We start from the raw sequence: 230,686 nt of genomic DNA, 5'->3' as shown, positions 1-230,686 counted from the left end.
TCCTCAGCTTTTAATTCATAAGGTGCATCTTTCTTAATAAATACGAAATCCGCATCTTTCCCTACTGCAATACTGCCTTTTGATGCGAGATTAAAACGTTTCGCAGGGTTTGTAGCAATAATGGCTGCAAATTTGGATAATGGCATATTACGTTTTTGCACACCTTCATCAAATAATACATCGACATTATTTTGTAAACCTGCGATACCTCCCCAAGCTTCAAATGCATTATCCGTAGCTTTTAAGTCCGGGGTACATGGTGAATGGTCTGATGTTACGAATGAAATATCTCCGTTTAATACCCGATTCCACATGCCTTCTAAGCGTGATTGCTCACGGATTGGCGGAGAGCATTTTACAACCGGTCCGATATTATCTAGTTCTTCTTTATAGAAATATAAATAGTGTGTACATGTTTCGCATGTAATATCGACCCCTTCCTGTTGTGCTTTGACAATTTCGTCTACGCCCTCTTCACAAGCTATATGAACGATGTGTACACGACATCCCGTTTCTTTCGCAAATAGAATAATTTTTCTAATCGGTTCTACTTCAGTAAATACGGGTCGAGAATCTACATAAGCACGCAATGAAGTTTCCCCATTTTTAGATGCTATTTCCCCTAACTTATCGGTAATTGCGGCATTTTCAGCGTGTATAGATAATATTTTGCCTGTCTTCGCAATTTGTTTCATGCCTTCGTAGAGGGAATAGTCATCTACGTTCATGAAATCTCCTTCTATAGAACGGTCGCCACATGTTGCTAAAAAACATTTATATGCAACAACACCATTGCTATCTAATTCTTGAATACCCCCATCTAAGTTAAATGGTACTAAACCGCCGTAACTCGCAACGTCTACTGATAATTTTCCTTTTCCGGCTTTAAATTTTTCTTGAATAGATTCCTCATCTACCGTTGCTGGCACTTGATTTAATGGCATTTCAATAAACGTCGTTACACCGCCTTTTGCAGCGGCACGTGTTCCTGTGTCATAGCCCTCCCATTCATCACGATAGCCGCCGCCCGGCTCTGTGATATGCACATGTGCATCAATCATACCTGGAGATACAATAGATCCTTTTGCATCGATAATTTTTGCACTTGTACCCAAATCCTTACCGATTGCTGCGATTTTGCCATCTTTGATCCCTACTTCGACTTCTTGTTCACCATTTTCTAGAATGACTAATCCATTTTTGATAATTGAATCAAAATTCATCAAAATCATCCTCCTCTTTTTTAAGCTGCAAGAATAATATTACTTGCTGCATTGATAGAGATTTCTGTAAATAGAAGTACACCTGTAGCAAGGAAACCGCAAATATATATCCTATTGATTAACAACATTCAGTATATTCCGTCCTTGTTGACCCAATAGAGCATCCAATTAAAATGGTTACAGTTGAAAACGCAAATAAAACGTGAGCAGCAACAATACCGGAAACTTGTCCAATAATTTATGTTTTTGCTGATTTTATTTGTGTGGAGCCGGAACCACTCAATAAAGCTTGTGAACCAGCAAATGTCTGCAATCAAACCGAGGAGATCCAATCCGCAGCACCACGTAATACACCTTGCAGTTAGCACCTATATCACCATAGGTATATCTTAAATGCATATGTTTTGAACCCTTGTATCCGTTTACGGCGAGTCTTAAGACTATCTAAGAAGGAACTTATAATAAGGGATACCATTAATTTTAGCGGTAATGATCCCAGTTTTAAAAAGACCACCAACGGCTATATCATTCTGAATATTACGCCCTGCTCCCACTGCAACGTTAAATGAGGATGAATTTCTTTGTTCAAGTGATCTTCGGCATGATATCTTTATAATAACCACACTTTTCAAAAAACGAAGAATCATGATGAATATCTTGATTTTGTTCAAGCATAATGATTCTCCTTTAATATTTTTAACTAAAGGATTATACGTATAATAACCTTCAAAAACAGTGTACTATCAGATTGAAAAGTTATCCTTGTAATATCTTACATATTTCATTTTTATTTTATCTTTTTCTAACAAAGATAAGGAGGCAGCCTTTATGACAACATTAAAAGAAATATTATCTGTACTGCAATTTTCAGATTTAACATTGCTGAATGAGCAGGGCGATTTGGAACGAGTGGTAGAAATGGTTGATATTACAGAAACGCCTGATATTAAAAATTTTACAACGCCGCACTCACTTATCGTCACAACAGGAATGAGCTATCAGGATGATCAATCCGGACTAATCAATCTTATTAGAGAGTTAAATGATATACAAGTTGCTGGTCTAGGTATCAAGCTATCCCGATTTTTAAAAAAATTAGATGATGAGGTTATTGCATTTGCAAATAAATTAAAATTCCCAATTATTGAAATTCCGGAAAGTTGGAATTTGGGATCCATTACTCATCATATATCTTCATTTATCTTGGATGAAGAAACAGAAAAATTACACTTCGCATTAGATATCCAACAAGAGTTAAATGCTATGCTAATGCAAGGGTTTAGCCTGAACATGATGATTGAACGTTTAAGTAGACTCATAAAGGTTCCTGTAATGCTGCTAAATTCTTTTCATCAAGTTGAATCATCGAGTCATCACTTTCATCAAAACTCAGAACATGTTCAAAAAAACCTTAATTATTTCAGAAGATATTTAAATTCAGAGCAAACCGAACCAAATCATAATGGTGTTTTCCAGGAAGAATATGCTGTATTTAAGGTTCCTGCATTTAAATATTTTCCGTATTATCTTATGATTTCAAATGTTAATTTGCTCAACTATCCGATTAGTTTATTAACAATAGAACAGGCAGTGAACACACTTAGTCTCGCTATTTATAAAAATAGTAAAATCAAGGAAGCAGAGCAGCAGGACGTGAACCATTTTTTCACAACACTTATGTCCGAACATCCTGACAACCTTGTTTCACTAGCACAACACACTGATCTTTTAAAAAAATATCACATTCAACCTTCTACATTCTATCAAGTGATTATTTGCGGGATTGACAAAGAAAAGAATGTAGAAAATAGCGCCTACTTAAATGAGCGATATCAGATGACTTTTGAGTGGCTGACGCATAAGTTTACTGGAATTGACCCTTCCATTAGCATATATATGTCTCAGGGAGAACGCAGATTTACGATACTTCTGCAAAGAAGACATCATTATTATTTGGAATACTGCAGATATATCCAAAAAGAGTATCAGCTATTTTTTAATAGCTCCCTTTCATTTGGCATTGGTAATGAGGTTTCCGAGCTTTCACAATTGCCACTGTCTTTTTTCGAAGCGAATGAGGCTTATGATAATAAATATGAACAAGGCGAAATGGAATTTATAGAGCCCTACAAATCCAAAAGCGTAGAAGAATTATTACAACTCATTCCAACGAATAAATTAAAGCCATTTATCATTTATACACTCGGTCCTTTAGCCTATCCTCAGACAACGAAGGAAAAAGAACTAAGATTCACATTAAGTGTCTATATGGCAAACCAATGTGATCTTACAAAAACCTCAGAAGATATTTTTATTCACCGTAATACTGTGAAATATCGTATTAAAAAATGCGAAGAAATATTAGGTCAATCTGTAGAGTCTCCTGATACATCACTGAGCATTCGTTTGGCGTTATTTGCTTCAGAGAAAATATCGTTGTGAATACAAAGGAGCACCACTGGAAGTTCTCTTAGTTAGCTGCTGTTTTATTCTGTCTTAACATAACCACAAGGAAAAATAGCAACGCTGCTGCTGCAAGAAGAATGGTTGCAATATAGAATGCTAATACTCGCGAGCCGGTTACATCACCAATATAACCAGTAAGTGTTGGTGCAATAACAGATGAACTCATTCCAAAGAAGTTAAAGAGAGTTAATGCTCTGGCAACTCTGTCTCCTGATACGGAATCAGATACATAGGTTATTAAAACTGGATCAATCGCAAGTTTACCTAATAAGCCATATAAAATTAACGCAATATACAGTACTGCAGGATTTGGTGCAAACACTGTCAAACTAATTGTTACTGCTGCTGCAATTAATAAAAATAAAATTAAACGCAGACGCAAATGTGCATTTTTGTCTATATATTTAGTAAATATCAAAGCACCAGGCACTGCAGTGACCGCAACTAGTGCAGCTACATATCCTACTGAACCTTGAGCAAATCCTTTTTCTGCTACAAGAAAGGACGGCAACCAAGTTACAATCATATAATAGCCATAGCATGTTGCAAAATATACAAAATATACAACTAATTGTCTTGGAGAAAATAAGCTTTCATTTTGAATATCTGTGCTTTGTACAGTGTCTTTCTTCTCTTCAGCCACTTCCTTATCTGATGTTTTATCTTGTTTAATAAACAGCACAAACACAAATGTTACAGCTACGATAACGATAGCTGTTATAAAAAGCATATAATTCCATTGAATTTCAAAACCGCCTACTAAAACCGATGATCCGATTAGTCCAATTACCATCCCTAATGCTGAACCGCTATTTATAATCGCATTGGAAAAGCTTTTTTTATCTTTTGGCGTATGTTTAGCTGATAAGGAAAAGGCTGCACCGTAATATGAACCAGTCGAAATACCAGCCAATAACGAACCAATGTATACTTGCATGATAGTTGAACTTGTGCCAATCACAAATGTAGCCAGCGCAAAAACGATAAATGCAGGAATTAACACCTTTTTTTGTCCAAATTTATCGACAAGTGCTCCTGATGGAATTTGCATACCCGTATATGCAAAGAAATAAATAGAAGCAACCAACCCTATTTGCGTGTCACTAATATTCCCTAATGATTCTTGAATCTGCGGATATATTGGCGTAAGTATTGTACGATAAATCCAAATAGCGACCCACCCTAAACACAATGCAATAATTATCTTTTTGTAATAATTGGGGTCATGTTTAATTGTTTTTTCCACGGTATGACACGCTCCCTTTTTATTATTTAATTAAATTGTAGGTTATAAGCCAGTCAATAACATTGTTCACTTTCAACAAAAACAAAAGTAACATTATACATTTTAGACAAAAGGTGTATGCTTAAAAATACATCAAGAGAAGCTAGTCTTATTTTTTCCAGTTCTCTCATTTCTATAAAAGTAATAATGATTAACATATTATTTTACAAGCAAAACACTTAAGAGCTGTTCAATAAATGACAGGTAAAAAGATGGCTCTTTTTTAAAACAAACCTGGGAGTGCCCAATTTATTAAAAAAAGCACTTCCCAAATAAATAGAAAGGCTCCACAAACGTTGATATAGCAGTGTTCTTAACATTTCAAGAACTGAGGTGCACGACGAGCGCCCTTAAGACCGGCTTTCTTTCTCTTTGAAAATTCAAAAACTCTCCGATATATATAGCGAATGCCGCTAAATAAGGAGGAGAGCCGGATGAAAAAGTTATGGAAAATCGCGGTGTCCGCTGCAATGTTCGTCGGTTTTTTCGCAAATTCACCCCGCATTCAAGCGGAAAGCAATAAGCAGGAAAACGAAGTCATTGTCATATATAAAAATGCCAGCGGAAAAGAAAACGTCATCGAACAAGCAGACACAATAGAACACGTTTACCGGCACATTCCCGCAGCCGCTGTCACTGCGGACGACAAAACTGTGCGGGAACTTGAACAAGATCCCGATGTCCTGTATGTCGAAGACAACCTCCCGGTAGCTGCTGCCGACAGCACCGCTCTAAAAGCTGTCTCCAGCAGTACAGCGCAAACCGCCTCCGCGTTTTCACAGTGGAACATCAAGCCGATTCAAGCCGCACTGGCTTGGAATAAAGGTTTGACCGGAAAACAGGTGAAAATTGCGGTTATTGACAGCGGGATTTCCCCCCATGAGGAGCTGTCGATCGCAGGCGGTGCATCGATGGTCGGCTATACCGCTTCATACCGTGATGATAACGGCCACGGAACACATGTTGCCGGAATCATCGGAGCAAAGCATAACGGACGGGGGATCGACGGCATCGCGCCCGGCGCGCAGCTGTATACCGTAAAAGCGCTGGACCGGAATGGTACGGGGGATCTGAAAGGCATCTTACAAGGCATCGATTGGTCGATCCAGCACGGAATCGATATCATCAATATGAGCCTCGTCGTTTCAGGCGACAGTCAAGTGCTCCACGATGCAGTAGATAGAGCGTACAAAAGGGGAATGATTTTAGTCGGCGCGAGCGGAAATGCCGGAAACGGAAAATCCGTTTATTACCCGGCCGCCTACAGCAGCGTCATTGCCGTCTCGGCCACCAATGAAAAAAATAAGATCGCCTCATTTTCCAACACCGGCAGCGCCGTCGAGTTTGCCGCTCCCGGCACATCGATTATCAGTACATCTTCCGACCGCGGCTATGCAATCGGAAGCGGCACTTCACAGGCAACGCCGCACGTCGCCGGAATGTTTGCTCTTTTGAAACAGCTGTACCCAACCGCTTCAAATGCTGAGCTGCGCAAGAAAATGCAGATTTATACAAGCGACTTGGGCGCTCCCGGCCGTGATCATTTGTTCGGCTACGGATTAATCCGCTTCAAAGAGATCACACAGCCGTTGGAGAAAGCGCAAAAAGCAGTCGGACAAGCGGAAAAGACAAAGAAAAAAGCGGACATTCAAACCGCGCAAAAAGCGATCGAACCGCTGCCTGCAAACGCCGATAAAACCGCTTTGAAAAAGAGGCTTGATGCTGTTAAAGAGCAGCTTAAAAAGACAGCCGAAAGCAAAGTGAAACTCGCAGAGAAGCAAAAAAAGAAAACCAATGCCGACGCAGCCCAAAAAGCGGTCAATGAACTCGACAGCGGCACTTTCAAAACGAATTTGCAAAAACGGATCAACGCGGTCCGCTCAAGCCTCTTGAACACCGCAAAGCAGGCCGTTGCCAAAGCTGAAAAAGCGGCCACAGACTCAAACCTCGGCAAAGCGCAAAAAGCGATCAATGAGCTGCCTGCCGGAAAAGACAAATCAAATCTGCAAAAAAAGCTGAACACCGCGAAAAAGCAAGCCGCAGCAGCCTATAACAAAAAAGTGGCAGCGGCGAAAGCCAAAGTTAAAACGGCCGAACAAAAGAGAACAAAAAAAACAAAATCGGCAGCGCAATCAGCGGTCAGCAAGCTGAAAGCATCCGCCGAAAAAATGAAGCTGCAAAAACGAATCAATGCGATCAAACTGAAATAGCAAGAAAAAAAGCCCGGAATCCCGGGCTTTTCTTGCGAATACGTCTTTTTTGATCCTGTTCTGCAAATTGACATTTTCGGACACGACATCTGCGAAATCGTATTCCTTTCGGCCGGCCGCTTGCTTTCCGCCGCATTCTCCAATCACTTTTTATTAATTCTTTCCGTCACAATCCCGACGATGTCCCGGTCTGAAACAAAGCCGAAATGGCGGCTGTCAAAGCTGTGGATCCGGTTGTCCCCGAGGACGAAGTACTCGTTTTCAGGCACCTTTTCCTCTCCGGTCACTTCCTTCAGCGTAAAATCCCCTGTCAAGTCCCCTCCGGCAGTGACGGCCTTTAAATCGTCCAGATAAGGCTCTTTGATCTTTTCTTCGTTGATATACAGCTGATCATCTTCATACCGGAGGGTTTCGCCCGGAAGCCCGATCACCCTTTTAATGAATATATCTTTGTCAGGTCCTTTAAACAGCACGATGTCAAATCGGCTGATCGTTTTAAAGTGGTGGGCGAACCTGTTGATCAAAAGTTCGTTGCCCTCCTGAAAGGTCGGATTCATGCTGACGCCTTCTACTTTATATTCAATGAAAACGGCATTTTTGACCTGAATCCCGACGACGATGACAAGCAGCACCCCGGCTATGACCAAAAAACGCTTTTTCAATTCTGTGTCCCCCTAGTCTTTCTCTCTCTGGCTGAATCTCACGTTCAGACGATGTTCAACCCGTTTTCCGGCGTACCATAAGATCAGCATGACGATGATCACGGCAGCTGTCCGCAAAGGCTGGGTAAAAAGCGCCTTCAGATCATGGCCGACAAAGCTCACCATAAATATCATCACGAACTTGCCGCAAAGCACCGCCAGTGAAAAAGGCAGCAGGCTGACTCTCGAAAGTCCTGCCACAACATTTACCGCCGCCGAAGGCGTGAATGGAAAGCAAAGCAGGAGAAACAGCGGACCGAAGCCCCGTTTTTCCACCCAGATCATCAGTTTTTTTACGGATGGATGCCTGCGGATAAAACCGAGTGCTTTTTGCTGGCCGAAATGGCGGATAAAAAGAAAAACCGCTATAGAGCCTAAAGATGCCCCGATCCACGTCAACAAGAACCCCTGCCATAAACCGAACGAATTTACATTGGCGACAACAAACACGAGCAGGGGTAAAAACGGGAGCAGCGCTTCAATAAACGGCAGCAGTACGGCTACAAAAGGACCAAAAGCCCTGTAGCTCTGAAAAAACTCTGTTAAATTCTCTTCTGTAAAATAGCTGAATAATTGCTCCAACATTGATTCTCCTCAGGGCGGTTGTCTACTTCTATTCTACACTTTAAATCAAAAACTTTAAATCATCCGTCTCGGTGTTTTCTGTATTAGTCTGAAACAACTTGATCATTTTAGTCATTTTTTCCCGTTCTTGATTAAAAGACCGTCTTTCGTGTAAAATAAAAACAGAACAAACGTTCCTAATCAACAAAAGAAATGAGGAGAAAAGCCATGACAAGAATTCCCGCCGAAGCCAGGGATATGATTGAAAAGGCAATTTACCTCCCGATGACCATCAGCATATTAAACCGGGACATGAAAATCATCCAGCAGGGGCCGTTCAAGCTGAAAGACCCCTATCAGCGTCTGATCGAACAGGCGTTAAAGCTTGCCCAGCGCGATCTGTACGACGTAAAAAATGAACTGCGCCGGCGGAAAATCAAGGTGCATGAAGTGTCACGGGACGAAGCCTTTACGATGTATTCCTTTATATATGAGGGATACGAAGAAGAGCATAACTATTTTAATCCCCGCATCCGCAACCAGGTATCCAGGCTTCTTGAGCACTATTTATTCAAAGCCGCTCCCGATCAATAGCGCTTTTTCAGCTCCCTGAGGATGAATTCGTATATCAGCTGATTCCGGTCTTCCTTCGGATAGAGCATAAATTCCTGTTTCTTCTGCATGGCGTTTCCTTCAATCCGGTCGATAAATTTTGTTCTCAGCCATGCCGTTCGGTAAACCTGGTTTTCAAAAGATGTGATGGATACGGGCAGCTCCAGCGTTTCACCGTTGACAAACGTGACAAACGTGTTGTCATACTTTGCCGCGCAAAACTCGTGAACATGCGCATGGGAAAGCCACCCGCACTGAGGACGAGTTGAGGAAAATGTGGGAAAAAGAAAAATATTGTTTGAGTGATCCACCATGATCGGCGGTTTATGGGAAACTTTAATGACTTCATATGTGCCCGCTTTTCTCCCCGCATAGCTCGATCCGAAATAGCGGCAGCTTCTTTCGATGATCTGAAACGGCTTCATATTGACGCGGAAAGTCCTGTCGGTCTCGAGTATTTTTGAGGCGGGTTTCTCCCCCTCTCCCAGAGGCAGGACAGCCATTGTCGAACTGTTTACTTCATACGTATCTTTTGTCATATCCTCTGTGCTCATCATGATCCTCCTAATCGTTAGTAAATTTATACTATTAATCTAACATTATCCTTTACAAAACGACAGGATTTTTTCCAATTAATTTGAAAATATGTTTTTGAAATTCCATTTTTATGTTTTGTTCGATTAAATCCGTGTTTCTTTGTCCAAATATACAAACTTTTATTCTCATAAACACGCATCTCCGAATAATTATCTAAAAATTATAAATACTTATTGATTTTTTGTTACGTAATCCATATACTATAAAAAAGGCATCAGGGGGAATCTTTATGAAAGAGAAAAAGTCGTACGCTGAGCTCATGAAGTCCCGCAATACCCAAAAGGTGAAAGAACTTGATGTAACCATCACGGATATCTACATTCAAATGGTCCTTGATGAATCGCTTTTTAAACGGCGTTTGCACACGCTGAACAAGAAGATTAATGAAGCGTTAGACAAAGGAGATAAGCAATCTTTCCTTGAACTTTCAAGAGAATATACAGCGCTGAAAAAGCACGCATAACGGCCAATCCCTCCCGGATTGGCTTTTTTACGCGAAAAGAGCCGGCTTATGAATAGTCCCGGCCCTTTTATCCGTTAATAATCGTTCCACCGTTGACATGGAGCACTTGGCCCGTCATGTAAGAAGAATCGTCGCTGGCTAGAAACAAATAGCTCGGCGCCACTTCAGCAGGCTGTCCGGGCCGTTCCATCGGCGTTGTTGAACCGAATATTTCGACCTCTCTCTCCGTAAACGTCGACGGAATCAGCGGCGTCCAAATCGGACCCGGCGCCACCCCATTCACACGGATACCCTGATCGACAAGCGACAAAGCAAGCGAACGCGTAAATGATGTAATCGCTCCTTTCGTCGAAGAATAATCGATCAGCCTTTCATTGCCGGCATAAGCCGTAATCGAAGTGGTATTGATGATTGAGCTGCCTTTTTTCAAATGCGGCAGCACAGCTTTTGTCAAATAAAACATGGAAAAAATATTCGTCTGAAACGTACGGATCAGCTGATGGCTTGTAATTTTTTCGATTCCCTTTTGCGGATGCTGTTCAGCCGCATTATTGACGAGTATATCGATCGTTGGGAATGCTTCCTTTGCCTGGCGCACCACATCGTTGCAAAAAGCCTCGTCTCCGATGTCTCCTGCGATCAGCTTGCATCCGCCCCCTTCTTTTTCCACATATCCCTTTGTTTCTTCTGCATCGCGGTGTTCATTTAAGTAAACGATGACAATGTTCGCGCCTTCCTTCGCAAACAAAACGGACACGGCACGGCCGATTCCGCTGTCTCCCCCCGTAATAATCGCGGTTTTCCCGGCCAGTTTCCGCTCTCGTTTCGGCCGGTCAAAAACGGGCCGGGGATCCATCAAATACTCCAATCCCGGACGCTGCGTTTGGTGCTGGGGAGGCAGTACTTTCTTCGGCTGCTTGCTCAAAACGATTCCCTCCTTCACATCGATTCAACCTTACTATTTTATGAAAACGCCCCTTTTTTATGACAAGCCGTTTCACATGCATGATTATTTCTCAATTGGGAAAATTTAAGAACAAAACAGATGCATGATGGAGGGAATTTTGTGAGCAATCAAGAACGAAAATTGCCGGACTCGCCTGAATCGTATTGGAGAAACAGTACAGACCTTCCTTCGTTCGAGGAACTGTCTGAAGATGTCAAAACAGATGTTGCCGTCATCGGGGGCGGCATGACCGGACTGACGACTGCTTATTTACTGACGAAAAAAGGCTACAGTGTCGTCTTGATCGAATCCGGCCGGATACTCGACGGAACAACCGGCTATACGACAGCGAAAATCACCGCGCAGCATGATCTGATCTATGATGAGCTGATCGGGCATATCGGAATGCCGAATGCGAGACTGTATTATGAAGCAAACGTCAAGGCGCTGTCCTTTATCAAAAACCTCGTGCTTGAGCAAAAGATCCCGTGCGATTTTGAAGAACAGGACGCGTGCATTTACACAACTGAAGAACAATCAGTCCAAAAAATCAGAAAGGAATATGAGGCATACCAAAAGCTCGGGATTGACAGGGAATTCATCAAAGATCTCCCCGTACCCATCGATATAAAAGCAGGACTTGTCATGAAAAACCAGGCCCAGTTCCATCCGCTTCACTATTTGAAACACCTTGCAGAGACCGTCCGGGAAGCCGGCGGAAAAATTTACGAAAACACGGCGGCTAAGGAAATCAAAGAAGGCGACCGGCCGAAAGTGCTGACAAGAAACGGGCATCAAATCTTCAGCGATTATGTCGCGTGCTGCACGCACTTTCCGTTTCATGATAAAAAAGGCTTCTATTTTGCAAGGCTTGAGCCGAGCCGGTCATACGTGCTCGCGGTCAAGCCAAAAACGCCGTATCCAGGCGGCATGTATTTAAGTATAGATCAGCCTTCACGCTCGCTCCGTTCGGTGACGATCGACGGAGAAAAAATGGTTCTTGTCGGAGGTGAAAGCCACAAAACCGGCCAGGGAGAAGATACAATCAAGCATTATCAGGCGCTTGAATCATTTGCGGAAGGCGTGCTCGGCATTGAATCGATCCCTTACCGCTGGTCAGCGCAAGATTTAATCACGCTTGACAAAATTCCGTATATCGGGCCGATCTATCCGAAAGAAAAGCGCATTCTCGTTGCCACCGGTTTTCGGAAATGGGGCATGACAACGAGCACCCTCGCCGCGCAGCTGATGACAGATCATATCGCAGGCGAAGACAATCCTTATCAAGCCGTCTTTCAACCGGCCCGTTTCCACCCGGATCCAAGCATCAAAAAAGTGATTTCCTATAACGCGGATGTTGCAAAACACTTTGCCGAAGGAAAACTTGAACAGCCGATCAGGAAGCCGGAAGACCTTATCAACGGAGAAGGCGCGGTCGTGTCGCATGCCGGGAAGCGTGCGGGTGCTTATCGCGATGAAAAAGGCGAGCTTCATCTGGTTGACACAACATGCACCCATATGGGCTGCGAAGTCGAGTGGAATGACGGAGAAAAGACATGGGACTGTCCGTGCCACGGCTCAAGGTTTTCGATCGACGGCGATGTCATCGAGGGTCCTGCCGTAGAACCTCTGAAAGATCCGGAAAGCTGAGGTGTACAAGTTAAAAAGTAATGAAAAATTGCCGATAAAAAGATAAATGCTGGAAATTTCATAAAAACGGCAGTTTTATCATTAACGATTACAGGGGGATACGATCGTGTTATTCAAAAAGGATAGAAAGACAGAACGATCATTCTTTGCTGAAGAAGGCCCTGACCAAACAAAAAGAATCAGGCTCAATCAGCACGCAGAATTTAAAAAACAGCTGGCAATGGTCGATTTGACGGATGAGGATCTTTGGGTGCTGAGCAGGCTGAAGCCTTTAGTCACTGAACATATCGAAACCATCGTCACCCGGTTTTACCAAAACCTTGAGCATGAAAACTCTTTGATGGAGATCATCCATGACCACAGCTCAGTCGACCGTCTCAAAAAGACATTGACGATCCACATCCAGGAAATGTTTTCGGGGGTCATCGACGAAGCCTTTTTAGAAAAAAGAATCCGGATCGCCCACGTTCATCTTCGCATTGGGCTCTTGCCAAAGTGGTATTTGGGGGCATTTCAAGATCTCCTTCTTTCCATGCTGACAATCTTTGAAAACGCATTATCCGGTGAGGAATACAGGCGGTCAGTCAAAGCCGTCACCAAAATTCTCAACATTGAACAGCAGATCGTCCTCGAAGCCTTTGAAGACGAGCATGCAAGGCTCCGCAGACTTGATGAAGAGAGCAAAAATGAACTTCACAGGCAAATCAAAGATACTTCCGGTTCTTTGGCCGCTTTATTTGCCGAAACAACGGGCGCTGTACAGGAATTGGTCGACAAATCGTCCGAAATCGCCGAAACGTCAAGAGCCGGAACGAAGACAGCCGTTTCTGTCGAACAAAAATCGATCGGCGGAAAAAAGGAGCTTGAAGAGCAGGAACAGCAGCTGAATCAAATGGGAAGCAGCATGACGCAAATCGAGCAGGAAATTAAAAAGCTGGAAGAAATCGCGCTGCAGATCGAAAAGATTTTCGGAATCGTAACAGGCATTGCCGAGCAGACGAATTTGCTTTCGCTCAACGCCTCGATCGAATCGGCAAGAGCGGGAGAGCACGGCAAAGGGTTCGCAGTCGTCGCAAACGAAGTCAGAAAGCTGTCCGATGATACGAAAAAAACCGTCTCCACCGTATCTGAGCTCGTCAATAACACAAACGCGCAAATCTCGATCGTCACGAAGCATATTACAGATGTAAACCAGCTCGTGAACGAAAGCAAAGACAAGATGTCGGAGATCAATCATCTATTCGATGATATCGTCTCCAATATGAAAACGAGCAAAGAGCAAAGCGGCCGAATCGAAGGCGACCTGCAGGCGTTTTTAAGCGGCCTTCAAGATGTCAATGCCGCCGTCTCACAAGTCGCGGTTTCAGTCGATTCTCTCGTAGAGCTGACAAAAAAATAAGCCGTTACCGTACACAGGTCAATTCATGACCTGTGTATTTTTCTTTCATCCTTTTGCAACCTGATTCTATTGCGTTATCTGAAAGTCTTCTATGCAAGTCAAAGATATGACATTCACAGCCATCATGGCCACGCTCAGCGATGTTTGCAGATCCGCATAATCGGCGCTGCGCTCCTGTTTGAAAAAATCGTGTAAATGTTGTTCTGTGCCAGTCATATTTCGTGGTTCTGTTTTTTAAATTTAGTATAATAGCCATATCACCGAAAAACGCGAAAGCCGACATCGAAAGGAGATTTTTCAGAATGACTGCGATTTGTTTGATCCGGCACGGCGAGACGGACTGGAATGCTTTAGGAAAACTGCAGGGAAGAACCGATATCCCTTTAAATGAAACCGGTCAAAAACAAGCAAAAGAAACCGGAGCGTTTTTGAAAGGGTCTGACTGGGACGTCATCATTACAAGCCCTTTAAGAAGAGCGAAAGAAACCGCTGAAATCATCAATCAATACCTGGGACTTGAAATCATCGAAATGGAAGATTTCATCGAAAGGAATTACGGAGATGCAGAAGGGATGCCATTCGAAGAAAGAACGAGGCTCTATCCCGATAAAGAATATCCGAATCAGGAATCAAAAGAAGCGCTTGCCAAACGGCTGATGGCCGGCGTTCAAAAGGTCAGCGAGCGGTATCCGAACAAAAAAGTGCTGATCGTCGCACACGGAGCCGCGATACACGCTCTTCTGTCAAAAATCTCAAACGGCGACATCAATCTGGAAAATACGAAGCTCGTCAATGCCTGCCTAAGCAACATCAAATTCCATGAAAATAAATGGCATGTGAAGGATTACAATCTTTCACAACATTTGTCAGATTAAAAAAAGACGGCATGCCTCGCTTCGCGGCGCAGCAAATAGATAAAATACGGACCGCCGATAATGGCTGCGATCAATCCAGCCGGTATTTCAAGCGGCGGAACAAGGCCTCTTCCGGCAGCATCGGCTATCAAAAGAACGATGCCGCCGACGAGAGCTGAAACGGGAATCAATATCCTCGATTCAGCCCCTGCCAGTTTTCTTGCGATATGGGGCGCCATCAGCCCGATAAAACCGATTGTTCCCACGGCGGTCACAGCCGCAGCTGTCAGCAGGACCGCACCGGCAAGCAGCAGAAACCGCGTTCTTTCAAGCCGGAGGCCGAGGCCGACGGCAATCCCGTCCCCTGATTTGATGATATCGAGCGGTTTTGCCGCAAACCATATCGGAGGAATCACCAGACAGCACCATATGAAAAGAGACAGTACATCATCCCAGCCTCTCCCCCACAGACTTCCGTTCAGCCAAATTAATGCGTTGTTGACATTCGGGCTCCCCGTTGAGATGAATAGCTGAATGCCTGAATGGCAGAAAGCATTGACCGCGATCCCGACAAGCGCCAGCCGCACAGGAGAAATCCCGTTTCGATAAGCTAATAAATAGACGAGGGCCGCAGCCAAAACGCTTCCGGAAAAGGCGGCGCCTGTCAGCAGAAGCGGACTTTGCTGTGAAAACAAGACCGTAACGATCACAGCGCCCAAACCCGCTCCTCCTGTAATTCCAAGCGTGTCAGGGGCGGCCAGCGGATTTTTCATCAGCGATTGTGCGACTACACCTGCGATTGAAAGCGCCCCTCCGGCAAGCACAGCGAGAAGGATGCGCGGCATTTGAAATTCCATCACCAAGAAGCGGACTCCCGCATCCCCTTGCCCTGCCAGTGATTTCATTACCTCCCACAGTCCGATGTTTTCATCGCCGATCGCCAAATTGAGCACAATGAGCATCAACAAACAGGCGCATAACGCAGAGAGGACAAGCGCCGATTGCCCGCGCCGTCTTTTCGTTTTTCTTGCCGTATTGTTCATCATGCCGCCCCCTTTTTCCGTCTTCTCGCCAAATAGATAAAAAACGGCGTCCCGATCATTGCTGTGACAACTCCGACCGGTGTTTGGTACGGAAAATAGACAAAGCGGGACAGAATATCGGCAAACAGCAAAAGAACGGCTCCAAGCAATGCCGAATACGGAATCACTACCCGATAGTCAGCCCCCATCAGATACCGGATCATATGAGGAACCATCAAACCGATGAAACCAATCGGTCCGGCAGCGGAAACGGATGCTCCCGCCAGCGCGACAACAGTGATGGCGATGAACAATCTGCTGAGCCATACGTTTTGCCCCAGCCCATGTGAAACATCATCTCCGAGACTCATGACGGAAGCCGCCCTCCCTAAGGCCAAAGCTGTCAACAAACCTGCAATGCTTACCGGAATCAACAAATGAAGCTTATCCCACGAGCTCCCCGCTAAAGAACCGGAAAGCCAAAACAATAGCGTTTCCGTCGACTCTTCATGAAAAATGAGCAGCATTTGCGTCATCGAAGCAATGATCGCCTGAATGACGACACCGATCAAGGCAAAGCTGATATCCCTGTCGTGTTCGCTGAATACTGAGGCAACCGTGTACATGACCAGCGCGGCCGCGGCACCGCCGGCAAAAGCGGCTCCCATCGCTGTCTGGGGAGCGACAAGCGCAGGAAACATCACCGTCAAGCATACGACAGCAAGAGAGGCCCCTGCATTGATTCCGAAGATGCTCGGAGATGCGAGCGCATTTCTTGTCACCGCCTGCATCAGTGCGCCCGCGGCCCCTAGATTCGCGCCGATGAATGCGGCAGCCAAGGCGCGCGGAATTCGGATGGACTGAATAATCGCGTGCAATTTTGAACCGTCGTACATAAACACAGCTGCCCAAATGTCGGGCAGCGCAATCGTTGACGAACCGATTGAAACAGAAAGTGCAAAACCCGCGAGCAAAAGAAAAACAAAAATGAGCGGTGCAAAACGTTTCATATATGTCAAAACAGGTCACTCCTTTAGAAAAAAACAAGCGCATGCTTTGTAAAAAGCATGCGTCAGATTGTTGACAAAATCCCAAAACGGCTCCTAGTTTTGGGATTTTGTCATCCTTTCAGCGTGACCCGCAACCCTTGCAGTCTAGGAAGGCCGAGCATCGGAAGCTGACTTTCACAGGATGTGATGACGGCGGCGTTCAGGCAGGACGCCTGGGCGGTTAGCCGCTGATCCTTCTCCTATTCGTGAGCACCGACGCGCAGGCCTGACAACGAATGCGAGGGTTTGTCGACACGCTGGCGCATGCTTTTGTAAAAAGCATGCGTCATCCCGTCCAGCAAGCCGGCAGGCTCTTAAGATTTCTTTTGATCCTCAGACAGAAGATGCTGACCGATTTCATCTATCAGCGCATCTGCTCCGTCAATACTGCGGCGGAGCGACCAGGCGAATCTGTCGGCTTCATAAACCTTGCCGTTTTTGACGGCGCTGAGCTTTTTCCAAAGAGGGTCTTTTTCGATCGGTCTTTTCCCGTCTTCATCGACTTTATCTTTTTCTCCCGTCATCAGGACAATGGTGTCGGGGTCTTTCTCAAGCAGCTGCTCAAGCGTCATTTTAATATTGACGGATTCACCGTTTTCGGCATCGCCTTTGCTGCTGTCTCCGACACCGTATGTATAGCCGATTTTCGTCAGAAGCTGAGACGTGAAAAAGTTTTCGTCGCGCACAGTGATTGCTTCATTTGTGTTTCCGAGCAGAAGAATGCTCTGTTTCCGGCTGCCGAATTTCTGTTTCAATTGATTCAGCTTTTGTTTATGTTCAGCCAACTTTTTCTCCATTGCGCTTTCTTTGCCGACGGCTTTTGCAATCGTAAGAGACGCGTCAAGCGTGTCCTGATAATCGGCATTCAAGTTTTTCAGCGCGATTGTCGGCGCAATTTTCGACAGCTTATCATAGACGCCGCTGTGCCTGCTCGAATCGGCAATTATTAAATCGGGCTTTAAAGCAGCAATTTTTTCAAAACTTGGCTGAGTGCGCGAACCGACTGAAGTATACCCTTTGATTTTCTCTCTGACCTTCTCGTTAATAAACTTAGGTTTGCCGTCGTCAGCAATCCCGACAGGCTTAATGCCCGCATCAAGGAGCGCGTCAATAAAACCCAATTCAAGAACCACAACTTTTTTCGGATTGTTCTTTACTTTCGTTTCTCCTAGGTCGTGCTTAACTGTCACGGAATTCTGACTGGAGGTTTTCGTACTTTCGATTCCCCCCGTGCAGGCTGTCAACACTGATATCATCAATAGGAATAAAATAGCAAAATACTTGGGCTTCATATGTATCTCCTTTTCTGGTAGTAGACGAAATTATTATAGCAACACTTCATATCAATGACAACGATAATCATTATCATTATAAAAAAAGAAAGTAGCCTCCTTCTCCTTTCTACACCCGTTCATTCACGGAATCCCCCGCTTTGCTTTCTCTGCTGAGGGAAAGGATGGTAACCGTGATGATCACCATTACCGTACCGGCACCTTGAAAGGCATTGAACGGCACACCCAGCCAGACCGCCGATGACAGAACAGCCGCAAGCGGTTCGGCGCAGCTCAGGCAGCTCGTTTCTTTTGCGGAAAGATAAGAGAGGCTGCCGATGTATAGAGCAAACGCCAAAGCTGTGCCGCACAATACAACAAACAGAATCGCTGCCGCCTCCCCTGCCCCAATGTGCGAAAGGTCAAACCGGAACGGCGGAAACAAAAAAGAAATTCCGGCCCCTCCGACGAGCATACCCCATCCCGTAACCGTCAAAGCACCGAACGATTGAATTAATCCTCCTGCAAAAACCGTATAGAAAGCAAGCGCACCGCCGGACAAAATGCCCCAAACGGCGGCCTCGGCCGGAATATACAAACTGTCCGGCCTTCCGCCTGTCAATAGAAGAAACACGCCGGAAAGCGCCAATAAAGTAAGTACGGCATCTTTCCACTTAGGCGGAAGTTCTTTTCTAACATATAGGTAAAACAATACGAAAAAAGGTGCCAAGTATTGAAGAATTGCAGCAGCCGCGGCATTGCCCTTTTCGATTGAAGCAAAAAACGTATATTGAACAGCAAGCATTCCAAAAATGGAAAATACTAAAATCGAACAAATATCTGTTTTTTTCTTCCATATCCGACACACATGCTGAAAACCGTTTTTCATTGAAACATATAACAAGAGAATGACTCCCGATGCCAGAAGCCTGACAGAGACAAGCGAGCCGGCTTCAACCGCTCCCCTTTCAAATATGTACTGTGCAGCGCTTCCCGATAATCCCCACAATGAAGCCCCTGCAAGCACCATCAATACGCCTTTCACATAAGCTGATTTCATATCTTTCACCCGTTTCTGTATGCGATATATTGCATATTCTAATAGATGGTCGACAAGGCCGCAACCCCCTTCGGCAAAAAATTATCTCATAAAATAAATGAATAGTATTTTCATAAAATGAATCAGATGAGTCAATCTCCTGTCATTCGCAGCCTCCGGGACCTCTTTCCCTTTCAGGCTGAAGCGGTCTATTCATACTTTCGAACTGAACTTTTTTCTAAAACAGTTATTAATAACCAAAAAAATTTAAATTGGTCTTTCAAAAAAATAGGTCTTCCATATAATTCATTTTTTTTCTATAATAAATTAACAGAATAATTCGAATATAGTATATTATTCTTCTATTCCAATTATTCTGAATAAACGGAGGAGAGTGAGTAATGATGAGGAAAAAGAGTTTTTGGCTTGGGATGCTGACGGCCTTCATGCTCGTGTTCACGATGGCATTCAGCGATTCCGCTTCTGCTGCTCAGCCGGCGAAAAATGTTGAAAAGGATTATATTGTCGGATTTAAGTCAGGGGTAAAAACCACATCCGTCAAAAAGGACATCATCAAAGAGAGCGGCGGAAAAGTGGACAAGCAGTTTAGAATCATCAACGCGGCAAAAGCGAAGCTAGACAAAGAAGCGCTTGAGGAAGTCAAAAATGATCCGGATGTCGCTTATGTGGAAGAGGATCACGTTGCCCATGCTTTGGCGCAAACCGTTCCTTACGGCATTCCTCTCATTAAAGCGGACAAAGTGCAGGCTCAAGGCTTTAAGGGAGCGAATGTAAAAGTAGCCGTCTTGGATACAGGAATCCAAGCTTCTCATCCGGAATTGAACGTAGTCGGCGGAGCAAGCTTTGTGGCTGGCGAAGCTTATAACACCGACGGCAACGGACACGGCACCCATGTTGCCGGTACAGTAGCTGCGCTTGACAATACAACGGGTGTATTAGGCGTTGCGCCGAGCGTATCCTTGTACGCGGTTAAAGTGCTGAATTCAAGCGGAAGCGGATCATACAGCGGCATTGTAAGCGGAATCGAGTGGGCGACAACAAACGGCATGGATGTTATCAACATGAGCCTTGGGGGACCATCAGGCTCGACAGCGATGAAACAGGCGGTCGACAATGCATATGCAAGAGGGGTTGTCGTTGTGGCTGCAGCGGGGAACAGCGGATCTTCAGGAAACACGAATACAATCGGCTATCCTGCGAAATACGATTCTGTCATCGCAGTTGGTGCGGTAGACTCTAACAGCAGCAGAGCTTCATTTTCCAGCGTGGGAGCAGAGCTTGAAGTCATGGCTCCTGGCGCAGGCGTATACAGCACTTACCCAACGAACACTTATGCAACATTGAACGGAACGTCAATGGCTTCTCCTCATGTAGCGGGAGCAGTAGCTTTGATCTTGTCAAAACATCCGAACCTTTCAGCTTCACAAGTCCGCAACCGTCTCTCCAGCACGGCGACTTATTTGGGAAGCTCCTTCTACTATGGGAAAGGTCTGATCAATGTCGAAGCTGCCGCTCAATAACATATTCTAACAAATAGCATATAGAAAAAGCTAGTGTTTTTAGCACTAGCTTTTTCTTCATTCAGTTGAAGGTTGTTCAATATTTTGAATCCGTTCCATGATCGTCGGATGGCCGTATTTAAAAATCTTGACGAGAAACGGCGGGTTTGCCTCGCTCAGCCCGGCTTTTGAGAGCTCCTGAAACGTCGAAACCGCTGCATCGCTGTTGTTCGTCAGTTCAATCGCATACTGGTCAGCGGCTTTTTCCTGATGCCTCGAAACCGCGTTCGTAAATGGAGAAGACGCGAAAGAGATGACCCCCATCAGCATCAGAAGAAGCGGAAGTGCGGCTAGATCGGATTTTCCCGCAATATGAAGACTTCCTCCATAGCGGGAAATGATCCGCTTGTACAACTTGTCGATCACATAAAAGACGGCAAGGGATAAAAGCAAGTACCCGCCGAGTCCTATGTAAACATGCTTCATCACATAATGTCCCATTTCGTGCGCCATGATGAATAAAATTTCCGGCTCATTCAGCTTGTTCAGGGTGGTATCCCAGAGCACTATCCTTTTATTGGCGCCGATTCCTGTCACATAAGCATTTAACGCATTCGTTTTTTCAGACATGTTCACTTCATAGACGTGATTCGCAGGAATATCCGCCTGGTCGGCCAGCTTCAGAATGCTTTGTTCGAGATCTTTATTTTTAAGCGGATAAAAGTCATTGTATAAAGGATCGATGACAACCGGCTGGAGAAAAAATAAAAACAGCGTAACCGGAACCGTCAGGCACCAGGCATAAAACCACCAGCGTTTTTCATGCTTTTTGATCAAATAGTAAAAGACGATCACCGCCGCAGCCGTGATCGGAAAACTGATCCAGAAGTCGATCACCTGGTCTTTGATCCAGCTTGCGGTTGTCTGGGTTGATATACCGTAGTCAAGCGAATATTGATAACTGATCCAGTCAAGCGGCAAAGAAACGATCGTGATGATCAGAAACAAAGCAAAAACATATGCTGTGATTTGAATCGTTCTCCTCTTCGACGTCTGCTCCGCCCAATTCTTCATTTTCCTGGATAAACCGGCAATCAACAATATAAAAAATAAAAACCACTCAAACGGAATCCGGATAAAAAACAGAAAGTCCTTTATTTTCGAGTACTCTTCCGTCAGCATAAGTTCCCTTTCGTTCATAAATGCCGCCGGGTCTGCGCTTGTCCCTTTCAGCGCCTCGGGAACGGAGGGTTCACCGGCCATAAAGAGATACCAATAGAAAAAAAGGCCGTACAGCACATACAGGAGACCGGCTCCCGCGATCCATTTCCGCATGGCGAATCACTTCCTCTCACATAGCAGTTACTTCTATTGTAAGCTTTTCATGCGAAAGTTAGAACCAAGCCTTACAATGAGAGCAAGAGGCCGGCGCCTGCGAGCGTCAAAATCGTCCCCATCACGACGACTATGACGCTCGCTCCAAAATAGGAAAATAAAAATGCGATAAGAGCGCCAGCAAGTCCGTAGAGCATACCGCTTTGCACCAAAAAAATTCCCGGAAAAATGAGAGCCCCTAAAACGGCGTACGGCACATTTTTCAGCACTCGCTCCAAAAATCCGGGAAGCTTCAGGCTTTCAAAAGCAATGAGCGGCACCATCCGCGGCACATATGTAACGGCTGCCATGCCGATAATCATCCAGATGATCGGGCTAAACATAGTTTCTCTTCCCCTCTGTTCTAAATTGGTACAGCCATTCGATCAGGACGGCGGATAAAAGCGTAGCGCAGACGATCGACCATCCTGCCGACAATATTCCGTTCATTTGGAAAACCGTATTGAATAGCGCAGCCGCCCCCGCCAGCAGCAGGACTTTTCGCTGTTTTTTCAAAGGCGGCACCAACAATCCGATAAACATGGCATAAAGGGCGATGCTCATGCTTTCCTGGAGAACAGCCGGCATGGCGGCCCCTGCAAAATGCCCGGCCGCACTCCAAAAAACCCAGCTTACATAGCCGATCGAACCGAGGCCGATCATATACCCGGTCGTCAGCTTTTCCTTTCTTAGAGCAGCGACGGCAAACGATTCATCTGTCACCGCGAAAAATGAGTAAAACGCTTTTTTCCAAGGCGAATCTTTTTCTACCAATTGATTCAAAGTCGCTGAAAATAAAAAATGTCTGATATTCACAATGAACGTCGTCATCACGATTTCGATGATTCCCGTCTGAACGGCGAGCATGCTTAAAGACATATACTGGGACGCTCCTCCGAAAACAAGGGCGCTCATCAAAAACGTTTCAAAAAGCGACAGTCCCGTTGTTTTCGCCAAAAGCCCGAATGTCAAAGCGACCGGAATGTAGCCGACGGCAAGGGAAACCCCTGAACGAAGCCCGTCTAGAAAGTTGAGTGAATCCTGCTTTTCCATCTTGACACCTCTTTACGGATAATAAATGAGTGTATAACATGATGCCGTTTGTTCCGTGTTGTTTTCGTACGTATGCACGGTGTTTGCGGTGAAATGCATCGCATCGCCTTCGTTTAGACTACAGGTGTAATCACCCGCCGTCACCGCGATCGCCCCTTTAGAGACGAGAACATACTCTTCAATCCCTCCGTGGTGAGGCTCTGATTCGTGCACACAGCCGGGCGCAAGTTCAATATAAAAGATTTCAAACTTCTTTTTCTGATCGAACGGAAAATGCGGAAATGCCGCGTATTTTTCTTCTCCGGCCAAAACGGGCGTTTTCTCATGCTTTCTGACAACCGTCGGCTCCCCCGCGGGCTTTTCTGCCAAGGAAGTAAATGATACTTGCAGCCCGTTTGCGATCTTCCACAAAGTTGTGATTGTCGGACTTGAAGAGCCTTTTTCAATTTGCGCGAGCATGCCCTTGCTGACACCGGTCATCGATGACAATTGATCAAGGCTGTAATTGCGGACTTTTCGCAGCCTCTTTATGTTTTCTGCGACTTGTTTTTCAATCGAATTCATCTTCTGCCTCCTCACAATAAATTGAACATTTGTATAATTTATTGAACATTATAGCATAATTTTTTAGGATGAAAAGCCATTAAACGGAGAAAATAAATGCCTGGGGTGATCATTCTGAAAAAAATAATGGGGATCATACTTTTTTTCGGTATTTTATTCATCACTGTCTTTTATGTATTCCACTTGATGGCGGAGCCTTTCGACTCAAGAAATGCCGAAGAAATCATCTTGAAACAGGCGGATGACAGCGAAAAAACGGTCAGCATCAAAGACAGACACAACATAGACGTTCTGCTTGATACATTTAACAAAGGGAAAAGAATGAAGGAAAAGACGGCGCATAGCCTGCCTTCTCCGGCGTATCACGGATACATCAGCATGACCGACACACATCGCGTTCACTTCACCGTCTGGCTGAAGAAAGATGAAGCCGTCATCCTGAAAGAAGAGGAGGGTACATATTTTGTTCTCCGACAAAGGGAAAAAGACGCTCTACTCAGAGAACTGCAGAAAAGGGACGCGGCAGGCGTCCCTTTTAACGTGTCAAGATTGATTTGTCAAAATGTCTTTTAAAGCGCGCCTTAAAATTTTGCCGGTCGAATTTTTCGGTATTTCATCCATGAAGACGATCGCCGCCGGGCGCTTGTATTTGGCAAGATGCTTTTTGCAGTGCGACAAGACATCATCCTCTGTCAGCGTTTTATTCTTCGGAACGACATAGCAGTGGACGGCTTCTCCCGTATTCGGGTCGGGCACTCCGATCACCACCGCTTCTGCGATTTCCGGATGAAGGTAGAGCACTTCTTCGATCTCCCTCGGATAGACATTATAGCCGCCGACGATAATCATGTCTTTTTTTCTGTCGACGATATAAAAATAACCGTCTTCATCCCGTTTTGCCAAATCACCTGTATACAGCCATCCGTCTTTAATCGTATGGGCCGTTTCTTCCGGCATGTTGTAGTACCCTTTCATAACATTCGGCCCTTTAACGATCAGCTCCCCGACTTGACCGGCAGGCAGCTCTTCCCCGAGTTCATTGACGACTTTGTTTTTCACATTGAGAATGTTCGTGCCGATCGATCCTGGCTTGCGGCCGGTGCTGAACGGGTTAAAGCATGTAACAGGAGAAGCCTCCGACAAACCGTAGCCTTCTAAAACGAGAACGCCGAATCTTTCTTCAAAGCTTTTCAGGAGAGCGACAGGCATGGCCGCTCCGCCTGAGATGCAAAGCCTGATGGATCGAAAACCGGTTTCATCCGCCCCTTCATACTGGTACAGGTAATTGTACATTGTCGGAACGCCTGAGAAGATCGTCGCCTGATGTTTTTTAATCAGCTTGAAAACTTCGGCGGGACTGAATTTCGGCACGATCAAAATCGCTGCGCCGTTCATGAGCGGCGCATTCATGCAGACCGTTAAACAAAAAACGTGGAACATCGGCAGGGCGGCGACGACAAGGTCAGATTCATTCATTGTCAGATAGCGGGCTGTATCATTTGCATTTGAAAATAGATTTTGATGTGTGAGCATCGCCCCTTTTGGTCTTCCCGTGGTTCCTGACGTATAGAGGATGGCGGCTGTATCTTCGGCGTCGATTTCAGGAAACGGCCGGCTAGGAGGTTTCATGATGCTTGTAAACGATTTCAATTTCATCTGAACCTCGGTGCTTTCCGGTTCGCGAAGCGGCTCTCCCGTTTCGCAAAGCACGACGCAGCTGACTTTCGGAAGGGATTCATGCACCTTTTCGTAAAGCGGAAGCAGCTGTCCCAGAGCCACGATCACTTTTGCATCGCCATTTGTCAGCATATAGCCGATCTCAGTCGGCGTATAGGCCGGATTGATCGGTATGACAACGGCTCCGGCCTTCAGCGCACCGTAAAACGCAATCACAAAATGCGGTGTATTGCCGAGAAGCAAAGCAATATGATCTCCCTTTTCCACGCCGATTTCGCGCAGACCTTCTGCAAAGCAATCAATTTTCTGCTGCAATCCCCCGTATGTTTCCGTCTGTTCCCCAAAAATATAAGCGGTTCTGTCAGGCTTTGATTGAGCTGTTTCCCCTAATTTTGAAACTAAATTCATTCTCCCACCCCTTAAAAATGAATGAATGACCATTCATTTTGTGATAATCAAAATCTATTCCCATTATAGTAAATGAACAGAAAACACTCAAGGGCTGCCGGGAAATATCTTCCATTCCTCTCATGTCTAAAAGGGGCCACGGAAACCGCAGCCTCTCTTTTAGTAGACAAGATCCAAAAATTCTTCTTTTTGAATATTGCCGAAGTAATGCTTGATGTCGACGCCTTGAAGGGCTTCTTCAATCGCTTTTCTTTCATACTGTACGCCTGTCAGCTTCTCTTCAATGTCGCTGACATCGCCGACTCCGAAAAAGTCACCGAATATTTTGCACTCGCGGATCACGCCTTTTTGCACTTCCAGGCGGATGTCGACCGATCCCGCTTGAAATCGTTTTGAATGCTGAAGATTGAATTTCGGAGACTTCCCATAGTTCCAATCCCAGTTTTGATAGCGTTCCTTTGAAATTTGATTGATGATTTTCCAGTCTTTTTCAGTCAGCTTATACTCCGGTATTTCCCCTTCGGTATCAAAAATATAGCGGAGAAGCATGCTTCGGAATTCCACTGTCGTCATCTTCTGATCGAGAAACTCGCTGATATTGGCTACACGGCTCCTGATCGATTTAATGCCTTTTGATTCGATTTTATCTTTTTTCACTTTTAAAGCCGATACGACATGTTCAATCTCAGAATCGAACAACAGCGTGCCGTGGCTGAACATTCTCCCTTTCGTTGAAAACTGGGCATTTCCCGAAATTTTCCGGCCGTTTGCCATCAAGTCGTTTCGGCCGCTCAGCTCCGCATCGACGCCAAGCCGCTGTAAAGCGGCCACAACGGGCTCCGTAAACTTCTTAAAGTTGTGGAAGCTGTTGCCGTCGTCTTTCGTAATAAAGCTGAAGTTCAAGTTCCCGAGGTCATGGTAGACAGCTCCGCCGCCTGACAGCCTGCGAACGACAATGATCCCGTTTTCATCCACATACTTTGTGTTGATTTCCTCGATCGTATTTTGGTTTTTGCCGATGATGATCGACGGCTGGTTGATATAAAACAGCAGATACGTCTCTTCAGGATCGAGGTGCTTTAAGCAGTACTCCTCAATCGCCAAGTTGATCCTCGGATCTGTAATATTTTGATTATCGATAAACAGCATGTTTGTCAGTTCCTCCTTCTATTCTCCCCACACATAACCGGTGCGCGCCAGATCAACCGCGCCTTTATAAACGGTTTTGGCCTCTTCTGCTAGTTTTTGATGTTCCCCGAAATGCGGGAGGTGTGTCAAGAGCAGATGTCCCGTACCCGCTTCCGCAGCGATGCGTCCGGCTTCGAGGCTGTTCATATGACCGGCGCTTCTCCCATCCTGATCCGCATAAAAATTGCACTCTGAGATCAATAGATCGGCTCCTTTGCTGAACGGGATGAAAGCTTCCTGAAAGCTCGAATCGGCCGTATAAACGACAGAATGAACACCGTCCGTCACCCTCATGGCAAAGCAGTCAACGGGATGAACCGTTTTTAAAAACGTGAACGTAAACGGTCCGATTGCTAAAGACTGTTTCGGATCATAGGCCAATCCAACGGTATGCGTTTTATATGTAAGCTTTGAAAACTGCTCTTCATCAAAAGGATGTCCATATATCGGAAGTACACTCGCTCCCTTGCCGAGGAATGAGCCGACCAGTTTGGCAAATTGCAAAGGGCCGACATCCGCAATATGGTCGTGATGATAATGGGATAATATAACGGCATCAAGCTCCTCAACGGGCAAAAACAGCTGAAGCTTCGATAAAACGGCACTGCCGCAGTCGATTAAAACGGAATAATCCCCGGATTGAAAGAGATAGCCTGAAGTCGCTTCATTTGCAGCCGGAAATCCTCCGCAGCAGCCGATGACTGTCATCTTCATATATACACACCTCTTTTTCGTGTCTATCGTCCCCCTATTCAATATACCCATTTTTCTTAAAAATTGCATGTTTTATATTTTGTCATAAAACAGACATTGATTTTCTAGCTTCTGTTATAATACAATGATGACAACAAATGAATTGGGGGAATCAACATGCTCGCTAAAATCACCGAGTTCTTCAGAAATTTGCCTTCCAAAAAATGTTCAAAATGCGGCCACGATATTGATGAGCAACACGAATGCTACGGAAACACTTGCTCTAAATGCTTAAATGTAAAAGATATATAGACGTCATTAAAAAACGCCCCGGGTGATTCCCCGGGGCGTTTTTTTGTCATAAAGTTAGTTATAAAGAGAGAGATTCTTGTCAAAATTCATTATTTTAATAACTTTTTACTATTTCACTTAGGGAAATATACACCGATGAACGTCCCGATTTGAATTTAAGCTGGGATAATCATCTCATATTTGAATTTTCAATATATTCAGACGTTATTTTTTTAATGGACGAGTTGCATTTTCTTTCGCTATACTTAATTTACGATCTCAAGTTTAATATTCTAGTATAAAATTAAGCATGCGTTGGGAGGGCATCTATGAAAAGACTTAAATTCGGATTAGCCACACAAATTTTCCTGGGGCTGATTTTAGGTGTTGCAGCAGGAGCGATTTGGTTCGGAAACCCTGCAGTCGCAACGTATCTGCAGCCCGTCGGTGATTTGTTCTTAAGATTAATCAAAATGATTGTGATTCCTATTGTCGTTTCAAGCTTGATTGTCGGGGTTGCAGGGGCCGGCAGCGGCAAAAAGGTCGGCAGGCTCGGTTTTCGGACGATTCTGTACTTTGAAATCATTACGACTTTTGCGATCGTGCTCGGACTTCTCCTTGGAAACATCGTTCAACCTGGACACGGCGTAAACTTTTCTGGTGCTGAAAAACAGGATATCAGCCAATATGTAGAAACAGAAAAAGAGGCAAGCACCAAATCTGTCGCAGACACGTTCCTGCACATTGTGCCGACAAACTTTTTCCAATCGCTCGCTGAAGGCGATCTGCTTGCGATCATTTGCTTCACTGTTCTGTTCGCACTCGGAGTGTCAGCCATAGGCGAAAAAGGCAAGCCTGTGCTCTCCTTTTTTGAGGCAACGTCTCAAGCCATGTTCCACGTCGTGAACATCGTCATGAAATTCGCGCCGTTCGGCGTTTTTGCTTTAATTGGTGTAACGGTTTCAAAATTTGGTTTTTCTTCGCTTTTATCATTAGGAAAGCTCGTTTTGCTTGTCTATCTTGCTCTTGCTTTCTTCCTGATTGTCATTTTTGGGATCGTCGGCAAGCTGTGCGGTATCAATATATTTAAATTTTTGGCCTATATGAAAGATGAGCTTCTTCTTGCATACAGTACATCAAGCTCTGAAACTGTGCTTCCGCGCGTCATGGAAAAAATGGAGAAAATCGGATGTCCGAAAGGCATTGTGTCGTTTGTCATTCCGATCGGCTACACATTTAACCTTGACGGCTCTGTCCTGTATCAGGCGATCGCGGCGCTGTTTCTGGCGCAGGTCTACGGCATCGATCTGTCCATTGGACAGCAGCTCACGCTCATCCTTGTTCTGATGGTCACTTCTAAAGGAATGGCTGCCGTTCCCGGCACATCATTCGTCGTTCTTCTTGCGACCCTGGGCACGATCGGCGTTCCTGCTGAAGGGCTGGCCTTCATTGCCGGAGTCGATCGGATTATGGACATGGCGAGAACGGTCGTCAACCTGACCGGAAACGCTCTTGCCGCTGTGGTCATGTCAAAATGGGAAGGTGAATATGACGCCGTTAAAGGACAGGCCGTCTTAAATCAAAGGGAGCCGGCAGATATAGAAGTATCCGGCTGACAGCCCGCAAAAAAACGTATGTTTCCCGCTTTTGGAGAAACATACGTTTTTTCAAAAATATGCAAATTACTCAAGAAACCTGTCCAAACAACTTCCTTTCCTTTACATACGATGTACTGTAGTTAAATTAGAAAAGAAAACTGGAGGGAAGTTTAATGTATTTTTACCATGACCATTGCAAGAAAGATTATGACTTTGACTACCACAAGAAAGACCACGACTGCAAGAAATACTACTACTACTATTATTACTACTATTATCCATGCTATAAGAAGTACGATTATGACTATGACTACAAGAAGTTTGACCACTTTGATCACTGCAAAAAGAAAAAACACTATGATTACTGGTAAGTAAACGCCATCCTTTACGGATGGATGACTTCCACTCTTTTTTTACTCCCAAGGGACCGGGGTCCTTTGGGAGCTTTTTTATGCCATGTCAGACTGAACATAGTGATACAGCAGCTTTGCCGTCTGCTCCAAGGACGATTGATGCGTCCTTTCAAACGCGTGGGATGCGTCAATTCCCGGGCCGATCAGCCCGTGGACGATATCATGGCCCGCTTTGACGGCTGCTGAAGCATCTGATCCGTAGTACGGGTAAATATCAAGCTTATAACCGATTCCGTGTGTTTCACAAAGGGCTGTCAGACGCTTTCGAAGCCCGTAGTGATAAGGCCCGCTGGCATCCTTCACACAAATGGATACCGTATATTCGTCGGTTGACTGTCCATCGCCGATCGCTCCCATATCAACTGCCAAATATTCCACCGTTTCAGGCGGGATATTGGAGTTGCCGCCATAACCGATTTCTTCATTGTTGGAAATTAAAAAATGCGTTGTGTAAGGCAGTGTCATCCCTTCTGTGTTGATCGTTCTGATCAGCTCAATGAGGAGGGCGACGCTTGCTTTATCATCAAGATGGCGCGATTTGATAAATCCGCTCGGTGTGATCTCAACGCGCGGGTCGAAGGAGATAAAATCGCCGACATTGATGCCGAGAGCCCGGGTTCCTTCTTCACTGCGGACCGGTTCGTCAATGCGGACCTCCATATTCTTCTGGTTCCGCTCGGCTTTTCCGGCGTCTTTGTAAACATGCACTGATGTCTGATGCATTAAGATAGTGCCGGTGTAAGTTTTCCCTGATGCTGTTTCAATTTTGCAATACTCGCCTTCAATCGAGTTGTAATTGAACCCCCCGATTAAGTCAATTTTCAGCCTTCCGTTCGGTTTAATCTCTTTCACCATCGCTCCGAGGGTATCGACATGAGCGGTGAGCATCCGGTGCCGGGATTTGTCGCGGCCCGGTATCGTCGCGATCAGGCCCCCCTTACGGTTAAACTTTGTTTCGACTCCTTCTTCCTGTAATAGGCGATTGATATAGTCTATGATGTCATACGTATTTCCGGTAGGGCTCGGGATCGAGACGAGCTCCTTGATGAGCTCCAGCGTTTTCTGTCCTGACATATTTCCTTCCTCCCAACTTGTGATGTTTATAGTATACATCAGATCAATATTTTAGTACCAGATACTAATACTAGGTGTTATAATAAAAAAAAGGAGAGTGAACTTCATGAAAACTTTATCAAAAGCGCGAATTTCCGCCATCGGCACCTATGTTCCAGAAAAGCGCATGACAAACAAAGACTTTGAAAAGATCGTCGATACTTCTGATGAATGGATCGTTCAGCGGACAGGAATGAAAGAAAGGCGAATCGCGGGAAGTCACGAATTCACATCAGATCTTTGCATAAAGGCTGTTGAAAATCTACAAAGCAGATACAACGGCACGCTTGACGATATAGACATGATCATTGTCTCTACCACAACGGCGGACTACGCTTTTCCAAGCACGGCATGCCAGGTTCAGGAGCACTTCGGATGGAACGAAGTCGGCGCGGTGGATGTAAATGCGACTTGCGCGGGATTAACATACGGATTGCATATCGCCAACGGCCTCATCACTTCCGGACTGCATAGAAAAATTCTTGTGATCAGCGGTGAAACCTTATCAAAAACAACCGACTACACAGACCGCGCGTCTTGCATTTTGTTCGGCGACGGCGCGGGCGCCCTGCTTGTCGAACGGGACGACAAAGCCCCAAGCTTCATTACTTTTGCCCAGGATACGAAAGGTGACGGAGCCCGCCATTTATACAGAACCGGCTTGCGAAGCGACCTTAAAGGGGAGCCGCTCTCAGGCGAAGGAAAAATGGTTCAAAACGGCCGCGAAGTGTATAAGTGGGCGGTCAGGTCCATTCCCGAAGGCGTCAAAAAGCTGCTTACCCAAGCTGAAATGGAGCTGAAAGATATCGATTGGTTCGTCCCGCACAGCGCGAATTTGCGAATGGTCGAATCAATTTGCGAAAAAACCGGAATTCCACTCGAAAAAGCGCTGACGAGCGTCGAATGGTTTGGCAACACTTCATCCGTATCAATCGTTCTCGCCCTTGATGAAGCCGTCAAAAACGGAAAGTTGAAAGAGGGCGATACCTTGATTCTGTTCGGTTTCGGCGGAGGTCTTACATATACGGGACTGATTGTAAAATGGGGCGCGCCAGCTTCCTGATTTCAAAAAAAAACATCTTTTCTTGCCCTTGCCGGGCTTGAAAAGATGTTTTTCTTTTATGCGTGCTGCTCTTCAACTTTTCCTTTTCTCAGCAGCACTTTAAAATAAATCAGCGTCAAGGCCATCATAACGATCGCAACACCGCCGAGCACGGCAGCCTGCTCCCACATATACGCGTAGTCTCCGCTTGAAATCACCGCTCTGTATCCCGCAATGCTGTAGGTCATCGGCAGTGCGGAATGGATGACTTGGAAGAACTTGGGAACAAGTGCAAGAGGGAATGTTCCTCCGCTTCCTCCAAGCTGAAGCACGAGCAAAATGACGGCAATGAAACGTCCCGGATTTCCCATGGTCGCAGCCAAAAACTGAATGATCGCAAGACATGTAATGCTCATGATCATACTGAACACATAAAATCTCCAGACGCTTTGCACTTCAAGCCCGATGCCAGAGAGAATGATCGTGCAGGCGATCGCCGCTTGAAGAATCCCCACTGCAAAAAGTACGCTGAATTTGCTCATAAACCAGCCGAAAGCTGATTCAGGCCGGACGGCCGGTTCTTTCACATCGAAGACGACGGTGATCATTAATGCACCGACGAACAAGCCGAGCGACAAAATATACGGGGTTAATCCTGTTCCGTAGTTGGAAACCGGATCGATTTTATCGCCTTTCACATCGACGGGATCTGAGAACATATTGTAGTTTTCGTCTCCCGCTTGAATATCGCCGGTCTGATCGGCAGCGTCAGACAGCTTGTCAAACAGCTCCCCGCTTCCGTCAGACAGCTTGCCAAGACCTTCATCAAGAGATTTAGCTCCTTCTGCAAGCTTGGAAGAACCGTCTTTCAGTTTATCAGCCGCGCTTTGCAGATCGCCGAATTTCCCGACTAACGTCTGGCTGCCTTCGGCGATTTTGGATGATCCGCTTTTCGCCTCCGCGAATTTTTCGTTGTAAGCACCCAAACCGTTTGTCAGCGCATCGAGCCCTTGCTGAATCTTTTGCGATCCTTTATAAAGCTTATTCACATCCGAAGGAACTCGCTTCAATTCCTCGAGCTTCTGTTTCAGCCCGGATAAATCGGGAAGTTCGCTGACATCAGGAATTTGCGCTTTCAACTTGTCAAACTCAGGAAGCTTCACTGTTCCCATTTTTTCATCGACTTGTTTCATAAGCGCGGCTTTCTGTTCTTGTGTCAGCATGTTGCTGGATTCAATAATTTGTTTGACTTCGCTGTGCTGGTTTTTCAATGCCGCTTCAAGCTCATCAATATTTTTTGAAATCTGGCTGATTTCTTTTTTCGCCTTTTCGGCGTTTGAAAGCGCCGTTTCAAGCTGCTGAATCTTTTCATTTGAAATGGCCTCTTCTAGTTTGCTTATCATCTGCGCTTTTTCATTCATCTGCTCCAATCCCGCCACAATCTGAGGCATGCCTTGTTGGAGCTGTTGAGCACCGCTGTGCAGCTGGCCGCTTTTTTCCAAAAATTGCGCAAGTCCTGAATCAAGTTCATGAATTTTGTCGTTCAGCGTATTGAATGCCGCGCCGAACTTCTCCATTCCGTCTTTGTTGAACTGAATTTGGCTTTTCGCAAGCTTTTCAAGGTTCTTTTTCAGCGTTTCGCTTCCTTCTTTCGCATCTTTCAGTCCTTTATCCAGTTTTCCGGCACCTTCGCTGGCTTCACCGAGACCTTTTGCGATTTTGCCGAAATTGTCAAAGATGACTTCAGCATATTGCTCCGTGATTTCAGAACCGACTGAATGCTGAAGCTGTTCAATCGCTTTATCGCTGATCTGGGCGCCGACATAGTTTCGTCCGGCGTTGGTATGATAAATCAGATTCAGCTTTTTCGGATGTTTATCCATCACCGTACTGGCATCCTTCGAAAAGTTTTCAGGAATTTCTACAACCATGTAGTATTCCTCATTTTGCAAGCCTCTCAGCGCTTTTTCCTTCGTCGTAAAATGCCAGTCGAATTTATCGTTTTTTTTCAGTTCTTTGACAAGGTCGTCGCCGATGTGAAGGTCTTTTCCTTCATATGTCGTTCCCTTGTCGGAATTCACAACCGCTACGGGGAGCTGATCGACGTTTCCGTATGGGTCCCAGTACGCCGCCAAAAATATGCTGCTGTAAATCAGCGGTATAAAGAGAACCCCGATCACGGATATCAGTAGTTTTTTATTGGTTATCAGTTCTCTCCACTGGTTTTTGAAAACATTCATGTTGATACGCCTCCTAGTTAGTAGCCGCTCTCTATGCGGATAAGCACCCCTTTAAACAAAGAAAGGATATCTAACGAGATAATCCTTTTAAAATATACATTTTCAGCATCTCTGCCAACTCTTCATCTTTCAGCGGTTCATGGTTTTTTTCCCAGTCAAAGATGAGCGCGATGTAAAGCTTGAAGATGACAAACGCGTTCAGCTCGGGGTCACACGGTCTAATATCGTCATTTTTAATCGCTTCTTTAATCTTTCTCTTAATATAGCTGACGACCATGCGTTCCAGCTTTTCAATCACTTCGCGGGCCGCCGGTGTGCCGAGCTCCGCACCTTCCTGAAAGATCTTAATGGTCAGCTGGTGCTTCTTTCTGTACTCCAATATCGCCATCATCGCGCGATGGGCATTTTCGTGAAAAGGCAGATCAGGTTCAATCGCTTGATCAGCCGTTTGCTTCATTTCAATCAGAAGCGAAGAAAAAATGTCGTCGAACAGTTCCTCTTTATTCTTGAAAAAAGTATAAATCGTACCTTTGCCGACATTGGCAAGCTTCGCCACCAGATCCATCGTCGTCGCTTTGTAGCCGAATTGTGTAAACGATTTTGTCGCCGCTTCTAAAATCAGTGCTTTTCGATCTTTGCTCACGGTTTCTCACCCCGAAATTGACTATTTGAACATTTTGGTCATTAAGTACAAAGAGTAATGTAACACACCTGAATATAAAATGCAATAATTTAAATGTTATCTTTTCCCTAAACAAACTTTAAAATGATGAAAGCTGTAAAAAGAGTGAAAATAAAAAAAGCCGCCGAATGGATTCGGACAGCTTTATTTGCTCTTCTTTATTCGAAAAGGTGTGAGAGTACATCGGCTACGGCCTGCTTGCCTTGGTCGATGCAATCCGGGATGCCGACCCCTTCAAAAGAGGCCCCCGTCATGAAAATGCCCGGATATGACGCCTGTAACCCTTCCCTGATCTCTTTCATTCTTTTCTTATGGCCGACATGGTATTGCGGCATCGCTTCATGCCATCTAGTGATGCAGGTCATTTCCGGCTCGCCGTCGATCTTCATAATCCGTTTTAAATCGTCGAGGACGATTTTCACCATCTCGTTATCAGACTGTTCGACAACGGACTCATCGCCGGCTTTCCCCACATAAGCCCTTAACAGGACTTTTCCTTCAGGCGTTGTACTCGGCCATTTTTTGTTTGTCCAAGTGCACGCCGTAATCGAAAAGTCGCTGTTTCTTGAAATGACAAAGCCTGTTCCTTGATGCTCCATGTGGACGGCTTCTTCCGGAAATCCGAGCGCCACATTGGCGACAGATGTTGACACCATATCTTCTAAACCCTTCAGCCAATCCGCTTTTGGAAACATCGCGGCAGCTGCTTTATGGGGAGCGGTGACCACGGCCGAATCGGCGTGAAGCACCTTGCCGTTGTCAAGCTTCATGCTGTAGCCCGAGCCCGCGCGCTCAATGCTGACGACCTTTGTGCCTTTATAAACCTTTGTGATATCGAGCTGCTTTTCCAGTTCTTCTACAATCGTCTGCAGGCCGGTTTTCACCGTCTGGAACTGGCCTTTCTTTTTGTTCGCAGGCTTTTTGGCGCTCTGGGCGCCGCGCGATTTTTTCATCCCGATGATCAAGCTTCTGTACTTCTGTTCTGTCTGGTAGAATTGCGGGAAAGTCGACATCAGACTGAGGCGGTCAATGTCCCCGGCATAAATGCCTGACAAAAGCGGTTCGATCAGGTTCTCCACCACTTCACCGCCGACGCGCCTTCTGAAAAATTCTCCGAGCGACTGGTCTTCCTGCGGCTTGCTCGCTGGAAGCAGCAAATCCATTCCGGCTCTCAACTTCCCCGGCAAGGAAAACAAGCCGGTTGTCAGAAAAGGTCCGATTTTTGTCGGCACCCCCATCACGGCTCCTTCCGGAATCGGATAGAGCGTTTCACTGACAAGAACATAAGACTGGCCTGTCGCGTTGTTCACGAGCAAGTGCTCCAGTCCGAGATCCTTCACGAGCTGAGGTGCGCTTTGCTTCCGTTCCAAAAATGAATCCGGCCCCCGTTCAATCACATAGCCGTCTTTGTGTACCGTCTGTATCTTTCCGCCCAGTCTCGGACTTGCTTCAACAAGCGTGACTTCGGCCGGGAGATCGTTCTTTTTGATTTCCTTCTCCAAGTAGAAGGCGGCGGCCAATCCGGTAATACCGCCGCCGATGATGACAATCTGCCTGCGTTCTCCACTCATTTACAATCGCCTTCTTTACTGTTCTTTCTCCAATTGTTTTAATACAACATCCGCTAAAGCATCGATAAACTCATGTTTTGCGTTAGGCATTTCAGGTCTGTAATAGCTTGCTCCGATATCGTCCGTGACGACTTTGCATTCATAGTCGTTGTCATAAAGGACTTCCAGATGGTCGGCTACGAAGCCGACGGGAGCATAAACAAAAGCGCTGTACCCTTTTTGCTCTGACAAGTCGCGCGTCAAATCCTGAACATCCGGCCCAAGCCACGGATCAGGGGTGTTTCCTTCGCTTTGCCAGCCGACGGCGTAATCTTTTACACCCGCCGCTTCGGCAATCAGCTTCGCTGATTCTTTAAGCTGTTCAGGATATGGATCACCCATTTCGACGATCTTTTCGGGAAGGCTGTGCGCCGATACAATCAAGACGGCGTTTTCCCTCTCTTTTGAAGGCATTTCGTCATAGGTTTTTCTCACCTGATCCGCCCAATATGCGATGAATTTCGGCTCATCATACCAGCTGTTGATCGATGTGATCGACAATCCGCCGAGCTTTTCAGCCTCGTCTTTCGCCCGCTTGTTGTACGACTGTACGCTGAAGGTGGAGAAGTGGGGCGCGAGCACGATGCTGACGGCTTCTGTAATCCCGTCTTTATGCATCTCCTGAACGGCATCCTCAATGAAAGGTTCGATATGTTTGAGACCGATATATGACTTGAATACCACATCATCCTGAAGCTCGTTTAAGCGTTTTTCCAGCTGCTTCGTCTGCTCTTGCGTGATCTTTGCAAGCGGAGAAATTCCGCCGATTGCCTTATAGCGGTCTTTTAAGTCCTGAAGCATGTCAGGCTCAGGCTTCCTGCCTCTTCTGATGTGTGTATAATAACGTTCAATGTCTTCCTCTTTGTACGGCGTCCCATACGCCATAACAAGAAGCCCCATTTTCTTTTTACCCAACGTGAACACCTCTTTAAAGATCATGATCTATACGTATTTTGACAGTTTATATTGAAAAGACCAACTGAAATGCTCATGTCATCAGGCTCGATTTTTTTGAGGCGGAATACTCATGAACAAATGCCGTCAATTTTTTCAGTGTGTCAGGACTGACTTCGGGAAAAATCCCGTGACCGAGGTTGAAAATAAACCGGTCCGTCTGCATGCCCTGATCGAGAATGGCTTTCGTCCTCTCTTCAATGACTTCCCACGGGGCAAGCAGGATCGAAGGATCCAAATTCCCCTGAAGCGTTTTTGTCAGCCCTTTATCCCTGGCTTCCTGCACGCTCATCCGCCAGTCCAGCCCGACGACGTCGAGGTCAAGATCGTGCCATTCAGTCGCGAGGTGGCTTGCGCCGACCCCGAACATAATCAGCGGCACGCCTTCTTTTTTCAGCTCTTTGAAAAGAATGTCCATCGTCGGCTTGATATAGCGGCAGTAATCACCGGCATTCAGCGCGCCGACCCAGGAATCGAACACTTGAATGGCTTTGGCGCCGGAGCGGATTTGGGCTTTGACGTATACAGCCGCCATCTTCCCGAGCTTTTTCATCAAGAGGTCCCATGCAGCAGGCTGGCCGTACATAAACGCTTTTGTTTTATTGTAGTTTTTGGACGGGCCGCCTTCGATCATATAGCTGGCCAGTGTAAACGGCGCCCCTGTAAAACCGATCAGCGGAACGTTCAGCTGTTCTTCTGTCAAAATCCTGATCGTCTCCAGCACATATGGAATATGCTCCTCCGGCTCGAGTTCGCCGAGTTTTTCAACATCTGCGAGAGATGTGATCGGCTGATCGATGACAGGACCGATGCCGTTTTTAATTTCGACGTCAACGCCAATACCTGGAAGCGGTGTCATTATGTCTTTATAAAGTATTGCCGCATCGACACCGTACTGTTCGACGGGGAGCCTTGTCACGTAAGCGCACAGTTCGGGCTGATGCGTAATTTCGAACAGTCCGTATTTTTCCTTGAGCGCTCTGTACTCAGGCTGTGATCTTCCAGCCTGCCTCATGTACCATACCGGTACATGGGGGGCTTTTTCTCCTCGGCATGCTTTTAAGAATGTGTCATTAAAAGCCTTGTCGTTTTTCATCATGATATCCACCTTTCAAGCTGCAACCATACGTTCGCAAAATTACTCCTTCCAATATACCGTTTTTTTATTGAACGGTATACTCATGAGACTTATTGTTCAAGAAATTGATGAATTTCGGGTACCTAATGACCCGAAGGAAACACTTTCGGTTCGACATAATCAGTCCCTTTCCCCTCTGTTTTCGTCTGCGGATTGTATGGAACAATTTTATAGGAAGCATTGGAAAAGATGTTTGCATAAGGGATTGAATAGCTTCCTTTCCCCTTAACCGTATCAATGAGCGTTTCTTTTCCGTTTTTCCTTTCATATATTCGGTATTCAACTCTTTTATCCTCTTGTTCATGCCATTTTAATGACACCGTAATCAGCCCCATCGGCGTAAAGGAATAGTCTGCTTTAACACTTTCCAAATCTTCGAGGCGGATCGGCCTGTCCAGATCTTTTACACCTTCAGGCGCCTTAAATCGTTCAGGCTTATGGTTGGAGCGTTTTAAAATGTCTTTAAACAGCCTTGTCGGATAAGCGCTGCCGCCTTTTAAATAATGGGATTCATCCGTTTTATCGTAGCCCATCCAGACAGCTCCCGTCACTTCGGGCGTATACCCCGCAAACCAGGCATCTTTTGTTCCGCCCTCTTTTCCGGTATACGTGGTCGAACCCGTTTTTCCAGCAATCTCTCCGGAAAAATCACCTGCTTTTCCCGTTCCGCTCTTCACGACCTCCTCTAGCATTCGCGTCATGTTCCAAGCTGTTTGTTTGCTGAATACCTTTTCTGATTTTTCCTCGTGGCGGAATATGACATCCCCGTTTTCGTCCGTGATTTTTTTAATAAAGAACGGCTGGGTGTATTGTCCTGAATTTGCGAAGGTCCGGTATGCCCCGGCAATCTCAAGCGGCGACACTCCTTTCTCTAAGCCGCCCAGCCCCAATGCCAGGCCCTCATCCGGAACGTTCATGCCCAAGCGGCTGAGATAAGGCTTCACCGTTTCGATTCCGATCTCATTTAACGTCCATACGGCAGGCGCGTTTTTGCTGTAGGTCAGCGCATCCACCATTGAGACCTTGCCCTCATACTGGCCGTCATAGTTTTTCGGCGAGTAGCCGCCGTATGACAGCTGTTTATCTTCAAGCATGGAGTACGGCTTGAACCGCTTTTCTTCAAGAGCGGGGCCGTAAACGGCAAGCGGTTTAAAAGTCGAACCCGGCTGACGCGGGGCTGTTGCCCTGTTGTAGCCTTTTGGAGCGTATTGTCGACCTCCGAGAGCGGCTACTACGCCGCCTGTCCGGTTATCGATAAAAACGGCGCTCCCTTCAGCTTTATTGTCTGTTCCGGGAAAATAGCCGTCCTGCTTCATCAACGTGTAAGCCGCTTTTTGTATCGAAACGTCAAGCGGAACACTGATCGTGTATCCGCCTTGAAGAAGCTGTTCACTCGAAATCGAATATTTGTCTTCCGCTTCTTTCATGACCAGATCAATATAGCTGTCAAGCCACGGATTTTTTGATTTTTCTTTCACATGGAGACCCAATGTGCTGCCTTGGGCTCTGACGGTTTCCTTTGAGCTGATATATCCCTGCTCATTCATCATGCCGAGAATGACATTGCGCCGCTCACGGCTTTTGTCCGGATTGAGAATGGGCGAATACGTGGACGGCGCTTTAGGAATGGAAGCAAGCACCGCTCCCTCACTGACCGTCAAGTCTTTCACATCTTTGCTAAAAAAGTAGTTTGCAGCCGCCTGGATTCCATAGACGCCGTGCCCGAAATAAAGCTGGTTCAAATACATTTCCAAAAGCTTGTCTTTGCTGTAGTCCCGCTCCAAGTTGATCGCGATAATGACTTCTTTCGTTTTTCTTAAAAACGTTTTGTCGTGTGTTAAAAAAGTGTTTTTTGCGAGCTGCTGGGTGATCGTGCTTCCACCTTCCACTTTCCCTCCCGCTAATATATCTTTATAGACCGCACGGCTCACCGATTTAAAATCGATGCCGTGGTGCTCATAAAAGCGCTTGTCTTCAACCGCGATAAAGGCATTTTTTACGCCGTCCGGCACCTCGGCAATTGAAACAGGTCTTCTGTTTTCGGTATAGAGGCTTGCGACTTCTTCTCCATTTTGGTCGACGATTTTAGAAGAAGCATGGAAAATCAGTTTCTTTTCATCAATCACATAATCCCCCAGAAACAAAATCGTAATATATCCGATTAACGATAAAAGGAATATCGCCGCTGTAATGATGATTGGAATGAAAAATCTCTTTCTCATATGGTCACCTCATTCCTTTCTATAGCTAGTATGGGAATTTTTTCTTTAAATTATGTTGCAGCATTTATAGCGGGTAATAGATAGAATTTTAAATCGTCCTTTTGTTATACTATCAAAAAAGGGGTGATGAAATTGAATTTTTACATTACATACGGAACTGTCGAGTTTTTAAAAAAGCTCGCCAAACAGCACGGTCTTGAAAACATGTTATTTATGAAAAGCCACGATTCCGCCATTCTCTTTCACGAAACCGACGGAGAAAGCGTCTTTCATTCTCCTCACCGCTACGAAATCATCGATCAGTCGGGAACTTTGGAACATTCCGGATTCGCCGTCCTCAACAACATCCCTGTCACACCGGAAGGAAGACCGCTTTTCGAAACCCGTTTTAAAAACAGAGCCGGAAAAATCGAAAATCAGCTCGGCTTTAAAGCCCTCAGGGTGCTGAGGCCGAAAGACAGCGATACGTATATCGTACTGACGTTGTGGGACACAGAACAGTCATTTCAGGACTGGAAAAGCTCCAAATCGTTCGGCGAAGCCCATCAAAAGAAGGAATCTTCAGCTGGAATCAACCAAGGCGGAACGATTTTTTCCCGCCCATCCTATATTTCTTCGTATCATTCTGTCGAATAACTGCCTTTTAAGGCAGTTTTTTTATTTCCGAGGAAATGAGCCCTTCCTTCACACTCTGACAGCCCAGGAATAAGCTGTATGAGGCTATGTTAACGGGGGGATCGGGAAATGGAATTTGAATTAACGTCCGTTCACTTTATATATTTGGGCTTTATCGCAGCTATTCTCGCATTTATGCTTCTTCGTCTTGATACCACCTTTATATCGCTTGCCGGGGTTTTTTTCATTTCATTAGCAGCGACCCATTCTGCCATTGCCTCTGTGATGGGCCTGTTCAACAGCTTAATCTACGCCGCCGGAGAACTTCTCCCGACCATTTTCATCATCTGCTTTACCGTTTCGATGAGCGAACTGTTGGCAAAGACCGGCGTTAATGAAGCAATGGTCACTCCGATCGCCAAATGGATGAAAGGCCCTGCCTTGGCCTACTGGATCACCGGAGCTTTAATGTTTATCATTTCTTCATTTTTTTGGCCCTCCCCGGCTGTCGCATTGATCGGCGCCGTCCTCCTGCCTGCCGCGCTGAAAGCCGGTCTCTCCCCGATAGCGGTAGCGTGCGCCATGAATTTGTTCGGCCACGGTTTCGCTCTATCAGGTGATTACATCATCCAGGCAGCGCCTAAATTGACCGGAGATGCAGCCGGACTGTCCGTTGCAGAAGTGATGTCTGCAAGCGTTCCGCTCGTCCTGATCATGGGCTTTTCGACAACGGCGGCAGCCTTTTTGATGCTCAGGAAAGAGAAAGGCAATAAAGCAGCGGCAAACAGTGAGCGGCGGCAAAGCGAGCCTGAATGGCTTCTTCCCCCGGCCCCAAGAAAATGGCTCGCACTGATGATTCCGGTCATTTTTTTAGGGGATATCGCCGCGATGCTGATCCTGGAATTGCAAGGAGACGAAGCGACGGCGCTTGTCGGAGGAACGGCTGTCTTCGTCATGATTCTCATTCATTTTATCGTCCACAAACACCGTCGTCTTGAGAAAATCACCGGTTATTTCATTCGCGGATTTCAGTTCGGCTTTAAAGTGTTTGCCCCCGTCATTCCGATCGCCGCCTTTTTTTACTTGGGCGACGCGGGTTTCGAAAAAGTACTGACCGCCGAGATGCCCGGTTTTTCTAATAGGATCGTGCAGGACCTCGGCTCAGCTTTTGCCCACAGCGTTCCGCTCTCTCCAGAACTCGCCGCAGTGGCGCTCACTGTCACGGGAGCAGTGACCGGTCTTGACGGCTCCGGTTTTTCAGGAATTTCTCTAGCCGGATCAGCCGCTTCGATGTTTGCTGCGGCTGTTGACGGCAACCCGGCCGTTCTGACCGCACTCGGCCAAATCTCAGCCATTTGGGTCGGCGGCGGTACACTTGTGCCATGGGCGCTCATTCCGGTTGCAGCGATTTGTAAAGTTGACCCGTTCGATCTTGCCAGAAAAAACTTTATTCCTGTAGCAGCCGGATTAACTGTCACAACGATTGCCGCCATTTTTCTTCTATAAAACGTGACAGCAAGGTTGAACAGCGGCTTCAGTTGTCATAAAATTATAAAAACTTACCATTCCTAAAAGGAGGAATTTTTTTGAGCGCATCCGCATTCATCCGACAAATCAATGAGCAGCTTGATGCACACTACGATGAAATGGTCAAATTGAGGCGCCATTTTCATCAGCACCCGGAGCTTTCTTTTCAAGAAAAGAAAACAGCCGCATTTATCGCTTCTTACTATGAAGCGCTCGGTATTCCTATCCGCACCAATGTCGGCGGGGGCGGAATTCTCGCGCACATCGAAGGCGGAACGCCCGGCCCCGTCATTGCGCTTCGAGCCGATTTTGACGCGCTGCCCATCCATGATGAAAAAGATGTACCTTACCGGTCGACGGTGCCGGGAGTGATGCATGCCTGCGGACACGACGGGCACACGGCCACCCTGCTCGTCCTCGCGAAAATTTTGAATGAACATGCCGACCGTTTAAAAGGAAAGATCGTCCTCATCCATCAGCACGCCGAGGAATATTCGCCGGGCGGAGCCAGGCCGATGATTGAAGACGGCTGTGTTGACGGTGTTGACGTGATTTTCGGAACCCACTTGTGGGCTACGGAGCCGACGGGAACCGTTCAATATCGAACAGGACCGATCATGGCCGCTGCGGACCGTTTTACGATTACGATTAAAGGCAATGGCGGGCATGGCGCACAGCCTCATAAAACAAAAGACGCCGTGTTGATCGGATCGCAGATCGTCGCTTCACTCCAGCAGATTGTCAGCCGCAGGCTCGATCCGACTCAGCCGGCAGTCGTTTCGATAGGTTCATTTGTTGCCGAAAACTCCTTTAATGTAATCGCTGATAAAGCCGTTTTAATCGGGACGGCGCGTTCCTTCAATGAAGAAATCCGCACCTTGATTGAAAACGAAATTGAACAGATTGCAAAAGGGATATGCGGCATGCATGGCGCTGATTGTGACTATTCCTTCGAAAGGGGCTATCCGCCTGTCTGCAATCATCCGGAAGAAACGGCTTTTCTCGCAAAAATCGCCAAACAGACAGAAGGCGTCGAAAACGTTGAGGAAAGCGGCATGCAAATGGGCGGGGAAGATTTCGCTTACTACCTGGAGCGCGTCAAAGGGACATTCTTCTTTACAGGCGCCCGTCCTGAAAATCCGGACGCGGTGTTTCCCCATCACCATCCGAAATTCGATCTTGATGAAAAAGCGCTGCTGATCGCAGCCAAGGTGCTGGCAAATGCCGCGATCTCCTATCAGGAGAAAGAGCAGGCGCTCCGCGAAACGCCTGCAATGTAACAGCCGAAAAAGCAAAAAACAGCCGGATCATCAATATCCGGCTGTCTCATGTATCAACCTCATATGGAAAACGTGCCTCGCTGTTTCCCCAAGATGCCCAAGCAGCTTATAGTTAGCCGTTCCGCCTATGACTGCGCCGAAGCCCGGCACAAGCTGAAACAGCTTTACAAGATCGAGATAGTCCCGGTATTCCTGCTGAAAAGCCTGCCAATCGATTTCGCGCTTTTCGGTTTCCCAATGTTCAATCATGCGGAAAATTTCTTTTCGGTGCGCTTCCCCGGAGAAGGCGAGCTGAAAAATATACAAAAGAAACATCCGCTCTTCTTTCTCCTTAATATCGTATCCGTAAATCGACGCCAATTCAAACAGGCATTTCATTTTGATGCCGAGCAAAAGCGGAAAGTCCGCCAGTCCGAGAAAAATCCCGCCTGCGCCTGTTCCGATCCCTTCAACGGCAGCCGCCTTTTGATACTGGGCGATCGTCTTCTGAGCCAGCTCATCTTTTTCCCTTAGTGAAAGCGCGCCTGTTTTCTTGTCAAAAGTCGTCAAATTCGAGCCGAGCAAAGTGGCCTCGACCATCTTTTTAATGCTTTCTGTTATCGCTTTGTGAACTTTGGCGGGAATGCGTGCGTTAATTTTCGACTGCACGCCTTTCGACATCCGCTCAGCCATCGACGGCTTTCTGAGAAACTTCATTTTCCAGCGGATCGCTTCCTCCAAATAAAGCTGGTTTTCATTCATGCGCCACTCACCTCTTCTTTCATGATACTTGCTTAAAAAGAAAAGGATTCATGATCTCTTGGCATTTTTCTTTAATCTGCTGCTGAAATAAGGCTTCAAAATTACAAATATAAGCAATGCGGAGCCGGCCAGTCCGGCGAGCATCCCGGTCCACTGCATCATGGCTCCGGCAACGGCAGACAAAACAAGCGCCTGAACGCTCAGAACAATGTGAAGCAGGCCGAAAAAGCTCTTCCGCTTTTCTTCCGCTTTGACGGGATAAAGCTCCTGCAATGACAAGTGTGAAAAATGATCAAACAGCGGCGTCAGCTGAATTCCTGTAATGAATACGGTAAAGACGATGAGCGCGGCAGAAACCCACTCATATGTCGAAAAATAAGCGATGATGATACCAAAAATTGCGGTCAGCCTGACGACGATACCGAAATAGTCGTTTGATCTGATAAAGGCCCTTCCGTACATATATGTAAATGTCCGGCGCTGTTCATACGGAATAAACCGGAGCATCCAATCGAGATATGCTCTTCTTTTCGCCTGCTTTCTAAGATGGGGAACGTCGGTGAATAGGTTCGCAATTCTGTAGAACCGCTGCTTTCTTCTGATTTCGTCTTCAATATGCAGCTCCCATTTAAACGATTTTTTCTTATCGATCATTTTAAAATACACATACAGAGCGGCCATGATCAGGTAGACAGCTGCTGCAAATGCGTATGAAGACGCTAAAGCGAAATAGATCGCGGTCGTGTTGAGAAGCAGTCTGACAATCCAGTCGGTGACCCTCATGTTTTTTTCGCCGAAAAACGTCATCCGCCATTGCATCGCCGTGTTCCATCCTTTTAAGACGAGCAGTTGAATCAGCAAGATGAAGTACGCGGAAAAAGCCTTGCCGCTCGCTTCAAAATAGAGCGGCGCCAAAGCGAGGGCCGCGGCGGCCAGCGGAAACAGCTGCGTCAACAAACTGAATCGGAAAGCCTGCTGAAAATACGGCTCCATCTTTGCTTCGAGCGGCAGCAAAAAGACGAGGTCCGCTTCTTTAATCAGTGTGCAGACGTACGAGCCTGTCAAAATGAACGAAAAGATGACGGCCATCACCCAATAAGCGGGAAAACCTTCGGGCATCTCTTTCAGCCATTTGCTGTACCAGCTCGCAGCTCCTGCAAGGAAAAAAATCATGACGATGACAAGGTGGTCATTCAGCATGTATTTCAAATATGATCTTGTTTCTTTGACATACTCCTCAATTCTTGTCTTCCAAATCCCCAGAATGCTATTCATAGCTCTCTTCCTTCGTCAGTTCAAGGTACAGGTCGTCGAGGCTCGCTTCTTCCATCGAAAACTGTTCTCTGAGCTCATCAAGCGTTCCTTTCGCCCGCACTTCGCCGTTATGGAGAATAATGAAGGAGTCGCAATACCGCTCTGCCGTTGCCAAAATATGCGTCGACATCAAAACGGCCGCGCCGTTTTTCTTCGCTTCGTTCATCCGCTCGAGAAGGGCATTGATCGCCAGCGGATCAAGACCGAGAAACGGTTCGTCTATAATGTACAGGTCGGGTTCAACAAGGAAAGCGCACATGATCATAACCTTCTGCTTCATTCCTTTTGAAAAATGGGCAGGGAACCATTTCAGGCGCTTCTCCATTCTGAATTCTTTCAAAAGCGGCGGAAGCCTTTTCTCGAACGTTTCCTTGGAAAGGCCGTACGCCATCGCCGTCAGCTCCAAATGCTCCTTCAATGTCAGCTCTTCATATAAAATCGGCGTTTCCGGAATAAACGTAAATTGGGAACGATAGCTTTCCGGATCGTCCATGAACGTTTTGCCGTTCAATTCAACCGATCCTTTGTGCGGTTCCATCAAGCCGATGATATGCCGGATCGTCGTGCTTTTCCCCGCTCCGTTCAAACCGATCAGCCCGACGATCTGCTCCCGTTCAATCGCAAATGAAACATCGCGCAGCACCGGGTTTCTTGTATACCCTCCAGTTAACTCATTAACAGTCAGTAGTGACATACGTTCGTTCCTTTCCTGCATTTTTCTTAATAGTACCAAAAACAAGAATGTATTTGAAACGTTTTCCCTCCCGCTTTTCGGCCTTAAAATAAAACGAATAATCGAATGCGCATCAGGACATTCTAATTCTTGAAGAAGGAAAAGCTTATCAACTCTGGCGAATGAGGTGTTTGTCAAAGACAAAATCGGCAAGAGTTCCTGAGTATGAAACATGTCAAGCTTAGAAATTTCTTTCATCCACTGAATTGAGAAAGCACCTGCTTTATTTGACATCTCCGTCATATAAAAAAGGTGTGACGATCAAATGAGGTGTTTGTCGCAAGAAATGTATAGGCGTTACAAGCTTTCATTTTGACGAAAATGGGGTGCTTGCAAAAGGCAGTTAACGTTTCTTCATTAAAGCGTACCTTCTTCAGGCAGGGTGAACGTTGGAGCCGTTCATCCTGTTTTTCGTGTTTTCGCGCAAATTGTGGTAATATGTTGCTTATACATAACCTTTCCCTAATGGAAAAAGGAGGAAAAGTATGAGCGACTGTATTTTCTGCAAAATCATAAACGGAGAAATCCCTTGTGCAAAGGTATTTGAAAATGAACATGTACTGGCTTTTCTCGACATCAGCCAAGTCACAAAAGGGCACACACTTGTGATTCCAAAAGTTCATAAAACCAATATTTACGAAATGACACCTGATGTTTCAAGAGAATTTTTTGAAGCGGTTCCGAAAATCGCCCAGGCTATCAAAGACGAATACGAGCCGATCGGCTTAAACCTTCTGAATAACAATGGCGAAAAAGCGGGGCAGTCCGTCTTCCACTATCACATGCACATCATCCCCCGCTACGGCAAAGGAGACGGATTCGGAGCCGTCTGGAAAACACATGCGGACGACTATTCACCGGAAGACTTGCAGAACATTGCAGCTTCCATCAACAAGCACCTGTAATCGAGACATTGTCCAAGAGCGCCGGCAGCTGCCGGCGTCTTTTTTTCGTTCAAAAAAACTCCACATTTATCAGATCGCCCGGCACGACTAAATAGACTTTGTTCTATATTTCACACAATTCAAATTTTTTATGTATAACCGGAACCTTTTATGATAGGATTGTTTTATATTTTTATACATGAACAGGGAGCGATTGTGATGATACGTACAACGAACTTTAACGCAGGACCGGCAGCACTGCCTTTAGAAGTACTGCAAAAGGCGAAAGACGAATTTCTCGATTTCAACGGTGCGGGGATGTCCGTGATGGAGCTGTCCCACCGCAGCAAAGAGTATGACGCCGTTCATCAAAAAGCGAAAGCTCTGTTAAAGGAACTGATGGACATACCTGATGATTATGAAATCATGTTTCTGCAAGGCGGAGCAAGCCTTCAGTTCTCAATGATTCCGATGAACTTCCTCTCCAAAGACAAAACGGCCCACTTCATGATGACAGGCGCCTGGTCTGAAAAAGCGCTGGCCGAAGCGAAGCTCTTCGGAAACACATCGATCATCGCGTCCAGTAAAGAAGATACGTACAGCTATATTCCCGAAGTACCGGAGATTCCGGCAGACGGGGCTTACCTCCACCTGACTTCCAACAACACGATCTTCGGAACGCAGTGGCAAAAGTTCCCTGACGCTCCGATTCCGGTTGTCGCTGATATGTCCAGCGATATTTTAAGCAGAAAAATCGATGTTTCCCAATTTGACATCATCTATGCCGGCGCGCAGAAAAACCTCGGACCGTCAGGGGTGACCGTTGTCATCATGAAAAAAGACTGGCTCGGCAAAGAAAACGAGCAAGTTGCCAAAATCCTGAAGTACTCAACACATGCCAAAGCGGATTCTCTCTACAATACCCCTCCGACTTTTGCGATTTATATGCTGTCTCTCGTGCTGGAGTGGCTCAAGGAAAAAGGAGGCCTTGATGCCATTGAGAAACGCAATCGCGAAAAAGCCGGTATTTTATACAACGCGATCGACGAAAGCGGCGGATTCTACCGCGGCCATGCGAGAGAAGACAGCCGCTCAAACATGAACGTCACCTTTACGCTCAAAAATGATGAGCTGACAGCATCATTCATCGCAAAGGCAAAGGAAGAAAAAATGTCTGGGCTTGGCGGACACCGTTCGGTCGGAGGCTGCCGCGCTTCGATTTACAATGCCGTATCGGTTGAAGACTGCAAAAAGCTGGCGGCCTTTATGAAGAAATTCCGCGATGAAAACTGATGGTTATCCTGATGACGGAGGATGGCGAAAAAGGCTTCCCCATTCCTTCGAAAGTTTGATATACTACTAGAAAGCTTTCGCAATAAATGACGAGCATATTATTGGAAAGCGTAAAAAGAGCCTAGATGAGGAGAGAATAGACATGAAAACAAAAGAATTAGTGGCTATGGCCCTGTTTGTCGCCATTGGAGCGGCGCTTCACGCTGTGATTCCGCCTTTTTTCTACGGAATGAAGCCGGATATGATGCTGATCATGATGTTTATGGGAATCCTTTTGTTCCCTAGATTGCAAAATGTTCTCGTTATCGGAATCGTGACAGGCGTCATTTCCGCGTTGACGACGGCTTTTCCGGGAGGACAGCTGCCTAACATCATCGACAAACCGCTAACAGCCTTGATGTTCTTCGGCGTATTTCTGCTTGTGAAAAAGCTGAACAGCAAAACGCTTGCCGCCGCCGGATTAACTGCTGCAGGAACGGTTCTTTCCGGAACCATTTTCCTTACGGCTGCGCTGTTCATCGTCGGCCTGCCTGGAAACCAGGGGTTCATCACCCTGTTTTCTGTTGTCGTTTTACCTGCTGCCTTGATCAACACGATCGCCATGGCGGTCATCTTCCCGATCGTGCAGTCGATCATGAAGCGCTCAAGGCTGATTGAACAAGTCAAATAAAACCAGAACCTCTTCTTGAAAAGGGATATCCTTTTTTCGAAGAGGTTTTTTTCGTTTTGATGGTCAAAAAAAGGGGAATCCGCCCGATATTTTATATAAGAAGCTGAATAAAAAAAAGGAGCAGGAGCGCCAATCCTGCGCTTCCCGTGCAAAAAAGCGCTTTTTGTTTAAGAATGCGTTTCGGCGGGTAAGATGCAGAATATCCGAGAAGCCTTAAATAATAAAAGGAGCCGGCGGTAAACACAGCGCTTAAAATTGTCAAAACAATGATAATGACAGACAACCCTCTCCCTCCTTTTTTAAAAAGTATGCTAAAATAAAGCAAGCTATGCAGAAGTTTCTAAGAAGAAAAACGGATGGCCCGGCTCAGACGCCAATATCTAATCATGAGAAGACGGGCGCCTGCCAAGCCTGATCTTTAAAAATATAACCGGGGTGATATACATGTCAAAAGGCCGATCTTTAGCAGCCGGACTGATTGTAGGCGGTGTTATCGGCGGTGTTGCAGCATTGCTGACCGCGCCGACTTCAGGAAAAAACTTGAGAGGACAGCTTAAAGCCAGCTGCGGTAAATGGGAAGACACCGTCAAAAGGCTGAAAAACGACGGAATCGCATTAAAAGAGCAATTCGTCAAAACCGCCATAGAAGGCGCGGAAATCATCAAAGACGTCGGCAGCGAACTGCAAACGTCCATCCAGGAATGGCGCGAGGAAATCAAACCTCACCAGCAGGACTTAAAAAAGGAAATCGCTGAGATTGAAGAAAAGATAAAACAGCTGGAGAAAACCTTACAAAACTAATATACTCAGCGAAAAAAATGAACCTTAAAAAAGGGGTGTGAATGGAAAATTTTCACGCTCTTTTTTTGGGTAAAATCCTGATTTCACACCGTAAAGCTGGATTTTTTAAAAATTTCGTAAATTTACATCTTTATTAATCTTTATTTTATTGGCATAATAGAAATTATAAGATAAAGAGAAGCAGGTGAAGTGAATGAATCGAGCGGAAGAGCCCTATACGGTGAAAGAAGCCCTTTTATTCAGTCAAAGAATGGCACAGCTTAGCAAGGCGCTTTGGAAGTCAATAGAAAAGGATTGGCAGCAGTGGATTAAACCTTATGATCTGAACATTAACGAGCATCATATTTTGTGGATCGCCTACCAGCTGAACGGTGCATCCATTTCAGAAATCGCCAAGTTCGGCGTCATGCACGTATCCACAGCGTTTAATTTTTCAAAAAAACTTGAGGAAAGAGGTTACCTGGAGTTTTCCAAAAAGTTGAATGACAAACGAAACACTTACATTCAGCTGACTCCGAAAGGTGAAGACGTTTTCCTTAAAATCCTCGAGTCTTACGATCCGACCCGGAATGCCGTCTTAAAAGGCGCTCAGCCCCTTCATCAGCTGTACGGGAAGTTTCCAGAAATCGTCGAGATGATGTCGATCATCCGCCATATTTACGGCGATGATTTCATGGAAATTTTCGAAAAATCGTTTTCAAACATCGAAAGTGAATTTACGAGCGAAGAGGGCAAAATGAAGAAAAAACAAGAAGCAAAAGAAGCCGGGGAATCGATAGAGATGGACAAACCGCTTGAGCCTCTTAAAAACTAAGCCAGATCGTATTGCCTGATAATGCTGATGAATTCGCTCATCAGCGGTTTGTACAGACCTTGTCTGTGAAGGGCGAAAATCGTTTCGTGCACTTCAAGTTTTTCATTTAACTGTCCCGCAAAAAGCGTGAGGAGATGATCGAACATCACATATCCTTGCGCTTTTTGTGCTTCAAGCTCCTTTGAGAGCTCTTCGCACAGCTTTTCCGTTTCCTTTGCTTCTTCCTCTGATAAGCCCTTTTCGATCAACATTTTATAATACGGATACTCTTCCATATCCGCATTGTTCAATAACAGTTTGATGTAATATTCCAGCCGCTCAAGGCGTTGCTCGATAGAGTTCATATTTGTCCCTTCTCTCCCTTTCTCTTATTTTAGCCGATATTCCCTTCTGATGAAAGTTCAACACGGGAGATTTCTGTTCCTTTTACACCCTTCTAAATTCTTTGGAAAATGACGAAATTTTTTTCGGAAAAGGGATTGATTTTTCTCATCCAGAGGAGTAAATTATTCTGAGGATTTCATATAACAGTTTGTTGAAACGGAAGGATGTCATTTATGAGTTGCTGGAAAACCATCAATCTCGTTAAAGATTATGGAGGCATGCGCATCGTGCTCACTGCCGTCAGTTTAATGATTTTATTTTTTATTCCCGAATATTTAGCGATGCAGCTGATTCATCCGCAAACTGTTCAGAGAGGCGATCATGCCCTTTTGTTTGCAGGGCTTTTGGTTGCGGCTATAATTGCCCATAAAATTCTTCATATCTTGCCGGTGATCAGCAAGAAAAAATTAGAAAAAAAGATTTATTGGTTGAAAATGAGAACATGGAGAGAAGTTCCAAAAAACACGATGCTTGTCTCTCTTCTCTGCCCTTTTTTCGTCATCACGCCTGCTTTATTTTACGCGGGGGCTGTGATGCCGAGCTTTGCTCATTATTTCTGCATCATTTCAAGCATTCATTTCGGCTATTGTCTGCCTGATTTTCTGTTCGCCTGGAAACTGATCAAAGCGCCTAAAAACTGCTATGTCGATCAGGAAGCCGACGATTTTGATATTTTAATACAAAAATAATCCAGCCGCTCAGCTCTTGGAAAATCCTTTTTTCAGTCTATTTTCTATCTTTTTTAATAAATATTTGGTAATGTAGTATGGAGCAGAAACAGAGAGGGGGATCTCCTATCATCCTTTTTTATTTCATCTTGTTTGCGGTTTTTACTGTCTTCAACATAAACAAGCTTACAAACTCTTTATGCCTTGTCAGAGAGATTCCTGAAGAACGGCAGGATAAGGTGTTTAGAATGATTAATGTGCTGATCTTAATTTTATTGATCTCATCATTCATTGAGATTTCCTTTACGGTGTAAAGAAAAAAAGGATAGCTGCCGATCGTATTGATCCGGCAGCTATCCTTTTGTTGATTAGCATATCCAAGAAGCACCAATAATAATTAATAAGATGAACAGTACCACAAGCAGCGCAAAGCCGCCAGCGAAACCTCCTGCATAACCGTCGCCCATATTGACACCTCCTCTGCCCCAGTCGTTACATTAGTGTATGCACGAATGTCATGAAACGCTTAGGCTATCGTCCAAAAGAAAAGAACCGCCTGAAAAAATAACGGTTCTTTTCTCATTTTCTAAGGTTTTAGTACAGATAAGCTGCACCAACGATGATTAATAAAATGAACAACACGACCAATAAAGCAAAACCGCTTGAGTATCCTCCGCTCATGTTATTGACCTCCTTTTCTTGATCAATATATTTGTATGAGCGAAAAGAAAATTTGACTAGACGGATGCCCCTCTGTTGAAAATCTTTTTACAGCATGTCAGAATATGATATGATACAATTCAAAGGAAAGTTTAAACTGTTATGATTAGGAGTGTTTGCATTTATGAAGAAGATTGCAATTGCGGCGATTACAGCGACAAGTGTGCTGGCTCTCAGCGCATGCAGCGGGGGAGACTCTGAGGTTGTTGCAGAAACAAAAGCTGGAAATATTACAAAAGAAGACCTTTATCAAACATTAAAAGACAATGCCGGAGCGGACGCACTGAACATGCTCGTTCAGCAAAAAGTACTCGACGATAAATACGATGTCTCCGACAAAGAAATCGACAAAAAGCTGAACGAGTACAAAAAATCGATGGGTGACCAGCTCAACCAGCTCATTGACCAGAAAGGCGAAGACTTCGTCAAAGAACAGATCAAATACGAACTTCTCATGCAAAAAGCCGCAAAGGATAACATAAAAGTAACCGATGATGACGTAAAAGAATACTATGACGGCCTGAAAGGCAAAATCCACTTAAGCCACATTCTTGTGAAGGAAAAGAAAACGGCTGAAGAAGTTGAGAAAAAGCTGAAAAAAGGCGAAAAATTCGAAGACCTTGCAAAAGAGTATTCAACTGACGGAACAGCCGAAAAAGGCGGCGACCTCGGATGGGTCGGCAAGGACGATAACATGGACAAGGATTTCGTCAAAGCGGCATTTGCTTTGAAAACCGGCGAAATCAGCGGCCCTGTGAAATCGCAATTCGGCTATCACATCATTAAGAAAGACGAAGAGCGCGGCAAATATGAAGACATGAAAAAAGAGCTCAAAAAAGAGGTCCAAGAACAAAAGCAAAACGATCAAACTGAACTGCAATCTGTCATTGACAAACTTGTCAAAGATGCTGATTTAAAAGTAAAAGACAAAGAGTTGAAAAAACAAGTCGACCAGCGCCAAGCTCAGACAAGCAGCAGCAGCTGACGCCAAAAAAGCTGTCCTCCCCTCGCGGGGCCGGACAGCTTTTTTTATGCGATGGAATGACTGTCAGCCGATTTTTCATGCTGTTCTTGATCTTCATCCAATGAACGCTTCATACGCTGTGCTTTTTCTTTTTCCATCCGTTCGATATAAATGCGGCCTTCTTTTTCGATAAAAGCCTGATCGATCTTTTCCTCTTCCTTTGCCGTCGTCATCAGCTTATAGGCGCTGAAAATAATGCCGACGATGCAAAGGTACACCCACCACGGAAACAGCAGCACGGCTTTTCCCCCTTTTTGAATAAACTGTATATCAGACATTATGCAAAAGGGAGACAAGTTATGCCGCTTATTTGTGAAAAACGGGCTTATAAAAGGAACGATTATCCAATGCAAAGACGCGTTCGGTATACTCTCCCGGCTTGACCCGTTCGAGCGCTCTGTCCATCATATTGATCTTCGCATCAAGGTTGTCGATATAGTGAAGAATTTCCGCTTCCTTGACCATCGGAGGCTTCGGACTGCCCCATTCGGGTTTGCCGTGATGGCTTAAAATCAAATGCTGGAGAATCAGCACTTCTTCTGAATCAATTTGAAGCTCTTCGGCTGCTTTTGCAATTTCTGTCACCATAATCGAAATGTGCCCCAGCAGATTCCCTTCGACAGTATAGGTCGTGGACACCGGTCCGGATAGTTCTTTTACTTTTCCAAGGTCATGCAGAATAACGCCTGCGTACAATAGGTCGCGATCGAGCGACGGATACAGGTCTGCGACCGATTTGGCCAGGTTCAGCATGGAGACAACATGGTATGCAAGACCTGATACGAACTCGTGGTGATTTTTCGTCGCAGCCGGATAATCAATGAATTCCTTGCCGTATTTTTTGACGAGGTGCCTCGTGATTCGCTGAATACTCGGGTTTTTCATTTCAAAAATATATTGAGTGACCGCATCCATCATTTCGTTTTTGGGAATCGGTGCAGTCTCAAGAAAGTCATCGATTTTGACATTTTCATTCTCGCCCGCAGGTCTGATGTTTCTCAGCTTCAGCTGGTTCCGCCCGCGGTAATGATGAATGTCGCCGACCACTTTCACGATCGTCTGCGGGCCGTAGGTCACTTCGTCCTGCTGTTTGGCGTCCCAAAGCTTCGCTTCTATTTCTCCGGACTGATCCTGGAGCATCAGCGTTAAAAACGGTTTCCCATTGCTCGCGATTCCTTTCGTTGACGATTTAATGAGCAAATACAAATCCACCTGCTCGCCAACTTCGTGCAGCATGATACCTTTTGCCATGATAAAGCTCCCTCCGTTTTCCTACATAAAATCATTATAGCACACACTTTTATTTGTTAGTTATCCCCTTTACTTCCACCTTTTTCATGACGGATGGCAGCAGAATCACATCTTCGTCGTGAAAAGCTTCTCTTACATGTTCATGACACGTAAAATACAAGATTTGCTGATCTTCGCCTGAAAGCTTTTTTAAGATGTTCAGCACTTGTTTAAACCGCTCCCGGTCAAAGTGGACAAAGCTGTCATCCAACTGGAACGGCAATTTGACTTCCTTTTGATGGGAGAGGGCCAGAGCGAATCGGATCGCTAAATAGAGCTGTTCACAAGTTGCCTGGGACAGTTCGTGGGCGTAAAAAACAGCCCCGTCTTTCCGCATGACCATCATGGAATCATCTGTTTCAGAAAAATAAATTTTTTCGTATTGCCCGGCAGTCAATGGGTTCAGTAATGTTTCAGCCGTCTGTAACAGCTTCGGAAGCCGAACCTTCTTATGTTCATCGATCTTGTTTTTGACCGCCTGCCGGATCAGCTTGACGGCGGCCCACTTTTTGGCCAGTTCGGCGACCCGCTCTTTTTGCATTCCGGTCTGATAGGCGAGCTCGGATACCGCTCCCGATTCCTCAAGTCTGACCAGTTCCGCATGGACATTCGCCGCCTTTTGTCTTTCTTCTGCAAGCTTATTTTCTATACGGGCCCTTTTTTCTTGCGCCTCGGTCAGCTTTCCTTTCAGTTCTGCAAGAGAGTGTTCTGATGCAAGCATGACGGCCTTCTCGTCCTGCCTGCCGAGCTCTCTTTTGAGCTGCCCGAGCCTTGCCGTTAATTCTTTTTTGGCTTGGTCGCGCTTCGCCAGACCGATGAACATCTCACGGCCGTCCGCCCCTGCTTTTTGAAAGAGTTCGCCAATTTGGGATTGGAAGTATTCCGTCTCTTTTGTCAGCTCTTTGATTTGTTCGGCGGTATGCTTTAAAGACACGTCCGCTTCCTGTTTTTGCCGAAGTTTTTCTTTTTGGGAATCAAGCGTGCTTTTCAGCTGAAACACCTGCTCTTGGACACTTTCGCCAGCGCGGCCGAGAGATGAGACAAGCTTTCTCAATTCCGCTTCAAAAGATGCTTTTTTAGCCTGAAGGCGGCTCAGCTCTTTCTCGATATCCCGCTTTTTCAACATTTCCTCTCGGAGTTCCTTGATTAAAGCGTACGCATCGGCTAAAAATGACGGGTCGATTGACAGGTTCAGCTCTCTCAAATAGCGTTCGATCTTCTCCTGATACGGACGGATATCCTTTTCCCACGCTTCGAACTTCTGAATCGCTCTTTCATATTCCGCTTCTCTCTGTCTGAGCTCAGCTTGTTTTGCGATGAAGAGCTGCCGGGTCTGGTCGTCCTTCCACAGCTCTTCCCTCAAAGCGTTGTCACTCACTCCGCTTTTTGAACCGCTGCGTTCAATGTCGTCCAGCTGTTTTTGAATAAAAGCCGCTGCCGCGGAAGGCTCGGGCTTTTTTAGAACAACAGCGGCAAATATGAGCAAGATCGGCACGAGTAAAGCGCCCGGGAACCACTCCTTGAAAAAGAGCGCCGCAAAAGCTGCCGCAAAAGCAGCACAAAGCGCTGCCGCAAAAGCGGTCTTTCTTCTTTTCATCCTAACCTTTTGTTCTTGCTTCAGATAGGACATCTGAAGAAGCAGCTCTTCCCGTCTTCCGGCATGGCCGCCGGCGGACGCAAGGCGGCTGAGGGTTTCCTCTTTTTGCTTGCGGATATCTTCCGGCATCACTTCATTGCTGAGAGCGGCGTGAGCCTGTTCAGCTTCCTCCAGATCAGCCCTCGCCTGCTCAAACCGTTCATCAAGCGACCGCTTCAGTTCACGCAGCTCGATGTATGCCTGAGCGGTTTCCTGCAGCTTCCACTCGTATTCATACGCGGTGTCCGCATTGAGGATATCGCATTCCTCGATTTTCAGGCGCTCAAGCCCCGCTTGAACCCGTCCGTTTATCTGGTGAAGCTGATCAGTCAAAGACGCGATTTTTTCGGAATACGACTGGTAAAACGGATATGCTTTTAAAAGCTCTTCCGCTTCGTGCTCGAGAAAGTCTTCAGCCGGTGCAAAAGCGGCGGCGCGCTGTTCCAAACGGCGTTTTTTTTCTTCCAGCGCCTTCAGCTGAGCCGCTTTTGGATGCAGGTGGGATTCAAGCTTTTCGAGCTCAAAAAGTCCGCCTTCGGGGAAACGGCTTTCTCCTGAGCCGCCGAAAGATGCGAGCTGCTCTTCCAGCTGGCGTTTTTCCGCGGCCGCCGGCAGAATCTCAATGGCCTGCTCGATTTGTGAGACGAGGTGCTCAAGATCTTTCAGCAGTTGTCCGCTTTCCTTTATTGACGCCTCAGCGCCTTTTTTTTCGTTTAACAGACGGTGGTAGTCGCCTTCCCGCGCTTTCGCCTTTTTCAAATCTTCGGAAAGCCTTTTTAACCGGTCGAGCTCCTGATTCAGTTCAGGCTTCCGTCCGTTCGGTTTAAACAGCTCTTCCTGCTTTTTCACGAGGCCGGCATCCATCTTGGAAATCGCATCAGAGCCGAACAGACTCGAAAACAGCAGAAAACGGCCGATTTTGTCACGGTTGAATTTATGAATTTCCTGAAGGCCGAACACGTCAAATGAGTAGATCGCTTTATACAGCTGTCTGTCGACGCCTGACAGCAGCTCATTTAAAAAACCTTCCGGCTTCGTGCTGCCGTCTTCCAGATAAACGGTGACCCGCTCAGGCTTTCCGGCCGTCCGTTCGATCCGGATCCGCCCCAAATCAGGGTGCCCGACCTCAAGCATCCCCCCGTAAATGACGCCCGTTTTCGGCTCGTACCGTTTCGTCTTCGGAAAACCGAACAGCACGCTTTCAATAAACGACATGAGCGTCGTTTTCCCGGCTTCGTTGAGTCCGTAGACCAAATGCAGATTTGAAGGAGACAGGCGAAATGTCTGATTGGCAAATTTACCGAATCCGTATATATGTATCGCATGTATATTCACCCTGCATCCTCCTTTATCTTTTCAATGTCTTCAGTTCATGAAGCAGCAGTTTTTCCGCCTGCGCGCGAATGTCACGGTAGTCTTCTTCATTAAACCGCTCTCCGTGCCTTCTAAAGACCGGATGCCGCTCCAAATCGTCAAAAATCAGGCTGAAATCCTGAAATTCCTGCATTTCTTGCAATAGCTCCTGAAAAAAAGCGTCCCGTTCGATTCCAGACAAGGCGGCATCTGTTTGATCCTCGATCGCGGTAAGCCAGATGAACGCGTCTTCCTCCCGCTCTTCTTCATGGAAGATGTCAAGGATCTCGTCCGCGATGCCGGCCTGTCCTTCCGCCAAATAAGAGGGTGTTTCTCCTGTCAATACCATCTTGACGCATGCGGGCTTGCCTCTGTTTCTGAAAGATTGAAGGGCATCCTGCATCTGGCTGATCAGCTCTGTCATCTGCTTTGTCCCGGAGATATCGATGCTGGCCGTTTCCCACAGAACATCCGATAAGGCTTTAAATTCGAAAGACAGTTCTCCGCCGCAAACATTGACGAGATAGCAGCCTTTCTCCCCCGTTTCCTTCATGTGCCGTGATTGCGTGTTTCCCGGATAAATCACCGCCGGGTCGGAGGCTGAAATGACCTGTCTTTTATGTATATGGCCAAGCGCCCAGTAATCCATCCGGCCGTTTTTTAAATCTTGAAGGGAAAAAGGACAGTACGGATCATGGCCGCTCTCCCCGGAAAGCGTCCCGTGAATCATGCCGATATGCAAGGGCGCGTCGGTCGTTTTTTTGATTTCGGCAGCCTTATTGGCAAAAACAGAGCGCTCGGGATAGCTGTAGCCGTAGATGCTTGCGGCGAGCCGGCCGCCTTTGTAAAACGATTTTTCTTCAATATCTTCCGACGAGAAAATGTGGACGTTGTCCGGCCATTCAATCGGCGTCCAATCGCCGCCCAAATGATCGTGATTGCCAAAAATCACATAGACTTGGATGTTGTTCTCTTTCAGCTTTAAAAATTGCTTTCTCAAAAACATCTGTGCTTTTAAACTGCGGTTTGCTTCGTCGAAAAGATCGCCGGCAAGCAAAATGAAGTCGGCCTGTTCATCAATCGCAAGCTTAAACACATTTTCAGCGCTTTTAAATGTGCTGTTTTTGATCCGCCGGTAAACCTCTTCGGGTAGCCGGCTGATGCCGTGAAACGGACTGTCCAGGTGCAGATCGGCCGCATGAATGAAAGTGATGTTTGTCAATCTTCTGCTCCTTTTCATAAAATATTCTGCTCCCATTCTATCACGGGTTGAAAGCGAATGCACGTTCTACTCTTTGCGCGAAAAAAGCAGCTTTTCTTTCAAGCTGCTTTTCTTTTTCATTATCGATCTTTTGACAGACGAAGCGCCTGTTTGATATTTTTCAATCCGCCGCCGCTCGTGTACATGAGCACGCCGCCTTTATACACCCTCGCCCCGATGACGGCGAGAATCACAATGGTAAGAGCGGTAATGCCGATGCCGAGTGCCGCTTCCCAAAACGGAATATCAAGCACGCCGACTCTGAGGAACATGATCATCGGCGCAAAGAACGGAATGAATGAAGTGACGGTAATAAACGTCGAATCCGGAGCATTCAGTCCGAACATGGCAATCATGAATCCGGCGACGACCAACAGAATCATCGGCGAAATCATTTGCTGAACATCTTCAATCCGGCTGACGACGCTTCCGAGAAATGCCGCAAGAGTTGCGTAGAGGAAGTAGCCGAGCATCAAGAAAATGACCGCGTACACAAGCGTTGCAGTAGGTACGCCGGAAACGTCAAAAAATCCTTTAATCAGCTCAGCCGCATCCCCTCCGCTTTCCTGGCTGGACTGAAGCGACAGGTAGCCGGCAAGAAGGAGCGCGACAAGCTGTGTCAGGCCCAACAGGGCGACGCCGAACAGTTTGGCGAACATTTGCTGGACAGGCGGCACGCTGGAAATTAAAATTTCCATTACGCGGGAAGACTTTTCCGTCGCAACTTCTGTCGCGATCATTGAAGCGTACATCAAAACGGAAAAATAGATGACAAACAGCACAACATAGACAAGCCCTGTCGCCTTTTGAAGCTCTTCCTCGGTTTTCGCGCCTTCTTTCAAGGCGACACTGTTGACTTTTACCGGTGTAAACAGTTCGCTCAGCTTTTCCTGTGGTACGTTCAATTCAGCCGTACCAACGGCGATCTTTGCTTGTGAGAGCGCCTGTTCAATCGTGGATACAGCTGTGGAATCAGCGATATCGAGCGCTTTATACGTTCCCTTCAGCACGCCTTTTTTATCTCTGTCCAGGATTAAAATGCCTTCGAGCTTTTCGTCTCTGACGTCTTTTTCAAGCTCTTTTTCCGGCTTATCCGCTTTCTCGACTTCCAGCGCTTCATCGGTGTCGAGTGCTTTCACTTGCTGGGCAAACGTGTCGTACAGCTGATTTGAGCGGTCAATGACGGCGATTTTATCACCCTCTCCGCCGTCATCAAACATGGAAATAATCGATCCAAGATTTGTGACGAGCACGACAAGCGCAAGCGTGATGGCCGTTGAAATGATGAATGACTTTGTTTTCAGCTTGCTGAGATATGTATGAAAAAGAACAATCCAAAACTTATTCATAACGGGCACCTACCTTTTCGACGAAAATATCATGCAAAGAAGGCTCTTCAAGTTCAAACTTTCTGATAAACCCGCGTCCTTGAAGCATTGTAAACAGCTCTTGAGAGACTTCCTCATTTTCGACCTGCAGGCGGACTCCTTCGGAATGATCCCGCCATTTGACGATGCCATCCGCCTCTTTCAAGAAGCTCAAGTCGCCGTCTGCGTGAATCGTGACATTCTTTCTGCCAAAAGAACGTTTGATTTCTTTTAATTTCCCTTGAACGACAGGCGTCCCGCGCTGCAAAATGCAGACGTGTTCGCACAGCTCTTCGACATGCTCCATTCTGTGGCTTGAAAATACAATCGAAGTGCCGTCGTCTTTCAAAGAAATGACCGCGTCTTTTAAAAGCTCGACATTCACCGGATCGAGACCGCTGAACGGCTCGTCGAGAATCAAAAGCTCCGGCTTGTGCAGCACGGCCGTGATGAATTGAATTTTTTGCTGGTTCCCTTTGGATAGCTCCTCAACCTTTTTGTCGGCGTATTCCGTAATATGGAACCGTTCGAGCCACTTCTCCATTTCCTTGAGCGCATTTTGCTTTGTCATGCCTTTCAGGCGGCCGAGGTATACGAGCTGATCTTTCACCTTCAGCTTCGGATACAGTCCGCGCTCTTCGGGCAAATAGCCGATGCTGTTTGTGATACCGTAGTTAATCGGCTGTCCCTTCCATGTGACAGTACCCTCTGTCGCATTCAAAAGGCCTAATATCATTCGGAATGTCGTCGTTTTCCCTGCTCCGTTGGCGCCGAGCAGACCGAACATTTGCTTGTCTGGAATCTCCAGCGTCAGATCGTTTACAGCTGTAAATGAACCGAATCTTTTCGTGACGTGATCGATTTTGAGCATAATAACTCCTCCTTCCAATTTACAATCATACGTTAGTCATACCATTTTAAAAAGGATTTTTTTGATTTTTATATAATTTTAAACAAATAGATTATATTTTGAGAAAGGGGAAGAGAAATGGAAAATTATTATGTAACCGTTTTCGATACTAGTGGAGAAACGCTTTTGAATGAGCGATTTGAAGCGGCTGATGATGAAGAAGCGAAAGAGAAAGGAAGAGGAATGCTGAAGGAAAAGCAATTTTTGGAGCATACACACCGGGTAGTACATTCGTCCGGTAAAATCATTGTTTTCCGCAGCTGACTAAAATACGGGGTAAGGCGGCGCTGTTAGGGAAAGTCTCCCGCTGCCGCCTGCCCTTTAATCCGCCAAACACTAGTGGATCATCATAACAATGAGCAGACCCATGTTGATGAAACAGAGTAAAAACGATAAGCAAGCGACGCCTTTATTTTTCCGCAGAAAATAAAGGCCATTGACCGCCAGCACACAGATGATGACGGCATCAAACAGTCGAAACAGCAGATCCTGCAAGCTGTAGGCCGGAGCGAAAAAACCAATCACAGAGACGATCAGGATGAAAAGGCAAGAAACTGTAATATACATCGTCCATTCTTTCGCTGCGTCAGCCCGCTTATTCTCAGATGAAATCATGTCCTTAAACTCGAGCCTCCTTGTCAGTCGTAATCATTTTGTCCGCGTACAAGGAAGGGGCTTTTCCCGCATCTGCCAAAAAGCCTGAAGACGTTAACACAACAGCCAGCGACACCGCGACGAACAACAGTTTAGCTTTCATACAACGCATCTCCCCTTTTGATTTTTCGTCTTGCCTGAGCGCACTTCTCATAGTAAAAAATGGCATCTTCAAGCCGCTACATTTGATTATAGTACTGGGCTGCGTCTAAAGCCAGCTCTTCAACAGCGTCATATAAATGGTTTGACTCCAAATAATCAAATCCGATTTCCACGGCTTTCGATCCCCGCTGTCCAAATACAGTCCGCACAGAATGTTAAGCTTTGCCGCGTGTTCCCCGAGCGATGCCGCGCTTCGGATGCCTTTTTCATAACAGTCGGCCGCTCCGACATGGTTTCCCTGTTTTAGACGGACGTACATCAAGTTGTACAGCACTTTTGGAATATATGATGAACTTTCCAGTTCAAAAATGGAAAGGGCGCTCTCCATATGATCTGAGGCTTCTCGGTACGATCCTTGGAAATAGCAATTTCCCAAATTAAAATGAGCGGCTGCCGTCAAATGGCTGTTTTTGATTTTCGTGGCGTCTTCAAGCGCGTTGGCCAGGCTTTTCAGCGCGGGTCCGTATGTCATCGATTCAACCCAATTGCCGGCAATGATAAAATCGCAGAAAATCTTTTTTTCTTTTAGCGTCTCATCCCGGTTGAAAATGTCGGATGCGAGCGTCGCATAGTTGATCGATAAGTATCTCTGGCTGATATAGTAGTAGATTTCCGCCAGCTTATCATAAAATTCCGCTTTTTCAACCTCGTCTTCCAATGCGCTGACTTTTAGTTCAGCCGTTTTATAGCAGCCGATTGCTTTGACAAACCGCTTTTGTTTGAACTCAGACATCCCTTTAAAAAACCAGCAATAATAGTTTAGTAAACCTGTCATTTGGTCCTTTTTTTCTTCTAAGACGCGGAGATTTTTTTCAATATTTTCAGTCTTTTGCGGTTTCAAATAGCTGAGCATCAGCTTATGCCTGAATTCAAGCAGCTAATAGTAGAGCAGGACGTCCTGATTTTCCTTCCGCTTTCAATGATTCACTGGCGGCGATCTGATGTTTCCGAATGGCGTTGTACCAATCATTCAGCTTACTAGCAACGTATTCAGATGGAATCTTCTGTTTCAATTTCGCCGCCTCCCAAGACTTCGTACAGATCTGTATCTTATGAATCATTTTATGGAAACTTAAATTTTTTTACAATTGCTTCTGCACATCATTTCCCAAGGTCAATTTCCTGCCGGACCGCTCTTGTTATACTTGCTGACGGTTAAATTGCGGCTGGCGCTTTTCTAAAAATGCGCGGATCCCTTCCTGATGGTCGCTTGTCAGCCTCATTTTCATCTGGGCCGTTTTCTCGAGTTCAAGCGTTTTCTGCAGCCTACCTCCATTCAACGCCTGATAGATCTTTTTTGTCTCAATCATCGCTGCCAGCGGAGCGTGCAGAAGCTTTTCAAGATAGATGCGCGCAAAACGGCCGGAGTCCCCGCTGAATACGGCGTCTGCGATCCGAAGCTCGTGCGCTTCGGCCCCCGTCAATTTTTTCCCGCTCCAAATCAATTCTTTGGCCGCAGTTTCACCGATTCTCCGCTCTAAAAAGAAGTGTCCGCCTCCGTCGGGAACAAGCCCGATGCCGATAAAATTCATCGCCAGCTTCGCCTCTTTTTCGACCAGTACATGGTCGCAGCTGAGCGCGAGGCTCAATCCCAGACCCGCAGCCGCACCGTGGACAGCCGCTGTCGTCATCTTCGGCATGCTGTAAAGCTTCACCGCAATTTCAGAAATTGTGTCAATGACGCGGGCGGAGCTGTCTTGATCTCCGGAAGACAGCATCATCTTAATGTCTCCGCCTGCCGAAAATCCTTTGCCGCTGCCTCTCACAAGGAGAAGCAGCGATTCGCTTTCCTCTGCAACACGCAAAGCTTCATTCAGTTCTTCAAGCATTTTTTCATTCAAGGCATTGTACGCCTCAGAGCGATTCAGTACAATTTCAAAAATCCCGTCTTCGTCTTTCCATTTGATATATTCCATCTTGCACCTCCGTGAATACGATTTTGTAAGATATTAGCTTAATTAATTCCACCTTTTATTTTCAATACCTTTTTTCATGTGAAAATCAGCTGAATGATTTTCCATTTCAAGATCAATTGATACTGAAATAAGCCTTTTTAGTTGAATGATTTTCTTTGTTTATATATAGTTATTTATAGAAAGCATGTGAGGAAAGGGGGATGGGCGTAATTAAATCATTTTTGACGTTGATGCTTAGTTTATGCATGTTAACAGTACCATTCGCCGATCAGGAGCAAAACCCTGTTTTTGATCCCGAAGCGGAATACCATATGTCTCTAAACACCTCAAAGTTTGAGGCACATGCAGTGAACCCCTCCCCTTTTACAAAAAGCTTTCTTAATCATCCAGGAAGAGCCGCAAATATTTCTGTCTTTGACGCACGTTTCTACACTCATTTCATTCCTCGATTCGAGGTTCAATCAAATGAATTAATTCTAAAAAAAACTTGCGCTATTCCTGTGAAATACCAATCTAATTACCTCTCCTGATTTTCCCTTTTTCACCTGCATAACTTTTCAGCCGAATGGGGAAATTTATTTTGGAGGGATATGATTGAATATTAAAGAAAGTGATCTGCCGGGTATCGGCAAAAAATTTGAAATAGAAACGAGAAACCATGAAAAAATGACGATTGTCGTTCATGACGACGGAAGAAGAGAAATCTATCGGTTTGACGACGAAGATCCCGATGAAATCGTGACCAACATCTCGCTTGATGACAGCGAAGCAAGGCAGATCGCCGCCATCCTCGGCGGAATGGTCTATAAGCCGCAGGCGCTTGAATCGATTGAAATGGCGTTTAACGACCTGATCATCGAGTGGTTCAAAATCGAAAAAGGAGCAAATGCCGTCGGCAAAACTCTCGGTGAAATCGACGTCAGGCAAAACTACGGCGTCACTGTCATCGCGATCATTAAAAAGAATCAGGAAAAATTCTTGAATCCCGGGGCAGATTCCGTTCTTGATGAAAATGATACACTCGTCCTGTCCGGTGAAAGAAAAAACCTCAAGGAAATGAAGCAGGCTTTTCTTTCCCGAAAGGAAGGGTGATGCTCTTTGGATCATCTAGTATTTGAAGTCGGCACCGCACTCTTGCTTGTCGCGATTGCTGCCTTAATTGCGAATCGGATTAAATTCTCGATCATTCCCTTTTTAATTGTTCTCGGGATGATCGTAGGCCCGCACGCTCCGACGATCGGTATCATCAACTTGAAGTTTATCGAGAGCTCGGAGATCATCGCCTTTTTCGGCAGAATGGGCGTCTTGTTTTTACTCTTTTATCTCGGACTGGAATTTTCGATCGGAAAGCTTATTAAATCAGGACGGTCCATCGCCGTCGGAGGAAGCATTTATATTCTGATCAACTTCAGTTTAGGCCTCATGTTCGGGTTCATCGCGGGCTTCGAGTTTCTCGAAGTACTGATCATCGCCGGGGTTATTACGATTTCTTCGAGTGCGATTGTCGCCAAAGTACTTGTCGACCTAAAGAGGACAGCGAATCCGGAAACCGAACTGATTCTCGGAATCATTATGTTCGAAGATATTTTTCTCGCCGTTTATTTATCCGTCGTCTCGGGGCTCGTCCTTGGTGACTCAACTTCAGTCGGATCGGCGCTGCTTTCGATTTTGATCGCTTTTGGCTACATGATATTGTTCTTTATCGTTGCCAGGAAGCTGCCAAAATTGTTAAATCGGCTGTTTAATATCCGTTCAAACGAAGTCTTTATTATTGTGATTTTTGCGCTGCTGTTCTTTGTCGCCGGCTTTTCGGAAACGATTCACGTTGCCGAAGCAATCGGCGCCCTGCTTCTCGGACTCGTGTTTTCCGAGACAGAACATGCAAGCCAGATCGAGCATTTGGTTGTACCGTTTCGCGATTTCTTCGGTGCAATGTTTTTCTTCAGCTTCGGATTGAGCATCGACCCGTTTACACTGGGAGATGCGGTATGGCTTTCAATCGGCGCCGTCATCCTCACCTTGGCCGGGAACTTTATCGCCGGCATGATCGCAGGCAGAAGGGCCGGACTTTCTCATAAAGCTTCATCCAATATCGGCTTAACGATTGTCTCACGCGGCGAGTTTTCGATCATTGTCGCCAACCTCGGAATCGCCGGCGGACTTTCGGCCACATTAAAGCCGTTTGCCGCTTTGTACGTACTGATCCTGGCAATTTTGGGGCCGCTTTTGACAAAAGAATCAAAACGGATTTTTCATATACTGAACAAAATATTTAAGTGGAAAAAATCCGAAACAAAACAAAGAGGATGACAGAAAAGGAGACTTCGCCAGGATATTGGCGAAGTCTCCTTTCGTTTTGCCCAGGGACTGTCCCGTTTTAAACCGAACCTTTTAACTGCCTTTAGCATTCTTGTCAAAAAGCCCGGACAGGTAGCGAAGCTTTTCTTCTGTATAGTGTTCAAATCTGTCATTGTACGTTTTCGGGTCTTTCGGGTTGGAGAAATGTGTGATCTTTCCCGTTCCCGGATCGACGAATTTGCTCGCAGCTCCGCAGCCGATCCCGATAATCGTCTGTTTTTCCTCCATGATCATGATGTTATAGATGCTTTCCTGGCCGGGAAGTGAATATCCTATATTCTCCAGGTTGCCGAGAATGTTTTTCTGCCTGTACAAATAGTAGGGATGGTAGCCGTGCTGTTTCGTCCACGAGACAGCGTCATCCATCATCGCGACAATCTCCTCGCGACCAGCCACCTTATACTTATGTTTGTTTTTCGTCATTTCAGACGCGCGCTTAAATGACAGCGTATGGACGGTCAATGATTCAGGCATTAATTTTTCGGTTTCGGAAAGAGAGTTTCTGAATTCTTTTACCCCTTCGCCTGGAAGGCCGATGATCAAATCCATATTGATGTTCGACATGCCGGCATTTCGCGACAGATGATACTTTTCGATCGTTTCTTCGACGGTATGGTGGCGTCCGATCGCTTTCAGCGTTTCATTCTCGTAAGACTGCGGATTAATGCTGATTCGGTCGATGTTCCATTTTTTTAAGACCGCGAGCTTTTCCTCTGTGATCGTATCGGGCCGTCCAGCCTCAACAGTGACCTCGCGGATGTTTTTCACATCGGGAAATGAACGGTACATTTCTTCATACAATAGATCCATTTCTTCAGCCGTAATGCTTGTGGGCGTTCCGCCGCCGAAATACACGGTCGTTATTCTGACATCGTTCTCCTTGAGCCATTCGCCGATTTTTTGCATTTCATAGTGAAGCCCCCACAAAAATGAGCCGACCCGTCCGGCTTGTCCTCTGATCGCATACGCCGGAAACGTACAGTAGGCGCACTTCGTCGGGCAGAACGGGATGCCGATGTAAATGCTGACCTCTTGACTCAGCTCATACAAATCGGGTACCGCTTTCAGCTGACGGTCAATGATGTTTTGCATCAGTTCGATCTTTTCGTCGTGAATTAAATAATCCCGCTTCAGCTCGGCATGTGCCTCTTCCTTTGGCATGCCGCTCTCCAGCTTTTTATGAAGCAGCTTTGTCGGACGAACACCTGTGAGAATCCCCCATTTCTGAATGATTCCGGTATGCTCCTGAAGCATGCTCAAAAAAACGTAGGAAACGGTATTCTTCACCTGCTTAAACGCTTCCTTTTCCGTCAGTTTGGGGTCAATGTTTTTCGTATATTCTGCTCTAATGTCCGTATCTTTTATCATACCCGAAGCCTTGACGCCGTTCTCTTCCCGGTCGTAGCCGAGAACGATCGCAAGGTCTGCCGGCGCTTCTTCGCCAAAAACGACTTCGCTTTCTTCAAAGAATAAGTTGGCTATATGCTCAAGCGGTCTCTGGAACCTTTCATCTTGGAGCCCTTCTATATAAATGCGCAATGTCATCACCTTTTTCGTTTCAAAACTTTCTTTAGTGTACAAAAATAAATGGCCAAAATCAATCCGGGAAACAAACATTCCTACAGGGCAGCGATGAATGAATAATCCCCGCATTCAAGTTGAAAGCGGGGATTCTATAAGAATCAGACTTTTTTAATATGGAATTTTTTAAGAAACCCTTTGCTTTGCTGCATTCTGAAGTATTCTTTAATCATATAAGCGACGCCCTGTTCATCATTGGAGCGCGTCACCCAATCCGCTTTTTGCTTGACCTCCTGAGGGGCATTGCCCATTGCGACTCCGAGCCCGGCAAGCTCGATCATCGGAAGGTCGTCGATTTCATGGCCGATCGCAACGACATCTTCCATTTTTAGACCGAGGTCGGCGGCGAGCATCGTCAAACCCGCTTCTTTCGAAACCCCTTTATGGACAATCAGCATTTTTTCCCCCGCTCCAATGATGTCGACGAGAGGAAATGCATTTGTGATCGTCTGCCTGATTTCTTCGGACTGTCCTGTTGAGCAATAAACCTCGATCACCGGTGCGCTGACCGGTTCATCCATCAGCATGTCGCTCAGCGAATCGACAAACTGGACGGGATAAAAAATCGGGTCAGACGGGTGAATCATCGTTTTCCCCAGCAGGTTTGAATTCGTTTTTTTCCGGTTTCCAATCGAATATTTTTCATGGAGGATTCTGATATTGCAATCATAGCTTTCCAGTATTTGAACAAGGTTAAATGTCTGTTCTTCAGAAATCCTTTTTTCTAATAAAGGATCGTCGATTTTTTCCGCTATGATGGCTCCGCTGTGCGTAATCAGCTTCGTATCCAGCTTTAAAGATTTGGCAATTTTTTGAGCGGAGCGAAAATGTCTGTTCGTCACAAGCGTAACATATACACCTTTCTTCTTTGCATATTCGATCGCTTCCTTCGTTGCGGGATGAAGCCGTCCGTTTGTCCGAAGCAGCGTTCCGTCTATATTCAGCGCAAGCATTTGTTTTGACACCAGGAGGTCCCCCTTCTTTGATGACTGAATCTGTTATAGAGGATATGTCCCGGTCCCTTTTTTTAGAACAGCCCTCTTGATGCACATACTAAAAAAAGCCTGTTTTCACAGACTTTTTACTTCGCATCTTGTGGATACGATCATGATTCTCCCTCATATTCAAAACAGTGAATTCAACGCCCCTTTCGTTCAATTCACCGTATATTGATAACCCCTTTATTTGACCAGCAGACGTGCTTTCAGTCTGTAATTTCCTCTATACCCCTTATCATTTTGCCGCCAGTCCGTTTTTCATGATCGTATCCCGGCAAAAAATGAAAGCACTTACATTTAGTATTATCGCAACTATTTCACGAATTGACAAGTCTTTTTTTAAATCTTTATGAACGTTATTTGTTCACTTAGTGAAAAAATCCCCTCTTGCCTTGACAAGGGGGGATTTTTTATCAGCTCTCTGGGTTTCCGTAAAGCTCTTCCAAAGGCTTCATGATGATTTTGTTTAATTCAGCAATCAGCATGCTCATCCGCTGTTCCGCTTCCATCAGCTGCGAGATTTTATCATGCTGCTGGACGAGCGCCACGGATTTTTGCGCTTGTTCGACCTCTTCCTGGGTGATGTCTTCGCCGTTCATCTGTTTTTGCTGAAGGTTCATTTGAATATCGCGAAAGTTATCAAACATCTTTTTAGCAGATGGGTCGCCATTCACCTCATCATAAAGATTTTTCAATCGGGAATATTCATCGCTTTGTCGCAAGGCTTGCCCCAAGTCATAAGCCGAGTCATGTAAATTGACCGTCATCCTGATCCGCTCCTTTCCTGCCTGTATTCTTCTTATGGAATCGGCACCACTCCACTATAACAAACTATGGAGTGTTTTTCACAGTTATACGATAATTCCGTTTGAACAGGCCGTCTTCAGCATCAGATCAAAATCACAAAGATGGCTTGCACCGCTCCGATGATTCCGCCAAGCAGGCCGCCTAAATACGTGATCATCTTGAACTCCCGCTTGGAAATGGACAGCACCATTTCTTCAAGACGTTCAACGGGGAAGTTGTCCACCTGTTCCTTGACGATTTGCTCGAGTTCCAGCTGTTTGAGCGCTTGATCAAGGCGGCGCCCCGCTTCTTCTAAAAGGCGGTCGGCCATCTGCGGAAGGCGCAAAGCAATATCCTGTTCAAAACTGGAAATAGAGGAGCCGATCGTCTTTTCGAAAAACGGCTGAAGCGAGAATCGTTTCAAAAGCTTTTCCTTCAAATCGAAAATGAGAGGTTTGAGGTTCCATTTGTCATCTGCTTCCTTGAACGTATATTCTTTCAGCTTGTCCCATTCGTTTTCAAGCAGATCCTGTAAAAGCCGCGCGGTCTCGCCGTTCTTTAAAAACTTCACAATCTCCGGCTGAACCCGGTCAACCAGACTGCTGTTGCCTAAAAACATCTGCACCATGCTGCCGAGCATGCCCCGTTCTTTCAAAAAATCGTCAATCATATGTCCGAGGCGGTCCTTGCCTTCATCGCTTTCAAAGTAGCTGACAGCCTGGCTTAAAATATAGCCGGACACCATCGGAATTTTTTCTTTCAGCTTTTCCTGGGCCTCAAGAGGGATAAGCTCTTTCAGCGGTTCATTTTCATACGCCTCTAAAAGTGCGGACAGCTTCTCATCCGCCAATCTGGATACCGCTCGATCCGCTTTTTGGGCGGGGTTTGAAATCCCGATGCTTTCCAATGCTTCTTCAACGGTGGCCGTTGATTGCGAGAGGTGGGTCAAAAGCCTCTCTCCAACCTGCACCGCCTGGCTTTTGAACGCATCGGATGCAAGCCTTTTTTTGAGCCCTTCTGTTGTCAGCAGATGGCCTGTGACCATCTGTCCCATCTGTCTCGCCAATTCATCGCGCCTTTTCGGAATTAATCCGGGTGTAAAAGGTACCCGCTTTCCAAATATGTAGATCGCTTTATATGGGCGAAAAAGCATTTTAATCGCAACATGATTCGTTACAGCGCCGATAAGTGCACCGACTGCAATCATAACGGCAAAAATCCCAAATACATACATGTTCTTTTCAACTGCCTTCCTTTTTACCTGACATCATAGCTGTACAGCGTGGGTCTTGACGATCGACCCTCGCCGTCTTGCCTAACGTTATTATAGTAGCTGAATAAAAGACGGGCAAATAACGGAATGGAGCAAGCCGCTTCAAAATACAATGTGTCAGATGGCAATTGTATAAAGGGCGCTCTAAAAATTTAATCATTTCCAATTTACAAAAGCCTATTTCTGCACTCTCAAGCGTATCATGAAACAGAAGTCTATATATTAAAGTTTGCCCGAAGTTTGACAGTCTCAGCCTGTTAAGCCTTGTTTTTCATGAAGGAGGTATAATCATGATGACGCTTGGATTTATGTCGCTGTCGCACGAACATGAAAAAGCCTATGCCGAAGAACTGGCCAAAATGGCTTCGGACTATGGAATCCGGTTTATCCGTTTCACGCCCCTGGATATTTCCCCCGGTTCCCTGCTTGTGAAAGGGCTCTCCTTTCATCCGAAGTCAGGACAGTGGAATGAAATTGAAAGAGAAATCCCGGAATTGATCTATGACCGCTGCTTTTACGGCAGAGATCAGCAATCGAAAAAAGCAAAACCGATTGTCGAATGGCTCAAAAAGTATCCTAAAACGACATTTTTAGGACTCGGACTTCCTGACAAATGGACGGTTTTCAAAGCATTGAATGCCGATCCCGTCATCAAGTCCTACCTTCCTGCCACAACGATTGCAGAAAACGCCCAGGATATCCTGCGCAAGCTTGCAAAAGAAAAAGCGTGCATTTTGAAGCCGGCATCCGGATCAGGAGGCCGCGGCATCATTCACCTCGAGCTTACGGGAAAAACGGTGAAGGCCGCCTACCAAACCGGAAAACACAAACAGCTGAAGTCATTTTCGAAACAGGCTTCATTTGAAACGTGGTGTCAGAAAGTTCTTCAGCACCGCTATTTGCTGCAATCGTTCCTCGATATTCAAGACAAAGACGGTTTTCCGTGCGATATTAGGCTGCTGCTTCAGAAAAACGGCAGCGGTGAATGGGAAACAGCCGGTAAAACGGTAAGGCGGAGCTATCAGCACGGACTGCTGGCAAACCTGGCCGGGGGCTCTGAGGCGGTGAGCTTTGACAGCTGGCTTTTATCGGTGCCGAAAAAGCGCCAGGCCGTCCTTCTCGATGATTTAGAGACAATGGCGCAGGCCGTGCCCCTGGTGCTTGAATCAAATCACGGGCCACTATTCGAGCTCGGCCTTGATATCTGCCTGACGAAAGACGGAAAAGTCTGGCTTCTGGATGTCAATTCAAAGCCCGGAAAGCACGCTTTTATCAAGCACTCTCCTGAAAAAAGGGAGCTTTTGTATAGAGGTCCTTTGGAGTACTGCTCATTCTTAACGGCTTCAGCCGGCGCGAAAGGGGCTGAGAAAAGATGACCGGTCAACCGCTGACCGTCGGCATCCACCAGACGAGCGAAAACACGATGCTCCTGCCCGCTTCTTTTAAACAGGACGGTTTGTTATTCGCGGCTTTCGGTACAAGTGTTGAACGATGCCACGTCTCATTTGACAGCCATTTGAAGCGCACCGTTTTATTATCTGAAAATCTGTACAAAAACCTGCGGATTCCGTACCGCGGCAAAGCCTCCCTGATTTTTCGCGACAATACCGTCTATATCGGACCTTTAATCGGGATTTTCACGGCCGGTTTTACAAAATCGCAGCTGGACCCTGTCAGAGGCAGGTCTTTATTTTTTTCGAAGCTTTTGACAATGGATCTCCCGGCAGGAGGCTACAGCTATCTGTTCGGAGCGCACCAGATAAATTGGGAAGAAGGTACGGTGCAGGCTCTCATTTTCAGGGAAAACGGCTGGGAGGAAGCCACAGTCCCCCTTCCCAATGTCGTTTACGACAGACTGCCGAACCGCAAAGCCGAAGAATCCGCCGCTCTGCGGGAAACAAAAACCCGCCTTATGGATGAATACCGGATTCCGTGGTTCAACCCGGGCTTCTTTAACAAATGGGAGATCTATGAATGTCTGCAGCAAGATGAGAGGACAGCGGAATTGCTTCCATTTTCGGCATTGGAGCCCGATGCCGGTAAAATCGAAGACATGATCGGTCAATACGGCTTCATTTATGTAAAGCCCGCCGGCGGCAGTTTGGGCAAAGGCATACTCCAGCTTTCAAAACGGGAAGAAAACGGCATTCTCGCCAGACATGCCGAAGGTGTCACATCTTATTCGTCCGCTGCTGAATGTTTAGATGAATGGCAGAGACTGCACAAACATACTTCTTATCTCGCCCAGCAGGGGATCGAACGGATCGAAGTGGATCATCACCCGGCAGACTTCAGGGTTCATACAAACAAAAACGGAAAAGGCCAATGGACCGTCACAGCCATCGCGGCCAAAATCGCTGGAAAGGATGGAATTACAACCCACATGTCGAGCGGCGGCGCCGTCAAAACGCTTGCAGAGATTTATGATGATCCTCAGGAAAGGCTTCACACTCTGCAAAAGCTGACAAAAGCGGCGCTCCTCCTCAGCCGGATCCTTGACGAAAAGCTTGACGGTTTCATCGGGGAAATCGGCTTTGACCTCGGATTGGACCGTTCGGGAAAGATGTGGCTGTTTGAAGCCAACTCCCGGCCCGGCAGGGGGATCTTCTCCCATCCCCGTCTGGCATCTGTCAGCCGCTTAACGAAGAAAAGAAGCTTCGAATATGCTTCTTATTTAACTGAACAGTCCATCCTTAATCCGGAGGACATGTGGCATGACCTCAAGCCGTGAAGAATCTGCTTCTTCACGGTATTTTTTTGAAAAGCTCCATTTGAAAAGAATCTATGATCTTTTCTGTGAATGAGATACAATGATAACAAATCAACGTGTAGTCAGCTCGCTGGATTTGACCCACCTGAAATCAATGAAGGAGCGTGGCGTTTATGATTTCTCATTTTCAATGGAAGCCGCTGTTTAAAAAAGAAAGGCTTCCCGGCTGGAAAATATCGTTTTATCATAAAGGGATTCACTATGAAGGAATCTATCATAAATCAGGGGAAATCGAGTGGGGCAGCACCTATCCCCCGCATGATGACGAGCCTTCCCTGAAAAGCGAAATTCATGAATTAATGCTCTTCCATATTTACGAATAAAGAAAAGGACGTTGTCGTATGCTGGAGAAATTAAAGACGCTTTACGGTGAACGGATGATTGTATCTGAGGCTGTTTCAAAACACGACGCAATATGGTTTCAAACGGACGAAGGCGAGACCTTCGGCGTTTTGAAAAACGCGGTCACCGACCGGGAAAAAGAGCTGCTCCATTGCCTGTTCCGGCCTTTTTCAGAACCCCATCCCGAACAGCAGCTGACAAAGCGGGAGAAAGAATGGCATCAATATTTTTTTCACGATGTCCCGCTTCCAAATCCGGGGAACATTCAGCTTATGCAAGGACATTTTTTTAAAATGGAACATGTACCTGAAGAAAGACAGTCGATCAAAGAAGCGGTCAGCGGCTTTTTTAAAGACCCGCTTGTTGTTTGGTACGACCGGCATGAAGCTGTCATCGTCCACGAAAATCCTTCGCCGTTTCTCGCCAAAAAAGAGCTGTCCGAGCTTGCGCATGCACTGACAAGCGATTTCATGGCAAACCCTGTGTTTTTCAGCGGCCAGCTTCATCCAGTCAACGGATCGCTTCAAGGTAAAATCCGCTTTGAAAAACAAATATTTCATTATATGCTGGAAGCGGGCGACATCGGAAACGTCGCCACGTTTTGCCAGTGCCTCCCGTCTTTTTTGACGGCAAAACCCGAGCGGGTTCATGCTTCTTCGTTTTCGGACGCCGTAAGAGAAGCGCTATCTGATCCCGAGACATCCCTGACCATCAAAACGTATATGAGATGCAACCTGAATGCCTCTCTCACAGCAAAACGTTTGTTTATCCACCGAAACAGCCTGCAGTACAGAATTGATAAATTCATCGAACGGACGGCGATCGACATCAGACAGTTTGAAGAAGCAGCCGCTGTTTATTTGATGATGTATCTCCTTTAGCGGCTTTAGCAATATGCACGAAAAGAAATTGTGCACCATGTCCATTTACATCGCCCCGCCGTTTTTTATAAACTTAAACCAGGTAAAGCGCTTACATAAAAGAGGGGGAGAAAAAATGGCGGAACTCGTGCTCGATCGGATATACAAAGTGTATGACAACAAAGTCACGGCTGTGGATAATTTTAATCTTCATATCGAGGATAAGGAATTTATCGTCTTTGTCGGACCGTCAGGCTGCGGCAAGTCGACAACGCTCAGAATGATCGCAGGCCTTGAGGAAATTACGGATGGCGAATTCACAATCGACGGCAAACGGATGAATGATGTCGCTCCCAAGGACCGCGACATTGCGATGGTATTCCAAAACTATGCCCTTTATCCGCACATGAACGTCTATGACAATATGGCTTTCGGCTTAAAGCTGAGGAAGTTTCCGAAGGATGAAATCAAACGGCGCGTCCATGAAGCGGCCAAAATTCTGGGCCTTGAACAATATTTGGACAGAAAGCCAAAAGCGCTTTCCGGCGGACAGCGCCAGCGCGTCGCCTTAGGCCGGGCAATCGTTCGGGACGCAAAGGTGTTTTTGATGGATGAGCCGTTATCAAACCTTGACGCCAAATTGCGCGTACAAATGCGCGCTGAAATCACAAAGCTTCATCAGCGCCTGCAGACGACGACCATCTATGTCACCCACGACCAGACTGAAGCGATGACGATGGCTACGCGGCTCGTCGTCATGAAAGACGGAATCATCCAGCAGGTCGGCGCTCCGAAGGAAGTCTATGAAAATCCGGAAAACGTGTTTGTCGGCGGCTTTATCGGGTCTCCCGCAATGAACTTTTTCACCGGCACTCTAAAAGAAAACTTGTTTACATTTGACGGCGTTTCGGTTCGCGTGCCGGAAGGAAAAATGAAAGTTCTGCGCAGCCAGGGCTATGCCGGCAAGGAAATCATCATGGGGATCAGGCCTGAGGATATCCATGACGAGCCTGTTTTCATTGAAGCGTCAAAAGACTCGAAAATCGATGCGAAAATTGAGGTAGCTGAGCTGATGGGCGCCGAAACAATGCTTTATTCACAAGCCGGCACGCAGCCGTTCATCGCCAGAGTCGATTCAAGGACCGACGTCCAGGCCGGCGATACGCTTCCTCTTGCGCTTGACATGAATAAAGCCCACTTCTTTGATAAAGAAACGGAGCTTCGCATCCGCTCTGAAGAATAACCCGGATTCAAACACTCTCCATGACCGAAGCATGCTGCGGCCCTCCGTGCTGCTATGCTTCGGTCGTTTCAATTTCGACGGTTTCTTCATAAGTACAATCCTGGCAAGTATATAAATGAACGCATACGGTTTGTGTTTGTTTAAATGAATCGAACTCCATATACGGACTGTACGGACCGTAAAAATCGGTTGCTCTCCCCGCGTCCGCCATTTCCCCGCCGCACTCCGGACAATGCCTTGTCTGGACGAGAATGCCATTGCACACTGGACACATCATCTGCTCCATCCTCCTGCTTTTTTCCTTAGCTTACCCCATTCCCAGCCTTTTCGCCTTTCAACATTTACCAGATTGAAACACGCATTTATTTTATCGAATCCACCATAATACGTAGTACAATCCAACATTGGGCTTTAGCCGAGAAGGCAGCGGTTTTCTTTTGGTGAAAGCCGGCAGCTGGTGCAACTCCAGTCAGCCCAACCATACCATTTTTATAAAGGAGTTTGATACAAATGGCTAATCAAAATTCTTCAAATCAACTGCTTGTCCCAGGAGCAGCTCAAGCGATCGAACAAATGAAATTCGAAATCGCTTCTGAGTTCGGAGTAAACCTTGGCGCTGACACGACTTCCCGTGCAAACGGTTCTGTCGGCGGAGAAATTACAAAACGTTTAGTTTCCCAAGCTCAAGCATCTATGGGCGGTCAACAATTTTAAACAACTTCATATTCATGGATAACAGAAGGTGCATATCCTGCACCTTCTTTAGCGTGTCGATAAATCTTCACATTCATTGCCGAGGCGGCGGCCCGCACCTCTGGCATATCTTATGAAAGCCCGCACCCGCTTCTCCTTTTTTCATATGCTGATATAAAGGAGGAGTCGGCATGCAGCTGATGTTGAGCATCAATTGGGAATTGATTCAATTTGTCGGGATTTCTCTATTGAATGAGTATGTCTCAAATGTCCGCCCTTATCATGGAACTTTTTGCTTTCGCGGGGCTTTTTCTTCCGGACGATCTGACGTATGATAGATCCGATGGGAGTGATCATGGTGAAAATTGCGCTTTTTGGAGGTACAGGCCGTGTCGGACAGGCCTTTCTCAATTTTGTTGAAGAGGATGGGCGTCATTCCGTTTACGCACTTGTCCGGAGGACGGAAGGCGCCCGCATTCCGGATAAATGCTGCCAAGCGCTTACAGGGAACGCCAGGAACCAGCATGACGTCGAGTCTTTAATAAAAGATTCGGATATCGTTGTCAGCTGTTTAAACACAGATGGAGACGATACATTGACCGTCTCCATCGAACATATGATAAATGCCATGAACGCACATCGGATTAAACGGCTGATTACCATCGGAACGGCCGGTATTTTAAACGCGAGGCAGAACCCGGACCTTTACCGCTTTGAAACAAACGAATCAAAACGGCGCTCGGCGCGCGCAGCGCAAGAACATGCCCGTGTGTACGAACGTCTCCGCGGGTCTGAATTGGATTGGACGATCGTCTGCCCGACATATCTCCCCGACGGGCCGGCATTGAAGACATACCGTTTTGAACAGGATGTTCTGCCGGCCGGCGGAAAAGAAATATCGACCGGCGACACCGCCCATTTTCTTTTCAAACAGCTTGAGTCTGACCAGTTTGTCAAGGCAAGGGTGGGGCTCGCTTATTAAAGCCGGGTGAAGATCCGGCTTACCCTGTCAGGGTTCCTTTTCCCTTTTGCAGTTCATACATTTGATAGTATTGGCCTTTTTGCTTCATCAGCTCTTCATGATTTCCCCTCTCGATAATCCGGCCTTTTTCAAGAACGAGAATCTGGTCGGCGTTTTTGATCGTTGACAGCCTGTGGGCGATGATAAAGGTCGTGCGCCCTTGTTTAACGACATCAAGCGCTTTTTGAATGACCGCTTCTGTTTCAGTATCGATATGGGCCGTCGCCTCGTCTAAAATAAGAATAGCAGGATCATATGCCAGCGCACGCGCAAACGAGATCAGCTGTCTTTCCCCTGAAGAAAGGGTGCTTCCTTTTTCGATGACCGGCTCGTCAAGACCTTTCGGCAGGCGGGCGAGCATTTCAAGAGCCCCGACCTGTTTCAAGGCGGCTTCTATTTGCTCTCTGGTCAAATCAGCATTGTCAAGGCTGACATTTGAAGCAATCGTGCCGGAAAACAAGTAAGGATCTTGAAGAACGATGCCCATCTGCTTTCTGATTTCCTGCCTTGACATATCGTATATGCTTCTCCCATCGATTTTGACATCGCCCTTTTCAATATCGTAAAAGCGGAAAAGTACATTCAAAATGGAGCTTTTCCCTGAGCCTGTATGGCCGACCAATGCAACGGTCTCCCCTTGCTTCGCTTCAAATGAGATGTTTTTCAGCACATCTTCACCGTCATGATAGCGAAAAGATACATCTTCAAATATGACTCGCCCCCGCGCTCTTTCGCTGCCCGGCTCTTTGACGTCGACGCCCGGCTCATCCAGCAGGCGGAAAACCCGCTCCGATGATACGCGCGCCAATTCAAGCTTGGCAAACTGGTTGACAATGCCCGTAATCGGCTGAAATAAACGATTCAAGTAATCAACGAATGCATAAAGGACGCCGATTGAAATCATTCCTTCCGCGTTCAGGGCAGCTCCCCCGAAATACCAGATTAAAGCGGTGAACATCACATTTCTCAGAATGTTGACCAAGTTGTGGGACATGAGCGAATTCAATTTCAGCATTTTATTTTGGTAATGAAAGTGGCTCTCGTTCAGCTGTTCAAATTCTTCTTTTGTGTCCTGTCCGCGCCGGAATGCCTGAATAATCGGCATGCCTTGAATCGATTCATTCATTTTGGCGTTGATCTCGCTGTTGATTGACCTGAGTTTGTGATTGTAGCCAGAAGCGAATTTTCGATAAACGGCCGCCCAAATGACAATCAGGGGCAAAATTAACAGACAGACGCCGGCCAGCCTGACATCAAGGAAAAACAGCGCGGCGAATATTCCGGCCATATAAATGATATTTGTGACAAACGTCGAAAGAACGGTCACATACAGGTCGCGGATCGCTTCGGTATCATTCGTTACCCTTGCAACGATTTTTCCTGCCGGCAAATTATCAAAATAGCGGATAGGAAGCCTTTGAATGTTGGCGAATACATCCTGTCTCATCTTTTGAATGATGCGGTTTGCGCTCATCTGCAAAAGGTAGAATTGGCCGTAATGGAAAAAGATCGAGAAGACGAGTAGGCCGAAATAAACAGAAACGAGCGAGATCAGCCCTCCTATTTCAGGCTCGTAAAAAGCATACACTTCTGACAAAGACAGGCGATCTGCCTTGTAGGTTGCCGTCTGCTCTCCGTTCGTCATTTTCAGCTCTTCTCCGGAAACCGTCCGCTCTCCGTCAAAGGAAACCGGTTCCCCCACAAAGTAGTAGTTCATACCGACTTGAAAGATGTGAACTTCCTGCAGCTTTTCAGCTGAAGGGTCTGTCCTGTCTTCCCTGATATATTCCTTTCCTTTATAGGAAACGGTATATTTCGTGTTCTCTGTCGTTTCATACCACGTTTTTTCAATTCCGAGAATATGATCGTCGATCATCTTTTTGGCGATCATCGGCCCCGTCAGCTCGGCTGTGACGGCAATCGTCAGCATGACGAGCGCCCAGATGAGAATTTTTTTGTAAAGAAGCGCATATTGGAAAAGCCTTTTTCCTGTTGTCATGCTACAGTCCCCCCTTCTTCTCCCGAAGGAAGCTGCTGTGCTTCGTATTGTTCAAAATACCAGCCTTTCCGGCCGATCAGTTCCTGATGCGTCCCTCTTTCAACGATCCTTCCATTTTCCATGACGAGAATGAAATCGGCGTGTTCGACGGCCGACATCCGATGTGATGTAATAAAGGTCGTTTTGCCTTTCCGCCTGCTGCGGATGTTTTCAATAATCGCCGCTTCCGTTTTCGCATCGACAGCCGACAGCGAATCATCCAAGATCAAAATATGGGGTTCCGCAATCATCGCTCTCGCAATTGAAATCCGCTGTTTCTGCCCCCCTGATAAAGCAACGCCCTTCTCTCCGACCATTGTCTCCAAGCCGTCTGAAAGCATCTCAATATCCTTTTTCAGATGTGCCGCAGAGATGACATCGTACAAATCGCGTTCCTCGGCGAGGCGTCCGCCGAACAAAATATTGTCTTTCACCGATTTTGAAAACAACACGTGATCCTGAGGCACATATCCGATCCAGCTGCGAAGCTGATCAAGCGGCAGGCGCTCAATCGGCACGCCCGAAATGGTGATCGTTCCTTTTCCTTTCGGATACTGCCTCAGCAGCTGCTTGACTAACGTCGTTTTGCCGCTTCCCGTCTTTCCGACGATTCCGACCGTTTGTCCTTCTAATACGGTAAATGAAATATCGGCCAGGTTTTCTGACGCGGAGCTCGGGTACGCAAAAGTGACCCCGTCAAATACAATATCGCCCGGCTCCGCTGTTTCCGGTTCAGCGGGTTCTCTCACATCAGGCTCATATGCCAATGTTTCATTTACCCTGTCAAGCGAAGCATTTCCCCTCTGCATGACATTGATCAGCTCTCCGATCGCAAACATCGGCCAGATCAGCATGCCGAGGTATACGTTGAAAGAGACGAGCTCTCCCAATGTCAGCTGGCTGCGGAAAACAAGATAGGCGCCGTAGCCAAGACCGATTAAATAGCTGATCCCGACCAAAAGCTTCACCGTCGGTTCGAACAGCGAATCGATCAAAGCGACTTTCATATTTTTCTTGTACACATCAGCCGTCATGCTGTTGAACCGGCTGACATCGTTTTTCTCCTGCACATAGGCCCGGATCACCCTTACCCCTGACACGGACTCGAGCACTCGATCATTTAAATCGCCAAACGCATCCTGCGCTTCCGTGAAACGCTCATGAATTTTTTTCCCGTAGATGCTGATGGCAGCCGCCATCAGCGGAAGCGGAATGATCGAAGCAAGCGTCAGCTTCCAGCTGATCAAAAAACCCATTGTCAACAGAATCGTCAGCATATACAGCGTCGAATCGACCAGGGTCAAAATGCCGAAGCCCGCCGTCATGGAAATCGCTTTTAAATCATTTGTCGCCCTCGCCATCAAATCCCCTGTGCGGTTTTTCTCGTAAAATGACGGGGTCATTTTCAGCAAATGGCCCATCAGCTTGGATCTGAGAATTTTTTCGACCAGGTTCGCTCCCCCAAACAGCTGATACATCCAATAATAAGACAAGATATAAACAACTGCGCCAAGCGCGAGAAATAAAGCGATATAGCCGAGCATGCCGGCCTTTGAAAAAGTGCCCGCCTGCATGTCGTCAATCGCGTTGCCAAGCAGCTTCGGCGGAAACATTTCAAATACGTTTACAATAATCAACAGGACGACCGCTATCGTATAGCGCCGCCAAGAGGCTTTAAAAAACCAGCCCAGCTTCCATAAAACAGAAAACATTGATATCCTCTCCTTTTTTAGCCGCCTTCAAGTTTTTCCTTACAATCTTTGATTTCGTTTTTTCTGATACTCGGCATAAAAAATTCCTCCTTATGTGCGGTTGATTTATTAGAAAAACATGCTGCTCCGCATCGGGAACAGAATGTTTTTTCTCAGAAAAAAAAAGGCACACTGTGCACCAGCATGCCTTTTTTTATATAAAAAGGCGCATGTACGCTTGTTCACGCGACATGCGCCTTCCTTCTGAAAATGGTTAGAGTGAAACGGATCCCTGAGCGTAAGGAAGGTATAAAAATGTCACGTTAAGGTGCTTTTGTTGTTGAACTGATGCTTTGATATTTCTAAACATGACGATACCCTCCAATCTTATTAATATTTTCCATCTTATAGTACGGCCCTTTAATTGTCAATTTGTTTTTTTGGCGAATGGCGGGCTTTTGATTCATATTCTAATATTTCGTTAGATTTGTTGGGAAAACGGGTAATATAAAAGTAAATCCATTCTGAAAGGAATGATCAATTTGTTTAAAGCTGACCGGATCATTGTCGCGTTTGACGGAAAAGAGGAAAGCAAAAAAGCGCTGAAAAAAGCGATCGACCTTTCGAAAAGGCTCGGTTCACAATTGACCGTTGCCCATGTCCATGAACCGAGGCAAGTGCGAACAGAGGCTGCGGACGAAAGACCCGCTGCCGGCGCGCCGTACCTTTACAGCGGCTTCCCGGCCGCGCCCCGGGTCCCCCACGATTCAGACTTGGCCGGTGAACCCATGATCTATGAGGACAGCGCGGAAGAAGCGATTGCGGCAGCGAAAATCATGTTAAGCGAAAACCAGTACGACGCGGAAATAGAGGTGTTGGAAGGAGACCCGGCCAACGCAGTTCTGCAACATGCTGAAAACATCGGCGCTGATCTCGTCATCACGGGTACGCGCGACCAGAACCGCCTGAAAAAACTCCTGTTTGGCAGCGTCAGCGACAAGATATCGACAAAATCGGAGATCCCGGTACTGATTGTAAAATAACGATTTTAAAAGAGGCCGGTCAAATGTCCGGCCTCTCATCATGTTATGATCTTCTTGATTTTCTTAACCTGTTAATAATGGAGATCATTCCCCACACAATGAATAGAAAGACGCCTAATACTATGAAAGCATTTATTATTGAAAAATTGATCAATGCAATCTCTCCTTCTCTATGAAAACATACTTGTTGAAAGAACCTGTTTTTGTAGTAATACATAAGCATTTGCATCAGTATAAAACTGCAAGGGCACTGTTCCCGCGAATGATCCTCCGCTGCTATATACAACGCCAATTGATTTTTTCCTGCTAAGCCGAATGGTTGCCTTTCCCCTCTATATTTTCTTCACTTTAGGTGTTTTCATAAATTGTATTTGTATTCGATTTAGACTTTCCCTCCACATGACTTACAATTGTTTTTTTCTCCACCTTGCCTCGGATTCTTTGGTTTTACTTATTGTCCTCCTCTCTTCAGCCCCCACCGGTCTCAATAAACTGCCGCAAGTATGGCTGCAAAATAAAAGCCCCTCTTCAGCGAAATCCAATAACAGGAAAAATAGGCGTTCAATTTAGTAACAACCACCTAACAGACCTCATAATTTGATCTTGTGAGTACCCGGGGTATTTGACTTAATCTGACTTTGCTTATGTTTCATTCTTCTTTTATTGTGTTTTGGTCAAAAAATTTTACCGATGAAGGGGGATATTAAAATGCAACCATTCCATGATGAACTGCAGTCGTTGGAGATGGATCAATTCCAGGCAGAAGATATGACGCATTGGGATGCGGACCGTCATCACGCCAATGTTAAACACTGCGCAAGCTGCTGGAGCTGCGGAAGCTGTGCCAGCTGTTGGAGCTGCGCGGGCCACAGCTGCTGGAGCTGCGCGGGCCACAGCTGCTGGAGCTGCGCGGGCCATTGCTGCTGGAGCTGCGCGGGCCACAGCTGTTGGAGCTGCGCGGGCCACAGTTGTTGGAGCTGCGCGGGCCATTGCTGTTGGAGCTGTTGGCACGGAGGCATGTAGTTTTTTTATAAAAAAGAAGACTTCCCCTGCCTCTTTTGCCGCAGGGGTCTTCTATTGCATAAAGGACAAACGAAATTACATATAATGGTATGTCTTGTTTTTAAAACATGGAAGGAGGAAGAGCATGACACACCTGACTGCTTCCGCTCGCCTGAAAGTAAACCAGGATACATGGTTTCTTCCTGATCCGAACGGCGGCGCATATTTTAGAAATAACTCCGGGTCGTTTCGCATAAAAGGATCTTCGATTGCTCAATGGATCGAAAAACTTCTGCCGATGTTCAACGGGGAACATTCGCTTGAAGACTTGACAAAAGGGCTGCAGGCTCCGTACCGAAAGAGAGTATATGAAATCGGAGAAATGCTTTATAAAAACGGGTTCGTTCGCGACGTAAGCCGGGATCACCCGCACAAACTGGAAAGCTCAGTGCTTCAAACGTTTGAAGCCCAAATCGAATTTATTGAAAGCTTTGCCGATTCCGGCGCTTACCGCTTTCAGCTGTCGCGTCAAACCAAAATATCGGCTATAGGGACCGGCTCCTTTCTCACAAAATTGGTCCGGTCGCTGATCGATTCCGGTTTTTCAAGAATCCGTGCGATCGTGACGGATGCATCCGGGCACGCTTTAGACGAACTGGCAGAAATATCAGGGCAAACAGAAAGCGGACTGGAGATTGGCTGCGCCGAAACGCAACACTGGCGGGAAGCGGTGCGATCTGCCGATTGGGTTTTATATGTCTCTGATCTCGGCTTCACAGATGAACTCCGCGCTCTTCAAACGTTTTGCCTCGAAGAGAACAAAGGCTTCATACCCGGCATCTGCCTGAAACAAGTCGGACTGGCCGGCCCTGTCTTTCATCAACAAGGAGACGGCTGCCTGGAGGATGCCTGGAGGCGCCTCCATCGGTCTGCACTCCATGAAGAACGGACGCTTCGAACTTTTTCTTCGGCAGGAAAAGACATGCTGGCAAACGTTATTGTGTTCGAATTGATGAAAGCAACTGCTGAGCTTGCGCCATTATCTAAGAAGAATCAAGTGTACCTGATTGATTTGGCAACGCTCGAAGGCGGCTGGCATATGTTTCTTCCGCATCCGGACTTCGCTTGCGGCAAGGATTCGCCTGAACTCATCAGCGACCTTGAAGCGAAACTTTCGGAGCGCCCCGGAAGAGAAGCAGAAAGCCGGTTATTCCAATGTTTCAGCGAACTGACCTCACCCGTAACGGGCATTTTTCATCTGTGGGAAGAAAAACATTTGCGGCAGCTTCCTTTAGCACAATGCTTTGTTCAGACAGCAGACCCGCTCTCTTCCGGACCTGCGGAGCTTTTGCCTGAGACGGTGTCGGTCGGTTTGACCCATCAAGAGGCGCGACGGGAAGCCGGGCTGACGGGTATTGAAATGTATGCATCAAGGTTGACCCGTTCTTATCCGAATAACGGGGAGTTCGCGATCGCCGCCGGAGAAACGCTGGCTGAAGGCGTATTAAGAGGATTGGAGAAATGCCTGGAACACCGGTTGCGCGAACGGATAAAGAGCGGAAAAGAAACGATTTCCCTCGTTCAGCTGGGCGGGATGGAAGACCGGCATTCCTCATTTTATTTAGAAGCGCTGACAGTCTTGTACGGTAAACCGGAAATCGGTTTAGGAAAAAACATAGAAGGCTTCCCTGTCGCATGGGCGGGAATTCGCGGCCGCTGGTACGGAAGTTCCGGACTCAACATCACGTTGGCTCTCAGAAAAGCGCTCGAACGGGCGCTGACAGACAAAGATCCTTTGACAAACGCGGATGTTCTGCTGGAGCCTAGTGACCTGAAGCTCGCGATCCCCGTTTCGGCTGCTTTGCAGCAAACACTGCTTTCCGCCTTGAAAAACAACTGCGGCTTGGAGCTTTATGTCTATGAGCTGCCTGCTGAACCATTTTTAAAAGAAAAACTAGCAGGTATTTACTGCGTGCAGTTGCGAAAGGAGGAACCTTGATGAACCGCTGCATTTTGGTCGTTGGTGAAGGATTGTTGGCAGAAGGCGCATCACAACAATTATCTGCTGAATATAACGTGATCCGAAGGGCTGATTTTGAGAACAGCATACCGGAGGAGACTGCGTTCGCTCTTATGCTGCACGATGCTTGGCGGCCTTTATTATATCGCGAGGCCGAAAAGGTGCTAAGGGCGGCAGGGATTCCGTGGCTTCGCGGGTTTGCATCTTTTGGCGAAGGGGTCATCGGGCCGCTCGTTAATCCGTCAGCGTCAGGATGTTCCCAATGCGCCGATATGAGGCGGTATATCTCCGGCCCTGACAGCAGAGAGACGCTTGAACTGGAACAAAAAAGCAATGGTAAAAGCCGCGATCCGTGGGTTTCAAAGACCGGCTGCCGCCAGATGGTCAGCCTGATCTGCACAGAAGTCGACAACATCATGAACGGCGGGCGCGGCCGATTGAAAAAAAACCTTTACATCGTCAATTTGAAAACGTTAGATAGTTCGCTCCACGCTTTCATCCCGGAACCGACATGCCCTATATGCGGCAGTCTGCCAGAAGACGGAGCGGAATCCGCACGGATATCGCTTCGGCCCAGCCTGAAAACGAACCCGGACAGCTTTCGCGTGCGAAACACGGACGATTTAAAACAAACGCTCGCCAAAGACTATCTAGATCATAAAACGGGGATATTCAACGCCAAAATTTATGACGCGATTCTGCCGTTCGCCGATATGATCGTCAATATGCCTTTATGGACGGGAAATGAAGGGGTCGGAGGGCGGAGCCATTCGTATGAAGACAGCGAATTAACCGCCATTTTAGAAGGTTTGGAACGCTATTCCGGAATTGAACCGCGCGGCAAACGGACGGTCGTACATGACACCTACGAAAATGTAAAGGATCGTGCGCTCGACCCGGCAAAAGTCGGGCTTCATCAAGCCGAACAATACATGCATCCCGATTTTCCTTTCCAGCCATTTCACCCGGCTCGCCCGCTCCGCTGGGTATGGGGCTATTCATTTTTGCAGAAACGGCCGCTTCTCGTTCCTGAATCGCTCGCCTATTACAGCCTGGGGCGCGAAGACAGCTTCGTTTATGAAACATCGAACGGCTGTGCACTCGGAGGGAGTTTGGAGGAAGCGATTTTCCACGGCATATTAGAAGCGGCTGAGCGCGATTCATTTTTGCTTGCCTGGTACACCAGGCTTCCACTTCGGCAGCTGGATCTCGACTCTTCAGGAGATCCGGAATTACGCCTCATGACAGAGAGGGTGCGAAGTGTGGCGGGATATGATCTGCATGTCTTTAATTCAACGATGGAGTACGGCATTCCAAGCATTTGGGCGATCGCCAAAAACAGAAAACGGGAAGGATTGAATCTGCTTTGTTCCGCAGGCGCCCACCCCGACCCCGTAAAAGCGGTGAAAAGCACCCTTCATGAGCTGGCAGGCATGATGTTGAAGCACGACCGCAAATTTGAATCTGAAAGGAGCAAATATCACCAGATGCTCCGCAATCCTGCTTTAGTGCAGGAAATGGAGGATCACAGCTTCATGTACGGACTGCCCGAAGCTGAAGAGCGCCTCCGGTTTTTGCTGAATCAAAGCCGGCCTCTGCAAACATTCGACGATGCCTTTAAAAAAAGAAAGAAGCACCTTGATTTAACCGAAGATCTCTGCGACCTGCTTGAAGCTTTCCGAAGTCTCAACCTTGAAGTGATCGTCGTTGACCAGACTTCACCTGTTATCAAACGGAACGGACTATACTGTGTGAAAGTGCTTATCCCGGGCCTGATTCCGATGACATTCGGACAGCGCTTCATCCGCCTGGAAGGACTTGAGAGAATCTTCACGGTGCCGAAGGAGCTCGGCTTTGCGGAAGAGCCGTTAACACCAGAACAGTTGAACCTGCACCCGCACCCGTTCCCTTAAAATTTAAGAGAGTGGCTTTTTTTTCCGATTGTTCTGCTTTATGATCATAAAGCAGAACTTTTTAGGCGGTGGTTCATATGAAACAGGAATACAAGCGGCCGCTTCTTTTCATTGCTTCCCTTTTCACGGCCTTTTGCGCCGTTTATTTCGGCGGCAGACTGATCGGTTTCTATATGACGGAATACCCGAAATGGAACGGACAAAGCGCCGATGGAAATTGGGAGGCCGTGATCAAAAAGATAGAAGGCCGCGCGCTATTTGGCGGAGACCTCTACTGGACAGGCGACCGCGGGGAGCTGGACGATATATATTTGGAAAAATTGGTCGTAAGGTTTGGTGATGAAATCGTTTTGAACACCCAAGTCGAGACGCCGATGAGAGATTACGCGGGAGGCGAATTCCCCGGCGGAGGGTCAAAAGAACAATCCGTTTCTTTCTTGGAAGGGCTTGAAGAAGCCGAATTCGCCGGCCGCAAGGTAACGGTTCAATTGGATTGGCGAAAGGGCAAACAAGCGTCCCATACAGCATTTACGCTTGATAAAAGCTCATGGTAAAAGGCGGAATATCGATTAAATTCCGCCCACCTCAATTTTGCTTCGCATCGTCAGTTCTTCCTGCGGCCCCAAATCCCGAAATCCGGTCACATTCTTCGGCAGGTTGAGGTTCGGTGCATTCGTCATCCAAGTATATGGCTCTATACAAAGCAGGTCATCCTGATCAGATGTACCGTTAAACACGACCCAGTGCTTAAAATGACCGTCGCATTGGTAGCGGACGCGAATGCCGGCGAGGCTGTCCGCAATGACGGCAGCGCTGTTTCCTTCTTTGTCTTGTTCAGCTGCCAATATATCATCAAGTCTTTCTCCCGCTGCCATTTTTCCCGCTTTGAACTCCTCTGTCACCCGATACTCGCCTGTCGGCAGCATGCGGTCTGTCAGCGTCCATCGCTTTGAGGCAGGAAGAGTAAACAGGCACCTTTCTTTATCTCCTGCTTCGTTTAAAGGATAGCGGAAAGATGTGTGGTACCCCAATCCGATCGGCATCGGGTCTTGACCGCGGTTGACAGCCGATGCATCGATTTTCAGATGCTGTCCTTCTAACGTGTAGGTGATGGTGATGGAAAACGAGTGCGGAAAGATCGCTTTAATATCGGGATGATCATCAGAGTCAAGCTTCGTCTGCACGATGATCCTCTCATCTGTTGCCTCTACTTTTTCCACCGTCCATTTTTTATCGTAAAGAAATCCGTGCAGGTGGTTTTCGAGCGGCTGTTCATTGATCGGCAGCTCGTACGTTCTTCCCGCATATGTAAATCTTCCGTGATCGATCCGGTTGGGAGGAAAAAGAACAGGAATTCCGAATAAAAACGGATTCGCGTCATATTCTTCCTTTGTTTCAGGCGCTTTCAACAATTTCAAACCGCCCGGCTTCCACTTCAGTGAAATCAAATTGCTTCCCCACCCGGGCACAAGTACAGCCTCTAAATCATCATTTTCCAACCATATCGCTTCCTCATCTAAAAAACGGCTTTTAAGAACAGTGTAAGACATTCGCATTTCCCCCTATTTTGTGAAACGTGTATCAAGAACATGCCTATCTCCAATCTATTATATCTTAAAAAAGTCAGCGCTTTCAAAATAGAATGGGCGAACCTTTGAAAAATGTTTGAAATATTTTAATTTAAGTATATAATCTATTTTTCTGTTATAATACGTTTATGCACAAAAGCATCAAAGTATTAAAGAGAGATATTTCTTCTAATGAGGTGTGTGACTTGTCAAACGAAAAACGTCTATCGTTTTCCATATCGGCTCTATTGTTTTTGGCCATATTGTTCATTATTTTCACCTGCTTATTCATATTTAAAGCAGAAGCGCACATACCGCTGTTGATTTGCGTTGGTTTTTTAGCCGCGGTCGGCGCGGTGAAAGGCCATTCCTGGAAAGACCTTGAAAGCGGCATTGTCTCAGGCATCCGGAATGGCGTTCAGCCGATTATCGTCCTTTGTTTAATCGGCATCTTAATCGGAGTCTGGGAGTACAGCGGCGCGATTCCGACGGTAACGGTTTACGCGTTGAACCTGATTGAACCGCAGCACCTGCTGCTCACCGCACTTTTCAGCTGTCTTGTGATCAGTTCATTGGTCGGCTCCAGCTTTACGACGGTCAGCACGATCGGCGTCGCTCTCATCGGCGTGGCCGCGGCGGCCGGCGTTCCCCTGACATGGGCGGCGGGAGCTGTGATTTGCGGCGCCTGTTTCGGCGACAAAATGTCTCCGATGTCTGACACGACCAATTTTGCCGCAGGAGTCGGGGAGCTTCCCATTTTCAAGCATATTAGACATATGGCGGGAACGACGATCCCCGCTCTTTTGATCACGATTTTGCTTTTCTTTTTCATGGGCCGTTCTTTAACGGCGGCACCGGCTTCTACCGAAAACATTCAAGCGATCATAAACGGAATAGAAGGCACAGTCAACATCAGCGTCTGGGCGCTTCTGTCGCCTCTTCTTGTGATTGTACTTGCTGTCAGACGAACGCCCGTCATTCCGTCGCTTGCAGCGGGAATCGTTTCCGCCGGAATACTTGCCGCGTTGATACAGCCTGACGCCAGCATTTCATCGTTTTTGTCAGCGATGCAGAATGGCCCGGTTTTCTCAGCCGATACTGAAGCCGTTGAAAAGATTTTAAATCGCGGCGGCCTTCAATCGATGATGGGCTCTGTTTCTCTCATCATCATCGCATTCGCGCTCGGCGGTCTCATGGAAAAGATCGGCATGATTACAAGCCTGCTTGAAGGCGTAATCAAGGGCATTCATACGAAAGGCCGGCTTGTGTTCTCAACCGTTTCATCAAGCATCGGCATGAACCTGGCGACAGGAGAACAGTATTTATCGATCTTGATTCCCGGTCAGTCCTTTAAAAAGCTGTATGACAAGCTTGGAATCGACCGGAAGCATTTGTCGAGATCACTTGAAGACGGAGGGACATTAATTAATCCGATGATCCCATGGGGAGTCAGCGGCGCGTTCATGTCCACAGCGCTCGACGTTCCCGTCATTGAATATTTGCCGTTTGTGTTTTTCCTTTATTTATCGCCGCTCTTTTCGATTTTGTTCGGTTTCCGCAAATAAAAAAACGCCGTTTCCCCAGGAGACGGCGTTTTTCTTTGTTAAACCGTTTTGGCTGTTTCCGACAAAATGCTGTTTTGCAAAGCGGTCTGCACATTTTTTGTGAGCGGTCCGGGCGCTCCGGAGCCGATTGTTTGCCCGTCAATCGAGGTGACCGGAATGACTTCGGCTGTCGTTGACGTGATGAATACTTCATCCGCATTCAGCAATTCATCCTTTGTCACCGCTTTTTCTACATAATTCAAGCCGTTCTCTTCACACAGCTGAAGAACTTTCATCCGCGTGATGCCGTTTAAGATGAGCGTTGTCGCAGGATGGGTGTAGATAACGTTTTGTTTGACGACATAAACATTTGAAGACGTCCCTTCCGTCACCAAACCGTCGCGAATTAAGATCGCTTCGAATGAAGAAGCTTCATGCGCTTTTTGCTTGATCATGACGTTGTACAACAGATTTAAGCTTTTAATGTCGCACCTCAGCCAGCGCATGTCGTCCGCAGTAATAGCCGAAACGCCGTTTTGCTGTTCTTTTTCAGGCTTCTGAATAGGAAATGTATAAGCCGTCACCTGAGGCGTAAGCCCTGCTCCGTATTGATGCTTCCTCGGAGCTTTTCCCCTTGTCACTTGAAGATACAGCCCGCCTTCCCGCATCTGATTGATGTCGACGAGCTCTTTCAGCTGGCTTTTCAGCTCGGCTTCTGAAAAAGACAGGTCGATTCCGATTTCGGCTGCGCTTTTATATAAGCGGGCAATGTGTTCATCAAGCGTGAACAAAATTCCATTGTAAATGCGGATGACTTCATAGACGCCGTCTCCAAATTGGTAGCCTCTGTCCTCAATATCAACCGCACACTCGCTCCGTTCAATCAGCCGGCCGTTAAAAAGAACTTTCATTTCTCCATCCCCTTATTTTTGTTGACTTCTGAATTTTCTCCATTCCATTCTAACACGACCCTGCCGATCAAAATAGTGCAATATTTCCAAAAACTTTTTTCCGCCTTCAGGATCAAAAAAGCAGCATTCCTTATCGTTCAACATTTTCTCTTAAAATTTGATATATTTTTCCCTTCATCCTGTATTCATCTTCTTTCCAATCCTGTATACTTAGACATTGTGATCCATTATTTTATGAGACTAGCATTCTATCTCATAATGGAATCGGAACGAGAAAAATGATACGGAGAGAGTGACATGCGCCAAGTATCAAAAAAAACTGCCCCATCTGTAGCTTATTTGTTGACGAAAGCAGCGTGCTTTTTCGTGTTGTGTCTGATTCTCCTGTACGTGTGGGACCTTTCACAGTCCTCTGCCGCTACTGAGAAAAGAGAGCTTACGGTGTCGGAAAACAGCCAAATGAGGCATGAAGGAGACAGCGTTCCGCTCAAAAAAGCAACGCAAGGCGAACTTCTCGATCACTTGAGCACAAAACAGCAGATCGAAAAGCGCAAGCAGGAAAAAGAGAAGCAAAAAGCTGCTGCGGAAAAAAAGAAAGAAAAATCGAAGGAAAAAACGGTTTATTTGACGTTTGACGATGGGCCTTCAGCCGTAAGCCAAAGGCTGCTGCAAATTTTATCCGAACATGATGCTAAAGCGACATTCTTCATGCTCGAACCGAACATGAAGCTTCACAAAGAAGCCGTTCTCAATATGAAGCAGCAGGGCCATGCACTTGGACTTCACGGGGTGACCCATGACCAAAAGCAATTTTATAAAGGCGCCAATTCTCCTAATCTGGAAATGAAGCAGGCTCAAAAAACGCTGAAGTCTATCACCGGGGTTGAAACCCATTTGATCAGAACGCCGTACGGAAGCAAACCGTCGCTGACCGAAGCGCAGAAAAAAGTGCTGAAAAAGAACGGATTTATTTATTGGGACTGGAATATTGACAGCCTGGACTGGAAATACAGAAGCCAAAAATTCGTTCCGGAAGTCATGAACCAGCTGAATATCCTGGAAAAGCGGCAGACAAAACAGCCGATCGTGATCCTGATGCACGATATTCCTTCAACGGTTCAATCATTGCCGTTATTGCTGACAAATTTAAAAAACATGGGGTATTCATTTGCAACACTTGATGAATCCATGACACCCGTTCATGAATAACATCCATTGTCTGATCCCCTGATGAAGGGGATTTTTTTATTTCCTCCCTCGAGTGTGATTATCTGACACACTTGTTGCCAAAAAAACAGTTTTCTGATTATGATGCAGTTATCTTTATACCATGGGGTGGGTAAATGAAAATCGAAGAGTTGCATTCAACCGCGGAATATGCCAATCAATTGGCCGAGCTTCTCATCCGCGTCGTCGATGACGGGGCATCAGTCGGCTTTCTGCCTCCGCTCGAAAAGCGGCTGGCGGAGGCTTACTGGAAAACAGCCGTCGCACCGGATTCGGTTTTATGGATTGCCAAACAAAATGGCCGGATCGCAGGAAGTGTTCAATTGCACTTATGCACAAAACAAAACGGCCGCCACAGAGCGGAAATCTGCAAGTGAATGACAGATCCCGCCTTCAGGCGGCAGGGCGTCGCCAAATCGTTAATGCAAAAAGCGATCGACAGGGCGAAACAGGAAGGCAGATCTCTTCTCGTGCTGGATACAAGGGAAAAAGACCCCTCCAACCTCTTTTACGCTTCGCTCGGCTTTGCCGAAGCCGGACGCATTCCCGCATACGCGGAATCTGCAGACGGCGGATTCGATGCATCCGTTTTTTATTATAAAAAATTGTGATGAAGCTCAGAAAAAGGCGCTCCGGTCTGGAGCGCCTTTTTAACAGTTAAGCTTCCGAACAAACTCGGCAATTTTTTGATGGATGACAATATCGAACAAATGATCGTAAGGTGTCTCATCGAGATTGATCATCGCTTTCTTCAACCCGGGGATCAGGTGAGCTTCTTCAGGAACAAACCTGACAGGCGCCACTTCAAGTGAAGTGCCGATCACCAAAAGCAGGTCGGATTCGTTGAGGGCTTCAAAAAGCGTGTCGAAATGCTGAACGGCATCGCCGAACAGCACGACATCCGTTTTTAATATGAATCCGCATTCTCTCCCCTTGCCATTGACGCGATGGCACCTTGGCACTTCTTCTTGAAGAATGTGGTCAAGACCATAGCGCGCCCCGCATTTAGGGCATGCGGCTGTTTGGATCGAACCGTGCAGTTCATATACATGGCGGCTTCCCGCCTTGAGATGCAGTCCGTCGATATTTTGCGTGAACACCTTGACATCCTTACCGCTTTTCTCGAGTTCGGCTAAATAAAGGTGCCCGTCATTCGGCTGATAAGTTCCAGTTATTTTCATTTGAAAAAACTCTTTAAACTTCGGCCAAAACAATTTTGGATATCGTTCGTAATAATCACGGCTCATCGCTTCCATTCTTGACAGATCTTCCGTCCATATGCCGCCGGCTGAACGAAAATCAGGAATACCTGATTCCGTGCTCATACCGGCGCCTGTCAAAACGGTAATGCGCTCGGCATTTTCGATCAACTCCGCAAATCTCAGGGCTTTTTCCTCCATTTGGCTTGTCTCCCTTCCAAAAGCGTTACCTAAGCATTTCCTTGCTGATCTTTCATTTTCTTCAACTCAAAAAGGCTGTGCCCCGGAGAAACAAAATCAACCTGCTCCTCTTTCATAATATCAAGAATGCGGTAGTTGACATCCTGTCTGACGTCTAAGTTTTCGGCCCAGACCGTCGTATTGGTATAGTAGTTGAAGAAGATGCTTAAATGCGTATCCTTCAGGACATCGAAATTGACCATAATGACATCCGGGTTGACCCCTTCGTGCGACTTGAGCATTTCTTTGAAACGCTCCACACATCGTTCGACTTTCTCGCGCGGGGTGGACGGATCGATTTCGAGCGTAAAGGTGACCTGACGCTTTCGCATTTTCGTCCAGTTCATGATCGCTTCGTTAGCCAGCACCGAGTTGGGGACGGTCACGAGAGCTTCTCCGGCCGTGCGGACTTTCGTGCTTCTGAAGGATATATCTTCAACAGATCCGGTGACGATATTTGTTTCAATCCAATCGCCGATTGTAAAGGGCTTCTCCATAATAATGACAATTCCGCCGAAAAAGTTGCCGACAGTGTCTTTTGCCGCAAGAGCAAAAGCGAATCCGCCGAGCCCGAGTCCGGCAACAAATCCGTTGACATCATAATTGAACTCTCCGGCGATGACGCTGATTCCGAGCGCTACAATGATAAAACGGAGAATCTTGGACAGAAACGGCGCAAGAATATCATCCATATCAAGCTCAAGCCGCTTATTGATTTTATCGAACAAAACCGACGAAGCCGCCGTTAAGTTGTATAGGCCGCTTACAATGACCAAAATCACGGACACTCTGTACAGTTTATGAACGATCGCCATATGCCCATCAAAAAACGGGGAATAAATGATGGCCAGATAAATACCGAGTATCGCAAAAAACCACCGGGCCGGCTTTTCAAACGCCAGCACCACCTGATTGAAAAAGTCTGTTTTCGTCTTATTCGTCAATTTCAGTATCAGGTTGAATAAGTATTTCGTAAATATTTTTCGAAACGCGAAAAATAAAAGAAGGATACCGATGCTGATTCCGATATCGACAGCGAAATCTATTGTCATATACTTTTCGAACATTGCTTTCTCTCCCTTATTTCACTCATCAAGCTTTTATTATACTAAAACGAGCAAAAAATTTCTCACTTTATTGTGCGCCAAAAATATCCGTCGACACGCATAAAAGGCCGCCGAACACTTCGGCAGCCTGATGATCATCATATTTTATTGTTCCAGAGACAACGTGATTCGGGCAACACCGCTATTTCTTCTTCTGAGACTGTGTTTGATCAAGGAGAGTCGCTTTAAACATTTCAGCATCTGTTTCGATCTTAATCCGTTCTTCCACTTTAATTCTCCCTTTACCCATCATCTCGCCTCCTTTTGTCCATTATAAAATATCTGAATTTTTAGTAAATGATCCTTTTGTACCATTTTGCCGAAATTTGTCGCTTGCCTCTTCTCCTGCCTTTTGTCCGCTTCAGTCTAATGATTTACTTGCATCGCCAAAATCGGGTATCCTTGTGATGGAAAGATTTTATCAAGAGGAGCTGACATGCTTGCATATTATCGCACATCGCGGAGCCTCGGCTTACGCCCCTGAAAATACGTTTGCCGCTTTTGAAAAAGCGGTGGAGCTCGGGGCTGATTTTATCGAACTCGATGTACAGCTGACAAAAGACGGCAGACTTGCCGTCATCCACGATGACAAAGTTGACAGAACGACGAACGGTACCGGTTTCGTTCGCGAGTATACGATGAAAGAGCTCGAAAAGCTTGATGCGGGAAGCTGGTTCGGCCCGGAATTTCAAGACGAAAAAATCCCTTCACTTGAAGCTGTTCTGGGGAAGTATCACAACAAGACTGGCCTTCTCATCGAAATCAAGTCGTCCAAAACCCAGCCCGGAATCGAAAAAGCGGCGGGACAACTGATCAGCCGGTTCGGCCATTCGATGAACACGATTGTCCAGTCGTTTGACGCAGGCGCCATGAGGGCACTTCATCACATGTATCCTTCGATTCCGACCGCCGTTTTGATCAGACCGCGATTCGGAATGCTGCCGCGCGCCCGGCTGCGGCAAATCGCGGGGTTTGCCCAGTACGTCAGCCTGAAAGCTACGATGGTCAGCCCTTTTCTGATCAAATCGATTCACAGCTGTGATTTGAAGGCGCTGGCCTGGACGGTCAACGGGCAGAAAACGGGACGCCGCCTCAAAAGCTGGAAAATCGATGGGATCATTACCGACTACCCGGATTATTTTTGAGAAAGAAGGAAAAGTATGAAATCATCTGTTGCCGTTTTTATCGGGGGAGCCCTCGGCTCGCTGCTGCGCTACTTCGTCAATCTGCATGGCGGCACCGCCGGTTTTCCTTGGCCGACTTTTATTGAAAATGCGTCTGGAAGCCTTCTGCTCGGCCTTTTGACAGGTTTTTTTGCGGCTCGGGAAAAAAAGCCGCTCGTCCAGCTATGTTTAGGAACGGGGTTTTGCGGAGGGTATACGACAATGTCCGCTTTTTCTAAAGAGACCGTGTTTTTGCTGCAATCGGCCGCTCCGCACATCGGGGGTCTGTACTTGATGGCGTCGCTTGCCTGCGGGGTGTGCTTCGCATTTTTGGGCATCATGATCGGCAAAAGGATCAGCGGAGCGTCAGGGAAAGAAAAGGAGCGGTATCAATCATGATGGCAGTTGGATTTATGATCGCGGGAGGAATCGGCTCCGTTTTAAGATTTTGGCTCGGCAATATGCTCATGGCCATGTTTCCGCACCCACGCATTCCGGTCAGCGTGATGGTGGTCAATATTGTCGGCTCATTCGCCCTCGGCATATTCGTCAGACTCGGCATTGACAATCAAACGGTCTCTATCGTGGTCGGAACTGGATTTTTCGGAGGCTTCACAACATTTTCCACATTCAGCGTCGAAGCGGTTCAGCTTTTGGCTGCAAAGCGTGTAAAGGATTCAGCGGTTTACATGCTGCTCACAATGGCCTGCTCACTCGGGGGATTCTGGGCCGGCTGCATGCTGATTTTGTGAAAAGATGGTGTTATGATGAAACAATGATGCTCGTTCGGCTATGAACAGGCACTGGCGTGTGTATTTCCGTTTTTTCTTGCGCCCGCCGTCACAAAAGCGGTACCCCGCTACGTTTGATTTTAAGGAATACCACGTACACATTAAAGAATCCATTTTGAAGCATTCAAAATGGATTCTTCCCTTTTTACCCTTTTTCAATGGCCGCTGTTTGAAAGCTGTCCCAATTCGCAGAAATAACGTTCAAAACATCGTCTTTATCTTGGTAAGCTCCAATTTGTCCCCCGTCCATCGTCACTTTATACAGGGGAAACTCATTGTGTGTCAGACCGAGGCAGAGTGCGATGCCGGCTGCATGTCCCCGTGCCGTCTGTTCGATCCAGGCGGCGCTTTTCATTTTTGCCGAATCTTCGGGATGATCGATAAAGCCGTTCTCCGTCAATATGGCGTGCATCGCTGTTTCCCGGAGAACATGAAAGTTCGCCTTCTTCATTCCCCTGTCCCTGAGTCCGTTCTGTTTAATTACTTCGCCGTGAATGATCCGTTGATAAAGAGCGGTAACTGATTCATCGGTCAAGCCGCTGTAGATATAATCTTCATACCCGTACGCCGTACCGTCAAAAGCGTTTGTATGAATGGAGACAAACAAATCGGCCCCCCACGAATTGGCATCGTCTGTGCGCTCCTGAAGCGTGACCGTTTTGTCTGTTGTTCTGCTCAGCCTCGTCTCTGCGTTATCATACTCTTTTAATAGAATCTCATTGATTTTGAGAGCAATGGCAAGCGTCACGTCCTTTTCCTGCAAACCGTTTCCCGATGCTCCCGGATCACTTCCGCCGTGTCCCGGATCCAAATAAATCTTCATGTTCAATCTCCTCCTTTGATAATGGTTTCAAGACGTTTTTTGAACCGGAGTAAAATCCAACTGATGACAATCCAAGCCAAGTTCCGATCATCATATCTTCCTTCCAGTCCCCTGCGGTAAACAAGAGAGAAATCGAGATGCCGAAGACAATTGCACAGATGGGGAGAAATCGTTTCTGAATGCCGACAAGCTTTACCGTATGCACCAATCCCGTAATCAGCGGAACGAGCGCAATTTCAGAAAAATCCATGTTCTTCCTCTCCTTTCCTGAAGCGTTTGTCTCAAACAATGACCGGCATTTGTTTCATCACATGTGTCAAACCTCCCCGCTGTTTAAAGCTTGTCTTTATCATAAAAGAAAAGCTGCTCTCTCCCGTGTCATCATCGCGTCAAGAACCTGAAAAAAAACTGAAGCGGCGCAGAAAAGAAGGGCTTGTTTGAGACAAGCCCTTCCCGCATCCGTTAAATATTCGTGATCGCCGCCAAGCTGACAAGCAGCTTGTCCAGCAGCGATTTCTTCATTAAAAACAGCGTTTTTTCGCTGTAGCCGATTTCCATCGCGCATTTTCCCATGCTCCAATTGTGAATATACCGGCATTCCACCAGCTTGCGCTCGAGTTCATCCAACTCGGAGACAGCCGTTTCCATTGAATCAAGCAAAAATTGATAGAGCCTTTTTTCCGTGTCGATCTGATATTCAGCGTTTCTTTCTTTGACGGCGAGCCCGTTCTTTTGCTCCTTCTCCATCCTCCTTTCTAAATTGAGCACGGCGGCTTTGTAATTTTTCCAATTCCGCAAATGAAATTCGATCCGCTTAATATACGTTTTCCTTTCTTCCTCCGAAATGATTTCGTACCACAGCAAATCAATCACCCCTCAAACTGAACATTTGTTCCCATTATATACGAACGAATGTTCCTGTTCAAATGACTTTTTTCTTAAAATCAAAAATCACCTTGAGCTATTTTTCGCTCAAGGTGACTCCGTTAACGACGACCGGATTTGCCGGTGCCAGCTCTACATGTTCTGTTGTTTGTTCCCGCTTCACTTCGACGTGCTTAATCAGACGCCCTTCCATTTCGAGAACCGTTATCGTGTAAGAGCCGATATGCACCGCCTGGCCTTCCGCGATATCTATGTTTTCTTTCAGCACAAGTCCGCCGACTGTTTCGACTTCCTCTTCCTCGAGATCGTCTTCAAACAGTTCATTAACCTGATCGATTCTCACTTTGCCATCCATGATGTATTCATGCTCGGAGACTTTTTCGATAAGCGGTTTTTCGTCTTCATCGAATTCGTCCCTGATTTCTCCGACGATTTCTTCAAGAATATCCTCGGCCGTCACAAGACCCGATGTCCCCCCGTACTCATCCGTTAAGATCGCCATGTGAATCCGCTCCCGCTGCATTTTGATCAGCAGCTTTTGAACAGGCACGGTTTCAATGACTTCAATAACCGGACGGACATAGGCTTCAAGGGACAATCGCTTTTTCTCAGCCTCTGACATCATGAGCATATCCGTAAACAGCTGTTTCGTATTGATCATACCGATGACATGATCCTTATCGCCTTTATAGACAGGCCAGCGCGTATACTTTTCCTGCAGCATGACCGAAATGGCCTCAGCGATCGGCATATCCAGCGGGACAGAGGCGATTTCCGTGCGCGGCACCATAATTTCTTTGGCGATCCGATTGTCGAATTCAAAGATTTTATTAACGTATCTATATTCAGACGGATTGATTTCTCCGCTTTTGTAGCTTTCTGATAACAGGATTCGCAGTTCTTCCTCCGAATGGGATTCATCCTTTTCCGAAGCAGGCTTCAAACCGAATAACCCGGTCAGCACTCTGGCTGAGGCATTCAGCGTCCAAATGAACGGGAACATCACAACATTGAAAAAGTGCAGAGGTCCCGCCAGCCACAGTGTCATCTGTTCGGCTTTTTGAATCGCGATGGTTTTTGGAGCAAGTTCTCCAACCACGACGTTCAGGAATGTAATCACTAAAAATGCAATGGCAACTGAAAGAGCGTGCGATACAGCGCCAGAAACATGCAAGCTTTCAAAGACCGGATGCAGCACCTTTTTAACCGTCGGTTCCCCCATCCAGCCGAGTCCGAGTGCTGTAATCGTAATGCCGAGCTGGCAAGCTGAAAGGTATTCATCCAAATCCGATACCACTTGTTTTGCGCGAACCGCCTTTTTGTTTCCTTCAGCAATCAGCTGATCAATGCGGGAGCTTCTGACTCTGACAATCGCAAATTCCGATGCTACGAAAAAAGCGGTTAATGCAATCAGAACCCCGATGATTATCAGACTAACAATATCGTCCATTTAACCTTATCCTTCACAAAGGACAAGGAGTCACCTCCTGATGAATTCAAATTCCCTTAATAAGGCTGATGTGCGTTCTGTAAAAATGACTATGCAGAGGGCCCCATCTAACCACCTCCAAGCCAAATATATACTATTATCTTACTTTATTAAAAAAGAGTCAGTCAAATGTCTAAACTTTAAATCCAACAATATTTTCTCGAATATTTAGATAAATAAAGGTTTTCGCATCAATTTTACGCCTTTTTTTGATCAATTAACTTGTATAAACAGCTTCTAATATATTAAAATGTTTTATAACTATAACGTGATGGTTGAGGAGGGATGCAGATGGGGCAGAGAAATATCGCATTGGCGAATTAGCAGCTGCTGCAGGCGTAACAAAACGGACTGTCGATTATTATACGAATCTCGGGCTGTTAACGCCTGACAGATCATGTTCAAACTACCGTTATTACGATGAAGCCGCTCTCAAACGGCTGAAGTTTATTATGGACTGCAAGCAGCAGAGATTGGCCCTGTCCGACATTAAAGTAAGGCTGGAAAACCAGTTTCCCTCTTCAACTGTGAATGATGATGAAATTGGAAGCCTGACAACGGAAATTGATCATGTCAATGACAATATTTCCGTGATCATAAACAGATTGAAACGGCTGAATCCCGATGAACGGAGGATTCTGAAAAGCCGGCTTTCTCCTGAAAAAATGACGGTCATCCAGTCCTTTTTACTGCTGCTTTAGTTAATCTTTTACTAAACAGGAGGTGTTACCTTCATTCTCACGCTAGAGTGAAGGTCCTAATTGGAAATAGTTAATTTGGTTTTTGTTGCTGTATTAATTGCTTTAACAGCATTTTTCGTAGCGTCTGAGTTTGCGATTATCAGAATCAGAAGCTCGCGGGTTGATCAATTGATTGCTGAAGGAAACAAAACAGCGGTTTCGGTGAAAAAAGTCATTACACATTTAGACGAATATTTATCGGCCTGCCAGCTCGGCATCACTTTGACGGCTCTCGGTCTCGGTTGGCTCGGGGAGCCGACGGTCGCCCGGCTGCTTGAACCGCTATTTGTGAAGTGGAACATTCCGAGCTCTGTATCACACATCGTTTCAGTCGTGATCGCCTTCAGCTTTATTACGTTTTTGCATGTGGTTGTCGGCGAGCTTGCTCCAAAGACGCTTGCGATCCAAAAAGCGGAAGCCGTTTCCTTCCTTTTTGCAAAACCGTTGATCTGGTTCTACCGCATCATGTTCCCATTCATCTGGGCGCTGAACGGATCGGCAAGGCTGCTGACGAAAGCGTTTGGCCTTGAAGCGGTTTCTGAAAATGAAATGGCGCACTCAGAGGAAGAGTTGCGAATTATTCTGTCAGAAAGCTACAAAAGCGGCGAAATCAATCAATCTGAGTTCAAATATGTCAACAAAATTTTTGAATTCGATGACCGTCTTGCCAAGGAAATCATGATCCCGAGAACAGAAGTCGTCAGCTTTCCAAATGATATGAAAATCGCCGAGATGATCGACATCACGAAGGTCGAAGGCTATACCCGCTATCCCGTCGAAGACGGAGATAAGGACAACATCGTCGGCGTCATCAATGTCAAGGAAATACTGACGGCCTGCATCAGCGGAGAATGCTCCAAAGAAGACACGATTGAACAGTTTATCAATCCGATCATTCATGTGATCGAGACCGTTCCGATCCACGATCTGCTTCTGAAAATGCAGAAAGAACGCGTTCATATGGCGATCCTTTCTGATGAATACGGCGGAACGGCCGGACTCGTGACGGTCGAAGACATTATTGAAGAAATCGTCGGCGAAATCCGTGACGAATTCGATATTGATGAAATTAATGAAATCCGCAAGATTGGCGAAAACCACTACATTCTCGACGGTAAAGTGCTCGTCAACCAAGTCAATGATCTCCTCGGCATTCAGCTCGACAATGAGGAAATTGACACGATCGGCGGATGGTTCCTGACGCAAAAATATGACGTCCAAAAAGGCGACATGATCACCGATCAGGGATTTGAATTCACGATCAACGAAATAGACGGCCACCACGTTTCATACGTAGAGGTGAAAAAAGCTGCGGAAACGCTGCTTGAAGAAGCGGAATAACATTGTGAACAAACCGGAGGATACAATGCATTTGTATCCTCTTTTTTTTCGCATTCAAAATATGTAACCACTTGATTACACAACGAAATTCAATTATCATGTAATCAAGTGGTTACATTTCAGGAGGGACTTATGTCAGCACAATCTACAAGGGATCGATTAATCGAAGCGGCGCTTGCCCTTTTTAAAGAAAAAGGATATCAAGCCGCATCCACCAGAGAAATTGCCCAAAAAGCAGGCGTCAATCATTTAACCCTTTTTAGACACTTCGGAAATAAACAGAATTTATTTCGGGAAAGTGTGATTCAACATGTTGCATCAGGAGATTTTATTGGAGAACTTGAAGCAATATTAACCGGCGATTTACGAAAAGACCTCTCATTCATTGCGAAAGCGTATTTAAAAGAAAACCTGGAAAAAGGGACTGTTTTTTTACTTTACTTTAATGATGCCGTACAGGATAAGGAAGTTTGCGAATTAATCATGGATATTCCCCGCCGTCTCAACCGCTTTTTAGAGACTTATTTTGCGAACCTCTATGCCGAAAAAAAAATTTCGGGCGGCAATTTTCAAATGTTAAGCCAAATGTTTTTCGGTTTGCTGAATCAATACATTATGTTTCAACATTTGCCCGCATTCAAGGAGTCGTTCGATGATCGTATTGATGACTATGTTGAGGAGTGCGTCGATTTATTTTACACAAAACTTGAAAAGGAAGTGCCGTCTTGATTACTCTGCAACCGGTTTTGCACATACCTGCAGTTTCCAAATGGGATGAAAAAATAAACCTGAAGATAAGCGGACTCCGACCGTTTGACATCATTGAAATCATCGTGACTGTGAAAGATGAAGCTGACGCAGAGTGGAGATCACACGCTGTTTTTCAAGCGAATCGATTGGGAGAAGTCGACTCTGCAGCAGCAGCCCCAATAAAAGGAACCTACCGGTCTAAAGATCAAATGGGGCTTTTTTGGTCAATGCAGGCGGTTGAATCCTCCTGCTCGTTCCATAAAAAATCGGTTGACCCTTCCGTTTACAGGATTGAGGTGAAGCAAAAAGAACGCATGATCCTGAGTAAAGAAATAAAACGAGTGCTGCTTTCTGAAACAGTAGAGAGGCAGGAAGTAAGCGAAAATGGATTGTCCGGCACTTTTTTTCGTCCGCTTGCTGTCAACCGGCCTCCCGCAATCATCGTATTAGGGGGATCTGACGGCGGCCTTGATGAAACAATGGCAGGCATGTTAGCAAATTACGGATATGCAACATTTGCAATCCCTTATTTTCAATACAAACAGCTTCCTAAAAAACTGGTTGAAATCCCGCTTGAATATTTCCGGAAAGCGATCGATTGGCTCGGACGCCAAGAAGGACTTCATCATCGTCAAATCGGAATATGCGGACGGTCAAAAGGCGGCGAACTGGCGCTGCTGATAGGTTCCCATTTTCCTGAAATCCGTTTTGCGGTTTCTCATGTAGGCGGCGGAGTCGTCTTTCAAGGGGTTGGATTAAAAAAATTTCGGCAGACATCTTCCTGGAGTCTGGACGGCGCACCGCTCGCCTTTGCTCCGCTGCCGCTGTTCTCGCTTTCTCAGCTTTGGAATATGATGAAACATAAGCTTACAAGACGGCCTCATGCTTTTCTTGATCTTTACCAAAAGGCTTTACGAAAAGTGAAAGAGGATCATCCAGCAATTATAAAAGCGGAACATATTAATGGGCCTATTCTGTTAACTTCAGGTACTGATGATTTGGTATGGCCCTCCGCCTCTATGAACGAGAAAATCGTTGAACGGCTGAAAAAGAAGAGATTTCCCTATTCTGTTAAACATCTATATTTTGAAGATGCCGGCCATAATATCAGGCCTCCATACTTTCCGACATCCGGGCGGAAAAGCCGAAAAATAGCCTATGGGGGAAAAACTGAAGCCGATGCCATTGCAGCTCAAACATTTTGGCGGGAACTGCTTTTGTTTTTAGAAAAAGCAACTGCCCCAAGCAACTAAGAACCGCCTGGGGACAGGCGGTTTTCGCTTAGATAGCTGCCTTCGGGTTCGGCCCGTATTGATTTTCCTCTTTTACACTGTTTTGACAAAGCATGATCAGCAAAACGATCTTTCCAATGAGAGGAATCAGACCGATGCAGATCCAGTATCCGCTTTTACCTGTATCATGCAATCTGCGGATCGTGACAGCCAAGCCCGGCACAAGGATGGCGAGCAAATAAACCATCCCTAAAAATGTCTCTATTTCATATTCCGGAAGATGCAGAATGGCTTTAAAAAAACCGTAGATGACCAGAACCATGTATGAGAAAAGACAAAACAGCCAAAATTCCTTACGCCTCGCTCTTCCTGTAAATCCTGCATAGTTTTTTATTGCTTTCAAATACCATTTCATAATATAGCTCTCCCACCAATAAACATCGTTCTAAAATACTGCACAAAAAATAAAAACGCTGCTATTTCACCATAAAAAATGGAGTGCAAGGTGAATTTTAGCAAAATAAGAAACAGCTTCTTTGCGTGAGAAGCTGTTTTTCCTTGCGTATGTTTGAATTATAGCTGTTCCAGCTTTTTCTCTAAAGCTTTAATACTTTCATTCAAAGCTTCCGTCATTTTGACCAGCTTTTCTTTTGACGAATATTGAGCGAAATCTTCCTGATTGAGCGGTTCTCCGATGACCAGTTTCATTTTGCCTCTTTTGAAAAGCTCTTTTTCGTTGGAAGGACCGCTGTATGCGGCCGGCACAAGCGGCGCTTTTCCCATCTGGGCGATCGTGACAGCCCCTCTTTTCAATGGAACGTCTTCAGATGACCGCGTTCCGCTTGGAAAAATGCCGACGATTTTTCCTTCTTTCAACAGCTTGATCGGGGTTTTGATGCTGCTTGGCCCGGGATTTTCCCTGTCAACGGGAAATGCGTTGATGCTTGAAAGAAAAGAACCGCTTAATTTATTTTCAAAAAGCTCTTTTTTCGCCATGTAATGAATTTCCATAGGCAAAATGCCGACACCCAGTGCGACGACATCCACCCATCCTGCATGTGTGCACGCAATAACGAAACCTGTGTCTTTAGGAAGATTTTCTTTATTGTATACTTTAATTCCGCCGCGCAAAGAAAGAATCGCTTTTGCAGCATAACCAGTAAATTTATACATATGGCACTTCCTTTATTGATGTAGTCGTATGAGGTTTCCCTTTATTATTATAACAATTTTTTTTATTACCTGGTACTAAAAAATGATTTTTCACAAAAAAACCGGGGAATTTCCTCCCCGGTACTTTCAGACTTTTTCTTTTGTCGGCGGAGCCATGAATTCAGGCCCGATCTGTTCTGAAATCGTATTGTCCAATATGTCGTCAATTGCTTTTTGATCACTTTCTGTTAAGCTCCAGCCGGTGATTTCGCTGACGGGACGGATTTGATCAGGGCGTCTCGCTCCCCATAAAGCAATGCTTGCGCCGGGCTGATCAAGCACCCATCTTGCTGCCAGATGAAGAACCGATTTGCCGAAGCGCTCGTTTGCAAACTCATCAAGTTTCCTGACGGCCTCCAGATATTCTTTAAATCGCGGCTTTTGAAACTTAGGGTCCCGCTTTCGAAGGTCGTCTCCTTTGAACGTGTAGTCTTCATTCATTTTTCCCGACAGAAGCCCCCTGCACAAGCTACCGTATAATAACGTCGTCAGCCCTTGATCTTGCGCATACGGAAGAATGTCTTGCTCGATTTCCCTTTCAAACATGTTGTACGGCGGCTGTACGGTATGAAGCGGGGCCGCGGCTCTGAATGTGTCCATCTGCTCCGGGGAAAAATTGCTGACGCCGACCGCTCTGATTTTCCCCGCAGCATATAAATCTTTCATCGCTTCCGCTGTTTCCTCGATCAGGACGAGCGGATCGGGCCAATGCACTTGATACAGGTCGATGTAATCCGTATTGAGCCTTTTCAGCGAATCGTCAACTTCCTTGATGATCCGCTCCCTCGATCCGTCGCGGTACAGCTGTTCCTGCTTCCAATCAAGCCCCGATTTTGTCGCGAGAATGACTCGGTCGCGCTCTCCGTATTGCTGTACGGCCTTGCCGACGATTTCTTCCGACTGTCCGAAACCGTATGCCGGAGCGGTATCAATCAGGTTGATTCCTTCATCAAGCGCAGCATGAATCGTTTGAATCGCTTCTTTTTCATCGCTTCCGCCCCACATGAAACCTCCGATGGCCCATGTTCCGAGACCGATGCGCGACGATTCGATCGATGTACCGGATATGTTGGTGTATTCCATGCTCCTCTCCCTCCTGTTGTGAGTCTGATATCATGTTTTCCCGGAAGCTTTTTTTAAAAAACGTATTTTGACTAAAAACCATCTTTAAGCGGGACACTTCATATGCCTATTGCATACGATGATCCCAATAAAGCTAATGAAGGGACCTAGAACAAATGCATCCAAATCAATACCCATATTATATTCCTTTTTCTTACAACCCGGTTCGGTTTCACGAATCAGACTATGCAGGCGCTTTTCGAACACCCGGCAGTGAAGAACGCATCGTCTTAAGAGATTATGGACAAAAGCCGTTTGCCGCGAACATCAACGAAGCGGCAAAACAGAACAAAACGTTTCGGACCGCTTTATGGACAGGAAGGCATTTACAAGTTACCCTGATGAGCCTCAACCCCGGCGAAGACATCGGATTGGAAATGCACCCTCACGTTGATCAGTTTCTTCGTATTGAACAAGGCAGGGGAATTGTACAGATGGGGCCGAGCAAACATCATTTGCAATTTAAAAGAAATGTTTATGATGACACCGCTATCGTCATCCCTGCCGGAACATGGCACAATCTCACCAATACAGGCCATACTCCGCTGAAACTTTATTCAATCTATGCTCCGCCCAACCACCCATTCGGCACCGTCCATCGAACGAAAGCCGATGCGCTGGCTGCAGAAGGCCACCGCGGTCACGGCCAATATTTTTAACAGACGATAAAAACAGCTGATAATGAAGGATATCCTCTAATCAAATAGCCTTTTAGCATATAATAAAGATCTGATATGCTAAAAGGCTTATTTTGCTGCTGTGTTTTATATTTCGGCCGTTCAGTCGTTAAAATCGTCTTTTTACACCATGAAGATTAGTTTTTTTGAACGTGTTCAGTTATTATATAGGATAGATGATTTTTAAAGGTAAGAAATTGGAGGAAAAATGAGCCGTGGGCATATTTAGTGCAACTTCAAACCTTTCTTATGCGTTTATAACATAGAGGGGAGAAAAGGCAGTGACTATCGACGAAATTTACCAAATGTATATGAATGATGTTTACAGGTTCCTGCTCTCCATGACGAAAGATAAACATCTAGCAGAGGATTTGCTTCAGGAAACCTTTATGAGAGCTTACATACACATCCATTCTTACGACCACAGCAAGGTGAAGCCATGGCTTTTTCAAGTGGCGCGCAATGCGTTTATCGACTATGTCAGAAAGCATAAAAAGGAAGTGACGATTTCTGACGACATGATCGGAAACCTGTTTCAAAACGCGGTGCAAAGCCCTGCTCACCAGGTCGAAATCAAGGAAGTGTTAACCTTATATATGAACCAGCTCCCCGATAACTACCGGGAAGCGCTTACGCTGTACTATTTAAAAGAATTGAACTACAAGGAAGCGTCAAGCTTGATGAATATCTCAGAGGCTAATTTTAAAAGTGTTTTATTTCGTGCCAGACAGCGGCTGAAAGCACTTTACAACAGAGGTGTTAACGATGAATGAAGATTTTAAAAAACGTTGGGAAAAATATAAAAACGGCGAACTTTCCGAATCGGAAATGCTCCGGGTCGAAGAAGAGCTTGAACAGCTTGAAGAATACCAGGACATGCTGGAACAGGAAATGAAAGACGAAGACTGGGATTTGGCGATCAGTCCTGAAAAGCAAAAAGCGATTTTAAGATACGGAAAAAATAAATCATATATGCGGATTTCCACCCTTGCTGTTATTTCTACGCTTATTATTCTGCCGATCTGCACACTCGGCAGCTATCTATACTACGGGTTGGGCGGGCATGAAAGCAAAGGGAATGAACTGGTGCAAACCGCTTCAATGACAGTTGCCGTCACAAATCCGAATATTCAAGTCGATACCGAAGCCCTTGTCAACAAAGTAAAACTCTTTGGAATCGAAACACAGTTCCAGTTAAAGAAGCAAATCGGAAACGTCACAAAAGTAGTTGGAAATGAAGAAGTGGAAATGTTCTTCGATCAGCTGAAGTCTCCGCAGATTCATCAATACAATCAGGAGCTTTCAAAAGAAGAACGTCATTTTGTCTACCCTGACGGCATCAAAGAAAAATCAGTGTCCAAAGCCGAGTCGATTTTAAAACAGCTGCCTGACGGAACCGTAACCGAAGCTTTCCTTTCCTTTGAAAGAGCATATCCGACAAAAGAGCTGTATGAAAAATTAAAAGGCTATGATGTTCGCGTTCTGTGGAATGCGATTGAGACAGAGGGCGATTTAAAAGATCATCCATACGCAGAGCCGATCGGTTTTCCCGGAAAAGATTCAAACCGGATTTTTGAAATTCAGCATCCTGCCGAAAACGATGACGAGCAGTTTAAAGCGGCGCTTTCCTACATGATCAAGCACAATAAATGGGCTGAAACGATTTCAGGCAGGAAAAACCTGAAGCTTTCCAAACGGCTTGACTATGTGGAACAAAACGGTGTGAACGTGTATGGAGCCGTCATTACCGGACCGTCAAAAGAGGTTGAACGGCTGATCAAAAAAGGGCCTGTCAAAGCAGCTAAAGTAGGTGAGGTGGAATTATGGAACTGGTAAGAATCTTTAAGGAGCACAACGTATTTGGATGGGTGTCTGTCGGAACGGCCATTCTGTCCCTGTTCGTCTTAAACTTGGCCATTTTAAGCGACACGATCGCATATTCGTATAAGATGCTTCCTTTTGCGATGGCCGCCGTTCCGCTCGGAATTATCGAGCTGTTCATAAAAAAAGGACGGACCGGTCTCGGATTTCTCGGCGTCGTCCTGAACATTTTCATTCTCGTTTGCGTATGGACCATCGTCTCCATCGATACGAATCTGCAGCTCGGCTTTTAATAACTCCCCGGTTATACCGGGGAGTTTTTCATTTCAGAGCCTTGTGGAATAGGTAGCTCGCTTTTTCATACCTCATTTTATCTTCATAAAAACGGTGGGCGGCTGCGCGCTGCAAGCCTGATGATAAAGCGACTGAAGCCAATCCGTTCCGTTTGGCCCACTCTTCAACAGCGCCTAAAAGTTTCTTTCCATAGCCTTTTGAACGGTGTTTTTCACACGTCACCAGGTCTGCTACCCAAACATGACGGCCTTGATTCAAAGAGACCCTCGGCAAAAAGCCGGCCAAAGCCACCGGAATATCGCCGTCGTACAGCGCAAATAACGTGTAGTTTTCAGCCTCCCGCGCTTCTTTGACGAGCTCCAAAAAAGACGTTTCATCCAAATGGGGGCGGAGCTGTCTCATAATCGGATAGACTTCCTTGAGTTCTGTTTCACAATGCAATTCCCTATAATCAAGCACCATCGTCATTCCCTTCTGTTGGTTATGGAACTACTTTAACCCGGAAACTGGTCTTTTTAAAATGGCCAGTTTTGATAAAATAAAACATACCAGATGAATTGAAAGGGCTGATCGAATGGATATAACCCCTTTTTTAAACCGCAGCGGCAGCGAGCCGCTTTATCAGCAGCTGTACACGTTTTTCAAACGCAGCATTCATTCGGGACACATAAAGCCTGGAACAAAGCTTCCCTCCAAACGAATGCTTTCCAAACATTTAAATGTCAGCCTGACAACTGTTGAACACGCGTATGAACAGCTGGCTGCAGAAGGATATTTGCTCAGCAAGCCTAGAAAGGGCTGGTTTGCGGCTGAAGCGGAAGGAGACTTTGCACAGGCTGCACCCCCTCCCCCTGCCGAAAAAGAACTGGAAGAAACTGAGACGGCGGCGGGCATGATCGATTTTCACCACAGCCATGTAGACCTCGCGTCATTTCCTGTTTCCCAATGGAAAAAAACGCTCGCCAAAACCGTTGGTGAATCAGGGCATGACCTTTTTCAAAGCGGCCCCCCGGCCGGAGACCTTCCGCTGCGGAAAATGATTGCGGTTTATCTCAGAGAGTCGCGCGGCGTGGTCTGTTCACCCGAGCAAATCATCATCGGAGCCGGCACACCGGTTTTGCTGCAGTTGCTGTGCCATCTGTTTCCTAAAGGCACAACTGTCGGTTTTGAAGATCCCGGATTTCATCGCTCGAAAACGGTCCTGAAAACCGGCGGCTTCAATGTGGTGCCTATAGCAGTCGATGAGAGCGGGATTTCCGTGCAAGATCTTGAACAATATCAGCCGCAGCTCGCATACACCACCCCGTCCCATCAGTTTCCGCTCGGAATGATCATGCCGGTCGGCCGCAGGCTGCAGTTGCTTGACTGGGCAGCATCGACCGGAGCTTATATCGTCGAAGACGATTATGACGGGGAATTCCGCTATGCGGGACAGCCGATCCCTTCCCTACAGGGACTTGACCGGAACCACCGGGTCATCTATTTAGGGACCTTTTCAAAATCGCTGATTCCCTCCCTCAGGATCAGCTATATGGTTCTCCCCTTTCCGCTCGTCAAAGAAGGGCTTAACATGGCATCTTTATTTAAACAAACGGTTTCCCGCCATGTGCAGCATGCCATTGCTCTTTTTATGAAAAACGGGGATTATCAAAGACACTTGAACCGAATGAGAACACTCTACCGAAAAAAACGAAAAACGCTCCTTGACGCCATCAAGCGTGAATTTGGCGCTCATGCCGCAGTCAGAGGAGAGAACGCCGGTCTTCACATCATCCTTGAGGTGAAAAGCGCTCCGAGTGAAGAGTGGCTGACTCAAAAAGCACTGGAGAAAGGCGTCAAAGTATATCCAGCCTCTGTCTCGTATGTGACTCCTCCTGAAACACACGCGGTGCTCCTCGGATTTGGGGGACTTTCTGAAAAAAGCATCGCAGACGGCATCAAAAAGCTGAAGACAGCATGGTTGAACGGCGGACAGTCTCGGGAATGACCCTGCATAATCGGGCACGGAAAGTCGGATGCCGGGATTCTGCTCCTGCTATTCTTGTAAACAGAGGAGGTCATCAAATGGATTTGCTGAAGAACATGAATCAAGCCATGGCGTATATTGAAGAACACCTGACAGACAGTATTGATTTTCAAACGGTTGCGAAGCTTTCTTACTGCTCTGAATATCATTTTAAAAGGATGTTTTCTTTTCTTGCAGGGATTTCGCTGTCCGAATACATTCGCCGCAGGCGGCTTACCCTTGCAGCGTTTGAATTGAAAAACACAAATCAAAAAGTGATTGATATCGCGGTGAAATACGGTTATCACTCGCCGGATGCTTTTACGCGCGCATTTCAAAAGCTGCACGGCATTACGCCGACAGAGGCCCGGCACGATATCAGTACACTGAAAGCATATCCTCCGATGACCTTCCAGTTAACAATTAGAGGAGGAAACGAAATGAACTACCGAATTGTAGAAAAGAAAGCATTTCGGATCGTCGGAATCAAAAAAAGGGTCCCTGTCGTCTTTCACGGAATCAATCCGGAAATCGCCTCGATGTGGAAAGCATTAAGCAGTGAAAACATCGCTGAATTAAAAGAGCTGTCAAATGTCAAGCCGCTTGGACTGATTCAAGCATCGGCGAACTTTTCCGAAGGCCGGATGGAAGAGCAGGGAGAGCTTGACCATTATATCGGTGCAGCGACAACGAAGGAATGCCCGGACCGATATGAACAGCTTGAAGTTCCCGCCTCAACATGGGCTGTCTTTGAAGCGGCCGGTCCGTTTCCGGACACCCTTCAAAATGTCTGGGGACGCATTTATGCTGAATGGTTCCCGTCATCACATTACGAGCAAACGAAAGGGCCGGAAATCCTCTGGAATCAGGATCAAGATATCAGCTCCCCAACGTTTAAAAGCGAAATATGGATACCGGTTCAAAAAAGAACGGCATGTAAGGATTAAAGAAAAAAACAAAAGCTCAAGATATCAGTTCTTTTTACTTCACAATATCGCTTCAGAAGAAAAAGAGACAATGACGCTGAGAGTGACGATATAACATTGAAGAAAATGTCGTAGAATACCCAGATAGCATTTAATTTCAGCCTTGAAGAATTTGCACAGGCGTACAATAAAGTAGCGCAAGACTTTGAAAAACGATGAAGAGATGAAAGCTCCTATTCTTAATCGGATTCATCAGGGTGGGAATTACTCTGTTCATTTGGCTAATGTTCCAAAAACGACAATAATAATAAAAAATCGAACCGTTAATATGAGAAACAACCAAGCGCATTCATATTGACGGTTCGCTTCCTCAACAATTTTACACCCGTTTGTATAATCTCCTGGGATTTTTTGAATCCCTATCTAAGAGGAGTCAAGAACAGAGTGATAAAAAATATGAGTTTATATGGTAGGTTGCAACACTCCTCATGCTTCTAGTGATGACTCTTAGTACTATCTTTTTAAAAATTGAACCTTTGTATAATATCATCATTGTATTAATTTACATTTTGTTCATGGGGGTTATAAGGAGCAAATCGAAAAAAGCTGAGATCTAGTCCGAATGTTCTATGCAGATTGATTCATTTTCATGGATAAACAGGATTTATTCTCCAATTCCCTTCTATAAAGTGGTAAACTCTAAAATGATTGTAACTTTAGTATTAGAGGAGAGTGCCATGAAGACTCTGGATGTTCAGGCGTTGCACAATGCACTAGATCAAACGCTGGAACAATTAAAACACCAATCAGCCGAAATCGCCAAAGTCAAAAAGGCCGTTGACGGCATCACATCACTTGATGATGCTTTAAAAGGAAAAGGCGGCGACGCGATCCGCGCCTTTTACGAGGAGTGCCACACCCCTTTTTTGCGGTTCTATGATACTTTCATAGAGGAATACAGTTCCACGCTGAAGAAAATAAAAAGCGCGCTGAATTCCCTGGAACCAAACCATAACGGATTTATTTCACAGTCCTTTCTCGAACACGAACTTGAGAATGGCTTAAATGCGGCCGATCGCACAACGAAACATTTGGTTTCTAAGACCAACGCGACGATCGCAAAAGTCAGCCATATCGTAGATTTACCGGATTTGAATGACAGCGGTTTTCATGAACAGAATCAGAAAGCGTTAAAGGAAATCAGCACGACTCTTGAAAAGCTGCATGCGTTTGACCGCGAGCAAACAAACGCCCTCAAAACGGCTGAAAACGACCTAGAAACGATGCAGAAATACATTTCAAGGCTCGAAAAGATGTATACCGGACCAAAAATTGAAATCACCGGCTACCAAAAAGGTTCGATTTTAAAGCCGGATGATATGGATAACCTGAGCGGAAATCAAGAAACAGCGATGGGTGCCATGTTGAAAAAAGTCGGAGACAAAGAAGATGCTGACGTAAACACTCTCGCCGATCCAGATCGATTAAAAAAATTGGCGACACAAAAGGTTTCCAAAAAAGAGTACACTCAAGAGGAATTGAATGAACTAAAAAAAGATTATAGAGTATTTAACGATACGCTTTACCGGGCATACATAGATGGGGATACAATCGTTAAGATAGAACCCGCCTACACCCTTCCAGAGAATGTGGAAAAAAGCGACTTTGCTAAATATTTCGATACGGCGATGGAATTTACAGGTGTGTATGATGCAGTAAGAGCAGCGTTTGGATACGACCTTGCGACAGGTGAAATCGTTAAAGGTAATGGTGACCGTTTGATGGCCGCATTGAATGTCACCCCTTTCGGAAAGGCATTTAAGTACGGAAAGCGCGGCTTCAAGTTATTTAAAGGTGAAGAAGCGGGAAAGAAAGTTGCGAAGGTAGATAAAGGATCGAAAGCAGCTAAGGATGTTGGAAAAGTTGAGCAAAACCCTTCTAAATCAGCAAAGGAAACGCCCAAAAAATCTTCTGAGGGAAAAGACAAAGTTAAAGATTTTGATCTGAGTTTTGCGACTAGCAAGCTCAAGAATGGAAAGATTTCCGTTAATGATTTAGAATCCATGATACCAAAGGGTACACCAAACAATTTTAAAGCAAGTGAAACTATAAAAAAAGGATACAAATACAACTTTGAAATTGATGGAAAAAAAGTAGAAGTCAAGTGGCATTCACCGGATTTAAACGCAAAAGAGAAATTTCCGGACAGTAATTCCGGAAATATGTGGACTGCCCAAATAAAAATACAAAAAAAACTTCTAGGACAAGATGGTAAACTCCATAAAAAACCGAGTAACATAACCCACATTCCAGTTGTAGGAGAGTGAAACGAACATGGATTTTTCTAAGTTTGATGAATTACCCGATTCTTTACCTGAAGATACATTAGAGAAGTATTTCAATCAGATTGTTGATATTTATGAAAGTGCAAAAGATAGTGTCAGTTATATTGAATTATCAGAAGCAATTTACCAACTTTCAGAAAGACAATGGCATACTTATAAAATTCTGGACGACAAAATTAAACATAAAATAGATATTTTAATAAAAAATATCTTGGATGCAAATTCTTATGATCTAATAGACAATGCTACATCAATAATAGCTTATTTGGGACTTCCAGAAAGCTTTAAAGCATTACAGGAAATGATTAAAGAAAACCCTAGTGAAGAAGTTAGAGAGCTTATAGAGGAAACTATTGAGGAATTGGAAGGAAACGTTGAAAATCCATATTCAGGATTAGAATAAATATAAATGTTTTTTAGAGGGCGCCACAACTGGCGCCTTCTTTTTTAATTCAACGCAGAAATGGTGCTCTTAATGAAGCGAAAAAAATGTGGCCCTTTACACAAGAAAGGGCCTTTTTGATTACTTCAATAAAGCTTCAATTTTCGCCTTTGTTTTTGGCCCGTAAATACCGTCCGCAAACAGTTCTTGCATCAGCTTGCACCGTTTCAACGACCAATTCAGCGGCATTCTGTCACCGTGAATCTTGCCATCTTTTTCGACACACGTTTCCACGCTGATCGACTTTACATTGGCATTCGATTTAAGGAAACTCACATAACAACTGAACTTTTTTATGATATGCATGATATGCGACTTCATTTTCAAATTTTTATCCGGCTGCTACATCGGACGGTTCAACATGCGCTTTTAAAAAGGCGATATAATGGTCAATTGTATCAACTGTCGTGTAAGGTGAGACACTGTAGAATTTCTGGACATAAAGCGGCACCGGCAAACGGCTGTCAGCAGGATAAACGTATGTTTGCTTTTTCGTGCTGCCAAAATAGGTGTAACTGCGGTACCTTCCCAATGTTTCGGCGATTTTTTCATTGAATTTGTTAATATTCCGCACTTCTTCCTCCGTGATGGCGCCGCTGATTTCTTCATGGTAGCGGACATTTCCCGGATAGAAGCGGAATGTCGTTACAGGTGATACATCATTGGTGACGGCTGCATTCGGAAAAGCCTGCAGAAGTTTTTTTCGAAACGCCAGGTTAACTCTGATGTAATTGGCCAAGATCTCCTGGTAGCCTTCGATTCCGAATGCGAGCAGAGAAGCATAAATCGGTATGCTGCTTCCCATTCGCGAACACTCTAGCGTATAGCTCGTATGATAGCTGCCAAACCCCCTGTTACCGACATAAGGCGTCTCATCCGGATCCAAATCAACGGCTTTCAGTGCCTCACGGTTTTTCACCAAGAAAAGGCTTGTGATATACGGCGTTTGTCCAAGTTTATGAAAATCAAAGACCAAGCTGTCCGCCAGGTGCAAATGCTGAAAATGTTTTTTGTAGCGGGCAAGCGTCTCAAGCACCTCATCTTCAAGATGAAGCGGGTTTCCGGTGAAATCGTATCCGTTAAAAAAACCGTACATCCCGCCCATCGCCGTATCGGCATGAATATAGACAGGAGGCAAACCGTAGGCGGCCTCTATTTCCTCAGTCACTTTTTTGATTCCGGCCAAATCATCGATGCCAAATGAGTCAGTTGTGCCAAGCGTTGCCAAAACATATATCGGATGTCCGCCTTTTTCAATCACGGCTTGCATTTTTTCCCGCAAATCGGTCAGATCCATCGAATGATCGCGATTCGTCTTGACCTTGATCAAATGGTCCGTCCCGATTCCGGAAGCTTCCAGCGATTTGTAAAGACTGAAATGCGAAAGCTCTGAACAGAATGCGTACAGGTGATGCGGTGTTCCTTGCTGATTCGCTTCAGGATACGCGCTTGCGATCGCCAGCCTGAGCGACTGAAAAACAGCTCCCTGCCCGCCCCATGTGGTAAAACCGCCGCTCTTGTGCCTGTCATAACCGACAATGTCTGAAAGCATCGCCGTGATCTGCACTTCCGTCCTTGCTGCAGCCGTGCCGTCTACATCCCATAAATTGTTTCCGTTTAAAAGAACCATTAAAAGATTCCCGGCGATGCTGGCGTTGTTCGGCAAAGGCGTCGCGTTGGCCACATAATGCCTGTTTAAAAAACGGTGGCCGTCAAGCAATTTCAATAGCTCTTCGACGCTTTTTTCCGCCCCGAAGCCTTTTTCCGGCAAGGCGGCCTCTTCAATGACGCTTTGATAGTAGTCAGAGGAAACTTCAGACTCGCGGCCAAGCGTCATCCGGGCGGGATCCTTCAGCCTGTCCATTCCGGCCAATACCGCTTCAAGCAATGCCAGCAGCTGATACCGCGCCTCATGATTGCCATCCTCGCTCGGAAACATCTGTTGAAAGTCTAACACCATATTCACCCATCTCCTGATCTTTTAAAATGAAAACACTCCGATTAAATTTAAAAAGACAAGTACAATTGCAAGCGGAACAAGGAAACGGAGAAGATAAAACCACACGATAAAAAAGCCTTTCCCCGCTTTTGATCCGCTTTTCATTTCTTCATATAGATCGTGTTTGGACAATTTCAGCGGAATAAAAATCGAAATAAAAAGCGCTCCAAGCGGCATCAAAATATTGCTGACGACATAATCCGCCGCATCAAAAAACGTCTTCTTAAAAATGAACGGCTCATCGAGCACTCCGTAAGACAAGCAGGAAGGAATGCCGACGGCAAAAATCAAAAGGCCGATCGCCCACGTCCATTTCCCCCTTTTCGTTTGATCGCCTTTTGTGATTGCGGCAACAATGATCTCGATCATCGAAAAAGCCGAAGTCAGCGCGGCAAATAAAAAGGCCGTCAAAAACCCGATAAAAAACAGCATCCCGAATGGAAGCCGGTCAAAAACTGCCGGCAGAACCGCAAATAATAAAGTCGGCCCCTGATCGGGCTGAAGCCCGAATGAAAAGACGGCCGGAAAAATCGCCAGGCCGGCAAGCAGCGTGACGGTAAGGTTCATGATCACGATCGAGACCGCCGACTTCGGAAGGTTTTGTGACTTTGACAAATAGGAGCTGTACGTTACCATCACAGATACGCCAAGCGTCAGCGTAAAGAAAGCTTGTCCGAGCGCAAAAAGAATCGCCTGCGGCGTCAGGCTGCCAAAATCGGGCACAAGCAGAAAACGCACGCCGTCGATCGCATGCTCAAGCGTCAGAGCCCTTAAAACGAGCGCAATAAATAAAATAAATAATAGCGGCATCATAATCGAACTGACGCGCTCGATTCCTTTTTGCACACCCTTCGCCACGACGAGGATCGTCATGATGATAAACACAAGCTGCGCTGCCAGTGTCTGCAGCGGATCTTGGATGATCGACCCGAATAGCTCCCCGTATCCGGCCTGTGTGAGACCCGACAATGAACCGGTTACTGCTTTGATGATATAAAGCAAAATCCAGCCGCCGATCACACTGTAAAACGACAGGACAAGGAAGCAGGCGGCGATTCCGATCCAGCCTGTGATCACCCAAGGCGTCCCCGGCGCTATTTTTTGATAGGTGCCGATAGCATCCGATTGGCTTTTTCGGCCTAATATAAATTCCCCCAAAAGCAGGGGGTATCCCAGCAGTATCGTAAATAGGACAAAGACAAGGAAAAATGCGCCTCCTCCGCTCGTTCCCGCCACATAGGGAAACTTCCAAATCGCCCCCAGGCCGATGGCGGATCCCGCTGCCGCGAGAACAAATCCAAGTTTGGATGCCCATTTTGCTGTCATTCTGCGATCGCTCATTCATACACATCCTTTCTCTTTCTGCTTCTATTATCTCTTACAGGGCAGCTTTTTTGAAAGTGATCTTTCAAATTCTTATTTTTCCGAAAAAACAAACAGAAAAAACCGGCTGCCTTACAATAGCAGCCGGTTGAAATTATGTCGTCACATATCTTCCGCCGTTGATGTGGATCGTCTGTCCTGTCATATAAGAGGAATCGTCTGAAGCGAGCAGAACATACACCGCAGCGTGTTCAGAAGGCTGTCCGGGCCTTCCCATCGGCGTATTTGTACCGTGTTTTTCCGTTTTTTCCGGCGAAAAAGTAGCCGGAATGAGCGGCGTCCAAATGGGCCCCGGCGCTACCGCGTTGACGCGTATTCCTTTTTTGACAAGGGATGCAGCCATCGAACGGGTAAACGCGACAATCGCACCCTTTGTGCTCGAATAGTCAATCAGCGCCGGACTGCCCTCATAAGCTGTGATCGATGCGGTATTGATAATCGCGCTGCCTTCCCCTAAATGCGGGAGCGCGGCTTTTGTCATGTGAAACATGGAGAAAATATTCGTTCTGAACGTTTGTTCAAGCTGTTCGGTCGAAATATCTTCGATCCCTTTTTGCGGATGCTGTTCGGCAGCATTGTTCACGAGAATGTCGAGCCCGCCAAAGTGATTCACCGCTTTTTCGACAGATGTTTTGCAATGTGCTTCATCCCCGACATCTCCGGGAATCAAGAGGCATTTTGCGCCTTCTTGTTCGATTCGTTCTTTCGTTTCCTCGGCATCCTTGTGTTCGTCCAAGTACATGACGGCAATGTCGGCACCTTCTTTGGCGTATGCAATGGCGGCCGCTCTTCCGATTCCGCTGTCTCCTCCGGTGATAATGGCGGTTTTTCCTTTTAATTTGCCGCTTCCTTTGTAGTCGCGGTCTTCCGAGAGCGGAAGGGGCACCATCTTGTGCTCAGCCCCGGGTTGTTTTTCTTGTTTTTGCGCTTTCTGTCCATCCGTCTGTCTGTTTTTTTTCGCCTCTTCCGTCGCCATTGTTCGTAATGAAATACAGATCATCTCCGATTACTTTTACATCCCTGATTCTGCCGTATCCGCCAAGCCATTTGACCGCTTTGGCTTCCGCCGGATCGATCCGGAAAACGCCCTCACTCCGCAGCCCGGCCATATAGAGGATATCCCCTTTCTGCGCTAAACCGGATGGGGCCCACGTTTCTTCTCCCGAATGGATGAGCGGCGCTTTCATTCCCCGCTTCTTATCGCTTCCTTCAATCACCGGCCAGCCATAATTGGCTCCGGGTTCTATTTTGTTCACTTCATCATGTCCAGACTGCCCGTGTTCGGAGCTGTAAAACTGCCGGCCGATCCATGCGAGGCCTTGCGGATTCCGGTGTCCAAAGCTGTATACATAAGACGAGCGAAAAGGCTGATCAGCAGGGATCGCACCATCAAGGTCCATCCTTAAAATCACCCCCGCCAGCTTTTCAGGCTGCTGGGCCCATTCCCTTTCCCCCGCATCACCTGTCGTGATGTACAACTTTTGATCGGGCCCGATCGCCATCCGGCCGCCGTTATGAATCACGCCTCCGGGCAAATCGGCAAGCAGCTCCTCCGTTTCCGTCCAAGTGAGACGGTCAAGCGTCAATTTTACGATCCGGTTTTTCAGATGGCCCCCGTCTTTGTATGTATGGTAAACGTATGCCTCCTGATTGTTTTTGAAATCAGGATGAAGTACAAATCCGAGCAGCCCGCCTTCCCCTTCTTGATGAACGGGCTTTTTCAGCTGAAGCTGCATGCGCTCCTTTTTGCCGTCAGCAATGGACACGATTCCCCCGTTTCTTTCGGTCACGTAAAAAATCTCGCCAGTGTGAGCGATCGTCCAAGGCACATCCAAGCGCTCTGCGATAACTTCGGCGCCGCTTCCGCCTTCTTTTGCGGCCGCCGCTTCATGTTCAGCATCAAAATCCCGGCCTTCCGAGCATGCACCTAGAAAAAACAGCATGATCAACATCAGGAATCCTTTTTTCATCGTCTCCCCCTTAAAGGATTTTCTTGATGAATACATTCAAGAACACCGGCATAATTCCCTACTTAAACATTCAAAAATCTATTAAAAAACACGCGCTTCGCTGAGAAGGCGTGTGTCCGCATTACTGAGAAACCAATTCTCCGATATATTTAGCCGACGGCCTGAAAATCATGTTGTTATCAGCCTGCTCCAGCACATGGGCGCACCAGCCGACCATTCTCGCTGCCGAAAAAGTAGGGGTAAACAATGCGGCATCAAAATCGATCGCCTTCATGACAGCCGCTGCGTAAAATTCGACATTCGTATAAAGCTTGCGCCCCGGTTTGTATTCTTCCAAAAGGCGGATCGCCGTATTTTCAACATGAAGAGCAAGGTCGATATCCCGGTCGCCCCCGGCAATTTCCTCAGCTTTCACCCTTAAAGCCTTCGCTCTCGGATCATGCGTTTTATAGACGCGGTGTCCAAATCCCATCAGTCTCTCGCCTTTTTCAAGCTTTTCTCTTATATAGCTTTCTGCGTGCTGTTTTTCCCCGATGCCTTCCAGCATATCAGTCACCGCAGACGGCGCTCCGCCGTGCAAAGGTCCTTTCATCGTGCCAAGTGCAGATGTGACGGCAGAAACAAGATCGGATTCCGTAGACACCGTAACTCTTGCCGAAAAAGTTGAAGCGTTCATGCCGTGTTCCATCGCAAGAATCATGTACGTTTCGAGCGCTTTTTTCTGAGCTTCTGTCGGGCGCTTTCCTTTCAGCATGTAAAAATAATGTTCCACAAAGCCAAGCTCATCCAGCGGCTGAACAGGCTCTTTTCCATCAGTCAGCCTTTTTCTGAACGCGATAATCGACGGGGCGGCTGCAATCAGTCTGAGAGCCTGCTCCATTGTCGGCTTGAACGCAAACGATTTGTCCCCGAATGAAGAGACGGCCGTGCGAAGAACCGCCATATCGTCTAATTCGGCAGGAAGGCTGCGGATCAATCGCTCGCATGCTTCTGGCAGCACACGGAATGAAGCGAGCATCTCATTGAATTGACTGAGTTCCGCCTCCGTCGGAAATGCCCCGTTGAGTATGAGATAAGCGACTTCTTCAAATGTGGATGTAAGCGCCAGTTCATCAGCATTGTACCCTCTGTAGATCAGCTTTCCCTCTTCACCGTCAATGCGGCTGATGGCTGTTTCAACACAAGTAATCCCTTTTAATCCATGATAAACCATATCAATTCCTCCTTTTTCCTTTGTAAATATCATTATAGTTGATATAATATTTAAAAAATATTGAATTATATTGATGTCTTTGATTAACAAAATTAATCAGGAGGACTGCAATGGATTTTAAATGGCTTCATACCTTTGTTACTGCCGCAAAATACGAAAATTTCAGAAAGACGGCGGAAACCTTATTTATTTCTCAGCCGACCGTCACCGTCCAAATTAAACTGCTTGAGGAAGAACTCGGGTGCCAGCTGTTCACCCGCAAAGGAAGAAGCATTCATTTAACGAAAGAAGGGCGCGCTTACCTTCCTTTCGCCCTTCGCCTGCTGGAAGACTATGAATCGAGCATGGCAGAGCTTCACAGAATCAGACAAGGCTATTCGCAGACATTGAATCTAGCGGTTTCACCGCTTATCGCCGATACGATTCTCCCATTTGTATTAAAAAAATACACAGCGCTGCATCCGAATTCGGAGATCAAAGTAAAGATCGCCGAATCAGCTGAAATCGCTCCCCTGATTTCAGCCGGCCATGCAGATATCGGATTAAGCTGCTTAAACGTGCAATCGTCAAACCTGAACTGCTATTCCATGTACAGCGATCCCGTGATTTTGGTTGCCCCTCATGAGGGCCGCAATTCAGAACAAGCGCCGCCGCTCGATGTCGAAGATTTGCTTGAAGAATATTTGCTGTTGACCCATAATCACCCCGAATACTGGGACGACCTCGTCAGGCAGCTGAGGATCAAATTTCCGTTTGTCAGAACAATGCTCGTAAGCCAGACGCATATTACGAAACGATTTATTTCAGAAGGACTCGGTATATCATTTTTGCCGCTGTCGACTGTGCGCCGCGAGCTGATGGAAGGAAGATTAATAGAGGTGCCGTGCGATTTCATGAAGCTTCCTGTTGCAGGGGGATATGCGATTAGTCTGAAAGATAATGAGAAGGTCGAACACTTTTTGGCGTTTTTAGCCGAGTTCCGTTTCTAAACGGGAAAAAACCCGTTCACCATGATGAACGGGCTTGTCCCTGCAACATTAGAAGCGTTTTGCTCCAAGATAGCGGGGCTTCCAATAGCTGTTTGTCATATCGCTGATCGTTACGCCGTCAGAACCGGCATGAACGAATTGATTGTTTCCGATGTAAACCCCCATATGCGAAGGTCCCGGCTGATATGTCGTGAAGAATACGAAATCACCTACTGCGGGGCTTGATACGCTCTTCATCGAATTCCAGTATCCGGCTGTGTTCGTTCTCGCCACATTTGTCTGTTTGTTGAGGATGTACCAGACAAACCCGCTGCAGTCAAATCCTGATGCAGATGTTCCGCCCCATTTATAAGGCGTTCCGATAAGGGCTTTTGCATCTGAAACAAGTTTTGACGTATTCAGCGCTGAAGAGGTTTGCGCAGGCGCCTTGCTTGTCCCGCTTGATGCAGAAGGCTTTGTCGTTGATGCAGCTTTTACGCTTTTCGTCCCTTTAACTTTTAATACTTGTCCGATCCGGATTAAATCTGTTTTTAAACCATTCAGAGATTTCAGTTCATTGACGGTCATGCCGTATGTCCGAGAAATTTTCCAAAGGCTGTCTCCTTTGACCACTTTATGCGTAGCTGATGAAGCTTGCGACGCTTTTGCAGACGAAGAGCTGCTTCCATTGATCGACAGCCTCTGACCTATGTAAATGATATCGGATTTCAGCTTGTTTTCCTGTTTAATCTTGCTGACACTTGTGCCGTACTTCTTCGAAAATCCCCATAACGTATCCCCTTTTTTCACAGTTATAGTTTGCGCGGAAGCCGCTCCCGCAAATAAAGTCGATCCTAAAACAACCGCTGATGCTGCTGTTATTACTTGTTTTTTCATGTTGTCCTCCCACTAGCAGAATATTTTATATTTTTAAAGGAAAAATTAGCAGTTTCATTTTTTTTTGAGAACGGCTGCTTCAGCCCTTCCTCTGTTTCTATTATAAGGAGGGAATTCCATCAGGTATAGTCTTGACTTACTATGTCAAATTCCTTAATTATTCGTTTTTAAAAAAAGTTTTTAAGGGTAGATAATATTTCATTTACATTTCAAAGGTAACTTAAATACTACATTTTCGCACTTTCCAGCAGCCAAAATTACAATTTTAGAAAGAGTATTAAATACTTTATTTTACATTTTTATGATTAACTTATAAAACTGGACAAACGTTCTTTTATTTGGCATAGTGACGGTCGTCGTTGCGCTTTAAAATAAAAAAGGCTGCCCGAATGCAGCCTGAAACTTTTTATAAATATCTGCGATGGACAGCCTTTCCATCATAGGAAAACATGACGGGCTTATCTTCGAGCACGGTTTCGACATGCACGCTTCTTCCCCATAGCTGGTGAAGGTAAGGCAGAACTTTTTCAAGATACTTTAAATCGAGTTCGATCCCTTCATACCAATGCTTAATGTATAATTCATTGTTCTTTAAGTAATCTCCGTCCTCAACTGTCAAATAAGGAAATCCTCCGTTGACTCTCATGCTGACAAGCTGATCGCGCACAGCCTCCCAATCCTTGTCAACGATTTTATAATCCCTTCCCTGTTTTTGAAACAAGTAGAGATCTTCCCTCATCACGAGATCTTTCGTTAAATAGTTTCTGATAAATGAAATGTCTGATTCGATCTCCCTGACTTCAAATATTTTTTCTCTCCCCGAGTTCGGCTTTACACCCATCTTCTTCATATCTTCTGTCGGGTTGTTGTAGCGCTCCTCTATGTCCTCAAATATTTTCAATCCGAGATAATATGGATTGATGCCCGTTTTGGACGGCTGAACCACTCCCGCGTTGAGCTTGGCGAATTCGATCGCTTCACTTGATGTCAGCTCAAGCTCGCGGATGATCCGCTGATGCCAGTAGGACGCCCATCCTTCATTCATGATTTTCGTTTCAAGCTGCGGCCAGAAATACAGCATTTCCTCTCTCATCATCGTTAAGATGTCGCGCTGCCAAGGCTCCAGCTCCCGCGAATGTTCTTCAATGAACAGCAGAATATCTTTTTCCGGCTTCGGCGGAAACTTTTTTTTCGTCCTTTTCTTCTTCTCTTTCGATCCTTTGTGATCCAGTTCCCAGAGGTCGTCATAAGGAGTGGGCGGCGCGTCTGTTTCTTCTTCTTCTTCATCATCTATGCTCCACGACAGCTTCGGCCTCACGAGCGAAGGGTCAATGTGTTCTTCAATCGCCAGCACCGCATCGAGAAATGCTTCGACTTCTTTTGAACCGTGAACCGTCTCATAATGTTTAATCCGCTCTGCTGTCGCCGACATGCTTTCAACCATATCGCGCTTCGTATTTTGGAAACGGCAGTTATTTTTAAAGAAATCACAATGAGCCAGGACGTGTGCGACAATCAGCTTATTTTGAATCAATGAATTGCTGTCCAGCAAAAACGCGTAACACGGATTTGAATTAATGACAAGCTCATATATTTTGCTCAAGCCAAAGTCATAGTGAAGCTTCATTTTGTGAAATTGCTTGCCGAAACTCCAATGGCTGTATCTTGTCGGCATCCCGTATGCGCCGAATGTATAAATGATTTCAGCCGGACAAATTTCATATCTCATCGGATAAAAATCCAGGCCGAATCCTTCCGCGATCTCCGTAATTTCTGCTATCGCCCGCTGCAGCTCTTTTTGTTCCCGTATGCTCAATACTCAAATCCCCCCCGGTTGGACTTCTCTTTATTGTATGAGCCGGGTTTTGAAAAGATGAAAGGCAGCTGTCGGTTTGACAGCTGCCTCTTTGGCTAGTTCGCTATTTGCATGTCAAGGGATGAAGCAAAGCTCTCATAGCGGATGTTTTCCATCGAAACGCCAAGATTTTGCAATCCTTCAATCACGCTTTTCATAAATGAAAGCGGACCGCATACATAAAATTCGCTATTTGGATCTTTCACGATCGATTCCAAAAGCTCTTCATTCACCCGGCCTTTTACAATATGATCTTCCGTCGCTCCAGCATCCCTGCTGTAGACAAACAGGAGACGGTTCGCCGGATTGTCGCCGAGCAGCTTCTCCGTTTCTTCCTTGAAAGCGTGATGCTGTTCAGATTTCGCAGCGTGCACGAATGTGATCTCGCGGCTGCTTTCTTTTTGAGCCAATGTTTGCACCATGCTCATGACAGGCGTGATGCCTGATCCGGCGCTGATGAAGTAAACCGGATGATCCGTTCCTTCGGAAAGGGTGAAATCTCCGGCCGGAGCGCTCACTTCCAAGCTGCCCCCGATTTCCATGTTCTCATGCAGATAGCTTGATACCCTTCCGATCGGCTGCCCTTCCTCCGCTTCCAATTTGACTGAAATGCGGTAGTAGTCTTTATTCCAGGCATCTGACAAGCTGTACTGCCTTGTTAAGAAATACGGTTCACCGGGAATTTTAATGCGGACAGATACGTACTGTCCGGGACTGAAAGCGGGCAAATCCGTTCCATCGGCAGGCTTCAAATAAAAGGAAGCAATCGTAGCGGATTCGACCCGCTTATCCATGATGACAAACGGTTTAAATCCTTCCCAGTTTCCATCCTGCTTTTTGTCTTCTTCATACATTTGTTTTTCGACTTCAATAAATACGCGGGCGATCTCTTCATAGGCTTCTGCCCATGCCTGGAGAATGTCCTCTGTCGCAGCTTCGCCGAGCACAATTTCAATTGCTTCCAAAAGGTGCTGACCGACAATAGGATAGTGCTCTGGTTTCACATGCAAACTTTTGTGTTTATGCCCGATTTGTTTGACAACCGGCAGCAGGTCTCCGAGCCGGTCGATGTTCTCAGCCGCCTGCAAAACAGTGAAAGCCAAAGCTTTCGGCTGTCCGCCGGTTTGCTGGCGGGACATGTTGAAGATATTTTTCAGTTCAGGGTGCGCATTAAACATCCGCTTGTAAAAACAAGTGGTGATCTCTGTTCCCTTTTCTTTTAAAACAGGGGCGGTCGATTTGACAATTTGCATGGTTTTTTCAGATAGCATAACGCTTTCTCCTCTCCAGTCACTTTAAAAATGTATTTGAAATACATCTTTAAAGGTGCAATAAGATCTTTTTTAAATGGGACTGTTACTTTTGATTAAAGATGTATTTTAGATACATCTTTATACTAGACTTTTAATGGAATTAAAGCAATATTTTCAAGGAATGTTTTATATTTTTGTAACAATTTCCGCTCCACCCTCATAACCGAAGGCAAATGTGATAAGATAATGGAAACTTGTTTGATTGAGGTCATGCGATGAAATTAACAAATTATACGGATTACTCATTGAGGGTACTGATTTTTCTAGCAACCAAAAACTCAAACGAGCTTGTCAATATTAAAGACATCGCCGATTCTTATTCCATTTCAAAAAACCACCTTATGAAGGTGATTTACGAGCTTGGCAAGCTTGGCTACGTTGAAACGATTCGGGGCCGCAACGGCGGGATTCGTCTCGGAAAAGCGCCTGAACTGATTAATATCGGTGAAGTCATAAGACATACAGAAGATGATTTTAACCTTGTCGAGTGTTTTAACGGAGAAAAAAACCATTGTATACTTTCTCCGATCTGCGGATTAAAGCATGTTTTAAACAAAGCCCTTTCCGCCTATTTGGACGTATTGGATCAATACACTCTGCAGGATATTATCGTTAATCAGGACCATATACGTAAATTATTGAGTTAACGAAGGAAGCGGCTTCCTTCGTTTTTTTTGCTATAAGGTAAAAATATTCACATTGATGATCGCATTGGTCACCGGGTGAAAATACACCTCGGCGTGCGCCGAAAATGATTTGCCTTTCTGATTGACGGTTACCCTGAAGACATCCTTTGTCTCGTCATCATTGACTTGAGTGCGCCCTAAATATTCATAATCCTCGAACTTTGCGCCTTCGTATTTTTCTTCAAGCGCACTCCAGGCGATTCTCTCCCACCGTTCAGGCGTATCGGAAACACCTGCTTGAAAGTGGCTTTTCGCCGGGAATGATAAAAGCGTTAGTATGCAAAAAAAGTACGTGCAATATCGTTTTTTCATTTCCATTCGCTCCGCATGTATTGTACATACGTTAGCTTGACCGGAAACGGCGAATGTCATGCAGACATTTTTCGCGGTCTAGCGTATACCATCCTCATATTTCTAGGCCGCCAAACAAGGGAGACCAAGTTTTGCCCGGAGAAAAAAACATCCCGCCACATAAAATAATCATGACTCCTCAGAAAGAAGGGAGAGTGGCGAAATTGAATTACGCTGATTATGACAAAGCTTTGTACTATACGCACCGCTCGCAGTGGGACAATCTGCTGATCCTGATGGTGCGGACAGAAGACGATTTATTATCAAAGCGGATCGAACATTTTTTGCACGCCTACAATTTTGAAAGAGATGACGCCATTGTCGAAAAAAGGCTTTATGATCTGCTGCAGTACATTGATCACGCCTCATTTTCGGGACAAGAACATGAAAACGGCGTGCTTGTTTTTACGTAAAATAAAATAAGCCTGGCGCTCTAATCGGCGTCAGGCTTTTTGAAATTCGGCAAAGAGCAGAAGCTCTTCCATTACATTTTTGATATTGGCTTTTGCTGCTTCAGTAACCGTTTGGTGTTCCTCATCAATATGAATCGGATCGAGCACAAGCTGCTTTGTGATGACGTTCGCATAAACTCCGCGCGCGACAATGCGCATATTGGCGAGCGCGTTCATCCCGCCTTTTCCGCCTCCTGCACAAGCAAAAAGCGCAACCGGTTTGCCCGAGAACTGTTCATTGCTTAAAAAATCGAGCGCATTTTTCAAAGCGCCGCTCATACCGCTGTGGTATTCGGGAGATAATAAAACGACAGCGTCTGCTTCTTTGACAGAAGTTTTCAGTTTTTGAACATTCTCCAGCGAGCTCTGCTCTTCATCCCCGTTGAAAATCGGTAGGATGAACTCGCTTAAATCGATAAGCTCCGCCTGATACGTGCGGGCGATATAGGAAGCGGCAATCCGCGTTCTGCCCTGTTTTCTAGCGGTTCCGCTGACTACGGTTATTTTCATTTGATCATCTCCCATCATTTTGTTGTAGTCCGTGTTTAACTGCAAAGAGCGCGGCTTGCGTGCGATCGGATAAGCCAAGCTTTGACAGCAGATTGGATACATGAGTTTTCACTGTTTTTTCGCTGATAAATAAAGATGCGGCAATTTCCTTGTTGCTTTTCCCTTTTGTAATTTCCAATAAAACATCTTTTTCTCTATTTGTCAATTGATGTATTTTTTCTTTCTCATCAGCCTGTGACACATGGTGAAAGACGTGGGACATGATGCTTGGATCCAAGGAATATCTCCCTCCATAAACAGCGCGTATCGTCTCGACAAGTTCATCAGGCTCGGCGTCTTTGAGCTGATAGGCAGAGGCTCCCGCCTGGATGGCGGGAATCACATAGCTTTCATCCGCATAGCTTGTCAGCGCTATGATTTTGACTGACGGATATTCCTTTTTTATTCGCTTTGTCGCCTCAATTCCGTCCATTTCAGGCATTGATAAATCCATTAATACGATGTCTGCCTCACGTCTTCGCAAGACATCGAGCGCCTCAATTCCTGTTGAAGCCTCTCCGACAACGTCAAAATCGCTTTTTGTTTTGAAAAAAAACAAGAGGCCTTTTCTGACAATATGATGATCATCGGCAATGATGATTTTCACCTTTTCCATCCTGCCTCCCCCTTCTCCTTCAAAGGCAAAACCGCCCGGATTTTCGTCCCCTTACCGATTGCGGAGTTGATCAAAAACGTGCCGCCCGCTTTTTTCGTCCGCTCCTTCATTCCTTTCAGCCCAAGCGTCGGAAGCCCCGCGTCAGGATCGTACTGAAACCCTTTGCCGTCATCTTCGATTTCCAAGACGGCAGAGGACTGGAATACATCGATTTTCACTTGTATGCGGCTTGCACCGGCATGCTTTTTGCAATTGTTGAGAGCTTCCTGGCTCAGCCGCCACATCAATTCCTCAGCAGGAGGCGGCAGCCGGAGCACACCGCTGAGCTTGAAGATCACCTGAAGGCCGAGCACTTCCGCATATTTTTCAAGAGCAGCCGCCAACCCTTCTTCAAGGCCCTGGGGCCTGAGCTGCCAAATTAACGCCCGCATCTCAAGCAGCGCTTCATGAGAAAGATGTTGCATAAACTCGAGCATTTCCCTGACCTCAGGCTGGTCTGTCATTTCACCCGCCGCTTTAGCGGTCAAGCTAAGCGAAAAAAGCATTTGATTGACGGAATCATGCAAGTCCTGAGCCAATCTGTTTCTTTCGGTCAGCAGCATGTGTTTTTGCTGTTGTTCAGCAAGCCGCATCCGTTTGATCGCCATTCCGATTTGCAGAGCTACAGCTTCGAGAAGCGCCAGTTCTCCGCGGCTGAAATGAATTTTGCCCGGAGCCGCAACGTTCAGTAAACCGAACCGTTTCTTCTGGTCGCTGAGTGGGACAGTTGCATGATGTGTGATGCCTTCCGGATCTCCGGTCTTCTGTCTCATGGCCGTCGTAATTCGCCGGCAGTGAATGATATTTTTCGCCCTGTCCAGCTTTCCGTCCCTATATTGTTCAAGACAGTAGCAGCTTCCTTCGCATAATAAACGGTTGTGCCGGTAAGAAAGCGCCTGAGGCAGGCAGACCGAAGCGGCCAGTTCAAAGCGCCCCTTTTCATCGATCAGAAAAAGCCACGCCGTTTTGAGTCCTGTTAAGCGGAGCAGCTTTTTTAAAACAGCATGAAGCGTTTCTTTTAGATGGTTCCCTTCGTTTAAAGCTTCCGCTATTTCTTTGAGCGTTTTCAATTTTTCAAACTGCGTGTCTTCCCGCAAAAGATTCATCCCCTTAACCCGGAGTTTCTTTTATTATATCGATATTTGCTAAAAAAAAGGCCACCTCATGAGATGAACTTTTCTAAGACTTTTGACCGAGAAGGGACAAAGCGAATCGTTAAGCTTCTTCCTCCCAAAACAAATCGTCAAGCGTTTTGTCCAGCGCCTTTGCGATCGCGATGCATAGGTGCAATGTCGGATTGTATTTATTTTTTTCGATCAGCCCGATCGTCTGTCTTGTCACATTGACCCGCTCGGCAAGCTGGGCTTGTGTCAAAGACTTTTCGACCCGGGCGAGTTTGACCCGGTTAACCATATGCTCACCCGCCGTTTTCAATTAATCATCTAATAGATCTTGATTTTTCCGAAAGGATTTGCGCAACGAGATAAAGTTGATCAGAAAATGAAAAAATACAAACAACATCACCATCATAATAAAGTCAAACCAACTGCCGGGGTGTTTTGGTATGCCGGTAAAAATAAGCACTAAAATGGCAAATATGATGCCGGAAGCGAGGCTGAGAGCCGTGATCTCTTTTCTTTTTTTCCTGTACGCCGCTTGACCTGCAATCTCCGGATATTCAAACCCCGACAAAAGATAGCGGAACAATATCCAGCCTGCATAGACTGCAAAACCGATGGCACTGACGATGTATTCGGATGCCGGTCTCCCTAAAATGAGGCCCCGGATGATCATATCCAAAAATAAGATAGCAGCGACAATCGTACCGGCTTCGCTAAAAAATTGCGTCATTTTCTTTTCTACGTATTCATCCCCGGTTTTGATCCATTTCATGTCAGCCATTTTCCCCTTTCATATGCAATTTATATCTAACTTATTGTTAAATATATATTACATTATTTATGGCCGCTTATCAATAAAAATTGAAAACCCGCCATGTAGCAAGGCGGGTTTTCAGCGATTATCAATTTGAAGTCGCTTTTACAATATCATCGATTTTTTTCATCACTTCATCTGTCAATTGATGGAGAAGCGCTTCACTGTCTTCATTGGTTCGGCCTTTGACCGCGAAATAAAATTTCACTTTGGGCTCTGTTCCTGATGGACGGAGGCAGAACCATGAGCCGTCTTCAAGGAAATATTTCAAAACATTGGATGTCGGAAGATCGATCGTTTCTGTTTTGTTTTCCTTCAGCAGCGTCCGCTTCCCTGTCAAATAGTCTTCTGCGGATACAACGTCTTTTCCAGCGATGGAAAGAGGCGGCTGTTCTCTGAATGTGCTGAGGATGGCCGCGATTTGCTCCGCTCCCTCTTTTCCTTTTAAGGTCAGGGACTTCAAGCCTTCTCTATAGAAGCCGAACGTTTGATACAATTCGAGGAGCCCATCATACAGCGATTTTCCCTGCTTTTTATAGAAGGCGCATACCTCAACCGCAAGCAGTGCGGCCTGGACGGCATCCTTGTCTCTTGCGAAATCGCCGATCAAGTAACCGTAGCTCTCCTCATAACCGAATTGGAAAGCATATTCGCCCGATGCTTCAAATTGTTTGATTTTTTCTCCGATGAATTTAAAGCCGGTCAGCGTGTCGATCGTGTCAAGTCCGAAAGAAGCGGCAATGTCGCGCCCCATTTCGCTCGTCACAATCGTTTTTAGAACGACTCCGTTATCAGGCAGCGTGCCTTTCTGCTGTTTTTGCGATAGCAGATAATGCAAAAGCAGCGCGCCGGTTTGATTTCCTGTCAGCACCGCGTAACGGCCTTCTTGATCCTTTACAGCGACGCCGAGGCGGTCCGCGTCGGGATCGGTTCCGATCAGAATATCGGCTCCTTTTTCTTCTCCGAGCCTGATCGCATATTCAAAAGCGGCGTGCTCTTCCGGATTAGGAGAAGACACGGTCGAAAAGTCAGGATCAGGCAGTTCCTGTTCCGGAACGACTGTGACATGTTCATACCCGAGAGCTTTCAAGCCGCGTCTCACGGATTTGTTTGCCGTGCCGTGCAGCGGGGTGAAAATGACTTTGACTTCAGTTTCCTTTGCCAGATCAGGGTTGACAGAAATCGATGTCAGTTTATCGAGATACGCTTGATCGATTTCCTCGCCGATTATTTTGATCAAGCCTTTTTCGGTTAATGCAGCTTCATCACCGGCTTCGATCTCAAGTTCGTTTTCAATCGCATTGACATAGCCGATGAGTTTGTCGGCATCAGCAGGCGGAAGCTGCGCGCCGTCCTCTCCGTAGACTTTATAGCCGTTGTATTCAGGCGGGTTATGGCTCGCCGTGATAACAATACCTGCAAACGCATTCAGTTCTCTTACCGCAAAGGAAAGTTCAGGTGTCGGGCGCAGTTCGTCAAACACGTACGTTTGAACGCCGTTTTCCGCGAGCGTTTTAGCAGCTTCCATTGCAAATTCAGGCGATTTGTGGCGGGAATCGTACGCAATCACAACGCCGCGCTTTTTTGCTTCTTCGCCGTTCGCTCCTATGTATGCGGCAAGGCCCGCCGATGCTTTGCGAACCGTATAAACGTTCATGCGGTTCGGACCGGGTCCGATCTCTCCGCGCATGCCGGCTGTACCAAACTCAAGTTTTTTATAAAAGCAATCCTCTAATTCTTTTTCATTTCCTTCAGCTTCCAGAAGAAGCGATTTTAATTCGGAATCTAAGTTTTCTTTGTTTTTCCAGCGTTCATAGCTCGTTCTCCAGCTCATGATTACCTCCAATATTCCAGCTAAGTAATTGCAGCTTTTCTTTTATCATATCGACAAACAGCCGCTTTGTCCAAATTTAGCATGCCGAACGACAAAAATGAGGCTGCCTGATCAAGACAGCCTCACGTTAGGCCATTCGGTTGATTTTTAACGAAATTTCATCAAGGTCATTTAACCCGATCAATCATCTGCTTTCCAGCGGGACAACAGCGTCGTGAAGAAGTCCTTCCAAGACCTGGACATGCCGGGCCTTCGTTTCGCCATCCCAGTTCAGCTTCTCGCTCATGTAGTCCGTAAGGCTGTCTTTGTAAGTGCGGACCCAATTGATGTCAAAGAACAGCGCACCCGTTCTGCGCACGAAGAAGTCTGCCGGGACGGCAGCCATTTCTTCCTCGATCCCGTAATCCATTTCTGCCAGTACATGGACAGGAATGCGGCGTTCTGCTGCTTCATCTTTTAGAGATGGAACACGATCAAACAGGCGGTCTGCGTTCGAACCGTATCGTGCGGCGATCTGTCTGGCCGTCTCTTCGGACAGTCCAGCCTTGATCCCTTCGGCTGCTTTCGCTCGAATAAAATCCTCGAGATTTTTGGAGCCGCCGATATGGCCGCCTGAGATCGGCATCGTTTTTGTTCTGCAAGGACCGAAGTCTCTGCCGCCCTCTTCTTTTAATCGGTCTCTGACAAGATCAACGATATGCTCAGCCATTTTTCTGTAGCCGGTCAGCTTTCCGCCGGCAATTGTGATCAGTCCGGATTCAGAAGTCCAGATCTCATCTTTCCGGGAAATCTCGGACGGGTCTTTTCCTTCTTCATGAATCAGCGGTCTGAGCCCAGCCCAGCTTGATTCGACATCTTCGGCCTTGATTCCCAGTTCAGGGAACATATAGTTGATGGCATTAATGACATAATCCCTGTCTGCAGTCGTCATTCGAGGGTGTTCCAGATCCTCGTTGTAGACGGTGTCCGTTGTGCCGACATATGCCTTTCCGTCTCTCGGAATCGCGAACACCATACGGCCGTCGGGCGTGTCAAAATAAACGGCTTGTTTTAAAGGAAAGACCGATTGATCAAAAACAAGATGCACGCCTTTTGTATGCTGAAGGTGTTTGCCTTCTTTTGAATGGTCTTTTTCCCGCAGACGGTCAACCCACGGACCTGCGGCATTGACGATTTTTTTCGCGTGGACGCGGTATGTTTTTTTCGTGAAGACGTCTTCAATGACCACGCCGGTGACCTTGCCGTTTTCATAAATAAAATCGCTTACTTTCGCATAATTGACAGCCTCGGCTCCGAATTTAACCGCTTCTTTCATGACTTCGATCGTCAGCCTGGCGTCATCCGTCCGGTATTCGACATAATAGCCGCCGCCTTTCAGGCCGTTCTTTTTCACGAGCGGCTCTTTTTGAAGAGTTTCTTCGGCATTCAGCATGCTCCTCCGCTCAGCTTTTTTGACGCCTGCTAAAAAGTCGTACACTCTCAGTCCGATTGACGTGCTGAATTTGCCGAAAGTGCCTCCCTTATGCATCGGAAGCAGCATCCATTCGGGCGTTGTCACATGCGGCCCGTTTTCATAGACGATCGCCCGCTCTTTGCCGACCTCAGCTACCATTTTCACTTCAAATTGCTTTAAATAGCGAAGTCCGCCGTGGACGAGTTTCGTGGAGCGGCTTGACGTTCCGGCCGCAAAGTCCTGCATTTCGCAAAGCGCCGTTTTCATTCCGCGCGAAGCGGCGTCCAATGCCGTCCCTGCACCTGTAATACCTCCGCCGATAATAAACACGTCATACTTCTGCTTCGTCATATTCTGTAAAATATCGTCCCGTTTACGGCTTGAAAATAATGATTCCATGTTCATGTCCTCCCTTGTTGTCACGGTAAAAAAATAGAAAAAGAGACCACAAACATCCAAAGCGCTGATACTGCTTTGGTGCCTGCGGTCTCTCCTCTTCTCCAACCGTTTCTATTAACTTAATTAGATTGTAACATACATGCGGCTTATTTAAAAGCCCTAGCTGCATTTACAGCTTTCTTCCACCCGCTGTACAGACTCTCGCGCTCTTTTTCTTCCATTTTCGGTTCAAAACGTTTGTCAAGCTGCCACTGGTCTTTGATCTCGGAACGATCACTCCAGAAGCCGACAGCAAGACCCGCTAAATAGGCTGAACCGAGCGCGGTTGTTTCGTTGATTTCAGGACGTTCTACAGGGACATCCAAAATGTCGCCCTGAAAATCCATCAGGAAGTTGTTTTTGACAGCTCCGCCGTCGACTCTCAGCGTTTTCACCGAGATCCCGGAGTCTTCCATCATTGCGTCAAGCACGTCTTTCGTTTGATAGGCAAGCGCTTCAAGCGTTGCTCTAACAAAATGCTCTTTCGTCGTACCCCGGGTCAGTCCGAATACAGCGCCGCGGACATCGCTGTCCCAATAAGGCGTGCCTAAACCTACAAATGCAGGAACCACATAAACACCATCGGCAGATTCTGCTCTTACAGCGTATTTTTCACTTTCCTTGGCGTCTTTAAACATTCTCAGCCCATCTCGCAGCCATTGAATAGCGGAACCTGCGACGAAGACGCTGCCTTCCAGCGCATATTCCACCTTTCCATCGATGCCCCAGGCGATTGTCGTCAGCAGGCCGTGCTCTGATTTGATCGCTTTCTCGCCGGTGTTCATCAGCATAAAGCAGCCTGTTCCATACGTGTTCTTAACCATTCCCTCTTCAAAGCAAGCCTGCCCGAACAATGCTGCCTGCTGGTCGCCGGCTGCACCTGCAATCGGAATGTTTTTGCCGAAGAAATGATAATCGACCGTTTCAGCGTATACATGCGATGAAGGCTTGACTTCTGGAAGCATCGATTTCGGCACGCCGAGAATATCGAGAAGTTCATCATCCCATTTGAGGTCATAGATGTTGAACATCAGTGTTCTTGAGGCATTTGAATAATCTGTCACATGCGCTTTTCCGCCGGACATTTTCCAGATCAGCCAAGAATCGATCGTACCGAAGAGAAGGTCGCCGTTTTCAGCTTTCTCCCTTGCCCCTTCCACATGATCCAAAATCCATTTCACCTTCGTGCCTGAGAAATAAGGATCGATTAAAAGGCCTGTTTTTTCTCTGATTGTCTCTTCATAGCCTTGTTCTCTCAATTCCTGACATATTTCCGCCGATTGGCGGGACTGCCACACAATCGCATTGTAGACCGGTTTGCCGGTATGTTTATCCCAAACAACGGTTGTTTCCCGCTGGTTTGTGATCCCGATTCCGGCAATTTGTCCGGCTTCGATCCCCGATTCTGAAAGCGCAGAAGCGATCACCGACAGAACGGAGCCCCAGATTTCATTTGCATTATGTTCAACCCAGCCGGGGTTTGGAAAATATTGCTGAAATTCTTTTTGCGCAATATGGACGATTTCGCCTGCTTTGTTGAAAACAATCGCCCTTGTGCTTGTGGTGCCTTGATCAAGAGACAAAATGTATTTTTCCATTTTTTGAAACTCCCCCTTATATGTCTGTTTAGATTGCGTTTTTTTAAATGTTGACCGATTGATCAACCGATTGTTTTTTCATATGAATATAGAAACCTAACAATATCACAACTAGTATAACGCTTACAATCCAAAATGTGTTGGTGATGTGCCCTTTGAATGCGGCATTGTAAAAAACGCCTGCAAATGAACCGCCGAGCGCCGGTCCTAAAACAGGAATCCACGCGTACTTCCAATTTGAACTTCCTTTGCCTGCAATCGGAAGGACAAAGTGGGCGATTCTCGGCCCCAAATCGCGGGCAGGGTTAATCGCATAGCCTGTTGTTCCGCCGAGCGAGATCCCGATCGCCACGATCAGAAATCCGACAACAAGCGGATTCAGTCCGTCAGTAAACTTGTTTGCACCGATCGTTAAAAGTCCGAGAACGAGAACAAAAGTCCCCAATGTTTCACTGAACAGGTTTGCAAATGTATTTGGAATCGCCGGACCTGTCGAAAATACTCCCAGCTTCGCGCCTTGATCTTCGGTTTCTTTCCAGTGCGGCAAGTAGTGAATAAAAACGAGCACCGCCCCTAAAAATGCGCCGATCATCTGCCCCAAAATATAGGAAGGCACTTCTTCCCAAGGAAAATCTCCGACAAATGCCAGCCCCAATGTCACGGCGGGATTTAAATGCGCTCCGCTGATGCCGCCGACGGCATATACCGCCATGGCCACGCCGAGCCCCCAGCCGAAGACGATCACAATCCATCCGGATTGATGGGACAGCGATTTTTTCAAATTAACTCCTGCACAAACTCCAGCTCCAAAGACGATGAGCAGCATCGTTCCGATAACTTCCCCCCAAAATGCTGTCAAGGCTATCCCTCCTAAAATCTATTATGAAGTGTTATTTTAAAGATGAACACCATGGGCTCACCTTTTCCACTGTGTCTATAAGACCATAAAAAAACACAGCAAACTTTCTTTACATCATACTGAGTAAAGAACTGCTGTGGTCTCCGAGTCTCCGTCACAATGTATTAACTTAGTAAGATCGTATCGTATAGTGAAAGCGTTGTCAATAATTTTTCACATTTTAAATTTTTACTTCCAGTATTTTTTCCATAGATCAGTGTCTGAGGTGGTGACTGCGGATGCCCCTGCTGCAAGCGCCTGCTCGACGTCTATTTCAGTACGGATAAACCCGCCCGCAAAGATCGGAATGCCGGTTATTTCTTTGACTTCCTTGATCAGTTCCGGCACCACTCCGGGAAGCACTTCTATATAGTCGGGTCTGTGCTTTTTCACCAGTTCAATACTCTTCTTCATGGCGCTTGTGTCTATTAAAAACATGCGCTGGATCGCATACACTTTCTTCTGCTTTGCTTTTGCGATAACGCTTGATCTTGTAGAAAGAATGCCCGCCGGTTTCATTTCCTGGCAAATGAATTCCGCACCGTATTCATCATGCTTAATTCCTTGGATCAGATCGACGTGCACAAACATTTTTTTCCCATGGGATCTGGCCGCACTGATGACGCCTCCCAGCTGTCCAAGGTGGATGTCAAGCAGGACCCCGTATGAAAATGGGCTGTCCAAGAATGTATCAAACTGCTTCATATTACGTACCGCAGGCAAAATTTTTTGATCGTGAAAACTCATGTTCCATCTCCTTCACTTGCTATCTTGCTTCTGTATTACACTAATGGAATTTCCGCCTCATTGCAATCCTTTATAAACAGAAGCCTCTCACGGTCCCCGGGCAAATCATTTTACATTTACCTTCATTCATGTCCATAATTTAACACAACCAACTCGAATGGGGGGAATTTTTTATGAAAGCGATCATCCATGAAGGAATCAAGGGCCTTTCAGGGCTGAAATATACAGACGTTTCCGACAAAACGCCCGGTCCGGGCGAAGTCAAAATCAGACTGAAAGCGGCCGGGCTGAACCACCGTGACTTGTTCCTCTTTCAATCCAGGGAGGCGGGTGATGCCCCGTTTATACCCGGCTCCGACGGAGCAGGCACGATCGAAGAGACAGGCGAAGGCATTCAGGGCCTCGCCGTTCATACAGAGGTGATCATCAATCCGAGCATCGGCTGGGAATATACGGATTCTGTTCCGCAAGTACCCGACATTCTCGGCGGCCCATCTGACGGAACCTTCGCAGAGCATGTCATCGTCCCGGCGAAGCACGTGTTGAAAAAGCCGGCGCACCTTTCCTGGGAGGAAGCAGGCGTCCTGCCTTTATCCGCTCTGACCGCTTACAGGGCTTTATTTACAAAAGGACATTTAAAAAAAGGCGAACATATCTTAATACCGGGAGTCGGCGGAGGCGTCGCCACAAATGCGGTACTCATGGCAAAGGCAGCGGGCGCGCGGGTGACTGTAACCTCCCGAAGCGAAGAAAAAAGAAAAGAAGCGCTCCGCTATGGGGCGGACCTCGCAATTGAAAGCCGCGGCCTGTGGAAAGAAAGCTTGGGCGGGGAACGGGTTGATTTGATCCTCGACAGCATCGGCCCGGCAACTTTTGCGAATTATTTCGATGTCATCAAGCCGAACGGAAGGATCATCAATTTCGGCGCCAGCTCGGGAGACAGCATCCAGCTTCCGCTGCGCTCGCTCTTTTTCCCGCAAATCAGCATCATCGGCACTTCGATGGGCAGCCTCGAAGAATTTCGGCAAATGATTGATTTTATCGAACGCCATTCGCTTAAGCCGGTACTTGATCAAGTGTTTCCTTTATCAGAAGCGGCTGCGGCCTTTAAACGGATGAAAGACGGGGAGCAGTTTGGAAATATCGCTTTGCAAATAGGCGGGTAAACTCTGGGGAACGGCGGCTTGCCATGTCATCAGCCGCCGTTTCAAGCTGCCTTTTTGTTTTCGCCGGAAAAAAGGCCGCCTGAAAGATTCAGGTCAGCCCCATAATGAAAGCAGCCACAGCACGACCGGAAGGGTGACGATGCTGAGCATTGTACTGATAAAAGTCGCGCTTGAAACGATTTCCGGCTTTGTTTCAAACTGAACCGCCATCAAAGTCGTATTCGCCGCCGTCGGCATGGCCGCCGCCAACACCATGATCTCTTTGACCAGTCCGTCGACGGGAAGAATCAGCGCAAACCCCAAGGCAATGAGCGGAGACACGAATAATTTCAGCAAGAGCGAGTAAGAAATTTTCCGGTATTCGATATGTTGAAAGGAGATCACCGCAAGCTGCATGCCGAGAATAATCATAATCGTCGGAATCGCAGCATCCCCCACCAATTTAATTCCCGTCATTAACTGTTCGGGAATCGAAATATGCCCCAGCTGAAAGCATATGCCGAGCAGCGCACCGTATGCGACCGGCATCCGGATAACCCTTGTCATCACGATTTTAAATCCGCCCGCTTGAGGGCTTCCTTTCGCTGCATAATATATGCCGATCGTGCTCATGACAAGCTGCTGAAGCACCATCAGCACAACGGCGATATCAAGCCCGGCCGTGCCGTAGACTAGCAGGACGACGGGAGTGCCGTAGTTTCCGTTATTCATGAAAGCGGATGATAAAACGAGAGCGCACCGCTCCTGATTGGAATACCCGTAAACATATGAAATGAGGTAGACAAATAGAATCAAAGTGAAACAGAGGCCGAGACAATAGACAGACATATAGATATAATCCATCGTCAGCTTGTTCTCATAAAACGTATCAAATGCTAAAAACGGAGACATTAAATACAGGGACATTTTAGATAGGTTCTGAATATCAAAATGAAGCAGCTTTTGTCCGATAAACCCGATCGCAAATATCCCGAAAACCGGCAGTAAAACAAGCACAAACTCCATGATGCACCTTCTTTTTATGTATAACCGTTCTCATTAATACTATCAATCATATAGAAAATTCCGTTTGTTTTCAACGGTGTTTCCAGCCCGTTTGCAGAAAAAGAGCTCCCGTATACCCGGCCCTGCTTGGCTAGGTGTGCGGCAATCTTCTTCATGTTCTGGGATGCGGCTGTAAGGAGAACTTGTTCACTCACATTCCGTTTTCCCTGAAACAGACAAACGATTTTGCGGGCCTCCCATATATGCCGGGTGATGACTTTCTGGCGGTTCTTTGATCTTGGCAGTGCTCAAGCAATAGGCATGTTTCAGGATTTTTATATGACCGGCAGCCTTTTCAGTCTTGCTGGTTTGGGCAAATGCAACTGCCTTTTTCACTGTCATCATGAAACTTCCATATATCACTCTCCCCCCTTTCAAGTGGCATCATTTTTTCTGCCGCGGGCAAATAAAAACCGCAGACAAAAGAAGACAACCAATGCCTCTACTGTCTGCGGGGAGTTGCGGATGTCCGTCTATTCCGATTTTAATGGGTGCGATAAGCATTGGTTAAGGAAGGACACGAATTCTTCCGCAGGCTGAATGAGCCATGAGCTTTTCCTTGTGTATCACATTCAGCTGTCTCATTGTCATGTTGTTCAGCCTCCGTTACTTTTTTCTTACTCTATAAGCACACCCGCCTAATCCCATTTCATCATCATCTTTTTCCAAAAACGGTCGGCATTTGTATGTTTCATCGAGTGGATTTGCCCTTTGTTTATGATACCCGCTTTATTTCTTGTCTAGAGCGGTCTTTCTTGTGGTATCCAATAAAATAAATGAGACCGACAAACACGGCTCCGCCAATGACATTGCCGATAAAAGCCGGAATGATGTTTCCGATAAACTGCCCCCATGTGAACGAGCCTGCAAAAATGGCTGCGGGAATCACAAACATGTTGGCGACAACGTGCTGAAATCCGATTGCGACAAAAGCCATAATTGGGAACCAGATGCCAAGGATTTTTCCTGCTCCGTCTTGTGCGCCGAAAGAAAGCCATACCGCAAGACATACAAGCCAGTTACAGCCGATGCCGGAAATGAGAACCTTGCCGAAGCTCATATCCAGTTTTCCTTGTGCAACGGCGATCGTTTTTTCTAAATAAGGGCCTGTTTCAGTCAATCCAACCAAATGTCCGAAAAAGTAAGCAACAAACAGTGCGCCGATTAAGTTCATCATCGTAACGATTCCCCAGTTAACCGCCAATTGTTTCAGTGATATTTTTCTTGAAAATAAAGCCATCGCAACGGACATCATATTCCCTGTGATCAATTCAGCGCCAGCGAGCACCACAAGTATCAGACCGACAGGAAATACCGCAGCTCCGATTAGGCTGGACAGGCTTCCCCATTCTTTCGGCAGATCGCCGATTACCCTGATATCAAGCAAGTACCCAAGCGCGATAAATGCGCCGCCTAAAAACCCCAATACAAGCAGAGACGGCAGCGGGAGCTGTATTTTTTTCATTCCTGCTTCAATTGCCGCATCCGCTATTTCATCCGGTTTTCGAAAAGCCATACTAAACCCCTCCATGATTTCTTCTATTCTCACAGTTATGGCAGAAAGACAATAAAAAAAGGCAGCACTCAAATAACCTGTGTCAACCAGGCGTTTGAATGCTGCCTAACTTGTATGCATACCCATACAACAAAATCAAGCAGAATTAAGATATCGAAAGAGAATATATACAGTCCGTGCATACATTCCATTGCTTTTGCCTTCTATAACTGTAGCAATATCCTATCAAATGTGATAAAAATGTGTCAATCCTGCCGCCGTTTCTCTCTTGCGAATGTATAGTTCCCTTCGTACTTGATGAGTTTCCTGCCGTCAAGCCACCAGGTAACATTGAAAAGCCGGTCAAGAAAGTATCTGTCGTGCGAAACCGCAATAATCGTCCCTTGAAATTGACTTAATGCTTCTTCAAGCATCTCCTTCGATTCGATGTCCAAATGGTTTGTCGGCTCATCGAGGATCAGCACATTATGGTTTTGGTGAACGAGCTGGGCCAAGCGGAGCCGCATCCGTTCGCCTCCGCTTAAATCTTTCACTTTTTGAAAGACGGATTGGCCAAAAAACAAAAACTTTGCAAGCAACATTCTGGCTTCGCCTTCTGATGCAGAAACATGTTCACGGAATTCGGCTAAAACCGTGCGCTCTTCCTCCATTTCGCCGACATGCTGCGTCAGATATGCGGCCGATAAATTGCTGCCAAGCTGCACGTCACCGCTGTCCGGCGTTTCCTTTCCGCTAATGATGTTGAGCAGCGTCGTTTTGCCGCTGCCGTTCTCCCCGACGATGGCGGCGCGCTCCTGAAAACGGACATGCATACTGAGATTGTCAAAAAGCGCCCGCTCACCGAAGCTTTTGCAGACATCCTCAAGCTTGACGACATCTTTTCCGCTTCGTTCATCCATGCTGAAAGCTAAATCGATCTTTTTGCGTTCCAGTACGGGTTTTTTCACCTTCTCCATGCGTTCCAAAGCTTTTTCCATGCTTTTCGCTCGCCGGTGCAGGCCGTCATTCGGAGGATTGGCGCGATTCGCCCATTCCTTCAGCCGCTTGATCGTTTCCTTCATTTTTTTGATTTTCTTCTGCTGATCCTGATAGTCATGAAATTCTCTCATGAGGCGCTCTTCCCGTTCATCGGCATAATGTGTATAGCCGCCTTTGGAAAAGTGAAGCTCTCCCTGGTCGATTTCAAGAATTGAGGTGACCGCTTCATCCAGGAAATAGCGATCATGCGATACGATGACTGCTGTGCCTTTGTACTGCTTTAAAAAAGATGTCAGCCATTCGATCGCTGTCAAATCCAAATGGTTTGTCGGTTCATCCAGCAAAAGCAGATCCGGAGCTGCCAAGAGAAGCCTGGCAAGACCCGCTTTCGTCCGTTCTCCTCCGCTTAACTCCCGCCACTCGGCATCGAGTAGCCGCTCAATATTCAAACCGTGCGCCACCCGTTCGATTTGCGCACTGATGCTGTAGCCGCCTTTTCGCTGAAATTCATCTTGCAAAGCCCCGTACTTTTCCAAAAGAAGACTGAGTTTTTCCGCGTCCTTTTCAACCGCCAATTGCCGTTCAATCCGGGAAAGCTTCTGCTGTGTGTCCCATAATGATGAAAAACGTCATAGAGCAGCTCTTTTACCGTTTTCCTGCCGTCCCATGCGGGATTTTGCTCCAAGAGCCCCGTTGATAATCCTTTTTTCCAAGTCACAAGGCCTTCATCAGGTTTCATTTGGCCGCCGATCAGCTTTAACAACGTCGTTTTCCCTTCCCCGTTTCGTCCGATCAGACCGATTCGCTCCCCCTGGTGCAGGTCCCATGACAGCCCGCTGAAAATCGTATGTCCTCCGTATGTTTGCCCGACACGTTGCAAACTGCATATTATCATCTATCTTTCCTCCGCATCCCGTGAAGAGACACTGAGCATAAAAAAGACGGCAGAGCTTACACCCCGCCGTCAGCATCAGAAAATCCGATTGTGGGCAGATGTCTCTCACTGGTATTTTTTCCAATTGAATGTGTAAAAAAGGGCAGACTGATCCCGTAATACGCATTCCCCGGAAAAAATCGCGCGACAAATATACAGATGAGCTTGCATATCCGTCATGCGCTTACCAGTTTGATTCATCTTTTCCACCTCCTTTTAATAGTTACAATATATGAAAAATAGAGAGAAAAGTCAACATGAAAAAGCCGGCCTCAAGCGGCCGGCACACGAATCTGCTATTTTTGATAATGAATCCGGTAGATGTCATGGCGTCTGTCCTTGAGCTGCCGGACCGTTCCGTCCTGCCGCTGCCTTCTGAGAATTTCCAGGTCGACATCGCCGATGACCACCATTTCAATGTTCGGATTGCATTCACCGACGATTCCGTCCCTTGCGAATTCAAAATCTGAAGGAGCGAAAATCGCGGATTGCGCATATTGGATATCCATATTTTCGGTTTGCGGCAGATTGCCGACCGTACCGGAAATAACCGTGTACACCTGATTTTCAACCGCTCTTGCTTGAGCGCAGTATCTGACTCGCAAATAGCCTTGGCGGTCTTCCGTGCAGAAAGGGGTAAAAATAATCTTGGCCCCTTTTTCGGTTGCGATTCTGCCGAGCTCCGGGAACTCGATGTCATAGCAGATCTGGATCGCGATTTTGCCGCAGTCTGTATCAAAGACGCGCACTTCGTCCCCCCTGCTGATGCCCCACCACTTTCGTTCATTCGGGGTAATATGAAGCTTATATTGCTTTTCGATCGTTCCGTCTCTTCTGAACAAGTAAGCGATATTGTAGATCTTCCCTTCTTCTTCAACGAAGTGGGAACCGCCGATAATGTTGACATTGTATTTAACGGCAAGGTCTGTGAACAGGCTGATATAGTCTTCTGTATATTCGGTAATCCGCTGAACGGCCAGGCTCGGTGAACGCTCTTCAAGAAACGACATCAACTGCGTCGTAAAGATTTCGGGATAGACGGCAAAATCCGCTCCCGCGTCTGAAGCTACATCTGCATAGTATTCGACTTGGTTGGCAAACTCCTCGAAGGAATGAATCTGCTTCATCTCATATTGAATCACACAGATTCTCACCGGAAAAGCTGATTTGTAATAGCGCTTCGTCTGCGGCAAATAGTCGACATTATTCCACTCCATCAATGTCGCATATTTGCTTGATGCTCTGTCATCCGGGAGATAGTTCGGGTTGATCCTCATCATCGTAAAACCGTTCAACAGTTGAAACGAAAGGACCGGATCATAGATCTGGTGGTGGATGACTTGTTCGACATACTCCCTCGGCGTCATCTCGGAAGCGTACTTATGATAGTTCGGAATCCTGCCGCCGATGATAATGCTCTTTAAATTTAAGCGCCTTGCCAGATCTTTTCGCGCTTCATAGAGACGGTGGCCGATCTTCATCCGTCTGTATTCAGGATGAACCATAACCTCGATCCCGTACATGTTTAAGCCGTCGGGATTATGATTCGTAATATACCCGTCGTCTGTAATATCCTGCCATGTATGTCTGTCATCATATTCATCAAAGTTGATCAACAGGCTTGAACAGGAACCGATCACTTCTCCGTCAAGCTCTGCGCAAAACTGGCCTTCCGGGAAGTGTTCCAAATGGCTTTCCAGATGTTCCCGTTTCCATGGGATCATTCCCGGAAAACACAGCTCTTGAAGCCCGATGATACTGTCGATATCTTTTTCTTCAATATTGCGGATGACAATCTTTTTTTCAAAGCGGGAAAGATCCAGTTTTTCAGACACGTCCCATTCCTCCTCTGCCTTCTTTATGATGGGTCGGAAATTTTTTCGATCAGCTGTTCCAGCTCCATTTCCGCCATTGATTCCAGACGGTGGTCATAATGCTCGAACAGCAGGCTTTTCGTTACTTTATTCGGTACAATGACACATTTCATTCCGGCTCTTTTCGCGGCGATTGATCCGTTGACAGAATCTTCGAATGCAATGCATTCCTCAGGCTTCACACCGAGACATTCCGCCGCTTTTAAATAGAGTTCCGGGTTCGGTTTAACTTCCTCAACATCATCGGCCGTTCTGATGCACTCGAAATCATCGTACAGGCCGATTTGTTTCAAATGCTGAGAAACCCATTTATAATCCGAGCTTGACGCCAGGCCGATTTTTAAACCGAGCTCTTTCGCCGCGGACAAATAAGCTTCCACACCGGGACGCGCTTTTTCGCTTTCCATTCTTTTCGTAAAACGCTCTTGCCTCAATTTCGTCAATTGCTCATGGTCCAGCTTTTTTTGCAGCTGTTCCTCCAAATAAGAAAACGGCTGGAATCCGGCGGCCGTGCCGATGACATTTCCCCAAACCGACATTGGCAGCTCTGAGCCGTGCTCTTCAAAAATTTCCTGGAGCACTTCATATTCGTGCGTTTCTGTATCTAAAATAAGACCGTCAAAATCAAATATCACTGCTTTAATCATCGCGCTTTAGCCCAACTCCTTTTGACTGTTTGCACCATTCATTGTATCCTTCTTGCCGCCCCTTGAAAAGAGAAGACACTAAAAACCGGTATGTATAAATGAAGAAGAGCCTGCTGTAAGAGGCAAGCTCTTCCGTTCTTACTGAGTCCGTGCCGGAGTGGAAATGTTCGTAAGCGCCTGTCCGGCAGATTCATTAGACATTTCGTTTACCGCCAGATCCCCGAGCGCCAAAATCCCGACTAAATGGTTGTTTTCGACGATCGGCAGACGGCGGATTTGACTCTGAGCCATCATCTGTGATGCTTCTTCAAGGCTCATGTTCGGGTTCCCTGACACAACATTTGTTGTCATCACGTTTGAAACAGGTGTCTGCCCACCCTGGCCTTCCGCTGTCGTTCTGAGCGTGATATCACGGTCTGTGATCATTCCTTTTAACACGCCTTGATCCACGACCGGGATCGCCCCTATATTATGGCGGCTCATCAACTCAGCCGCTTCTTGAACCGTTTGATTGGAAGAAATTGTTGCCACTTGTCTAGACATCGCATTGCTGATTGTCGTCAATAGACTGCACCCCTTTCGATTGTTAGTATGTACAGGTCATGCACATGCTAAAAAGGAAGTTGGCACCATTTCATTGTGTTTTCCGCTTATTTCTTATATCATCTTTTCATAAAAAGAAGAGCTTTTCCGAAAACGGAACAAGCTCTTTCAATTCAGACAAACCCGGCTTTACATCAGCATTTTATTGTCGGTATTCACGATATGAAAGTCGGCAGATGTCAGAGGGAAGTACAGACCGCAGTCATTCAGCTTGCGGCAGTTTTTATCGAACAAATCACGATCTTTCAGCACCCACCGGCGCTTCGCCTTAGTTAATAAGGCATGAATCAATTGCAGGCTTGTCATAATCTGAAACGCTTCATCGAGCGTTCCTTTGTATTCATCCTCTTTCAATTCAAGCACGCCCTGCTTTTTGAGTTCTTTTATTTTTTGTTTATTCAAGTACAATGGAAATATTTGATACAGCTCTGATACAAGCTCTTCTATATAAATTTCTTGTTCTTCAGTTGCTGCCTTTACAATTCGCAAATTGATCACCCTTCATCCCTTGTTCAAATCTCTTCAAACAGAATAGCATACATAAACAATGGGCTGTGAAGGTAAGTGTTTCCTAATGGCTCAACGCTTTTTACAGAAAGGAGCAGTAAAAATGAACCAAAAAAATCACGGCTTAATCTTTAATGCAGGCAGCCGGCATCACGGCGAACATTTATTTGCATATTTAAAAAGAGAAGCGAAAGCATCGAAGCCTGTCATTCAATACTGGATCGCAAATGAGAAAATTAAAGTGAATCATAAACCCGTGGATCATAACGTTCAGCTTGAGAGCGGAGACAGCGTGATGATCGATCTTAGAGAGGAAGAAGAAAGCGGAATCGCCCCTGAATACGGGGAACTTCCCGTTCTGTTTGAAGATGATCATATGCTCATTGTCAATAAGCCGGCGGGAATGGCGACACATCCGAATGAAGCTGGCCAGACCGGCACGCTGAGCAACCTTGTGGCGTTTTATTTTCAAATGAACGGGGAGGAGCGAAAAATCCGGCACGTCCACCGTCTTGACAAGGATACGAGCGGCGCTGTCGTTTTTGCAAAGCACCGCCTCGCCCACGCCCTTTTAGACGAACAGCTGCAAAGAAAAGAACTGGCGCGGACATATCTAGCTGTAGCGGAAGGGAAATTCAGAAAAAAAACGGGAACCATTTCGGTGCCGATCGGCAGAGACAGGTACCATCCCGTCAGAAGAAGGGTGTCCAATTCCGGACAGCCCGCCGTGACCCATTTTGAATCGATAGGGTATGACAGCCGGCACGATGTTACACTATGCAGGCTGCAGCTGGAGACAGGCCGGACCCACCAAATACGTGTTCACCTTGCAAGCATCGGTCATCCTTTGTCAGGCGACACTTTATACGGCGGTTCAGAAGGGCTTTTTCCGAGGCAGGCTCTTCACGCGATCGAAATCAATGTCACCCATCCGATCACAAAAGAACGCGTAACTGTCACAGCACCGCTGCCGGATGACTTGAAAGACGAAATCGGACGACTGTTCGGCACGATTGATTAAACATAAAAAGGCTGTCCATTAAGGACAGCCTCAGATTGTTGACAAAATCCCAAAACGACTTTTTGTTTTGGGATTTTGTCATCCTTTCAGCGTGACCCGCAACCCTTGCAGTCTAGGAAGACCGAGCATCGGAAGCTGACTTTCACAGGATGTGATGACGGCGGCGTTCAGGCAGGACGCCTGGGCGGTTAGCCGCCGATCCTTCTCCTATTCGTGAGCACCGACTTAGCAGGCCTGACAACGAATGCGAGGGTTTGTTGACACGCTGAGGCTGTCCATTAAGGACAGCCCTAAAGCGGTTTTGCATACATAATATAGCGCTCAGGCGCATTTCCGACATAAGAAAACGGATAGCATGTCGTTAACAGCAATTCTTCTTTTTCGTGCTGCAGCGTGATGATGGATGTATCATCTTGATCAACAATTTTCGTGTGTGTGATTTCATATTCGAAGCTTCCGTATGGAAGCTCGATTTTCAGCTTATCTCCGATTTCCAGCTCCCCTGTTCTGCGAAAAACCGTATCCCTGTGCCCTGAAAGAACAATTTGCCCGTTTTGTTTTGGATAATAGCTGTCTTTATAATGACCGACGCCTTTTTCCAAATCATCGGGACTTGTTCCTTCAACGATGGGAAGCTCAGCGCCCAGTCTGGGTATATGGAGGATGCCTGCCGCTTCGCCGTTGGCGGGCTTAAACGATGCGGGCGCTGAGGGGTGCTTTGCTGAACGGACGGATTGACTCGATGCAATGGCTTCTTTTGCTTCAGTTAAAGAAATATCGGTCTGTCTGTTCATATCGAATATTTTCCAGCCGCCATATGCAAAAATGGCAAGCCCCGCCGTCATCAGCAGAAACGATAACATCTTGACTTTCATAGTTTTGCAATACCCCTTTTCCGCATATAAAGAATCGCTCCGAACATAAACGTCAGGAAGCCGTACAAAAGAAAACCGCCGTAAGAAGCCGCCGTATCGGGCAGCTTGTGCTCTTCACGCGAATCTGACAAAAATGCATCATTTGACAGACCGTCCATCTTCTCCTCCGGCGCATCCGCCCCTTCACCGATCGTCACGCCTGCAACAGGAACAGCACCGCTCTTTGACGTATCACCGGTATCGCCATGCACCGGCTTTTCTCCGCTGTCATTGCCGGGCTTTTCTCCATCGCCCTTATCTCCAGCCGGTTTTTCTTCGTCATTCGGATCAGCGCCTCCGCTTCCCGGTTTTTCTTCGTCATCAGGATCTGCCCCGCGTCCGGGTTCTTCTCCCTGACGTGAATCATCTTCTGCTAATTTTTTGATTCGTCCTTCGGCAACATAAGCGATCGGTTCTTTAAAGCTTTTGACAAATTCTACTGTAGCTTCGATATCTTCCGGCCCTGTGACCGGATTTTTTCCAAGCCGGGAAATCGGCAAATACTTGCTGCCTGAAGCAGATGCCATAAAGTTGTTTACGGTCAGCGTATATGTCCGGTCTACATCAATCGGCGTTCCGTCCTCAAGAAAAATATCCGCGGTTTTGTTTGTTTTCGGGTCCCACGTGTAGGTAAAGCCGCTGATCGAGTAATCCGGGCCGTATGATGGGGATATTTGCGCGTCTATAATATCGTATAAATCCCTGCCTTGTATTTCAAGCCGGACGAGTACATTGCCGAAAGGCTGGATATTGAACAAGTCTCCCCATGTAATCGTTCCTTTTTTTAAATCTTGACGGATGCCGCCCCCGTTCATTAATGCGAAATCTGAATTCATCGCGCTCCGCATCCCGTCAGCAATCAGATTCCCGAGAGGGGTGTCTCCGTCGTTTGAATAACCTCCTGCCATATCGTGTGCTGCTTCACCAACTTTCTCGCCGATGATCGGCGCAACCATCCGCTCATATTTATCCAGTATCTGACCGACTGCCGGATCAGGCTTGAGCTTTTCCTGATTCACATATTCGATATCCGCTTTCTTTTGTACGATGTCTTTCGATTCCCGGTCGATTTCAAGATCGACGATACCGATTGCCTTCCCGTATTCGTATGCTTGGACGATTAAAATATCATTGACTTGGCCGTTGACCACTTCATGATTGTGGCCGGCAAAGATGACATCGATCTCAGGATCTGCTTTTTTAGCAAGTTCGGCTGATTCACCGGTCACAACTCCGCCGTCCTGGGAAGCTGTCATATGGGCGAGCACCGCTATCGCTCGGACTCCTTTCGCTTTCAGTTCTTTTGCAGCCTGGTTGACGGCCTTTGTTTCATCTGTAAATTCAATTGAGCGAATTCCTTCGGGCATAACCATATTGGCGGCCGCCTGTGTCACAACACCGATAAAAGCGACAGGCACTCCTTCAACTTCAATGATTTCATATGGAGGAAGAAAGCTTTCCCCGTTTGTTTTCAACTTGCAATTGGCGCAGACAAGCGGGAAATCCTGTCCGTCATAGCCTTTTGTCCCTTTCCCTTCAGGGTGTTCGCCGCCGTTCAACATGCGCAGCAGCTCTTCGGTTCCTTCATCAAACTCGTGGTTCCCGACGGTTCCTACGTCAAATCCGATTTCCTCCATGACTTCAACTGTCGGTTCGTCCTGAAGCAGGGAAGAAACCGGCGAGCTTCCGCCGATCATATCGCCTGCGTGGACGATCAGCGTATTTTCCCGCTCGGCTTTTTTCTCTTTGATCAATGCTGCTGCATAATCCATCCTGCCGAATGTTCCATCCGTCCGGCCATCGCCGTTTAGATCGAGCTCATATTGTTGATCGATCTTTCCGTGCAGATCATTCATGCTTAACAGGCGCAGCGGAATATTGCCGCTTTGCTCTTTTTTCGAATAGCCTGCAGCTTCCGCTTCTTCAGCCGACGCAAAGAAAATTCGTCTTTCCACCGGAATCTCTCGCCACTTCTCAGGCGCGACATACGTTTTTTCCGCAGAGTCACCGACATGCCGCGTCAGCCCTTTGCCCTGCTCCCTGGCACGAAATTCAAACGGCATTTCGAGGAGCGGATCAGCGGGATTCCAAATGCCGATTTTCTCATCTTTCGCCTTTTTGACGGCACTTTGAAACAATTGATAGTCTTCATCACTTCCAACCGGCCAAATGAAATAGGTGACGGCCATCCCCTTTTGAACAAGCTGCAAATTCGTATTGACGCCGTCTTCAGTGATGACTTGGGCAAGCAGGCGGCCGTAGCTGTCTTTTGCTTCCTTGCCCACTTTCACGGTGACTTTGTCTCCCGGAGCCAATATAGACTGCAAATATTCCTTCGCTTTGTTGCCGTGTTTCAGCTGGTTTTCATCTAATTCATTTTTCGGCTTATGGTAAGTTTCGGCTGTATCTATGTTGACATAGCGGACTTTTGTAGATCCGAGAACCGGCTCTTTTAAGTAGATCGTATCCCCATCGACAACTCGTTCGACAACGCTTTCGTATTCCCCTTCAGCAGCGGGGGGAGGATGCGCGATGCCGTCTAATTTTCGAAGATCTTCCTGTTTTCTCGGCAGAAGCTGCACCGTATCATAACGGCTTAATATGCCGGTAATTTCGTACCATTGTCCTTGTTCTATCGAATCGGCGGCATTCGTTTGTTCCATCACCCTTAGTGTGAGCGGATGATAGTTTTCATCGATCATCGTGATATTATAGCCGCCGCCTGCCGGCGCATCCGGCTTTGTTTCAATAAATCCTTTCATCTTCACTAGCCGGCCTTCGTATTTAACTGCCGTTCCCTGATCGAGCACATCTTTAATGGTCAGCGGAACAGGGTCGGGCAGTACCGCTCCTTCTCCGGTTACTTCAATGCCTGACGGTACGGGAACGATTTCTGTCAATCCTTTGTATGTCGTAATCTTCCCCGTGACCGAAACGGACATTCCCTCTTTCAGCTCCGGAAAATCGTCTTGTGCAGCGGAATAGATATTGATGCCCGCCGTTTCGTCCTGAATAAATGTTGACAGCTTTCCTCCTCCGACAGCCGCCTGATCCGCAGTGACGATTCCTGTGATTTTGACCGTTTCATTTAAAAGCTTGCGCGCTTCAGCTATCGTTTTGATCTCAGGCTTGGCAGGCGGTGCATCGCCTCCGGAAAATGTGATGGATTGAACGGATTTCAAACCGGGGGAATTAAAATATGTAGAGCGTTCGCCTTCGATGATGAGTTTTTTTCCGATGAGATGAGGGTTTGTCTTTAAACCGAACTGGTCTCTGAAAGATGCGGGTATCTGCACGGGGAGTATGTTCTCAGGTGATGTTTCCTCTTTTTCATCAGCGATTGCGATGTTATAATCGTTGGCGAAATTTCCGCTGAAACGATAATGGCCGCTCGAGACAGTGTGCCCGACGACATAGCCTTCAACGGCTGCATGCCCTTCGTTATGCTTAATGGCTTCTTCTACTGAAATCGTTTCTGAAGCGTGCGTTACGTCCGCAAACGGCGTCAAAAAAGACGCAATCATCATAAACGTGATTGTCAAACCAGCCATAAAACGGCTCTTTACAACATTGACCATATATTCGCCTCCCGTTTTTTGCTTCCTGTCAAATTTATCTGATGATTATAAAGGCTATATGATTTTTTTGTAAAAATTTCAAAAAAGAATGAGAATAGGGATGACCGCATTCTCATTCTTTAATCGGAAGCTTCAATTTTACGATCGTTCCTTTTCCTTCTTCGCTTTCGAAATGAATGCTTCCGCCGTGATTTTCAATAATTTTAAATGTAACCATTAATCCGAGACCGGTTCCTTTTTCCTTCGTTGTATAAAATGGCTCCCCAAGCTTTTCTAGCACTTCTTTTGAGATGCCCTTTCCCTGATCTTCAAAGGTGATGAATACGCTGTCTTTTTCAAAATAGGAACGTATCGTAATAAAGCCTTCAGCATCCTCCATCGCCTCGATTGCATTTTTTAATATGTTGATGAAAACCTGTTTCAGCTCATTTGAAACAGCGAGAATCTCAGGTAGATCTCCGCTCAGCTGTTTCTCGATCCTTACGTTGTTCAGCACGGCCTGCGACTCCAATACCATGCAGACATCTTCAACAATCGAGTTGACCTGAACCGGATCAAATGTATTCGATTTCGTTTTGGCCAATACGAGAAATTCGTTGATAATCGCTTCAAGTCTGATGAATTCGGACATCATCACTTCCGCATAATCTTTTTGATATTTTTTAGACTGGATCATCAGCTGGAGGAACCCTTTCAGAGATGTGAGGGGATTCCGTATTTCATGAGCGATCCCGGCAGCAAGCTGCCCGACCGCTGACAGCATTTCCGATTTCATGAGCATTTTTTCAGATCGCTTTTGGTTTGTAATGTCCTCGGATATCAGCATAACCTGATGCACGTTCCCCGCGCTGTCCTCCACAGGAATAAGGGAGATTTGCTCCCACCTGTCCTGCTGCTCCCTATCCTGGTAATTAAGCTCCCCTGACCATGGTTTCTTATCAAGGACATGCTTCCAGAAGCGATTGAGATCATCACAGTGAAAATGCTTGCGGTAAATGTTAAATACATCGCCGCCGATGAGGTCATCCGGATGTTTTTCGAGCATCCGGCAAAAGCGTTTGTTTGCATAAGTGACCGAACCGTCGACCGAAGTGAGCAATATGTTGGCCGGACTTTGATCAATAGCCTGTGAGCTGATATGCAGCGCCTCGTTCGTCATTTTCAATTCAGTGACATTCGTGAACGTGACAACAATGCCTTCAACCTTTTTCCCCGAAGCATAATAAGGGATCATTTTCACGGTATACCAGCCGCCGTTTGGCATTTCGAACTCTTTTACGACCGTTTTGTTTTCATAAAGCGTGCGCTTTATGTCATCGGCATACTCCTTATAGTTGAACCTCTCTGTCAGCTTATCGGCAGGCCTTGAAAGGTCCTCCTTTTTCAGGTCGAACATGTTGGCGGCTTCCGGCGTAAATAATTTCAATTTCAATTCCTGATCCAAAAAAACGGCGGCGATGTTCGTGCTGGTCAGCAGATTGTTCAGATCATTTTTAAGGGTGTTCAGCTCATTCACTTTCTTTTCAAACGCCCTGTTTAGCGCCGTTAATTTTTTGTTCTCCTCCTGAAGCTTTTGGTTGGCAGACACCAAAGCGTCATTGGACGCTTCGAGCTCTTTTACCGTCCGGTACAGATGCTGAAGATGAAGCTGGCCGTCTTCTCCGCCGGATACCGGAACGCGGGCTGCCTCTTCTTTTGCTTTTTCGATAAACAGCACATAAAGCTTGTGATACTGGCGGAAGAAACTTTTTAATGTTAAATGAACAAAGGATAGTTCTCCGCTTAAATAAATCGGAACGTTTTTAAACGACACTTTTTTCTCTTTCTTTGCCCGCTGTAAAGCGGCATTGACCTGCACGGATAAGCTCGCGGGAAAAGCTTGATGAATGTTGCCTTTTGAACTTTTCAAATATTGATCGGCACTTTCTGAGGACGCGACAATTTCTCCCCGGTCATTCAGGATCAGACAAGGAAACATATACTGGTCGATCAAGGAAAGATAAATATCATCCAGCCTATAAAACCCACTCAGTTCACTGATTTTTTTATATACTTCTGTTTGCACCTTCGGATACACAGAATCATTACCAAATAAACCTGACATTTTTCCAACCGTCTCACTTGAGCCCAGCATTACAAAACTCCTCCTTTTCTAAGTGCAAAATCAAAAAGGAAAACACCTTTTTTGCATTTTCATGATGATTGGCAGCTGAAATCATTTACGGAGGGAGAATCCTTTACAGATCGCGCAGGGGCAATAAAAAGTTTGCAGGCACCTTCTTAAAATGACAAAGTTCTTCATGCCGATATCCACCCGGGCATTGCAAATCGATTGTTTTTCAGTCCATATTTAAACAAAGTGCGTGAACACAAGACCGACATCGTCTTTTATTCTTTCTTCCGGCAGCTTTTATTTGAATCCGACCTGTTTCGGCTCATTTGTTTTTTCGGATATCAGACATCCGTCCACTCACCGAATTCCTTAACTGCCGGAAGCATGCATGAACATTTCTCATCACCGCCCGGCAGATATGTGCTCCGTTTACAAAGGTACGAGGGATCTCTAAACCGGCTTAATTTCCTCTCCTGATCCTCAGTTTTTTTCAGTTTGACGCCAAAATGACCTCACTTCCACTTTCGACCAATGAGATGATATATTGTCTTGAACACAAGACCCCCATAATATTTTCTCTGAACTAAACTATTCGACGGTTAGAATAAAATCCCTTTAAATCCAGTTTATCGATTATTCCTTTTTTGAATAAATATGACGGCAAAAACGAAATATAATAGTTGAATTACATTTAAGGAGGATACGTTAGAGTGGAACAGCAAAACCAGCCGCAAATGCAAATCAATCAAGGCAATGAAGGAATGCAGCATATGAATCACGGGGGCCACGAAGTGTTTGACATGCATGAAGTGTTGTCCGGTATGATCGGCGTTCTTGAGCAATATATGATGTTCAGAGAGCATGTCAAAGATCCGGAGCTGCTCGATATTTTGGACAGGCAGCACCGGTTTATTTCGTCTCAGTACAACATCACAACAGAATGCTTCAGAACAGGGCAAAAGCCGAGCCAGGAAACGGCAACATATATGATGAAAGAGGATCGTCAATTTGTCTACGGGTTAAAAGACGCTCAGCCGAAACAGCCGAAGCAATCCGTGCAGGCGATTGATGACGCCTGTATCAGCAGCTTTATGCTCGGCTTGATGAAAACCAATTGTTCAGCATTGGCCATGGCGGCTCCCGAGGTGACAAACCCTGTTTGCAGAAGGGTTCTGGCAGACCAGATTCCTCACTATATCGAAATGGCTTATGAAATTTTCCTTTATCAGAACAAGCACGGATACTATCAAGTTCCTCAGCTTGCACCGCAAGACATGCAGAAGATGACTTCAGCATTCGCTCCGGTGCAAGGTCAGCCGCAAATGCCACCAAACGGGCAGCAGAGACCCATTCATTGATGATGAAAACGGCACGGAAGAACGAAACTTCCGTGCCGTTTTTTTCGCTTCATATTTCCGCTTGAATTCTTTTTCAAAGGCGGATAACGACTGACCGACGGCGGCCTTAAATCCGTCTTCAAAACTTCCCCGCTCAGCCGTTTCCTCGATGATGTCGAGGATGACACCCCTTCCTTTTTTCTCCGCGAGCTCTTCGATCAAATAATAACTTTGCAAATAAATATCGGTTTCATATCCAGTGCGGGCTTTTTGCCATTGCCTGTCGGTCTTCAGCTTACTCAAAGGAACGGCTGACGGCAAAGTCCGGATCTCAATAGCGTCATGAGCAGAAGCCCATTCCGCCACTCCTTCGTGAAACCAGAGCGGGTAAGCTGCCGGGTCGGCTTTCAGTTCTCTCAGCTTGACGTGAAAAGCATAGTGTGTATACTCATGTATCAGCACGCGTTTGTACAGGAAGACGGCGAATCCCTCGCCGCTATTCAGATGCTTTCTCTCCTCGGGCAAAAGTCCGATCATCTGCATATCATTTGAGTAAAATCCGGTGATATCCTTTAATTTTGAAAATGACTCCATATCATCGCGGTTTGAAAAAAAGATCAAATCAACGCTGTCTTGAAGAGGGCTGGCAAACAGTTCCCGATTCATGTCAGCGGCATCCCGAAGCGTCTCCTTTGTCAGCTCCAGAATCGTCCTATCTTCTTCAGCGTAATAAATGCTGACACTTTCATATTTAACCATTTCCAGCGATTCTTTCAGTTTTTCTATTTTCCCCGAAAGAACAGATGCCTCTGGGCTCTCTTGGCTGAACACGACAAAAACGGCCAATAACAAAGCGGATAGAGTGCCCGCCATAATTAAAATAAAGGCTGCTTTCATCTCTCCTGTCACATGTCTTCCCTCCATCCGCGATGTGCTTCTCTGTACTACACACTATGCGGAAAGGGTCAGGAAGTGGCCTGTATGAAAAGCAGCCAACAAAAAAAGCCGCTCATTGCGGCTTTTCATTATCTTTGATTCGGAAAAATTCTGTTGATCGTTTCACCAAATTCTTCAAAAAGTCCTTCGATCGGTTCGCCATTTTGAATTCTGTCGCCATAGTTTCTCATCCGGTCAACAAAGTCAGGGTTTGCCGAAACGAACACATTGTTGATGTTATTGTCTGTTTCTTTAACCTTTTTCGAGATTTTCCCTTTCAGCTCATTCGTCAAGTTGCCTTTCGGATTGCCTTTCAAAACGACCGCGACATAAGCGTTGCGGTTTGTCGTAATCACGTTTGCACTACTGACTTCTTTAAGTTCCGCCACTTTATCTGCGGCTTTATCCGCCACTTCCATATTATTGTCTTCACGATTGGCATCGCGGTTGTCTGTCACATTCATTCGGTCATTGACATTTCTGCCGTCATTGACATTCGTAGCGTCGTTATCTCTGTTTGTTACATTTTGAAGCGCATTGTCCTGATTGCGCCGGTTGTTATCTGCCCCTTGGTTTGCCATGCCGCATCCGGCTGTGAACAGCAGCGGAAGGAGCAAAGCAGCAATCGCGCCTTTTTTCATATTGAACATTAAAATTGCCTCCTTTAATGATTTACGTATAGTTTTTTTCTTTTTCGTGTTATTTATTTGTCTAAAATATATTTTTTATACGCTTATTTTGTTATGATCATAACGGACGAAAAAATATCCAAATAAATCCGGAGGTGTATATGAAATGGAAAAAGCGGATAGCATTTTGCATGCGCTGCGCATTAAAGACTTTGCGGTACATCCCGATGAGACTCAGCTTATTTTTGATACAAACCTCAACGGAACATCGAACCTGTGGGCGATGGATCTTCCCGATACATACCCGTACCAGCTGTCATTCTTGAATCAGGACTCAAAAGGAATTGCCTACAATCCCGACGGCTCAATCCTTTATGCTGGTTTTGACAATGACGGAAACGAACAAAGCGGACTGTACAAGCTTTCTTTAAAAAACGGGACGTTCCAATCATTAAACGGAAATCAAACAGACCGCCACTTCGCCCCCATCCCTGTGCAAAACGCAGTTTACTACTCCTCTACAAAGGACAATCCGACATTTTTAAATACATACAGATATGATTGTCTCACTGAAAAAGAAGAGCTTATTTTTGAAGGAAAAGACGGAACTTCAATGCTGTCTGATGTAAGCCCGGGCGAGAAAGCCGTCAGCATACATGTCTACTATGTCAACAGCCATTCTGTCTGTATGGTCCATACAGCTGAAGGCGTGACGACAGGAATCTTCCCGGATGAGACGCTGCCTCACATGGTTTATTCTTCCCATTTTGCATCTGATGATCGGTTATTCGTCACGACAAACTACGAAGCCGAGTTCTCATATCTTGCCTTGTACACTGTTTCATCCGGTATTTTTACGCCGGTGCTTTCGATTGATAAAACTGATTTAACATCCATCCACGCTGACCCGAATGGAACTTTCCTTTATCTCATTGGAAAAAAAGGTGTCAAAGAGGTGATGTATGAGTACAACACAGCAACGGGGCAAAGCCGGCAGATCGATTGCCCTTGCACATCCATTTCGAAAATACACTGCGCCTATTCTGGTACGCTGTACATTCTCGGCTCAACGCCGACCAGGCCGACTAATCTCTACGTATTAACGAAAGGACAGTCAAAATGGCGGCAATTAACGAAACATTCGGTTCCGGGTTTCTCCGAACAGGAGCTGTCTTATCCTGAAGTTGTGACATATCCTTCTTTTGATGGCCTGCCAATAGAAGGACTGCTGTTTAAGCCCTCCCCGGTAGAAGCGAACGGCTGGACGATTATTTGGCCGCACGGCGGACCGCAAGATGCAGAAACCTTTATGTTCTACGATCTCTTTCAACTCGCTGCAAAAATGGGTTACCAGTTATTCGCTCCTAATTTCAGGGGATCAGCGAATTACGGTTATTCATTCTTTAAAATGGTTGAACAAGATTGGGGAGACGGGCCGCGCCTCGATATGACCGCGGGCATCGACTGGCTTATCGATCAAAAGCTTGCAGACCGCGAAAAACTCTTTTTAATGGGCGGCAGCTATGGAGGATATATGTCGCTTTTGCTCCACGGGAGGCATCCTGAGTATTTCCGCGCCGTCGTCGATATATGCGGAGTCAGCAACCTGTTTTCGTTCGTCAAAACCGTACCTGATTTCTGGCAGCCGATGATGGAAAAATGGGTCGGCAATCCGGAGCGGGATTATGAAAAAATGAAAGCCGATTCTCCTGTTACATATCTGGAGAATATGACTCAGCCGATGCTGATCATCCAAGGCGCAAACGATCCGCGCGTCGTAAAGGAAGAGTCCGATCAGGTCGTCGATCAGTTGAGGAACATGGAGCGGAATATCGAGTATCTCGTTTTGGAAAATGAAGGGCACGGTTTTTCCAAAAAAGAAAATAAAATGAAAGTCTACCGCGCCATTTTCGAATTTTTTGAAAAGCACCGCTTATATCACGCGGCCAAGGTTGAAGAATAAAACCGATCATGACTGGGGATGGTATACGTAAAAAGGAGGTTGACCCTTTGTTTAGAAGAAGATCTGGCATCCATCCCGCTGTATTAGTTTTAGGATCAGCTGCATTAACCGCGGCTTTTTCTCCCGAAATCCGCAAAAGATTGACCGGCATGTTCGCGAATGGCATGAGAGGACGGCAGCAAGGAAGCGGCCGCAATCAGACGATGATGAATCCGGCTGACATGATCAAGCAGGCTTTTAATCCGGGAGGACAATCACATGAACACCGCCAGTCAGGCCATACGGCAAATGACCAGCATCAATCAAGCCATATGACTGCTCCGGTGAATGTTATGAACGATCAGGCTGCAGCTCAGACGATGTTCGATGACGATCAAAGCTATTCATAAAAAACGGCCCGCACGAGCTCTCAAGCTGTGCGGGCCGTTTTTCTTTTACACTTCTGCTTCAATGATATTTGTACGGTCTTGGTACGTGTCTTTTTCAAGCTCATTTGTCACTTTGCTCGTGACAAGTCCTGACGTCATGCTGCCGCTGACATTGAGAGCCGTACGCCCCATGTCGATCAGCGGCTCAACAGAAATCAGAAGTCCGGCAAGCGCTACAGGCATGTTTAATGCCGAAAGGACGAGAAGCGCTGCAAAGGTCGCACCTCCGCCGACGCCTGCCACTCCGAAAGAGCTGATCGCAACAACTGCGATAACCGTGAACAAGAATGACGGATCAAGCGGATTTTGGCCGACAGTCGGCGCGATCATGATCGCGAGCATTGCAGGGTAAATGCCGGCACATCCGTTTTGACCGATGGACAGTCCGAAGGATCCGGCAAAGTTCGCAATGCCTTCTGGAACACCAAGGCTTCGCTGCGTTTTAATGTTCAGCGGCAAAGCGCCTGCGCTTGATCTTGATGTAAACGCGAATACAAGAACTGGAAACGCCTTTTTCAAGTATGTGACAGGATTTAAACCGCTGAATGTAATGAGCAGCAGGTGAATGATGAACATGACGATCAGCGCCGCATATGAAGCGATGACAAATTTGCCGAGTTTGGCAATGCTGTCGAGGTCGCTCGTTGCAATCGTTTTTGTCATGATCGCCAATACACCGTAAGGCGTCAACCTCAGAATTAAGGTGACCACACGCATAATGATCGCATACACGGCATCAACCATTTTTTTGAAAAGTTCAGCTTGTTCAGGCTGTTTTCGGTTGACCCCGAGATAAGCGATCCCAAGGAAAGCCGCAAAAATAACAACTGCGATCGTTGATGTCGGTCTTGCTCCAGTAAAGTCTAAAAACGGATTTCCAGGAAGAAGCTCGACAATTTGCTGCGGAAGCGTTTTGGCTTCCATGTCCTGCGATTTCTGTTCGAGTTCCGCCCCTCTCATTGTCTCCGCCTGGCCTTGGTCCACATGGACGGCCTGCAGGTCGAAAGCAAGCGCGGACGCGATACCCACCGCAGCAGCGACGGCTGTCGTCGCGATTAAGAGCCCGATGATCAATCCGCTGATTTTTCCGATATTGTGCGTCAGCTTAAGCTTTGTAAAAGCACCCAAAATCGAGATGAATACAAGCGGCATAACGATCATCTGCAAAAGCTTGACATAGCCGCCGCCTGCGATATTAAACCAATCAGAAGTCTGCGTAATCGTTTCTGAAGACGAACCATATATAAAATGCAAAGCGAATCCAAAAACAATTCCGATTCCCAGAGCGGTAAATACCCGCTTAGAAAAAGAAACATGCTTTTTTTGCATCATATAAAGGAGCGCCATCAGGCCGAGCATGACGATAATATTAATAACAACAAATAATGTCATGATAACAAAAGCACCCCCAGAATTTTTTACATTTAAAAACTATAGTACAACAAACCTGATTGGTCAAGTAGGAATTATCGATGTATTTCAATATATGACCCGGGAAGCAATTGCGCGACTGACATTTTATTCGCCGATGTCTTTTAGAGGAACGAAAGTCGGCAGCTGTGCTCCGTCAAATTCTTTTTTAATCAATTCAGCAGTGTCGTCTGCTTGATACAGCTCGACGATCTTTTTCAAATCTTCGCGATCCCGGTCTTCTGTTCTGGCCGCAATAATGTTGATGTACGGTGTCGCTGTTTCATCTTCCAGTTTGATCGAATCTTTGACAGGATGGAAGCCGGCGTCAACCGCTATGCCGTTATTGATGACGGATGCAGCGACATCGGCAAGCACGCGCGGCGTTTGCTCTGCGGCCACCGTTGTGATTTTGAGTTTTTTAGGATTTTCTTTAATTGCATCAAGCGTTCCATTTCCGTCAAATCCGTCCTTTAATTGAAGCAGGCCGGCGGACTCCAGCAGAAGCAAGGCTCTGCCCATGTTCGTCGCTTCGCTTGGAACGGCAATTTCCGCGCCGTTTGGTATATCGCCAGGCGAATCATATTTCTCGGAATAAATGCCCATCGGAGCGATGATCGTTGTGCCGACCGGCGATAATTCAAGGTTGCGTTCCTTTTTGAATGCATTAAAGTAGGATATCGTCTGAAAAGCGTTGGCGTCAATGTCGCCGCTCGCCAAAGCCTGGTTTGGCTGAACATAGTCGGAGTATTTGACGATTTCAAGCTTTAAGCCTTCTTTTTCGGCTTTTTTCTTCACAAAGTCCCAAATTCTCGTATCCGTTCCGCTGATGCCGATTTTAATGGTTTTCGCATCAGAGTCTGCCGCGCACCCCGCGATCACTGCCGCAAGCAGCAGGAAGATCACAACACATGCAAATTTTTTCATAATAGCCGTCTCCCTCTCTGTCTATCTTCTTCTCAATTTTTTTGACAGAACGTTTCCGGATGTCTGCAATCCTTGCACTACGATGACGAGAATTGCAACCGTGATGATCATCGTCAGCGTGTCAAATCTTTGATAGCCGTATGTGATCGCCAAATCCCCAAGACCGCCTGCACCAATCGCACCAGCCATCGCCGACGCCCCGACCAATCCGACCGTTGCCACCGTAAAACTCAGCACAAGCGAACCGAGCGCTTCTGGAATCAGAAACCTGAAGATGATCTGTCTCGGAGTCGCTCCCATTGCTTCAGCGGCTTCAATGACTCCCGGATCCACTTCAAGCAGAGAGTTCTCGACGAGTCTAGCGATGTAAGGCCCCGCATAAAAAGTCAAGGGAACAATCGCTGCCGATGTGCCGATCGACGTCCCTACAATCAGCCTTGTCACTGGAATTAAAGCAACCATTAAAATGATAAACGGGACGGACCGGAAAATGTTAATGATCATATTGACAAACGTAAAAACTGCCGGATTCTCAAGCAGATGCCCCTTTCTTGTGACTACCAGCAAAATGCCGAGCGGAATGCCGATCACGCTTGAAAATAAAAGCGAAAAAACCGTCATTTGAATCGTCTGAACCAGTGCGTCAATGATTTGGTCATATGTAACTAGCATGCTTATACCTCCCTGATGCGAATGTTTTCCCTGCGTATATATTCGAGCGCCCGCCCGATTTCACCATCTTCCCCCTGCAGCTCGACCGTCATGCTGCCAAACGGAATTCCCTGAAGCTCTGTAATCGTTCCGTGCAGAATGTTGACTTCTACGTCATACCGCTTTGACACTTGAGAAAGAAAAGGCTTCCCAGAAGATTCGCCGACAAATTGAAGCTGGTAGAGGTGCTTCAGATTTAATTTTTGAATCGATTCAGGTATCTCGTGGTCGATGGCTGATTTGACAAAGCTTTTGGCCGTTTCGGTTTCCGGCGCGGAAAATACGTCAAACACACTGCCGGATTCAATGATTCTTCCTTTTTCAATTACCGCAACTTTGTCGCAGATTTCTTTTGCCACATTCATTTCATGAGTGATTAACAGAATCGTGATGTTATATTGTTCATTGACGCGCTTCAGCAGCTTCAAAATATCGCCGGTCGTCTGCGGGTCAAGCGCTGATGTCGCTTCATCACAGAGCAGAACCTCCGGATTTGTCGCCAGCGCCCGGGCAATCCCGACGCGCTGCTTTTGTCCGCCCGAAAGCTGATCCGGATAATCGCGGGCTTTATCCTCAAGTCCGACAAAACGGAGCAGCTCCGTCACTTTTTTCTTTATGTCGGCTTTCGGTGTTTTAACAAGCGCAAGCGGCTCAGCGACATTAGCGAAAATCGTCTTTGAATTTAACAGGTTAAAATGCTGAAAAACCATGCCGATCTTCCTTTTCACAGTTCGTATCTCAGCTTTCGACAGGGACATTAAGTCTCTTCCGCCGACGAAAACCTTTCCGGCCGTCGGTTTTTCAAGGAAGTTCACACAGCGGATCAGCGTGCTTTTTCCTGCGCCGCTGAAGCCGATGACGCCGTATATTTCCCCTTTATCCACATGAAGGTCGATTCCATTGAGCGCATGAACCTTCTGTCCGCCGCTTTCATAGACCTTTTCAACGCCTTCAAATGTAATCATGATGATCTCCTCCTCTTTTAGGGCTAACAAAAAAGGCTTCCTCTTAAAAAATAAGAAGAAGCCTTTGACGACACAAAGTAAATAGAGTGAGTCCGCTCTCTTCTTATCTTCCAAGCCCGTACGGCTTGTTGGATGTGGCACAGTATTCTGCTGTATGCAGAACCCGCTGCCGAGGTTTCACAGGGCCAATTCCCTCCGCCTCTCTGAATAAGAAGTATAGTTGCATGAAGTTTTACCTAACTTTACAGCTTCTTTGAAATGTTGTCAATCAGATTCGTGAAAATTTCAAAAACTCCCTTTTTACTCATTGTTTTTCACCCTGAGCATTAAATTTCACTTTTTTTAAAAAAATTGTGTTTAGCAGTTGTAATTTCGTTTAAACACTGGTAAAGTAAAGGTAATTATTTTTGTTCGAACTATCTTTAAGAAGAAAGTTTTGTAAGAGTTTTCGTCTTGGAAGTTTGTTTTAGAGCAAGAATAGTGAATTTAAGCGTTATCGCTTTAGGAGGAAATTTCATGCTAGAAGGTAAAGTAAAATGGTTTAACTCTGAAAAAGGTTTCGGATTCATCGAAGTTGAAGGACAAGACGATGTATTCGTTCATTTCTCTGCTATTCAAGGCGAAGGCTTCAAAACTTTGGAAGAAGGCCAATCTGTATCTTTCGAAATCGTTGAAGGAAACCGCGGACCACAAGCTGCTAACGTAACAAAAGCGTAAGCTGTGAACCGCTGATCTTCATACAGGACTGCTGACCGAATGTCAGCAGTCTTTTTATATTTAAAAAAAGCCTGACGCCCGGAAACCGGTGTCAGGCTTTTTTTAAACGTATACCGCTTATGAAGCGATGTCTCTCTTTGTGAATACAACAAAGGCGAGCACATGAAAAACGATAAAATAGACAGCCAGCATCACAATCGAGAATCCCAGCGTCATGTCTGAAACAACCGGAGATCCGTCAAAGTATTGAGTGAGGTCCGTGTTGGCAAACAGGATGTATTTCGCCCAAGCAAATTTCGTCGCGAGCAGGCCTGTCACCGTTCCGCCCATAACCAAAAGGAAAATCGAAATACCTACGGCGAGCGAGCTGTTTCTGAAAACCGCTGAAATCATAAAGGCCATTGTCGCCATCATCAAAAGCGAAATCGAATTCAGCAAATAGCTGCCGGCCAAATGCAATAGCAGGCTTTTTTCTTCAACCGTTCCACCGACATACACCAAGTGAACCTGGCTGCTGTCGCCTGCCCCGAATAAAGCAAGGCCTGTGATCCCTGCGCTTGCGAACAGAATGAAAAGCAAAGCCAATGCGAAAAGCAGGACCGTAAAATATTTTGCCAGCAGGATTTTAAAGCGGCTGATCGGCCTGATGACAAGCAGCTTCACCGTTCCCCAGCTGAATTCATTCGCAACGATTCCCGCCGCCACCGTGATTACAAACAAACCGGCGAGCGAGATGAGCCCGCTCGTATCGCTGATGAAAGACAGAGCTGAATAATCCCCATCTGCCGGTAAATCGTGCTTGATTCGATACTCATTAATTGCGATCGACTGTTCATAATTTTTTTCAAGTGTTGGATTGCTGTTCCCTTTAAGCTGTTCCTTCATGTCCTTATTTTCCTGCGCCAATTCCTTTTTCCAGTCCGTGTTTTGGTCTGTCTCTCCGATCGTCTTTGTGAGAACGCCCAGCCCGATGACAGCTAACAGCAAAATTCCGATCATGACGTATGTGCCTTTTCGATTAAAAATTTTGATCCATTCATTTACGATGAGATTAAACATGCTGAGCTTCCTCCTTATCTGCGGTGATTTCCAGGAATCGGTCTTCCAGCGATTTGTTCACAGCCTTCACTTCATATAAGCGAACACCGCTGTCTGTCAAGTGTTTAATCAAATCAGGCACTTCATCCTTTTGAATGCTGAGCTCTATCCCGCCTTCCGCTTCGTCAACCTTCACCTTTCTGAAAGCAGCCGCTTCCCGTGTGAGAGCCTGGGTGTCGTCCGCTTGAATATAATAGCGCTTCTTCTCATCCCGAGCGGGTCCGTGCACATGCTGAATATCCCGGAGCTTTCCGTTTTGAATAATGGCGATCCTGTCGCACATCAGCTCCATTTCTGAAAGCAGGTGGCTTGAAACGATGACCGCCATTCCCTTTTCTCTCGTCAGCTTTCTTAAATAGTCACGGATTTCCCGGATACCTGCCGGATCAAGCCCGTTCGTCGGCTCATCGAGAATCAACAGCTTTGGATCGTGCAAAAGGCTTTGGGCAAGGCCAAGCCTTTGTCTCATTCCTAACGAATACGTTTTGACCTTGTCGTTGATCCTGTTTTTCAATCCGACGAGCTCGACGATTTCGTCAATTTTCTTTTTCGTCACGCCTTTCGTCATGCGCGCGTATTGCTGAAGGTTTTGGTAGCCCGTTAAAAATTTATAAAGCTCCGGGTTTTCAACGATCGCTCCGATATGCCGTGCAGCCTTTTCAAAGTTCTCTTTTACGCTGACGCCGCACACGGCGATTTCACCGGCGGTAATGCTCATATGTCCGACAATCATCCGGATCGTCGTCGTTTTTCCGGCGCCGTTCGGACCCAGGAAGCCGAATATTTCGCCTGCCCGCACGTCAAAGCTCAAGCCGTCGATGATCTTTTTCCCCCTGATCGTTTTTGATACATTTTTTAATTCCAAAAGTGTTTCCACTGTTTCTCCTCCAGCCTTTTCAATTTTTTTCTTCAATAAACCGTTTCAGCCATTCCAAAAGCGACATTCCTGATTCCTCGCGCAGCTGTTCGACATCTTTTTTTTCTTCAATTCGGCCATTTAAGACGACGACGACCTCATCCAAAATTTGTTCAATTTCATGAATCTCATGGGTGGCGATGACGATTGTCTGCTTATCAAGCTCCAAATATGTAAGAAGGCTTTTGACGATCGATTCTCTCACCATCGGATCAAGACCGGAAAACGGCTCATCAAGCAGCACGACCGCTGCATCGCGCGCCAATGTGAGCGCGAGCTTCAGCCTGCCCCGGTTGCCTTTGGAAAGCTTGCCGATTTTTTTATCCCCGTCGATTTTCATGTCCTTTAACAGGTCCCACGCTTTATTTATACGGAAATCGAAAAACTGGGTTTCATAAAAGTGAATCATATCCTTGACCCGAAATGGATCGTAGAACATATCAAGCTCTGTTAAATAGGCGATGTTCTTCGTCTCCTTTCTGGCTGCCGGCCGTCCTCCGATCAGCACCGAGCCCGAATCCGGAAACGAGAGCCCTGTGATCAGCTTCAAGATCGTAGATTTGCCGCTGCCGTTCGGTCCTGTCAACCCGTAAATTTTCCCGGGAGAAAGAGACAGATCGGCCTCTTTGAGCGCATACTCTTTGCCATACTTCTTCGTGACATTTTTCAGCTCAATCTTCATTTGGATCTCCTTTCTGAAGAAAACGGTCAAGTTCTGACAACATGTCTTGTTTAGACAAGCCAAGCTCTTCCATGCTCTGGACAAATTGCCCGATAACTTCCGATCTCATCTCCCGCTTTAAATCATCGATGACTTCCGTATGTTCAACAACAAAGGTGCCCTGTCCCCTTCTGGTCTCCACCACGCCCATCCTTTCCATTTCATTGTAGGTTCTTTGAATCGTATTCGGATTTACTTGCGTCTGAACAGCCAGCTCACGGACCGAAGGTAATTTTTCTCCCGGCTTGATCTCTCCGCGGATCATTTTTTTAAAGAGCTGTTCGGCTATTTGCCTATAGATCGGCTTTGAAGCAGAAAATTCATTTGCCATCTTTTACACCTCAACTCTTCTGTTCAGTAATTTGCAGGAGAGATAGAAGAGACAGACGCCTAAGACTGTGTAATACACCAGGAGAATACCCGGCAAATCAACTTGAGAAAATGTAACAGTCCATCCTGAATGTTCGTAATGGAATTTGAATTCAGCTGTTAAAGAAATGCTCCACAATTTCTGCAATTCCTGGAATAAGCCGCTCTCGATGAACAGCGCCTCGATTAATCCGTAAGCACTGTAGATCAGCAAGGGAATGATCCAGCGGATTTTTTTGATAGCCGGATATTTTCTGAGCGCTTCATATATCGTCCACAGAAACATCACCCATGTGGAAAAAATTACGGAGCCTAAAAAGACAGCGATATTGACGAGAAGCAAATCTGACACGGAAAACAGGCCGGCGCTGCTGGAGAGCAGAACGCTTCTGACAATCAGCCCGAAAATGAATAAAACAGCGTGGGAAATCAATTGGTATACGGCAGCTGAAGCAAGCTTTGACAGCAGCAATAACGCACTGTTGTTCGGGTTATATAACCAAAGCTGCGTCTTCCCTTCCAGACGGAGCTGAGCAAGGATCATTAAAGGACAAAACAGGCTATGAAATAATAAAATGGTCACTAGCGCCCCAAAAAGAGCCATTGATTCGCCTGTATAATGAGCAAACCAAAAGCTTGCAATAATCGCACAAATCATGCACAGCATCCAAACCAAAAACCAAAACCTTGCCATGAGAAAATCTTTTTTAAATAAACCGCTGAAAGACTGCAAAACATATCCTCCTCTAGTCACTGTATCAGTGTACTATATCAATAGTACACTGATACAGTGAAAATCGCAATCAAATATTACAAAAAAATGCAAAAAAAAGAGCAAATCCGCTGTTTCCCAGCGAATTTGCCTTTAATCCTGTTCCCGCTTTTTCATGGATTTTAATGCTTTTCGGTAATCCATATCGTCCATTTCCGTTTTCTCGGAATGGTTTTTTTCCTCTTTTGGATGTTGAAGTTTTTGCAGAATCGCCCGATAGGTTTGATCATTCATTTCGAACGGATCTTGCTGAGCGGCTTCAACTTGCTGAGGCGCTTCTTCTTCCTGAACATGAGGAATGTCAGCTTCAGCTGCCGCGTTATCCTCATGTTCGGGTTTATGCTGCGAAGACGCCGACCGCACATTAAATACCACCAGACCGATAATGACGAGGACAGCAGCGATGATGGTCAATATAATGGTCATGTCAAATCGCTCCTTACTGTCCTGCTGTAAAGCGGTCTGTCACTTGGGCGACGCGTCTGCCTAAAGCCCGGCCCAGCTCCAGGCCTTCTTCGCCGATCAGTTCGTCACTGTCGACAGGACACGTGATGCCTGCACCGTAATAAGACCCGTATAAAGCATTTTCAGGTACATTTCCAGGCAAGCCGACGACCATCATGCCTTGATGAAGCATCGGTGTTATTAAGTTGAGCATTGTCGCCTCAAGACCGCCGTGAGTCGTCGCTGTTGTGCAGAAGACTGCGCCGACCTTATTGATCAGCTTGCCTTCCGCCCAAAGGTAGCCCAGCCTGTCGATCCAAGTTTTTAAGCCGGAGCTGATTGTACCGAAATGGCCAGGGCAGCCCCAGATGATAGCGTCCATTTCTTCGAGCTTTCTGATATCCGCCTGGCTGACATGATCGATCAGCACGTCTGCAGCCTCATGTTCCCCTGCGCCTTCTGCAATGGCTTCAGCCAGCTTTTTCGTATGCTCGCCTTCACTGTCGTACACAACATAAATTTTCATGTCAGAACCTCCTCATTTTAAGATTCTTTCGCTTCTTTAGGAGCCGGAAGCAATGTCAGCTCCTCCGCCTTGTTCTTCCTGCGCAGCTTGTCTTTTCTGACATCCCTCAAAAACAGGCTGAGAACGAGACCGATGACACAGAACCCGGCCGCCCACATAAATGCGTCATTGATGCCCATGACATTCGAGTTGAGCTGGGCCTGTCCGGTCAAATATTTCACGACATATTGTTGTGCTTGTTCAAGAGATATATGCATCGATTGCGCCGTTGACTGAATGGTTGACTGCAATGTGCTCATAAATGACGGATCAGCCGTATTTGTCTGATCGGCCATTGATGCATAGTGGAATGTCGTGCGATTTGTATAAATCGTCGTGATCAAGCTCGTTCCGATCGAACCGCTGATTTGGCGAAGCGTATTCGACATCGCCGTTCCGTGGCTGTTTAAATGCTGCGGAAGCTGGTTCATGCCGGCAGTCATGATCGGCATCATCAGCATGGACATCCCAAACGCCCGAATCGCATAGATTAACACGATGTGCATATACGGTGTATCGATCGTAAGCGTCGTAAATTCGTAGGTCGTCACAACAGTGATCAATAATCCGACAATCGCCAGCGGTCTTGGGCCGACTTTATCAAATAAAATTCCTGAGATCGGCGACATCACAAGCATGACGAGTGCGCCCGGCAGCATCAGAAGCCCCGACTGAAGCGCTGTAAAGCCGACCAGGTTTTGCAAATAAATCGGAATCAGGAACATTCCTGCATACAAAGCAACTGTAATGATGGCGTTGATCACGCTTGACAGTGAAAACATATCGTATTTGAACACTCTGAAGTCAAGCATCGGCTCTTTCGATTTCAACTGCTGGATGATAAAAGCGGCAATGCCGATCACACCGATCACAACTGTGGAAAGTACGAGCGGATCATCCCAGCCGTCTGAGCCGGCTTCGCTCACACCATACAGCAACGCCGCAAATCCGACAATTGAAAGAATCGCGCCTGCTGTGTCCAATTTGATTTTTTTAGGTTCCGTCATATTTTTAAATAGGAAAAAACCGAAAATGATGACGATCACACCAACCGGCACAAGGCCGTAAAACATGATCCGCCAGCTGTAGTTTTCAATGACCCAGCCGGATAGCGTCGGACCGACAGCAGGAGCAAACATCATCGCAAGCCCGAAGATTCCCATTCCTTTCCCGCGGCTTTCCGGAGGAAAGATAAAGAGAATCGTCGTCATGACCAAAGGCTGTAGTATGCCTCCGCCGACTGCCTGAATGAGGCGTCCGGTTAACATCGTCGAGAAGTTAGGCGCAATTCCGCATATCAGCGTTCCGGCCGTAAACAGTAGCATCGCCGTTAAAAACAGGCTCCGTCCGCCGAACCGCATAATCAGGAAGGCTGATAAAGGAATCAAAACGCCGTTGACAAGCATATATCCGGTTGTCAGCCATTGAATCGTTGTGGCGCTCACATTGAACTCTGTCATGAGATGAGGCATCGCCACATTCAGCAGCGTTTGGTTTAAAATGGCCAGAAACAAGCCGCCCATTAAAATGATGAGCAGTGACATATTTCCTTTTTTCTGAGAAGCCACTTATGACATCCTCCTTTCGCTCGTTTTTATTTCCCCCGGTTATTTTGAAATTTTCACGGATGCGTTCATTCCCGGCAGCACTTTGTCAGACGGGTTTTTGATTGAAATTTTCACAGGTACTTTCTGCGTCACTTTCGTGTAGTTTCCGCTTGAATTGCTTTGAGAAAGCAAGTCAAATGTTGAGTTTGTCGCATAGCCGATTTCTTCGACATTTCCTTCAAATGTAGTGCCTGAATCACCGTCAACGACGATATCGACTTTGTCCCCTTTTTCGATGTCTTTCAGGTCGTTTTCTTCAATGTTAGCTGTAATGTACAGATGATCCATGTCGATTGTTTTCGCAAGCGTTTGACCGGCTTGTACGATCTGGCCTTCTTTCGCCTCGTTTTTGACAATCGTTCCGTCCATGATCGACTTCACGTCAACCGTTTGTTCCCCTTTGATTTTCGCTGCTTTTTCGTCCTTTGAAACTTTTGATCCTTCTTTCAAATCCCAATCTGCGAGCTTCCCTGATGCAGGCGCCGTAATGTCGGCCATCTCGCCTGCCACGTGTGCTTCGTCGGTTTTCACATAGCTGATGCTGTCATAATAGAAATACGCACCTCCTGCTAAGATGGCAAGCACGATGATGAGTCCGATAATGTTCGTCGCAATTAAACGTCCTTTGCTCATGTTTATTTCTCCTTTCATATCCTTATATTTTGGATGAAGCCGGTTTGATCGGCTTCCGCGGTTTTGTGTTTTCCTATTTCCTGCCCAGCAACTTGCGGGACGTGTACTGAAAAAGTTGTTCAAAACTGAGCAAGAAAGATCGGAAGCGGTAAATTTGTTTTTACCTCTGCACAACAAAATAAATAGTTAACAAGATTAAATATTAGTTAAAGTAATAAAGAATGTCAATAACCTTGCACTTAAAATTTTGATTTAAATATTTTCCAAACAAAAAACCTCCGGCAGTGGAGGTTTCGTTCGCGTTTTTTCATGTATATTGATGCCGTTCTTCATTGCTGAAAAAGCTCTTCAGAGCCTGAAAAACATCGGCTTTCTGTTTCAGCACATAATACTTGAATTTTTCGTTTTTAATATTTTTGTAGGCTGACATTAACGTTGAATGTCTGTTGTACTGGTTGACTTCGCCATAGCAAAATATATTCGCTTTTTCCATAATCTCTCCGACAAGCTTGACGCACCGCGCATTGTCGGATGTCAGATTATCGCCGTCCGAAAAATGAAACGGATAAATGTTATAGCGTGTCGGATGGTATTTGTCTTCAATCAGTTCTAGGGATTTGCGGTATACAGATGAACAAATCGTGCCCCCGCTTTCCCCTTTCGAAAAGAAATCTTCTTCTGATACCACTTTGGCTTCAGTATGATGGGCGATAAACTCAATATCGACCGTTTCATACTTTGTCCGTAAAAAACGTGTCATCCAAAAGAAAAAGCTTCGCGCCATATATTTTTCCCAAACACCCATCGATCCGCTCGTATCCATCATTGCGAGCACAACGGCTTTTGATTCCGGCTTTACGGAGTCATTCCACGTTTTAAATTTTAAGTCTTCGGGGTAGATCGGATAAAATGAAGGTTTTCCCGTCATTGCATTTCGCTTAAAAGCGCTGAGCATCGTTCTTTTCTTATCGATATTGCCGGTCAAACCCGTTTTGCGGATATCGTTGAACTCAATATCTTCGACAACGATATCATCCCGTTCTTTCTGTTCTAAATTCGGCAGTTCCATTTCGCTGAAGAGCGCCTCTTCCAAATCGATGAGCGAAACTTCCGCTTCATAATAATCTTCGCCGGCCTGATCGCCCGCTCCCTGGCCTTTGCCGGCGCCCCGTTTATCAGAACCGTCCCTTGCGACGATATCTCCGACCTCGCTGTCGCCGTCTCCCTGGCCGGCATGTTTATTTTTATCATAGTTATAGCGGATTTTATACTCATCTAACGATCGAATCGGAATTTTGACAACATCTTTGCCGTTGGACATAATAATGCTTTCTTCTGTAATCAGGTCAGGCAGATTGTTTTTGATCGCGTCCTGCACCTTTTTCTGGTGACGCTGTTGGTCATCATACCCTTTTCGGTGGAGGGACCAGTCTTCCTGAGAAATAATAAAATGGCCATTGTCTTTATGGGACATGAGTTCCCCTCCTTATTTATAATCCCCTTAAATGGCTTCGGTTTATAGCCCTGCGGATGCAAGTCTAAAAATGGTTATTGTTATCTTATGCAGGTATAAATAACTTTTGACAAATAATTTTGAAAATGGGACAAAACGACCCGCCCTTCTCCGGACGGGTCTTCAAGTTACCGGTTTAATAAGCTTCCTACATATTTTAAGAGTTCGTTTGCACTTGTCGAGTTGTAGCCGTGCTCATCAATGAGACGGGCGACGACCTCGTTGATTTTCTTGAGCTGCTGTTCGTCCGGCGTTTTTGTCGATGTCGTGATTTTGACGACATCTTTCAAGTCTGCGAACAGCTTTTTCTGAATGGCTTCTCTGAGCCGCTCATGCGAATTATAGTCAAACCGTTTCCCTTTTCTTGCATAGGCAGAAATACGAATAAGAATTTCTTCGCGGAATGCTTTTTTCGCATTTTCGGAAATGCCGATTTGTTCTTCGATTGACCTCATCAGCTTTTCATCCGGGTTCATCTCTTCTCCCGTCAGCGGATCGCGAAGCTTAATTTTATTGCAGTACGCTTCGACATTATCAAGATAATTGTCCATCAGCGTTTTCGCAGATTCCTCATAAGAGTATACAAACGCTTTTTGGACTTCTTTCTTCGCCATTTCGTCGTATTCTTTTCTGGCGGCGGAAATAAAGTTCAAATAACGCTCGCGGTCTTCTGCCGAAATCGACGGATGCTGGCTAAGCCCTTCTTTTAAAGAACGGAGGACATCGAGCGCATTGATCGATTCCATGTTTTTGCGGATGATCGTCGACGAGATCCGGTTGATGACATAGCGCGGATCGATTCCGCTCATTCCTTCGTCAGTGTATTCTTTTTTCAAATCCTCGACATCGACTGAATTGTAGCCTTCAACACTCTCTCCGTCATACAGCCTCATTTTTTTGACGAGATCAATGTCTGACCGCTTCGGCTCTTTCAGCCTCGTCAAAATCGAAAACATCGCGGCTACTTTTAGCGTGTGCGGCGCAATATGAACATCAGACACATCGCTTTCAGCGATCATTTTTTCATAAATTCTTTCTTCTTCTGATACTTTTAAATTATATGGAATCGGCATGACGATAATCCGCGAATGGAGCGCTTCGTTTTTCTTATTGGATATAAATGAACGGTATTCGGTTTCATTCGTGTGGGCTACGATCAATTCATCCGCTGAGATGAGCGCGAACCGGCCCGCTTTGAAATTCCCTTCCTGTGTAAGCGATAAAAGATGCCAGAGGAATTTTTCATCGCATTTCAGCATCTCCTGAAATTCCATCATTCCTCTGTTCGCTTTGTTTAATTCTCCGTCGAACCGGTATGCGCGCGGATCGGATTCCGATCCGTATTCGGCAATCGTCGAAAAATCAATGCTTCCCGTCAGATCGGCGATATCCTGCGATTTAGGGTCCGACGGACTGAACGTGCCGATCCCCGTCCGTTTATCCTCTGAAAAAAAGATTCTTTCAACCTTCACGTCTTCTATTCTTCCTCCGTATTCCTGTTCCAGCCTCATCATGTTCAACGGGGACAGGTTGCCTTGAATGCGGATGCCGTATTCATTGTAAAAATCGTCCCGCAGATGCTGGGGAATTAGATGAAGCGGATCTTCGTGCATTGGGCAGCCCTGAATCGCGTAGACAGCCCCTTCATCTGTAAGAGAGTATGCTTCAAGCCCCCTTTTCAGCATGGTGACCAAAGTCGACTTTCCCCCGCTGACAGGCCCCATCAAAAGCAGGATTCGTTTTCTGACATCAAGGCGCTTCGCGGCCGGATGAAAGTATTCTTCAACAAGGCGTTCCAATGGCTCTTCAAGACCAAACAGCTCTTTGTCAAAGAAGCTGTATACTTTTTTGCCGTCTTTCTCTTCAATGCCGCTGTCTTTAATCATATTGTAAACGCGGGAATGAGCAGATTGCGCGACAGTCGGATTTTCTTTTACGATTTCCAAATATTCAGCGAAGGTTCCTTCCCATTTCAGACGCTGCTCTCCCTCTCTATACTGTTCAATCTTTTTCAATATATCCATAAGAACCTCCTATTTGATGATAAATGCAAGGTGCCAAGTGAATCACTGTTACATTCACTCTATGCGGAGATGTCCCTTTAGATGCTTTTCTAAGAAAAATGAAATGCACTTTCCCCGAATTGACAAGGACGGAGCAAACCATTCATAATAAAAGCAGAAAAGTTCCGTCCGCAAGTGCTCCTGCGGTACGGCTGACCGCATCGGTGCAGATGACAACAAGGGAATAAGGATGAGGAGGGATTTTAATGAGAACGTTGATCATGATGGGGGTCATCCTCGCGTTCCTCGTATCCATTTTTACTGCCGGATACGAAAGCAAACCCGGCAAATAACATTCAAAAGAAAAAGGATGGCTCACTTTTGAAGCCATCCTTTTTTCGTAACATAACACTGTTTTATTCCTGTTGATCTTCATTCACTTCAGACTTAGGAGATACCCGGTAGCTGCTTTTGTATTCAACTTTCTCAATCTTGCATCCGGGCCCTATATGCACGCGGTTTCCCCTGACCATGCGGGCCTCCGTGTTTTCCAGGTAAATATCGTCTCCTTCAATTGTCCCTGCCGAGAGAAAACCTCCGTTTCTATTAAACAAGAGCCCGCGTTTTTTGACGACCTTAATATGCGTGCCGCCGATATCGCCAATCGAACTGTTTCCGAACTTTAAGCCGATGTCAATCGCGCCGGCGTTCAGCAGACCCTTTACATCCAGGCTGCCCGTCAGTGTAAAATCCTCTGCCTCACAATCGCCTCTTACGTTCAGCGCGCCTTTGACATCGCACGTTTCAGCCGCCATATTACCCCCGATATTGATAATGCCTTTTACGGCTGCATCGCTGATGTTGGCGTCCTCAGAAACATCCGCCGTCCCGTACACTCTGGCTTTGTCAGCTTTCAGCCTCCCCCGGATCTCTGTTTCCCCGTGTACACTAAAGCTTTTGATTGTCGCATCGCCTGACAATTCGCTTGTGCCGTGTGTACTGAATTTTTCACATTCAATGTTTCCTGTGATCGTTCCTTCACCTCTGATAAGAACATGATGGAATGATCCGCCTCCGGCATTTCCGGAGCCGTGTATTTTCAAGTCGTGTTTCTTCATGTCCTATCCCTCCGCTATATTTTCCTTTTCTCTCCGACTTTTGCCGTTTCCGCCACCTGGATATCTTCTTTATACTCAATCAGGCCGATATCGCAATTTTCGCCGATGATAACCGAATTGCCCCGGACAACTTTCGCGACCGTATTGGCGAGTTCAATTTGATCCCCTTCAATCAGCTCGGCAGACAGTCTCGGAGGAGAAATAAGCGGCGTTAAAAACGAGAACAGCTTCGATTGATGTGCAGTGCAGACGATCCGCCGGCAGCCGATTTCTTTCACTTTACTTTCACCGCCGTGAACCTTAATGTCGATTTGTTCCGCGTTTAAAAGCCCGTCGATTGTAAAATATCCTTCCGCAGAAAAATGTTCCACTTCGCAGTCTTTGCCGATTGACGTTTTTCCGCGAACGATTGCTTCGTCGCCTTTCACATGTCCGCTAATGCCGGCATAGCCTAAGACTTTAAGCTGTTCTGCTTCGACATCGCCATCCACCTTTGCAGAACCGTCGATTCTAACCTTGGAAGCTGCAATTGCGCCGTTTAGTTTGGCGTGGCCGCTGATTCTCAGCTCATCCGCTTTCACGTCTCCGTTTACAGTCCCGGTGCCGCTGCAGCTGAACCTTTCGCAGTCAATATCGCCGTTAATCGTTCCTTTGCCGTTTAATTCAACCGTTTGATACGTGCCTCCGCCTGAACTGCCAAATCCGTTTATCAATAAATTCTCCATCTTTGATCCTCCATTTACATGAATTTTGTTTTCAATTCTTCGCTGCTCGCCGCGAGATTAATGTCAGCGGCGACCTTGACTCCTTTTTCCAACACGATGCTGCCCTCGGTAATCAGACATGTTGCAACGCCGAGTTTCCGTAGCACAATCAGCCTCCCTTTGTTTTCCGCCTCGTGCGACATGATGACATCCAGCACCATTTTTCCTTCATCCAGGCTGATGTCGCCGGATTGGAGCAGGCCTTCCAGCACATAAGCCGCAAGTGCTTCTGTCAAATTAAATGGATGATCGCGTTTTCCGGTGCATTCTTCAAAAAACGCCATGACCGCTTCTGAAACGATGCCTTTTTTTAGCAGCTCCCCGCGGCTCGCGTTTAGTTCGGTCAAATCGGGCGAAAACATTTCCGCCATCTCATCAAGGGAAAGGTTTTCTTTCATGCTTTGAATGGTTTCAATTCTTTTTAAAATGTCTTCCCTCGGAAAAAAAGTTTCTTGTCCGGTGAACGTAGACTTCCGGATAAACCACTCTTCGGGTATTAAATTTTTCCGTTTCCATCTATAGAGCTGTCCGTACGAGATCGAAGTCAAATCCAGCAGCTCTTTTTTTGAAATTAAATCATCCTGAACCATCTGTTTCAGCTCCTTCACACACATTGTAACATAACACTGTTACATTGGAAAACAAAAAAAAGAGCCCCTTTTGAAAAAGGGCTCTTTACCTATTAAGTCAAATCTCTGTAATTCTGCTGGCGAAGCGCCTCATACACGAGGATTGCCGCAGTGTTTGATAAGTTCAGTGATCTGACGTGCTCTGTCATCGGCAGGCGCAGACAGCGATCCATGTTTTGTTCGATCAGCTCTTTCGGCAAGCCGTTCGTCTCTCTGCCGAAGACAAAGAAGTAATCTTCGTTTTGATCTGAATAATCAAATGAAGTGTGCGGTTTTTGACCGAACTTTGTAATGAAGAAAAAACGGCCTTCAGGATGGGCATCAAACAATTCATCCAATGAGTCGTGGTAGACGACATTGACGAATTCCCAATAATCAAGACCTGCCCGCTTGAGCATTTTATCGTCGGTTGAAAAGCCGAGCGGTCTGATTAAATGAAGCGTTGTATCTGTTGCTGCACAAGTCCGTGCGATATTTCCTGTGTTTGCAGGAATTTCTGGTTGATATAGTACGACATGCAATGCCAAAAGTATTCACCTCTGTTTTTCTGATCCGCTGTTTATTATACCACTCATTACGATTTTGTCGTATCATCTGATATATGAAAAAACGCATATCGAATCGATGAAGTATAAGCAGGCGAATCCTCGTAAGACCAGTACCTCATCCGACAGTCGTGCGTTTGCGCGTTCACCAGCGGCATATTGCTTTTATCCTTTGCCGTCACAAGAGCCACGTGGTCAAATCTTCCGTCTCCGTTAAAATCATAGCAGATGACATCGCCTTCGATCAGCTCTTTCGCGGCCCGCTTTTGAACCGCTCGAAGGCCGGCTTTTGACTGCTTCAAAAAGGTTCTGAGCGAATGAGCGACAGTCCAGCTGTAACTCCAGGAATGGTTTTGCATCCACCAGCCTTTGCCTCTGTTCGGATAGCCGCGCATCGGCGCATCTCCGGCCCTTATGCACTGGGAAATAAAGTTTGTGCAATTGTCTTCAAAGTTTTTGTAAGCGGGATTTCGTTTATTCCAATACGTTTCCGCATAGCGCACCGCGGCCAGCCGGTCATAGCGGAACGCCCTTCCCAGCAATTCGCGCATATCATCATTGCCGCTTTCAGGCTCTGGATAAGACTGTGCGGCCGGACGCGGGGTCTCGGAGTCTGTGATGACCATCTGATCGTACAAAAGGGCGTTTCTGTCTTCCATATGTTCTTCCATATACATATCATCCCCGTCTTTGCATAAGTATGCGGTATGGGTTTGATAGTTCACATGTGACGCGCCGTCTTCATCAAGCCAAAGCTCTTTTACAGCTGCTTTCATATTGGCCTTCACGATCTGCACGCCGCGTTTTTGAAAAAGCCTCCGCTTCCGTTCAATGACTTCAAAACCCCCGGCATCCCGCCAGTTTGTTTCATCATTGCCGTTGATTAAGTAATGAAGTCTGGCTTTCAGGAGCTGCTCGATGATCTGTTTCAAGGGCTACACCACCATATGTTTGTTAATTCATTTCTCATCATTAAACATATGTCAGGACAGCCCTCAATTAGTCGCACTCGTTTCTTTTAAAAGACCGATGCCTTTTTGGATTTCAGCTATTGCTTCTTCATCCTGCTCGTGCGCGAGCGCGCGCTCCAATTCACCCATCACATCCGCTCCGCCGATCTTTCCGACCGCCCATGCGGCGGTTCCCCTGATGACCGGCCGCGGATCTTTGTGCATCAGCTCAATCAGTTCAGGGAGAGCGTCCGTTTCTTTAAAATGGGCAAGTGCGATAATCGCATTTCTCTGAATCGGCTTTTTGCCTCTCCATGAGCCGGCCACGTGGCCGAATTTTTCTTTAAATTCGCGATTCGACATCGTCAGAAGCGGTTTTAACAGCGGCTTGGCAATCTCAGGGTCCGGCTCCATTTCAGGATGCAGATGAAAATCGACCCCTTTATTTTTCGGGCATACCATCTGGCACGTATCACAGCCGTAGATCCTGTTTCCGATTTTCGTACGGAACTCGTCGGGCAGAAAACCTTTTGTCTGCGTCTGAAAAGCGATGCAGCGCTGGGAGTTGAGCTGCCCGGGGTTGACGAGCGCACCGGTCGGGCATGCCTCGATACATTTGTTGCATGAGCCGCATTGATCTTCGATTCTCTCATCAGGCTCGAACGGAATATTCGTAATCATTTCCGCCAAGTAAACGTAAGACCCGAATTCAGGCGTAATGATCATGCAGTTCTTTCCGCTCCAGCCGATGCCCGCGCGCTCTGCAACAGCTCTGTCCGACAGCTCACCGGTGTCAACCATCGATTTCGTTCTGACATCGCTGCGCTGCGCTTTCAAAAATTCTTCCAGCTGATCAAGCTTTTCCCGCAGGACATGATGATAATCCTTTCCCCAGGAAGCTCTGCAAAAGATGCCCCTCCGTTCGCCTTTCTTGCTTCTCGGCGCATCTTTCATTTTTGAAGGGTAAGCAAGGGCGATGGCGATGATCGATTTCGCCTTCGGCAAAAGCAGATCCGGGTTCGTTCGCTTTTCAAGATCGGGTTCTTCAAAGCCTGATTCATAGCCAAGGGCCCGGTTCTCAATCAATCGTTCTTTTAAGGTTTCAAATGTATCTGCACTGGCGAACCGGATTTTATCGATGCCGATTTCCTGTGCGAATTCGATGACATCCTGTTTCAGTTTTTTCACATCCATCGTGCAGAGCCTCCTTTCTTTGTTTTCGTTTTCGCTCTCTGTATAATAGAGTGTACCATGACACGGGAGATGAATTTAAATTGGAACTTCGTTTGCAAATCGCGCCTGCTATTTTAAACCGCATTCCTTCATTTAAGGTTGGCGCTGTGTTATATCAAGGAATTGAGATCACCGGCTCCCCGCAAATGCTCAAAGGCCGGCTCCGCCTTTTTCAGGAATCCCTGTTTTTCGACTATGCCGATCGAAGTCCCGAAGATGAATCGGCCGTAAAAGAATGGCATGATGCCTTCCGGGAGCTGAACCCGTCTTTTTCAGGCCGGGAAAGCGGACTCGAACGGATGCTGGAAGACATCAAAGAACAGCGCTTTGCCGAGCCGGAAAATTCAGCGGTTGATCTGAGCCGTTTTTTCTCTCTCAAATATTTGATACCGGTTCATATATATGATGCCCGGAAATTAAACGGTCCGATCAAAATCGAACCCGGAAGTCCGGGCGAGATCATCACATTCTCCGATGATGCTGGAACATTCGGTACGATCACCGAAAACATCAGCCTTCATCATGCAGAAACGGAAACAAAAGATGCCTTGCAGCTCGTCTTTTTCAGGCCCTCATTATCTATAGAAGAATCCCGCCGCCTGCTCGAGTCTTTGACAAAAATGTTCGAACAAATTCACGGCGGCAAACATATCTCAGCCGTCTTTCCTTAAAAATCTGTTCTTAAAGAGAGCAGGTTTTTTACGATGATTTCATACATGAAAAAACGCAATGCTTCGTTTAATCTGAGAAACGAAACACTGCGTTATAAACAGTATGTATGGAGCGGGTGATGGGAATCGAACCCACGACATCAGCTTGGAAGGCTGAGGTTTTACCACTAAACTACACCCGCATATGATCTCTAAAAACAACATCATCGTTTTGACTTTTATTATGTTACACGTTTATTAAAATTTCGTCAAGGGTATATTAAAAATTTGTCGAAAAAAGCCGCCGATATGAACATCGGCAGCTTTTTTCCGGACATTGACAGATTACCAGCTGGATTTCTTCACACCTGGTACCTGGCCTTTATATGCTAACTCTCTGAACGCGATCCGCGACATTTTAAACTTTCTCATATATCCTCTCGGCCTTCCGGTCACTTCGCAGCGGTTATGCAGCCTTGACGGCGCCGAGTCGCGCGGAAGCTTGCTCAAAGCTCTGTAATCGCCTTTTTCTTTTAGTTCTTTTCTGAGTTCTGTATATTGTTCAACAAGCTTTTGGCGCTTTTTTTCTTTAGCAATTTTTGATTTCTTGGCCACTCTGAGTATCCTCCTTCTCAATAAAGCGTAATGATTACGATTTAAATTTATCACAACCCGTCTGCCGATGCAAATAAAAAAGCCTGCCTCAATTAGCAAGCTCTTTTAAGATTCACCCTTTTTTTTCTGATAAATTGATGAAATCGCGGCCGTTATCATAAAAATGCCGATAAACAGCCCGATCATAATGAAGAAAAAGTTTGGCTTCACCTGGAATGAAAAAGCCGATTCGCTCTCCATGACAAACGACAAACTGTTAAACAGGATATCGTTGCTCGTTTGATTTGAAAAAAGGTGATAAAACAATAGCGCAGCCGCAAGCATCGGAAATGCGAGAAAGCTTGAGAAACTGGCAAAGATCAGCCCCTGCTTTAAAGAGTTTGTATTCATGATGATTTACCTCCAATTCCTCTGATCATCAGCTGTTTCATAATCGACTTCCCGTCACCCATAAACGGAAGCAGATACATCATATGCAGAGCATAAGTGGAAAAGAACAGAAGCATGCCGACCGAGACCGCGTTTTCCTGAAGAAAAAAGATCGTAAACAGTACGCCGGCTATTCCGAGCACCCCTGGTATAAGCGGCCCCAACGCCGTAATCCAAATCGACTTTTTATCATACGGCGATATGACAGGCCTGATAAATTTGACGGACATCATATCAGCCGCTAAAAACCCTTGAGGCCCGTTTTTTCCGACAAATTTCCGGTGCGCGATGCCGTGCACCACTTCATGAAGCGCTGTGCCGGTGATCAACCCGAAATAGATGACGGAAAAATAAGCGGCGATGCTGATGATTGAACCGTCCGGAACGAAAATGTAAGCCGAAAGCGACAGCATCAAAAAGACGAGCCAGAAAACAATAATTTTCTTAGAAATCACATGAAGAAATTTCATGTACAAAAACAGAAATGAATCAGAATCGCTTGAAAACCTTTCCTTGTAGCGAATATGGTACTGGCCGAAAAACTGATAGAGAAAACCGAGGAAAGACGGGCGTTCGCCGTACTTCCAATTGATTAAATAATTGCGGTTGAGCCCTGTCAGCAATTGGTGCAAATCCTTTAGCAACACCTCTTCACTGACGCGAAAGACGCCGGCCAGATCCCCGGCTATCTCCAGTTCGTCTTTTTTTCCGTCAACTTCTTTCAGCATTTGATAGGCTGTCGGATTGATGGGAAAATCCGTATCGAGATCCCGATCTGAAATATGCCTCTGATCCAGCTTCACATGCTCTGGAAAATAGGGAATTTTTTTGATTCCGACCAGTGCTTTCAACATCCTAATGATCATAATGGTACCTCCATTTAAACCCTCCGTATAACAGCAGGATCAGCAGTAATTCGAGACACGGTATGAAAAACAGCAGCGCTTCGCCCGTGACTTTATCGACCGCATAATTCACGATGAAAAACAGCGGGATCATAAAGATGAGGAGCATTCCGAAAGAGAAGATCCCCATATAAGGGTTGTTGCGGTCAAGCGGAAAAATAATGCCCGCTAAATAGAACATCGCAATCGCGTTTAACAGCACGGCAATCGTCTTTACAAAGACCGCAAAGCTCTCCGGAAAAGTCCACGTCAACACGGAAAACAAGCAGAGTTGAATGAGACCAAGCACACACAGCCCGAGATACTTTGACCACAAAACCGTTGTTATTTTCAAGTGCATCGCCTTGTACACCTGCATCATCCGCAGATCATTCCCATATGAATTGAAGGCGATGATGCCTGTCACGCCTCCAAGCACCAAATAGCTCTCCCCGGTAAATCCGAACTGAAATTTGTATTTTAAAAAGCATAGAGCCAAAAGTAAAAAAATGAAGTTTAAAATATTTTCTTCATTTCTGGCCTGTGATTTTATTTCTTTCACCGCCAAAGACAGCGGTTTTGACGACGGGATTTTAATAAATGAAAACAGTTTGGATGATTTTTTTTCAGTGAGGATCGGCACAACATTCAGCGACATAAACGAAGCAGTTACAGCAGCTGCCAAGATCAGCACTACCAGTATGATTCCGGCGCCTGCCGACTGACCGTTCAGCACGAGAAACAGCGGCGCTGCAAAATACGTCAGATTATAATCAAAGGTTGAATAAGCGTTCTGAATCTTCCCCATATCAAAAGAGGTGAATCCGTAAATAACAGCTAATACGACAAGAACAAACATTGAAAAAAATTTTTGCAGCGGAAAACCGAACTTCAAGATCACCATATACACCAGGTTATAAACAAGGTTGAGAAGCGAAAAGAAAAAAATGATCTGCACAAAAAGCAGGACAAAAAACGTAAAAGCAAACCAAAAGCCTACACCGCTGGCGATAAAATTCGGAATCAGCAGAATAGACATGATAAACAGGACAAGGAATGAAACCGCACCGGCAAACGGAATAAAATATCCGAGACTCCTCTCGAAAACCGTCAGCGGGAACCAGCTCAGCTGCATGGAGAAGCTGTTCTGTTCAGGCGTCCTTACTTTAAATAAAATGAAGAAAACAAACGTAAAAATCGAGACGTTCATGAACATTGAAATCACGAACAACCCGAGTGAGCGAATTTCTCCATTCAGAAAAGCGCTTAAAAACATCCCCGTAAAGCTGTAGCCAATGATGCTCCCCATCGCAACCGCCAAAATTAAAAAAAGGGCGGCGATCATTTTTTTGGTGCCGGTATTTAAGAGCTTGCCCATTTCCTTCTGCCACATTTTCAGCATCATTTTAGAAATTTCGAATGATTTGATCAAAATGCGCACCCCTATCACTCAGCATCGAAGCTTTCAAGAACACTTCTTCAAGCGAATTACAGCTGTATTTAACCTTTAATTCTTTGACTTTTCCTTCATCCATCTTGACGCCTTTGGAAATTATCGCAATCTTATCGCACAATTCTTCCGCAGAAAGCATGTCATGAGTCGCGAGCAGTATCGACCCTTGTGTGCCCGCATAGCGCTTCATCAGCTTTTTCGTATTGATGACCGCTTCTATATCGAGCCCGCGAAACGGCTCATCCATAATGACAAATTCGCTCTCCAGCATAAAAGCAGCGATCAGCTGCGTCTTTTTTTTCATTCCGTGTGAGTATGTTTCAATCGGCTCCTGCAAAGCCTCTTTCATATCGAAAAGCTCAATTAATTGTCTCCGCTTTTCATTTGATGTACAATTATACATAGAAGAAACAAAATCCAAATATTCGGCAGCTGAAAGGGCATCCGGCAAAAGCAGTTCATCGGGAACATACGCCAGCTTTTGCTTGAATTCCGCCGTCGTGTTCGGCAGGTCATCCAATAGAATGGTTCCTTCGCCAGGCGTAATGATTCCTAAAATGGAATTAATGATCGACGTCTTTCCTGAACCGTTCGGACCCGCTATCGCGACAATCTGGTTTTTTTCAATCTTTATATGAAACCCGCTAACGGCAGTCACATTGTTTTTATATGTTTTAGATAGGTTATCTATAATAAACATAATGCCTCCAGGGTATGATTAATGTCAGGAAGACTTAACCGCCCCCCACAGACGGTTAAGCCTCATTAAATATGTCTCTTGTTGTTAACAGATACTTTAAGTATGGCTATTTCCTGCATTCAATGTTGACTTTCAAACCGCTGACCCATTGGACGGATCCTGTGAAGCTGCCGTTTCCGTTAACTACACACCATACAGCGGCGCCAAGAACAACAGTTGCGCCAAGTGCCAAAAGCACTGCAACAAACACCAAGAACCAAGCCTGATCTTCGATCGACGGATTGACAGAATAGTCAACCTGAGGTGCTGCGTATGTCATTTTTCCCCCTCCTTTCTATCAAGTAACCAAAGAGTAACATATCCAAAATCATACTGAAATCTATGAAATTTCCTATTTCATAAACACTACGTTCCAACTATTTATTTAAGGATCTCTCGGTTTTTCAACCTAATGGCCCACGCTTTTCGGCTTGGAAGAGAAGATTAAAGCCCCGTTTCCATGTTACGATGTCTTTATAATCTTTTTGTCTTATTTCTCCTCCTTCTTTCTCTCTCATTTTTTCTTTTTATAAATCTCATGTCTTTCAAGGGTATTAAGAAAAAAGAACCGGTTAATAAGACCCTTCTTATCCTGAAATCCAAATCCCAAAATACCATTAAAGTCCCCTTTTTTAAAAGTCGAGATGATTCTATTTTACCTATTTCATTTCTGTTAATTTTATGTATAAATTTAAATGTTGCAGTTAATAACCTGCCGATCCTAGATCAAAAGATGTTGATTGCATTGTAAAATCAAGTTAACATTATGTCAAACCTATTTAACAATATGTCAAATATACTATATAAACGAAGAATTGCAGGTGGTAGGATGAACAACAGGGTTAGAGAATTGAGAGCAAGGTACGGGTATTCACAGGAAGCCCTTGCAAATGCGATCGGGGTTACAAGGCAGACAGTTGCAGCCATTGAAAAAGGCAATTACATCCCGTCGCTTCTTTTGGCTTTGAAAATTTGCGAGGAATTTCAATTAAAAATGGAAGACGTATTTTGGTTAGAGGGAGGCAAACACGAATGAATATGATAACACGAACTTTCTTTCACATCCTTCTGTTCGGACTCGCATGCTGGACGTTTATAACCTTTTTTCACACATCGGAACAAATCGCCAAAAGCCTGAAAACAAACGCTTCAGAGCTCCATTTTGTTTTTAATCTGATTCCCATCCTTCTCTTTGGGCTCGTGCTTTCGATTTACACATACTTGGAGAAAAAAAGCGGTTCACGCAAGCAGCGCTTTATGCTCGTCCCTGACGAATTTAAAGAACAGGATGAAAGAGAACAGATGATTACCGCAAAAGCATGCAGAACATCTTATATCGTGCTGTATGTGGCGATGCCAGTCGCAGCGCTTCTATTGATCTTTTATCCGTTTTTCCAAGTCAGGATCCCGTATTTCCCGATCATCGTCATCTTTGTGCTGATCATTATTCAGCATCTTTCGTATATGTTTTCATTTTATAAAAACAGATAAAAAACTCCAGACATTCTGGAGTTTTTTATTTAAATCGTTCTTTCCTTTTGCCTCGTCGGAAAATGGTCATTTCCGATGACTTCACCTGACGCTTCTCTTTGAAGTTTCGGGCGAAACGGAAGGAGCGGAAAAACCTTTTCGGCAAAATGGTACGCTTCTTCAAGATGAGGATAACCTGAGAAGATAAAGGATTCGATGCCGAGGTCAGCATATTCTTTTATCCGGCTGGCCACCGTTTCCGGATCACCGACGAGCGCTGTCCCCGCTCCGCCTCTGACCAGTCCGATGCCCGCCCAAAGATTCGGGCTGATCTCAAGATCGGTTCTGTTTCCCTGATGAAGCTGAACCATCCTCTTTTGCCCTGATGAATCCGTCCGTTTCATCGCGTTTTGGGCTGCGGCAATCGTTTCATCATCCAAGTGGCTGATCAGTCTATTTGCCGCCTGCCACGCCTCTTGTTCCGTTTCTCTGACGATCACGTGCAGTCTGATTCCAAAACGGACGTTCCTCCCTTCTTTTTCAGCCTGTCTTTTGACAGATTGGATTTTTTCTTTAACGAGATGGGGCGGCTCTCCCCATGTTAAATAAACATCCGCGTGTTTGGCGGCAGTCTCCTGCCCGGCCTTTGACGAGCCGCCAAAATAGATCGGCGGATGAGGGTGTTGGGCAGGCGGGAAGAGCAAGCGGCCGTTTTCGGTCTTCAAGTGTTTCCCCGAATAGCTGACAGTCTCGCCTTTTAAAAGCGGCCGCCATATGTCGAGAAACTCATTTGTCGCTTCATACCGTTCATCATGGCTGATAAACAGGCCGTCGCCGGCTAATTCATACGGATCCCCGCCGGCGACCACATTGATGAGGAGTCTGCCCTCTGTAAGCCGGTCGAATGTGGAAGCCATCCGCGCCGCAACCGACGGCTGCATCAAACCGGGTCTTACAGCGACTAAAAACTTCAAATTTTTCGTGACTGGCGCCAGAGCGGCGGCGGTAATCCACGGATCTTCGCACGATCTTCCCGTCGGCAGAAGAACCCCTGTATACCCAAGCCGGTCAGCCGCTTGCGCTACCTGCTGAAAATAGGTGTGATCTGCGGCTCTTCCTCCCGTGTCTGTGCCAAGATAACGTCCGTCGCCATGAGTAGGAATAAACCATAAAATGTCCAAAAAGATCTCCCCTTTACTTTTGATTACCTTGATAGCTGTTTCTCCAGCCAAGGCACTTTTTCTCCAGAATTCTGACGAATGAATCCGTCAGCTTGCCGACGGCGGCAAAAATCAAAATTCCGACAAACACCTTATCGGTTTGCGAAAACTGTCTGGCATCCATAATCATATAGCCGACTCCCGCGCTTGATCCCATCAGCTCGGCAACAACAAGGCCCAGCCACGAAACACCGAGCGACAGGCGGATGCCTAAGAGGATGTTCGGGAGCGATGCGGGAAGAATCAGCTTAGTCACCTGCTTCAGCCAATGGAACTCCAATACTCTCGCCACATCGAACAGCTTCGAATCGACGCCCCTGATCCCTGAAAATGTGTTGATATATACCGGGAAGAAGGCGCCGAGCGCGATCAAGAGCACCTTTGACAGCTCATCGAAACCGAACCATAAAATAAACAGCGGCGTGACGGCGAGATGCGGAACGGTTCTCAGCATTTGCAGAGATGGATCGAGATAATCCTCGGCGATTTTTGAAAACCCGATCACAAGCCCCAGCAGGAGCCCGAGTCCGGCTCCCAGGCAAAAGCCGAGCGCGGCGCGCTGAATGCTGATGCCTAAATGAGTGAAAAGCTCTCCTGATACGATGAGATCCCGACATGTAAGCAATATATCTAAAGGGGCCGGAAGCACGGTTTTTGATATGAGCTCAAATGACCCGACAAGCTGCCATAATAAAACCAACATCACGGGTAATACAATTCCCTTCCCCCATGCCAGCCGAAAAGCGGCCGGTCTCAGTTTTGCGCCTGCTTTCGGCTGGATCGAGGGGGTGCTTGATGAAACAGCCCTCATTTGTCATCTCCCCCTTTCAGCGCTTTTTTAATAAATGAATTGTCAACCACTTCTTTTACATCAATCTCTTTATTAATCGCTTTTAATTTGTATTGAAAATCGGCAGACTGCTGCTGCGTTTCAATAATGCGGTCTGTGATCGGTTCATTTAACGGTTCGGTGTTATTCAGCACGTTTTCAACGACCTTTTTGTCAAGATTTTTAATTTTCGCGTACGCTTCAACCGCTTCTTTCTTATGGTTTTTATGCCATTTCACAGCCTTGTCATACACCTTCAGAAAACGGATCACCTCATCCGGATACTTCTCAGCAAATTCGCTTCGTACAAGCGTAAAACCCGGGGAATACTTGTCGATTTGTTCCCCGTCAACCAATATTTCCGCGTCACTTTTGATCGTTTTAAGAGACAAAAACGGCTCCCAAATCGACCATGCATCAATCGCGCCGCTGTCAAATGCCGGCATGGCTTCGTCAGGCTGAAGCTGAATGATGTTGACGTCTGTTGGTTCTAAACCTGCTTTATCAATCACTTTATACAGAAAATCGAACCCGCTGCTGCCTTTTGCCACCGCCACCTTCTTTCCTTTCAAATCTTTTATGTCATTGATGCCGCTCCCTTTTTTCACAAGAATGCCGTTCGCCTTTAATCCGTCTTGCGAAAGACCGATTTCTTTAAAATCAATGCCGGCCGCCTGCCCTGCGATCACCGGTGAATTTCCGACTTGGGAAAAATCAAGTTTACCTGCGGCAAGACCTTCAAACTGCGGCGGACCGCTTTGAAACTCTGTCCATTTCACTTGAATCCCTTCTTTTGCGAACTCTTTTTCAAACCAGCCTTTTTCTTTCGCAAGGAGCAACGGGCTTAAGCTTTGCTGCACTCCGATGTTGATCTCTTTTAAATCTCCGCCCCCTCCGCTTGATTGGGCTGCTGAACAGCCCGCAAGAAGCATCAGGCAGCCCAGCATATACAACGGCCATTTTTTCACGTTTTTCCGCTCCTTTCTGCTCAAATCCCTGAACCTTCCTGAAAGCTGAATGTTTCCGTTGTCTCGAATTCTTTCAGCACTTTTTGTCTGATTGATTGAAAAACGGGCGATGTTCTGCTGCGCGGAAATGGCAGATCGACCGGAATCAGCTTGTGGATTCTCCCCGGCTTTGCGGTAAGAATCGCGACCCGCTCAGCTAAATAGACCGACTCGTCAATATCGTGCGTCACGAGGATCATCGTCATCTTCTTTTCTCGCCAAATGTCTGTCAGTACATCCTGCAGATGCTTTCTCGTAAAGGCGTCCAAGGCGCCGAAGGGTTCATCAAGCAGCAAAATCTCAGGCTCCCTGAGCAAAGCTCTGGCAATCGCGACCCGCTGCGACATACCGCCGGACAGCTCGCGCGGATACTGTTTCTCCGCGCCTTTCAGCCGCACCGTTTCTATCAACTCATCGACTTTTTTTCGCACCGCCGGTTCTTTCAGGCTTAAATCTGCGGCGATATTTTGCTCGACCGTCATCCATGGAAAAAGCCGATGCTCCTGAAAGATGAAACCTTGCTGAATCCCCGGGCCTTTGATTTCTCTTCCGTTCATGCTGATTCGCCCTTCATAATCCCCGTCAAGACCGGCAGCGATTTTTAAGAGCGTGCTTTTCCCGCACCCGCTTGGACCGATGACAGTCAGAAATTCGCCGTTTTCGACCGTCAGTTTCACGTCTTGAAGCACGCTTGTTTTAAGGCTGCCGTTTCCAAATGCTTTTTCATTCACACGAATTGATAAAGACATTTTGTTCCCCTTTCTTTTCTAAACTGAAAATAAAAAACTCTTATCCCAATTGAGATAAGAGCCTTCGGTTGACCGATCAGCGCTAATGGAATTTTCCGAAATATTAAACAACATACTAATTCATATTATTCCGACCTGTCAACCCCATATTATAAAAAAACAGATGAAAGGTTCCCCTTTCATCTCAGATTGTTGACAAAATCCCAAAACGACTTTTAGTTTTGGGATTTTGTCATCCTTTCAGCGTGATTGAAAACCCTTGCAGTCTAGGAAGGCCGAGCATCGGAGCGGAGCGAATGTTGGAATTCGTGAGCACCGACGCGCAGGCCTGACAACGAATGCGAGGGTTTGCCGACACGCTGAGATGAAAGGTTCCCCTTTCATCTGCTGTATTGCCCGTCTTTAACTGTAAATGCTGCCGCCTGCTTTTTTAAATTCCTTCGCCTTCTCTTCCAATCCTTTTTGAATAGCCTTTTCTTCATCAAGGTCGTTTTCCTTGGCGTAGTCGCGAATATCCTGGGAAATCCTCATACTGCAAAATTTAGGCCCGCACATTGAACAAAAGTGTGCTGTTTTGGCGCCTTCCGCAGGAAGGGTTTCATCATGGTATTCAAGCGCTCTTTCCGGATCGAGCGACAAATTGAACTGGTCCCGCCAGCGGAATTCAAAGCGCGCCTTGGAAAGCGCGTCATCGCGGATTTGCGCGCCGGGGTGCCCTTTTGCAAGGTCAGCCGCATGGGCCGCGATTTTGTATGTTATGACGCCTTCGCGGACATCGTCTTTGTTCGGCAGTCCCAAATGCTCCTTCGGCGTCACATAGCAAAGCATGGCCGTACCGTACCAACCGATCATCGCCGCTCCGATCGCCGATGTAATATGATCATAGCCCGGTGCAATATCGGTCGTCAGCGGGCCGAGCGTGTAAAACGGCGCCTCTTTGCAAATTTCCATCTGCTTGTCGACATTCTCTTTAATTTTATGCATCGGCACGTGTCCCGGGCCTTCGATCATCACTTGAACATCATGCTTCCAGGCGATTTCCGTCAGCTCACCGAGCGTCTCCAATTCGGCAAATTGGGCTTCATCATTCGCATCGGCAATCGAGCCGGGCCGGAGGCCGTCCCCGAGTGAAAATGCGATATCGTATGTTTTCATAATCTCGCAAATCTCTTCAAAATGGGTGTACAGAAAGCTTTCCTCATGATGAGCCAAACACCATTGCGCCATAATTGCCCCGCCGCGGGATACGATTCCGGTGACGCGCTTTGCCGTCAGCGGCACATACCGAAGAAGGACGCCGGCATGAATCGTAAAATAATCAACGCCTTGCTCAGCCTGCTCGATTAATGTATCGCGGTAAATCTCCCAAGTGAGATCTTCCGCGACGCCGTTTACTTTTTCAAGCGCCTGATAAATCGGCACAGTCCCTACAGGAACTGGACAATTGCGGATGATCCACTCCCTCGTTGTATGAATATCTTTACCTGTAGACAAGTCCATCATCGTATCAGCGCCCCAGCGGATCGCCCATGTCATTTTTTCCACTTCTTCTTCAATCGAAGAGGTGACAGCGGAATTGCCGATGTTGGCATTAATTTTGACATGGAAGTTGCGGCCGATAATCATCGGTTCGCTTTCCGGATGGTTGATGTTTGAAGGAATAATCGCCCGTCCGCTTGCCACTTCATCACGAACAAATTCGGGGGATACGTGCTCTCGGATCGCGATAAATTCCATCTCGGGCGTAATGATCCCCTTTCTTGCATAATGCAGCTGGGTGACATTTTGTCCTTTTTTCGCGCGCAGCGGTTTTCGTTTCAACCCTGGATAGCTGTGGCTCGCTTTCTCTTTGCTTTTATAGCCGTTATCCTCCGGTCTGATTTCTCTGCCTTCATATTCTTCGGTATCGCCGCGCTCCCTGATCCAGGTCGCCCGCAAAGGTTTCAGCCCCTTGAGTATATCAACCTCCGCATTGACGTCCGTATAAGGACCGCTCGTGTCGTAGACGCGGACAGGCTGATTTTCTTCGGCGCCAAACGAACCTGTCGTCGGACTTAGCGAAATTTCTCTCATCGGCACTTGAATGTCAGGCCGCGCCCCTTCGACATACACTTTGCGGCTCCCTGAAAAACTTGACATAATCGAGATGTTTTTTTGCTGTACTGACTCCTGTTTCATGTAAAAATCCTTCCCCTCTAAAAAATTGATCAGGACGAAACTCCGGAACAGCACCAGCACAAAAAAACCAGGCTCATATGATGAACCTGGTTTTACAGTCAGTAAAATCACTGGAAGACAGACGGACCATACCAATTCCCCATCTTCTCCCGAATCCTTTTTACTTCCCCACGCTGGTACGAACCAGATCAGGTCCAAAGGGTTAAGAAACACATGTTTCTCTCTCAGCCCGCATTCGGGCACCCCTAGTAAAGCTATTCAATTCATTTTTTATCGTAACACACCGATTTGGCAAGTGAAAAGGATGGAAAAATATATGAATCTTTTTCACTATAAAAGGGATCAGAGCGGCGCACCCAATGATTATAAATTGCGATGAAGCACATCGAGTATATGTTTCAAATCCGCCGCCTCAATTTGGCCAGGTGCGGATGCTTTTTTAGCTGCGCCGAACGTCACGGCCGAGCCAAATACCTCTCCGGCGAGCCGGCTGATCAAGCCTTTTCCGGCCATCGACATCGTGATAATCGGCCGCTTCGCATACCGCTCATGCATCATATGAGTCGCCTCAAGCAACACCAGCACATCTGCCGGTGTTTCAGGCATCACCGCGATCTTAGGGAAATCGGCGCCAAGATCCTGGGCTTTTCGGAGACGGGAAACGATCTCTTCCGCTCTCGGCGTCTTCCCGAAATCGTGGTTGGATATAATGACAAAGACATGCTGCATATGAGCCGCTTGAACCAGCTTTTCCACTTTATGCTCTTCATTGAACAGCTCGACATCAATCACATCTGCCAGCCCTGTTTTGACTACGGCATGATTCAAGGCAAAGTAAAATTCCTTACCGACTTCTTTTTCGCCGCCTTCCTCCGCGCTGCGAAATGTAAATATCAACGGGATATCCTTTAAGATCTCCCGGATGTCAGCCAATACCTCTTTCACTTTGTCAACGTCTTCGACATCCTCAAAAAAATCCGCCCGCCATTCGGCAAGATCCGGATTAATGGATAGAAGAAAAGCAGCTTCTTCTTTCAATTGTTCATGCGTTTTTCCGATGAGCGGCACGCAAATTTTCGGGGCTCCTTCTCCGATGGCCACCCCTCGTATCTTCACCGTATTCAACAACGGCCTCACTCCTGTTCTCTATATTACAAGGGTCTTTGCATTAACGGTACCGAAGATTGGCCGTAAGCACAAGCAGAAATTAAGAAAGAAGGCTAAACGCTTAAACCACTCATATACCAACATGAGATCACCTTTCGAAAGCTTGCTTATTTAAAAATGAATCTACTATTCCTTGCAGAATACGACTCATTTCTTCAGGAGTTTCCTTCCGGCCTCTCTCAAACCATTTTGAAAGGATGTTCCAAAAGCCCCCTGCGCTGAACGAAAGCCCGTACTCCAAATCGATTTTGCTTTTAAAATGAAAGGTTTCTTCTTTAAACTTTTTATGAAGATCCGGAAGTAGTTCATTATATTTCTCAACAACCAAATAAAACAATTGATTCTGATGAAGGGCTTGTAAAAAATCAGCATGTCGGCTCCAAAAGTTGAAGTATGCATGTCCAAGACTGGATAAGTCAATATGTTTTTCCTGAACAATGTAATTGGAATACTCACTGCAAAGCTGCTCAAAATAGCGGTCTAATATATCTTTTTTTGAATGGAAATGCCGATAAAATGTTCTTCTGTCAAGCTGCGCTTTTTCCGCTATCTCTGTAATGGTAATGTCTGAAAAGCTTTTTTCCTTCATAAGCTCCAACAATGATAGCGTCAGCCAGCTTTTAGATTGCTGAGCTGTTTTTGAGGGCATTTGCTTCATATTCTCGCTCCTGTCGCACTTTTTATGGCAATGTAGCACTTTTCGTTGGCTTATTGACTTTGTTCTCTATGAAATGTCACAATTGTGGCACATAAGAGGGGGAAAGTAAATGGAAAACATGCAATTTATCGCTTGGATGCTGCCGATCTTATTTATACTGCATGATTTTGAAGAGATGGTGATGGTCGAGGCATGGGGCAAAAGATATCGAAGCAAACTGAAACAACTGAAAAAAGCTTCATTCGGACATGCCAAAACCGCTTCTTTTGTTTGCGCTGTGCTCGAAGAATTTATTCTAGCTGTTGGTGTAACTGTCATCAGTATTTATTTTAATCAATATATCTTATGGTTTGGTTTCTTTTTTGCTTTTACTGTTCATTTCCTTGTTCACATCGTCCTATGGTTCACATTTAAACATTATGTACCCGGCATATTAACATCGATCTTTATGCTGCCACTTTGTTGCTATCTGCTGACCGTTGCCGCAGAGATAGAAAAATTCAGTTTTCCTGCAATGATCTTATCAGCCATATCCGGAACACTTATCGTCTTTTTTAACCTTAAGTTTCTGCATAATAAAATAGGAAGGATTCAAGAAAGGCTGGAAGCATATGGCCGCCCATGAAAAGCAGGCACTTACGGAAACCTCCGGCTCTTTGACTAGAAGCAAAGCAAACGACGAAGACCCGTCAGCCACGAAAAAACTGCCCTTCAAAAGAAAGGCAGTATGTTCTATAAATCATGGCACTGCTAACGATGATTCAATGTTCGTTTCAAAGCTTGTCTATCCGGCTGTTTAGACGAGACGCCTCAACTGCAGCAGCCGCTTGCACTTCAGCTTTCCAGCCTCTCATCGTTTTGATGATGGAGCATTTTCAGTTTTTCCAGGAGCGGCATTGAAAATCGAATTCGCCAGCAGCCGATATTGATGCTGCGGATGATCGTCATTGGTTAAATCGTTAGCGAAAACAGTTAAGTTCTTGTTGTGATCTTTATACGTAAAGGCCATTATCTTTCCTTTGGCAGCATCATGTCCCGGCCACCAGCCTGCCTTAAAGAAGTGATCTTCATCAGCAATCACCGCAAGCACTTTTGCCGTTTTAGGAACAGCGGTAATATAAGAACCAGTGACTGTGTAGAAGTATTCCTGTTTATTGTAAGGGGCTGTAATAGCATGATCTTGCATGACATTTGCCAAAAAGACGCCTTCGTATCTCTCCCATTCAGGACCTTTAAAAGAAAATCCGGGTACCCACTTCTGAACATTCGTCATCCCCATGTTTCCAAATGCAATGTAAGGCTTTCCTTTATTAACATATTTAGAAGAGTCGAACGTATTGACAAGCACATCTGCGCCCGCCTGTTCTGATGTGACGTTAAAGCCCAGATTTTTCAGTACATATGCCGCTTCACCCAATGCTCCTACAGTAGAAGCCTTGAGAACTTTGCCGCTTGGTTTCTTATGGCCGAATGCGCTCACATCAAGATAGTACTTGGAAGCCAATGTGGACAGGTCCTTATAGGCAACCGCGAAGTCGCCCGCTTGATAGCCTGATCCGCTCTTGGTGAGCATTGTAACGGTCTTGCCGGCTGCCAGTAACTCGTTGACCGCCTTTATCGCATCATTGTTTGTGTTTTGGATCAGCACATAAGCTGAGCGTTTTGGCATTTTAGTCCCCGGAAACGATACGGATGTGATGGGAGAAGTCTTGCCTTTGAACACCCCGGCATCGCGAATTACATAACGGTCAAAACCTCGCATATCATGGAAATTTTGAATCATCTCACCGGCTATCATTTCATAATCAGATACATCTATTCCATCATACAAGACCAAGTTCGCGAGGCCGTGGTTTGCCTGGTGCATGTTTACAATAAATGATCCTGCCGGATATGTTTTTCCGTTAACGGTTACCGCTTTTGTTGATCGTTCAACCTTTACGCCGTTGCGAAGAAAGTACTCAACCATCTTATAGGTTTCCAACACATTCTTTTGAATGTTTTTATCGACCGGGAGTACGTAATATTCCGGGAAGAAGTTTTGGTTGCCCTGCCGCGGACGGCCGATCTCTTCGTTTTTGGCGTTGACCAAGTAATGATCGACAGCGCGATCATCGATATTGTCTACCCCGCGCTCGAATATTTTTAATTGGTTCAGGAACAGTTCTTCTTTCTTTCCGGCTACATATTTTGCAGCTGCCGCAGAACTGTAATACAGAGCTTTGGTAGACTCTTCATTCGACTCGGGCGTTTCCAGCGTGTGCCCCATCGCACCGTGATACATGGCGAATGCAGCGGTATATGCTGCAGATGCATCATCCCATCCCGAAGCCGTGCCTTTTGACACATAATTCGGATCTTCCGCAGTTTTCCGATGTTCTTCATAAGGGATGTGATAGTAGTCGTACTTCGTATTTGCAATCCCGGCCTCCCCCATAGCCTTTGCCTGTTCCACCATGTGATCAATTAAAAGATCATACTCAACGTTCGGGTTATGAGGCGGAGTAGAGGGCTCAATCAGGAAATTGGAATCGAACCCGTGCATATCCAGAAAAGACAGCGGCGACCACTTCGCGATTTGTTCTGTTACGCTGCGCGTCTCAGGTTGGGTTTGATATGAATTATCCCGGTTCAAATCGAAATCCTCAGCATTGGAACGTGTCGTATGAACCCGGCCATCCGGATTGTCCGTATAAACGAACAGGAAGAAAACATGTTTCAATGCATCGTCTATATTCAACGTTGTCTTGCTTTTCTTGCCATTCGGCAGGACTGTATCATACGTTATGCTCTTATCCAATGCCATTGACTTAAAGTAATTCATGATCGCGTCGACTCCAGGCGCTTCATTCGGATGAATATTGTTCAGCCAGATCGGCACCTGATAGTCGCCAAATGCGCCGGATTTAATGTCGGCCTGCAATTTCTTCGGGTCATTCAGCATGGCAGGGTGAGTCACCTTCTGATACTTATCGACAGCGGCTTTATCTTTGGCAAGCACTGTCAAATAGATATCACGGCCTTCGACCGATTTACCGATGGAAGTCGTTTTGATATATCTGTTGTTTTTTTGCGCAGCTTTTGCTGTAACGGCATCGATCTCCGGCTTCAGCTCGTCGTAAGTGCGGAAGCTGTCATATGGCGTCAATTTTACGGGAGCATGGGCAACCACTCGTCCGTTCACTGTTGCCGCCAAATCATATGTGCCCATCAGAGACGCGTATAGCGGCCGCTGCAATCGCGGCTCTGACAGGTTGTCTGTATCGTATGGAAGATCGAAGTTGATGTTAGCATGAACTTTGCCGTTGGTTAATTTAACATGGCTAACAGTAATGAAAGGTGCACCGGTGTAATCACGGACCTTATATTTTTTCCATTGAGACAGCGGTTTGCCGTCATACGTCCAGTTTATGCTTTTCACGTCAACACCTTGCGGAAGCTTAAACGCAGCATGAAGCGTTCGTTTTTCTGTCATCGAAGCAACATTGTTGTCCAGTTTTAACTTCTGAGATTTTTTAGTCTTTGTTTTTGTCTGCTGACCGGACGCCGCCCCCTTGGCAGTCTGCGCCATAGCAACGCCGGGGGTTATCGCTCCAAGCAGCATCATAAGCGATAAAACCAATATTGTGAACGATTTTTTAAACATAGAAAAATGCCATCCCCATTTCGTGATTTTTTCAAATTGCAAATCTGATCAGAGAAAAGCCAATACAAGGATGAGGGGTTCTGGCTGCATTTCATTGATGGATAACAAGAGCCTGCCTCGCACTCTGATTCAGCATGCACTCATCCATTGTTCTCCGATATCTTCCGGAATTCCCGATAGGCTAAAAGCCTGAAGGAGCTGCCTCTCAGACGGTTCCTTCAGGCAACAATGTTGAAGACCGCCTATCTCAGTCTCGTCGGTCCCGTGACGGGTCCCAAGTTGCTGAATGCCCGGTCAAAGCGTCGCATCGCTGTCTCGAGCGGACCGGCAGGAAGCCGTGCAATCAGCCACCCTGTCACCGTCGCTGCGGCCGCGACAAACAGATCACCGAATGGAATTGCCCCGATATCATACTTGGCCCCTGAGATTTCAAGAGCCCATATGACAACAAACTGAGCTGCATACATCGTCAACGCTACACGTCCGACTCCCGCAAACGGCTTTAACACGGCAGCAGTCTTCCGCGGCACGAGACATACCAATCCAAGCACCAGAAAGGCAACCCCAAGCCCCAGCATCGTCTGGAAAGTTGACGCACTATGCGGAGCTATCGAAAGAAGATTGTGCCACAACGGCGGTGCCACGTTGTGCGGCCAGATTGCATACTGATCCGGCTCGGCGCCGGCGGTGCCTTGAACACTTACGAGCCACTCTTCAAAGGAACGACTCAGCCCTGGAAGAACGAAAGTGCCCAATAATTTAGAGACGATAAGCATGATTGCGCCGCTGCTTACTAGCGAAAGTGCGGTACGCAACTTGGTCAAATCGAAGCGCCCGATCGCCATACCGGCGACGAAAGCGGGTGCAAGTGCGAGCGCGGACATCGGGCCGCCTGCCATATCACCGAGTAAGTATGCTCCCGACAGGACGCTGCCTCCGAGAATCATCAGCGGCGGGCTCACCGCAAGCAAAACAGCTGCTGTTGTAACAAGCACACGTGTCGAACGACGAATCAGCACCAACGCCAGCACAAACAGTGCCGCATAAGCGGGCAAAATCACCCCGAACGGAGTATTCAGCATAATGAGTAGATATCCTATAATATCGATAAATACCGCGCGGGCAAGCATCCGCGTCCGAAATGCTGCCGGCTCCATTCCTCGACCCAACATGCGTCCGGCCATGATCGAATAGGAGATGCCGCCGCAAAGCACAAATAGAAGCGTCGTATTCCCGGAAACGATTGAACCGTTCGTTTCGTTCAAGGCGAAGTGCTGCAAATACATCCCGATGACCGCCAGCCCCCGAGCTGCATCGAGAGCCACAATACGCCCTGTCCCCCGCGCTTTTTCACGCACGATCTTCTGCCCTTCTGCTGAGTCCCGGGTGACAATTTCAACGAGCGCACCGTCCTGAAGCGGAGTTGATAAATCTACAAGCTTTCCGTTTAATTTGCCGGCAACCGCATTTTCCAGACCGCAGCTAATAGAAGCAGCAACATCCTCAATGCTTGCTTCCTCCTCAAATTCTCTGACAGACCCGTCAAGCAATTTAATGCTAATTGACAACTGTATTCCTCCTCAAAAAATTAATCCTTTACGTGTTCCATTGTTCCTTTGTCTATATTTGGATAAGATCTTGCTGTATTCAATATAGCGGGCGGATGTCGCTAAAGTTTGATCAACTTGTAAACAAAACGTAAAAAGGTGGATCGGAGGATTGGAACATATCATTGCATAAAGAAAAGCACCTTGCTGATGACAAGGCGCTTCATTTCACGTGCGATGAATGAAGAGTGAGAGTGCGGACAACAACAATTGATCATTGTGTTTATCGCGGCTTTCCGCTTTGTTGAGGAATAAACAAAAAAGAGCGTTGCTTCAAAAGGAACGCTCTTTCATCGTTTGGCAATACAGTGTTTAGCGATATCGGTGGGCGGGGTCAACCGACACTCCCGAAGGAACACGATTTTGAGTCGTGCCGATTCTATCGGAAAGCCCTAGCCCGCGGTATATTCGATATAATAAGCCATTACGGTCTAGCATAGCGTTAAATTCGCATTTTAGATATAACTATAGTACAGCATTCAAGTTACCAAGACGACTGAAATCATAAAAAAGACGGCTGTAATAGCCGCCCTCTTACTGTTGTATTTTTGTTTTATGAGCCCGCTCCTCTTGAGGCAAGTAATGTTACTGAGTCTGCTGTTTGGATACTTTCTGCGAGGAAGTCTGCTGCGCTGGTTAAAACGAGTCCAAGCGATGTAGTAAGGAAAGCAGTTACAATAAGTTTTTTCATTTAAAGAACCTCCTTTCCTGTTAGTTTACTTGATTTTATTGCTTTTTCCAAGAAGTATGTGGAATATTTGTAATTATTTAATGAGCTGTAGACGTTGGCCACATCCTCAGCAAGCGCCTCAATGTCTACGTAAGCCTCCCTCTCCTCGAGCATTTCGATAAACTCTTTTACTTGCGGTACACCCTCGAGGGGAGCACTATAGCATATATTTAGAATCGAGAATTTGAGCGAAAAGTTGATATTATTCGTTTTTTGAGCAAACTCAAAACCAAGATGAACCCACTTAAGCGCCTTATCAACCTCACCTATCTTATAAGTTGACCTAGCTGACTCGTATATGCATTGCATGTACATAATAGGCGCATTTTTTTCGATGTCATCCGTATTAAATGAGAGGTCGAAATACTTGAGTGCTTCTTCGTGTTTATCCTCTTGAATTTTTAAAAAGCCGAGATCATAGTAGACAGCCGCCAGCAGATGATTATCGCCCATCTTGATCAGTCTTTCTGCGCAACTCTTAAGCATATTTTCAGCTCTTGTTAAACGTCCGTCGTCTATATAATTGAGTGCGAGCAGCACCGTACAGTTTATCGACTGTGTCTTATATTCTTCATAAGCCCTATAAATGCTCTTCGCGATTGAAAGATGATGAAAAGAAAGTAGAGTTGTTTTCGTAAAATAATAGAGATTTCCAAGCTTATAATGAAATTCGGCCTTTTCGATTTCATCTTCGACATTATCGAGCTGCCGCTCGGCAACTCTAAAACAATTAAGCGCTTTAGAGTAGTTGCTCCTCGCACTTTCATACATTCCTTTAAAGAGAAAGTAATAGTATCTTAACAAACCGTCTGTCTTCGCCTTATCCTCAGCAATAGGCGGAAGCTGCGGCTCCCCCGCGACGTCTTCCATTAATACTCTGAACCTGTAATCAAGTAGATTAAAGTAAAGCAATACATCCTGATCTTCTTCCATTACGTTTAAAAGGCCTTTTATTCTGTCCCTAAGTTCTACGGCATTTGAGACATCTCTCTTTTTTATGTGAACATACCACTGATTGATGAGATTGGCTACGTTCACAGAGGCTACTGTTTTCATTGTCAAACCTCCCACACTTTACTGCCTCTATCGCTATGAGAACATTTTACAGAAAGTTACCAATCTTTGCAAAGGAATTTGTATAATTTACTTTTCATCCTATAAATGGATAATAAAAGGCTTGCCTATATAATTAACTGTGCGATTGCCGCCCGATGGAAGTTACGGCAAACTTATCTGTCCTTTTCTCAAATGTTTCTTATTTTAATGACAGACTCTCTATCGAGAGTAATAAACAGTGCGTCTGTCTCGACATACCCTCGGATAGAAATATACTTTTTAAGCTGCTTCTTCATTGTAGATGTAATCGATACCATTCTTTCTTGATTCCCTTTTGCATTTCTTATATGACTGATTCTTCTCTTCGATTTTACATATGTTAAATTTTAGGCTTGCGAACTCATTCTCCCGAATACCTGTCTTCAATAAAAGCAGCATCATTGAATAGTCTCGGTTACCTGTAAATGTTCTAAGATTCGGCTGGCTTAAAAGTTGCTTCTCTTATTGTCGACTGAATGTAGTGACGATCTGCTTCCGGTCTTTAAGGAGTTTTAGTCCTCCTCTGCGTATATATCCAATGATATACCACTGTATATGCTCCTGACGAGGGGTCGCCAGATATATTTTGCTCCTGTAAGCTGCACCTTATTAAGCCATTTCGATAATATCTCACGGTATGTTCCCACAGCTTCCGGAGCTTGCAGTCCTTAAGAAAAAATTCTTACGGACTCGTTCCAAGATAAGGAATAAATAAAAAGAGCGCTCCTTTTGTAAGGAACGCTCTTTCTTCGTTTGGCAATACGATGTTTAGTGATACCGGTGGTCGGGGTCGAACATACCCTTTAAACCATTGATTTATCAAGGTTTTTGTTTACCTTTGTGCAAAATTTGTGTAAAAAATTTTTCGGAGGTTTTTCTGTATTACAGACAGCCGTATATCGAATTTTTTTATAATAAAATCACCAACACAAAAGGGAAGAAGAAAATGAGTATCAACAAAATCAGATAATAAGAACTTACTTTCGTATAATTAGGAAAAAGCGTAGTGAGAAGAGCTGCTGAAAACCAACTATTTAACAAGCTGTTCAAACGAGTCTATGTAGAAACCCCCCCTCATTTGTTTTAAAATGTAAATGTTCGTTTTAAAACAAGAGGGGGATTTTTTTATGAAGAACTTTATTTTTTTATTATCCATTTTTCTTTTATCCTTCACTTTATCCGCGTGCAGCAGTGAAAATACGTCTTCTGAAGAAAAAGAGACAAAGAACGCTGAGAGTGAAGACAATAACATCCAAACAAATAACGTTGAGAGTAGCCAAATAGCATTTAATTTCAGCCTTGAAGAGTTTGCACAGGCATACAATGAAAAAGCTGAGGAAATTGAAAACGATGAAGAAATGAACTCTCCTATTCTCAATCGAATTATTTTTGATGATATTGGGGATTTTGAATATGACGAAAATAAAAATATCTATACAAGAGAGCTAATAAGTGAAAGTGATGACTCCGGTGGCAGTTTTACTTTGAATGCATGGTATGATAACGATCAAAATTTCAACGGTTTAAATTTATCCACTTTTGGCTCAGATAATATGGCATCCGATATGGGTCTCTTTAATACACTCGTAGTTTTTCAAATTTTAGGAATTGATATTGGACATCTAAATGACCTTTTAAAAAGCGATCAAGATATGTTGGATATAGAAGATGGGGATTACTCTGTCCATCTGGCCAAACTTCCAGATACAGCAGTAATAATAAAAATCGAACCGAGATAAACCCTTCTCTTAAAGAAGGGTTTTTAAAGGATTATTTTTCTTGTTGAAAACTGAACAAACGTTCCCTCATAATCACCTCAAGGAGATGAACACCATGAAAGATGACAACTTAAAAGATCGGGGATCAATCAAATGGACAGCTATGATGCTGCCGGAGCATGTCAGCCTGCTTCGCGAGTTAGAAAGCAACCAAAACAAAGTAAAAAGGCCGGTTCTTGACATGTCTCAGATCGAGGATATGGAAATGATCATAAACGAAGCAATGGAGTTTAATAATCCAGTTCAGTTTTCTGTATTTAAGCCGCTACCAATGCTTAACGGACCGGAAACCGGGGAGATCGTTCAAATAGAGGGCTATATCCATTACATAAATCAGCTGCACAAGCTGTTCCATGTTGTGGATTCAAAAGGAGACACTAACCTTATTAAATTAGAAGATATTGTTGACGTGGAAATGAAATAAACCCTTCTCGAAGAAAGAAGGGCTTTTAATCTTACTTTTTCTCGTTATTATTTTTGTCTGCCAAACGAATAACAGCAATACTTAGCAAAATCAAACCAACAAATAATCCAGTTTCATTTGTATTATAATTCATCCATTTAGCAACAACGAATTCTGCGATAAAAATAAGGATAGCAAATGAAACTAATAGCCTTTCAGTCATTAAATCACCCTATCTTTTATTACTGACGAATTGGTATCGGGCTAGGTTTATTAAACACAATCACAAAATAAATACCATATTTTCCCCCAGCAGACACTTTATCTATTAAAAATTTTTCGACCCATAATACACCAGCCACAGCACCAGCAATCACACTAACTTGCGGAATAGTTCTAAGAAGAGCTGTGATCCCTGCAATGGCGCCGCTCGCGGAACTAGCATCATCAACAATGTCCAATACTTTTTTTACTACACAAGAATTTAAAAAGAGAATGTTTCCTTTTCTCCCTGATATTCCGTGACACTTTTTCATAATATTAGCTTTTGCTTTTTGGACATCTGCAGAACTTGTTTTTACAAGTGTCTTTTTAGAGTTTTCCAAAAGAAATTGTTTAACAACAATCTTTTCTGTTGACTTTCCGGGATTCTTCGTTGTCTGTTCAAATAAATACTCTTTACCGTCATTGTCTTTTAGAATAAAAGTAGAACTGTTTTCCGTTTGTTTAAGGACCTCAATTGGTGACTTTTGTGAATCGCTTTGCGACTTCGCACTTGCAAAACCCGGTAATGTAAATCCTACAGCCATAGAGAATACAAGGAAAAAACTCAAAAACCTTTTCATTTTATACCTCCTAGAATTTGTATCTAATTCGAATTCTAGTTTAAATTACCAATATTGTATTTTCAATACAAAAATTGATGTTTAAGGTTATTTTAAGTTTTCTTGTATTTTCTTCGAACTTTCCACTCACACTATATCATGATTTGAAAATTATTGAATGAGATAAAAGAAATAGTGTATTTGTAACATTATATTCAAGAGTAAAAATTTATATGTATTGAAGGCATTAAAATAAAAGATCCCTTCTTTTTTCGAGAAGGCTTCTCATTATCTCTATACAATTGTATAGAGGTTATATAAAAAAATTCCCTCTCTTTGAAAAAAAGAGAGGGTTTTTGTCACTTCAATATAGGTTCAAGTTTCGCTTTCGTTTTCGCCCCATAAATGCCATCAGCAGACAGCCCGTGCATCAGTTGAACCGCCGTTCGCATCCCCTATTTTTGATCCGAAATAAACATCAATCTTATATCACCAAATAGGAATATAAACCCAAATCTAATGATTCATTTTCATGGATGAACAGGATTTATTCACCAATTCCTTTCCGTAAAGTGGTAACTCTATACTGATGGTAACCAAAAGGATTAGAGGAGAATGCCATGAAGACGCTGGATGTTCAGGCGTTACACAATGCAATTGATCAAACGCTGGAACAATTAAAACAACAATCAGACGAATTCGCTAAAGTCAAAAAAGCCGTTGAGGGCATCACATCACTTGATGATGCTTTAAAAGGAAAAGGCGGCGACGCGATCCGTGCATTTTACAAAGAATGCCACACCCCTTTTCTACAGTTCTATGATACTTTCATAGAGGAATACAGTTCCGCGCTGAAGAAAATGAAAAGCGCGCTGAATTCCTTGGAACCAAACCATAACGGATTTATTTCACAGTCCTTTCTCGAACACGAACTTGAGAATGGCTTAAATGCGGCTGATCGAACAACAAAACATTTAGTTTCTAAGACCAACGCCACGATCGCAAAAGTCAGCCATATCGTCGACTTACCAGATTTGAATGACAGCGGTTTTCATGAACAGAATCAGAAAGCGTTAAAGGAAATCAGCACGACTCTTGAAAAGCTGCACACTTTTGACCGCGAACAGACAAACGCGCTCAAAACGGCTGAAAACGACCTAGAAACGATGCAAAAATACATTTCAAGGCTCGAAAAGATGTATACCGGGCCAAAAATTGAAATCACCGGCTACCAAAAAGGTTCGATTTTAAAACCGGATGAGATGGATAACCTGAGTGGAAATCAAGAAACAGCGATGTGTGCCATGCTGAAAAAAGTCGGAGACAAAGAAGATGCGGACATTAACACTCTCGCCGATCCAGATCGATTAAAAAAATTGGCGACACAAGTGTCCAAAAAAGTGTATACTGACGAGGAATTAGAAAACCTGAGTGAAAAAGAATTAGAAAAACTTAAAAAGGTTTATAAATATGTGAATGGTCATAAATACTGTTATTATTTAGATGGTAAATATGTCGTCGGCATACAGCTGGTTGACGATCCTCCTGAAGAGGATAAAGAAGTAAGCGAGTTGGATAAATATGCAAGATTTGGATTGGAGCTCTTAGGTGAAAGTGACTTTGAACGAGCTGCATTGGGATATGATCCTGATTCATACAAAAAGCTTTCGTTCCTTGAGCGGTTGGAAGCCGCTGCTAATTTAACGCCTCCATTGAGGATTGTCAAATGGATTCGCAAGGGAGATAAGCTAGTAAAAGTTTCGAAGGTGGATAAAGGGGCTAAAACAGCTGGAGATGTTGGTAAGAGGACCGCTCCGGGTGCAACCAAAGAAAAAAACACTAAGCTGGAAAGTATAACAGGATATAAGTTTAAAAAAGGTATAGACTTGGATTTTAGAGGAACAGGTAAGACATATAAAGATGCATTAGATGAAACCTTTAAAAGAACCGGAGTACCTAAAAAAGAATTCAAAGTTACAAAATGGGGAAAAGATGAAAATGGGAAATCATTCCCTGTTGAATGGAGATCTAAAAATGGGGCAGAAGTTAATATAGATGTTGGCCATACCAAAAACGGCCCGGATGTTCCTCACACTGGATATCAAACCGCTGGGAAAAGAGGGGGCGGAGGAGCAATTAGAGGTCATATTTTAGTAGACTCAGTCCCTATAAACAGATAATTTTGGAGGAGTTAGTATGTGGGATCTTAAAGAACAAATTTTAACTGCCGCTAAGTCAGTTGACATTAAGGTAAATGAATTATCAACAAATGATACAGAAATCATATTTCATAATTTGGCTAATAAATACGCGAATGGGAAAAAGCATTTTCCGTTGTGGGAGTTTGTAGAGAACGATTTTTCTGTACAAAATCAAGATGCTTGGCAATGGATAGCCGATTATATTGCAGATTCTGAAGCAATTCTAATGTTTAACCCTTCTGATGAAAAATCTTCCTATAAAATTGATGGGGGGAATAATGTAGTAAAGATATTATCTGAAATGTTTAATGTCGAATTCTATGTCACTAATAAAAACAATGATTATTTATTAAGTTTTAACCATCACGATATACTAAGTGCATGTGGAAATGCAAAAGAATGGTTAAAACAGTATACCCCCCAGCAACAAGATTAAATATGTCAGTATGAATTGGCTCTCTGTGAAAAGAGGGCCTTTTTCATTACTTCAGTGACGGTTCAATTTAGCCTTCATTTTTGGCCCGTAAATCCCATCAGAAAACATCGTTCATCAGCTGGAATCGTTTGACCTCATTCGCCACACGGTTAATTTCTTCACCTTCTGTTGCATGCGCCTGATCTTCTCGTTCCTGTAGTAGGACGTGTATTCACGTATGACAACACCGCGGACACTTGATGTAATGCTGCCGCACCCCGTTGTCATGCTTCCTAACCTTCGAACATCCTTTGAAGCTTGGTTCCGTAGTGATCGTATACGAAGGTTTGATGTTTTGTTGCTAAAGCCTCCTGCCTTCCTTTTTATATGCACCTTAGGAAGGGTCGCCAAATTATTTTGCTTCTGTAAGAGTTTCTGCACCTTATTAAGCTCATTTTTCTATGGTGTGCTCTTGCAGATTCCAAAGCTCGCAGTCCTTAAGAAAAAATTCTTACGGACTCGTTCCAAGATAAGGAATAAATAAAAAGAGCGTTCCTTTTGTAAGGAACGCTCTTTCATCGTTTGGCAATACGATGATTAGTGATACCGGTGGTCGGGGTCGAACCGACACTCCCGAAGGAACACGATTTTGAGTCGTGCGCGTCTGCCAATTCCGCCACACCGGCATGTGTGTGATCAATGGTGCCGAGGGCCGGACTTGAACCGGCACGGTAGTCACCTACCGCAGGATTTTAAGTCCTGTGTGTCTGCCAATTCCACCACCCCGGCACGGGAAATAAGGCGACACCCGGATTCGAACCGGGGATAAAGGTTTTGCAGACCTCTGCCTTACCACTTGGCTATGCCGCCATCATTTAAGAATTGGAGCGGAAGACGGGATTCGAACCCGCGACCCCCACCTTGGCAAGGTGGTGTTCTACCACTGAACTACTTCCGCATTTTAACTAATATTCATCTTATCATATGCAGGATGATAAAGAAAGATGAAAACTGGGCTAGCTGGATTCGAACCAGCGCATGACGGAGTCAAAGTCCGTTGCCTTACCGCTTGGCTATAGCCCAATATTAAGGGCGATTGATGGGAATCGAACCCACGAGTGCCAGAGCCACAATCTGGTGCGTTAACCACTTCGCCACAACCGCCATAAATTGTGAATTAAAATTGGCAGGGGCAGTAGGAATCGAACCCACACCGGAGGTTTTGGAGACCTCTGTTCTACCGTTAAACTATGCCCCTAAAAACATGGTGGAGGGGGACGGATTCGAACCGCCGAACCCTGAGGGAGCGGATTTACAGTCCGCCGCGTTTAGCCACTTCGCTACCCCTCCAAAACAGTGCCGGCCAGAGGACTTGAACCCCCAACCTACTGATTACAAGTCAGTTGCTCTACCAATTGAGCTAGACCGGCAAATGGTGGCTCGGGACGGAATCGAACCGCCGACACACGGATTTTCAGTCCGTTGCTCTACCAACTGAGCTACCGAGCCTCTATTTAAATGGCGGTCCGGACGGGACTCGAACCCGCGACCTCCTGCGTGACAGGCAGGCATTCTAACCAACTGAACTACCGGACCATTAATGAGTAATTTGGTTGCGGGGGCAGGATTTGAACCTGCGACCTTCGGGTTATGAGCCCGACGAGCTACCGAACTGCTCCACCCCGCGATAATATGATTTTCATAGAAATGGTGGAGGATGACGGGATCGAACCGCCGACCCTCTGCTTGTAAGGCAGATGCTCTCCCAGCTGAGCTAATCCTCCGAAGTACAGGACCTACAAGTGCATGCGTTGCAGCAGGACGTTGCGATCTTAGCATGCCTTCCTTTAAAAAGCTTTGGTGTAAACCTGATACTTTTCAGCGTGCTGTCCAAAAAAGAATGGTGACCCGTACGGGATTCGAACCCGTGTTACCGCCGTGAAAGGGCGGTGTCTTAACCACTTGACCAACGGGCCAGATGTATTTAAAGTGGCGGAGAGCAAGGGATTCGAACCCTTGAGACGGCGTTGGCCGCCTACACGATTTCCAATCGTGCTCCTTCGACCACTCGGACAGCTCTCCAATAAATGGCTCCGCAGGCAGGATTCGAACCTGCGACCGATCGGTTAACAGCCGATAGCTCTACCACTGAGCTACTGCGGAATAATGCCTGCCTGGCGATGTCCTACTCTCGCAGGGGGAAGCCCCCAACTACCATCGGCGCTGAAGAGCTTAACTTCCGTGTTCGGCATGGGAACGGGTGTGACCTCTTCGCCATCATCACCAGACAATTTAGTGACAAAGATCATTATACTATGTATTTGAAAAAATGCAAGTGCATTTTTTGAGAAATTATTCTCTCAAAACTAGATAACGGGCAGACGAGGCCCACAGGATGTGGGTCATGCAGGCGTTGCCACACGATGTGGCGTATTTAGCCAGCGTTCACTTATTTTATTAGGTTAAGTCCTCGATCGATTAGTATCTGTCAGCTCCATGTGTCGCCACACTTCCACCTCAGACCTATCAACCTGATCATCTTTCAGGGATCTTACTTCCTTGCGGAATGGGAAATCTCATCTTGAGGGGGGCTTCATGCTTAGATGCTTTCAGCACTTATCCCGTCCGCACATAGCTACCCAGCGATGCCCTTGGCAGAACAACTGGTACACCAGCGGTGCGTCCATCCCGGTCCTCTCGTACTAAGGACAGCTCCTCTCAAATTTCCTGCGCCCGCGACGGATAGGGACCGAACTGTCTCACGACGTTCTGAACCCAGCTCGCGTACCGCTTTAATGGGCGAACAGCCCAACCCTTGGGACCGACTACAGCCCCAGGATGCGATGAGCCGACATCGAGGTGCCAAACCTCCCCGTCGATGTGGACTCTTGGGGGAGATAAGCCTGTTATCCCCGGGGTAGCTTTTATCCGTTGAGCGATGGCCCTTCCATGCGGAACCACCGGATCACTAAGCCCGACTTTCGTCCCTGCTCGACTTGTAGGTCTCGCAGTCAAGCTCCCTTGTGCCTTTACACTCTGCGAATGATTTCCAACCATTCTGAGGGAACCTTTGGGCGCCTCCGTTACCTTTTAGGAGGCGACCGCCCCAGTCAAACTGCCCACCTGACACTGTCTCCCTGCCCGATAAGGGCAGCGGGTTAGAAGGTCAATACAGCCAGGGTAGTATCCCACCGATGCCTCCACCGAAGCTGGCGCTCCGGTTTCCAAGGCTCCTACCTATCCTGTACAAGCTGTACCAACATTCAATATCAGGCTGCAGTAAAGCTCCACGGGGTCTTTCCGTCCTGTCGCGGGTAACCTGCATCTTCACAGGTACTATAATTTCACCGAGTCTCTCGTTGAGACAGTGCCCAGATCGTTGCGCCTTTCGTGCGGGTCGGAACTTACCCGACAAGGAATTTCGCTACCTTAGGACCGTTATAGTTACGGCCGCCGTTTACTGGGGCTTCAATTCGCACCTTCGCTTACGCTAAGCGCTCCTCTTAACCTTCCAGCACCGGGCAGGCGTCAGCCCCTATACTTCGCCTTACGGCTTCGCAGAGACCTGTGTTTTTGCTAAACAGTCGCCTGGGCCTATTCACTGCGGCTCTCTCGGGCTTGCACCCTAACAGAGCACCCCTTCTCCCGAAGTTACGGGGTCATTTTGCCGAGTTCCTTAACGAGAGTTCTCTCGATCACCTTAGGATTCTCTCCTCGCCTACCTGTGTCGGTTTGCGGTACGGGCACCTCTCACCTCGCTAGAGGCTTTTCTTGGCAGTGTGGAATCAGGAACTTCGCTACTATATTTCGCTCGCCATCACAGCTCAGCCTTACGGGAAACGGATTTGCCTATTTCCCAGCCTAACTGCTTGGACGCGGATATCCAATACCGCGCTTACCCTATCCTCCTGCGTCCCCCCATTGCTCAAATGGTGAGGAGGTGGTACAGGAATATCAACCTGTTGTCCATCGCCTACGCCTTTCGGCCTCGGCTTAGGTCCCGACTAACCCTGAGCGGACGAGCCTTCCTCAGGAAACCTTAGGCATTCGGTGGAGGGGATTCTCACCCCTCTTTCGCTACTCATACCGGCATTCTCACTTCTAAGCGCTCCACGAGTCCTTCCGGTCTCGCTTCACAGCCCTTAGAACGCTCTCCTACCACTGTTCGTAAGAACAGTCCGCAGCTTCGGTGATACGTTTAGCCCCGGTACATTTTCGGCGCAGAGTCACTCGACCAGTGAGCTATTACGCACTCTTTAAATGGTGGCTGCTTCTAAGCCAACATCCTGGTTGTCTAAGCAACTCCACATCCTTTTCCACTTAACGTATACTTTGGGACCTTAGCTGGCGGTCTGGGCTGTTTCCCTTTCGACTACGGATCTTATCACTCGCAGTCTGACTCCCAAGGATAAGTCTTTGGCATTCGGAGTTTGACTGAATTCGGTAACCCGGTAGGGGCCCCTAGTCCAATCAGTGCTCTACCTCCAAGACTCTTACCTTGAGGCTAGCCCTAAAGCTATTTCGGAGAGAACCAGCTATCTCCAGGTTCGATTGGCATTTCACCCCTACCCACACCTCATCCCCGCACTTTTCAACGTGCGTGGGTTCGGGCCTCCATTCAGTGTTACCTGAACTTCACCCTGGACATGGGTAGATCACCTGGTTTCGGGTCTACGACCACGTACTCATGCGCCCTATTCAGACTCGCTTTCGCTGCGGCTCCGTCTTTTCAAACTTAACCTTGCACGGGATCGTAACTCGCCGGTTCATTCTACAAAAGGCACGCCATCACCCGTTAACGGGCTCTGACTACTTGTAGGCACACGGTTTCAGGATCTCTTTCACTCCCCTTCCGGGGTGCTTTTCACCTTTCCCTCACGGTACTGGTTCACTATCGGTCACTAGGGAGTATTTAGCCTTGGGAGATGGTCCTCCCGGATTCCGACGGAATTTCACGTGTTCCGCCGTACTCAGGATCCACTCAGGAGAGAACGAAGTTTTGACTACAGGGCTGTTACCTCCTATGGCGGGCCTTTCCAGACCTCTTCATCTACCTCGTTCTTTTGTAACTCCGTACAGAGTGTCCTACAACCCCAAGAGGCAAGCCTCTTGGTTTGGGCTGTTCCCGTTTCGCTCGCCGCTACTCAGGGAATCGCATTTGCTTTCTCTTCCTCCGGGTACTTAGATGTTTCAGTTCCCCGGGTCTGCCTTCTCATATCCTATGAATTCAGATATGGATACTGCTCCATTACGAGCAGTGGGTTTCCCCATTCGGAAATCTCCGGATCAAAGCTTGCTTACAGCTCCCCGAAGCATATCGGTGTTCGTCCCGTCCTTCATCGGCTCCTAGTGCCAAGGCATCCACCGTGCGCCCTTTCTAACTTAACCGTTAAAAAGAATCACTACGTGATATCTTGCATTACAATTGAATGTGAATGTCTACTTTCGTTATCTAGTTTTCAAAGAACACGCTTTGAAGGAATGATCCTTCAAAACTAAACAAGATCCAAACGCACCTGTCTATAAGACCGCAAGGTCTTATATTCCGTATAATATCCTTAGAAAGGAGGTGATCCAGCCGCACCTTCCGATACGGCTACCTTGTTACGACTTCACCCCAATCATCTGTCCCACCTTCGGCGGCTGGCTCCAAAAGGTTACCTCACCGACTTCGGGTGTTACAAACTCTCGTGGTGTGACGGGCGGTGTGTACAAGGCCCGGGAACGTATTCACCGCGGCATGCTGATCCGCGATTACTAGCGATTCCAGCTTCACGCAGTCGAGTTGCAGACTGCGATCCGAACTGAGAACAGATTTGTGGGATTGGCTTAGCCTCGCGGCTTCGCTGCCCTTTGTTCTGCCCATTGTAGCACGTGTGTAGCCCAGGTCATAAGGGGCATGATGATTTGACGTCATCCCCACCTTCCTCCGGTTTGTCACCGGCAGTCACCTTAGAGTGCCCAACTGAATGCTGGCAACTAAGATCAAGGGTTGCGCTCGTTGCGGGACTTAACCCAACATCTCACGACACGAGCTGACGACAACCATGCACCACCTGTCACTCTGCCCCCGAAGGGGAAGCCCTATCTCTAGGGTTGTCAGAGGATGTCAAGACCTGGTAAGGTTCTTCGCGTTGCTTCGAATTAAACCACATGCTCCACCGCTTGTGCGGGCCCCCGTCAATTCCTTTGAGTTTCAGTCTTGCGACCGTACTCCCCAGGCGGAGTGCTTAATGCGTTTGCTGCAGCACTAAAGGGCGGAAACCCTCTAACACTTAGCACTCATCGTTTACGGCGTGGACTACCAGGGTATCTAATCCTGTTCGCTCCCCACGCTTTCGCGCCTCAGCGTCAGTTACAGACCAGAGAGTCGCCTTCGCCACTGGTGTTCCTCCACATCTCTACGCATTTCACCGCTACACGTGGAATTCCACTCTCCTCTTCTGCACTCAAGTTCCCCAGTTTCCAATGACCCTCCCCGGTTGAGCCGGGGGCTTTCACATCAGACTTAAGAAACCGCCTGCGCGCGCTTTACGCCCAATAATTCCGGACAACGCTTGCCACCTACGTATTACCGCGGCTGCTGGCACGTAGTTAGCCGTGGCTTTCTGGTTAGGTACCGTCAAGGTACCGCCCTATTCGAACGGTACTTGTTCTTCCCTAACAACAGAGTTTTACGATCCGAAAACCTTCATCACTCACGCGGCGTTGCTCCGTCAGACTTTCGTCCATTGCGGAAGATTCCCTACTGCTGCCTCCCGTAGGAGTCTGGGCCGTGTCTCAGTCCCAGTGTGGCCGATCACCCTCTCAGGTCGGCTACGCATCGTCGCCTTGGTGAGCCGTTACCTCACCAACTAGCTAATGCGCCGCGGGTCCATCTGTAAGTGGTAGCTAAAAGCCACCTTTTATAATTGAACCATGCGGTTCAATCAAGCATCCGGTATTAGCCCCGGTTTCCCGGAGTTATCCCAGTCTTACAGGCAGGTTACCCACGTGTTACTCACCCGTCCGCCGCTGACCTAAGGGAGCAAGCTCCCGTCGGTCCGCTCGACTTGCATGTATTAGGCACGCCGCCAGCGTTCGTCCTGAGCCAGGATCAAACTCTCCATGAAGTAATGGAGAGCAGATTAAATTCGTCACATTCTGTGACAACATCTGCATGGCCTGCATCGTGCAGGCCCCTGACTACGCACATTCGCATGTGCGATTTATTTAATGAATTAACAGGTGCGTTTTGTCTTGTTTAGTTTTCAAAGATCATTTCCACTTCTGTCCGAAGCGACTTTATTAGTATAACATTTTCAACGAGAAGTGTCAAATGTTTTTTTGATTTTTCGTCGCTGCTGCTTTCTGTTCAAAAACCGTTCCGCTAACAGCGACGCTTAATAATATATCACCGTTATAAATTAGTGTCAACACTTTTTTTAATAAAATATCCTCGGTGAAAAATCTTTTGGCCCTTTGTCTCTATCGGCTTTACTCCGACTAAATCCTTTTCAGCCAAGAACTCCAGTATAACTCCCAGGTCTGTCGTGAAATACTTGAGATCCGGATGTTTAAGAAGTTCGGCAAATTGCCAAACCGATTTTTCATCCATGACATTGAGAATATAGGCAGCCCCTATTTCGGCTTTTGAATGAATGAGAAAATCGCTTGCGAGGAATAATAACTCCAGCCGTTTTTGCAAGCTTTCATTGCTTTCAATTAATTCCTTATACAATTTATAAACCTGAGGTTCCATGTGGCGGACTTGGTTCCATACCGTAACTTCAGGGTGAAACCCCTTATCGATCACTTCGATTCTGGCCAAATGGTGGAGGGCGTGTACGATGGAATTGTAGGCATCCAAAAATTGACCGTCCTCAAAAAACGATTTTCCTTCTATATATCTTCTGATTAATTTCCCGTATTCAAGTCCGATTTTTAGTTTTCTTTCTGAAAACGGAAATGTATTGAGCTGCTCAATCAGCTTGGCGATAAATTCGTTTCGGTCGAAAAGCACCTTTCCATTGAGAACCCAGTCTATGATTCTCCTGTTTGTTCCAAGCAGAATCCATTCCTGAAGCTGTTCAACAGAAATAATATGAAGAGAAGCCGTTTTTCCGTCGAACTCATAATGCTTCACGAATACAGGGTCTTCAGCCTTATTAACGATAATCAACAATGCCGCATCAAAATTATCTGTTGCAGATGAAGTTTGATTTCTCCTCTCAATCAGCATGACAGCGAGTGTGTCAGGGCGGCTTGCTCTTTCTTGGTAAATCGGACGGAGAAGATTTTCCATCACCATTCCTCCAATACGATGTAAATACGTTGCATAAAAGCTTCTCTCTTGTTTCTACCTATTTCTACGAGCCAATAAAAACTCCTTTATTTTGAAAACACATTGAATTATTATAATCAATTTCCCCAAAACTCTCTATAGAAATTTTCCAATTGATTCGTTTTAATTAAAGAATAACACATCTTTGATATGCTATATTAGAGACAGGGGGATGGATATGGCCAAATACTCTAGTAAAATCAACAAAATCAGAACGTTTGCGTTGAGCCTTGTATTTATAGGCTTCATTATTATGTATGTCGGGGTCTTTTTTAGGTCCTCGGTCCTCTTGATGTCGGTGTTTATGATCTTGGGGGTATTGTCTATCTTGTTGAGCACAGCGGTTTATTTTTGGATCGGCATGCTTTCAACGAAAGCGGTTCAAGTCGTCTGTCCAAACTGTGAAAAACCGACCAAGATTTTAGGCCGGGTTGATATGTGCATGCATTGCAGGGAGCCTTTGACATTGGACAAAAACCTCGAAGGAAAAGAGTTTAACGAATCGTATAATCGAAAGTCTCAGTAAATGCTGCAACAAAAATAAGCTGACCGTTAAAAAAGCGGCCAGCTCTTTTTAATGGCTTTCTTTTTTGTCGCATTCCTGACATAAACCGTATATCTCCAGTCTATGGTGACTGACTTTAAATCCTGTCACATGTGAAGCAAGCTGCTCCACTTCGTCGAGGCCGGGATAATGAAAGTCGACGATTTTCCCGCAGCGTTCGCAAATTGCGTGATAATGCTCGGAAGTCACGAAGTCAAACCGGCTGGAGGAATCTCCGTACGTTAATTCCTTAACGAGCCCTGATTCCTTAAAAACCCGCAAATTGTTGTAGACCGTTGCTACGCTCATGTTTGGAAATTTCCCTTCCAGAGCTTTATATATATCATCTGCAGTTGGATGAGACATAGAATTCACGAGAAATTCCAGAATGGCATGACGTTGAGGAGTAATTCGCACCCCGGTTTCCTTCAACGCTTCCAACGCTTCTTTCAGGTTATGTTCAGCCATCGTCATGCACCTCTCTTCTAAAAAAAATTCTTACATTATAACGTTTATAATTAGTGTAACTCCTGATCAGAATCTTTGTCAATTCCAATCCCTGTGAAAAAGCTATTTTTAAGGCGAAAAATGCCGCTATGATCAGCATGGCCGATCAGACAGGCGAATATGAGCGTAAAAAGAGACCAAACTAAAATACAGTCCGGCCTCCCCAGCGAGCTTTATGCTTCCGCGATTTCTTTTACTGCTTGAAGCGCTTCTGCGACATGGTCTTTTACCTTTACTTTCCGCCACTCTTTCACAAGGCGGCCTTCTTTATCAATCAGGAATGTCGACCGTTCGACACCCATGTATTCCTTGCCGAAATTCTTCTTCAGCTTCCATACGTCAAAGCTTTCAGCGAGCTTGTGTTCATCATCGACGAGCAGCAGAAACGGCAGATCGTGTTTTTGCTTGAATTTTTCATGCCTTGCCTGATCGTCGGGGCTGACTCCGATAATGACGGCATCAAGTTCCGCAAAGCTTTCATGACGGTCTCTGAAATCGCACGCTTCCGTTGTGCATCCCGGCGTCATATCTTTCGGGTAAAAATAGAGCACGACATACTTTCCTTCAAAATCCGACAGCTTTACTTTTTCTCCGTGATCGCCCAGCAGTTCAATATCAGGCACCTTTTGTCCAATTTCAACAGTCATTGTTTTGCCTCCTGTTATGTTTAATCGCTTGCTTTCCCCCATTATAAAAAACAGCGCCCTCTTGTTCAAATGTTCGGCGGCTTCTTTTTTGCGCTCTGTCCGCCTCGTGTTACAATATAGAAAATATAGAAATAGATAAAGGTGCAAAAATGAGGAGGATATTATGCAGCATACTCAATCTGAAAAGCTTCATGAAGAAGCTCTTCAACATATAGTCGGAGGCGTCAACAGCCCCTCAAGGTCTTACAAAGCGGTCGGCGGAGGTTCTCCCGTCGCGATGGAAAGGGGAAGCGGCGCTTATTTTTGGGATGTGGACGGCAACAAATACATAGACTACCTTGCCGCGTACGGACCGATTATTACGGGCCACGCCCACCCGCATATCACGAAAGCGATTCAAACAGCTGCTGAGAACGGGGTGCTTTACGGTACGCCGACAAAGCATGAAGTGACATTTGCCAAGATGCTTAAGGAAGCGATTCCTGCCTTGGATAAAGTGAGATTCGTCAATTCGGGAACGGAAGCTGTGATGACGACGATTCGCGTCGCCCGGGCCTATACAGGCAGAACGAAAATCATCAAGTTCGCCGGCTGCTACCACGGCCATTCCGATCTTGTGCTGGTGGCGGCCGGTTCAGGACCGTCAACGCTCGGCACGCCTGATTCCGCCGGGGTTCCAAAAAGCATCGCCAACGAGGTGATTACCGTTCCTTTCAATGATATCGACAGCTATAAAGAAGCGCTCGATAAATGGGGGAACGATATTGCGGCAGTCCTCGTTGAACCGATTGTCGGAAACTTCGGGATCGTCGAACCGAAGAGCGGATTCCTCGAGCAGGTCAATGAACTTACGCATAACGCGGGAGCCCTGGTCATCTACGATGAAGTCATTACCGCTTTCCGCTTTATGTACGGCGGCGCCCAGGATCTTCTTGGCGTCAAACCTGATTTGACGGCGCTCGGCAAAATCATCGGCGGCGGCCTGCCGATAGGCGCCTACGGAGGCAGAAAAGAGATTATGGAACAAGTCGCACCGCTCGGACCTGCTTATCAAGCGGGCACGATGGCGGGGAATCCGGCTTCCATCCTCTCTGGCATCGCCTGCCTTGAAGTGCTGAAAGAAAAAGGCACATACGAAAAACTTGACCGCCTCGGCGCCATGCTTGAAGAAGGCATCCTGGCACATGCCGAGACCCACGGCATCGACATCACTGTCAACCGTCTAAAAGGCGCGCTCACCGTATACTTCACGAACGAAAAAGTCGAAAACTATGAGCAAGCCGAAAATACGGACGGAGACATGTTCGCGGCCTTTTTCAAACTGATGCTTGAGCGCGGAATCAATCTTGCGCCTTCAAAATATGAAGCATGGTTTATCACCACCGCGCACACGGAAGAGGACATTAAAGATACGCTCAAAGCCGTGGATGACTCATTTAAACAATTGAAACAGCGCATGTAAAAAGAGAGCGGATCCGCTCTCTTTTTTATCAAATGCGGAGCACTTTGAAAGCGCGGTGAACAGGCACTTTCCGCCGGCTTGTCTTTCTTTTTTGTCAATGATTTGTTTTTTCTTAAAAATGGGTTGAATATTTCGGAAGATCGCTGTATATTACTTTATTGTTTGGCAAATTAACAGAGAGGGAATGTTCACTACAATTCATTTTCTGTAAAGAACGAATTTTATTATAGAAAGGGATGCAAGTACAGCCTAATGAAACTTGGTGCCCGTATTTTCAAAACAGGCATTGCCATTACGCTTGCGCTTTACCTCGCGTCTTGGCTCGGCCTTCCGACTCCTGTCTTCGCGGGAATCGCGGCTATCTTCGCGATCCAGCCTTCGATCTATCGTTCATTTTTGACGATTGTCGATCAAGTGCAGGCGAACATTATCGGAGCAGCCACAGCCATTATTTTTGGACTTATTTTTGAACCCAGTCCGATCATCATCGGATTGACGGCGGTAATCGTCATTACGATCAACTTGAAGCTGAAGATCGAGAACACGATTTCGATCGCTCTTGTCACCGTTATTGCCATACTGGAGAGCTCCGGCGACAACTTTTTATGGTTTGCTTTGGTGAGAACCGGAACGGTTATTTTGGGCGTGTTGTCTGCGTTCTTGGTCAACCTGATTTTTCTGCCGCCTAAATATGAAACGAAGCTCGTCAGCCATATTGTTGAAAATACAGATGAAGTCATTAAATGGATCAGATTGTTGACGCGGAAGACAACGGAACATTCCATGCTGAAAGAAGACATTGAAAAACTGAAAGAAAAAATGATGAAGGTTGACCACCTTTACTTGCTCTACAAAGAAGAAAGAAGCTATTTAAAACGTTCCACATATGTAAAACAGCGAAAGCTCGTGCTGTTCAGACAGGCGATCATTGCATCCAACCGTGCGCTTGATGCCCTGAAAAAGCTGCACCGGCTTGAAAACGAGTTTTATCACATGCCTGAAGAATTTCAAGAAACGCTGGTCGAAGAGCTCGATTATCTCCTCCATTGGCACGAACGAATTTTAATGAGATTCGTCGGCAGGATCAAAACGCAGGATCACGTCGACCTGCACGAAGAAGGAGACGTGTACAAACAGCACTTGACCGAATCATTCCTGAAAAACCAGGACAAATTAAAAGAAGAACTGTTGGACTACAATATGCTGACCATTATGGCGAGCACTGTAGAATACCGAGAACAGCTTGAGCATTTGGAAACCTTGCTCTCAAGCTTTCAGACGTACCACAAAAAAGACAGCGAGCTTGAAGTTGAGGAAGAATAAACCGGTTAAAGAATATGTTAACCGGTTTTTTATTTTCCTTCCTTCATTTTCGGATCAAGGGTGTCGCGCAGGCCGTCTCCCATCAGATTAAAGCCGAGAACGGTCAGCATGATCGCAAATCCCGGAAAAAACAATGTCCATGGAGCCTGCGCCAAGTAAGGCCTGGCATCCGCAAGCATTTTTCCCCACTCGGGGTTCGGCGCCTGCGCCCCCAACCCTAAAAATCCGAGCGCGGCCGCTTCTATAATCGCGGTTCCAATATTCAGCGTCGCTTGAACGATAACCGGGGCCATGCTGTTGGGGAGAATGTGTTTAAACATCAGCCTTATATTGGACATCCCGACAGCACGCGCTGATAAGATATACTCCTCCTGCCTGATGCTGAGCACTTTTGAACGAACGAGCCTGCCAAACGTCGGAACGTTGATGATGGCGATGGCAATCAGGGCATTTTCAAGAGAAGGCCCCAGAATCGCTACAATGGCGATCGCCAGCAGAATGCTCGGAAACGCGAGCATGATATCAAACAGCCGTGAAATCAATGCATCAGCCCATCTGCCGTAAAAACCGGCGATCAGCCCTAGCAGCGTCCCCGCCAAGGCCGATGCCAAACAGGAGAAAAAGCCGACCCATAAAGACAGCCTTGCGCCGTAAAGCACCCTAGAGAAAATATCCCTGCCAAAGTCATCCGTGCCAAAAAGGTGTTCCGCAGACGGAGCGGCGAGCCTGTCTGACAGTGACTGGTCGTTTATTCCGTATGGTGCGATGAGCGGCGCGAAGATGGCTAGCAGGATAAACAGCGCGACTAGAATCGTGCCGGCGGCAGCCAATTTATGCTCAAAAAACCGCCGAATATGTTCCGCCAAAGGCGAACGCACCTTCACGTCCTCCCTCTGCTGTTCATTTTGAAGCACAACCATGTTTCCCGCCTCCTAATATTTAATTCTCGGATCGATGACGGCGTACAGCAGATCAACGATGAAGTTAATCATGACGAAGATGAAGGCGATCACGAGGATGCCCGATTGGATAACCGGGTAGTCGCGGTAGCTGATCGCATCATAAATGTACCGGCCGATGCCGGGCCAGGCAAAAATAGTCTCTGTTAAAATTGCGCCGCCCAGTAACAGTCCGGTTTGCAGGCCGATGACGGTCAATACCGGAATGAATGCATTTTTTAAACCGTGCTTATAGATGACGAAAAACATATGCACGCCTTTTGCTTTTGCCGTGCGGATATAATCGGACTGCAGCACCTCTATCATGCTGGCTCTCGTAATTCTCGCAATGATCGCTGCGGGAATGGTGGCAAGAGCCGTTCCCGGCAGAATTAAATGGCGGATGGCTTCTGCAAACTGATCAAATCTTCCGTGCAAAAGGGTGTCCAATGTATGAATGTACGTAATGGCTTCGACCGGATTTCTGACATTCTCCCTTCCTGTTGTCGGCAGCCAGCCGAGCTCGATCGAAAAAAACCACTGGCCCATCAAACCGAGCCAAAAAATCGGCATCGACACGCCGATTAAAGCCACCAGCATCGCGATATAGTCGAATACCGAGTTCTTAAACCACGCGCTGATGATTCCGGCATTCACGCCGACAAACACTGCGATCAGCATCGCGAAAAAGGCAAGTTCGAGAGTGGCGAACAAATATGGCTTTATTTCTTGCGTAATCGCCGCTCCCGTGCGGATTGATGTCCCGAGATCCCCTTTCAGCAAATCCCCTATATATCTGGCATATTGCATATACCACGGCTGATCAAGGCCGAGCTGGACGGTCAGCTGCTGCACCGCTTCCTTTGTCGCCCTCTGGCCGAGAATAACCTGGGCGGGGTTGCCGGGAATAAAGCGGATGATCGAAAAAACGACCAATGTCATGCCGATGAGAACGGGGATCAGCATGGCCGTCCGTTTTAAACAGTACGCAAGCAATGGCTGTCACCACCTATTTAAACTCTACGCCGGACAATACTTCACTCCCTGTCGGGTGCGGAACATATCCGTCGATATCTTTTGAACCGGCCAAAATCGGCGTGGAATGGACAAGCGGAACCCAAGGCGATTCTTCATGGAGGAGCTCCTGCGCATCTTGATACAGTTTATTTCTTTTCTTTTGATCAGGGTCTGACTGCGCCTCGATTAAGATGTCATGAAGCTCATCATTGCTGAAGTACGTATAGTTGTTACCGCCGATATTATCTTTATCAAGCAGCGTATAAATGAAGTTGTCCGGATCTCCGTTGTCGCCGGTCCAGCCCATTAAAAACGCATCAGCTTCCCCTTTGCTCACCTTATCCAAGTACGTCGCCCAGTCGTAAGTGACGATTTCCGCTTTGACTCCGATTTTTTCAAAGCTTGATTGAATCACTTCGGCTATTTTCATACCGTCCGGCATATACGGCCGCGGTACCGGCATTGCCCAAAGCTTCATTTTAAACCCGTCCGGGTAGCCGGCTTCTTTTAAGAGTTCTTTTGCCTTTTTTAAATCATACGGATATTCCTTAACCTGGTCGTTGTACCCTTCGAGCGACGGAGGAAGCGGGTTTTTTGCAGATTCAGCGAGACCTCCGTAGAAGGAGTCGATAATCGCCTGTTTATCGACAGCATGGTTCAGCGCCTGGCGGACCAGCTTATTGTCAAATGGCTTTCTCGTCGTTGTCATTCCGAGATACCCGACGTTCATTGAAGGCCTTTCAAATATTTTCAGATTGGCGTCTGCTTTGATGCTTTCGATATCAGACGGATTGACGCCATCCATTAGGTCGATTTCGCCCGTCTTCAATGCATTTAAGCGGGCTGAGTTTTCAGGAATGGCTCTGAAAATGATCTTCTGCAATTTCGGTTTGCCTTGATCCCAATAGTCTTCATTTTTCTCAAGGACGATCCGGTCGTTCGGCTTCCATTCGACAAATTTGTAAGGGCCAGTGCCGACGGGGTGCTCCCTGAATTTTTCGCCGTATTTTTCAATGGCGGCAGGACTTGCAATCCCGAAAGAAGTCATGGCAAGGTTCTTTAAAAACGGCGCTTGCGGGCGTTTTAAAATGAACTGAATCTTATGGTCGTCGAGAACTTTTATGTCTTTGATGACGTGCCCCTCATCTTTCTTATAGCCTCCGAACATGCCGTAGTAAGGAAATTTTTCTTCATCCCCGTTCATCCACCGCTCAAAATTGTATTTGACGGCTTCTGCATTAAAATCCGTTCCATCATGGAATTTCACGCCTTTTCTCAGCTCCAATGTGTAGGTCAAACCGTCATCTGAAGCGTCCCATTTCACCGCGAGGCCTTCCTTCAGCGTTGTGTCTTGTTCCCCGTAATTCAGCAAGGTCTCAAACATATTGATCGTCACTTTAAACGCTTCGCCTTCTGTCGTTGTGATCGGATCAAGCGATGTCGAATCACCTCCTCTGCCGATGATCAGCGTATCTTTTCCGCCGTTCGTCCCTCCGTCGTTCTTTCCGCTTTCGTTACCGGAGCATCCCATTAAAAAAGCGGAAACAGACAGAATCATTCCCAAACAGATCAGCCAGCTTTTCTTTTTCATCGTACAGCCTCCTTATTGGTAAAATGGCATGCAGCATAATGCCCGTCCGCAGTCTCTTCAAGAAGCGGCTCCGCTTCAAGGCAGACGTCCGCCCGCTTCATGCATCGGCTGTAAAAAGGACAGCCCTTTTCACTCATGCGGGGCGCGGCAATATCCGGCGCCGTATGAACCGCCTCTCCTTTGCCGATGACGGGTACTGCCGCTAACAGTGTTTCTGTATAGGGGTGTTTCGGTTCTCTAAATAAAGAGTCGGCGTCCGCCATCTCGACAATCTTTCCGAAATACATCACGGCTACCCTGTCGCTGATATAGCGGACGACCCCGAGATCATGCGAAATAAACAGAAACGTTAAATTGAATGCCTCCTGCAGATCAGACAGCAGATTTAAGATCTGCGCCTGAACGGATACATCAAGCGCGGAAACAGGCTCATCGGCAATGATTAATTTCGGCTTTGTGATCAGCGCTTTTGCAATACCGATCCTTTGCCTCTGGCCGCCGCTGAATTGGTGTGCATATCGGTCGCCGTATGAAGCATCAAGACCGACAATTTCAAGCATCGAGCGAACGACTTCTCTCCTTTCCGCCTTCGTTCCGAGTTTATGAACGATCAGCGGTTCCTCCAAAATATCTTTTATTTTCATGCGCGGATTCAATGAAGCGTACGGATCTTGAAAAATCATTTGTATATGCCTTCTCATGTTGCGAAGCTGTTTTGCATCAAGGCCGGTCATCTCCCGCCCGAGAAACGTCACCTTTCCAGAAGTCGGTTCGGTCAGCCGCAGTATCGATTTTCCCAAGGTTGATTTTCCGCAGCCGGATTCCCCGACGATCCCTACGATTTCGCCTTTTTTGACTGACAGTGTAACATCATCGACCGCTTTGACGATTTTCTTGCGGGACACGCGGTAATACGTTTTCAGCTCTTGGACGTTCAGCAGTTCATGATTCATGTGAAAGCACCTTCCTCTTCGTAGAGAAAGCAGCTTACAGCATGGTCATCCGCCAGCCTGTTCAATCCAGGCTCCTCCTCTACGCAGCGTTCGCGTTTATGAGGGCACCTCGGCGCAAACATACAGCCTTTTTTTATCGACCCCGGTTTCGGCACCTGCCCCTCAATCGAAGACAGACGCTCGGATTTGCCTGTGAATGCCGGAATAGAGGCGAACAAGCCTTTTGTATAGGGGTGTTTCGGGCTGTCAAAAACAGCGGTGACACCGCCTTCTTCAACGATCCGCCCGGCATACATGATCATCACGCGTTCACATGTATTGTGAACGACGCCAAGGTCATGGGTAATAAGGAGAATGGCTGTGTTAAATTCGGCATTCATTTTTTTCAAAAGGGACAGAATCTGAGCCTGGATGGTGACGTCGAGAGCTGTTGTCGGTTCATCGGCAATCAGCAGTTTCGGTTCGCAAATTAATGCCATTGCGATCATGACCCGCTGCCTCATGCCTCCCGACAGTTCGTGGGGATATTGCTTCATCAGCTGGTCCGTCCTCGGCAGGCCGACGGTATCCAGCATTTGAACGGCTTTTCTTCTTGCTTCTTTTTTATGAATATTGGTATGGCTGGAGAGTGCTTCTGTTAGTTGATCGCCAATTGTAAAAAGGGGATTGAGGGAGGTCATCGGCTCTTGAAAAACCATCGCGATGTCATTGCCGCGCATCTGTCTCCATTCTTTTTCAGACTGCATGAGAAGGTCTTTGTTTTGAAACTTGATCCGGCCCGTCGTCCGGGTGTTTGCGTTCAGCCCCATTAAAGCCAAAGAGGTGACGCTTTTGCCGCAGCCGGACTCTCCGACGACTCCCATGATTTCTCCGGGATGGAGATCGAAAGAAACGCCTTGCACAATCGGGGTTTCGGACTTTTTCTTTTGAAACGAAATCGATAAATCCGATACTTCAAGCAATTTTTCTTTTGTCACTTATACACCTCCGGAGCTTGTATTTTTTAAATTGTATTTAAACGAGATAGGAAATATGTACGAAATTTGCGGGGAAAGAAAAAGCCTGACACCCGTTCAGCTTCAAACGAAAGTCAGGCTTTTTGCGGTTTTAGTTTAATTTTTGAATGGTGAATAAATGCTTATAGTGCCCGTCGCGGCTCATTAGTTCGTCATGTGTGCCGATTTCCGCGACACGTCCGTTTTCGATGACAACGATTTTGTCAGCGTGGGTAATCGTCGACAGTCTGTGAGCAACGATAAAGGTCGTCCGGTCTTTCGCGAGCTTTTCCATCGCTTCCTGGATATAGTGCTCGCTTTCAAGGTCAAGCGCTGACGTCGCTTCATCCAAAATTAAGAGCGGCGGGTTCTTCAGGAACACCCTGGCGATTGATATCCGCTGTTTTTGGCCTCCGGACAGCTTGACTCCCCTTTCTCCGACCTTTGTATCATAGCCTTGCGGCAGCTCCATAATAAAATCATGGGCATTCGCAGCTTTTGCCGCTTCAATGATGTCTTCCATCGAAGCTTCGGGATTCCCGATCGATATGTTTTCGCGTACCGATTCGCTGAATAAAAACGTATCCTGGAGAACCATGCCGATTTGGTTTCTAAGGCTTCGCGCCTCATAATCGCGCACATCGATGCCGTCGATCTCCAGGCTTCCGGCTGAGACATCGTAGAATCTCGGAATGAGGCTGACAAGCGTCGATTTGCCGCCTCCGCTCATCCCGACGAGCGCAACCGTTTCGCCCCGTTCGGCTTTCAAAGAAAGATCCTGCAAAATCATTTCCTCCGATTTTTCGTATTGAAAGGAAACGTTTTTAAATTCAACAATCCCTTTTAATCGCTCTGCTTTTACAGCATTGGGCTTATCTTTTAAATCATACGGTTCATCAATAAATTCAAACAGCCTGTCCATTGATGCGATCGACTGCGTCAATGTTGTCGAGGAATTGATCAGGCGGCGCAGCGGGTTGTAGAGGCGTTCGATATATCCGAAAAACGCCACCATCGTTCCTACAGTAAGGTTCCCGTGAATCACATGATAACCTGCAACCGTAATGATGATCAGCGGAGCGAGGTCTGTAACCGTATTGACGACGGCAAATGTTTTGGCATTCCAGGCCGTATGGCGGATTGCTTTACCGAGAAAATTCCCGTTCTCGTGATCAAATTGCTTTTGTTCATAATCCTCGATCGCAAAACTCCTGATGACAGGCATTCCCTGAACCCTTTCATGAAGATGGCCCTGCACTTCGGCCAGCGCTTGGGAACGTTCTCTCGTCAGCTTTCTGAGCCTGCCGTAGAAGAATTTAACAGACAGTCCGTAAAGCGGAAACAGCACGATCGAAATAAGCGTCAGCTTCACGTCCATCGTCATCATAATGGCGATGGCGATAAAAATCGTCATCACGTCAAGCCATACATTCATCAATCCGATGATGACGAATTCCTTCGTCTGCTCGACATCATTGATGACCCTTGAAATAATTTCTCCTGCGCGGGTGTTCGCATAATACCTGAGGCTCAGCTTTTGTATATGCGCAAAAAGCTTGTCCCTGATATCATAAAGCACCTTGCTTGCCGTCCACTGCGCGAAATACTGACGGTAATATTCGACAGGCGGCCGAAGCACCAAAAAAATGGCGAACATAACCGCCATTACCATGAATAATGTGGATGTTTTTTCCTCAGCAGTCCCGCTCCCCTGGATGATGTCGTCCACGACGTATTTCAGCAGAAGCGGGATGACCAGCGGAATAGAAAATTTAATAATACCGATTAAAACCGTCAAAACGATTTTCCATTTATACGGCTTCACAAATTCCATGTACCTTCTGATTACCCCCACACGTCTTCCCCCCTCTATATCTTGATGTGTGAGTACACCGCAAAAAACCTGTTGGCCTCAACAGGTTTTTTAGGATTATTTTGTATAATGCAAATACCGTTCATACCAAATATCAATAAATTCAGATGCAAACGGGCCTTTTCTTTGGTGTATCCAATGCAGCAACGTATTTAAGTGATACCTTAAAATGCCGTCGATTTCCTTCGGATAATTCATCGCCTTTTTATGATCAGCGTACTCATCTTCATCAAGAATATGATACGTCATATCCGGAAAGACTTTCACGTCTAAATCATAGTCGATGTATTTGATGGCTTCATCGTCCAAAGCAAACGGCGAGCTGATGTTGCAATAGTAATAAATCCCGTCTTCGCGAAGCATGCCGATGACGTTAAACCACTGCTTTGCATGGAAATAACAAATTGCGGGCTCTCGCGTCACCCATGTCCGGCCGTCAGATTCTGTGACCATTGTCCGGTCATTGGCGCCGATGATGCACAATTCCGTTGCTTTTAAAATCGTTGTTTCATTCCAAATCCGATGAATCTGTCCATTGTGCTTATAGCTATGAATTTGAATGGTTTCTCCTTCCTTGGGAAAGCCCATGTTTTTCTCCCCTACTTTCTTTGCAAAAGCCTTACAAGTCAGTGTGTCACATCGCCTGTCCGACAGTTCTTTTATTTATTATAACGTTTGAAAATAAAAAATGAAAATAAAACAGCCACTCCCGAACAGGAATGGCTCTTTTCTAAAAAACGATAAAGAGAGGCTCATGCTTCGATTCTTTGATAAGCCTGAATCACCTGCTCCGTCTGCTTTTGGAATAAATCCTGAATTTGAGCAAGATCTTTCCGCTTCTGGGATATATCTTCCCGGATCGATAAAAGCTGGGCTTTCTTTTCAAGGGCTGCCAGTTCTTTTTCAATTTTCTGGCATCTTTCAATCTCCGCTTGCAGATACAACAGCTTATCCATAATCTCCATCTGCCCCTGAACCAAGTTTTCAAATTCCGGCATTCGGGATCCTCCATTCTATGCTCTACTCCATTTATTGCCTAACTAACATTTCTCTATACATGCCGGATGTCCTTTGACTGATTCTGGCTAAGATTCGGATGTTTTGTCGGATCAAAAAACGAAAAGAAAAAAGCACCTCATCC

At 46.2% G+C, this 230,686-nt stretch carries 224 protein-coding genes, 17 tRNA genes, 3 rRNA genes, 2 pseudogenes and 2 riboswitches (1 of these 248 running past the window's edge); of the genes and pseudogenes, 78 read left to right on the top strand and 168 right to left on the bottom strand.

What is annotated here, in order from left to right; translation table 11 throughout:
• Window positions 1–1,223, bottom strand: partial view of an allantoinase AllB gene (gene allB / locus MHI30_RS05755; RefSeq protein ID WP_016886145.1) — the 5' portion only. 142 nt of this gene lie to the left of the window's left edge; 1,223 of the gene's 1,365 nt are visible here — the first part of the coding sequence; the start codon lies at window positions 1,221–1,223; the stop codon falls past the left edge of the window.
• A gap of 828 nt (window positions 1,224–2,051) precedes the next feature.
• Between allB and MHI30_RS05750 the strand changes: the two genes are divergently transcribed.
• On the top strand, window positions 2,052–3,665 hold the full coding sequence (locus tag MHI30_RS05750; RefSeq protein WP_003180365.1) for a PucR family transcriptional regulator: 1,614 nt from the start codon (window positions 2,052–2,054) through the stop codon (window positions 3,663–3,665).
• Window positions 3,666–3,693: 28 nt separating this feature from the next.
• On the opposite strand, the gene MHI30_RS05745 is transcribed toward MHI30_RS05750, so the two are convergent.
• Window positions 3,694–4,935 carry an MFS transporter gene (locus MHI30_RS05745; protein WP_003180363.1) on the bottom strand — a complete coding sequence of 414 codons (1,242 nt, stop codon included), beginning with the start codon at window positions 4,933–4,935 and terminating at the stop codon, window positions 3,694–3,696.
• A gap of 473 nt (window positions 4,936–5,408) precedes the next feature.
• On the opposite strand from MHI30_RS05745, the gene MHI30_RS05740 reads away from it, so the two are divergent.
• Window positions 5,409–7,184 carry a S8 family peptidase gene (locus MHI30_RS05740; RefSeq protein ID WP_075754862.1) on the top strand — a complete coding sequence of 592 codons (1,776 nt, stop codon included), beginning with the start codon at window positions 5,409–5,411 and terminating at the stop codon, window positions 7,182–7,184.
• Between the two features lie 143 nt (window positions 7,185–7,327).
• Here MHI30_RS05740 and lepB read toward each other — a convergent pair whose 3' ends face one another.
• Together lepB and MHI30_RS05730 are read right to left on the bottom strand one after the other, a co-directional pair.
• The gene (gene lepB / locus MHI30_RS05735) at window positions 7,328–7,846 is read right to left on the bottom strand and encodes a signal peptidase I (protein WP_075754858.1); all 519 of its coding nucleotides are present in this window, start codon (window positions 7,844–7,846) and stop codon (window positions 7,328–7,330) included.
• A 12-nt stretch (window positions 7,847–7,858) separates the two neighbouring features.
• A complete protein-coding gene (locus MHI30_RS05730) occupies window positions 7,859–8,470 on the bottom strand; it encodes a TVP38/TMEM64 family protein (protein WP_043927307.1) in 612 nt (203 codons plus the stop codon).
• Window positions 8,471–8,677: 207 nt separating this feature from the next.
• Between MHI30_RS05730 and MHI30_RS05725 the strand changes: the two genes are divergently transcribed.
• Window positions 8,678–9,043 (top strand): hypothetical protein, encoded by a 366-nt coding sequence (locus tag MHI30_RS05725; protein ID WP_075754856.1) that lies wholly within the window; start codon window positions 8,678–8,680, stop codon window positions 9,041–9,043.
• On the opposite strand, the gene MHI30_RS05720 is transcribed toward MHI30_RS05725, so the two are convergent.
• Window positions 9,037–9,615, bottom strand: a complete 579-nt coding sequence (locus MHI30_RS05720) for a competence protein ComK (protein WP_026579946.1) — start codon at window positions 9,613–9,615, stop codon at window positions 9,037–9,039. The two genes, MHI30_RS05725 and MHI30_RS05720, sit on opposite strands and share 7 nt — an antisense overlap.
• Window positions 9,616–9,887: 272 nt before the next feature.
• Here MHI30_RS05720 and MHI30_RS05715 point away from each other — a divergent pair, with 272 nt between their 5' ends.
• Entirely contained in the window at window positions 9,888–10,121 is a 234-nt protein-coding gene (locus MHI30_RS05715) for an IDEAL domain-containing protein (protein ID WP_020450828.1), read from the top strand.
• A gap of 67 nt (window positions 10,122–10,188) precedes the next feature.
• Here the strand turns inward: MHI30_RS05715 and MHI30_RS05710 are convergent, their stop codons facing one another.
• Window positions 10,189–11,046 (bottom strand): SDR family oxidoreductase, encoded by an 858-nt coding sequence (locus MHI30_RS05710; RefSeq protein WP_075754854.1) that lies wholly within the window; start codon window positions 11,044–11,046, stop codon window positions 10,189–10,191.
• Between the two features lie 141 nt (window positions 11,047–11,187).
• Here MHI30_RS05710 and MHI30_RS05705 point away from each other — a divergent pair, with 141 nt between their 5' ends.
• The 3 genes from MHI30_RS05705 to MHI30_RS05695 all read left to right on the top strand — a co-directional run bounded on the left by MHI30_RS05705 (window position 11,188) and on the right by MHI30_RS05695 (window position 14,991).
• Window positions 11,188–12,717, top strand: a complete 1,530-nt coding sequence (locus MHI30_RS05705) for an FAD-dependent oxidoreductase (RefSeq protein ID WP_081379947.1) — start codon at window positions 11,188–11,190, stop codon at window positions 12,715–12,717.
• A 106-nt stretch (window positions 12,718–12,823) separates the two neighbouring features.
• Window positions 12,824–14,116 (top strand): globin-coupled sensor protein, encoded by a 1,293-nt coding sequence (locus MHI30_RS05700; protein ID WP_075754850.1) that lies wholly within the window; start codon window positions 12,824–12,826, stop codon window positions 14,114–14,116.
• A 302-nt stretch (window positions 14,117–14,418) separates the two neighbouring features.
• Entirely contained in the window at window positions 14,419–14,991 is a 573-nt protein-coding gene (locus MHI30_RS05695; RefSeq protein ID WP_075754848.1) for a histidine phosphatase family protein, read from the top strand.
• Here the strand turns inward: MHI30_RS05695 and MHI30_RS05690 are convergent.
• From MHI30_RS05690 to MHI30_RS05675, 4 genes are all read right to left on the bottom strand, one after another.
• On the bottom strand, window positions 14,988–16,016 hold the full coding sequence (locus MHI30_RS05690) for an iron ABC transporter permease (protein WP_342409951.1): 1,029 nt from the start codon (window positions 16,014–16,016) through the stop codon (window positions 14,988–14,990). The genes MHI30_RS05695 and MHI30_RS05690 overlap by 4 nt on opposite strands.
• The gene (locus tag MHI30_RS05685; protein WP_075754844.1) at window positions 16,013–17,011 is read right to left on the bottom strand and encodes an iron ABC transporter permease; all 999 of its coding nucleotides are present in this window, start codon (window positions 17,009–17,011) and stop codon (window positions 16,013–16,015) included. Before MHI30_RS05685 ends, MHI30_RS05690 begins: the two co-directional genes overlap by 4 nt.
• 344 nt (window positions 17,012–17,355) lie before the next feature.
• Window positions 17,356–18,333 carry an ABC transporter substrate-binding protein gene (locus tag MHI30_RS05680; RefSeq protein WP_075754842.1) on the bottom strand — a complete coding sequence of 326 codons (978 nt, stop codon included), beginning with the start codon at window positions 18,331–18,333 and terminating at the stop codon, window positions 17,356–17,358.
• A 109-nt stretch (window positions 18,334–18,442) separates the two neighbouring features.
• Window positions 18,443–19,372, bottom strand: coding sequence for a DMT family transporter (locus tag MHI30_RS05675; protein ID WP_075754840.1), 930 nt, complete (start codon window positions 19,370–19,372; stop codon window positions 18,443–18,445).
• A gap of 383 nt (window positions 19,373–19,755) precedes the next feature.
• On the opposite strand from MHI30_RS05675, the gene MHI30_RS05670 reads away from it, so the two are divergent.
• On the top strand, window positions 19,756–20,892 hold the full coding sequence (locus MHI30_RS05670; RefSeq protein ID WP_075755004.1) for a S8 family peptidase: 1,137 nt from the start codon (window positions 19,756–19,758) through the stop codon (window positions 20,890–20,892).
• 57 nt (window positions 20,893–20,949) lie between these two features.
• On the opposite strand, the gene MHI30_RS05665 is transcribed toward MHI30_RS05670, so the two are convergent.
• From MHI30_RS05665 to MHI30_RS05650, 4 genes are all read right to left on the bottom strand, one after another.
• Window positions 20,950–22,206: a M48 family metallopeptidase gene (locus MHI30_RS05665; protein WP_075754838.1), complete on the bottom strand. Its 1,257-nt coding sequence runs from the start codon at window positions 22,204–22,206 to the stop codon at window positions 20,950–20,952.
• Window positions 22,207–22,277: 71 nt separating this feature from the next.
• Window positions 22,278–22,589 (bottom strand): AzlD domain-containing protein, encoded by a 312-nt coding sequence (locus tag MHI30_RS05660; RefSeq protein ID WP_075754836.1) that lies wholly within the window; start codon window positions 22,587–22,589, stop codon window positions 22,278–22,280.
• Window positions 22,582–23,298, bottom strand: a complete 717-nt coding sequence (locus tag MHI30_RS05655) for an AzlC family ABC transporter permease (RefSeq protein ID WP_025808261.1) — start codon at window positions 23,296–23,298, stop codon at window positions 22,582–22,584. The genes MHI30_RS05660 and MHI30_RS05655 overlap by 8 nt, the downstream gene beginning before the upstream one ends.
• A gap of 12 nt (window positions 23,299–23,310) precedes the next feature.
• A complete protein-coding gene (locus MHI30_RS05650; protein ID WP_075754834.1) occupies window positions 23,311–23,862 on the bottom strand; it encodes an XRE family transcriptional regulator in 552 nt (183 codons plus the stop codon).
• Window positions 23,863–23,958: 96 nt separating this feature from the next.
• Between MHI30_RS05650 and MHI30_RS05645 the strand changes: the two genes are divergently transcribed.
• On the top strand, window positions 23,959–24,435 hold the full coding sequence (locus MHI30_RS05645; RefSeq protein ID WP_237562654.1) for a hypothetical protein: 477 nt from the start codon (window positions 23,959–23,961) through the stop codon (window positions 24,433–24,435).
• Here the strand turns inward: MHI30_RS05645 and MHI30_RS05640 are convergent.
• From MHI30_RS05640 to MHI30_RS05630, 3 genes are all read right to left on the bottom strand, one after another.
• Window positions 24,406–25,947, bottom strand: coding sequence for a fatty acid--CoA ligase family protein (locus MHI30_RS05640; protein WP_075754832.1), 1,542 nt, complete (start codon window positions 25,945–25,947; stop codon window positions 24,406–24,408). The two genes, MHI30_RS05645 and MHI30_RS05640, sit on opposite strands and share 30 nt — an antisense overlap.
• A gap of 159 nt (window positions 25,948–26,106) precedes the next feature.
• A complete protein-coding gene (gene lplJ, locus MHI30_RS05635) occupies window positions 26,107–27,096 on the bottom strand; it encodes a lipoate--protein ligase LplJ (RefSeq protein ID WP_075754830.1) in 990 nt (329 codons plus the stop codon).
• An 18-nt stretch (window positions 27,097–27,114) separates the two neighbouring features.
• Window positions 27,115–27,849: an MBL fold metallo-hydrolase gene (locus tag MHI30_RS05630; RefSeq protein WP_075754828.1), complete on the bottom strand. Its 735-nt coding sequence runs from the start codon at window positions 27,847–27,849 to the stop codon at window positions 27,115–27,117.
• A 156-nt stretch (window positions 27,850–28,005) separates the two neighbouring features.
• On the opposite strand from MHI30_RS05630, the gene yhfH reads away from it, so the two are divergent.
• From yhfH to MHI30_RS05615, 3 genes are all read left to right on the top strand, one after another.
• The gene (gene yhfH / locus MHI30_RS05625; RefSeq protein WP_003180302.1) at window positions 28,006–28,140 is read left to right on the top strand and encodes a protein YhfH; all 135 of its coding nucleotides are present in this window, start codon (window positions 28,006–28,008) and stop codon (window positions 28,138–28,140) included.
• A 308-nt stretch (window positions 28,141–28,448) separates the two neighbouring features.
• Window positions 28,449–29,735 (top strand): cation:dicarboxylase symporter family transporter, encoded by a 1,287-nt coding sequence (locus MHI30_RS05620; protein WP_075754826.1) that lies wholly within the window; start codon window positions 28,449–28,451, stop codon window positions 29,733–29,735.
• Between the two features lie 155 nt (window positions 29,736–29,890).
• A complete protein-coding gene (locus MHI30_RS05615) occupies window positions 29,891–30,088 on the top strand; it encodes a hypothetical protein (RefSeq protein ID WP_003180298.1) in 198 nt (65 codons plus the stop codon).
• A gap of 78 nt (window positions 30,089–30,166) precedes the next feature.
• Here MHI30_RS05615 and MHI30_RS05610 read toward each other — a convergent pair whose 3' ends face one another.
• Window positions 30,167–31,204: a M42 family metallopeptidase gene (locus tag MHI30_RS05610; protein WP_075754824.1), complete on the bottom strand. Its 1,038-nt coding sequence runs from the start codon at window positions 31,202–31,204 to the stop codon at window positions 30,167–30,169.
• Window positions 31,205–31,310: 106 nt separating this feature from the next.
• On the opposite strand from MHI30_RS05610, the gene MHI30_RS05605 reads away from it, so the two are divergent.
• Window positions 31,311–32,306: a ketoacyl-ACP synthase III gene (locus tag MHI30_RS05605; RefSeq protein WP_061576168.1), complete on the top strand. Its 996-nt coding sequence runs from the start codon at window positions 31,311–31,313 to the stop codon at window positions 32,304–32,306.
• A gap of 56 nt (window positions 32,307–32,362) precedes the next feature.
• Here MHI30_RS05605 and MHI30_RS05600 read toward each other — a convergent pair whose 3' ends face one another.
• From MHI30_RS05600 to MHI30_RS05575, 6 genes are all read right to left on the bottom strand, one after another.
• The gene (locus tag MHI30_RS05600) at window positions 32,363–34,525 is read right to left on the bottom strand and encodes a YhgE/Pip domain-containing protein (RefSeq protein ID WP_075754822.1); all 2,163 of its coding nucleotides are present in this window, start codon (window positions 34,523–34,525) and stop codon (window positions 32,363–32,365) included.
• 70 nt (window positions 34,526–34,595) lie between these two features.
• On the bottom strand, window positions 34,596–35,168 hold the full coding sequence (locus MHI30_RS05595; protein WP_075754820.1) for a TetR/AcrR family transcriptional regulator: 573 nt from the start codon (window positions 35,166–35,168) through the stop codon (window positions 34,596–34,598).
• A 197-nt stretch (window positions 35,169–35,365) separates the two neighbouring features.
• Entirely contained in the window at window positions 35,366–36,778 is a 1,413-nt protein-coding gene (hemY, locus tag MHI30_RS05590) for a protoporphyrinogen oxidase (protein WP_075754818.1), read from the bottom strand.
• Between the two features lie 15 nt (window positions 36,779–36,793).
• Complete coding sequence (gene hemH / locus MHI30_RS05585; protein WP_075754816.1) at window positions 36,794–37,732, bottom strand: ferrochelatase; 939 nt, start codon at window positions 37,730–37,732, stop codon at window positions 36,794–36,796.
• Between the two features lie 73 nt (window positions 37,733–37,805).
• Window positions 37,806–38,867, bottom strand: coding sequence for a uroporphyrinogen decarboxylase (gene hemE / locus MHI30_RS05580; protein ID WP_041817172.1), 1,062 nt, complete (start codon window positions 38,865–38,867; stop codon window positions 37,806–37,808).
• A 125-nt stretch (window positions 38,868–38,992) separates the two neighbouring features.
• The gene (locus MHI30_RS05575; protein ID WP_075754814.1) at window positions 38,993–41,131 is read right to left on the bottom strand and encodes a transglycosylase domain-containing protein; all 2,139 of its coding nucleotides are present in this window, start codon (window positions 41,129–41,131) and stop codon (window positions 38,993–38,995) included.
• A gap of 132 nt (window positions 41,132–41,263) precedes the next feature.
• Between MHI30_RS05575 and MHI30_RS05570 the strand changes: the two genes are divergently transcribed.
• From MHI30_RS05570 to MHI30_RS05560, 3 genes are all read left to right on the top strand, one after another.
• Window positions 41,264–41,767 carry an antibiotic biosynthesis monooxygenase gene (locus MHI30_RS05570; protein ID WP_081379945.1) on the top strand — a complete coding sequence of 168 codons (504 nt, stop codon included), beginning with the start codon at window positions 41,264–41,266 and terminating at the stop codon, window positions 41,765–41,767.
• A 108-nt stretch (window positions 41,768–41,875) separates the two neighbouring features.
• On the top strand, window positions 41,876–43,252 hold the full coding sequence (locus MHI30_RS05565; RefSeq protein ID WP_075754810.1) for a hypothetical protein: 1,377 nt from the start codon (window positions 41,876–41,878) through the stop codon (window positions 43,250–43,252).
• Between the two features lie 140 nt (window positions 43,253–43,392).
• Complete coding sequence (locus MHI30_RS05560; protein ID WP_167564572.1) at window positions 43,393–44,553, top strand: M20 family metallopeptidase; 1,161 nt, start codon at window positions 43,393–43,395, stop codon at window positions 44,551–44,553.
• 30 nt (window positions 44,554–44,583) lie between these two features.
• On the opposite strand, the gene MHI30_RS05555 is transcribed toward MHI30_RS05560, so the two are convergent.
• The 3 genes from MHI30_RS05555 to MHI30_RS05545 are packed head-to-tail and all read right to left on the bottom strand — an operon-like array spanning window position 44,584 to window position 47,302.
• The gene (locus MHI30_RS05555) at window positions 44,584–45,294 is read right to left on the bottom strand and encodes an EcsC family protein (RefSeq protein ID WP_075754807.1); all 711 of its coding nucleotides are present in this window, start codon (window positions 45,292–45,294) and stop codon (window positions 44,584–44,586) included.
• Between the two features lie 48 nt (window positions 45,295–45,342).
• Window positions 45,343–46,569: an ABC transporter permease gene (locus MHI30_RS05550; protein WP_075754805.1), complete on the bottom strand. Its 1,227-nt coding sequence runs from the start codon at window positions 46,567–46,569 to the stop codon at window positions 45,343–45,345.
• Entirely contained in the window at window positions 46,562–47,302 is a 741-nt protein-coding gene (locus MHI30_RS05545; protein WP_020450802.1) for an ABC transporter ATP-binding protein, read from the bottom strand. Before MHI30_RS05545 ends, MHI30_RS05550 begins: the two co-directional genes overlap by 8 nt.
• Window positions 47,303–47,826: 524 nt before the next feature.
• Here MHI30_RS05545 and MHI30_RS05540 point away from each other — a divergent pair.
• The 3 genes from MHI30_RS05540 (at window position 47,827) to MHI30_RS05530 (ending at window position 50,188) form a co-directional block, all read left to right on the top strand.
• A complete protein-coding gene (locus MHI30_RS05540; RefSeq protein WP_020450801.1) occupies window positions 47,827–48,246 on the top strand; it encodes an HIT family protein in 420 nt (139 codons plus the stop codon).
• Window positions 48,247–48,444: 198 nt separating this feature from the next.
• Complete coding sequence (gene serC, locus MHI30_RS05535; RefSeq protein ID WP_075754803.1) at window positions 48,445–49,518, top strand: 3-phosphoserine/phosphohydroxythreonine transaminase; 1,074 nt, start codon at window positions 48,445–48,447, stop codon at window positions 49,516–49,518.
• Between the two features lie 142 nt (window positions 49,519–49,660).
• Entirely contained in the window at window positions 49,661–50,188 is a 528-nt protein-coding gene (locus tag MHI30_RS05530; protein ID WP_020450799.1) for a tryptophan transporter, read from the top strand.
• 91 nt (window positions 50,189–50,279) lie between these two features.
• Here the strand turns inward: MHI30_RS05530 and MHI30_RS05525 are convergent, their stop codons facing one another.
• On the bottom strand, window positions 50,280–50,471 hold the full coding sequence (locus MHI30_RS05525) for a hypothetical protein (RefSeq protein WP_020450798.1): 192 nt from the start codon (window positions 50,469–50,471) through the stop codon (window positions 50,280–50,282).
• A gap of 161 nt (window positions 50,472–50,632) precedes the next feature.
• On the opposite strand from MHI30_RS05525, the gene MHI30_RS05520 reads away from it, so the two are divergent.
• Complete coding sequence (locus MHI30_RS05520) at window positions 50,633–50,989, top strand: YtxH domain-containing protein (RefSeq protein ID WP_075754801.1); 357 nt, start codon at window positions 50,633–50,635, stop codon at window positions 50,987–50,989.
• Between the two features lie 193 nt (window positions 50,990–51,182).
• On the top strand, window positions 51,183–51,803 hold the full coding sequence (locus MHI30_RS05515) for an HTH-type transcriptional regulator Hpr (RefSeq protein ID WP_020450797.1): 621 nt from the start codon (window positions 51,183–51,185) through the stop codon (window positions 51,801–51,803).
• On the opposite strand, the gene MHI30_RS05510 is transcribed toward MHI30_RS05515, so the two are convergent.
• Complete coding sequence (locus MHI30_RS05510; RefSeq protein WP_075754799.1) at window positions 51,800–52,147, bottom strand: YhaI family protein; 348 nt, start codon at window positions 52,145–52,147, stop codon at window positions 51,800–51,802. The genes MHI30_RS05515 and MHI30_RS05510 overlap by 4 nt on opposite strands.
• Before the next feature lie 213 nt (window positions 52,148–52,360).
• Here MHI30_RS05510 and MHI30_RS05505 point away from each other — a divergent pair, with 213 nt between their 5' ends.
• Entirely contained in the window at window positions 52,361–52,876 is a 516-nt protein-coding gene (locus MHI30_RS05505) for a DUF3267 domain-containing protein (protein ID WP_075754797.1), read from the top strand.
• A gap of 77 nt (window positions 52,877–52,953) precedes the next feature.
• Window positions 52,954–53,169, top strand: a complete 216-nt coding sequence (locus tag MHI30_RS05500) for a hypothetical protein (RefSeq protein WP_003180249.1) — start codon at window positions 52,954–52,956, stop codon at window positions 53,167–53,169.
• 54 nt (window positions 53,170–53,223) lie between these two features.
• Here MHI30_RS05500 and MHI30_RS05495 read toward each other — a convergent pair whose 3' ends face one another.
• Window positions 53,224–53,322 (bottom strand): YjcZ family sporulation protein, encoded by a 99-nt coding sequence (locus MHI30_RS05495; protein ID WP_003180247.1) that lies wholly within the window; start codon window positions 53,320–53,322, stop codon window positions 53,224–53,226.
• Window positions 53,323–53,449: 127 nt separating this feature from the next.
• Window positions 53,450–53,536, bottom strand: coding sequence for a YjcZ family sporulation protein (locus MHI30_RS05490; RefSeq protein ID WP_003180245.1), 87 nt, complete (start codon window positions 53,534–53,536; stop codon window positions 53,450–53,452).
• Between the two features lie 163 nt (window positions 53,537–53,699).
• Between MHI30_RS05490 and MHI30_RS05485 the strand changes: the two genes are divergently transcribed.
• Window positions 53,700–54,560 carry a peptidylprolyl isomerase gene (locus tag MHI30_RS05485; protein ID WP_003180243.1) on the top strand — a complete coding sequence of 287 codons (861 nt, stop codon included), beginning with the start codon at window positions 53,700–53,702 and terminating at the stop codon, window positions 54,558–54,560.
• A gap of 44 nt (window positions 54,561–54,604) precedes the next feature.
• Here MHI30_RS05485 and MHI30_RS05480 read toward each other — a convergent pair whose 3' ends face one another.
• From MHI30_RS05480 to MHI30_RS05455, 6 genes are all read right to left on the bottom strand, one after another.
• Entirely contained in the window at window positions 54,605–54,838 is a 234-nt protein-coding gene (locus MHI30_RS05480; protein WP_020450792.1) for a sporulation YhaL family protein, read from the bottom strand.
• Between the two features lie 67 nt (window positions 54,839–54,905).
• Complete coding sequence (gene yhaM, locus MHI30_RS05475; protein WP_075754795.1) at window positions 54,906–55,850, bottom strand: 3'-5' exoribonuclease YhaM; 945 nt, start codon at window positions 55,848–55,850, stop codon at window positions 54,906–54,908.
• A 49-nt stretch (window positions 55,851–55,899) separates the two neighbouring features.
• Entirely contained in the window at window positions 55,900–58,860 is a 2,961-nt protein-coding gene (locus MHI30_RS05470) for an AAA family ATPase (RefSeq protein WP_075754793.1), read from the bottom strand.
• Between the two features lie 13 nt (window positions 58,861–58,873).
• Window positions 58,874–60,100: an exonuclease SbcCD subunit D gene (locus MHI30_RS05465; protein ID WP_178388325.1), complete on the bottom strand. Its 1,227-nt coding sequence runs from the start codon at window positions 60,098–60,100 to the stop codon at window positions 58,874–58,876.
• Window positions 60,101–60,219: 119 nt separating this feature from the next.
• Complete coding sequence (locus MHI30_RS05460) at window positions 60,220–61,488, bottom strand: ABC transporter permease (RefSeq protein WP_075754791.1); 1,269 nt, start codon at window positions 61,486–61,488, stop codon at window positions 60,220–60,222.
• Window positions 61,481–62,377 carry an ABC transporter ATP-binding protein gene (locus MHI30_RS05455; protein WP_061576162.1) on the bottom strand — a complete coding sequence of 299 codons (897 nt, stop codon included), beginning with the start codon at window positions 62,375–62,377 and terminating at the stop codon, window positions 61,481–61,483. Before MHI30_RS05455 ends, MHI30_RS05460 begins: the two co-directional genes overlap by 8 nt.
• Window positions 62,378–62,494: 117 nt before the next feature.
• Here MHI30_RS05455 and MHI30_RS05450 point away from each other — a divergent pair, with 117 nt between their 5' ends.
• Window positions 62,495–62,680, top strand: a complete 186-nt coding sequence (locus tag MHI30_RS05450) for a YhzD family protein (protein WP_003180228.1) — start codon at window positions 62,495–62,497, stop codon at window positions 62,678–62,680.
• A gap of 72 nt (window positions 62,681–62,752) precedes the next feature.
• On the opposite strand, the gene MHI30_RS05445 is transcribed toward MHI30_RS05450, so the two are convergent.
• From MHI30_RS05445 to MHI30_RS05425, 5 genes are all read right to left on the bottom strand, one after another.
• Window positions 62,753–63,031, bottom strand: a complete 279-nt coding sequence (locus MHI30_RS05445) for a hypothetical protein (protein WP_048350502.1) — start codon at window positions 63,029–63,031, stop codon at window positions 62,753–62,755.
• A 4-nt stretch (window positions 63,032–63,035) separates the two neighbouring features.
• Window positions 63,036–63,173, bottom strand: a complete 138-nt coding sequence (locus tag MHI30_RS05440; protein ID WP_167564567.1) for a hypothetical protein — start codon at window positions 63,171–63,173, stop codon at window positions 63,036–63,038.
• Between the two features lie 105 nt (window positions 63,174–63,278).
• The gene (locus MHI30_RS05435) at window positions 63,279–64,007 is read right to left on the bottom strand and encodes a tetratricopeptide repeat protein (RefSeq protein WP_237562653.1); all 729 of its coding nucleotides are present in this window, start codon (window positions 64,005–64,007) and stop codon (window positions 63,279–63,281) included.
• Window positions 64,008–64,101: 94 nt separating this feature from the next.
• Window positions 64,102–64,245, bottom strand: a complete 144-nt coding sequence (locus MHI30_RS05430; protein WP_225315851.1) for a hypothetical protein — start codon at window positions 64,243–64,245, stop codon at window positions 64,102–64,104.
• A gap of 126 nt (window positions 64,246–64,371) precedes the next feature.
• Window positions 64,372–65,148: an enoyl-CoA hydratase gene (locus MHI30_RS05425; RefSeq protein ID WP_011197707.1), complete on the bottom strand. Its 777-nt coding sequence runs from the start codon at window positions 65,146–65,148 to the stop codon at window positions 64,372–64,374.
• A 200-nt stretch (window positions 65,149–65,348) separates the two neighbouring features.
• Between MHI30_RS05425 and MHI30_RS05420 the strand changes: the two genes are divergently transcribed.
• The 3 genes from MHI30_RS05420 (at window position 65,349) to MHI30_RS05410 (ending at window position 67,458) form a co-directional block, all read left to right on the top strand.
• Window positions 65,349–65,678, top strand: a complete 330-nt coding sequence (locus MHI30_RS05420; protein WP_075754789.1) for a hypothetical protein — start codon at window positions 65,349–65,351, stop codon at window positions 65,676–65,678.
• A 64-nt stretch (window positions 65,679–65,742) separates the two neighbouring features.
• Window positions 65,743–66,240: a cation:proton antiporter regulatory subunit gene (locus MHI30_RS05415; protein WP_075754787.1), complete on the top strand. Its 498-nt coding sequence runs from the start codon at window positions 65,743–65,745 to the stop codon at window positions 66,238–66,240.
• Window positions 66,241–66,246: 6 nt separating this feature from the next.
• The gene (locus MHI30_RS05410; protein ID WP_016886162.1) at window positions 66,247–67,458 is read left to right on the top strand and encodes a cation:proton antiporter; all 1,212 of its coding nucleotides are present in this window, start codon (window positions 66,247–66,249) and stop codon (window positions 67,456–67,458) included.
• Between the two features lie 81 nt (window positions 67,459–67,539).
• Here MHI30_RS05410 and MHI30_RS05405 read toward each other — a convergent pair whose 3' ends face one another.
• The 4 genes from MHI30_RS05405 to MHI30_RS05390 all read right to left on the bottom strand — a co-directional run bounded on the left by MHI30_RS05405 (window position 67,540) and on the right by MHI30_RS05390 (window position 72,105).
• Window positions 67,540–69,045 (bottom strand): coproporphyrinogen III oxidase, encoded by a 1,506-nt coding sequence (locus MHI30_RS05405; RefSeq protein WP_075754998.1) that lies wholly within the window; start codon window positions 69,043–69,045, stop codon window positions 67,540–67,542.
• A 143-nt stretch (window positions 69,046–69,188) separates the two neighbouring features.
• A complete protein-coding gene (locus MHI30_RS05400) occupies window positions 69,189–70,052 on the bottom strand; it encodes a Cof-type HAD-IIB family hydrolase (protein WP_003180214.1) in 864 nt (287 codons plus the stop codon).
• A 446-nt stretch (window positions 70,053–70,498) separates the two neighbouring features.
• Window positions 70,499–70,852, bottom strand: a complete 354-nt coding sequence (locus MHI30_RS05395; protein WP_016886435.1) for a YlbF family regulator — start codon at window positions 70,850–70,852, stop codon at window positions 70,499–70,501.
• A gap of 122 nt (window positions 70,853–70,974) precedes the next feature.
• Window positions 70,975–72,105 (bottom strand): DUF445 family protein, encoded by a 1,131-nt coding sequence (locus MHI30_RS05390; protein WP_075754785.1) that lies wholly within the window; start codon window positions 72,103–72,105, stop codon window positions 70,975–70,977.
• Between the two features lie 329 nt (window positions 72,106–72,434).
• On the opposite strand from MHI30_RS05390, the gene MHI30_RS05385 reads away from it, so the two are divergent.
• The 5 genes from MHI30_RS05385 (at window position 72,435) to ugpC (ending at window position 77,359) form a co-directional block, all read left to right on the top strand.
• Window positions 72,435–73,520, top strand: a complete 1,086-nt coding sequence (locus tag MHI30_RS05385) for a YheC/YheD family protein (RefSeq protein ID WP_075754783.1) — start codon at window positions 72,435–72,437, stop codon at window positions 73,518–73,520.
• Window positions 73,517–74,875, top strand: coding sequence for a YheC/YheD family protein (locus MHI30_RS05380; RefSeq protein WP_075754781.1), 1,359 nt, complete (start codon window positions 73,517–73,519; stop codon window positions 74,873–74,875). Before MHI30_RS05385 ends, MHI30_RS05380 begins: the two co-directional genes overlap by 4 nt.
• A 143-nt stretch (window positions 74,876–75,018) precedes the next feature.
• Entirely contained in the window at window positions 75,019–75,237 is a 219-nt protein-coding gene (locus MHI30_RS05375) for a YheE family protein (protein ID WP_171866274.1), read from the top strand.
• Window positions 75,238–75,255: 18 nt separating this feature from the next.
• Window positions 75,256–76,137 (top strand): helix-turn-helix domain-containing protein, encoded by an 882-nt coding sequence (locus MHI30_RS05370; RefSeq protein ID WP_075754779.1) that lies wholly within the window; start codon window positions 75,256–75,258, stop codon window positions 76,135–76,137.
• A 115-nt stretch (window positions 76,138–76,252) separates the two neighbouring features.
• Window positions 76,253–77,359, top strand: coding sequence for a sn-glycerol-3-phosphate ABC transporter ATP-binding protein UgpC (gene ugpC / locus MHI30_RS05365; protein WP_075754777.1), 1,107 nt, complete (start codon window positions 76,253–76,255; stop codon window positions 77,357–77,359).
• 52 nt (window positions 77,360–77,411) lie between these two features.
• On the opposite strand, the gene MHI30_RS05360 is transcribed toward ugpC, so the two are convergent.
• Window positions 77,412–77,636, bottom strand: a complete 225-nt coding sequence (locus MHI30_RS05360; RefSeq protein ID WP_075754775.1) for a hypothetical protein — start codon at window positions 77,634–77,636, stop codon at window positions 77,412–77,414.
• 233 nt (window positions 77,637–77,869) lie between these two features.
• On the opposite strand from MHI30_RS05360, the gene MHI30_RS05355 reads away from it, so the two are divergent.
• The 3 genes from MHI30_RS05355 to MHI30_RS05345 all read left to right on the top strand — a co-directional run bounded on the left by MHI30_RS05355 (window position 77,870) and on the right by MHI30_RS05345 (window position 79,034).
• On the top strand, window positions 77,870–78,073 hold the full coding sequence (locus MHI30_RS05355) for an alpha/beta-type small acid-soluble spore protein (protein WP_003180196.1): 204 nt from the start codon (window positions 77,870–77,872) through the stop codon (window positions 78,071–78,073).
• A 170-nt stretch (window positions 78,074–78,243) separates the two neighbouring features.
• Window positions 78,244–78,387: a hypothetical protein gene (locus tag MHI30_RS05350; RefSeq protein WP_020450769.1), complete on the top strand. Its 144-nt coding sequence runs from the start codon at window positions 78,244–78,246 to the stop codon at window positions 78,385–78,387.
• Entirely contained in the window at window positions 78,384–79,034 is a 651-nt protein-coding gene (locus MHI30_RS05345) for an NAD(P)H-binding protein (protein WP_075754773.1), read from the top strand. The genes MHI30_RS05350 and MHI30_RS05345 overlap by 4 nt, the downstream gene beginning before the upstream one ends.
• A 19-nt stretch (window positions 79,035–79,053) precedes the next feature.
• Here the strand turns inward: MHI30_RS05345 and MHI30_RS05340 are convergent, their stop codons facing one another.
• Both MHI30_RS05340 and MHI30_RS05335 read right to left on the bottom strand, forming a co-directional pair.
• On the bottom strand, window positions 79,054–81,072 hold the full coding sequence (locus tag MHI30_RS05340; protein ID WP_075754771.1) for an ABC transporter ATP-binding protein: 2,019 nt from the start codon (window positions 81,070–81,072) through the stop codon (window positions 79,054–79,056).
• Window positions 81,069–82,823, bottom strand: coding sequence for an ABC transporter ATP-binding protein (locus tag MHI30_RS05335; RefSeq protein ID WP_075754769.1), 1,755 nt, complete (start codon window positions 82,821–82,823; stop codon window positions 81,069–81,071). The genes MHI30_RS05340 and MHI30_RS05335 overlap by 4 nt, the downstream gene beginning before the upstream one ends.
• 521 nt (window positions 82,824–83,344) lie before the next feature.
• Between MHI30_RS05335 and MHI30_RS05330 the strand changes: the two genes are divergently transcribed.
• The 4 genes from MHI30_RS05330 to MHI30_RS05315 all read left to right on the top strand — a co-directional run bounded on the left by MHI30_RS05330 (window position 83,345) and on the right by MHI30_RS05315 (window position 89,334).
• Window positions 83,345–83,845, top strand: a complete 501-nt coding sequence (locus tag MHI30_RS05330) for a universal stress protein (RefSeq protein WP_059231207.1) — start codon at window positions 83,345–83,347, stop codon at window positions 83,843–83,845.
• 1,147 nt (window positions 83,846–84,992) lie between these two features.
• Window positions 84,993–86,846: a putative thiazole-containing bacteriocin maturation protein gene (locus tag MHI30_RS05325; protein ID WP_075754765.1), complete on the top strand. Its 1,854-nt coding sequence runs from the start codon at window positions 84,993–84,995 to the stop codon at window positions 86,844–86,846.
• Window positions 86,846–88,780, top strand: a complete 1,935-nt coding sequence (locus MHI30_RS05320) for a TOMM precursor leader peptide-binding protein (RefSeq protein WP_075754763.1) — start codon at window positions 86,846–86,848, stop codon at window positions 88,778–88,780. The genes MHI30_RS05325 and MHI30_RS05320 overlap by 1 nt, the downstream gene beginning before the upstream one ends.
• Window positions 88,781–88,857: 77 nt before the next feature.
• Window positions 88,858–89,334 (top strand): DUF4944 domain-containing protein, encoded by a 477-nt coding sequence (locus MHI30_RS05315; protein ID WP_075754761.1) that lies wholly within the window; start codon window positions 88,858–88,860, stop codon window positions 89,332–89,334.
• Between the two features lie 15 nt (window positions 89,335–89,349).
• On the opposite strand, the gene MHI30_RS05310 is transcribed toward MHI30_RS05315, so the two are convergent.
• The gene (locus MHI30_RS05310; protein WP_075754759.1) at window positions 89,350–90,330 is read right to left on the bottom strand and encodes an aldose 1-epimerase; all 981 of its coding nucleotides are present in this window, start codon (window positions 90,328–90,330) and stop codon (window positions 89,350–89,352) included.
• Window positions 90,331–90,554: 224 nt separating this feature from the next.
• Here MHI30_RS05310 and nhaC point away from each other — a divergent pair, with 224 nt between their 5' ends.
• Window positions 90,555–91,913 (top strand): Na+/H+ antiporter NhaC, encoded by a 1,359-nt coding sequence (gene nhaC, locus MHI30_RS05305; RefSeq protein WP_075754757.1) that lies wholly within the window; start codon window positions 90,555–90,557, stop codon window positions 91,911–91,913.
• Between the two features lie 38 nt (window positions 91,914–91,951).
• On the opposite strand, the gene dat is transcribed toward nhaC, so the two are convergent.
• Window positions 91,952–92,803 carry a D-amino-acid transaminase gene (gene dat / locus MHI30_RS05300; RefSeq protein ID WP_073426253.1) on the bottom strand — a complete coding sequence of 284 codons (852 nt, stop codon included), beginning with the start codon at window positions 92,801–92,803 and terminating at the stop codon, window positions 91,952–91,954.
• Window positions 92,804–93,100: 297 nt separating this feature from the next.
• Here dat and MHI30_RS05295 point away from each other — a divergent pair, with 297 nt between their 5' ends.
• Together MHI30_RS05295 and MHI30_RS05290 are read left to right on the top strand one after the other, a co-directional pair.
• Complete coding sequence (locus tag MHI30_RS05295; RefSeq protein ID WP_003180166.1) at window positions 93,101–94,012, top strand: polysaccharide deacetylase family protein; 912 nt, start codon at window positions 93,101–93,103, stop codon at window positions 94,010–94,012.
• Between the two features lie 134 nt (window positions 94,013–94,146).
• A pseudogene (locus MHI30_RS05290) lies at window positions 94,147–94,641 on the top strand (GNAT family N-acetyltransferase).
• 39 nt (window positions 94,642–94,680) lie between these two features.
• Here MHI30_RS05290 and MHI30_RS05285 read toward each other — a convergent pair.
• The 3 genes from MHI30_RS05285 to MHI30_RS05275 form a co-directional block, all read right to left on the bottom strand.
• Complete coding sequence (locus MHI30_RS05285) at window positions 94,681–95,430, bottom strand: NAD-dependent protein deacylase (protein ID WP_154495624.1); 750 nt, start codon at window positions 95,428–95,430, stop codon at window positions 94,681–94,683.
• A gap of 29 nt (window positions 95,431–95,459) precedes the next feature.
• The gene (locus MHI30_RS05280) at window positions 95,460–96,536 is read right to left on the bottom strand and encodes a mechanosensitive ion channel domain-containing protein (RefSeq protein WP_020450752.1); all 1,077 of its coding nucleotides are present in this window, start codon (window positions 96,534–96,536) and stop codon (window positions 95,460–95,462) included.
• Between the two features lie 181 nt (window positions 96,537–96,717).
• Window positions 96,718–96,825, bottom strand: coding sequence for a YhdX family protein (locus tag MHI30_RS05275; RefSeq protein ID WP_003180159.1), 108 nt, complete (start codon window positions 96,823–96,825; stop codon window positions 96,718–96,720).
• Between the two features lie 190 nt (window positions 96,826–97,015).
• On the opposite strand from MHI30_RS05275, the gene MHI30_RS05270 reads away from it, so the two are divergent.
• Genes MHI30_RS05270 through crcB form a run of 3 tightly spaced genes read left to right on the top strand, consistent with a single transcriptional unit; the run spans window position 97,016 to window position 98,490 of the window.
• Window positions 97,016–97,720, top strand: a complete 705-nt coding sequence (locus MHI30_RS05270; protein WP_237562652.1) for a glycerophosphodiester phosphodiesterase family protein — start codon at window positions 97,016–97,018, stop codon at window positions 97,718–97,720.
• Window positions 97,721–97,735: 15 nt separating this feature from the next.
• Window positions 97,736–98,137: a CrcB family protein gene (locus tag MHI30_RS05265; RefSeq protein ID WP_020450750.1), complete on the top strand. Its 402-nt coding sequence runs from the start codon at window positions 97,736–97,738 to the stop codon at window positions 98,135–98,137.
• Window positions 98,134–98,490: a fluoride efflux transporter CrcB gene (crcB, locus tag MHI30_RS05260; RefSeq protein ID WP_075754751.1), complete on the top strand. Its 357-nt coding sequence runs from the start codon at window positions 98,134–98,136 to the stop codon at window positions 98,488–98,490. The genes MHI30_RS05265 and crcB overlap by 4 nt, the downstream gene beginning before the upstream one ends.
• A 184-nt stretch (window positions 98,491–98,674) precedes the next feature.
• Here the strand turns inward: crcB and MHI30_RS05255 are convergent, their stop codons facing one another.
• The 4 genes from MHI30_RS05255 to MHI30_RS05240 form a co-directional block, all read right to left on the bottom strand.
• Complete coding sequence (locus MHI30_RS05255) at window positions 98,675–99,352, bottom strand: N-acetylmuramoyl-L-alanine amidase (protein WP_075754749.1); 678 nt, start codon at window positions 99,350–99,352, stop codon at window positions 98,675–98,677.
• Window positions 99,315–99,602 (bottom strand): hypothetical protein, encoded by a 288-nt coding sequence (locus MHI30_RS05250; protein ID WP_003180149.1) that lies wholly within the window; start codon window positions 99,600–99,602, stop codon window positions 99,315–99,317. Before MHI30_RS05250 ends, MHI30_RS05255 begins: the two co-directional genes overlap by 38 nt.
• 212 nt (window positions 99,603–99,814) lie before the next feature.
• Entirely contained in the window at window positions 99,815–100,216 is a 402-nt protein-coding gene (locus tag MHI30_RS05245) for a transcriptional regulator (RefSeq protein ID WP_075754747.1), read from the bottom strand.
• A gap of 97 nt (window positions 100,217–100,313) precedes the next feature.
• Window positions 100,314–101,687, bottom strand: coding sequence for a hemolysin family protein (locus MHI30_RS05240; protein ID WP_075754745.1), 1,374 nt, complete (start codon window positions 101,685–101,687; stop codon window positions 100,314–100,316).
• A 314-nt stretch (window positions 101,688–102,001) separates the two neighbouring features.
• Between MHI30_RS05240 and MHI30_RS05235 the strand changes: the two genes are divergently transcribed.
• The 4 genes from MHI30_RS05235 (at window position 102,002) to MHI30_RS05220 (ending at window position 105,810) form a co-directional block, all read left to right on the top strand.
• Complete coding sequence (locus tag MHI30_RS05235) at window positions 102,002–102,427, top strand: MerR family transcriptional regulator (RefSeq protein WP_075754743.1); 426 nt, start codon at window positions 102,002–102,004, stop codon at window positions 102,425–102,427.
• A gap of 60 nt (window positions 102,428–102,487) precedes the next feature.
• Window positions 102,488–103,807 (top strand): hemolysin family protein, encoded by a 1,320-nt coding sequence (locus MHI30_RS05230; protein WP_059232071.1) that lies wholly within the window; start codon window positions 102,488–102,490, stop codon window positions 103,805–103,807.
• A 132-nt stretch (window positions 103,808–103,939) separates the two neighbouring features.
• Window positions 103,940–104,536: a TetR/AcrR family transcriptional regulator gene (locus MHI30_RS05225; protein ID WP_075754741.1), complete on the top strand. Its 597-nt coding sequence runs from the start codon at window positions 103,940–103,942 to the stop codon at window positions 104,534–104,536.
• On the top strand, window positions 104,533–105,810 hold the full coding sequence (locus tag MHI30_RS05220) for an acyl-CoA thioester hydrolase/BAAT C-terminal domain-containing protein (protein WP_075754739.1): 1,278 nt from the start codon (window positions 104,533–104,535) through the stop codon (window positions 105,808–105,810). Before MHI30_RS05225 ends, MHI30_RS05220 begins: the two co-directional genes overlap by 4 nt.
• A gap of 28 nt (window positions 105,811–105,838) precedes the next feature.
• Here MHI30_RS05220 and MHI30_RS05215 read toward each other — a convergent pair whose 3' ends face one another.
• The 3 genes from MHI30_RS05215 to MHI30_RS05205 all read right to left on the bottom strand — a co-directional run bounded on the left by MHI30_RS05215 (window position 105,839) and on the right by MHI30_RS05205 (window position 108,084).
• The gene (locus MHI30_RS05215; RefSeq protein ID WP_059232066.1) at window positions 105,839–106,204 is read right to left on the bottom strand and encodes a DUF805 domain-containing protein; all 366 of its coding nucleotides are present in this window, start codon (window positions 106,202–106,204) and stop codon (window positions 105,839–105,841) included.
• Window positions 106,205–106,362: 158 nt separating this feature from the next.
• Window positions 106,363–106,962 carry a lysophospholipid acyltransferase family protein gene (locus MHI30_RS05210; RefSeq protein WP_075754737.1) on the bottom strand — a complete coding sequence of 200 codons (600 nt, stop codon included), beginning with the start codon at window positions 106,960–106,962 and terminating at the stop codon, window positions 106,363–106,365.
• Between the two features lie 126 nt (window positions 106,963–107,088).
• Window positions 107,089–108,084, bottom strand: a complete 996-nt coding sequence (locus MHI30_RS05205; protein ID WP_075754735.1) for an aldo/keto reductase — start codon at window positions 108,082–108,084, stop codon at window positions 107,089–107,091.
• Between the two features lie 155 nt (window positions 108,085–108,239).
• On the opposite strand from MHI30_RS05205, the gene MHI30_RS05200 reads away from it, so the two are divergent.
• From MHI30_RS05200 to MHI30_RS05185, 4 genes are all read left to right on the top strand, one after another.
• Complete coding sequence (locus MHI30_RS05200) at window positions 108,240–108,782, top strand: cupin domain-containing protein (protein ID WP_075754733.1); 543 nt, start codon at window positions 108,240–108,242, stop codon at window positions 108,780–108,782.
• A gap of 299 nt (window positions 108,783–109,081) precedes the next feature.
• Complete coding sequence (gene sigM, locus MHI30_RS05195; protein WP_011197692.1) at window positions 109,082–109,573, top strand: RNA polymerase sigma factor SigM; 492 nt, start codon at window positions 109,082–109,084, stop codon at window positions 109,571–109,573.
• Complete coding sequence (locus MHI30_RS05190) at window positions 109,566–110,636, top strand: anti-sigma factor (RefSeq protein ID WP_075754731.1); 1,071 nt, start codon at window positions 109,566–109,568, stop codon at window positions 110,634–110,636. The genes sigM and MHI30_RS05190 overlap by 8 nt, the downstream gene beginning before the upstream one ends.
• Window positions 110,624–110,914 (top strand): hypothetical protein, encoded by a 291-nt coding sequence (locus MHI30_RS05185; RefSeq protein ID WP_003180123.1) that lies wholly within the window; start codon window positions 110,624–110,626, stop codon window positions 110,912–110,914. The genes MHI30_RS05190 and MHI30_RS05185 overlap by 13 nt, the downstream gene beginning before the upstream one ends.
• A gap of 28 nt (window positions 110,915–110,942) precedes the next feature.
• Here MHI30_RS05185 and MHI30_RS05180 read toward each other — a convergent pair whose 3' ends face one another.
• Window positions 110,943–111,377, bottom strand: coding sequence for a GNAT family N-acetyltransferase (locus tag MHI30_RS05180; protein WP_075754729.1), 435 nt, complete (start codon window positions 111,375–111,377; stop codon window positions 110,943–110,945).
• Between the two features lie 112 nt (window positions 111,378–111,489).
• Here MHI30_RS05180 and MHI30_RS05175 point away from each other — a divergent pair, with 112 nt between their 5' ends.
• The 4 genes from MHI30_RS05175 (at window position 111,490) to MHI30_RS05160 (ending at window position 116,594) form a co-directional block, all read left to right on the top strand.
• Entirely contained in the window at window positions 111,490–112,902 is a 1,413-nt protein-coding gene (locus MHI30_RS05175) for a PLP-dependent aminotransferase family protein (protein WP_075754727.1), read from the top strand.
• Between the two features lie 77 nt (window positions 112,903–112,979).
• Window positions 112,980–113,867, top strand: coding sequence for an AraC family transcriptional regulator (locus tag MHI30_RS05170; RefSeq protein WP_154495622.1), 888 nt, complete (start codon window positions 112,980–112,982; stop codon window positions 113,865–113,867).
• A gap of 716 nt (window positions 113,868–114,583) precedes the next feature.
• Window positions 114,584–116,173, top strand: coding sequence for a T7SS effector LXG polymorphic toxin (locus MHI30_RS05165; RefSeq protein ID WP_342409928.1), 1,590 nt, complete (start codon window positions 114,584–114,586; stop codon window positions 116,171–116,173).
• A 7-nt stretch (window positions 116,174–116,180) separates the two neighbouring features.
• Entirely contained in the window at window positions 116,181–116,594 is a 414-nt protein-coding gene (locus MHI30_RS05160) for a hypothetical protein (RefSeq protein WP_075755480.1), read from the top strand.
• Between the two features lie 205 nt (window positions 116,595–116,799).
• Here MHI30_RS05160 and MHI30_RS05155 read toward each other — a convergent pair.
• The 6 genes and pseudogenes from MHI30_RS05155 to MHI30_RS05130 all read right to left on the bottom strand — a co-directional run.
• Window positions 116,800–116,958 (bottom strand): annotated as a pseudogene (locus MHI30_RS05155) (N-acetylmuramoyl-L-alanine amidase); the annotation flags it as partial.
• A 6-nt stretch (window positions 116,959–116,964) separates the two neighbouring features.
• A complete protein-coding gene (locus MHI30_RS05150) occupies window positions 116,965–118,593 on the bottom strand; it encodes a pyridoxal-dependent decarboxylase (protein WP_081379962.1) in 1,629 nt (542 codons plus the stop codon).
• Between the two features lie 21 nt (window positions 118,594–118,614).
• Window positions 118,615–119,973, bottom strand: coding sequence for a sodium-dependent transporter (locus MHI30_RS05145; protein ID WP_075755476.1), 1,359 nt, complete (start codon window positions 119,971–119,973; stop codon window positions 118,615–118,617).
• Between the two features lie 136 nt (window positions 119,974–120,109).
• On the bottom strand, window positions 120,110–120,991 hold the full coding sequence (locus MHI30_RS05140; RefSeq protein ID WP_145699692.1) for an SDR family oxidoreductase: 882 nt from the start codon (window positions 120,989–120,991) through the stop codon (window positions 120,110–120,112).
• Window positions 120,912–121,985 carry a PQQ-dependent sugar dehydrogenase gene (locus tag MHI30_RS05135; protein WP_075755472.1) on the bottom strand — a complete coding sequence of 358 codons (1,074 nt, stop codon included), beginning with the start codon at window positions 121,983–121,985 and terminating at the stop codon, window positions 120,912–120,914. Before MHI30_RS05135 ends, MHI30_RS05140 begins: the two co-directional genes overlap by 80 nt.
• Before the next feature lie 121 nt (window positions 121,986–122,106).
• Entirely contained in the window at window positions 122,107–123,198 is a 1,092-nt protein-coding gene (locus tag MHI30_RS05130; protein ID WP_075755470.1) for a citrate synthase/methylcitrate synthase, read from the bottom strand.
• Window positions 123,199–123,308: 110 nt separating this feature from the next.
• Between MHI30_RS05130 and MHI30_RS05125 the strand changes: the two genes are divergently transcribed.
• The gene (locus tag MHI30_RS05125) at window positions 123,309–124,187 is read left to right on the top strand and encodes a LysR family transcriptional regulator (protein ID WP_075755468.1); all 879 of its coding nucleotides are present in this window, start codon (window positions 123,309–123,311) and stop codon (window positions 124,185–124,187) included.
• Window positions 124,188–124,235: 48 nt separating this feature from the next.
• Here MHI30_RS05125 and MHI30_RS05120 read toward each other — a convergent pair whose 3' ends face one another.
• From MHI30_RS05120 to hmpA, 3 genes are all read right to left on the bottom strand, one after another.
• Window positions 124,236–125,063 carry a C40 family peptidase gene (locus tag MHI30_RS05120; RefSeq protein ID WP_020450723.1) on the bottom strand — a complete coding sequence of 276 codons (828 nt, stop codon included), beginning with the start codon at window positions 125,061–125,063 and terminating at the stop codon, window positions 124,236–124,238.
• Between the two features lie 406 nt (window positions 125,064–125,469).
• Window positions 125,470–126,879, bottom strand: a complete 1,410-nt coding sequence (locus tag MHI30_RS05115; protein WP_075755466.1) for a SpoVR family protein — start codon at window positions 126,877–126,879, stop codon at window positions 125,470–125,472.
• Window positions 126,880–126,974: 95 nt separating this feature from the next.
• Complete coding sequence (gene hmpA, locus MHI30_RS05110) at window positions 126,975–128,189, bottom strand: NO-inducible flavohemoprotein (protein ID WP_075755464.1); 1,215 nt, start codon at window positions 128,187–128,189, stop codon at window positions 126,975–126,977.
• 257 nt (window positions 128,190–128,446) lie between these two features.
• Here hmpA and nsrR point away from each other — a divergent pair, with 257 nt between their 5' ends.
• The gene (nsrR, locus tag MHI30_RS05105; RefSeq protein ID WP_059230655.1) at window positions 128,447–128,878 is read left to right on the top strand and encodes a nitric oxide-sensing transcriptional repressor NsrR; all 432 of its coding nucleotides are present in this window, start codon (window positions 128,447–128,449) and stop codon (window positions 128,876–128,878) included.
• Between the two features lie 30 nt (window positions 128,879–128,908).
• Here nsrR and MHI30_RS05100 read toward each other — a convergent pair whose 3' ends face one another.
• Window positions 128,909–129,229, bottom strand: coding sequence for a YqzG/YhdC family protein (locus tag MHI30_RS05100; protein WP_075755462.1), 321 nt, complete (start codon window positions 129,227–129,229; stop codon window positions 128,909–128,911).
• 203 nt (window positions 129,230–129,432) lie between these two features.
• Here MHI30_RS05100 and MHI30_RS05095 point away from each other — a divergent pair, with 203 nt between their 5' ends.
• Window positions 129,433–129,681, top strand: a complete 249-nt coding sequence (locus MHI30_RS05095; RefSeq protein WP_023856510.1) for a YhdB family protein — start codon at window positions 129,433–129,435, stop codon at window positions 129,679–129,681.
• 30 nt (window positions 129,682–129,711) lie between these two features.
• On the opposite strand, the gene MHI30_RS05090 is transcribed toward MHI30_RS05095, so the two are convergent.
• The 10 genes from MHI30_RS05090 to MHI30_RS05045 all read right to left on the bottom strand — a co-directional run bounded on the left by MHI30_RS05090 (window position 129,712) and on the right by MHI30_RS05045 (window position 139,827).
• Window positions 129,712–130,230: an NADPH-dependent FMN reductase gene (locus MHI30_RS05090; protein ID WP_075755460.1), complete on the bottom strand. Its 519-nt coding sequence runs from the start codon at window positions 130,228–130,230 to the stop codon at window positions 129,712–129,714.
• Between the two features lie 4 nt (window positions 130,231–130,234).
• Window positions 130,235–130,885 (bottom strand): response regulator transcription factor, encoded by a 651-nt coding sequence (locus MHI30_RS05085; RefSeq protein ID WP_075755458.1) that lies wholly within the window; start codon window positions 130,883–130,885, stop codon window positions 130,235–130,237.
• A complete protein-coding gene (locus MHI30_RS05080) occupies window positions 130,873–132,021 on the bottom strand; it encodes a GAF domain-containing sensor histidine kinase (protein ID WP_081379960.1) in 1,149 nt (382 codons plus the stop codon). The genes MHI30_RS05085 and MHI30_RS05080 overlap by 13 nt, the downstream gene beginning before the upstream one ends.
• Before the next feature lie 118 nt (window positions 132,022–132,139).
• Entirely contained in the window at window positions 132,140–132,337 is a 198-nt protein-coding gene (locus MHI30_RS05075) for a helix-turn-helix transcriptional regulator (RefSeq protein WP_025811818.1), read from the bottom strand.
• A 21-nt stretch (window positions 132,338–132,358) separates the two neighbouring features.
• Complete coding sequence (locus tag MHI30_RS05070; RefSeq protein ID WP_025811820.1) at window positions 132,359–132,817, bottom strand: DUF6773 family protein; 459 nt, start codon at window positions 132,815–132,817, stop codon at window positions 132,359–132,361.
• 130 nt (window positions 132,818–132,947) lie between these two features.
• Window positions 132,948–134,693, bottom strand: coding sequence for a phospho-sugar mutase (locus MHI30_RS05065; RefSeq protein ID WP_075755454.1), 1,746 nt, complete (start codon window positions 134,691–134,693; stop codon window positions 132,948–132,950).
• Between the two features lie 184 nt (window positions 134,694–134,877).
• Complete coding sequence (gene glpD / locus MHI30_RS05060) at window positions 134,878–136,545, bottom strand: glycerol-3-phosphate dehydrogenase (RefSeq protein ID WP_023856505.1); 1,668 nt, start codon at window positions 136,543–136,545, stop codon at window positions 134,878–134,880.
• A gap of 146 nt (window positions 136,546–136,691) precedes the next feature.
• On the bottom strand, window positions 136,692–138,182 hold the full coding sequence (gene glpK, locus MHI30_RS05055; RefSeq protein ID WP_075755452.1) for a glycerol kinase GlpK: 1,491 nt from the start codon (window positions 138,180–138,182) through the stop codon (window positions 136,692–136,694).
• 43 nt (window positions 138,183–138,225) lie between these two features.
• On the bottom strand, window positions 138,226–139,041 hold the full coding sequence (locus MHI30_RS05050; RefSeq protein ID WP_075755450.1) for an MIP/aquaporin family protein: 816 nt from the start codon (window positions 139,039–139,041) through the stop codon (window positions 138,226–138,228).
• Between the two features lie 228 nt (window positions 139,042–139,269).
• Window positions 139,270–139,827 carry a glycerol-3-phosphate responsive antiterminator gene (locus MHI30_RS05045; RefSeq protein WP_075755448.1) on the bottom strand — a complete coding sequence of 186 codons (558 nt, stop codon included), beginning with the start codon at window positions 139,825–139,827 and terminating at the stop codon, window positions 139,270–139,272.
• A 173-nt stretch (window positions 139,828–140,000) separates the two neighbouring features.
• On the opposite strand from MHI30_RS05045, the gene MHI30_RS05040 reads away from it, so the two are divergent.
• The gene (locus MHI30_RS05040) at window positions 140,001–140,993 is read left to right on the top strand and encodes a zinc-binding dehydrogenase (protein ID WP_075755446.1); all 993 of its coding nucleotides are present in this window, start codon (window positions 140,001–140,003) and stop codon (window positions 140,991–140,993) included.
• A gap of 93 nt (window positions 140,994–141,086) precedes the next feature.
• Here the strand turns inward: MHI30_RS05040 and MHI30_RS05035 are convergent, their stop codons facing one another.
• The 10 genes from MHI30_RS05035 to MHI30_RS04990 all read right to left on the bottom strand — a co-directional run bounded on the left by MHI30_RS05035 (window position 141,087) and on the right by MHI30_RS04990 (window position 149,087).
• On the bottom strand, window positions 141,087–141,998 hold the full coding sequence (locus MHI30_RS05035; RefSeq protein WP_075755444.1) for an AEC family transporter: 912 nt from the start codon (window positions 141,996–141,998) through the stop codon (window positions 141,087–141,089).
• A 14-nt stretch (window positions 141,999–142,012) separates the two neighbouring features.
• On the bottom strand, window positions 142,013–142,192 hold the full coding sequence (locus MHI30_RS05030) for a hypothetical protein (RefSeq protein ID WP_075755442.1): 180 nt from the start codon (window positions 142,190–142,192) through the stop codon (window positions 142,013–142,015).
• Window positions 142,185–142,382, bottom strand: a complete 198-nt coding sequence (locus tag MHI30_RS05025; protein WP_075755440.1) for a hypothetical protein — start codon at window positions 142,380–142,382, stop codon at window positions 142,185–142,187. The genes MHI30_RS05030 and MHI30_RS05025 overlap by 8 nt, the downstream gene beginning before the upstream one ends.
• A 370-nt stretch (window positions 142,383–142,752) precedes the next feature.
• The gene (locus MHI30_RS05020) at window positions 142,753–143,553 is read right to left on the bottom strand and encodes a formate/nitrite transporter family protein (RefSeq protein ID WP_075755438.1); all 801 of its coding nucleotides are present in this window, start codon (window positions 143,551–143,553) and stop codon (window positions 142,753–142,755) included.
• Between the two features lie 245 nt (window positions 143,554–143,798).
• Window positions 143,799–145,049 (bottom strand): ABC-F type ribosomal protection protein, encoded by a 1,251-nt coding sequence (gene abc-f, locus MHI30_RS05015; protein WP_237562732.1) that lies wholly within the window; start codon window positions 145,047–145,049, stop codon window positions 143,799–143,801.
• Window positions 144,977–145,426: an ATP-binding cassette domain-containing protein gene (locus MHI30_RS05010; RefSeq protein ID WP_272914569.1), complete on the bottom strand. Its 450-nt coding sequence runs from the start codon at window positions 145,424–145,426 to the stop codon at window positions 144,977–144,979. The genes abc-f and MHI30_RS05010 overlap by 73 nt, the downstream gene beginning before the upstream one ends.
• A gap of 335 nt (window positions 145,427–145,761) precedes the next feature.
• The gene (locus MHI30_RS05005; protein ID WP_020450701.1) at window positions 145,762–147,300 is read right to left on the bottom strand and encodes a bifunctional GNAT family N-acetyltransferase/carbon-nitrogen hydrolase family protein; all 1,539 of its coding nucleotides are present in this window, start codon (window positions 147,298–147,300) and stop codon (window positions 145,762–145,764) included.
• 23 nt (window positions 147,301–147,323) lie between these two features.
• Window positions 147,324–147,986: an HAD family hydrolase gene (locus MHI30_RS05000; protein ID WP_059230677.1), complete on the bottom strand. Its 663-nt coding sequence runs from the start codon at window positions 147,984–147,986 to the stop codon at window positions 147,324–147,326.
• A gap of 138 nt (window positions 147,987–148,124) precedes the next feature.
• The gene (locus MHI30_RS04995; protein WP_075755436.1) at window positions 148,125–148,550 is read right to left on the bottom strand and encodes a CBS domain-containing protein; all 426 of its coding nucleotides are present in this window, start codon (window positions 148,548–148,550) and stop codon (window positions 148,125–148,127) included.
• 168 nt (window positions 148,551–148,718) lie between these two features.
• Window positions 148,719–149,087: a YhcU family protein gene (locus MHI30_RS04990; RefSeq protein WP_020450698.1), complete on the bottom strand. Its 369-nt coding sequence runs from the start codon at window positions 149,085–149,087 to the stop codon at window positions 148,719–148,721.
• A 112-nt stretch (window positions 149,088–149,199) separates the two neighbouring features.
• Between MHI30_RS04990 and MHI30_RS04985 the strand changes: the two genes are divergently transcribed.
• On the top strand, window positions 149,200–150,117 hold the full coding sequence (locus tag MHI30_RS04985) for an RluA family pseudouridine synthase (RefSeq protein ID WP_075755434.1): 918 nt from the start codon (window positions 149,200–149,202) through the stop codon (window positions 150,115–150,117).
• Window positions 150,118–150,407: 290 nt separating this feature from the next.
• Here the strand turns inward: MHI30_RS04985 and MHI30_RS04980 are convergent, their stop codons facing one another.
• The 3 genes from MHI30_RS04980 to MHI30_RS04970 all read right to left on the bottom strand — a co-directional run bounded on the left by MHI30_RS04980 (window position 150,408) and on the right by MHI30_RS04970 (window position 156,743).
• Window positions 150,408–150,992 carry a class D sortase gene (locus MHI30_RS04980; RefSeq protein WP_059231835.1) on the bottom strand — a complete coding sequence of 195 codons (585 nt, stop codon included), beginning with the start codon at window positions 150,990–150,992 and terminating at the stop codon, window positions 150,408–150,410.
• Entirely contained in the window at window positions 150,989–154,609 is a 3,621-nt protein-coding gene (locus tag MHI30_RS04975; RefSeq protein WP_075755432.1) for a 5'-nucleotidase C-terminal domain-containing protein, read from the bottom strand. Before MHI30_RS04975 ends, MHI30_RS04980 begins: the two co-directional genes overlap by 4 nt.
• A gap of 112 nt (window positions 154,610–154,721) precedes the next feature.
• Window positions 154,722–156,743 (bottom strand): ATP-binding protein, encoded by a 2,022-nt coding sequence (locus MHI30_RS04970; RefSeq protein WP_075755430.1) that lies wholly within the window; start codon window positions 156,741–156,743, stop codon window positions 154,722–154,724.
• Window positions 156,744–157,432: 689 nt separating this feature from the next.
• Between MHI30_RS04970 and MHI30_RS04965 the strand changes: the two genes are divergently transcribed.
• Window positions 157,433–158,080 (top strand): spore coat protein, encoded by a 648-nt coding sequence (locus MHI30_RS04965; protein WP_020450692.1) that lies wholly within the window; start codon window positions 157,433–157,435, stop codon window positions 158,078–158,080.
• Here the strand turns inward: MHI30_RS04965 and MHI30_RS04960 are convergent.
• Both MHI30_RS04960 and MHI30_RS04955 read right to left on the bottom strand, forming a co-directional pair.
• On the bottom strand, window positions 158,012–158,968 hold the full coding sequence (locus MHI30_RS04960) for a hypothetical protein (RefSeq protein ID WP_237562733.1): 957 nt from the start codon (window positions 158,966–158,968) through the stop codon (window positions 158,012–158,014). The two genes, MHI30_RS04965 and MHI30_RS04960, sit on opposite strands and share 69 nt — an antisense overlap.
• Before the next feature lie 116 nt (window positions 158,969–159,084).
• Complete coding sequence (locus MHI30_RS04955) at window positions 159,085–159,645, bottom strand: YhcN/YlaJ family sporulation lipoprotein (protein ID WP_003180053.1); 561 nt, start codon at window positions 159,643–159,645, stop codon at window positions 159,085–159,087.
• 145 nt (window positions 159,646–159,790) lie between these two features.
• Here MHI30_RS04955 and MHI30_RS04950 point away from each other — a divergent pair, with 145 nt between their 5' ends.
• Window positions 159,791–161,587, top strand: coding sequence for a S9 family peptidase (locus tag MHI30_RS04950; RefSeq protein WP_003180052.1), 1,797 nt, complete (start codon window positions 159,791–159,793; stop codon window positions 161,585–161,587).
• 47 nt (window positions 161,588–161,634) lie between these two features.
• Window positions 161,635–161,976: a hypothetical protein gene (locus tag MHI30_RS04945; protein WP_003180050.1), complete on the top strand. Its 342-nt coding sequence runs from the start codon at window positions 161,635–161,637 to the stop codon at window positions 161,974–161,976.
• 45 nt (window positions 161,977–162,021) lie between these two features.
• Here the strand turns inward: MHI30_RS04945 and MHI30_RS04940 are convergent, their stop codons facing one another.
• From MHI30_RS04940 to MHI30_RS04925, 4 genes are all read right to left on the bottom strand, one after another.
• Window positions 162,022–163,410: an L-cystine transporter gene (locus MHI30_RS04940; RefSeq protein WP_025805528.1), complete on the bottom strand. Its 1,389-nt coding sequence runs from the start codon at window positions 163,408–163,410 to the stop codon at window positions 162,022–162,024.
• A 123-nt stretch (window positions 163,411–163,533) separates the two neighbouring features.
• Window positions 163,534–164,352: a MetQ/NlpA family ABC transporter substrate-binding protein gene (locus tag MHI30_RS04935; protein ID WP_003180047.1), complete on the bottom strand. Its 819-nt coding sequence runs from the start codon at window positions 164,350–164,352 to the stop codon at window positions 163,534–163,536.
• A 21-nt stretch (window positions 164,353–164,373) separates the two neighbouring features.
• Complete coding sequence (locus tag MHI30_RS04930; protein ID WP_003180045.1) at window positions 164,374–165,024, bottom strand: methionine ABC transporter permease; 651 nt, start codon at window positions 165,022–165,024, stop codon at window positions 164,374–164,376.
• A gap of 2 nt (window positions 165,025–165,026) precedes the next feature.
• Window positions 165,027–166,028: a methionine ABC transporter ATP-binding protein gene (locus tag MHI30_RS04925; protein WP_003180043.1), complete on the bottom strand. Its 1,002-nt coding sequence runs from the start codon at window positions 166,026–166,028 to the stop codon at window positions 165,027–165,029.
• A gap of 100 nt (window positions 166,029–166,128) precedes the next feature.
• Window positions 166,129–166,242, bottom strand: a riboswitch (SAM riboswitch).
• Between the two features lie 302 nt (window positions 166,243–166,544).
• Between MHI30_RS04925 and cspB the strand changes: the two genes are divergently transcribed.
• A complete protein-coding gene (gene cspB, locus MHI30_RS04920; protein ID WP_003155376.1) occupies window positions 166,545–166,745 on the top strand; it encodes a cold shock-like protein CspB in 201 nt (66 codons plus the stop codon).
• A gap of 117 nt (window positions 166,746–166,862) precedes the next feature.
• Here cspB and MHI30_RS04915 read toward each other — a convergent pair whose 3' ends face one another.
• The 17 genes from MHI30_RS04915 to queG form a co-directional block, all read right to left on the bottom strand.
• Window positions 166,863–167,804, bottom strand: coding sequence for an ABC transporter permease (locus MHI30_RS04915; RefSeq protein ID WP_003180041.1), 942 nt, complete (start codon window positions 167,802–167,804; stop codon window positions 166,863–166,865).
• Complete coding sequence (locus MHI30_RS04910; protein ID WP_075755490.1) at window positions 167,797–168,720, bottom strand: ABC transporter ATP-binding protein; 924 nt, start codon at window positions 168,718–168,720, stop codon at window positions 167,797–167,799. The genes MHI30_RS04915 and MHI30_RS04910 overlap by 8 nt, the downstream gene beginning before the upstream one ends.
• Window positions 168,721–168,739: 19 nt before the next feature.
• On the bottom strand, window positions 168,740–169,441 hold the full coding sequence (locus tag MHI30_RS04905) for an ABC transporter ATP-binding protein (protein ID WP_075755426.1): 702 nt from the start codon (window positions 169,439–169,441) through the stop codon (window positions 168,740–168,742).
• On the bottom strand, window positions 169,431–169,811 hold the full coding sequence (locus MHI30_RS04900) for a GntR family transcriptional regulator (protein WP_075755424.1): 381 nt from the start codon (window positions 169,809–169,811) through the stop codon (window positions 169,431–169,433). Before MHI30_RS04900 ends, MHI30_RS04905 begins: the two co-directional genes overlap by 11 nt.
• 3 nt (window positions 169,812–169,814) lie before the next feature.
• Window positions 169,815–170,582 carry a hypothetical protein gene (locus tag MHI30_RS04895; RefSeq protein ID WP_075755422.1) on the bottom strand — a complete coding sequence of 256 codons (768 nt, stop codon included), beginning with the start codon at window positions 170,580–170,582 and terminating at the stop codon, window positions 169,815–169,817.
• Window positions 170,583–170,714: 132 nt separating this feature from the next.
• Entirely contained in the window at window positions 170,715–171,047 is a 333-nt protein-coding gene (locus MHI30_RS04890; RefSeq protein ID WP_075755420.1) for a hypothetical protein, read from the bottom strand.
• Window positions 171,048–171,060: 13 nt separating this feature from the next.
• Entirely contained in the window at window positions 171,061–171,591 is a 531-nt protein-coding gene (locus MHI30_RS04885) for an NAD(P)H-dependent oxidoreductase (protein ID WP_075755418.1), read from the bottom strand.
• A 17-nt stretch (window positions 171,592–171,608) separates the two neighbouring features.
• On the bottom strand, window positions 171,609–173,198 hold the full coding sequence (locus MHI30_RS04880) for a DHA2 family efflux MFS transporter permease subunit (RefSeq protein WP_075755416.1): 1,590 nt from the start codon (window positions 173,196–173,198) through the stop codon (window positions 171,609–171,611).
• Window positions 173,199–173,237: 39 nt separating this feature from the next.
• The gene (locus tag MHI30_RS04875; protein WP_043927260.1) at window positions 173,238–173,870 is read right to left on the bottom strand and encodes an HlyD family efflux transporter periplasmic adaptor subunit; all 633 of its coding nucleotides are present in this window, start codon (window positions 173,868–173,870) and stop codon (window positions 173,238–173,240) included.
• Window positions 173,871–174,177: 307 nt separating this feature from the next.
• A complete protein-coding gene (gene yhbH / locus MHI30_RS04870) occupies window positions 174,178–175,344 on the bottom strand; it encodes a sporulation protein YhbH (RefSeq protein WP_020450675.1) in 1,167 nt (388 codons plus the stop codon).
• 167 nt (window positions 175,345–175,511) lie between these two features.
• A complete protein-coding gene (gene prkA / locus MHI30_RS04865; protein ID WP_075755414.1) occupies window positions 175,512–177,407 on the bottom strand; it encodes a serine/threonine protein kinase PrkA in 1,896 nt (631 codons plus the stop codon).
• A 395-nt stretch (window positions 177,408–177,802) separates the two neighbouring features.
• A complete protein-coding gene (locus tag MHI30_RS04860; protein ID WP_075755412.1) occupies window positions 177,803–178,504 on the bottom strand; it encodes a hypothetical protein in 702 nt (233 codons plus the stop codon).
• Window positions 178,505–178,518: 14 nt separating this feature from the next.
• On the bottom strand, window positions 178,519–179,229 hold the full coding sequence (locus MHI30_RS04855; protein WP_075755410.1) for a polymer-forming cytoskeletal protein: 711 nt from the start codon (window positions 179,227–179,229) through the stop codon (window positions 178,519–178,521).
• A gap of 14 nt (window positions 179,230–179,243) precedes the next feature.
• Window positions 179,244–179,858, bottom strand: coding sequence for a YhbD family protein (locus tag MHI30_RS04850; RefSeq protein WP_075755408.1), 615 nt, complete (start codon window positions 179,856–179,858; stop codon window positions 179,244–179,246).
• Window positions 179,859–179,950: 92 nt separating this feature from the next.
• Window positions 179,951–180,424, bottom strand: coding sequence for a tRNA (uridine(34)/cytosine(34)/5-carboxymethylaminomethyluridine(34)-2'-O)-methyltransferase TrmL (gene trmL / locus MHI30_RS04845; protein ID WP_003180018.1), 474 nt, complete (start codon window positions 180,422–180,424; stop codon window positions 179,951–179,953).
• A gap of 47 nt (window positions 180,425–180,471) precedes the next feature.
• Window positions 180,472–181,374: an amidase domain-containing protein gene (locus MHI30_RS04840; RefSeq protein WP_075755406.1), complete on the bottom strand. Its 903-nt coding sequence runs from the start codon at window positions 181,372–181,374 to the stop codon at window positions 180,472–180,474.
• 63 nt (window positions 181,375–181,437) lie between these two features.
• Window positions 181,438–182,586, bottom strand: a complete 1,149-nt coding sequence (gene queG, locus MHI30_RS04835) for a tRNA epoxyqueuosine(34) reductase QueG (protein ID WP_075755404.1) — start codon at window positions 182,584–182,586, stop codon at window positions 181,438–181,440.
• Window positions 182,587–182,666: 80 nt separating this feature from the next.
• Between queG and MHI30_RS04830 the strand changes: the two genes are divergently transcribed.
• Complete coding sequence (locus tag MHI30_RS04830) at window positions 182,667–183,296, top strand: hypothetical protein (protein WP_075755402.1); 630 nt, start codon at window positions 182,667–182,669, stop codon at window positions 183,294–183,296.
• Between the two features lie 108 nt (window positions 183,297–183,404).
• On the opposite strand, the gene MHI30_RS04825 is transcribed toward MHI30_RS04830, so the two are convergent.
• From MHI30_RS04825 to MHI30_RS04795, 7 genes are all read right to left on the bottom strand, one after another.
• Window positions 183,405–183,478 (bottom strand) — tRNA-Gly (locus tag MHI30_RS04825).
• Between the two features lie 142 nt (window positions 183,479–183,620).
• A complete protein-coding gene (gene rpsN / locus MHI30_RS04820) occupies window positions 183,621–183,890 on the bottom strand; it encodes a 30S ribosomal protein S14 (RefSeq protein ID WP_075755400.1) in 270 nt (89 codons plus the stop codon).
• Between the two features lie 105 nt (window positions 183,891–183,995).
• Window positions 183,996–184,280, bottom strand: a complete 285-nt coding sequence (locus MHI30_RS04815) for a hypothetical protein (RefSeq protein WP_065643533.1) — start codon at window positions 184,278–184,280, stop codon at window positions 183,996–183,998.
• Window positions 184,277–185,185, bottom strand: a complete 909-nt coding sequence (locus MHI30_RS04810) for a PqqD family protein (protein ID WP_075755398.1) — start codon at window positions 185,183–185,185, stop codon at window positions 184,277–184,279. The genes MHI30_RS04815 and MHI30_RS04810 overlap by 4 nt, the downstream gene beginning before the upstream one ends.
• The gene (locus tag MHI30_RS04805) at window positions 185,175–186,644 is read right to left on the bottom strand and encodes a hypothetical protein (protein WP_081379959.1); all 1,470 of its coding nucleotides are present in this window, start codon (window positions 186,642–186,644) and stop codon (window positions 185,175–185,177) included. Before MHI30_RS04805 ends, MHI30_RS04810 begins: the two co-directional genes overlap by 11 nt.
• Window positions 186,610–187,356: an ABC transporter ATP-binding protein gene (locus MHI30_RS04800; protein WP_075755396.1), complete on the bottom strand. Its 747-nt coding sequence runs from the start codon at window positions 187,354–187,356 to the stop codon at window positions 186,610–186,612. The genes MHI30_RS04805 and MHI30_RS04800 overlap by 35 nt, the downstream gene beginning before the upstream one ends.
• A gap of 106 nt (window positions 187,357–187,462) precedes the next feature.
• Window positions 187,463–187,675 (bottom strand): hypothetical protein, encoded by a 213-nt coding sequence (locus tag MHI30_RS04795; RefSeq protein ID WP_020450662.1) that lies wholly within the window; start codon window positions 187,673–187,675, stop codon window positions 187,463–187,465.
• Between the two features lie 549 nt (window positions 187,676–188,224).
• Between MHI30_RS04795 and MHI30_RS04790 the strand changes: the two genes are divergently transcribed.
• Together MHI30_RS04790 and MHI30_RS04785 are read left to right on the top strand one after the other, a co-directional pair.
• Window positions 188,225–188,431, top strand: a complete 207-nt coding sequence (locus MHI30_RS04790) for a helix-turn-helix transcriptional regulator (protein WP_020450660.1) — start codon at window positions 188,225–188,227, stop codon at window positions 188,429–188,431.
• A complete protein-coding gene (locus MHI30_RS04785) occupies window positions 188,428–188,886 on the top strand; it encodes a hypothetical protein (RefSeq protein ID WP_065643538.1) in 459 nt (152 codons plus the stop codon). The genes MHI30_RS04790 and MHI30_RS04785 overlap by 4 nt, the downstream gene beginning before the upstream one ends.
• 29 nt (window positions 188,887–188,915) lie before the next feature.
• On the opposite strand, the gene ssuD is transcribed toward MHI30_RS04785, so the two are convergent.
• The 7 genes from ssuD to MHI30_RS04750 all read right to left on the bottom strand — a co-directional run bounded on the left by ssuD (window position 188,916) and on the right by MHI30_RS04750 (window position 196,673).
• Entirely contained in the window at window positions 188,916–190,046 is a 1,131-nt protein-coding gene (gene ssuD, locus MHI30_RS04780) for an FMNH2-dependent alkanesulfonate monooxygenase (RefSeq protein WP_075755486.1), read from the bottom strand.
• Between the two features lie 13 nt (window positions 190,047–190,059).
• Window positions 190,060–190,788 carry an ABC transporter permease gene (locus tag MHI30_RS04775; RefSeq protein ID WP_237562735.1) on the bottom strand — a complete coding sequence of 243 codons (729 nt, stop codon included), beginning with the start codon at window positions 190,786–190,788 and terminating at the stop codon, window positions 190,060–190,062.
• Between the two features lie 104 nt (window positions 190,789–190,892).
• Window positions 190,893–191,882, bottom strand: a complete 990-nt coding sequence (locus tag MHI30_RS04770) for an aliphatic sulfonate ABC transporter substrate-binding protein (protein ID WP_075755484.1) — start codon at window positions 191,880–191,882, stop codon at window positions 190,893–190,895.
• 20 nt (window positions 191,883–191,902) lie between these two features.
• A complete protein-coding gene (locus MHI30_RS04765; RefSeq protein ID WP_075755390.1) occupies window positions 191,903–192,670 on the bottom strand; it encodes an ABC transporter ATP-binding protein in 768 nt (255 codons plus the stop codon).
• A gap of 402 nt (window positions 192,671–193,072) precedes the next feature.
• Window positions 193,073–194,848 (bottom strand): phosphomethylpyrimidine synthase ThiC, encoded by a 1,776-nt coding sequence (thiC, locus tag MHI30_RS04760; RefSeq protein ID WP_075755482.1) that lies wholly within the window; start codon window positions 194,846–194,848, stop codon window positions 193,073–193,075.
• 148 nt (window positions 194,849–194,996) lie between these two features.
• A riboswitch (TPP riboswitch) is annotated at window positions 194,997–195,105 on the bottom strand.
• A gap of 106 nt (window positions 195,106–195,211) precedes the next feature.
• Complete coding sequence (aroD, locus tag MHI30_RS04755) at window positions 195,212–195,976, bottom strand: type I 3-dehydroquinate dehydratase (protein ID WP_075755388.1); 765 nt, start codon at window positions 195,974–195,976, stop codon at window positions 195,212–195,214.
• Window positions 195,977–196,103: 127 nt separating this feature from the next.
• Window positions 196,104–196,673 carry a TetR/AcrR family transcriptional regulator gene (locus MHI30_RS04750; RefSeq protein ID WP_075755386.1) on the bottom strand — a complete coding sequence of 190 codons (570 nt, stop codon included), beginning with the start codon at window positions 196,671–196,673 and terminating at the stop codon, window positions 196,104–196,106.
• A gap of 109 nt (window positions 196,674–196,782) precedes the next feature.
• On the opposite strand from MHI30_RS04750, the gene MHI30_RS04745 reads away from it, so the two are divergent.
• The gene (locus MHI30_RS04745) at window positions 196,783–197,298 is read left to right on the top strand and encodes an HXXEE domain-containing protein (protein ID WP_075755384.1); all 516 of its coding nucleotides are present in this window, start codon (window positions 196,783–196,785) and stop codon (window positions 197,296–197,298) included.
• A 225-nt stretch (window positions 197,299–197,523) separates the two neighbouring features.
• Here the strand turns inward: MHI30_RS04745 and MHI30_RS04740 are convergent, their stop codons facing one another.
• The 4 genes from MHI30_RS04740 to MHI30_RS04725 all read right to left on the bottom strand — a co-directional run bounded on the left by MHI30_RS04740 (window position 197,524) and on the right by MHI30_RS04725 (window position 203,712).
• Window positions 197,524–200,319, bottom strand: a complete 2,796-nt coding sequence (locus MHI30_RS04740) for a M14 family zinc carboxypeptidase (protein ID WP_075755380.1) — start codon at window positions 200,317–200,319, stop codon at window positions 197,524–197,526.
• 242 nt (window positions 200,320–200,561) lie between these two features.
• Window positions 200,562–201,887, bottom strand: coding sequence for a TGS domain-containing protein (locus tag MHI30_RS04735; RefSeq protein ID WP_075755378.1), 1,326 nt, complete (start codon window positions 201,885–201,887; stop codon window positions 200,562–200,564).
• 592 nt (window positions 201,888–202,479) lie between these two features.
• A complete protein-coding gene (locus MHI30_RS04730; protein WP_167564596.1) occupies window positions 202,480–202,617 on the bottom strand; it encodes a hypothetical protein in 138 nt (45 codons plus the stop codon).
• Window positions 202,618–203,712: a RapH N-terminal domain-containing protein gene (locus MHI30_RS04725; RefSeq protein ID WP_075755376.1), complete on the bottom strand. Its 1,095-nt coding sequence runs from the start codon at window positions 203,710–203,712 to the stop codon at window positions 202,618–202,620. It lies immediately after the preceding gene.
• Between the two features lie 1,166 nt (window positions 203,713–204,878).
• On the opposite strand from MHI30_RS04725, the gene MHI30_RS04720 reads away from it, so the two are divergent.
• Window positions 204,879–205,490, top strand: a complete 612-nt coding sequence (locus MHI30_RS04720; protein ID WP_145699641.1) for a hypothetical protein — start codon at window positions 204,879–204,881, stop codon at window positions 205,488–205,490.
• Window positions 205,491–205,584: 94 nt separating this feature from the next.
• Complete coding sequence (locus MHI30_RS04715) at window positions 205,585–205,953, top strand: YolD-like family protein (protein ID WP_186447865.1); 369 nt, start codon at window positions 205,585–205,587, stop codon at window positions 205,951–205,953.
• A 31-nt stretch (window positions 205,954–205,984) separates the two neighbouring features.
• Here MHI30_RS04715 and MHI30_RS04710 read toward each other — a convergent pair whose 3' ends face one another.
• Both MHI30_RS04710 and MHI30_RS04705 read right to left on the bottom strand, forming a co-directional pair.
• The gene (locus tag MHI30_RS04710; RefSeq protein ID WP_167564595.1) at window positions 205,985–206,155 is read right to left on the bottom strand and encodes a hypothetical protein; all 171 of its coding nucleotides are present in this window, start codon (window positions 206,153–206,155) and stop codon (window positions 205,985–205,987) included.
• 19 nt (window positions 206,156–206,174) lie between these two features.
• A complete protein-coding gene (locus tag MHI30_RS04705; RefSeq protein WP_145699640.1) occupies window positions 206,175–206,777 on the bottom strand; it encodes a hypothetical protein in 603 nt (200 codons plus the stop codon).
• Window positions 206,778–207,376: 599 nt separating this feature from the next.
• On the opposite strand from MHI30_RS04705, the gene MHI30_RS04700 reads away from it, so the two are divergent.
• Together MHI30_RS04700 and MHI30_RS04695 are read left to right on the top strand one after the other, a co-directional pair.
• Window positions 207,377–208,936, top strand: coding sequence for a T7SS effector LXG polymorphic toxin (locus MHI30_RS04700; protein ID WP_145699639.1), 1,560 nt, complete (start codon window positions 207,377–207,379; stop codon window positions 208,934–208,936).
• Between the two features lie 16 nt (window positions 208,937–208,952).
• A complete protein-coding gene (locus MHI30_RS04695; RefSeq protein ID WP_145699638.1) occupies window positions 208,953–209,393 on the top strand; it encodes a DUF6756 family protein in 441 nt (146 codons plus the stop codon).
• 583 nt (window positions 209,394–209,976) lie between these two features.
• On the opposite strand, the gene MHI30_RS04690 is transcribed toward MHI30_RS04695, so the two are convergent.
• From MHI30_RS04690 to MHI30_RS04595, 20 genes are all read right to left on the bottom strand, one after another.
• Window positions 209,977–210,058 (bottom strand) — tRNA-Leu (locus MHI30_RS04690).
• Window positions 210,059–210,072: 14 nt separating this feature from the next.
• Window positions 210,073–210,161, bottom strand: a tRNA-Leu gene (locus tag MHI30_RS04685).
• A 10-nt stretch (window positions 210,162–210,171) separates the two neighbouring features.
• Window positions 210,172–210,242: transfer RNA gene (locus MHI30_RS04680), tRNA-Cys, on the bottom strand.
• 13 nt (window positions 210,243–210,255) lie between these two features.
• Window positions 210,256–210,330 (bottom strand) — tRNA-Gly (locus tag MHI30_RS04675).
• Between the two features lie 53 nt (window positions 210,331–210,383).
• Window positions 210,384–210,455: transfer RNA gene (locus MHI30_RS04670), tRNA-Gln, on the bottom strand.
• Window positions 210,456–210,463: 8 nt separating this feature from the next.
• Window positions 210,464–210,536, bottom strand: a tRNA-His gene (locus tag MHI30_RS04665).
• Window positions 210,537–210,556: 20 nt separating this feature from the next.
• Window positions 210,557–210,630, bottom strand: a tRNA-Trp gene (locus MHI30_RS04660).
• Window positions 210,631–210,637: 7 nt separating this feature from the next.
• Window positions 210,638–210,722: transfer RNA gene (locus MHI30_RS04655), tRNA-Tyr, on the bottom strand.
• 7 nt (window positions 210,723–210,729) lie between these two features.
• A tRNA-Thr gene (locus MHI30_RS04650) sits at window positions 210,730–210,802 on the bottom strand.
• A 3-nt stretch (window positions 210,803–210,805) separates the two neighbouring features.
• Window positions 210,806–210,881, bottom strand: a tRNA-Phe gene (locus MHI30_RS04645).
• A 10-nt stretch (window positions 210,882–210,891) separates the two neighbouring features.
• Window positions 210,892–210,968 (bottom strand) — tRNA-Asp (locus MHI30_RS04640).
• Between the two features lie 14 nt (window positions 210,969–210,982).
• A tRNA-Met gene (locus MHI30_RS04635) sits at window positions 210,983–211,059 on the bottom strand.
• 21 nt (window positions 211,060–211,080) lie between these two features.
• Window positions 211,081–211,156: transfer RNA gene (locus MHI30_RS04630), tRNA-Val, on the bottom strand.
• A 117-nt stretch (window positions 211,157–211,273) separates the two neighbouring features.
• A tRNA-Glu gene (locus MHI30_RS04625) sits at window positions 211,274–211,348 on the bottom strand.
• A gap of 14 nt (window positions 211,349–211,362) precedes the next feature.
• Window positions 211,363–211,454 (bottom strand) — tRNA-Ser (locus MHI30_RS04620).
• 6 nt (window positions 211,455–211,460) lie between these two features.
• A tRNA-Asn gene (locus MHI30_RS04615) sits at window positions 211,461–211,535 on the bottom strand.
• A gap of 9 nt (window positions 211,536–211,544) precedes the next feature.
• A 5S ribosomal RNA gene (gene rrf / locus MHI30_RS04610) occupies window positions 211,545–211,660 on the bottom strand.
• Between the two features lie 170 nt (window positions 211,661–211,830).
• Window positions 211,831–214,760, bottom strand: a 23S ribosomal RNA gene (locus tag MHI30_RS04605).
• 174 nt (window positions 214,761–214,934) lie between these two features.
• Window positions 214,935–216,484, bottom strand: a 16S ribosomal RNA gene (locus MHI30_RS04600).
• The 16S, 23S and 5S rRNA genes sit together here with 16 tRNA genes alongside, the layout of an rRNA operon.
• A 287-nt stretch (window positions 216,485–216,771) precedes the next feature.
• A complete protein-coding gene (locus MHI30_RS04595; protein WP_003179964.1) occupies window positions 216,772–217,656 on the bottom strand; it encodes a nucleotidyltransferase-like protein in 885 nt (294 codons plus the stop codon).
• 217 nt (window positions 217,657–217,873) lie between these two features.
• Between MHI30_RS04595 and MHI30_RS04590 the strand changes: the two genes are divergently transcribed.
• Window positions 217,874–218,221 carry a YgzB family protein gene (locus tag MHI30_RS04590; RefSeq protein ID WP_003179962.1) on the top strand — a complete coding sequence of 116 codons (348 nt, stop codon included), beginning with the start codon at window positions 217,874–217,876 and terminating at the stop codon, window positions 218,219–218,221.
• A 48-nt stretch (window positions 218,222–218,269) separates the two neighbouring features.
• On the opposite strand, the gene perR is transcribed toward MHI30_RS04590, so the two are convergent.
• Window positions 218,270–218,707 carry a peroxide-responsive transcriptional repressor PerR gene (gene perR / locus MHI30_RS04585; protein WP_003179961.1) on the bottom strand — a complete coding sequence of 146 codons (438 nt, stop codon included), beginning with the start codon at window positions 218,705–218,707 and terminating at the stop codon, window positions 218,270–218,272.
• Window positions 218,708–218,919: 212 nt separating this feature from the next.
• Window positions 218,920–219,393, bottom strand: a complete 474-nt coding sequence (gene bcp / locus MHI30_RS04580) for a thioredoxin-dependent thiol peroxidase (protein WP_003179960.1) — start codon at window positions 219,391–219,393, stop codon at window positions 218,920–218,922.
• A gap of 163 nt (window positions 219,394–219,556) precedes the next feature.
• On the opposite strand from bcp, the gene MHI30_RS04575 reads away from it, so the two are divergent.
• Both MHI30_RS04575 and MHI30_RS04570 read left to right on the top strand, forming a co-directional pair.
• On the top strand, window positions 219,557–220,855 hold the full coding sequence (locus MHI30_RS04575) for a glutamate-1-semialdehyde 2,1-aminomutase (protein ID WP_003179959.1): 1,299 nt from the start codon (window positions 219,557–219,559) through the stop codon (window positions 220,853–220,855).
• Window positions 220,856–221,107: 252 nt separating this feature from the next.
• A complete protein-coding gene (locus MHI30_RS04570; RefSeq protein ID WP_003179957.1) occupies window positions 221,108–222,178 on the top strand; it encodes an aromatic acid exporter family protein in 1,071 nt (356 codons plus the stop codon).
• 29 nt (window positions 222,179–222,207) lie between these two features.
• Here MHI30_RS04570 and MHI30_RS04565 read toward each other — a convergent pair whose 3' ends face one another.
• The 8 genes from MHI30_RS04565 to MHI30_RS04530 form a co-directional block, all read right to left on the bottom strand.
• A complete protein-coding gene (locus MHI30_RS04565) occupies window positions 222,208–223,098 on the bottom strand; it encodes an ABC transporter permease (protein WP_003179955.1) in 891 nt (296 codons plus the stop codon).
• Between the two features lie 12 nt (window positions 223,099–223,110).
• Window positions 223,111–224,112: an ABC transporter permease gene (locus MHI30_RS04560; RefSeq protein WP_009329015.1), complete on the bottom strand. Its 1,002-nt coding sequence runs from the start codon at window positions 224,110–224,112 to the stop codon at window positions 223,111–223,113.
• Window positions 224,113–224,125: 13 nt separating this feature from the next.
• Entirely contained in the window at window positions 224,126–225,724 is a 1,599-nt protein-coding gene (locus MHI30_RS04555) for an ABC transporter substrate-binding protein (protein ID WP_009329016.1), read from the bottom strand.
• Entirely contained in the window at window positions 225,721–226,677 is a 957-nt protein-coding gene (locus tag MHI30_RS04550; RefSeq protein WP_003179948.1) for an ABC transporter ATP-binding protein, read from the bottom strand. The genes MHI30_RS04555 and MHI30_RS04550 overlap by 4 nt, the downstream gene beginning before the upstream one ends.
• Window positions 226,674–227,654, bottom strand: coding sequence for an ABC transporter ATP-binding protein (locus MHI30_RS04545; protein ID WP_003179945.1), 981 nt, complete (start codon window positions 227,652–227,654; stop codon window positions 226,674–226,676). The genes MHI30_RS04550 and MHI30_RS04545 overlap by 4 nt, the downstream gene beginning before the upstream one ends.
• 130 nt (window positions 227,655–227,784) lie before the next feature.
• On the bottom strand, window positions 227,785–229,527 hold the full coding sequence (locus MHI30_RS04540; RefSeq protein ID WP_003179944.1) for an ABC transporter ATP-binding protein: 1,743 nt from the start codon (window positions 229,525–229,527) through the stop codon (window positions 227,785–227,787).
• Between the two features lie 75 nt (window positions 229,528–229,602).
• Window positions 229,603–230,133 (bottom strand): DUF402 domain-containing protein, encoded by a 531-nt coding sequence (locus tag MHI30_RS04535; RefSeq protein WP_003179942.1) that lies wholly within the window; start codon window positions 230,131–230,133, stop codon window positions 229,603–229,605.
• 164 nt (window positions 230,134–230,297) lie between these two features.
• On the bottom strand, window positions 230,298–230,543 hold the full coding sequence (locus tag MHI30_RS04530; RefSeq protein ID WP_003179940.1) for a YgaB family protein: 246 nt from the start codon (window positions 230,541–230,543) through the stop codon (window positions 230,298–230,300).
• Window positions 230,544–230,686 lie beyond the last annotated feature (143 nt).

It is taken from the genome of Bacillus sp. FSL L8-0528 (assembly GCF_038593085.1).
Lineage (GTDB): Bacteria > Bacillota > Bacilli > Bacillales > Bacillaceae > Bacillus > Bacillus paralicheniformis.
This window is presented reverse-complemented; position numbering and strand designations above follow the sequence as displayed.

Coding starts and splice junctions, on each gene's coding strand:
- MHI30_RS05680 (WP_075754842.1), bottom strand. CDS start 18,333: ATGAAGCCCAAGTATTTTGCTATTTTATTCCTATTGATGATATCAGTG.
- MHI30_RS05200 (WP_075754733.1), top strand. CDS start 108,240: ATGCATCCAAATCAATACCCATATTATATTCCTTTTTCTTACAACCCG.
- MHI30_RS05075 (WP_025811818.1), bottom strand. CDS start 132,337: ATGGTTAACCGGGTCAAACTCGCCCGGGTCGAAAAGTCTTTGACACAA.
- MHI30_RS05180 (WP_075754729.1), bottom strand. CDS start 111,377: ATGGTGCTTGATTATAGGGAATTGCATTGTGAAACAGAACTCAAGGAA.
- MHI30_RS05360 (WP_075754775.1), bottom strand. CDS start 77,636: ATGATGTGTCCAGTGTGCAATGGCATTCTCGTCCAGACAAGGCATTGT.
- MHI30_RS05100 (WP_075755462.1), bottom strand. CDS start 129,229: ATGAAAAAACGATATTGCACGTACTTTTTTTGCATACTAACGCTTTTA.
- MHI30_RS05385 (WP_075754783.1), top strand. CDS start 72,435: ATGATGACGCTTGGATTTATGTCGCTGTCGCACGAACATGAAAAAGCC.
- MHI30_RS04730 (WP_167564596.1), bottom strand. CDS start 202,617: ATGAAAAAACTTATTGTAACTGCTTTCCTTACTACATCGCTTGGACTC.
- yhbH (WP_020450675.1), bottom strand. CDS start 175,344: ATGTCCCATAAAGACAATGGCCATTTTATTATTTCTCAGGAAGACTGG.
- MHI30_RS04570 (WP_003179957.1), top strand. CDS start 221,108: ATGAAACTTGGTGCCCGTATTTTCAAAACAGGCATTGCCATTACGCTT.
- cspB (WP_003155376.1), top strand. CDS start 166,545: ATGCTAGAAGGTAAAGTAAAATGGTTTAACTCTGAAAAAGGTTTCGGA.
- MHI30_RS05020 (WP_075755438.1), bottom strand. CDS start 143,553: ATGGCTTTTCGAAAACCGGATGAAATAGCGGATGCGGCAATTGAAGCA.
- MHI30_RS04785 (WP_065643538.1), top strand. CDS start 188,428: ATGAATATGATAACACGAACTTTCTTTCACATCCTTCTGTTCGGACTC.
- hemE (WP_041817172.1), bottom strand. CDS start 38,867: ATGAAAAACGACAAGGCTTTTAATGACACATTCTTAAAAGCATGCCGA.
- MHI30_RS05010 (WP_272914569.1), bottom strand. CDS start 145,426: ATGATAATATGCAGTTTGCAACGTGTCGGGCAAACATACGGAGGACAT.
- MHI30_RS05310 (WP_075754759.1), bottom strand. CDS start 90,330: ATGTCTTACACTGTTCTTAAAAGCCGTTTTTTAGATGAGGAAGCGATA.
- MHI30_RS04955 (WP_003180053.1), bottom strand. CDS start 159,645: ATGTTCAATATGAAAAAAGGCGCGATTGCTGCTTTGCTCCTTCCGCTG.
- MHI30_RS05040 (WP_075755446.1), top strand. CDS start 140,001: ATGAAAGCGATCATCCATGAAGGAATCAAGGGCCTTTCAGGGCTGAAA.
- MHI30_RS04885 (WP_075755418.1), bottom strand. CDS start 171,591: ATGAAAATTTATGTTGTGTACGACAGTGAAGGCGAGCATACGAAAAAG.
- MHI30_RS04970 (WP_075755430.1), bottom strand. CDS start 156,743: ATGCTGGGCTCAAGTGAGACGGTTGGAAAAATGTCAGGTTTATTTGGT.
- MHI30_RS04875 (WP_043927260.1), bottom strand. CDS start 173,870: ATGAGCAAAGGACGTTTAATTGCGACGAACATTATCGGACTCATCATC.
- MHI30_RS05325 (WP_075754765.1), top strand. CDS start 84,993: ATGACACACCTGACTGCTTCCGCTCGCCTGAAAGTAAACCAGGATACA.
- MHI30_RS05530 (WP_020450799.1), top strand. CDS start 49,661: ATGAAAACAAAAGAATTAGTGGCTATGGCCCTGTTTGTCGCCATTGGA.
- MHI30_RS05500 (WP_003180249.1), top strand. CDS start 52,954: ATGGAGCAGAAACAGAGAGGGGGATCTCCTATCATCCTTTTTTATTTC.
- MHI30_RS05645 (WP_237562654.1), top strand. CDS start 23,959: ATGCCTGGGGTGATCATTCTGAAAAAAATAATGGGGATCATACTTTTT.
- MHI30_RS05640 (WP_075754832.1), bottom strand. CDS start 25,947: ATGAATTTAGTTTCAAAATTAGGGGAAACAGCTCAATCAAAGCCTGAC.
- MHI30_RS05065 (WP_075755454.1), bottom strand. CDS start 134,693: ATGAGCTGGAGAACGAGCTATGAACGCTGGAAAAACAAAGAAAACTTA.
- MHI30_RS04765 (WP_075755390.1), bottom strand. CDS start 192,670: ATGTCTTTATCAATTCGTGTGAATGAAAAAGCATTTGGAAACGGCAGC.
- MHI30_RS05205 (WP_075754735.1), bottom strand. CDS start 108,084: ATGGAATACACCAACATATCCGGTACATCGATCGAATCGTCGCGCATC.
- MHI30_RS05675 (WP_075754840.1), bottom strand. CDS start 19,372: ATGAAATCAGCTTATGTGAAAGGCGTATTGATGGTGCTTGCAGGGGCT.
- MHI30_RS04590 (WP_003179962.1), top strand. CDS start 217,874: ATGGCCAAATACTCTAGTAAAATCAACAAAATCAGAACGTTTGCGTTG.
- crcB (WP_075754751.1), top strand. CDS start 98,134: ATGATGGCAGTTGGATTTATGATCGCGGGAGGAATCGGCTCCGTTTTA.
- yhfH (WP_003180302.1), top strand. CDS start 28,006: ATGCTCGCTAAAATCACCGAGTTCTTCAGAAATTTGCCTTCCAAAAAA.
- MHI30_RS05140 (WP_145699692.1), bottom strand. CDS start 120,991: ATGGCGACGGAAGAGGCGAAAAAAAACAGACAGACGGATGGACAGAAA.
- MHI30_RS04535 (WP_003179942.1), bottom strand. CDS start 230,133: ATGGGCTTTCCCAAGGAAGGAGAAACCATTCAAATTCATAGCTATAAG.
- MHI30_RS05370 (WP_075754779.1), top strand. CDS start 75,256: ATGCTGGAGAAATTAAAGACGCTTTACGGTGAACGGATGATTGTATCT.
- queG (WP_075755404.1), bottom strand. CDS start 182,586: ATGGATGTGAAAAAACTGAAACAGGATGTCATCGAATTCGCACAGGAA.
- MHI30_RS04815 (WP_065643533.1), bottom strand. CDS start 184,280: ATGAATACAAACTCTTTAAAGCAGGGGCTGATCTTTGCCAGTTTCTCA.
- MHI30_RS05240 (WP_075754745.1), bottom strand. CDS start 101,687: ATGGACGATATTGTTAGTCTGATAATCATCGGGGTTCTGATTGCATTA.
- MHI30_RS05380 (WP_075754781.1), top strand. CDS start 73,517: ATGACCGGTCAACCGCTGACCGTCGGCATCCACCAGACGAGCGAAAAC.
- MHI30_RS05615 (WP_003180298.1), top strand. CDS start 29,891: ATGTATTTTTACCATGACCATTGCAAGAAAGATTATGACTTTGACTAC.
- MHI30_RS04720 (WP_145699641.1), top strand. CDS start 204,879: ATGAAGAACTTTATTTTTTTATTATCCATTTTTCTTTTATCCTTCACT.
- MHI30_RS05630 (WP_075754828.1), bottom strand. CDS start 27,849: ATGAAGATGACAGTCATCGGCTGCTGCGGAGGATTTCCGGCTGCAAAT.
- MHI30_RS05045 (WP_075755448.1), bottom strand. CDS start 139,827: ATGAGTTTTCACGATCAAAAAATTTTGCCTGCGGTACGTAATATGAAG.
- MHI30_RS04890 (WP_075755420.1), bottom strand. CDS start 171,047: ATGACCATTATATTGACCATCATCGCTGCTGTCCTCGTCATTATCGGT.
- MHI30_RS05210 (WP_075754737.1), bottom strand. CDS start 106,962: ATGTATAAATTTACTGGTTATGCTGCAAAAGCGATTCTTTCTTTGCGC.
- MHI30_RS04980 (WP_059231835.1), bottom strand. CDS start 150,992: ATGAAAGTCAAGATGTTATCGTTTCTGCTGATGACGGCGGGGCTTGCC.
- MHI30_RS04565 (WP_003179955.1), bottom strand. CDS start 223,098: ATGGTTGTGCTTCAAAATGAACAGCAGAGGGAGGACGTGAAGGTGCGT.
- MHI30_RS05285 (WP_154495624.1), bottom strand. CDS start 95,430: ATGGAGGAAAAAGCCCTGAGATTTGCGGAGTTGATCGAAAATGCCGAG.
- MHI30_RS05335 (WP_075754769.1), bottom strand. CDS start 82,823: ATGTTTTCTGTTTTATGGAAGCTGGGCTGGTTTTTTAAAGCCTCTTGG.
- lplJ (WP_075754830.1), bottom strand. CDS start 27,096: ATGCTGTTTATCGATAATCAAAATATTACAGATCCGAGGATCAACTTG.
- MHI30_RS04860 (WP_075755412.1), bottom strand. CDS start 178,504: ATGAAGAAACACGACTTGAAAATACACGGCTCCGGAAATGCCGGAGGC.
- MHI30_RS05280 (WP_020450752.1), bottom strand. CDS start 96,536: ATGTTCGAAAAGTATATGACAATAGATTTCGCTGTCGATATCGGAATC.
- MHI30_RS04900 (WP_075755424.1), bottom strand. CDS start 169,811: ATGGCAAATGAATTTTCTGCTTCAAAGCCGATCTATAGGCAAATAGCC.
- MHI30_RS05130 (WP_075755470.1), bottom strand. CDS start 123,198: ATGGTTTATCATGGATTAAAAGGGATTACTTGTGTTGAAACAGCCATC.
- MHI30_RS05295 (WP_003180166.1), top strand. CDS start 93,101: ATGCGCCAAGTATCAAAAAAAACTGCCCCATCTGTAGCTTATTTGTTG.
- MHI30_RS04555 (WP_009329016.1), bottom strand. CDS start 225,724: ATGAAAAAGAAAAGCTGGCTGATCTGTTTGGGAATGATTCTGTCTGTT.
- MHI30_RS05120 (WP_020450723.1), bottom strand. CDS start 125,063: ATGAAAAAACAAGTAATAACAGCAGCATCAGCGGTTGTTTTAGGATCG.
- MHI30_RS05655 (WP_025808261.1), bottom strand. CDS start 23,298: ATGGAAAAGCAGGATTCACTCAACTTTCTAGACGGGCTTCGTTCAGGG.
- MHI30_RS05420 (WP_075754789.1), top strand. CDS start 65,349: ATGGGCGTAATTAAATCATTTTTGACGTTGATGCTTAGTTTATGCATG.
- MHI30_RS05555 (WP_075754807.1), bottom strand. CDS start 45,294: ATGAATGAAAACCAGCTTTATTTGGAGGAAGCGATCCGCTGGAAAATG.
- bcp (WP_003179960.1), bottom strand. CDS start 219,393: ATGACTGTTGAAATTGGACAAAAGGTGCCTGATATTGAACTGCTGGGC.
- MHI30_RS05085 (WP_075755458.1), bottom strand. CDS start 130,885: ATGGAAAAGGTGAAAATCATCATTGCCGATGATCATCATATTGTCAGA.
- MHI30_RS04575 (WP_003179959.1), top strand. CDS start 219,557: ATGCAGCATACTCAATCTGAAAAGCTTCATGAAGAAGCTCTTCAACAT.
- MHI30_RS04715 (WP_186447865.1), top strand. CDS start 205,585: ATGAAAGATGACAACTTAAAAGATCGGGGATCAATCAAATGGACAGCT.
- MHI30_RS04985 (WP_075755434.1), top strand. CDS start 149,200: ATGAACCAAAAAAATCACGGCTTAATCTTTAATGCAGGCAGCCGGCAT.
- MHI30_RS05725 (WP_075754856.1), top strand. CDS start 8,678: ATGACAAGAATTCCCGCCGAAGCCAGGGATATGATTGAAAAGGCAATT.
- hmpA (WP_075755464.1), bottom strand. CDS start 128,189: ATGCTATCTGAAAAAACCATGCAAATTGTCAAATCGACCGCCCCTGTT.
- MHI30_RS05145 (WP_075755476.1), bottom strand. CDS start 119,973: ATGAGCGATCGCAGAATGACAGCAAAATGGGCATCCAAACTTGGATTT.
- MHI30_RS05720 (WP_026579946.1), bottom strand. CDS start 9,615: ATGAGCACAGAGGATATGACAAAAGATACGTATGAAGTAAACAGTTCG.
- MHI30_RS04695 (WP_145699638.1), top strand. CDS start 208,953: ATGTGGGATCTTAAAGAACAAATTTTAACTGCCGCTAAGTCAGTTGAC.
- MHI30_RS05460 (WP_075754791.1), bottom strand. CDS start 61,488: ATGAATAAGTTTTGGATTGTTCTTTTTCATACATATCTCAGCAAGCTG.
- MHI30_RS04710 (WP_167564595.1), bottom strand. CDS start 206,155: ATGACTGAAAGGCTATTAGTTTCATTTGCTATCCTTATTTTTATCGCA.
- MHI30_RS04855 (WP_075755410.1), bottom strand. CDS start 179,229: ATGGAGAATTTATTGATAAACGGATTTGGCAGTTCAGGCGGAGGCACG.
- MHI30_RS05620 (WP_075754826.1), top strand. CDS start 28,449: ATGAAAAGACTTAAATTCGGATTAGCCACACAAATTTTCCTGGGGCTG.
- MHI30_RS05435 (WP_237562653.1), bottom strand. CDS start 64,007: ATGACAGGTTTACTAAACTATTATTGCTGGTTTTTTAAAGGGATGTCT.
- MHI30_RS05650 (WP_075754834.1), bottom strand. CDS start 23,862: ATGAATTCGATTGAAAAACAAGTCGCAGAAAACATAAAGAGGCTGCGA.
- MHI30_RS05545 (WP_020450802.1), bottom strand. CDS start 47,302: ATGTCACTACTGACTGTTAATGAGTTAACTGGAGGGTATACAAGAAAC.
- MHI30_RS04740 (WP_075755380.1), bottom strand. CDS start 200,319: ATGTTTAAAAAATCGTTCACAATATTGGTTTTATCGCTTATGATGCTG.
- MHI30_RS05520 (WP_075754801.1), top strand. CDS start 50,633: ATGTCAAAAGGCCGATCTTTAGCAGCCGGACTGATTGTAGGCGGTGTT.
- MHI30_RS05515 (WP_020450797.1), top strand. CDS start 51,183: ATGAATCGAGCGGAAGAGCCCTATACGGTGAAAGAAGCCCTTTTATTC.
- MHI30_RS04915 (WP_003180041.1), bottom strand. CDS start 167,804: ATGTTTAATCTCATCGTAAATGAATGGATCAAAATTTTTAATCGAAAA.
- MHI30_RS05665 (WP_075754838.1), bottom strand. CDS start 22,206: ATGCGGAAATGGATCGCGGGAGCCGGTCTCCTGTATGTGCTGTACGGC.
- MHI30_RS05125 (WP_075755468.1), top strand. CDS start 123,309: ATGGATTTTAAATGGCTTCATACCTTTGTTACTGCCGCAAAATACGAA.
- MHI30_RS04975 (WP_075755432.1), bottom strand. CDS start 154,609: ATGGTCAATGTTGTAAAGAGCCGTTTTATGGCTGGTTTGACAATCACG.
- MHI30_RS04790 (WP_020450660.1), top strand. CDS start 188,225: ATGAACAACAGGGTTAGAGAATTGAGAGCAAGGTACGGGTATTCACAG.
- MHI30_RS05565 (WP_075754810.1), top strand. CDS start 41,876: ATGGAATTTGAATTAACGTCCGTTCACTTTATATATTTGGGCTTTATC.
- prkA (WP_075755414.1), bottom strand. CDS start 177,407: ATGGATATATTGAAAAAGATTGAACAGTATAGAGAGGGAGAGCAGCGT.
- MHI30_RS05275 (WP_003180159.1), bottom strand. CDS start 96,825: ATGGGTAAAGGGAGAATTAAAGTGGAAGAACGGATTAAGATCGAAACA.
- MHI30_RS05610 (WP_075754824.1), bottom strand. CDS start 31,204: ATGTCAGGACAGAAAACGCTGGAGCTCATCAAGGAGCTCGTCTCGATC.
- glpD (WP_023856505.1), bottom strand. CDS start 136,545: ATGGAATCATTATTTTCAAGCCGTAAACGGGACGATATTTTACAGAAT.
- MHI30_RS04925 (WP_003180043.1), bottom strand. CDS start 166,028: ATGATTACATTTGAAGGCGTTGAAAAGGTCTATGAAAGCGGCGGACAG.
- MHI30_RS05690 (WP_342409951.1), bottom strand. CDS start 16,016: ATGATGAACAATACGGCAAGAAAAACGAAAAGACGGCGCGGGCAATCG.
- MHI30_RS05575 (WP_075754814.1), bottom strand. CDS start 41,131: ATGAGAAAGAGATTTTTCATTCCAATCATCATTACAGCGGCGATATTC.
- MHI30_RS05395 (WP_016886435.1), bottom strand. CDS start 70,852: ATGACGGTCAATTTACATGACTCGGCTTATGACTTGGGGCAAGCCTTG.
- MHI30_RS04725 (WP_075755376.1), bottom strand. CDS start 203,712: ATGAAAACAGTAGCCTCTGTGAACGTAGCCAATCTCATCAATCAGTGG.
- MHI30_RS05320 (WP_075754763.1), top strand. CDS start 86,846: ATGAACCGCTGCATTTTGGTCGTTGGTGAAGGATTGTTGGCAGAAGGC.
- MHI30_RS04750 (WP_075755386.1), bottom strand. CDS start 196,673: ATGAAGCAAATGCCCTCAAAAACAGCTCAGCAATCTAAAAGCTGGCTG.
- MHI30_RS05450 (WP_003180228.1), top strand. CDS start 62,495: ATGGAAAATTATTATGTAACCGTTTTCGATACTAGTGGAGAAACGCTT.
- MHI30_RS04810 (WP_075755398.1), bottom strand. CDS start 185,185: ATGATCATTAGGATGTTGAAAGCACTGGTCGGAATCAAAAAAATTCCC.
- MHI30_RS05225 (WP_075754741.1), top strand. CDS start 103,940: ATGTCAGCACAATCTACAAGGGATCGATTAATCGAAGCGGCGCTTGCC.
- MHI30_RS05550 (WP_075754805.1), bottom strand. CDS start 46,569: ATGAATAGCATTCTGGGGATTTGGAAGACAAGAATTGAGGAGTATGTC.
- MHI30_RS05250 (WP_003180149.1), bottom strand. CDS start 99,602: ATGGATTTTTCTGAAATTGCGCTCGTTCCGCTGATTACGGGATTGGTG.
- MHI30_RS05440 (WP_167564567.1), bottom strand. CDS start 63,173: ATGAAAGCTAAACTGTTGTTCGTCGCGGTGTCGCTGGCTGTTGTGTTA.
- MHI30_RS05190 (WP_075754731.1), top strand. CDS start 109,566: ATGAATGAAGATTTTAAAAAACGTTGGGAAAAATATAAAAACGGCGAA.
- MHI30_RS05750 (WP_003180365.1), top strand. CDS start 2,052: ATGACAACATTAAAAGAAATATTATCTGTACTGCAATTTTCAGATTTA.
- MHI30_RS04595 (WP_003179964.1), bottom strand. CDS start 217,656: ATGGAAAATCTTCTCCGTCCGATTTACCAAGAAAGAGCAAGCCGCCCT.
- MHI30_RS05165 (WP_342409928.1), top strand. CDS start 114,584: ATGAAGACTCTGGATGTTCAGGCGTTGCACAATGCACTAGATCAAACG.
- serC (WP_075754803.1), top strand. CDS start 48,445: ATGATACGTACAACGAACTTTAACGCAGGACCGGCAGCACTGCCTTTA.
- MHI30_RS04935 (WP_003180047.1), bottom strand. CDS start 164,352: ATGAAAAAATTTGCATGTGTTGTGATCTTCCTGCTGCTTGCGGCAGTG.
- MHI30_RS05035 (WP_075755444.1), bottom strand. CDS start 141,998: ATGGAGTTTGTGCTTGTTTTACTGCCGGTTTTCGGGATATTTGCGATC.
- MHI30_RS04950 (WP_003180052.1), top strand. CDS start 159,791: ATGGAAAAAGCGGATAGCATTTTGCATGCGCTGCGCATTAAAGACTTT.
- MHI30_RS05070 (WP_025811820.1), bottom strand. CDS start 132,817: ATGAAATGGATCAAAACCGGGGATGAATACGTAGAAAAGAAAATGACG.
- MHI30_RS05390 (WP_075754785.1), bottom strand. CDS start 72,105: ATGTATGTATTTGGGATTTTTGCCGTTATGATTGCAGTCGGTGCACTT.
- MHI30_RS05600 (WP_075754822.1), bottom strand. CDS start 34,525: ATGAATGTTTTCAAAAACCAGTGGAGAGAACTGATAACCAATAAAAAA.
- glpK (WP_075755452.1), bottom strand. CDS start 138,182: ATGGAAAAATACATTTTGTCTCTTGATCAAGGCACCACAAGCACAAGG.
- MHI30_RS04705 (WP_145699640.1), bottom strand. CDS start 206,777: ATGAAAAGGTTTTTGAGTTTTTTCCTTGTATTCTCTATGGCTGTAGGA.
- MHI30_RS05695 (WP_075754848.1), top strand. CDS start 14,419: ATGACTGCGATTTGTTTGATCCGGCACGGCGAGACGGACTGGAATGCT.
- MHI30_RS05025 (WP_075755440.1), bottom strand. CDS start 142,382: ATGATGACAGTGAAAAAGGCAGTTGCATTTGCCCAAACCAGCAAGACT.
- MHI30_RS05560 (WP_167564572.1), top strand. CDS start 43,393: ATGGTCAAATTGAGGCGCCATTTTCATCAGCACCCGGAGCTTTCTTTT.
- MHI30_RS05255 (WP_075754749.1), bottom strand. CDS start 99,352: ATGAAGATTTATTTGGATCCGGGACACGGCGGAAGTGATCCGGGAGCA.
- MHI30_RS05540 (WP_020450801.1), top strand. CDS start 47,827: ATGAGCGACTGTATTTTCTGCAAAATCATAAACGGAGAAATCCCTTGT.
- MHI30_RS05445 (WP_048350502.1), bottom strand. CDS start 63,031: ATGATTTCATCTGAGAATAAGCGGGCTGACGCAGCGAAAGAATGGACG.
- MHI30_RS05505 (WP_075754797.1), top strand. CDS start 52,361: ATGAGTTGCTGGAAAACCATCAATCTCGTTAAAGATTATGGAGGCATG.
- MHI30_RS05215 (WP_059232066.1), bottom strand. CDS start 106,204: ATGAAATGGTATTTGAAAGCAATAAAAAACTATGCAGGATTTACAGGA.
- MHI30_RS04700 (WP_145699639.1), top strand. CDS start 207,377: ATGAAGACGCTGGATGTTCAGGCGTTACACAATGCAATTGATCAAACG.
- MHI30_RS05350 (WP_020450769.1), top strand. CDS start 78,244: ATGCAGCTGATGTTGAGCATCAATTGGGAATTGATTCAATTTGTCGGG.
- MHI30_RS04905 (WP_075755426.1), bottom strand. CDS start 169,441: ATGAAGATTGAGCTGAAAAATGTCACGAAGAAGTATGGCAAAGAGTAT.
- MHI30_RS05315 (WP_075754761.1), top strand. CDS start 88,858: ATGAAACAGGAATACAAGCGGCCGCTTCTTTTCATTGCTTCCCTTTTC.
- MHI30_RS05135 (WP_075755472.1), bottom strand. CDS start 121,985: ATGAAAAAAGGATTCCTGATGTTGATCATGCTGTTTTTTCTAGGTGCA.
- MHI30_RS05160 (WP_075755480.1), top strand. CDS start 116,181: ATGGATTTTTCTAAGTTTGATGAATTACCCGATTCTTTACCTGAAGAT.
- MHI30_RS04775 (WP_237562735.1), bottom strand. CDS start 190,788: ATGTTGGTTTTATTATGGCAGCTTGTCGGGTCATTTGAGCTCATATCA.
- thiC (WP_075755482.1), bottom strand. CDS start 194,848: ATGAAACAGGAGTCAGTACAGCAAAAAAACATCTCGATTATGTCAAGT.
- MHI30_RS04745 (WP_075755384.1), top strand. CDS start 196,783: ATGGAAAACATGCAATTTATCGCTTGGATGCTGCCGATCTTATTTATA.
- MHI30_RS05730 (WP_043927307.1), bottom strand. CDS start 8,470: ATGTTGGAGCAATTATTCAGCTATTTTACAGAAGAGAATTTAACAGAG.
- MHI30_RS04795 (WP_020450662.1), bottom strand. CDS start 187,675: ATGACATACGCAGCACCTCAGGTTGACTATTCTGTCAATCCGTCGATC.
- MHI30_RS05170 (WP_154495622.1), top strand. CDS start 112,980: ATGGATTTGCTGAAGAACATGAATCAAGCCATGGCGTATATTGAAGAA.
- MHI30_RS05605 (WP_061576168.1), top strand. CDS start 31,311: ATGAAAACTTTATCAAAAGCGCGAATTTCCGCCATCGGCACCTATGTT.
- yhaM (WP_075754795.1), bottom strand. CDS start 55,850: ATGGCAAAAGGTATCATGCTGCACGAAGTTGGCGAGCAGGTGGATTTG.
- MHI30_RS05345 (WP_075754773.1), top strand. CDS start 78,384: ATGATAGATCCGATGGGAGTGATCATGGTGAAAATTGCGCTTTTTGGA.
- MHI30_RS05740 (WP_075754862.1), top strand. CDS start 5,409: ATGAAAAAGTTATGGAAAATCGCGGTGTCCGCTGCAATGTTCGTCGGT.
- MHI30_RS05670 (WP_075755004.1), top strand. CDS start 19,756: ATGAGGAAAAAGAGTTTTTGGCTTGGGATGCTGACGGCCTTCATGCTC.
- MHI30_RS05265 (WP_020450750.1), top strand. CDS start 97,736: ATGAAATCATCTGTTGCCGTTTTTATCGGGGGAGCCCTCGGCTCGCTG.
- hemY (WP_075754818.1), bottom strand. CDS start 36,778: ATGAGTGGAGAACGCAGGCAGATTGTCATCATCGGCGGCGGTATTACC.
- MHI30_RS05185 (WP_003180123.1), top strand. CDS start 110,624: ATGGAACTGGTAAGAATCTTTAAGGAGCACAACGTATTTGGATGGGTG.
- MHI30_RS05485 (WP_003180243.1), top strand. CDS start 53,700: ATGAAGAAGATTGCAATTGCGGCGATTACAGCGACAAGTGTGCTGGCT.
- MHI30_RS05455 (WP_061576162.1), bottom strand. CDS start 62,377: ATGCTCAAAATCGATCACGTCACGAAAAGATTCGGTTCATTTACAGCT.
- dat (WP_073426253.1), bottom strand. CDS start 92,803: ATGAAAGTTCTTTTTAACGGCCGGCTGATTGAACGGAGCGAGTGTGCG.
- MHI30_RS05175 (WP_075754727.1), top strand. CDS start 111,490: ATGGATATAACCCCTTTTTTAAACCGCAGCGGCAGCGAGCCGCTTTAT.
- MHI30_RS05510 (WP_075754799.1), bottom strand. CDS start 52,147: ATGAACTCTATCGAGCAACGCCTTGAGCGGCTGGAATATTACATCAAA.
- MHI30_RS05150 (WP_081379962.1), bottom strand. CDS start 118,593: ATGGTGTTAGACTTTCAACAGATGTTTCCGAGCGAGGATGGCAATCAT.
- MHI30_RS05425 (WP_011197707.1), bottom strand. CDS start 65,148: ATGGAATATATCAAATGGAAAGACGAAGACGGGATTTTTGAAATTGTA.
- ugpC (WP_075754777.1), top strand. CDS start 76,253: ATGGCGGAACTCGTGCTCGATCGGATATACAAAGTGTATGACAACAAA.
- MHI30_RS05000 (WP_059230677.1), bottom strand. CDS start 147,986: ATGATTAAAGCAGTGATATTTGATTTTGACGGTCTTATTTTAGATACA.
- MHI30_RS05355 (WP_003180196.1), top strand. CDS start 77,870: ATGGCTAATCAAAATTCTTCAAATCAACTGCTTGTCCCAGGAGCAGCT.
- MHI30_RS05495 (WP_003180247.1), bottom strand. CDS start 53,322: ATGGGCGACGGTTATGCAGGAGGTTTCGCTGGCGGCTTTGCGCTGCTT.
- MHI30_RS05715 (WP_020450828.1), top strand. CDS start 9,888: ATGAAAGAGAAAAAGTCGTACGCTGAGCTCATGAAGTCCCGCAATACC.
- MHI30_RS05490 (WP_003180245.1), bottom strand. CDS start 53,536: ATGAGCGGAGGATACTCAAGCGGTTTTGCTTTATTGGTCGTGTTGTTC.
- MHI30_RS04930 (WP_003180045.1), bottom strand. CDS start 165,024: ATGCTAGTTACATATGACCAAATCATTGACGCACTGGTTCAGACGATT.
- nsrR (WP_059230655.1), top strand. CDS start 128,447: ATGAAATTAACAAATTATACGGATTACTCATTGAGGGTACTGATTTTT.
- MHI30_RS04850 (WP_075755408.1), bottom strand. CDS start 179,858: ATGGTTCAGGATGATTTAATTTCAAAAAAAGAGCTGCTGGATTTGACT.
- MHI30_RS04530 (WP_003179940.1), bottom strand. CDS start 230,543: ATGCCGGAATTTGAAAACTTGGTTCAGGGGCAGATGGAGATTATGGAT.
- MHI30_RS05660 (WP_075754836.1), bottom strand. CDS start 22,589: ATGTTTAGCCCGATCATCTGGATGATTATCGGCATGGCAGCCGTTACA.
- MHI30_RS04800 (WP_075755396.1), bottom strand. CDS start 187,356: ATGTTTATTATAGATAACCTATCTAAAACATATAAAAACAATGTGACT.
- perR (WP_003179961.1), bottom strand. CDS start 218,707: ATGGCTGAACATAACCTGAAAGAAGCGTTGGAAGCGTTGAAGGAAACC.
- MHI30_RS05090 (WP_075755460.1), bottom strand. CDS start 130,230: ATGAAAATAACCGTAGTCAGCGGAACCGCTAGAAAACAGGGCAGAACG.
- MHI30_RS05340 (WP_075754771.1), bottom strand. CDS start 81,072: ATGACAACAGGAAAAAGGCTTTTCCAATATGCGCTTCTTTACAAAAAA.
- MHI30_RS04550 (WP_003179948.1), bottom strand. CDS start 226,677: ATGAATCATGAACTGCTGAACGTCCAAGAGCTGAAAACGTATTACCGC.